This window comes from Bordetella genomosp. 4 (assembly GCF_002261185.1).
Taxonomy (GTDB): Bacteria; Pseudomonadota; Gammaproteobacteria; order Burkholderiales; family Burkholderiaceae_B; genus Bordetella_A.
The window spans coordinates 1-230,686 of sequence record NZ_NEVQ01000001.1; the positions used below are offsets into that span (position 1 = coordinate 1).

A 230,686-nucleotide genomic window follows, 5' to 3' on the forward strand; every position below is an offset into this window, starting at 1 on the left:
CGTGTTGCCAGTTTGGAAGATCTGCTTGGCCAGAGTTGATGCATGCGACGATGATGCGCAGCTCATCTCTAGGTATAACGAGATCGTAGCTCGAGAGATCTTCTGTTCATCTCCGATGCCAAACCCTTCGCATGCAGATCACGAACGCTGTTCATGGCCGCGCCCGTAGGCGGCCATGAATAGCAGCCCTGCAAGATCTTCCTCCTTGCAAACGCCAGTGCTACGAAGCCTACGTAGACCAGTCGTGCCAGCGACAAGGGAATCAGAGATTCTGCGAGTCGAGGCGGGGCAGTGACCGTGTTGGCGCGCCTCGGAGTCGAGCGAGGGAAACCGAAGGAGCGTAGCGACGAGGTTGACAAAGCGGTGTCGGCCGCGAAGGCGGCCGACCGACTCCGTGAAGCGCCAACACGGTCACTGCCCCGCCTCGACGTCCAATAGCACTCAATCCCCCGTCCTGCCCCCACTGCAACGTCCAATAACCCCCCATCAATCACGCCCACGCGAAAAAACCATACATACCGGGCTTCCCACAGCCACCAGATCTCCGGCCGGCGACAGCAGCCCCGTTGCCGCATCCACTCGCATCGTCACGATGCTATCGCTGTCTTCATTCAGCACATACAGGAAGCGGCCACCAGGCAAGAACGTCATATAACGCGGCGTCCGTCCGCCGGACTCATAGGCGTCCATCCACGTCAACATCCCCGTCACCGCATCGACACGAAACACGGCGATGCTGTCATGCCCACGATTCGAGGCATAGACGTAGCGTCCATCATCACTCACCATGATTTCAGCCGCGCGGCTGTTGCCGGTAAACGTTGAAGGCAGCGTCGACAGGATTTGCAGCGGATTCAACGACCCGGTGTGCGCATCGTAACGATACGCCGTCACCGTCGAATCAAGCTCGTTGACACAATACGCATACTGCGCCGATGGATGAAACGCGATATGGCGTGGCCCAGAGGCTTCGCGTGCCACCGCCTCGACGGGCGGCACTGACAACCGCCCCTCCTCAAAACGCAATGAGAGCACGCGGTCGGTCCCTTTATCGGGCACCACCACGTATCGGCCATCAGGCGAAAACGGGCAGGCATGCGGTTTGGCATGCGGCTGCTCGATACGATGCGGGCCAGCAACGCCCACCACCGGCACAAGCTGTACCAACGGCAACAACGAACCATCCTCGGCGATCGGCAACACCGCCATACTGGCACCAATGTGATTGCACACGATCAGAAATCTGCCGCCGGGGTCCACCGCCAGATCGACCGGATTCTTGCCCTGTGTCTGCTCGGTATTCAACGCGGTCAGCGTCCCGCTGTCGCCATCAATCGCATAGGCGCTCACCCGTGTCGTATCGCCGTGCACGGCATACAAGCGATCCCCACGCGCGTTCAACGTCAGAAAGGAAGGATTCTCCAATCCGCTCAACAACTGAATCCGCTGCAAGGCCGCCGTTTCCGGATCGACCTTGAAAACACTGATCCCTTCGCCTCGCGCATTGCGCTCACGCGTCGTGCGGCTTCCGACATAGGCATACATGACGTCTCCTGATCAATGCTCAGCCGTGATATTGGCCTGCGTCACAATTGACTTGTACTGCTCGCTCTCATGTTGAATGAATTCTTTGAAGTCAGAGACAGACATGGCCTGCACTTCGCCGCCTTGATCACGCAAGCGCTGCACCAGTTCCGGATCTTGCAATGCGGCCGTCACGGCCTGATTGATACGCTCCAGAGTCGTCTCGGGCGTCTTGGCGGGTGCGAACAAACCGAACCAGTTCTCCAGACGATAGGCCGACAGTCCCGGCGTTTCGGCAATTGCCGGGATGTCCTTGGCAAAGCTTGCCCGTTGTGCCGAAGTCACCGCCAGCGCCTTGACTCGATTCGCGTCGATGAACGGTTTGGCCCCCGCGTAACTCACGAAGGTCATATCCACATTCCCGCCCGCCACATCCGCCAATTGCCCGGCTGCGCCTTTATACGGGACATGCACCGTCTCGACCCCGGCGATTAATTGCAGCAAGGCCCCGTTCAAGTGCTGTGGATTGCCCACGCCGCTCGTCGCATAGGTCAGTTTGCCCGGATTGGCCTTGGCCTGGGCGACCAACTCGGCAACGGTATTCACCTTCAGCGACGGCCCGGCCACCAGCACATTCGGGACTCGCGCAACGAGCGAAATCGGCGCCAGATCCTTTTCGGGCTGGTACGCCATGCGTGCTTTGTACACGTATGGATTGATCGCCGTCTCACCTGCCGACCCTAGCAGCAGGGTATAGCCATCGGCCGAAGCCCTGGCCACAAATTGCGCCCCCAGCATCCCGCTGGCGCCCGGCTTGTTTTCCACCACGATGTTCTGATGCAGCGAATCGCGCAGCTTTTCAGCCAGCAGCCGCGCCATGACGTCGACACCGCCCCCGGCCGAGAACGGCACGATCAGTGTAATGGGGCGGCTAGGGTATTCCTGAGCAGCAGCCGGCAGCGCATGACTCACCAACCCGGCCAGCGCCAGCGGCACCAGCACATGAAATTTACGCAGAATGGACATGCACGTCTCCAATATGGCTTTTTTGATAACGATGGGGCGGCCATGACGGCTACCACTTTTTTATATTGCATTTTTAAAATTGAAAATGCAATAATGGATTCCATGGAACCTGCCCATCTGCCCCCTGCCAGCCCCGCCACATTGGTTGTCGGATCCCAAACCTACGCCGTCGTCGACCTCCCTGGCCCGTTTGGCGCCGAGTACTTTCGGCTCCCCGTCGTGCTGCGTCTGCTACTGGAAAATGCGCTGCGCAATATGCAGGGCGGCGAGCGGGACAGCGCAGTACAGGCGCTGTTTGACTGGTTGAAAACGGGATCGAGCGAAGCAGAGATCGCCTTTCAGCCGGGCCGGGTGCTCATGCACGACACCACCAGCACCCCTGCCCTGGTAGACATCGCCGCCATGCGCGATGCCCTGGCCGAGGCGGGCGTCGATCCAGCGGTGCTCAATCCCGGATTACCGGTGGATGTCTCCGTCGACCATTCTCTGGCAGTCGAGGCCTATGCACATCCCGACGCCGCGGCGCAGAACCTCGGTCATGAGATTCGCCGCAATCAGGAGCGCTATCGCTTTCTACGCTGGGCCTCGCAGGCCCTGAAAGGCGTGCGTATCAACCCGCCTGGCACGGGCATCATGCACACGATCAATCTGGAGCAATTGGCAACAGTCGTACAAGTCAATCAACGCGACGGACAGGACTGGCTCGTGCCCGACATGATGATCGGCACCGACAGCCATACCCCTATGGTCAATGGCATCGGCGTGCTCGGCTGGGGCGTAGGCGGCCTGGAAGCGCAGACCGTGATGTTCGGTATGCCCACGATGTTGCGTATCCCGGATGTCATCGGTGTGGAGCTCACGGGCGCCTTGCCGCCCGGGGTCTTGGCCACCGACTTGGCGTTGACCGTCACGCAACGGCTGCGCGGCATGGGGGTATCCGGTGAATTCGTCGAGTTCTACGGCCCCGGCGTCTCTACGCTGTCTGCCAGCGAACGGGCTGTCGTGGCCAATATGGCCCCGGAGTATGGAGCCACCACTGGTTACTTTCCCGTCGATGACCATACCTTGGCCTATCTGCGCCAGACCGGCCGGTCCGAGGCTGCTATCGAACGAGTGCGCCGCTTCATGCAACGCACAGGGCTGTGGTTCGATCCCTGTGCCCGCCCCCGTTATACGCGCACCCTGCACATTGCACTGGACCAGATCAGCATGCATGTCGCCGGTCCGCGACGCCCGCAGGACCTGTTGCACTACCGCGAGGTACCGGCCACACTCGATGCACTGGCATTTCAGCCGGCCTCCGACACGGATCTGCCGCGTTATCCCATCGCCATCGCGGCCATCACGAGTTGCACCAATACCACCGATCCCGGCCTGCTCATGGCAGCCGGTATCGTCGCCCGCAAGGCGCACGCCCATGGTCTCAAAGTGCCTCATTGGGTCAAAACGTCGCTAGGGCCCGGCTCTCCTGCCGCGGCCAGTTATCTGCAACGCGCGGGCTTGATCGACGATCTGTCAGCCGTGGGCTTTGATATCGTGGGCTATGGCTGCACCACTTGCATAGGCAACTCCGGCCCCTTGCCTGAAGTCATTACGCGGGAAGCCAAGGCGGGCAACGTCCATCCCGTCGCCATGCTGTCCGGCAATCGCAATTTCCCAGGCCGCATTCACCCCGATCTGGATCTGGGTTTTCTCATGTCGCCGCCGCTCGTCGTTGCCTATGCGTTGGCGGGAGACGCCGAGCGGGATCTGGGCAGTGATCCCTTGGGGCACACTGAAGACGGCCAGTCCGTCTATTTGCAGGACCTGTGGCCCACCCGAGCAGAGGTTCAGGCTTGTCTTCAGGCCGGGCTGGACGCAGCGGATTTCCGGCGCGATTTTCAGATCGCGCAGCGCAATCCCTTGTGGCAACAACTCGATGCACCCTCGTCGCCTCAGTTTCCCTGGGACCCCGCCTCGACGATTCTGCGCCGGCCGCCCTTTGCCGCCGCGGACGCAGGCAGTCAATTGGGACACTACACAGCCCATCCGCTCCTGGTCGTGGGCGATGACATTACTACCGACCATATCTCGCCGGCCAGCGCTATTCCTGCCGATAGCCTGGTCGCGGATTTTCTGGTCGAACGTGGTGATGATCGCAACGATTTGAATGTTTTCGCATCGCGCCGCGGCAACTGGGAAGTCATGCTGCGCGCGGCATTTCACAGCAAAACACTCGTCAATTTGCTATGCCCAGAGGCACCCGTGGCCCACACACGGCACGCTCCGACAGGCGACGTACTACCGCTCTGGGAGGCTGCACAGCGCTACCGTGATGCGGGCGACTCGCTCGTCCTGATCGCAGGCGAACGCTACGGCACCGGCTCTTCCCGCGACTGGGCGGCCAAGGGCCAACGACTGCTCGGCATCCGCGCCGTCCTGGCCTTGAGCTTCGAACGCATCCACCGTTCCAATCTAATTGGCATGGGTATATTGCCGCTGCGCCTACCGGCAACGCATGGGCCCAACGCCCTGCAGATTCAATCCGGCGACCGTATCGAGATCGACGCTCCCGCCAGCGCCATCACGCCGCGCTGCGACATCCCGGTACGCATCCATCGCCAAGACGGTTCGATCACAGCCTTCACGGCTGGCGCAGCCGTAGAAACTCAACTGGAAGTGGACCTGCTTACTGTCGGCGGAGTCATCCCCGCCATCTTGCGCGACACCCTGGCGGCACATCCCCTTTCGAACATGGCAGCGGACTGATTCTGCGCTACAGTCCTGTGCATGACTCCGCAAAAATCCCTTGCCACGCAGATCGTTGAACTCATCCATATGGATGGCCTGGCCGTCGGTGCTCATTTGCCCGCGCAAATGCTGGCCGACCGGCTGCGGGTGTCGCGCTCGCCGATCAACGAAGCGTTGCAACAACTGCACGAAAAAGGGGTATTGAGCCGACAACGCAATCGTGGTTACTTCGTCGCTCAAGCCGTGACTGCGCGTACCGACGAGTTGGCGGCAGAATTGGGATTGCAAGAACACGATGTCCTCACCGACGTCTACTTTCGCATCGCCGACGATCTGCTGCGCGGCGAGCTGGCGGCGGCCGTTACCGAAACGCAGATGCGCGCGCGATATCAGCTGACACCGGCGCAATTGAACGCCGTGCTGGGGCGCATTGCCAACGAAGGCTGGGCCGAACGACGCCCTGGCTACGGTTGGGAATTCTCCGGCATGATGCGCACACCCGACGCGTTGCTGCAGTCATATCGCCTGCGGTTAGCGCTAGAGCCCGCCGCACTGCTGGAACCAGGCTACCATCTCGATCCCGCAATCCTGGCACGCTGCCGCCAGGCTGAACTGCACCTGCTGGCAGGCGGCATCGAAACCGACACCGCAGATCAACTCCATGACCGTGGGGTGCGCTTTCACGAATCGCTGGTAGAGGCCTCAGGCAATCCGTTCTTTATCGATACCGTACGCCGCGTCAATCGCGTACGCCGTCTGCTTTCCTATCGATCAATGCGCGATCGCAAACGCTATAAACAGCATTGCGAACAGCACCTGCACATCCTGGAATTGCTGGAGCAAGGCCGCAACGCCGACGCATCGCAGGCCTTGCGGGAACATCTGCAAAGCACGTTAAGCAACATCGGGCAGATCACCGATATTCTGGCGACCGAGCCGACTGCACCAAAGCGCAGGCGCGCATAGCCGAGCACACAGCGCGCCTCGCCTGACATGATTACTCCGGTTGAATACCCGATTTCTGAGCCACGGCTTTCCAGTTAGCCAATTCATCAGCAATCACCTTGCCAAACGCAGCAGAGCTCATTGGCGCAGCCTCGGCGCCCTCTTTGAGCAGGAACGCTTTCATATCGTCGCTCTTGAGCGCTTCGTTGATGACATTGTTCAAGCGTTCGGTCACGTCAGCGGGCACATTGGCCGGCGCCAGAATGCCCCACCACAAATCCGTCGCGCTGCCTTTATAGCCAGCCTCTTCCAAAGACGGCAGCTCCGGCGCCACCGGCGAACGCTGCGCAGTGGTCACCGCCAAAGCGCGTACATTGCCGCTTTGCACCTGTCCCAGAATCGACGGCGCGCTCGCCACCAACACATTGATCTGGCCACCGATCAGATCGTTCGTAGCAGGACCCATGCCCTTGTAGGGGACATGTGTCATCTTGATATTCGCGGACTGGGAAAACAACTCCGTCGAAAACTGGTTGATACTGCCTATGCCCGAGGTCCCGTAGTTCAATTTACCCGGATTCTCGCGAGCATAAGCTACCAGTTCCTGAATCGTCTTGAACGGCTGATCTTTGTTGATGGTGATCAACAGCGGGCCTTGCGCAATCATCGCTACTGGCGTAAAGCTTTTTACCGCGTCATAGCCCAGGTTCGTGCGGATCGCCGCACCCGTGGTGAACGTAGACGACACCATTCCTAGCGTATAACCGTCCGGCGCAGCCTTTGCGACCAGCGAGTTCGCCAACACGCCGCCGCCTGATGGCCGATTCTCTACCACGACGGTTTGTTTCAACGCATCGCCCATGTGCTTGGCTATAGCGCGCGCAAACACATCATTCGATCCACCTGGGGAAGACCCCACGATCAGCGTAATGGGCTTGTTCGGATACGCAGCATCGGCCGCATGCGCCGCAGGCATCATCCACGTCGCCAACGCCAGTCCCACCGCACTCAGCTGTGCGACACGCTTGCCGGCCAATCCAGAAATCGATACTTTCATTCCATGTCCCCTCAATAAGGTGAAAACAGCAAAACCCACCATCCCCATGCGCATCATACATACGCATAGAGAAGGTGGGCTCCTGGTGCATACTCGCTAGCTAATTTTTATATTCGCCTCGCGAATCAACTTACCCCATTTGTCGTATTCATTACGAATGAGCGCAGCAAATGCGTCGGGCGTTCCAGCATTGGGCTCGTTGCCTTCGGCTTCCAGACGCTCTTGCACTTCTTTGCTCGACATGACTTCCACGACAGCAGCATTGACTTGCTTGACGATATCGTCCGGCAATTCGTCCGGCCCGACCAGCCCCAGCCATGTCGTCGCTTCAAAATCTTTATAGCCTTGTTCTGCTACTGTCGGCAGATCAGGCAAAGCCGTCAGGCGCTTGGCAGACGTCGTCGCCAGACCTCGAACAGCGCCGGCCTGTAGTTGCGGCATGACCGATGCCGCACTGCCAAAATAGGTATCGACTTGGCCGCCCATCAAATCATTCATCCCTGGTCCCGCACCTTTGTAAGGCACTTGCATCACGTCGATGCCTGCTTCGCGCGTCAGCATTTCCCCCGCCAGATGGCCTACCGTACCCATGCCCGCTTGCGCCATGGTGTACTTGCCCGGCTCTTTTTTGGCTGCGGCGATAAAGTCTGCCAGTGTCTTGAAGGGTGACTCCTTACGCACCACCAGGATCACAGGTTGCGCGCACACTTGGACAATCGGCTTCAGGTCTTTCAGAGGATCGAACAGCATCTTGGGATACAAGGCCGGATTGATGGCCATGTTCGATGTCTGCGCCATCGCCAAGGTATAGCCATCGGGCTTCGCTTTGGCAGTCTGGTCCAAACCGATATTGCCCGCTGCACCTGGACGATTGTCTACGATCAATTGCCACTTTTTCGATAGTGTGAGCTTCTCTGCCACCAAACGGGACACCGTGTCCGTACCGCCTCCCGGCGGGAAAGGCACAATCAATCTGATTACAGTCGCGGGCCAATTATTGGACTGGGCCTGAGCCGCCCAAGGCAGCGTGGCCCCTGCTGCGCCAGCAGCCGCGAGCTGCAGAAAATCGCGTCGATTCATAAACGTCTCCGTATCATTTTCTTTTAAAAGCAAACCCGTGCGCACCCTCCAATACCTGGCACGATACACTCGTCGAAGCTCAGCTCATCACGGGTCTGTCGTTACACGCCAGTCGTCAAACCGGCAGGCCCTTCGCGCGCAACACTGCATCAAACCGCTCGGGATCAGCGGAGCCCGTACGATTGCTTTCCCGGATGCGCGCTTCTTTTTCCAGGTGGGCGCGCGTGCGCGCCAATACGTCCTCAGCCTGATCTTTCGGGACAGCGATCACACCGTCAGCATCGCCCACAATCAGGTCGCCTGGCAATACTGCCAACCCGGCGCAGCTGATGGGCACGTTGATCTCGCCTGGACCATCCTTGCTCGGGCCGCGATGCGTGTGGCCTTTCGCGAAAATCGGCATGCCGTCTTCGGCCCACTCAGTCAGATCACGCACCGCGCCATCGATCACCAAGCCCGCAACGCCCTTGGCCACGCAAGTCGTGCGCATCAGCCCACCGACCAAAGCCTGCGTCACATCGCCGCCGCCGTCAATCACCAGTACGTCGCCCGGTTGCACCATCATCAGTGCCTTGTGAATCATCAAGTTGTCGCCTGGCCGTACACGCACGGTAAACGCCGGGCCGCACATCGTCGTGTCCAGACGGGCGTGATACTGACGCAAACCCACTGTTCCGACGTTACGGCTCATCGCATCGCCGATCGCAGCTGCAGGCAAACCCTGAAAACCGCTGACCACTTCGGCCGAAGGACCCGCATCGCGCGGATTGATACGATAGCCGGCGGGCCAGGAAGTCGTGTTCGTGCTCATGAAATATCCTAGTAAAAAAGAAGTACAACGTCGTGGCGCGCTACGCTGACACAACTGGTGCGGTCTTTAGCACCTGCGCATTCACGCAGGCCGAGGCATCCACAGGCTGGCCCGACAACCAGCCCAAGACATTACGCGCAGCACCGCTGGCCATCGCGGCCAGCGCGGCAGGCGTAGACCCACCCACATGCGGTGTCAGTACCACATTCGGCAACGTTGCCAGCGGGCTGTCCGCGGGCAATGGCTCGACCGCCATCGTGTCCAGCCCGGCTGCATATAGCTGGCCATTCTGCAGTGCCTGGATCAGCGCGTCTTCGTCCACCACCTCGCCGCGCGCGGTGTTGATCAACACCGCCTGTCTCGGCAGGCGCGCCAATCGAACGGCATCAAACAGATTGCGTGTACGTGCATTCAAGGGCACGTGCAGACTGACCACATTGCAATGCGGCAGCATATCGTCCAGATCGGTCCACAACGTCACCCCGCGCAACGGCGAAGGCTGCTCCTGTAACGCGGGATCGTAGGCATAGACGCGCATACCGATCGCCAGACATGCCGCAGCCACACGCTGACCGACCTGGCCGAATCCCACCAAGCCCACCGTCCGACCGTGCAATTCCAGACCATCCTGCGCGCGCGACCAGCGTCCCTCTCGCAATTCACCATCCATCCAGTGAATGCGGCGCGCGGCGGCAAACATCAAGCCCAAGGTCATTTCCGCCACGGATTGCGCATTCGCTCCTGGCGTCACATACACGGGAATGCCCCGCTCTGTGCAGGCCGCCACGTCGATATTGCTGACCCCGACGCCATGCTTGGAAACTACCTTCAACGTTGGGCATGAGGCTATCGCCTCGGCATCCAACGCCACGGTTCGCGAAATCACGGCGTCCACGGGCTCTGTCGCCATGATGTGACGTACGGCCTGCACGTCGTCTGCCGCTGGCAGATAGATGACACGGGCGCCCGCCGCTTGCAGGACATCGACGCCGGCCTGAGCCAGCTTGGGCGCCGTGACAAAAATGGTGATGGGCCTATCCGTGGGGGCGATAGGGCGTTGCGCCGAGTGCACGAAACCGTCTCCTTGAGTTTTCTGCATTCTGGGCTGCGCAATTGATTCCGTCTACTTTAAAATTTTCATCAATTGAATCTTTTTAGCGATCAATTTCGACGCGTACTTACACGACGCCACTGATCTGAACGTTTTGGCCTCTTTTACAGGTAGTCACCATGGACTTGCGCGATCTAAAATATTTCGTGGCTGTGGCTCATGCCGGCAATACCCGGCGCGCTGCCGGCATCGTGCACCGCTCACAACCGGCCCTCACCAAGGCCATCGACCGCCTGGAGGCCTCGTTAGGCGCCAAGCTCTTTGAACGCGAGGGGCGCGGCCAACGGCTCAGTGTGGCCGGCGCCGCACTGCTGGCGCGCGCCACACCGCTATTGGGTACGGCCGATGCCGTGCGCAACGAAGTCGCCGCGCTCGGCCGTGGCACAGCAGGTCTGGTGCGTTTAGGCAGCGGCCCTCTGGGCGCCGAGTATCTGCTGCCCACGATCTCACAGTTGCTCTTGAAAGAAGCCCCCGATGTTCAACTGCAATTGCTGATCCGCATGAACTACGAATCGCGCGTTGAACTGCGCGACGGCAATCTGGACCTGGTGCTGGGATTTGTGCCCGATCGGGAACCCGAGTTCGTCTGCGACACCTTGCTCAAAGATGTCGTGGTCGCCGCAGCCGGCGTGCATCACCCCATTTTCCGCAGCAGAAAACGCCTGACACTGGAATCGCTGACGCAATACCGCTGGGCGTTGCCCAATGTATCGGTCGCCAGTCGAGTGTGGTTGGATCAAGCATTCGAATCCCAAGGTCTGCCTCGCCCCTATGCACAGATCGAAACCAACTCGATTCCACTGATACCCCGCGTCATCGCACATACGCATCTGCTGAGTTTCGTATCACGCCGCACCATCAGCGCCAGTCAGGGAGAGCTGCGCGAGATTCCTCTGCAGGCCACCACGCTCGTTCGGAATTTTGGGCTGACCTATCTCAAAGACGTGAGCCTGTCGCCTGCCGCCGAAAAGCTCATCAATCTGCTGCACACCCATGGGCAGAGCCTGTTTCATGGCGACGAAGTCTGAACCGCACGCGGACGGCGGTCGTGCGCAAGTGGCTTGTCAGACGGCGCTCGCAATTGCGCCTTGAACGTTCACGTCACAACCGGCTCCACCACATAGATCGCCGACAGCAATCGCACCAGTTCCGCTTGGCGCCGCAACCCGGTTTTTTGCAACATGGCCTGGACCTGCGTTCTCACGGTGCTGACTTTTGTGCCGGCATTATCAGCAATCTCGGCCACCGTCATGTCTTCCAGCAAATATCGGCCGATGCGGATCTCTGCAGCCGTGAAGTGATATACCTCTTGCTGTAGGCGCTCGGCCTCGGCGGCCGATCCATATTCGCGCGCATTGCATAAAAACAGCAGTTGATGTTGCGTCAGGCGGCCCAAGCCATGGCTCTCCGTGCAATGAATCGGCAACCGCCGGATCAGCACAGTATTGCCATCGGCCGACACCAATCGGATCGCGCTCGCACGCTGCAGACCTGGCTGCTTGGCTGCAGCGATGAAATCCTTCCACGCAGATTGCGACTGAACGTCGATCGGCGCCAATTCGCCAAAGGCCGTCCGCATGAGCCGGCCTGACCGCATATGCTGTTCCGCAGCCTGATTGGCAAATATCAGGCGCCCCAAGCCATTCAGGATCCACATCGGGGACCGGAAGCAATGCAATGCCTGCAGGCCCACCATGGCGGCTTCCCTCAGATCTGCAAACCGCCGCCGCAACACCAGCGTGCGCCGCAAACTCGGCAGTTGTTGCGCCAAGGTCAGTAGATGCGCAGGATCAAAAGCCTGCTGCCCTTGATCCTGCAGTAATGACAACGCCCAATGCCGGCCGTCGCTTTGTGGCGACGCTTCACAGATCTTCAGGGCTCCCCATCCAATGATCCCGTGCTCTTTCGCACAATCCTGATAAAACACGCCCCGGGACCAGCGGCCGGGCTCCTCGGCCTGCATCTCCATCATCCATTGTCCCGCCGATACCATAGGCCATCGGCGTTTGATCGGATCAAACTGATGGTAGTAGCCTTCGTAATCCTCGAGAAAGCGATTCAACGGCGAGCCGCGGCCAGTGTAGGCCTCGACTTCAGGTGTGGACGTCAAACGCTCTGTCACCGATACCAGCAACATGCGTCGGCCCCCCATCGCCTGGCTGAGTTGCGCCAGGGCGGGCTCAAACAAAGTCTCGTCCAGGACCGCATCTGCAAAAAGGCACATGGCCGCGGATAAATTTGCTTCAAACATTCTTTGAACCTCCCCAGGCAAGAATGGTTGAATCTTCTAAGGGGCCGACCCCAGCAGTGATCACCCGCCACACTGCAGATACGTCAAACGGCCCCGCCCGCCGCACGAGGCACAAACGGCATTTTTCCCAAGCCGCCATTGCCTCGTCGGCATATCCCCAGCCATATGTTAGCTATTGAAACAGGATAATTTAAAAAATGATAGTTCTGTTACTTATATCTTCAAAGCCTGCTCCGCATCCTCAATTTCGATGATGCCGCGCCGAGATTGCCTCCTGGAAAATGACGCCGGACGGAATATCCCACTGCGTCATTAAGCTCGGTGATCATCATGCCTACGCAAACCGCACTAAAAAATAGCGTTGACGTACATACCCTCCTGACCGACAAACTCGATCAGTTCACGCATGCCGCGCGCCGAGGCGGGGCCATCGCGAGAATCATGCCGGAACTCATCGAGCACGCCCGCTATGTACTGAGTCACATCGCCGACCAAGCCGAGCTGACGGCACTGCAGGACACCGCGCGATCGCATCCCGTGTCCGAATATCTGTATCAATGCCCTTTCACAGCGCATTCCGCCCGGCAGCCGCGTGGCTATCCCGGTGACGCAGAATTGATCGATTATCTTTATTGCCACACCGCCCGCACACCCGACATCGCCCGTTCGACCGCCGTCGGACGCCGCATCCTGCTGGCCAATCTGGATCGCCCCGCCTCCATCGCAGTTCGAACTCGACGCCACATCATTGCCGATCTCATCTCGCATATTGCGGCGCAAACGCCAAGCGCCCGTATCCTGTCCGTGGCGTGCGGCCATGCGCGCGAACTGGAACTCATCGATCATGCGCTGCTGGAACGCATCGCGGCATTCGTCGCGTTTGATCAGGACGCCAAAAGCCTGGAGGTCGCCGCGGGCTATTGCACCAAGCCTGGCATTCCGCGTATCGCGCCCCAGTGCGGCACGATCATGGACCTATTGAAAGATATCCACCTGCAGGACTTCGAGCTGATTTATTCCGCTGGACTCTATGACTATTTATCCGACCGGCTGTGCCAGCGCTTGACTCATAATCTATTCGAAAGGCTGAAACCGGGCGGCACGCTGCTCGTGGCAAACTTTCTGCCCGAGACGCCGGATATCGGCTACATGGAGCTATTCATGCACTGGTCGCTGCGCTATCGCACCCAGCCGCAGATACGGGACTTCATCGCAACCATCGATCCGAATTCGATCGCGAGTGTGGAGTATTTCACCGATGTGCATCAAAACATCGGCTTTCTGCAGATCGTCAAAAATGCCCTGCCCTGAGCATACGCCCTAGCGCGCACGGCGTAGCGGAAACGTCATGTCCGCATAACGCACAAACCGTGCGCCGCGCACCAGGCAATAACCCGCCCATATCAGCAAAAACAAAGGGATACCGATATACGTCGCCGCGACGCTTATCCAGTCAATATCGTCCTCGAAAAACGCTCTGTAGTTTTGTCCCAGCGTAATGATGAGACAGACTACAAACGCGAAAATGGGCCCAAAGGGAAAGAACGGCGACACGTAAGGCAGATCCGTCAAACGGCCGCCTTGTGCAACGTAACCGCGGCGAAAACGATAATGGCTGATCGCAATCCCCAGCCACGCAATAAAGCCCGTCATGCCCGACGTGTTCAACAGCCAGACATACACCGCCTTTGGGCTGAAGATAAAAGATAAAAAGCACAGCGCAGCCACGGCCGCCGTCGCCAGCAATGCCAGCACCGGTACGCCGTTCGAGGTCACGCGGCTAAAGAGTCTGGGCGCCTTTCCCTCGCATGCCAGGGCGTAAAGCATGCGGGTGGCCGCATACATCCCCGAATTTCCCGCCGACAACACCGAGGTCAACACCACCGCATTCATCACCGAGGCAGCCGCGAGCAAGCCCGCCCGTTCAAAAATCAACGCAAACGGGCTGACACTGATATCTGTGACGTCGTTACGCAGCAACTGCGGATCGGTATAGGGAATCAAGAGGCCGATTACCCCGATCGCCAATACATAGAAAAGCAGAATGCGCCAGAACACGCTGCGCACCGCGCGCGGCAGAGTACGCGCCGGATCCTTGGATTCCCCGGCGGCAATGCCGATGAGCTCCGTACCCTGGAACGAAAATCCCACCACCATGGCAACGCCTATCAGGGCCGCAAACCCGCCGGCAAACGGCGCATCTCCCACGGTCCAGTTATGCCAGCCGCCCGTTTCGCCGCCACGGATGATGCCCAGCAGCATCAGCACGCCCATCACGATAAAGGCAATAACAGCAATCACCTTGATCAAGGCAAACCAGAACTCCGCTTCGCCAAAACCGCGTGCCGACAAGGCGTTCAAGCCGAAAATCACGGCCAGAAACAGCGCGCTCCAGTAGATGCCCGGCACATCGGGCAGCCAATAAGACATCACAAGCTGCGCCGCAACCAGATCCACCGCTACTGTTACCGCCCAGTTGTACCAATAGTTCCAGCCCAATGCGAACCCGAAGCCCGGCTCGACATAGCGCGCCCCGTATGTAGCGAATGAGCCCGACACCGGCATGGCGGCGGCCAATTCGCCCAGACTGGTCATCAGGAAATACACCATCAGGCCTATGAACACATAGCCCAGCAGCGCCCCTCCTGGCCCCGCCTGCGCAATCGTGCTGCCGGAGGCGACGAATAAACCCGTGCCGATAGAGCCGCCGACGGCAATCATGGACAGGTGGCGGGCAGCCAGCGTACGACGCAGCCCGGTCGGTGCGGGGTCGCCCTGGGTGCTGGTATCAACGGCGTGGTGACTTGTGGTCTCGGCCAAGATCGTGGTTTCCTTTTTTAAGGAGATTATGCAAACAAGGGCGCCAATGTAGCTCAATATGCGCGATATTGGCTCGCCGCGCCGCAAACCCCTGTCCTTCCATACCGGTAAAAGAGGCGGCACTCCACGCATACACTTGACGTAACCGACCCTCCGTGCAAGTGTTGCAATCAAGAAACACCACACCCCAATCAATAACGAGGAGACAGCAGCAAATGGCCAAATATGAAATTGTGACGATCGACGGCGATGGCATCGGCCCCGAAGTCTGCCAATCCGCCATCACCGTGCTGAAAGAAGCCTGCGGGTCCGACTTGCTGTCTTTCAGTAGCCACGAAGGCGGCGCCGATCATTACGTCAAATCTGGCCACGTGCTCCCTGATGACACCTACGCCGCCTGCAAAGCGGCCGACGCCATCCTGCACGGCGCCGCCGGCATGCCGGGGGTGACTTATCCGGACGGCACCGAAGTCGGCAACGACCTGCACCTGCGCCTGCGATTTCGCCTGGATCTGTACGCCAACGTACGCCCTATCCGGCTGTACCAGGGCGTGGACTCGCCCCTGAAACATTTTCAGCCCGGCCAGATCGACTATGTGATCGTGCGCGAAAACACCGAGGGCCTTTATGCGAGCCGCGGCGGCGGCATCGTGTTGCGCGATGAACTGGCCACCGACACCATCGTCGTCACCCGCAAAGGCATCGAGCGCGTCGCGCGCTTCTCATTCGATTTGGCGCGCTCGCGTACAGGCGCGCCGCGCGACGGCAAGCGCCGGGTCACAGTCTGCGACAAGGCCAATATCCTGCGCAGCTACGCATTTTTCCGCAGCGTATGCGATGACGTCGCACGCAGTTATGACGATGTGGAAATCGACTACGCCTACGCCGATGCCATCACCGTACACATGCTCAAGCGTCCCGACACCTTTGATGTGATCGTCGCCGAGAACATGTTCGGCGACATCATTTCGGATCTGGGCGCAGGCACCATCGGCGGCATGGGGCTGTCGCCCTCGGCCGAACTGGGTGACCGGCATGGCTTGTTCCAAGGTGCACATGGTTCAGCCCCCGACATTGCAGGACAAAACGCAGCCAGCCCATTGGCCACGATACTCTCAGGCGCAATGATACTGCGCTGGTTGGGGGACACGCATCACAACGGCACACTGCGCGATACGGCCCATCGCATCGAATCTGCCGTGGAAAAAGTGCTCGCACAAGGGGAATATGTACCGCGAGATCTAGGCGGCAAAGCGAGTTGCACGGAGATGACTCAGGCTGTTTGCCGTGCATTGGCGTGAGAGATTGATCGCAGGTTGGGGGCCGCCTGTCGCAGATATCACTCTACACGAGTGTCATATCTCTCGGCAGCGCCCTCTCGGGTCAGGAGGATGAACTCGTTCCGTGACCCATCGTGATAAATCACACGATCCTTTAGGATGTCCATGCCGATGTACCCAGAGGTGACGATGCCTCTCTCATTGATCGTTGGGCTGGCGACAACTGGCTGCGATCTGAAAATCTTCCCATTGATACTCAAATCAATAAGACGCATGTATTCGTCTTGCGAAAGTTCGGCTCCGAACATATCCATCGTCCTGCCGCTCTTCGGGCCTTTCGGTTTGGAGTCGATTAGTGAGGAAAGGACATTGGTCACAGATGCACCAGTATCGACGATCAACGGAATCTTGCTTCCGTCAAGTTCGGCGTGAATCCCCATGACACCGTACAGATTCGGAATAGTGGCTCCTCGGTGCACATCAAGACCACCGCCTAAGCGGATGTCGAATGATGGACTGGTAAAAAAACAGTTCTTTTCCAAGTCGATAACAACAGCGTTATTTTGTGCAACTGCTTGAGGGCTGAGGATCCCTGAGTAACCGTCAGCAGCGAGAACCGAGTCCCGTACTACGTGGAACTCATGACGTAGCACGTTTCCACGATCATCCTCCAATGTTGCTTTAGCTACCTGGGCGTCGACCGAGGCAACATGCGCATCGAGTCGATGGACATCAGGGCCGGGAGGTTCGTCGAGCAAAGATGTCCTCCACAGGATGCTCACGCTGGCCCCCGTGTCCAGCATCATCTTAGCCGGCTTGCCGTTGATCAAAATGTGAACGGTAGGATTGGCCTTGCTCTGAATGTCATCGTACTCGATGGCGCTTTCGAATTGCGAGTGGTTTGCTGTCCAGTCGGAGGCGCAACTGGCTGTCTCCGCCGTTCCCTGAAAGGGCAAGCTAAGCGCGACCAAAAACATGAGCCAGATAGTGGGATTGGGAATTTTCATTGCCGTGACACCAACGTGTTCGGTACGGTGGTTATAAGAGTGTTAGTAGACGGAAGCGTCCCGTTTGATTAGAGAGTCGGTCCAGAATTTGGCACGTATTGTCCAGTACAGAAAACGTGATCAGCAATCAGACTGGTCTCATATCGCGTCGATTATTCAGGCTGTCTCTAACACCTTGGACCCGAATTAGTTGAGGCCTCTAAACAGCACGGTTTAGACAACCCGAACCTCGCATTACCAGAATTTCCGCAGCGAATGTGCCGGAGCGGCCTCGGATGGGCGGTCGGATCGGTCTGGTAATAGCGAAAACTCCGGCAAGTCCCATTTGCAAATCCCGTCTAGCGGAATAGCCTTTGCTCACGTTGACTCAGTTCACGTGCTGTTCCGCACGATGCAATTCGTCTTTGTGCGTTAACTGAATGCAAGCACAGATCATGCTATTGCCGCGCGTGGTGCGGCCGACTCATAACAACATCAGGAGACTTCACAATGTCTACACAGACGATACTTTGGATCCCTATTGCGCATAGGAAATACGCCGAAGCCAATGGCGCGAAATATGATGCCGAACAGCGCGTATGGTACGTGGAGGGCGAAATACCATCTGCACTCGTCGAATACATCGCGCTAGCCCCTCGAGCGCGCGACTATACGAAAGAGGCAGTACCGAACTGCCCTATCTGCGGACATGCGATGGTGTGGATCAATACCAAGAAGCCGTTCTGGGGCTGCAGCCAATACAAGAACACGGATTGCCAAGGCTCTCGTCCCGGAGACTACGCTGCACGCTATCCAACCAGATTCGCGGCTCCTAAATCCATATCGAGCAACGCTGCCGGCAGTTCAATATTTGTGCGTGGTATTCATCTGACTCGGATCCTGTCGCTGCTGCGCCGTTGCGTCAAAAACAATGACAAGATATTGATCTGGTTAAATGAGAACAGAACCGAGTTCAAAGGAAAGAGTGCCTTGGAACTCATGGGAACCAAAGAAGGCCTCAGGCGCGTCGAAGCATTCATTCTCGAAGCCTTCGACGTGTCGTAAAGAATAAAGGCAAGTCATTCAACTGCGCGTCTTTTCCGGTCTGCGCGCAAACCTCATACCCGTTATCATGAGCTATTCCGTGCCTAACCCTAACGCAAGCGCACCGAGCCCCTCTCATGATCGACCCGGCGAATTTATTGGCCATCGTCCTGATGGCATCCGTGACCTATCTCACACGTATCGGCGGCTATATCCTGCTGCGCAACCGCAGCCTCGGCCCGCGCGCCACAGCGGTGCTGGAATCCGCCCCCGGCTGTGTGCTGTTGGCGGTCATCGCACCGGTCTTTGTATCTGACAAACCTTCCGATCTGATCGCGCTGGCGCTGACCGTCGTTGCTGCAACGCGGCTTGCTTTGTTGCCCACCGTCCTGATCGGCGTTGTCAGCGCCGCCTTGCTGCGCCACTTCATGTCCTGACGCCCACCCCAACGTTCGAGTTACCGGCCATCCCATGCCCACCGCCCAAAAACAAGGCGCCGCCGTACAACCGTTGTCCGATCATGCCACGCCATGGGCGCAATGTTGCGCAGGCGCCCTTGCCAGCCTGCCGGTGCTGTTCGGCATCATTCCCTTTGGTCTGGTCCTGGGCGCGCAAGCCGCGCAAAAAGGACTGACGCCATTCGAAGTCCCCTTGCTGACTGGCCTGAATTTCGCAGGCGGCTCGGAATTCGCCGCGCTGGGCCTGTGGGCCGCGCCACCGCCGTTATTGCTGATCATGGCAGTGACCTTCCTGGTCAATAGCCGCATGCTGGTCATGGGTGCGGCCATGACGCCGTTTTTGCGCCATTTGCCCAAGCGCAAGGTCCTGCCCTCACTGTTCCTGATGACCGATGCCAGTTGGGCCTTATCCATGGCCGATACGCGGCGGCGCGCGCAACTGGGCATGGAGCCTGCCTTCAGCCTGGCCTACTACATGGGTACCTCGTTAGTGTTCTATGTGGCATGGATCGGCTGTACGACGCTGGGCGCAATACTGGGCCCCCTGCTCGGCCATCCCGAGGTCTATGGCCTGGACATGGCTTTTCCGGCGGTGTTTCTGGTCATGCTCAGAGGCATGTGGCGCGGCGTGCGGCGCGCCGTGCCATGGCTGGTCAGCCTGCTGGCTGCCATCGTCACTTACAAACTGGTGCCGGGCGCCTGGTATGTCGCCGCCGGTGCGATGGCGGGTATTGTCACAGCTGTCGTGTGGACGCCGAGGCCACCTCAAAAAGCCTGACACCCATATGCCGGCAGGCACGAGATCAGCCCGGATCAACAACGACTACCCGATCCATCACGGCCTGCCCCCGTGCCAAAGAAAAACCCGCGCTTCGTGAGAAACGCGGGTCTTGTACCCCAACAAGGGATGTTCTGATTTAGAACGGAATATCGTCGTCCATATCCGCCAAGTTGGCTGCGCCGCCCGCAGCGGGTGCTGCTGCAGCTGCCGCCGGGCGCTGCGCGGGCGGACGTTGGGCCGGGGCGCGTTGTTGACGCGGTGCACCCTCGTCGTAGCCACCACCGCCAAAGCCGCCTTCGCCGCCGCCCTCGCGGCCGCCCAGCATTTGCATCTGGTCGGCGACGATTTCGGTGCTGTAGCGATCAGCGCCGGTGTCCTTGTCTTGCCATTTGCGGGTTTTCAGACGACCCTCGATGTAAACCGGACGGCCTTTCTTAAGGTATTCACCCGCGATCTCGGCCAGGCGGTTGTACATCACCACACGGTGCCACTCGGTTTCTTCGCGGCGCTCACCGCTGGCCTTGTCCTTCCATTGCGAGGTGGTCGCAATGGAAACGTTGCAAATCGCCGCGCCATCCGGGCTGTAACGAACTTCGGGGTCGCGTCCCAGATTGCCGACGAGAATGACTTTATTGACCGATGCCATGATGACGATTTTCCTCTAATGCCCCAGGGCAACCGACGTGGCCCCACGGACATGAAATTGCATGATTTTCCGAACTTGCCAGAACTAAACCGAAGTTATTGCACATTCTGGCCCTGATACTGCCGGGGGACGATGTATCAAGTTGTACGAGCGCGTACCGCGCTATCCCCTACTGAGCGTTACCGTAAGCTTACCGCACGTTGTCATGATTTTAATGGGGTCGGAGCGCGGAAACGTCTCACTCTGTCAGCACAAGAACAAAAATTGCGACGGACCGCGTTGGTGCCAGTGGTGGAAGTTAGGCGTCACGATGAGGTAGCGCAGCGGACCCAACCTCACGCTGACATTGCCGTTCGTCCGACGCTTTGGGCGGGGGTTTACCGAAATAACGTCACTAGTGCCCGCATTTTTGAGTTGGCACATAAAACAACTGTCCTCCGAAACGACAAGTCATCTCGGAGGACGGGTTTCACACACAGCAGGGAAGCGAACCGGGCAACTCTCGGTCCGAGGATTGCTTAGAACCCTTCAAATCCCATCGCAGGATCGCTGATGCCATCTGCGCCGGTTTCCACGCGGCCGGCAAATCTGCGGCTCCAGCCAGGCAGGGCCGCGCACGTCACGGTAAAGTCATACCAGCGCGTGCTGCTCGCGAGGTCCCAATGAATATCCTCGGAGGCGCCTGCCGCCACCGCGACGTTCCATGGGCCTTCGTTGAAGTACGCGTTGGCCTTGATGGTGAAGCTGGCATCGCCATTGCCATTGTTCATCGCCGTCAGATAGACGTTGCCATTGGCGATGTCGTAGCACACGCGGACTTCGGGTGCGACAGCGTTTTGCGCAGCCTGGGCGGTCAAGTCGCCCTTGAATGCGCGGTGAAAACCGTTGGGGCCCAAGACCCACAGATCGTATTCGCCGGCATCGCCGCTGGTTTCCCAGATGTCATCCAACTGCATATCGGGCTGAACCATATAGCGCCGCGGAATGCGGTCCAGGTGCAGGCGGTCATAGACGTGATAGACCGCAGCCTGTTTGCCCGTATTGGAAAAAATCAGTTGGACAGTGCCTGCAGAGGAATCCGCACGTGCGCTGACGTGCAGCTCATAAGGCAATGCCCGTGATGGACGCTCGCCCGGCTGTTGGTCCGGCAAGGACTGGGGATTAGGCAGCGGCACTGCACCCAGGGCCTCTTGTGCCAAAATCAATGCATCGGCTGCCTCTTTGGTCGTGCGGCCCGCCAACGCCGGAAACTCTGCGTTCGGCGTAGCGAAATTGAACGCGCTCGTCAGGTCACCGAACACCGCGCGGCGATAGGGACTGATGTTGGTTTCAGCGACACCAAAGCGTGCCTCCAGGAAACGCAGCACCGAGGTGTGATCGAACTGCTGCGAGTTCACCCAGCCCCCCTTGCTCCACGGTGAAATCACATACATCGGCACACGCGGCCCGGGCCCGTAGCAATCGCCATCGGGCTCCGGCATGTTCGAGTTGTCTACCTCTGCATGCGTGTAATACTCGTACGACAGCTCATCGTCGCTCAACGTGGTCTTGCCGGCCTTGGCACCGGTCTCGTCCATCGACGGCGCGCACGGCGGCGGCAGGTGATCAAAGAAGCCATCGTTCTCGTCAAAGTTCACGATCAGGACGGTCTTGCTCCAGACCTCGGGATTCGCCGTCAACGCATCCAGCACTTCCTGCGTGTACCACGCGCCTTGCGCAGGACTTGAAGGTCCGGGGTGTTCCGAATACGTCGAAGGGGCAACGATCCAGGTGACCTGCCGCAGCTTGTTGTTGAGCACGTCCTCTTTAAACGTCGTGAGAAAGCCCCCGTCGGGCATGGTGTTTGCAATGCCCTTGTACAAGGGTGCAATCGCGTCGTCGGTCGAGGCATCGTAGGCGGGATTGTTATCCACATCGTGATAGACCGGCTTGCCCGAATCCAGATTCGCCTGGCGATACTGTTTAAAGCCAATCAACGGGTTGTCGGTGTAGTTGCTGGGCATGTTCTGATAGACCATCCACGTCACACCCGCTTTTTCCAGGCGCTCGGGATAAGTCGTCCAGTTGTAGCCCGTCGTATTCAGGTCGGTGGTCGAATCCAATCCATCCCACACGTTGTTGACCACGACTTTGCCATCGGCTGTCGTCGCGCCGTTGGTGCCGGTCATGTGAAAAAGACGGTTCGAATTGGTGCCGCCATGCAGCGAGCAAAAGTACGCATCACAGATCGTGAAGGCGTTGGCCAGGGCATACTGGAACGGGGCTTCCTGTTCCGTGAAATAGCCCATCGACTGCTGTCTCTTGTATTTAGGCCATTGATTCATACGGCCACAATCCCATGCGTCGCGGGCATCGGCCCACGAGTGCGGCGTACCGCTGACGCGTTGCGCGTTGCCCTCGGTTTGATCCAGGTGATAAGGCAACACCAGCGCACCGCTGGCGTCTTTCTGTTGCCATACATTCAGACCGGCACTGAGCGGAATAGGAAAGCGATCGCCGAACCCGCGCACGCCCGACAAGGTGCCAAAATAGTTGTCGAACGAACGGTTCTCTTGCATCAGGATCACGACGTGCTCGACGTCCATGATCGTGCCCGTAGCATTGTTCGCCTCGATCGCCAACGCGCGGCGGATGCTGGGCGGAAACATGCTCAAGGCAGCAGTGGAAAAAGTAGCGCCGAAGCTCGTGCGCAGAAAATTTCGCTTCGAATGATTGATCGTCATATCAGGATCTGCAACATGTTATCGAGGGCTCAAGGCGCACAGCGCAACTGCGGTGGCGTCGAGGTATCGGGCGTGGAGGTATCAGGAGGCGTGCCGGTGTTGTCATTCGAGTCGTCATCGCTGCCGCTGCCGCAACCAGCAAGCACGCACGTAAACCCAACGATGGCAAGCAACACCCGGGCATGGCGTACGTATCTGGCGCACGCCCATTCAGTCGATTCTGGTTTCATAAAAAATGGAAAACTCGAGAGGATGATTGGAAACACAGTCGACACGCCGAGCCTGGGAGGCTGCACACTGCAGCACCGTGGTGTTGCGTTGGCACGCACAGCACAGCGAGAACCCTCGTCACGCAGCGATGACTATGTGTCGCCTCTTGCTGGCCAAGAGACTGAGAAATTCTAGGAAGGCAGAGAAACGGGACCGTTACAGCGAGTCGATAAATGCTGATAGGCCCATCGAAGTATTTGGGTCATTGATTCAGCTTTTAGACAGCTTCATCAATCGCCACGATCATGGTGCGCGCAAAGAAAAACGCGTGGCTGGCCGGCAGATCGGCAGCGCACGCGCGCAGGCAAAGAAAATCATATGGCGATCGCCGTATGACTGACACATGACAATGATCGAACGAATGAAACAGACAGACCGATAATTTCGCGATCAGTCGCGTGTTTCAAGGACTTTGTTAATACGCAATGCCAGCAAAGTACACACCGTACCTGACAGCAGATAAACACTCACGGCCACCAACCCGAACCGTGCCGACAAGCCCAATGCGACCAGCGGCGCAAAAGCCGCGCCGATGAGCCACGCCATGTCCGTGGTCAGGGCCGCGCCCGTGTAGCGATAACGCCGGATGAAGTTGGCCGTCACGGTGCCCGAGGCCTGGCCATAAGACAAACCCAACAGCACAAAACCAATCAGAATGAACGCGTTCTGTGCGCTGGGTCCACCACCCAATAGCCACGGCGTGAACAACGCATAGATGCTGATCAGTACCGCCAACAAGCCCAGCGTAGTACGGCGTCCGATACGATCAGCCACCATGCCCGAGGCGATAACGCCCAGGATGCACAACACCGCCCCGACGATTTGTACGATCAACACCTGGGGAATTTCCTGCGACTGGCGAATCGCGATCCACGACAACGGGAACACCGTCACCAAATGGAACAGCGCATAGCTCGCCAGCGCGGCAAAAGCCCCGATGAACATGTTGTAGCCTTGATCCCGCACCATCTCGCCAACAGGGATGGGCTCGAGCTCGCCTTCTTCGAGCAGTTGCGTATATTCCTCTGTGACCACGAGGCGCAAACGCGCAAAGAGCGCCACGACGTTGATCGCGAACGCCACAAAGAACGGATAACGCCAGCCCCAGGCTAAAAAGTCGGCCTCGGTCAGCGTGACATGCAAAAAGAGAAACAGGCCGCTGGCGACCATGAAGCCCACAGGCGCACCCAGCTGCCCCAACATTGCATACCAGCCGCGGCGATTGGAGGGTGCATTGAGCGCCAGCAGCGACGGCAGCCCGTCCCATGATCCGCCGAATGCCAAGCCCTGCATACAGCGAAAAATGGCCAGCAATACGATGGCATAAGGCCCTATCACCTCATAGCTGGGCAAAAACGCCATGCCTACGGTTGCCGTACCCAGCACGAACAGCGCCACCGTCAGCTTGGTGGCGCGCCCCCATTGCCGCTGAATCGCCATCGATACGACGGTGCCGATGGGGCGCATGATGAAGGCGAACGAAAAGATCACAAACGACCAAATCGTGCCCTGAAGCGGCCCCTCAAAAGGGAAAAATACCCTGGGGAAAACCAGTACGCAGGCAATGCCGAAGACGAAGAAGTCGAAATACTCAGATGCCCTGCCCACCACCACGCCCACTGCGATTTCGCCGGGCGCGACCTTGGCATGACTCCCGTGTCCGCTGGGCAAGGGCGCGCCAGGCGCAGGGGGAATATGACCAGGATATTGCGTTGTGGTCGACATGAGCTAGCTCGCAAAAAGAAGGGCTGGGTACACCTTGTCTACGATCTTGCAACATACGTTAGTAGGGTACGCTCATGTCCGGGAAGGCTGCAAGCGTCTCGGCATGACTCTGTGTGTCATAGACGTCGATTCACAGACGGAAACGCGCCTAACGCTAGATTTTTCTCGATATCCAGCGTAGTGTTGTGCCTACTTCCCACGGTTACGTTTCGGGGTTTGGCCATGCCGTCTTTCCCAAGGCTCCGCGGATTTATTCTGTTTGCCCTCGTGCCCTTGCTGGGCGGGTGCAACGCGGTACTGCTATCGCCGTCCGGCGATATTGCCCTGCAGCAACGTAATCTGATCATCATCTCGACCGTACTGATGCTGCTGATCATCGTACCGGTCATCGCGCTGACATTTTTATTTGCGTGGCGCTATCGAGAAACCAACAAGGCCGCACATTACGATCCCGAGTGGAATCATTCCACCGTGCTCGAGCTGCTCATCTGGGCTGCGCCGCTGCTCATTATCATTGCGCTGGGCGCAGTAACCTGGGTCAGTACGCACCAGCTTGACCCTTATCGCCCGTTAGCCAGATTGTCCGAGGGCCGCACCATTCCGCCGGATACCAAACCCCTGGTGGTGGAGGTCGTCGCGCTGGACTGGAAATGGCTGTTTCTCTATCCAGAGCAAGGCATTGCCACGGTCAACGAAATGGCTGCGCCCGTTGACCGCCCTATCCAGTTCAAGATCACCTCGTCATCGGTCATGAATTCGTTCTTTGTGCCGGCGTTAGCGGGGCAGATCTATGCCATGCCGGGCATGCAGACCACTCTGCATGCGGTGATCAACCACCCCGGCACCTACGAAGGCCTGTCTGCGAACTACAGCGGTGCGGGATTCTCGGGCATGCGATTTGCGTTCCATGGCCTTGATCAAGCCGGATTCGATAAATGGGTGGCGTACGCACGAGCTGCAGGCAGCACGCTCAGTCGCGAAACCTATTTGCAATTGGAGCAGCCCAGCGAGCGCAATCCCGTGACGCGCTACGCAAGCGTTGCGCCGGGCCTGTTTGACGCCATCGTCAACCGCTGCGTAGAACCCAATCGCATGTGCATGAGAGACGTAATGGCCATTGACGCTCAAGGCGGCCTGGGCATCCCCGGTGTGTACAACGTGACGAGCCTGGATCCTGCCGTACGCGAACGCCTCGGCCTGACGCAAACGCCCCCGCGGCAATACGTGGGCTCCATGTGTACGTCGCCGGCGCAATTACTGCTCTGATGGGGCGAGCTGTCGGCCGTGTGCTGACAGTGTCGTGAATTGATGGTCTTTAGCCTGAGATCGAGATGACAGATCAAACAGACCTTACCCGCCTGATCTTCGGTCGACTGACCTGGGAATCCATTCCGTATCACGAGCCTATCCTGGTCGTGACCTTTATCGTCGTCGCCCTCGGCGGCATCGCGGTGCTGGGCGGTATCACGTATTTCGGCAAATGGGGTTATCTCTGGCGCGAGTGGTTCACCAGCATCGATCACAAGAAAATCGGGATCATGTACATGATCCTGGGCATCATCATGCTGCTGCGCGGGTTTTCCGATGCCATCATGATGCGGGCGCAACAGGCCATCGCGTTCGGCGACTCCGCCGGGTATCTACCGCCTCATCACTATGATCAGATCTTCACCGCACACGGCGTGATCATGATTTTCTTTGTGGCCATGCCCTTGGTCACAGGCCTGATGAACTATATCGTGCCCCTGCAGATCGGCGCGCGCGATGTCGCATTTCCGTTTCTGAACAACTTCAGTTTCTGGATGACCACGGGTGGCGTGATATTGGTCATGCTGTCGCTGTTTGTCGGTGAATTCGCCAAGACGGGATGGCTGGCGTATCCACCCTTGTCAGGAATCGCCCATAGTCCGGATGTGGGAGTGGATTACTACATCTGGGCCTTACAGATAGCGGGGGTAGGCACACTGCTGTCCGGCGTGAACTTGCTGGTCACCATCGTCAAGATGCGTGCGCCGGGCATGACGATGATGCGCATGCCGATTTTCACGTGGACTGCGCTTTGCACCAATGTCCTGATCGTTGCGGCCTTTCCCGTCTTGACGGCCGTGTTGGCGCTGCTGACGATGGATCGCTACGTGGGCACCAATTTCTTCACGGCAGACTTCGGCGGCAACGCGATGATGTACGTGAACCTGGTCTGGATCTGGGGGCACCCGGAGGTCTACATCCTGATCTTGCCCGCTTTTGGTATTTTTTCCGAGGTGGTGTCGACGTTCTGCCGCAAACGCTTGTTCGGTTATGCGTCCATGGTGTATGCCACAGTCGTGATTACGGTGTTGTCTTATCTGGTCTGGCTGCACCATTTCTTCACTATGGGGTCAGGCGCCAGCGTCAACTCGTTTTTCGGGATCACGACGATGATCATCTCGATCCCGACCGGCGCCAAGATTTTCAATTGGTTGTTCACGATGTATCGTGGGCGCATTCGATTCGAAGTCCCCATGTTGTGGACGCTGGGCTTCATGGTCACTTTCGTCATCGGAGGCATGACGGGCGTACTGCTGGCGGTGCCGCCTGCGGATTTCGTGCTGCACAACAGTCTGTTCCTGATTGCGCACTTTCATAACGTCATCATCGGCGGGGTGCTGTTCGGTCTGATGGCCGGTATCACCTACTGGTTCCCCAAGGCCTTTGGCTACAAACTGGATCCGTTCTGGGGCAAGTGTTCGTTCTGGTTCTGGCTGGTCGGTTTTTATATCGCTTTCATGCCGCTCTACGCATTGGGCTTGATGGGCGTCACACGTCGCGTGAACCACTTCGAAGATGCGTCGTTGCAGATATGGTTCCAGGTTGCGGCATTCGGGGCGTTCCTGATCGCTCTGGGGATCGCCAGTTTCTTGATTCAACTCGTCGTGAGCTATCGCCGCCGGGACTCGTTGCGCGATTTCACGGGCGACCCCTGGGACGGCCGTACGCTGGAATGGTCCACCTCATCGCCGCCGCCAAGCTACAACTTTGCCTTTACGCCTCGTGTGCACGATATAGATGCCTGGGCGCAAATGAAGCAATATGGCTATCAGCGGCCGCAACAGGGCTTTATCCCCATCCATATGCCCAAAAACACCTGGGCCGGCATTGTGCTGGCGGGCATCAGCGTGGTGATGGGATTTGCCCTGATCTGGCACATGTGGCCGTTGGCGATCCTGTCGTTTGCGGCCCTGATCGTGGTGGCAATCATCCATACCTTCAACTACAAGCGCGACTACTACGTGCCGGCCGAAGACGTCGTGCAGACCGAAGCCGCGCGCACCCGGTTGCTGGAACAACATGTCTGATACCCTGGCCCCTCCCCTGACTGGCGGCGCCACACCGCCGTCCGAGCCCGTGTTCTACGTCGCGGGCGAACATCACCCCAAGAACGGCACCTTGCTCGGATTCTGGGTGTATCTGATGAGCGACTGCCTCATCTTTGCGTGCCTGTTCGCCACCTATGGCGTATTAGGCCGCAACTATGCAGCAGGGCCATCCGGCGCCGATCTGTTCGACCTGCCGCTCGTTGCCGTCAATACTTCCCTGTTGCTGCTGTCGTCGATCACGTACGGCTTTGCAATGCTGGAAATGCGCAGCAAACGCGTCGGCATGGTCCAGCTGTGGCTCGCCATTACCGGGATCTTGGGCCTGGGCTTTTTATCACTGGAAATGTATGAGTTCGTACACCTGATCGAGCGAGGCGCCGGACCGCAACGCAGTGCGTTCCTGTCGTCTTTCTTTACCTTGGTCGGCACGCACGGCCTGCACGTGACGTTTGGCATTGTCTGGCTGGTCACACTGATGGTGCAGGTAAACAAACACGGACTGATTCCGGAAAACCGCCGACGGCTGATGTGCTTGTCTATGTTCTGGCACTTTCTGGATCTGATCTGGGTCGGCGTGTTCACCTTTGTCTATCTGATGGGAGTACTGCCATGACCCAGCATACCCAGAATCTGGCGGACCGCGGCGTGGGCCACCATCATGACCATGGGCACCACGACGATCACGATGAGGTCGGCCATGGCACCTTCAAAAGCTATGTCACCGGCTTTATCCTGGCCGCCATTCTGACCGCCATTCCCTTTTGGCTGGTCATGGGCAAAGTCATGGAAAGCTCGCGCACCACCGCGCTAGTGCTGCTCGCCTTTGCCGTCGTGCAAATCGTGGTGCACATCGTCTACTTTCTGCATTTGGACACCAAAGCCGAAAGCGGCTGGAATATGTTGGCGTTCATCTTTACCCTGGTACTCGTTGTCATCACGCTTAGCGGATCGATCTGGATCATGTATCACCTGGATTCGAATATGATGCCCATGTCCGTTCACGACATGCGAAATATGCCTTGATGACTCCAGGAAAAGCAGAAACCCAATCCCCCGCTCCCCGTCCCCGCAGTACCGTCACCCTGATCGTATTCGGGGTGATTGCGCTCGCCATTTTTGCCGCGCTCTGCGCGCTGGGCACATGGCAGGTCCATCGTCTTGCCTGGAAAGAAGCCCTCATCGCCAGCATCGACGCGCGCGTGCACTTGCCTGCCGTGCCTGCACCATCTAAGGCCGAATGGCCCGCCTTGAACTATGACAATGCGGAGTACCGCCACGTCACCGTGTCCGGTCGGTATGAGTTTGATCGGCAGACCCTGGTCCAGGCGGTCACCGACCTGGGCGGTGGCTACTGGGTCATGACCCCGTTGCGGCTGGCCGACGGCAGCACGATTTTGATCAACCGCGGCTTTGTTTTGCCCGAATGGCGCAAGAACCCGCCTGTGGAGACAGCCCCCGCGGAACCGGCCCAGGTCACCGGCCTGTTGCGCATGGGAGAGTCCGGCGAGGCCTTTTTGCGGAATAATGACCCCGCTGCCGATCGCTGGTACACGCGTGACCTGCAGGCCATTGCAACGACACGCCAGTTGACCGATGTCGCCCCGTATTTCATCGATGCGGATGCCGCCAGCAATGGCAATAATCGGGATCCTGCGCGTGGGCCCGTGGGCGGATTGACGGTGCTCACGTTTGCCAACAGCCACCTGAGCTATGCCATTACGTGGTATGCCCTGGCCGCGATGCTGCTGGTGGGAGTCTGGATTGTGGTGCGCGAGGAAAAACGGCGGCGCAAAGGCGTACAGTCGTAAGCGCTTGCGGGCGCGTGCTCAGAGGCGGACATGGTCCCCACACTGCTCTGCCGGCGTCCGCCTCACGGCAATGGCTTCAATGCCCACGTCACGGCCAGCCACAGCACTGACAGGCCTGCCGCCCCCAGGAACACGGCATTGGTGCCTACATGCGCGGCCAGCCAGCCGCCCAGCGCACCACCGCAGAACAGGCCAGCGGCCTGGGCAGTGTTGTAAAAGCCGAGCGCCAGGCCCTTGTACTGGGCAGGCGCCACGCGCGACACCAAGGACGGCTGCAAGGCCTCCAGCACGTTGAATGCGACGAAAAAGGCCGTCATCACAAGCGCCAGGGTATAAAAACCCTGACTGGCCATGGGCAGCAGCGCGCACACCACAATCAACCCGGCGACAGCAGCGCGTAGCGCGCCCCGGTGCGCCCGGCGGCGTTCAGCGATAAAGATCACGGGCACCATCAGGACAAACGACACCACGATGATGGGAAGATAGACCTTCCATAGTGCCTGTGTATCCAGCCCCCCGGTATGCGCCAGCAAGGCAGGCACCACGACAAAGAGCGCGACTTGGGTACAGTGCAGGACGAATACGCCAAAATTCAGGCGCAGCAAATCCGTATGGGCCAGGACAGCATGCGGGCCGGCATTGTTCATGCTGCGTGCGTCGGTCCGAGGAACGACCGGCACGACCCAGCGCGCAACAGCCAGGCTGGCCACGCCCAGACAGGCGATCGTCCAGAACAAGCCGGACAAGCCCCACCACCCCACCAGCAAGGGCGAGAGCACCAGCGACACGGCAAACGACAGCCCAATCGAGCCACCCACCATAGCCATGGCACGCGTACGTACCTCATCGCGCGTTGCGTCGGCCAGCCAGGCGGTAACCGCGGCAGAAATGGCGCCCGCACCCTGAATGGCGCGGCCTATGGTGATCCAGAACACGTCCTGCGCCTGGGCGCACACGACACTGCCAATGATGAACAGCACCAGGCCGGCGATCACGACGGGACGCCGTCCCCAACGGTCGGACGCCAGGCCAAAGGGTATCTGCATGAAGGCCTGAGTCAGCCCATACATGCCCAGCGCCAGCCCTACTTTCATGGGATCGTCGCCCCCCGGCAAGCCACGCGCCGCGACGGCGAAGACTGGCAGCAACAGGAACAGGCCGAGCATCCGGCACGCGAACAAGCCGGCGAGCGCCACACTGGCTCGCCTTTCAGACGGGGTCAACTTCAGTTTCGGTTCGGCCGGCATGCAACAGGGATGGAAAAAGCCTCAGCGCGCTATAGTACCAAGTTGGCCTTTGAAACTGCTGAATCTGCCCGATGAACGCGATACGCATCCGGGGTGCTCGCACCCACAATCTCAAAAACGTCTCGCTGGACTTGCCTCGCCACAAACTGGTGGTGGTAACGGGGCTGTCTGGCTCGGGCAAATCATCGCTGGCCTTTGACACCCTGTACGCCGAGGGGCAACGCCGCTACGTAGAGAGCCTGTCGGCCTATGCCCGGCAGTTCCTGCAATTGATGGATAAACCCGATGTCGATCTGATCGAGGGCCTGTCCCCGGCGATTTCCATCGAACAAAAAGCCGCAGGCCATAACCCTCGCTCAACCGTCGGCACCATTACCGAGATTCACGATTACCTGCGCCTGCTGTATGCGCGGGTAGGCACCCCCTACTGCCCGGATCACGGCCTGCCGCTGCAGGCGCAAAGCGTCAGCCAAGTGGTGGATGCCGTCCTGGCCTGGCCCGCAGAAACCCGCCTGGCCGTACTGGCGCCCATTGCCCGGGCACGAAAGGGCAGCTTCGAGGACGAGTGCGCCAGTTTGCAAGCCCAAGGCTATGTGCGGCTGCGCGTGGACGGTCAAATGCAGGAAATCAGCGACATGGCGCCGCTGAAGAAAAATGAAAAACACGACATCGATGTGGTGATCGACCGGCTGCGCATCCGGCCCGAAAGCAAACAACGGCTGGCGGAAAGCTTCGAGACCGCCATGCAGCTGGCCGATGGCCGTACGGTGGCGCTGGATATGGACAGCGGCCGCGAACAGGTATTTTCCAGCCGCTATGCCTGTCCCGTATGCAGCCACAGCTTGCCCGAACTGGAGCCGCGCCTGTTCAGTTTCAACAATCCGATGGGCGCCTGCCCTTCGTGTGACGGCATCGGGCAAGTGGGGTTTTTTGATCCCAAGCGCGTGGTGGCATTTCCCGAGCTCAGCCTCGCAGCGGGTGCGGTGCGCGGCTGGGACCGCCGCAATGCCTTTACGCATTCGCTGTTGACCAGCCTGGCGGCGCATTATGAGTTCGACATCGAAACGCCTTTCGAAGAACTGCCGGAGGACGTGCGCCACAAGGTTCTGTACGGCTCCGGCGAAGAAGAAATCGCTTTTCTCTACCTGAATGAAAAAGGCCGCAGCACGGTCAAGCGGCACGCGTTCGAAGGCATCATCCCCAACCTGGAACGCCGTTGGCGCGAGACCGATTCGCCCACGGTGCGCGAGGAACTCGGTAAATATCGCAATATCAAGACCTGCCCCGATTGCGGCGGCTCGCGTTTGCGCGCCGAAGCGCGCCACGTGCTGATCGGCACCGACCCTCGAGGCGGCGAACGCCACGGCCAGGCGATATACGAAGTCGAGGCGATGCCTCTATCGGATTGCCTGGCCTGGTTCCGCGCGCTGACACTGACGGGCGCCAAGCAGGAAATCGCGCAACGCATTGTGCGCGAGATCGAGGCTAGGCTGAGCTTTCTGAACAACGTAGGGCTGAATTATCTATCGTTGGACCGCAGCGCCGATACGATCTCTGGCGGCGAAGCGCAACGTATCCGCCTGGCCAGCCAGATCGGCTCAGGTCTGACAGGGGTGATGTATGTGCTTGACGAGCCCTCTATCGGCCTACATCAGCGCGACAACGATCGTCTGATCGGCACGCTGCAGCATTTGCGCGACCTGGGCAATAGCGTCATCGTCGTCGAACACGACGAAGACATGATCCGTCTGGCCGACTGGGTCGTAGATATGGGCCCGGGCGCGGGCGAACATGGCGGCCAAGTGGTGGCGCAGGGTACGCCGGAAGCTGTCCAGGCAGACCCCGCATCGCTGACAGGGCAGTATCTGAGCGGCGCGCGCGCGATCGATATTCCGAAACGGCGTCCGGTCAACGATGAGCAGCCATGGCTGGTGCTCGAAGGCGCCAGCGGCAACAACCTCAAAACCGTCGATCTGCGTATTCCTGCTGGCCGCTTGGTTTGCGTGACGGGTGTGTCAGGGTCCGGTAAATCCACCTTGGTCAACGACACTCTGGCAGTAGCGGTGTCGCGCCAGTTGCATCACGCACAAAGCGAGCCGGCACCCTACGTGTCTCTCACCGGACTGGAGCATTTCGACAAGATCATCAGCGTCGATCAAAGCCCCATCGGCCGCACGCCTCGCAGCAATCCCGCCACGTATACAGGGCTCTTCACGCCGATCCGTGAATTGTTTGCGGGCGTACCGGAAGCACGCACGCGTGGCTACGATCCCGGACGATTCAGTTTTAACGTCAAGGGCGGACGTTGCGAGGCTTGCCAGGGTGACGGCGTGGTCAAGGTCGAAATGCATTTTCTGCCGGACATGTACGTGCCCTGCGACGTGTGTCATGGCAAACGCTATAACCGCGAAACCCTGGAGATCCGTTACCGGGGCCGCAACATCAGCGAGGTGCTGGATCTGACGGTCGCCCAGGCGCTGGAATACTTTGAATCCGTGCCCGCCATCGCTCGCAAACTCCACACCCTGATGGACGTGGGTCTGTCATACATCCGCCTGGGACAAAGCGCGACAACGCTGTCGGGCGGCGAAGCGCAACGGGTCAAGCTTTCGCTGGAGCTGTCTCGCCGCAGCACCGGACGTACGCTTTATATCCTGGACGAACCCACCACAGGGCTGCATTTCCGCGATATCGAAATGCTGCTGCAGGTGTTGAATCAATTGGTGGACAGCGGCAATACCGTGCTGATCATCGAGCACAATCTCGACGTCATCAAAACCGCCGATTGGCTGGTCGATATGGGCCCCGAGGGAGGCGATGGCGGCGGCATGGTCGTCGCCACCGGCACGCCGGAAGACGTTGCGGCCAATCCGCAGAGCCATACCGGACACTATCTCGGACGAGTCCTGCAGCGTAGCAAGTAATTCCGGTACGAAGTTGCCCGTGTTCTATGTGAACATCGGCCGCGCTCTGGCCGATCAACGCATGTCGAACAAGCGCCGGTGCTCGCGAATCGCATAGCGGTCCGTCATGCCGGCAATGTAGTCTGCAATGGCTCGCGCCTGCTGCGGTTCTTCTCGCCGGTGATCGGGTGGCAGCAGACGCGGGTCGGACAAAAAGGCCTCGAACAACTCTCGAACGATGCGGCGCGCTTTTGTCGTCATGCGCATCACGCGATAATGGCGATACAGGTTGTCGAATAGAAAGCGCTTGAGTTCGTCGGCGTCGCGGCGTACCTCGTCGGAAAACCCCGCCAAGGGCGGCGCGCAGCGCACCGCATCGCTATCGACGGGGGCCGTGTCGGCAATACGTGCCAATGAGGTCGCCGTCAAATCGACAATCAGCGTGTTGATCATGCGACGCACGGTCTCGGCAATGGCACGGCGCGAAGCCAACTGCGGATAACGTTCGAGCACCTCTCGATAATGGCGCGCAAAAATGGTCACGTCTTGCATTTGTTCGATCGTGATCAGGCCCGAGCGCAAACCATCGTCGATATCGTGATTGTTGTAAGCAATCTCGTCCGCCAGATTCGCTAGCTGCGCCTCCAGCGACGGCTGAGTACGATTCAGAAACCGCTCGCCCACATCGCCTAATTGACGAGCGTGCACCACGGAGCAATGCTTCAAAATGCCTTCGCGCGTTTCGAAGCAGAGGTTCAGGCCGCTGAAGTCTGCGTAACGTTCCTCGAGCTCATCAACCACGCGCAGGCTCTGCAGATTGTGTTCAAAGCCGCCCGCGTGCGGCGCCAGTTCACGCATGCAGGCATTCAGTTCATCCTGCCCGGCGTGACCGAATGGCGTATGGCCCAAGTCGTGCGCCAATGCAATGGCTTCGGTCAGATCTTCGGAGAGCCCCAAGCTGCGCGCCAGCGTGCGTGCGATCTGCGCGACTTCCAGGCTATGCGTGAGACGCGTCCGAAAAAGATCGCCCTCGTGATTCACAAAGACCTGGGTCTTGTATTCCAGACGACGAAAGGCCGTGCAATGAATGATGCGATCACGATCGCGTTGAAACTCGGTTCGGTTCTGCGGTGGCGGCTCGGCGTGCCGCCGCCCCCGTGTTGCTGAAGGGTCAGATGCGTAGCGGGCCAATTCGGTCATCGTGAGCATCCTCCCTGGTGATTTACTGTACGGTCCGAGCCAGTACGCGGTGCACAGCCTCCAGCGGCGCCGTCCGCGTGATGGCTTGACCAATACTGGGCATCAACACAAAGCGTATCTCGCCGCCTTCGGTCTTTTTGTCGACCTGCATCAATGCGAGCCATCGGTCGGCCCCGAGATCGGGCGCCACCACAGGGCAGCCAATGGCCTGCACCAGATCTCGCACACGCGCCACATCCGCCTGCGGGAAACCGGCAACCTCGGCCGATAACTCGGCCGCCTGCACCATACCGCAGCCTACGGCTTCGCCGTGCAGCCATTCACCGTATCCCAGGCCGGACTCGATGGCATGGCCAAACGTATGGCCCAGATTCAGAATGGCACGCAGACCGGATTCGCGTTCGTCCTTGCCAACAACGAGCGCCTTCAGTTCACACGAGCGGCGAATCGCATAGGCCAACGCCGCCGGATCCAGAGCACGCAGGGCGGCTGCGTTGTCTTCGCACCAACGCCAAAACTCCGCGTCCAGTATCAAGCCGTATTTGATGACCTCGGCCAAACCGGCCGATACCTCGCGCGCCGGCAATGTGGCCAACACGTCCGTGTCAATCTCGACTGCGATCGGCTGATAAAAAGCGCCGATCATGTTCTTGCCCAATGGATGATTGACCGCAGTCTTGCCCCCGACCGACGAATCGACTTGAGCCAGCAGGGTCGTAGGCACCTGAAGAAAGCGGATCCCACGCATGTACACCGCAGCGGCAAAGCCCGTCATGTCGCCAATCACCCCGCCGCCCAAGGCTACCAGCACGGCGCGACGATCCAGACGATGCGTCAACAACGCGTCGAAAATCAGATTCAATGTCTGCCAGTCTTTGTGGGCCTCGCCGTCCGGCAGTTCGATGCGCAATACGCGGCGGCCGGTGCGGGCCAACGCTGCCTCGACACGTTCTCCATACAAAGCAGACACGGTGGGATTGGTCACCACAGCAATCGCTGTGGCATCAGCAGGAATGGACTGATCCAGCACATCCAGCCGGCCCGGTCCGATGTGAATGGGATAGCGTCCGCCGGGGGTATCGACATCAACAACAGTCATAAATTCTTCTCGTAGGCTTGCAGCAAGGGCAGTATCGATTTCACCAACAGGGATACCGGCATCGTACCGGTATCAATCACTAAATCCGCCACTTCCTCGTATAACGGCGCACGTTTGACCATCAAATCACGCAGCGTGCCGCGCGGGTCGGCATTGGCCAGCAAGGGCCGATTGCGATCACGGCTGGTGCGCCGGAACAACTCGTCGAGGCTGGCGCGTAAATACACGACCACGCCGCGTTCGCTCAGCATGCGGCGGTTATCAGCCGCCAAAATGGCCCCGCCGCCTGTGGCCAGCACAATACCGCGCCGGCTCGAGCAGTGATCCAGCGCCGCCGCTTCGCGCTTGCGAAAGCCGTCTTCGCCTTCGATCTCAAAGATGATCGGCACCCGTACCCCGCAACGGGCCTCTAGCTCGTGGTCCAGATCGATGAATTCGCGTCCTAGCGCTCGGGCCAGTCCTCGGCCGATGGTGGTCTTGCCCGCGCCCATCATCCCCACGAGAAAGATGGGCAGATCGTGCGGCAGACTGGCGCAGGAGCCGGCCTCTGCGGCAGCGCAGACGCTCTCGGCTGGTTCCGCGCTGGTGGCGGATGCTATATTGGCAGGGACGTTCATGCTGGCATTATCCCATTGCCAGCCGGTTGCTCGCTTACCACACTGAACGAATTTGTTACAGAAACCCCGTAACGGCCATCAAGCGGCGCCACTGTTACCCGTAAAATCGCCGCGATGAGCAAGTCGCAAAACTCCTCCAAAAAAGCCCCTCCCCAGAAAAGCGGATCGCCTATTTTGCGGTTTTTCGTGAAATTGGGCATCTTCTGTGGCGGCATCGCCCTGTGCGGCATTCTGCTGGGCGGGATGGCGCTGGCGTTGGCATGGCCCAACCTGCCGGACCTGCACGCCATGACCGACTACCGGCCACGCGTGCCGCTGCGCATATACACCAACGACCACGTGTTGATCGGCGAATTCGGCGAAGAACGCCGCAATGTGCTGCGTTTTGACGAAATCCCCGACGTCATGAAATCTGCGGTGCTGGCGGCCGAGGATGACCGCTTTTACGAACACGGCGGCATTGACTGGATGGGCGTGGCCCGTGCCGGCCTGACGAACTTGGTCAGTATGTCCAAGTCGCAGGGTGCCAGTACCATCACCATGCAGGTCGCGCGTAATTTCTATCTGTCATCGGAAAAGACCTATTCGCGCAAGTTTTACGAGCTGCTACTGACGTTCAAAATCGAGTCCGAGCTCACCAAGAATCAGATTCTTGAGCTCTACATGAACCAGATCTATCTCGGCCATCGGGCCTACGGCTTTGCCGCTGCATCGCGCACTTACTTCGGCAAGCCCCTGTCCGAGGTGACGGCAGCCGAGGCGGCCATGCTCGCCGGCATCCCGAAAGCCCCGTCACGTTTCAATCCCATCGCTAATTTCAAGCGCTCGGAAATCCGGCAACATTACGTATTGGGCCGCATGCATTCGCTGGGCTATCTGACCGACGCCGAATACCAACAGGCCAAGTCGCAGCAAATCGTGATGAAGGCTGCCGAAGGCACGCCCGCCGGCGGTTACGCCATTCACGGTGAGTATGTGGCCGAGCTTGCGCGCCAATTGCTCTACGGCGTGTACCAGGATGAGCTGTATTCGCGCGGGATCAATATCTACACGACGGTCAGCTCAAAAGACCAGGAAGCAGCATATAACGCCGTGCGCGATGGCGTCCTGCAGTACACGCGCCGAGCCGTGTATCCGGGCCCCGAAGAACAACTCCAGATGCCCGACGGCATCGAGAACGACGCGCAGGCGCTGGACGACTTTCTGGACACGGCATTCGAAAAATACCCCGACAGCGGGGACCTGCTGACCGGCGTCATCCTGTCGGCCAGCCCCACCGAAATCAAGGTCATGCGCAGTGCCAGCGAGGTCATCTCGATCACGGACAAAAAGGTCCTGAACGTCGTGGCGCGATCGCTGAGCGCCAAGGCGCCCGAAGACAAACGCCTCAAGCGCGGCTCGGTCGTGTATATCCACAAATTCGGCGATGGCTGGGAAGTCATCAATATGCCGGCCGTACAAGCCGCTTTTGTGGCGCTGTCGCCCCAAGACGGCGCGATTCGCGCCATGGTTGGCGGCTTTGATTTCTACCGCGGCAAATTCAATCGCGTCACGCAGGCCTGGCGTCAGCCGGGTTCGAATATCAAGCCATTCATCTACGCCGCGTCGCTGGAGCGCGGCTTGACGCCCGCGACGCAGATTTCCGACCAGCCTTTCCAATTGAGCGCGGCGCAAACCGGCTCCAAGCCCTGGAACCCGAAAAACTACGGAAACACCTACGAGCCCATGCTGACAATGCGCCAGGGCCTGTATAAATCCAAAAACATGGTGTCGATCCGTATCCTGCAAGCCATCGGCCCGCAGTACGCACAGGACTACCTGACGCGCTTCGGCTTTGACAAGGCGCGTCAACCTGCCGTCCTGCCATTGGCGCTGGGCGCAGGTTCGGTGACACCGTTGCAACTGGCGGGTGCTTACGCCGTTTTTGCCAACGGCGGCTACCGCATCGCACCGTATCTGATCGAACGAGTGACCGACAGCAGCGGTAAGGTCCTCATGCAATCCAAGCCCATCGTGGCAGGCGATGAAGCAGCGCGCGCGATTGATCCACGTACCGCCTTCGTCATGGACGACATGCTGCGCGGCGTGGCTACCAGCGGGACAGCGGCTCGTGCACGCGCCATGCTCAAGCGTTCGGATATTGCGGGCAAAACCGGCACCACCAACGAATCGGTCGATGCCTGGTTCTCGGGCTATACCCCGTCATTGGTGGCGACTGCCTGGATGGGCTTTGATCAACCCAAATCACTGGGCTCGCGCGAGACCGGCGGCGGCATCTCCATGCCTATCTGGGTGGAATACATGAGCGAAGCGCTCAAGGGCGTACCCGAACAGAAAACGCGCCAACGTCCCGAAGGACTGATCGTGGATCGCGGGGAGTATTACTTCTCGGAATTCCCTCCCGGGCAGGCCGTTGCGCGACTGGGCTTGTCTGAGCCTACCCCGGCGGAAACCGATCAGTTGGGCGACTTCTTGAACGATCTGGCAAGCGGCAGGGACAACAGCATCCGTGTCTCGCCCAACATGAGTTCCGGCCAGCAGGCCATGCCCTGGAACGATAAGATACCCTTCTGAGGTCCGGGAGGATCCTGACCGGCCGTACTCTTGTGATTACAGGCGTACGGTCACCGGGATCCCGGCCGCCTCGGAACAAATCTGGGACAGGGCGTCGGGCAATTGCGGGCCGCCGCGCGTGTTGATCCAGTTTCCACCCTCGTAGCGGTAATGAAATCCGCCGCTGCGAGCAGCGACCCAGATCTCTTGCATCGCTGCCTGGCTATTGACGACGACGTGAGTGCCGTCTTCGAAAACCAGCGTCAGCACATTACCGCTGCGGCTGGTCTCGATATCGACATCCTGCGACGCCGCCCAGTCGTCTGCCTGACTTTCGATACTGTTGAGCACTTGGTCAACCAACGCAAGGAATTCGGTTTCAGTCATAATCGAGCCTGCAAGAATTACGGAGTTTCGAGTGTCCCACATGGCACATGGCCGCATGGTCTTACGCATTGTAGCCACGCTCGCCGCAGTCAGTCTGACCGCGGCCTGCGGCTTCAAGGGTCCGCTTTATCTGCCGCCGGAGCCGGCGCAGGACGAAGCGCCACCCCCGCCCCAAACCCAGACCCAGCCGTCCGAGCGAAACAATACCTCTCCAGCTACCTCACCTCCATGACTTCCCTTTCAGCGCAGTCCGGCTTGGCCGGGCATCCGCATTTCCACTATCAGGACGGCGTTCTGCACGCCGAAAACGTCTCTCTAGCCGCTCTGGCCCTCAAATTCGGCACACCGCTGTACGTGTATTCGCGTGCGGCGCTAGGCCAGGCCTGGCGCTCGTACCGCGACGCCATCGGCGATCGCCCGGTACTCGTCTGCTATGGCATGAAGGCCAACTCCAATTTGGCTGTCCTGAAAGAATTCGCGCGATTGGGGTCTGGGTTTGACATCGTGTCAGGCGGCGAGCTAAAGCGCGTCCTGGCCGCTGGCGGTGATCCGGCAAAGGTCGTATTTTCCGGCGTGGGCAAACAGGTCTGGGAAATGCGCGCCGCGCTCGAAGCCGACGTCAAATGCTTTAACGTCGAGTCGCAGGCCGAATTGCAATGCCTGTCGGATGTCGCGCAGTCCATGGGGCGGCGTGCACGGGTATCGCTGCGGGTCAATCCTGACGTGGACGCGCAGACCCATCCCTATATTTCCACCGGCCTCAAAGAAAACAAATTCGGCATTGCGATCGAATCGGCGCTGGACGCGTATCGCACAGCAGCCGCCCTGCCCGGCCTCGAAGTCGTCGGGGTGGATTGCCATATCGGCTCGCAACTCACCGATATCAGTCCGTATTTCGATGCCCTGGAAAAGCTGCTGGATCTGATCCAGAAATTGGACGCCGCGGGCATTTCCATCAAACATCTGGACTTGGGCGGCGGGCTGGGTATCCGCTATACCGACGAAATCCCGCCCTCACCCAAGGCGCTCCTGGATCAGGTATTCGAACGCCTGCAGGCGCGCGGCCTCGCGCACCTGCATCTGGTCCTGGAGCCAGGCCGCTCGCTGGTTGGCAACGCAGGTGTGCTCCTCACCACGGTTCAATACCTGAAACATGCGCCCGCACGCAATTTCGCCATCGTGGATGCTGCCATGAACGATCTGCTGCGTCCGGCCCTGTACGACGCCTATCACGGGGTACAGCCCGTCGTGCCGCGCGACGGCCAGACCGATGAATACGACATTGTGGGCCCCGTCTGTGAGAGTGCAGACTGGCTGGCTCGCCAGCGCCGGTTGGCCCTGCAGGCGGGCGACGTACTGGCACTGGAGTCCGCCGGCGCCTACGCCATGGTCATGGCCAGCAACTACAACACGCGTGCCCGCGCCGCCGAGATCATGGTCGATGGCGACCAGTACCATGTCGTGCGTCAACGCGAAACGCTGGACGATCTGCTGCGCGGCGAATCCATGCTGCCCGATTGACGCCGCATAGCCCTATATATCGGCCGAAACCGCCCCGTGATGAACGGGGCGTTTTTTTTGTTGCCGGGCCGCCCCAAAACAAAAATGCCCCCTTGGGGGGCAGCAAGCCGAAGGCGCAGCGTGGGGGCCACGCTTTCTGTTTTCCGGTAATGATGTTTTGATAGACTGAAACACCCCTGCTGCAGAAGGCCCGAAAATGAGCACATCGAACAGCAATATTCCCATGCTGCGCAATCGCACGTTTGACGAGATTGCAGTCGGCGACAGCGCCTCCACTGAGCGCGTGCTCATGCTGCAAGACATTCAGTTATTCGCTTTGCAGAGCGGCGACCTCAATCCGCAGCACCTTGATCCCGAATTCGCAGCGACGACACCATTCCAGGACGTGGTCGCGCATGGCATGTGGGGAGCATCCCTATTATCGGCAGTCCTGGGCAACCAGCTCCCCGGACCAGGCACGGTCTATCGAAGCCAGACATTGCGGTTTCTGGCGCCGATCCGGGTGGGCGACCGTCTGACTGTACAAGTGACAGTCATCGGCAAGGACGCCGCAAGCCACTGCGTCACGCTGGCTTGCTCCTGCGTGAACCAGGATGGCACGACGGTCATCGAAGGCGAGGCCGAAGTCAGTGCTCCAACACGCCATATCGAACGCCCCCGTACCGCTTTGCCCGAAATCCGCTTGGATACGCATGGACAGGACGGACTGCAGAAACTGCTCGCGCGTGTGGCAAGCAGTGGGCGCATCCGGGTCGCCGTCGTACACCCCTGCGACGATGTGAGCCTGTCGGCAGCATTGGAAGCACGGGATGCCGGTCTGATTGACCCTGTGTTGGTCGGACCGCGGCCCAAGCTGATTGCGGTGGCAGCCGGACAAGGACTGAGCCTGGACGGATTAACGATTGTCGATGTGCCGCACAGCCACGCAGCGGCCGCCGAAGCCGCTGCCCTGGCTGGCAAAGCCGACGTCGAGGCCTTGATGAAGGGCAGCTTGCATACTGACGAGCTGATGGCAGCCGTGGTGTCGTCGGCCGCCGGACTGCGCACCAAGCGCCGTATCAGCCACTGCTTTCTGCTGCATACGCCGGCCTACCCGCGGCCGTTCATCGTCACTGATGCAGCCATCAATATCGCCCCTACACTCAACGAAAAAGCCGATATCGTCCGCAATGCCATCGAGCTGGCCCAGGTGATCGGCGTGGCCGAGCCGAAGGTAGCGATTCTTGCCGCGGTAGAGACTATCAACGGCAACATGCCTGCCACACTGGATGCGGCCGCCCTGTGCAAAATGGCTGATCGCGGTCAGATCACCGGCGGCCTGTTGGATGGTCCTCTGGCCTTCGACAACGCCGTCTCGATTGCCGCGGCACATATCAAGGGGATCGCATCGCCTGTCGCCGGTCAGGCCGACATTCTGGTCGTGCCTGATCTCGAGAGCGGCAACATGCTGGCCAAGCAATTGATTTACTTGGGCGGCGCCAATAGCGCCGGCATCGTGTTGGGTGCCCGCGTGCCGATCATCCTGACCAGCCGCGCCGACTCGCGCGAATCACGCATCGCTTCGTGCGCGATCGCGGCAATGCTCGCGCACCATTACCGATCAACACCTCCCTAATCCGTTGCTGACGCAGTTGCAGTGCTTCGCACTTGGAGATCTAGCCCCCATGTCTTTCTCTGCTACACGCCACCGCCTCATTCTGGCACTGAACTGCGGCTCATCAAGTATTAAATTCGCGGTATTCGACGCCGAGGCCGTCCCGCTGCCGCGCAAGCCCTTGTGGAACGGCAAAGTGGAAGGGATAGGCGGGCCGGAACCGGATTATGGTGAAACGGGATCGGCTCCAGAGCCTGTGACGCTCGATCCAGCGCATCCCTACCGGGCCGCACTGCAAGTGATCCGCGAGCGGATCGTCGCGAGGCTGAATGGACGGGAGATCGTCGCGGTAGCGCATCGCGTCGTTCATGGCGGCAGCAAATATTTTGAAGCGACGCGCCTCGATCAACACGTATTGGCCGATCTCAAAAGCTACGTTCCGCTGGCACCGCTACACCAGCCTTTTGCGCTGGAAGCCATCGAGATCCTGTTACGCGAGCGGCCGGACATTGTGCAGGTTGCATGCTTCGACACCAGCTTTCATCACACGATTCCCCAGGTCGAACAGATGCTGCCGTTGCCATATGCGGCCTGGGAGCGAGGTCTGCGCCGTTACGGCTTTCATGGTCTGTCATACGCCTACATGGCCACTGCGCTGCCCGAGCGCCATGGCGATATCGCTCGAGGCCGCACCATCGTGGCACACCTGGGCAGCGGGGCCAGTCTGTGCGCCATGCGCGATCTGCAAAGCGTTGCCACCACGATGGGATTTTCTGCGCTTGATGGCTTGATGATGGGCACCCGCACGGGTTCGCTCGATCCCGGCGCAGTGATCTATTTGATGGAAATCGAAAAGCTTTCTCTAGAAGAAGTCGGCCAGGTCCTCTATCGGCAATCCGGTCTCTTGGGGGTATCAGGCATTTCGGCCGACCCCCGCGCCATCATCGAACACGAGCAAGATACCGATGAACGTGGCGAGCGGGCACGCATCGCGCTCGATCTGTACGTACGGCGCATCGTACGGGAAATTGGTGCGCTGGTAGCAGTATTAGGCGGCCTGGATCTCTTGGCCTTTACTGCCGGCATCGGCGAACACAGCACGTATCTGCGTCGTCGTATCTGCGCTGACCTCGCTTTTTTGGGCGTGAAATTGGACGAGGAATCCAATGCGAGTAATGCGCCCGTGATATCCACTAACGAGAGCCTGGTCACCGTGGCGGTAGAACCCACCAACGAAGAATGGATCGCCGCGGATTGCGCCCGTTCGCTCCTGGGTGCATGAGTCGGCGATGAGACAGGTGAGGTGATCGCCGGCCGTGTGCGTGGCCAGATGACTGACGAGCCATCATCAAACGAGGACTCGTCCGGGTCTTGCTTACGCGGACCACGTCAGATAGGCCGTTATCGTCCCTAGCGACGCCATCGTGGAAAAAAGAATAGTCCTCGAAGTCACCACCCCCTCGCGTCGATAAAACTCGGCCACCATGAACGGCCCCGTGCCCGTTGGCAATGCGGCCAACAGCGTCGCCACATGTGTGAGAGGCATGGACAACTGGAACACATGCGTTGCCAGTATCCAAGTCACGGCAGGTTGACCGACCAGCTTGAGGGGAGCGAGTAAGGCGGTGCTTCCGGCTACCCGCGTCGTCGTCTGGCGTCTTTCACCGAGAAACAGCCCCAAACCAACCAATGCACAGGGTGATGCGGCTGCGCCGAGCAACTTCAGAAAGCTCTCGACTGGACTCGGCACTTTCAGGTCCAGGCTCAAAAACAGCGCGCCCAGCACCGGTGCCACGATCAGGGGATTGCGAACCATCGACATCGCCAACTTTTTGACCATATGACTCGGACGGGCTTCGCTTTGAAGCCCGATCTCCACCAGAATCAAGGCAATGGAAAACAGCACGCAGACAGTCAAAATCGTGGCAATCATGGCAGGCGCCATCGCCTCGGGCCCAATCACCGCCAATACCAGCGGAAAGCCTAAAAAGGCCGTATTGGCATAGGCGGCATTCAGCCCATCAATCGCCGCGTCGGCCAAATGCCTGGCGCGCGCCAGACGCAACACCAGCGTCACCACAAACACGACGCCAACCCCCAGGCCAAAGGTCGCGATGAACGCTGGCTGCCAGATATCGCTCCACTGGGCGCTAGCCACGATGTCGAACAGCAGCGCCGGCAACGCCAGATACACCACAAAACGATTGATTTCAGTAGCAGCTAGCGGGCCCAGGATATTGCCCCGCCGACAGATCCATCCCGCAAAGATCAGCGCAAAAATAGGCAGCACCACGGTTAAAACGGAAAACATCATTGGCCTCATGAAAGAAGGGACCTAGGATATTCCCTAGGTTTCATGCAATCCAATACTATTTATCCCCATGAATCATTCCGAATAGGTATTGATGTGATCGATATTCGCCAACTGCGCTACTTCGTCACGGTGGCTGAGACGCTGCACTTCGGACGGGCGGCCGAACTTCTCCATGTGACACAACCGCCACTGAGCCGCCAGATCGCAGCGCTGGAAAAGGAATTGGGCGTGCAACTACTCGAGCGCGATTCACGGCATGCACAGCTCACGACCGCGGGACAGCGCTTTCTCACAGACAGCCGCGCCGTCCTGACGGCCTTTGATCAGGCCTGCCGCAATGCCCAAAAGGCCGGCGCAGGAGAGCTAGGGGAATTAAGCGTGGGCTTTGTCATGCATGCAGCCTATAGCAGCGTGCCGCCGTTGACGCGCCGATTTATTGCGGCGCGTCCCGGCGTGCGACTGCAATTACGTGAAACCATGCCGCTGGCGCTGCGAGAAGGCCTCTTGAACGGCACATTCGACGCGATCATTACATTCGGACTGGCCAAGGCGGAACCGGGCGTCTCGAGCATCGTCATCCACCGCGAGCCCCTCTGCCTGGCCATTCCTGAACAACATGCGCTTGACGGCGATGGACCGGTCTCGCCGGACATGCTGGCGCCGTATCCGCTATTGGCAGCGCCGATCACCGTCACGCCATCCATGCGGCAATCCATCACGGATTTCTTTGCACGAGCAGGGCTGGAGCCGCAAATTCGTCTCGAGACACAGCTTCAGCAAACCATCGTCAGTCTGGTCGCTGAAGGAATCGGCGTCGCGCTAGTGCCGCAGTCTCTACAGAAATTGGGCATACGCGGCGTCAAGTTCCGTCCGCTCGTCGACGCCCCCTTGGTGGATCAGGTGCTGGCGTGGCGCACCAGCAACCTCAACCCCGCCTTGCCGCATTTTGTGGCAACGGCGCAGCCTGTCATCGACTGAAATCGGGCCCACGCTCGCGTCACCGAAAATAACAACGAAAAGCGGCCTCAGACCCTCACCCCTGCAGCATTACAGTTCGCCGTAGGAATGCAGCCCCGACAGGAACATATTCACACCCAGGAATGCAAAGCCGGTGATCAACAGCCCTACAAGCGCCCAATACGCCGCGAGGTGGCCTCGAAGCCCCTTCATCAAGCGCATATGCAGCCAGGCGGCGTAATTCAGCCATACGATCAGCGCCCAGGTTTCTTTGGGATCCCATTGCCAATAGGCGCCCCATGCATCAGCCGCCCACAACGCCCCCAAAATCGTCGCTACCGTAAAGAACGCAAAACCGATCGCGATAGCGCGATACATGATGTCGTCCAGCACTTCCAGCGACGGCAAGGCCTGTGCAATACGGCGCCGCCCCAGCAAAATAGCGCCCACGATCACGGCGCCCACGCCGAAATAAATCATCCAGGTGGCCGACAAGCCATCGGTGCGGAACACCATGGGTTCGGCGCATAGCAACACACCCAGCACGAACAGTGGCGCCAATTTGGCCCACGACGTCGTCGTACCATGCTGCTTCACCAGGTAGGCAAAGCCCACCATGGCTGCCAAAGAAAACGTGCCGTAACCAATGAAGTTGGCCGGCACGTGCAATTTCATCCACCAGCTCTTGAGCGCGGGCACCAGGGGCTGAATCTGACCGGCATCACGCGTAAAGGCGTACCACAGCAAAAACACGGTGGCCGACGAAATCACCAGCAACACAAAGCCGCCTAAGGCCCGCGTCGCGTACTTGCGTTCGTAATACAGATAGAACAGCGCAGTAATGAGCGAAAACAGTACGAAAACCTCGTACAGGTTGCTCACCGGGATATGGCCCAGATCGGGCCCCATCAAATGCCCTTCGCGCCAACGGACCAGCAAACCCGTCAGGCCTGCAAACACCGCGCCCCATGTCAGCGCAGTACCCAGCCACGCAGCGGTCGGGCTGAAAATACCGATCCAATAGCAAATCGTAGCCAGGATGAACAGTGCGCTCATCCACAGGATGGCCGATTGCGACGAGAACAGATATTTCAGAAAAAACACCTGCTCCGCACGGGCGAGATCCTGCTGATAAAGCAGCAACGCGAATCCAGCCGCGAGGGCACAGGCGATCATTAAACGCCGCAACGGACGCCACAACCACCCCAGCCAGGTCAGCGCGAACACCGTACCGCACAGGATGATCTTCTCGTAATAATCCATGGCGCTGCCGTACGTGGTCAGCGCGTAGCCAGCCCCCACCGCCAGCAGCAGAAAGAAAACAATATCGGTCCAATCCGGCCTGCCGCGCAGCGCGCGCGCATCACCGGTAGCGGACAAGGCCGGCTGCCACAAGGCATCGGCTGACTGGGAAGAAGTACTGACGGACATGAAAAAACCTCAAGGCCTGTTCCGGCGCAACAACGCCTGTTTGAAGCGTTCGAACTCCTGATTGAAGTCCAGTGTACGCTTCTGCGACGTCATGGCGGCGTGAACATCGCTACCTGCACCATCGGCGGCGGGCTTGATCCACACCCACACACGCCGGTCACGGATATAAAACATCGAGAAAACGCCCAACACCAACAACAGACAGCCAATATAGACGGCGTTCTTGCCCGGTGTACGGCTGACCTGGAACACGCTGGCCTGCACTTGCTTGAAATCGCTCAGCGTCAAGAAAACCGGTGCAGGATAAACATTCAGGTCGGACAACGCAGCCACTGCCAGGCGCGACCATTGCGCGGCCTGTTCAGCCTCGGGGCCGGTCTCGGGTAAGACGGGCAGGCCCGCGCGTTCACGAGCCACGGCACGCAGCTCCGCCATGGACACGCCGATCAAACGGATCACGACGTCTGCCGCGCGCTCCAGATCGGCTTGCGGTGTGTTGGCCTGCAAAAAGCCCGCGATGGCCTGCAATCCACCGGTCGAAAACGTATCCAGAGCACGCTCGGCTGCCGTCTGCAGCGATGACTGCTCGGCAGGCGACGGGCTATTGCGTTCGGCGAAACGGCGAGCAGCCTCACGGCGAGCCGCAGGGTCAGCCAAGGCGGCCCGTAACTGCATGAATTCGGCCATCGAGCTATCTGCGTCGGCCGGGATACGTAAATAGCGATAGTTTTCCGAAGCGTTATTGCGCACACCTGCCAAAAAGACCGCCGCACCATCCAGCTCGACCGGGAGCATGTAATTCATGAACTCATGCGCTTGCCCGGCCTGATCGATCAGACGATATTCGACACTAGGACCTACGTTGCGCAGATGCTCGTTTTTCTTGCCCGCTGCGCTGCCTGACACCGAAGCGACATGCTCTCCCAGCGTCATGGGTTTGCCGCTGGGCGTACCGCCGCTGAGGTCCTCGACATTGATCGGGCGCAGCGCGGTGATATCCACCTGCATCTCCCGGGCACTGCCGTCACCGCTACGGGCGGTGATTTCGGCCGCCTTGCCCACCGTGCCATCGACCTCAAATGGCGTATTGCCAGCCCCGACCAAAGGGTAGCCCTTGAGCTTCACGGTGCTGCCGCCATCGTCAAAACTGGACTGATAAACCGTGACGCCCTTGTAGCGCAGCGGTTCGTTGACCTCGATGGTGGAATCAAAGGTTTTACCCGTATCGGGGTCGGTGACCTCGACCTCGCTGGCAAAGCGGCTGGGCATACCGGTAGAGTAGTAGTCCACCAGGAATTTCTTGAGCTTGAGCGTAAACGGCAGAGGCTGTACCAGCGCTCCATCCCCCACCATAACGACGGCGGTGCTGGCCTGCCCGCCCTCTGGAATCAACACGCTCGCGCGAAAACTGGGGTTGGCCACCGAGAGCCGTCCGCTGGCCGGCACCTGCGAGATCAGCATGTTTTCCACAATGGGCTGCTTACCCGCCAGCATCACTTGCAAACGCACCCCTAACTCGCTGTCCAGCAGCCCGCCGATGCAAATGATCACCATGGCAGAATGGGCGCAGATATATCCCAGACGATTGGCGCTGCCTTTCTTGGCGGCCAACATGACACCATCGCCGTCTCGGCGCTCTCGCACGGCATAGCCTTGCTGGGCAAGCAGCCCCTTTACGTCCCCAGCAGCCTCATCCACCGCAGCCGCATCATGGATCTCGACACGGTGAGGAAATGCCCGCAGGCTGCTGGCACGTACATGTTCACGGAACGATCGGGCATCACGCAGCATCTTCGGTGTATTGCGAATCAAACACACCGACGTCGAAACCACCAAAAAACCCATGATGGTCAGAAACCACCAACTGTTATACACGTGCCAGATCGAGAACTTGTCGAAGACTTCGAACCAGAAAGGCCCAAATTGGTCGATATACGTGTTCGACGGACGATTTTGCGCCAACACCGTGCCCAACAGGCTCGCGATGCAGATGAACATCAACAGGCTCACCGCAAAGCGCATCGAACCGAGCAGTTCGAAGACATCGCGGGGCAGATTGCGTAGGGGATAGCGAGAGGGCTGGGTACTTGAGTTCATGAAAAAAAGGGGAGCCGCATGACCGGCTTCCCCCTTATGGACAGCCTCTCTGAAACCAGGTTCCAGAGAGGCCTGTATTGCTGCGCAGACCGGCCGCGCGAGGATGGGGCCAAGCGCGTAGCTTAGCGCAAGCCTGCGGCGTAATCCGACACCGCTTTGATATCGGCATCCGACATACGATCGGCAATGTCGTTCATCACGGCGTTGTTCGCCCGGTCTTTACTGCGGAAAAGCTTCAGTTGTTCTTCGATATACGAAGGGAACTGTCCGGCCAGACGGGGGTATTGCCCCGGCAAACCAGCACCATTTGCGGAGTGGCACGAGGCACAGGCAGGAACATTGCGATCCGGCAAGCCGCCACGCCAGATTTTCTGCCCATGGTCCACCAGATCTTTATACCCCGCAGTCGCCGGCTGTTTCAGCGGCTGCTGCGCCAGATAAAGCGCCACGTTTTGCATGTCCTCAGGCGTGAGGTTTTGCGCCATCGCGGTCATCGGCGTGGGATTGCCGCCTGCGCCATTACGCGTGGGCTTGTCGGCACCTTGTTTGGTCTGAAAATCGGCGAGCTGTTTCGCCAGATATTCGTGCGGATGCGCGGCCAAATTCGGGTTAGCAGGAATGCTGCTATTGCCCCCCGGGCCATGACAGGACGCACAGGCGACGATGCCTCTGGAGGCATCACCTTGGTCATAAAGCTGGGCGCCTTTGGCGGCGTCCGGCTTGGCAGGTCCTGCCGCGTTTTCTGCGGCAATACTGGGACAGACTACAACTACACCGAGCATCAGCCCGCTGGCTAGCAACATCCGGGACAGCACACGCATCATTGAATACCTCGACGATCGGACTGCGATCAAGGCGCTATCAGGCGCCTCATGCCTGCCCCATGCCGTGCCGGACCGAATGTACATCCGCCCCGGAATTTCCATCTTTTTAACAGGCGGAAAGACCCGGCTATTGCAGGGGGTACCACTGCTGCAAACGCACGATTATACAATAGGGTTTTCAAGGGACGTCGGACCACCCGTTCCTTGGCTCCCTTGCGAGGCGAGCGATGCTCTGCTCATGCCTCTTGGGCGCCCATAACCAACCCATTTCGGACTTCTCTCGTGTCCCTCCTCCATCGCGCCTCTTTCTTTATTTCGGCAGCCCGCCTTGACCAGCTGCCAGACCCCGGCGCGCCCGAGGTCTGTTTTGTCGGCCGCTCCAACGCGGGCAAATCGTCAGCCATCAACGTGCTGTGCAATCAACGCCGTCTGGCCTTCTCCAGCAAGACACCCGGCCGTACGCGATTGATCAACATGTTCGGCCTGCCCGATCCGCTGGCGCCAGATGCGCCACTCGGCTTTCTCGTCGATTTGCCTGGCTACGGCTATGCCTCCGTTGCCTACAAAGAAAAAGAGAAATGGTCGGACATCCTGGGCGGATACCTGCGTGATCGTCCGTCCTTGGCCGGCATCGTACTGTTGATCGATATTCGCCGTGGCGTCACCGAGCTTGATCGACGCCTGGCTGATTTCATCGCCCCCACGGGCCGCCCGGTGCTGGCCCTGCTAACTAAGGCCGACAAGCTGCCCTACGGTCAGCGCCAGCGCGCCGTCTTCGCCGTACGCAAACAGCTGGCCGACATCGGCGCGCTATACACCGTACCGTTCTCGGCGACCGAACGCATCGGCTTGGAAGAGGCCGCACAACATATCGAGAACTGGATATCTCCGAAGGTAGTACCATGAATCCCAAAATCATCACCCCCCCCTTTCCGACCTCGCGCCCACGCCGCCTGCGCCGCGACGACTTTACCCGCCGTCTGGTTCGTGAAAACACCCTGACCGTCGACGATCTGATCTATCCTGTTTTCGTCGCCGAAGGCAAAGGCCTGCGCGAGCCCGTGGGCTCGCTTCCCGGCGTAGTGCGCTATTCGCCCGACACCTTGCTCACCGCCGCCGAAGAATGCGTGGAACTGGGCATACCCGTTCTCTCGCTCTTTCCCGCCATTGACCCGGCGCTAAAGACGCCCGACGGTATCGAAGCCACCAATCCCGATGGCCTTATTCCCCGCGTTGTCGCAGCGCTGAAACAGCGCTTCCCTCAGTTAGGCATCCTGACCGACGTCGCTCTCGACCCCTACACGAGCCATGGCCAGGACGGTGTCATCGATGAAAACGGCTATGTCATCAACGAGCCCACCGTTGAAATCCTGATTCGCCAAGCGCTGGCCCAGGCCGACGCCGGCGTCGACATCGTCGCTCCCAGCGACATGATGGACGGCCGCATCGGCGCCATCCGCGAGGCCTTGGAATCCAGGCAACACATCCATACACGCATCATGGCGTATTCCGCCAAATACGCCAGCGCGTTCTATGGTCCCTTCCGCGATGCAGTAGGCTCAGCCAGCAATCTGGGCAAGTCCAACAAGATGGCCTATCAAATGGACCCGGGCAACATCGATGAAGCCCTGCGCGAAGTCGCCGCCGACCTGCAGGAAGGCGCCGACATGGTCATGGTCAAACCCGGTATGCCCTACCTGGACGTATTACGCCGAGTCAAAGACGCGTTCCGCGTCCCGACCTTTGCCTACCAGGTCAGTGGTGAATACGCCATGATCAAAGCCGCCTCCGCCAACGGTTGGCTGGATCACGACAAAGTCATGATGGAAGCGCTCCTGGCCTTCAAACGCGCAGGCGCCGACGGCATCCTGACCTACTTCGCCATCGATGCGGCCAAGCTGCTGAAACAACAGTAATACGGGCGGCGAGCAAACCGCGCACGGAAACGGCAGGCATACACCACCGTGAGTCTCAGCCATTTGCATGTAAGCCGTGGGGACGCTTCGATAGAGATAGCAGGTTCTTGTGGACGTCGCTGCGGGGCGGCGGCCGTGTCAGGGCTTCACGTGATCGGTCGGCCGCCTGCGCGTCCGACACCGCTTCGCTCACCTCGTCGGCCCGTTCGGGCCTCCTTCGGTATCCACTCGCTCGCCCACGAGGCGCCCTGACACGGCCGCCGCCCCGCAGCGACTCGCAGTTTCTCTGGTTCCCTGCGATGCTGGGACGGGCGGTTTGCTTGGCGTTTTTTCGGACTGTTTGTGAAGGGACGAAGATTTTGCGGAGTTGCGATAACTGGGCGCCTACGGGCGCGCCCAGTTATCGCGTTTAAGCAGGGCAGGCGCAGACTGTGTGGCCATGCCTTTGGCGGAAGATCTCCCTAGATGCGCTTTTAGGTCGGGGCAAGCACTGCTCAACTACCGCAGCACCCGATCCAGCACCGCCCCAAAGCGCGCCGCATCCTGAAACCCCACAACACGGGCATCAGCAACCGGCGCACCACCCGGCTCAAAAAACAAAATCCCCGGCGGTCCAAACAACCTGAACCGCTTCAACAACTCGCGATCATCCGCATTGTTCTGCGTCACATCAGCCTGCAGCAACAACATGCGTGACATCTTGCTGGCCACAGCCGGATCGGAAAACGTAAACCGCTCCATCTCCCGGCACGACACACACCAATCCGCGTAAAAATCCAACATCACCGGCCGCGTACTCTGTGCCAACAATGCATCCAGCTCAGCAGTATTGCGCACGCGTCTGAATTCCACATGATCCGCAGCGGCAACCGCCTGCCCTGTACCCTCACGCTGCACCAAATGGGACAGAGGCTGCAGCACATCACGGCCACCGCTGGCAGCACCGACGAGCCACGCCGCAGCCGCCAACGCCAGCAGCAAGCCGATGCCCTTTGCAAACATACGCGGAGCCCCGGCAGTGCTCGGCAGTGCGTCAAAGGCACGCAACATCACCGCGCCCACGATAGCCAGGAAAGCCCAGCCCGTCATCTGCAGCCACGTCGGTGTGATGGGAATCAACATCCACCATGCCGTCGCCAACAACAGCATGCCGAACAGGCGTTTGACCCCGTCCATCCAAGGACCGGCTTTGGGCAGTAAGGCCCCCGACGAGGCCCCCACAACGAGTAAAGGCACACCCATACCCCACGCCAGCGCAAACAGCGCTGCCCCTCCCAACACCACGTCACCCGTCTGTGAGATATACAGCAAGGCCCCAGCCAGCGGCGCCGCCACGCAAGGTCCCACAATCAGCGCCGAGATCGCCCCCATCGCCAAAGCGCCGGTCACGCGCCCACCAGGGATCTTCGCAGAGCGGGCCGTCAGCCAACTTTGCACCGCTCCCGGCACCTGAAAATCAAAGGCGCCAAATGTGGCGACAGCCAACAGAACCAGTACTGCCGCAAACACCGCCAGGATCCAGGGCGTCTGCAACCACGCGGCCAGGCCCGCGCCGCTCAGGCCCGCTGCTACGCCGAGCGCCGTATATACCACCGACATACCCAACACATAGGCCGCTGCCAGACCCAACCCACGCCAGCGCCCTGGACGCTCATCACGAGTCCCGCTGACCACAATCGAGGACAGAATGGGGATCATGGGCAACACGCATGGCGTCAACGCCAACAGCAACCCGAGCACCCAGAACACGCCGGCCGTCTTTAACCAGCCCAGTCCGCTGATAGCATCAGCCAAGCCGGTATCACCCGCCGATAGCAGCGCACCCAAGCCCCCAGACGGCTCTGAGCGGTCTTGAACGCCGTTCGAACGGCCAACCGTGCCCGCGCTGCTGACAGCCAAACCTGGCCCCGATACAGGCGCACCCGCGCTATCCAGCGCATAGCCTCCAGCTACTGGCTTGAGCGTGACCGCATGATCTGCCGGGGGATAGCACAGCCCCGCATCTGCGCACCCTTGGCTGGTGACTTTCAAAACAAAGGGCTGATTGCCGGCGACCGGCACGGAGATCGTCACCTGGCGGTGGTAGACCTCCATATTCTTTTCGAATGTGGGGTCGTATTTGACTTCCCCCTGGGGATAAACCGGCGTCCCCAGGGTCACGCCCCCCGAGGGATCAGCCGACAGCTCGAACCGCTCGCGATACATGTAGTACCCCGGTGCGATGCGATATTGCAGTTGTAGCGTCTCTGGGCTCGTCATGGCGGCCGTGAAGACAAACGCCTGCTCAGGCGGCAGGAAGTCGTCCTCCGATAACGCAGCAGCCGGGCGCCAGGCGAGCAGTGTCCAGATTGCTAGCATGATCAAGGCACTCCACCACCCATACCGCCTTGTCGACAGAGCACGAACCATAAACTGATGCATCACATTCTCTTTGTTACCCAATCCGCGAAATCATTCATCTACAAACCGGGATAGCCTCAAAAAGGACAAACATCCCGAGGAACTCATCATTCCATGGGTGTGCCGTTAGCCTGTTCTCGCACCCAATCCAGATAAGGGGCGCTGCCGCCAATCACCGGCACGACGATGATTTCAGGCACCTCGTACGGATGTAGTTTAGCCAACGCCTGTACGACGGCATGCTGTTGGCCGGCGGTCGTCTTGATCCACATCGGGATCTCGTCGGCCCCCTCGATCTGACCCTGCCAGCGATAGATGGACAAAATGGGAGCGCCGAGGTTCACACAGGCTGCCAAGCCATCTTCGACGAGGACATGGGCGATACGTTTCGCCAGCAACAGATCCGGGGCGTTACTGATGACCAATACGATATCGTCTTCACGCAACATGACGGCTCCTGAAAACGGCTTGCACCGCAGTGTCGATCAGGTATCTTACTTTGTATGCCATGCCGCGCGACGCCATGGCCGGAGTTGGCCCGTCTCAACCGGACGCGTAACACCGGCGTATCGCGGCATCCCTTATCCTGAGAGACCATATCGCCATGTCAGACTCATGCCTGTTTTGCCGTATCGCACGAGGTCAAATTCCTGCTCACGTGGTGCATGAAGACGAGCACACGCTGGCATTTTTGGACATTCATCCCGTCCGGCCTGGCCATGTGCTCATTATTCCCAAACAACATTACCCATATTTTGAGGATATCCCGCAGCAGCAGGCGAACCATATCCTGGCCTTGGGCCAGTCGTTGTCACGGGTGATGAAGGCCTTGTATCAGGTGGAACGCGTGGGCTTTGTGTTTACCGGGATCCATGTTGCGCATGCTCATGCACACCTCATCCCCATGCACGAATTGCAGGACGTTACCTCTACGCAGTACATCGCACAGAAAGATCTGGAGTTCATCATGCCGCCGCAACCGCCGGCTGAGCAATTGGCGGCGACTGCGACTCAATTGCGTGAGGCTCTCAAGGCAAATTCGTGACAAGCGCTGCAACGCCTGCGGGGACTGCTGCTTCGTCGGACTGCGCCAGCGCCGGGCAGGTAAGATTGGACGCTAAAAAACAAAGGCGAGCCCGAAAGCTCGCCTTTGCGCTTATCCACTGACCGGGTTATTCGGCAGCGTTGTCAGCCTCGGTTTCCTCGACTTCAGGACGATCAACCAATTCCATGTAAGCCATGGGAGCGTTGTCGCCTTGGCGGAAACCCATTTTCAGGATGCGGGTGTAGCCGCCGTTACGGGCCGCAAAGCGGGGGCCGATTTCAGCGAACAGTTTCACCACAGCATCGCGATCGCGCAGACGGGCAAATGCCAGACGCTTGTTCGCCAGAGTGGGTTCCTTGCCCAGGGTGATGAGGGGCTCAACGACGCGGCGCAGTTCTTTCGCCTTCGGCAGCGTGGTCTTGATCGCTTCGTGGGTCAACAACGAAACGGCCATGTTGCGAAACATGGCAAGACGGTGGCTGCTAGTACGATTGAGCTTACGCAAACCATTACCGTGACGCATGATAAGTTCCTTTTGAATCTAAAGGCGGCGCATGCACCGCCAGGTTATCCGAATCTTCTATCGGCCTGTCGCCAGGCCGCGGTCCGGTGGAAAATCGATGAATTAAACGAACGAATTAAGGGCGTTCCAGACCCAACGGCGGCCAGTTCTCGAGCTTCATGCCCAAGGTCAAGCCACGTGCAGCCAGGACTTCCTTGATTTCGTTGAGCGACTTGCGACCCAGGTTCGGGGTCTTGAGCAGCTCGTTTTCGGTACGCTGGATCAGATCGCCGATGTAGTAGATGTTTTCGGCCTTCAGGCAGTTCGCCGAACGCACCGTCAGCTCCAGGTCGTCGACCGGACGCAGCAGCACCGGATCGATCTGCGGCGTGCCGCGGACCGGGGCTTCGTAGGAATCGCCAGCACCTTCCAGCGCGGCAAACACGGAGATCTGGTCCATCAGGATGCGGGCCGATTGACGGACGGCTTCCTCGGGCGAGATCACGCCATTGGTTTCGATGTCCAGCACCAGCTTGTCCAGGTCGGTACGCTGTTCAACACGAGCGCTCTCGACGGCGTAGCTGACACGGCGCACGGGGCTGAACGAAGCGTCCAGCACGATGCGGCCGATCGTGTGCGTGCGGTCTTCGGACAGCGCGCGCACGTTACCTGGCACATAGCCACGGCCCTTTTCGACCTTGATCTGCATTTCCACTTTACCGGCGTCGGTCAGGTTGCAGATGAGGTGATCGGGGTTGATGATCTCGACGTCGTGAGGCAGCTCGATGTCGCTGGCCAATACGGCGCCAACACCGTTCTTGCGCAGCACCAAGGTGACTTCGTCACGATTATGCAGCTTGAACACCACGCCCTTCAGGTTCAACAAGATGTCGACGACATCTTCGCGCACACCAGGGATGGTGGAATATTCGTGCACAACACCGGTCATTTGGACTTCGGTAGGCGCATAGCCTGTCATCGAAGACAGCAAAATACGGCGCAGGGCGTTACCCAGCGTGTGGCCGTAGCCACGCTCGAAGGGCTCCATCACGATCTTGGCATGGTGAGTGCCGACCGGTTGAACTTCAATGGAACGCGGCTTCAGAAAACCTTGAGTGGACATGTACAGTATTCCTTTTCAATACCCTCGGCTCGTTACACCGATAAGGCTGATGGAAACAACAACATCAAGCAACGTCGGATGACCCGGCGTGTCTTGAAAGAGCAGCAAAAAAGCTGTTTATAACAACCGCAAAACCCGCTTGCGTGAATTTCACGCCAAGCGGGCTGCTGCGGGACTTGCCATCGACGATCAAGGCAAACAGCGCGGCAAGATAGCCGCGCTGGCCATGATTAACGCGAGTACAGTTCGACGACCATCGATTCGTTGATGTCGCGAGCAACATCAGCGCGATCGGGCATGGCCTTGAAGGTACCGGTCATCTTGTTCGCGTCGACTTCCACCCATTGGGGGATGCCGATGCTCGATGCCAGATCCAGCGATTCACGGATACGGCCTTGCTTCTTGGCCTTTTCGCGAACCGAGATCACATCACCAGCCTTGACGATCAGCGAAGCGATGTCAGCGGTGTGGCCGTTCAGTTCGATAGCGCGGTGGCTGACCAATTGGCGAGCCTCGGCACGCGTCGAGCCGAAGCCCATGCGATACACGACGTTGTCCAGACGCGATTCCAACAGCTGGATCAGCGTTTCGCCGGTGTTGCCACGGCGGCGCTCGGCTTCAGCGAAGTACTTGCGGAATTGCTTTTCCAGCACGCCGTACATGCGTTTGAGCTTTTGCTTTTCACGCAGTTGCAGACCGTAATCGGAAGTGCGGGCACCCGAAGTGCGGCCGTGTTGGCCGGGCTTGGAATCCAGCTTGCACTTGGAATCCAGCGAGCGACGCGCGCTCTTCAGGAACAGATCGGTACCCTCGCGACGCGAGAGTTTGCATTTGGGTCCAGTATAACGAGCCATGTGGATTCCCTTTAGATACGACGACGCTTCGGCGGACGGCAGCCGTTATGCGGCACGGGCGTGATATCGGCGATGCTCGAGATCTTGATGCCCAGCGCATTCAGCGCACGCACGGACGATTCGCGACCAGGACCGGGGCCCTTGATACGCACTTCGAGAGTCTTGATGCCGTATTCCAGCGCAACGCGGCCTGCCGTCTCGGCAGCCACCTGTGCGGCGAACGGCGTCGATTTACGCGAGCCCTTGAAGCCTGCGCCACCCGAAGTCGCCCAGGACAGGGCATTGCCCTGACGGTCGGTGATGGTGATGATGGTGTTGTTGAACGACGCGTGAACGTGCGCAATGCCGTCCGAGACGTTCTTCTTGACCTTTTTGCGTACGCGCGAAGCGCCGCTGGTAGAAGCTTTCGCCATAATCTAGTTCCTCGATTATTTCTTCAGGGACGCAGCAGCACGACGCGGTCCCTTGCGGGTGCGAGCGTTGGTGCGAGTGCGCTGGCCGCGCACGGGCAAACCGCGCTTATGACGCATGCCGCGGTAGGTGCCCAAATCGATCAAACGCTTGATCGAGAGTTGCACTTCGCGACGCAGGTCACCTTCGACCGTGAACACACCAACGTGTTCGCGGATGCGTTCCAGTTCAGCGTCGGTCAGATCCTTGACCTTTTTGGAAAGGGGTACATTTGCAGCTTCGCAGATCTTGCGAGCGCGCGTACGACCGATGCCAAAAATGGCGGTCAGGCCGATCTCGGCGTGCTGTTGCGGCGGAATGTTAATGCCAGCAATACGGGCCATGACTGTTCCTTGAATAAATCCGTTGCGTGTCGCTAACCAGGGTTAGCCTTGACGCTGCTTGTGACGCGGGTCGGTGCAGATCACACGCACCACGCCGTGACGTTTAATAACTTTGCAGTTGCGGCAAATCCGCTTAACCGATGCCATTACTTTCATGGTTGACTCCTAATTTTCCGTAATCCGGGTTGCTCATTTCGAGCGGAACACAATTCTTGCCCTTGTCAGGTCATAGGGCGTGAGCTCCACAGTGACCTTGTCGCCCGGCAGAATCCGGATGTAATGCATACGCATCTTGCCGGAAATATGGCCTAACACCACGTGGCCGTTTTCGAGCTTGACGCGAAAAGTCGCGTTGGGGAGGTTCTCTAGAACCTCGCCTTGCATCTGGATGACGTCGTCCTTAGACATTCTCTTTGCTACCGCATCGGCAAACCTGAGGAGCCCTTGAAGTTCGCCTTTTTAAGCAGCGAATCATACTGGTGCGACATCATGTAGGCCTGGACCTGGGACATGAAATCCATCGTCACCACTACGATGATCAACAAGGACGTGCCACCAAAATAAAACGGTACGTTCCAACGCATCACCAAGAACTCTGGGAGCAGACACACGAGGGTGATATACAGCGCACCCACCAGTGTCAAGCGCATCAGAATCTTGTCGATGTAGCGCGCTGTTTGCTCGCCCGGGCGGATGCCAGGAACGAACGCACCACTTTTCTTCAGGTTATCTGCCGTTTCGCGGCTGTTAAACACCAAAGCCGTGTAGAAAAAGCAGAAGAAAATAATCGCAGCCGAGTACAACGTGATGTAGAGCGGTTGACGAGGCTCCAGAGCCGCCGCCAGGTCACGCAACCACAACATGCTGTCACCCGTCGAGAACCAGCTGGTAATCGTGGCCGGGAACAGAATGATCGACGACGCAAAGATCGGCGGAATCACCCCAGCCATGTTCAGCTTCAACGGCAAGTGCGAGCTTTGACCACCGTAGATCTTGTTGCCCACCTGACGCTTGGCGTAATTCACTGTGATCTTGCGTTGTCCGCGTTCCACGAACACCACAAAAGCAGTGACCAACACTACCAAGGCCACGATAAACAAGGCCGATACCACCGACATTGCGTTGGTACGAACCAGATCCAGCAATCCAGCCAGCGCCGAAGGCAGCCCGGCAACAATACCCGAGAAAATCAAGATCGAGATACCGTTACCCAGACCACGCTCGGTGATTTGCTCACCCAGCCACATGACGAACATGGTGCCAGTCAGCAAGGTCACGACCGTCGTGAAGCGGAACAGCATGCCTGGATCAATGACCAGACCAGGCTGCGACTCCAGCGCCACCGAAATACCCACCGCCTGCACCAGCGCCAGCACGACCGTGCCGTAGCGAGTGTATTGGGTGATCTTGCGGCGGCCGGCCTCGCCCTCTTTTTTGAGGGCTTCCAGCGACGGAACCACGACAGACATCAACTGCATGATGATCGATGCAGAGATGTAAGGCATGATCCCCAAGGCGAAGATCGAAAAGCGCGACAACGCGCCGCCCGAGAACATGTTGAACAGGCCCAGGATACCGCCCTGGTTCTGGCGGAACAGGTCCGCCAGTGCGTCCGGATTAATACCCGGCACGGGGATGTGAGTCCCCAGCCGGTAAACCACCAAGGCCAGGACCAGGAACACGAGACGGCGTTTCAGATCGCCGTACTTCGGTCCGGTTTTGCCCAGTGCCTGTGCGTTAGCCACGTATTACCTCGCAATCAAGCAAGCGAGCCGCCCGCGGCTTCGATGGCGGCGCGAGCGCCAGCCGTCGCGGTGATGCCCTTGAGCGTCACTTTGCGCGAGAGTTCACCCGACTTGATGACTTTGGCGTAGCGAACCTGTTGGCCCACGACTCCAGCAGCCTTCAGCGCTTGCACATCGATTTCGTCGATGGGCAGGGCTTGCAGTTCCGACAAGCGGACTTCGGCGTACAGGTGCTGACCCAGGGGCGTGAAACCACGCTTGGGCAGACGACGCTGCAGCGGCATTTGACCGCCTTCGAAGCCGACTTTGTGGAAACCGCCCGAACGCGATTTTTGACCTTTGTGGCCACGGCCGGCGGTTTTACCCAGACCCGAACCGATACCACGGCCAACGCGGCGCTTGGCGTGCTTGGCGCCCTCAGCGGGCTTCAGCGAATTGAGTTGAATATCCGACATCGTGATTCCTTAGGCTTCCGAGACGGAGACAAGATAATCCACTTTACGGATCATCCCGCGCACCTCGGGCGTGTCGACCAGAATGCTGCTGCTGTTCAGACGGCGCAGACCCAGGCCACGAACGGTGTCGCGGTGGGATTGCTTGGTGCCGATGACCGAGCGCACGAGGGTAACTTTGATCTGCTTCTGAGACATGATTTACCCCAGGATCTCTTCGACGGTCTTGCCGCGCTTGGCAGCGACTTCCGACGGCGTCAGGGAAGCGCGCAAACCATTCAGCGTGGCACGGACCATGTTGTAGGGATTGCTCGAGCCGAGGCTCTTGGCAACAACGTTACGCACACCCATCACTTCGAAGATAGCGCGCATCGGGCCGCCGGCGATCACGCCGGTACCTTCGGCTGCCGGGGAAATCAGCACGGTGGAAGCACCATGCTTGCCCACGACGGTGTGATGCAGCGTGCCGTTCTTCAGCGCAACCTTGAACATGCCGCGACGGGCCTGTTCCATGGCTTTCTGGACGGACACCGGCACTTCACGCGCCTTGCCCTTGCCCATGCCGATACGGCCATCGCCGTCACCCACCACGGTCAGCGCGGCGAAGCTCATGGTGCGACCACCCTTGACCACCTTGCTGACGCGGTTGACCGCGATCATCTTTTCGCGCAGGCCGTCGTCGTTCTCTTTTTCCGCGGCGCCTTTGCCTTGTACTTTAGCCATTTGACAAATCCTCGCTTAGAACTTCAGACCGGCTTCACGCGCGGCATCGGCCAGCGCTTTCACGCGGCCATGGTAACGAAAGCCCGAGCGATCGAAAGCGACCAGTTCGATACCGGCAGCCTTTGCCTTTTCGGCTACGCGCTTGCCCACCAGCGTGGCAGCGGCGGTGTTGCCGCCCTGACCGGTTTGGCCGGCCAGTTGCGCACGCACTTCGGGTTCCAGCGTCGAAGCGCTGACCAGCACGCGATCGCCTTCCGGCGAAATGATGTTGGCGTAGATGTGCAGGTTCGAGCGGAAAATCGAGAGGCGGTGAACGCGCAACTCGGTGATCTTCCGGCGGGTCGGAACCGCACGACGCAAACGGGAAACTTTTTTGTCCATGATTCGTCCTTGCGTGCGCCGTTATTTCTTCTTGGTTTCTTTAATGACGACGCGTTCGTCCGCATAGCGCACGCCCTTGCCCTTGTAGGGTTCGGGTTCGCGATAGGCGCGGATTTCAGCGGCCACTTGACCGACGACTTGCTTGTTGGAGCCCTTGATGACGATTTCCGTCTGGGTGGGGCACTCAGCCTTGATGCCGGCGGGCAGCTTGTGCACGACGTCGTGCGAGAAGCCCAACTGCAGCTTGACAGCGTCGCCTTGGATCTGGGCACGATAACCCACACCCACCAGCGTCAGCTTGCGCTCGAAGCCCTTGCTCACGCCAGTCACCATGTTGGCGACCAGGGCGCGCACGGTGCCCGACATGGCGCCAGCATGGCGCGAGTCGTCAGCAGCGGCGAACGTCAGCTTGCCGTTGTCTTGTGCAATCGTGACATGACCGGTCAGCTCTTGGCTCAAAGTACCCAACGGGCCTTTGACGGTGATCTGATCCTGCTGGATGCTGGCTTCAACACCCTTGGGCAGCTCTACCGGATATTTAGCGATACGTGACATTAGAATTTCTCCTTAGGCCACGTAGCACAGGACTTCGCCGCCGACGCCGTTTGCACGGGCCTTGCGGTCGGTCATAACGCCGCGCGAGGTCGAAACGATGGCCACGCCCAGGCCGTTCATGACCTGAGGGATACTGCTACGGCCCTTGTAGATACGCAGACCAGGGCGCGAGACGCGTTCGATGCGCTCGATAACCGGACGGCCAGCGTAGTACTTCAGGGTGATTTCCAGCTCAGGCTTAGCCTGCGTACCTTTGACTTCAAAGCCATCGATGTAGCCTTCATCCTGCAGCACAGCGGCAATAGCCGCCTTCAGCTTCGAGGAGGGCATGCTCACCGTAACTTTGTCAACTTGCTGCGCATTGCGAATGCGAGTCAGCATATCGGCGATGGGATCGCTCATGCTCATGTTTTTTCTCCTACCAGCTGGCCTTGGTGATGCCGGGGATTTCACCCTTCATCGCCATTTCACGCAGTTTGTGGCGGGTCAGCCCAAACTTGCGGAAGACACCACGCGGACGACCCGTGACGACGCAGCGGTTACGCTGGCGAGTCGGGTTGGCATTGCGCGGCAGTTGTTGCAGCTTCAGCCGAGCTTGGTAACGTTCTTCGTCGGTCTTCGACTGGTCGTCGATGATCGCTTTCAATTCGGCGCGGCGAGCGGCGAACTTGTCAGCCAGCTTGGCGCGCTTGATATCGCGATTGATGAGGGAAAGTTTAGCCACGTCATCAGCCCCTTAGTTACGGAACGGGAAGCTGAAGGCGGTCAACAGTGCCTTGGCTTCATCGTCGGTCTTGGCGGTGGTGGTGATGCTGATGTTCAGCCCACGCAGCGCGTCGATCTTGTCGTACTCGATTTCGGGGAAAATGATCTGCTCTTTCACCCCGATGTTGTAATTGCCGCGACCGTCGAATGCACGACCGGAAATACCGCGGAAGTCGCGCACGCGAGGCAACGCAACCGCCACCAGGCGATCCAGGAATTCGTACATACGCTGGCCACGCAACGTCACCATGCAACCGATCGGGTAGTTTTCGCGGATCTTGAAACCAGCGATAGCCTTACGGGTTTTGGTGATGACGGGCTTTTGGCCGGCGATCTTCGTGAGGTCAGCAACAGCGTGCTCGATGACCTTTTTGTCAGCAACCGCTTCCGAAACACCCATGTTCAGGGTGACCTTGGTGATGCGCGGCACTTCCATTTGGCTCTTGTAGCCAAACTTTTCTTTCAGGTCAGGAGCAACTTTGCTCTTGTAGAGTTCTTGCAAACGAGACATGTCTGTCGCCCCTTACGCCTTGGCGCCGACAACGGCACCATTGGAACGGAACACGCGGACCTTGCGGCCGTCGACTTCTTTCACGCCGACGCGATCGCCCTTGCCGGTGGCCGGGTTAAACAGCGCCACGTTGGAAATATGGATCGGCAAGGTCTTTTCGACGATACCGCCAGGGTTGTTGGCCATAGGATTGGCCTTGACGTGCTTTTTGACGACATTGACGCCTTCGACCAGAACGTGGTCGGCATCAACACGAGCCAGCACGGTGCCACGACGCTTTCTGTCGCGGCCGGTCAGGACGATGACTTCGTCGCCTTTACGGATGTTGTTCATCGTGGGCTCCTTACAGCACTTCGGGGGCCAACGACACGATCTTCATGAAACGCTCGGTACGCAATTCACGCGTAACGGGTCCGAAGATGCGGGTGCCGATGGGCTCCAGCTTGGCATTGAGCAACACGGCGGCATTGCCACCGAAGCGGATCAGCGAACCGTCTTTGCGGCGCACACCCTTGGCGGTGCGAACCACCACGGCGTTGTAAATTTCGCCTTTTTTGACGCGCCCGCGCGGAGCCGCATCTTTGACGCTCACCTTGATGATGTCGCCGATACCGGCATAACGGCGCTTGGAGCCACCGAGCACCTTGATGCACATAACAGCGCGCGCACCGGTGTTATCGGCCACGTCCAGCGTGGTCTGCATTTGGATCATGATTTTTCCTGTTCCAACTTAACTGGAATTACGATTTCCCGACCAGGGGATAGCGCGATTCCTGCCAGTTTTGGTCCCGTCAGGTCCGCCGAACGCCTCGAAGACATCTTCAAAGCACTGCAACGACCCTGGGTTGAAATCCTGCGGATACTTTCCCCGGTACCCTTATCGGCCTACCTCAGCCATCAGGCTGTAGCGCATCGCCGGTACAGGCAACTCGGGAAAGTCTGTAATTCTAGCTCGCGCCCTGGATGGATGCAAGCCTTGTGTGTAAAAAGTGTGCAATACGGCCACACCACCAGCAAAAAAGCGGCAAGGACAAACTGCATCCCCACCGCTTTTTCCCAAGAAGGCAGACAGTGGAAATTTTCCGACTGCCGCCTGCCTGGCTTGCATCATTAGATGATGCGGACTGCTTCGATCAAGCGCACCACGCTCCAGGACTTCGAGCGGGAGATCGGACGACCTTCAGCGATTTCGACGGTGTCGCCTTCGTTGTACTGGTTCGACTCGTCGTGTGCTTTGTATTTAGCAGAGCGCATGACGATCTTGCCGTAGATGGGGTGCTTGACGCGGCGTTCGACCAGAACGACGACCGTCTTGTCCATCTTGTTGCTGACGACCTTGCCGACCAGCGTACGCTGGCGCTTGGCGACTTGAGTGGTTTGAGTTTCGCTCATGATTATTTCCCTGCCTTCTCGGTCAGCAAGGTACGAACACGAGCGATGTCGCGACGTACATTGCGCAGCTGGGTGGTATTGCCAAGCTGCTGCGTGGCTTTCTGCATACGCAGACCGAATTGTGCCTTCAGCAGGCTCTCGAGCTCGGTAGTGAGCTCGGCGGCGTCTTTCGAACGGAGTTCGCTAGCTTTCATTGTGTACTCCTTAAGCACCGATATGACGCGCGACGAACGTGGTCGAGATCGGCAGCTTGGCAGCGGCCAGGCGGAACGCCTCGCGCGCCAGCTCTTCGCTGACCCCTTCCATTTCGTAGAGCACCTTGCCGGGTTGGATCTCGGCGACCCAGTACTCCGGGTTACCTTTACCATTACCCATCCGGACTTCGGCAGGCTTTTGCGAGATCGGCTTATCCGGGAAAATACGAATCCAGATACGGCCGCCACGCTTGATGTGACGGTTGATAGCACGACGAGCGGCTTCGATCTGACGGGCGGTCAGACGGCCACGGCCGGTGGCCTTCAGACCGAACTCGCCGAACGACACATGCGTGCCGCGCGTGGCCAGACCGGTGTTGCGGCCCTTCTGCTCTTTGCGATACTTTCTGCGAGAGGGTTGCAGCATGGTTATTCTCCTTCAGGAGCCGGAGCCGCATCCGCCTTGCGGGGACCACGGCCACGACCACCCGGACGACCCGGACGATCGCCACCAGGACGATCGCCACGCGGCGCGCGACGCGGACGGCGCTCTTCTTCACGCGGGGCTGCGGTTTCCGGCGGCAATTCGCCGTTGGCCAGCATGTCGCCCTTATAGACCCAGACCTTGATGCCGATCACACCGTAGGTGGTGTGGGCTTCGGAGGTGCCGTAGTCGATATTGGCTTTCAGCGTGTGCAGCGGCACACGGCCTTCGCGGTACCACTCGGTGCGAGCGATTTCGATACCGTTCAGACGGCCCGAGCTCATGATCTTGATGCCTTGGGCGCCCAAACGCATGGCGTTTTGCATGGCGCGCTTCATGGCACGGCGGAACATGATGCGCTTTTCGAGCTGTTGCGAGATCGAATCAGCGATCAGCTGAGCGTCGGTTTCCGGCTTGCGGATTTCCTCGATGTTGACGTGCACAGGCACGCCCATCAGACGCTGCAGATCAGCCTTCAGGCTTTCGATGTCCTCGCCGCGCTTGCCGATCACCACACCCGGACGAGCCGAGTAAACGGTGATGCGGGCGTTCTTGGCAGGACGCTCGATGATGACGCGACCAACAGAAGCGCTTTTCAGCTTTTTCTTCAGGTATTCGCGGACGCGGATGTCTTCAGCCAGCATGCTGCCGAAAGCTTTGTCGTCTGCGAACCAACGCGAAGACCAATTACGGGTGACCGCGAGACGGAACCCAGTGGGGTGAATTTTCTGACCCATCGTGACTCCTTAGGCTCCGACCTTGACCGTGATATGGCAGGTCTGCTTCTCGATGCGGTTACCGCGGCCCTTGGCACGAGCCGAGAAACGCTTCATCGATTGCGCCTTGTCGACGAAAATCGTGGTGACTTTCAATTCGTCGATATCAGCGCCGTCGTTGTGTTCGGCATTGGCGATAGCGGACTCGACAGCCTTTTTCAGGATGCCAGCGGCTTTCTTGGGGGAAAAGGTGAGGATATTCAGCGCCTGAGCCACCGACTTGCCGCGGATCAAGTCCGCAACCAGACGGGTTTTCTGGGCCGAGATGTGAACCCCACGGATAATGGCAGTAGTTTCCATCGCTTACCTCTTCGCCTTCTTGTCCGCTGCGTGGCCCTTGAACGTACGGGTCAGCGCGAACTCGCCGAGCTTGTGACCGACCATGTTCTCGTTGATATAAACGGGAACGTGCTGGCGACCGTTGTGCACCGCGATCGTGAGACCGATGAACTCGGGCAGGATCGTGGAACGGCGCGACCAGGTCTTGATCGGCTTCTTGTCTTTGCCCGCGACAGCCTTGTCCACCTTGTTGATGAGGTGGGCGTCGACAAACGGGCCTTTCTTGATCGAACGTGACATAGTGTTCGCCTCTTACTTGCGCTTGCGCCGTTGGACGATCATATTGTTCGTCCGCTTGTTGCGACGGGTCTTGAAACCCTTCGAGGGCGTGCCCCACGGGCTGACCGGTTCGCGTGCTTCGCCGGTACGGCCTTCGCCGCCACCGTGCGGGTGATCGACCGGGTTCATGGCAACACCACGAACCGTCGGACGCACACCGCGCCAACGCATTGCACCGGCCTTGCCGATTTGGCGCAGGCTGTGTTCTTCGTTACCGACTTCACCGATGGTGGCACGGCACTCAATGTGAACGCGACGGACTTCGCCCGAACGCAGACGCACTTGAGCGTAGGTGCCTTCACGGGCCAACAACACCGCCGATGCGCCAGCCGAACGCGCCATTTGGGCGCCCTTGCCGGGGATCATTTCGATGCAGTGGATCGTGGTACCCACGGGGATGTTACGGATGGGCAGCGTGTTACCAGCACGGATCGGGGCTTCGATACCCGAAACCAGCGTGGCACCCACTTCCAGACCGCGCGGCGCAATGATGTAGCGACGCTCGCCGTCGGCGTAGCACAGCAAAGCAATGTGCGCCGTACGGTTGGGGTCGTACTCGAGGCGTTCGACCTTGGCCGGAATGCCATCTTTGTTGCGACGGAAGTCGACGATACGGTAGTGCTGCTTGTGACCACCGCCACGATGACGGATCGTGATGTGACCGTTGTTGTTACGGCCGGAACCACGGGTCTTCTTTTCGAGCAGCGCAGCGTGCGGCGCGCCTTTGTGCAGGTTCGGGCTGACAACCTTCACCATGCCACGGCGGCCTGCCGAGGTCGGTTTTACTTTGACGAGGGCCATTTACTTCACCTCCGCAAAGTCGATTTCCTGGCCTTCTTTGAGCGCAACATAAGCCTTGCGCTCGGTGCGACGACGGCCCATGAAACGGCCAAAGCGCTTGACTTTGCCCTTACGGTTGAGGACCTGCACGGACTCGACCTGCACCTTGAACAGCAGTTCGACGGCAGCCTTGATTTCCGGTTTGGTAGCGTCAGCCACGACACGGAAAGCGACTTGCTGATTTTTTTCGGCGACGAAGGTGGCCTTTTCGGTCACCACCGGAGCCAAGATGACTTGCATCAAGCGTTCGGCGTTCATCCCAGCATCTCCTCGAGTTGAGCGATGGCCGGCTTGGTGATCAGCACTTTCTTGTAGTGGATCAGCGACAACGGATCGGCATAACGGGGCTCGACCACGGCAACATGCGGCAGGTTGCGGGTGGCGAGGTAAACATTTTCATCAACGTTGTCCGTGATGATCAACACCGAATCCAGGCCCAGGGTCTTCAGCTTGGACACTGCAACCTTGGTCTTGGGGGATTCGAGGTCGAACGTGTCGACAACAGCGATGCGGTCTTCGCGAGCCAACTGGGACAGGATCGAACGGATACCCGCGCGATACATCTTCTTGTTGACTTTTTGGCTGAAGTTTTCTTCAGGCGAATTCGGGAAGGTGCGACCACCCCCACGCCACAACGGCGACGAGGTCATACCAGCGCGAGCGCGGCCGGTACCCTTTTGACGCCAGGGCTTCTTGGTGGTGTGCTTGACTTCGGCACGGTCTTTCTGAGCACGGTTACCGCTGCGAGCGTTGGCCTGGTAGGCCACGACGACTTGGTGAACCAGCGCTTCGTTGAAATCGCGACCGAAAATGGTGTCAGGCGCGCTAAACGTCGCGGCTTCACCTTGGTCATTCAGGAGCTTGAGATCCATGTTGCTTACGCCCCCTTCTTGGCCGGCGCCTTGATGGCCGGACGCACGACGACATCGCCGCCAGCGTGGCCGGGGACAGCGCCCTTGACCAACAGCAGACCGCGTTCGGCGTCAACACGCACGACGTCGAGGTTTTGAACGGTACGGGTAACATCACCCAAGTGACCAGACATGCGCTTACCCGGGAAAATACGGCCCGGATCTTGTGCCTGACCGATCGAGCCCGGAACACGGTGCGAACGGGAGTTACCGTGCGACGCGCGTTGCGAACCGAAGTTGTGGCGCTTGATCGTACCGGCGAAACCCTTACCGATCGTGGTACCCGTGACATCGACTTGCTGGCCGGCTTCGAAAACCGATTCCACAGCGATGACGGCGCCCGGCGTGAACTCGGCCAGACGGGCCGGATCCAGACGGAACTCTTTCAGGATGCTGCCGGCCTCGGTGCCAGCTTTGGCGTAGTGACCAGTTTGAGGCTGGGCAACACGCGAGGCACGACGGGTGCCATAAGCCACTTGGACTGCGGCGTAGCCGTCAGCTTCCAGAGACTTGATCTGGGTCACACGGTTGTTCGACACGTCCAGCACGGTCACCGGGATGGATTCACCTTCCTCGGTAAAAATGCGGGTCATGCCGACCTTGCGACCCACCAGACCCAACCGATGCGCGGCGGGCGTGGGCGTCGAATTCGACATTGTTTTCTCCATTCCCGACTGCGATTGGTCGGGGCTAATCAGGCGAAAGGTAAAGGCTTTCACCCTACAGGGCCAAGTAACCAAAACCGCTTGCTTTACTACTGCGCTATTGCTACTGCACTAGCATGCGGCCAGGGTTGCTGTTGCCACAAAATGGCAAGCTTGGCATGTTAGCATGATTTTTCCTGACAGCACAAGTAGTTAGGCGTAGGCAGCTGTGGAATTAGGCGGACGGATGCCGCGTATATGCAACACAAAATTTGCCGAATACGCCTCAGGCGGCAGGCGACGCCCAAAAGAAAAAAGCCACACTCTCGACGAATGTGGCCATTTTCAATGCCAGGCAGAAGACCTGGCACAAGCCCTATAGGGCCATACAGCTTATTGCAGTGCGATTTCCACGTCGACGCCAGCCGGCAGATCCAGGCGCATCAAAGCGTCCACGGTCTTGTCGGTGGGATCCACGATGTCCATCAAGCGCTGATGAGTACGGATTTCGAACTGATCGCGCGACGACTTGTTCACGTGAGGCGAACGCAGCACGTCGTAACGACGGATACGCGTGGGCAGGGGCACCGGACCACGAACCACAGCGCCAGTGCGCTTGGCGGTGTCAACGATCTCGGCGGCAGACTGATCGATCAGCTTGTAATCAAAGGCTTTCAAGCGGATGCGGATCTTCTGGTTTTTCATGGTGTTTCCTAAAGAACGAAAAGCGAAGGCAGCTCAGAGGATACTGCCTTCGCTGGTGGGGGGTCGCCTTAGGCGATGATCTTGGCGACGACGCCTGCGCCGACGGTACGGCCGCCTTCACGGATAGCGAAGCGCAGACCTTCTTCCATGGCGATCGGAGCCAGCAGCTTGACGGTCATCGACACGTTGTCGCCCGGCAACACCATTTCCTTGTCCTTGGGCAGGTCGATCGAGCCGGTCACGTCCGTCGTACGGAAGTAGAACTGCGGACGATAGCCGTTGAAGAACGGCGTGTGACGGCCACCTTCTTCCTTGGACAGAATGTACACCTCGGCGGTGAACTCCGTGTGCGGCGTGATCGAACCCGGCTTGGCCAGCACTTGGCCACGCTCGACGTCTTCACGCTTGGTGCCGCGCAGCAGAATACCCACGTTGTCGCCCGCTTGACCTTGGTCCAGCAGCTTGCGGAACATTTCCACGCCCGTGCACGTCGTCTTCACCGTCGGCTTGATGCCCACGATTTCGATTTCTTCGCCAACCTTGATGATGCCGCGCTCAACACGACCGGTCACCACCGTGCCACGACCCGAGATCGAGAACACGTCTTCCACAGGCATCAGGAACGCACCGTCAACCGCACGCTCAGGCGTCGGGATGTACGTGTCCAGCGCATCGGCCAACGCCAAAATCGCTTGCTCGCCCAGTTCGCCCTTGTCGCCTTCGAGCGCCAGCTTGGCCGAACCCTTGATGATCGGCGTGTCGTCGCCCGGGAAGTCGTACTTCGACAGCAACTCGCGTACTTCCATTTCCACCAGCTCGAGCAGCTCGGCGTCATCAACCATGTCGGCCTTGTTCAGGAACACGATGATGTACGGCACGCCTACCTGGCGGCTCAGCAGAATGTGCTCACGCGTCTGCGGCATCGGGCCGTCAGCGGCCGAGCACACCAGGATCGCGCCGTCCATCTGCGCCGCACCCGTAATCATGTTCTTGACGTAGTCGGCGTGACCCGGGCAGTCAACGTGCGCATAGTGACGGTTCTGCGTCTCGTATTCCACGTGTGCCGTGTTGATCGTGATACCACGCGCCTTCTCTTCCGGCGCCGCATCGATCTGGTCGTAGCCGCGGGCTTCGCCCCCGAACTTCGTCGACAGCACGGTCGTGATCGCCGCCGTCAACGTCGTTTTGCCGTGGTCAACGTGACCAATCGTACCCACGTTCACGTGCGGCTTGGTACGTTCAAACTTGCCTTTTGCCATGATCTCTATCCTTTGACTTTCAAGGAAACTGGGATGATTGCCGCGCCCCGTGAGATGGTCGGGACGCGGCGACGGTATTTACTTTATTTTGCCCGAGCGGCGATGACTTCGTCAGCGACGTTCTTGGGAGCTTCAGCGTAATGCTTGAATTCCATGGTGTACGTGGCACGGCCTTGCGTCAACGAACGCAAGTTCGTGGCGTAACCGAACATCTCGGCCAGAGGAACCTCTGCCTTGATGGTCTTGCCACCGCCGACCATGTCGTCCATGCCTTGGACCATGCCGCGACGTGAGGACAGATCGCCCATCACGGTACCGGCGTAGTCTTCCGGGGTCTCGACTTCAACAGCCATCATGGGCTCGAGCAGCACGGGGCTGGCCTTGCGCATGCCGTCCTTGAAGGCCATCGAACCGGCCATCTTGAACGCGTTTTCGTTCGAGTCAACGTCGTGGTACGAACCGAAGAACAGCGTGACCTTGACGTCCACCACCGGATAACCGGCCAGGATGCCCGAAGGCAGCGTTTCCTGGATGCCCTTGTCAACCGCGGGGATGTATTCGCGAGGAACCACACCGCCCTTGATGGCGTCGACGAACTCGTAGCCACCGCCAGGAGGCAGGGGTTCGAGCTTGATCACCACGTGACCGTATTGACCACGACCGCCCGACTGTTTGACGAACTTGCCTTCGACTTCTTCGCAGGTCTTGCGGATGGTTTCGCGGTAGGCCACTTGGGGCTTGCCCACGTTGGCTTCCACGCCGAATTCACGCTTCATGCGGTCGACCAGAATTTCCAGGTGCAGTTCGCCCATACCGGAAATGATGGTCTGGCCGGATTCTTCGTCGCTGCGCACGCGGAACGACGGGTCTTCCTGGGCCAGGCGCGACAGGGCCAAGCCCATCTTTTCCTGGTCAGCCTTGGACTTGGGCTCAACAGCCTGCGAAATCACGGGCTCGGGGAACTCCATGCGCTCGAGCAGAATGTGGGAATCCACATCGCACAGCGTCTCGCCAGTGGTCACGTCTTTCAGACCCACCACAGCGGCGATGTCGCCCGCCAGAACTTCCTTGATTTCTTCGCGGTTGTTGGCGTGCATCTGCAGCAAACGACCGACGCGCTCTTTCTTGCCCTTGATGGGGTTGTAAACGGTGTCGCCCGACTTCAGGACGCCCGAGTACACGCGCACGAAGGTCAACTGACCCACGAACGGATCGCTCATCAGTTTGAATGCCAGCGCCGACAGCTTTTCGCCATCGTCAGCCTTACGCGAAACGGCATTGCCTTCGTCGTCCTGGCCATCGACCGGCGGAATGTCGATCGGCGACGGCAGGTAGTCGATAACAGCGTCCAACATACGTTGCACGCCCTTGTTCTTGAAGGCGGTGCCGCACAGCATGGGCTGAATTTCGCCAGCGATGGTGCGTTGGCGAATAGCGGTGTTGATTTCGGCTTCGTCGAGCGTGCCCGATTCGAGGTACTTGTTCATCAGTTCCTCGGTGGACTCGGCAGCGGCTTCCACCAGCTTTTCACGCCACTCGTTGGCAGCGCCTTCGAGTTCGGCCGGGATGTCGACGTAGTCGAACTTCGTGCCTTGGCTGGCTTCGTCCCAAATGATGGCTTTCATCTTGACCAGATCGATGACGCCCTTGAAGGTGTCTTCGGCACCGATTGGGATCACGATAGGCACAGGATTGGCACGCAGACGCGTCTTCAATTGGTCGTAGACCTTGAAGAAGTTGGCGCCCGTGCGGTCCATCTTGTTGACGAAGGCCAGACGGGGCACGCCGTATTTGTTGGCTTGACGCCACACGGTTTCGGACTGCGGCTGCACGCCACCCACGGCGCAATACACCATGCAGGCACCGTCGAGCACGCGCATGGAACGTTCGACTTCGATGGTGAAGTCCACGTGTCCCGGGGTGTCGATGATGTTGATGCGGTGCTCGGGGTAGTTGCCGGCCATGCCGCGCCAAAACGCCGTCGTAGCAGCGGACGTGATGGTGATGCCACGCTCTTGTTCTTGCTCCATCCAGTCCATGGTGGCTGCGCCATCATGCACTTCGCCAATTTTGTGGTTGACGCCGGTGTAGAACAGGATACGTTCAGTCGTGGTGGTTTTCCCTGCATCGATGTGCGCAGAGATACCAATGTTGCGATAGCGCTCGATCGGGGTTTTGCGGGCCATGGTAGGTTAGTCCTTAAATTACCAGCGGAAATGGCTGAAGGCCTTGTTGGCCTCTGCCATCTTGTGCGTGTCTTCGCGTTTCTTCATTGCGGCGCCGCGGCCTTCCGCAGCGTCGATCAGTTCGCCAGCCAAGCGCAGATCCATCGACTTTTCGCCGCGCTTCTTGGCGGCCTCACGCAGCCAACGCATAGCCAAAGCCAGGCGGCGCACGGGGCGCACTTCAACCGGCACTTGGTAGTTGGCACCGCCCACGCGGCGGCTCTTGACTTCGACGATCGGCTTGATGTTGTTGATCGCCAGGCTGAAAACCTCGATCGGCTCTTTGCCGGTCTTGGCTTGAACTTGCTCGAGGGCACCATAGACGATGCGCTCGGCGACGGCCTTCTTGCCGTCCAGCATGACGACGTTCATGAACTTGGCGAGTTCGACGCTGCCGAACTTGGGATCGGGCAGAATCTCGCGCTTGGGTACTTCGCGACGACGGGGCATGTTGCTTCCTTGTGTCTATTCAGTTGAACCGAGTCTTGTGACACGGCCATGGCCACCCAATAAGGCGACCCCTTACGTGCCGCGCACCGTCCTGAAATATAGAGGCTGGCGCGGTTGCACTATTTTGGTGGCGCTTACGCGCAACCGGGGGTACTACTGAAACTACGGTGTATAAGGCTTTTAGGCCTTCTTCGGGCGCTTGGCGCCGTACTTGGAACGAGCCTGCTTACGGTCTTTGACGCCTTGCAGGTCGAGCGAACCACGAACGATGTGGTAACGCACACCCGGAAGATCTTTTACACGACCGCCACGCACCAGAACCACCGAGTGTTCCTGCAGGTTGTGGCCTTCACCGCCGATGTACGAAATGACTTCGTAGCCGTTGGTCAGGCGAACCTTTGCGACTTTACGCAAAGCGGAGTTCGGCTTCTTGGGGGTGGTGGTGTACACGCGAGTGCACACGCCGCGGCGTTGCGGGCAGTTTTCGAGCGCGGGGCTCTTGCTCTTGATGATGCTGACTTCGCGCGGCTTGCGCACGAGCTGGCTAATGGTAGGCATGACCTTTGAAATCCCTTTTACGTACCACTGGTAAGTACTTGAAGTACTCGTGTCTCTGGCGGATCGCCCCAACAGGGCCGGTACACCAGTGAGAGGCAGTTCACGCAAAACCGCCTCAAACGTTTCTTACGTAAAAGAGCGGGTCTTGCAGACAAAACGCACAAAGGCCACCAGTCGTGGAATTGGCAAACCTTTATACGCAAATAAAGCAGTAAGCCCGTCAGCATAACCCAGAAGGCGGCCCATGTCAAAGACTCCTGTATTTCGACACAGAGCCCATGAAAGGCACGCTAATTTACCGGGTACCGTACGACGGATTGATGACAGCTCGCGCTTGCAACGGCTTTTTATCAGCCGGCCGTCCGAAGCGCGCTAAGAAATAGGCGCAGACACAAGGCAGCCAGGCGAGACCGGGGCTTTTATTGATCGGCGAACAGATAGCCGCTGCCATAGACGGTACGAATCGGCAGGATGACGCCGGCCAGCTCGGCTTTGCGCCGTAAACGGCTGACAATGACGTCGATACTGCGCGAACCGCCGGCCCTGGGAGTGGTGCCGGCAGCGCCGTCGAGGTGCTTGTTCAGCTCGGCCCGTGCGACTGCCTGCCCCGGCGCCTCCAGCAAGGTGCGAACGATATGCCGCTCGTTGGCAGACAACGAAATGGAGACGCCCGAGGGTGCCATCAAAGTCCAGTTCTGGTCGCGCAGTTCCCAGCTTCCGGTGGGGGTATTCGTCGGCACCTGTTCGACGGCGTTGTCCGTCGCTGCTTGGGTGCGGCCAGGCAACCGGCGACCAAGCGCCATCAGAACGCCAACGAGCTCACGGACGTCAAACGGAGACACCAAACACGCATCTGCGCCACTTTGCAGGCAACGCAAACGGTTTTCCACCTGGAGATTGGCGCCCAGCACCACGACCCCCAGCGTTGAGGAAGTGCGTAAGCGCGACACCAGGGCGTAACCGATCTCATCGAGCTCGCCGATGTCCAGGACGGCAGCATCGTAGCCCCCGGTCCCCAGTTGGCCGAATAACTCGAGAGGCGTGGCGCAGCCGTGCGCCGCAATTCCCGCTTGTTGCATCGCCGCAACTGATTTCCCACAGGCCATCGAGTCGGGCATCATGATAAGGACTTTCAACTGCTTCATAGTGAACATTTTCAGATCCACCCCGGAACTCCTGCTCCCCGCAGCCGATCTGCACGCATTGATAAGAACGTCGACAGTGTGACGCCTTATTGCGCAAAACCTTAGTCAAGATTCGTCAACTTTGCGGTACTTAACATTCGCGCTGCTTTGCATTAGAGCAATAGTGTATCCCGCGGTATCATTCACGCTGTACGTGGGTTTACACGTACTCGGAGCGGCATACCCGACCGCAGACTTTAACGCAGCCAAGGGCTCCCTCACCTCGAATTCGCTATGCAGATTGCCTCGCTGGAAGACGACCTGGACCAGGCCCGGCATATTCAGCAGGTTCTTGCTTCTGCTGGGTATACCTGCCATAGCTATCAGAACGGCCGCGACTTGTTGGCCGCCCTGCGTAGCCAGTCCTTCGACCTTATCTTGCTCGATTGGCAAGTCCCGGACATTGCCGGCGACGAGGTCTTGAGGCATATACGCGCCACACTAGGCATGCAGATCCCGGTGATTTTCGTCACCAGCCGCACCCTGGAACAGGATCTGGTCCAAGGCTTGCAAGCCGGCGCCGACGACTATGTGGTTAAACCGCTACGTCCTGCTGAGTTGCTGGCGCGCGTTAGCGCCTTGTTACGGCGTTCGCAGGCCGCTTTGCCCGTGCCAGGGCCTTTTTCCGTCGCCGACTATCGTATTGACCCAGCGACCCGATCGATTTCGCTGCACGATCAAACGGTAACCCTCGCCCCGAAGGAATTCGAATTAGCGCAGCTGTTCTTCCGCAATGTGGGACGGCTATTGTCACGCGATGTACTGGCCGAAAGCGTGTGGAACCGTGAAATTCCCGCCACATCCCGGACGTTGGACACTCATTTGTCGAACATACGCCAAAAATTGCGGCTACACCCGGAAAACGGGGTCCGGTTGGTATCGTCATATGCCTTGGGTTATCGCCTGGAATTGATCGACGGCAATACAACGGTGCCCCCGGCCACTAACTAAGCACAACGGGCCGGGTATGTTCCCGAAAATTGATAACTATTGCCCGCTTTTCATCGGAGAATTTTCCAAATGATATGGCGCTTTATCCGCCTGCTTGCCACATGGAGCGCGCTCGCTGTCAGCCCATTGGCCATGGCCCAGCCTGCGGGTGCGCTTGGCGATGATTTTGTCTACCGCATCCGGTCCGGGGATACGCTGATTGATTTGGCTAATCTCTACACGCGCAATAGTGCAAACTGGACGATACTGCAAAGCCACAACTCGGTCAGCGACCCCCTGCGCTTGGTGATAGGCTCGGAGTTGCGGATTCCTTTTGCATTGATTCCCGAAATCCCGGCGCCAACGACTGCAATGCACGTTAGCGGCCAGGCGCAGGTCGACGGTGTTCCTCTGCGCGCAGGGATGTCGATCAACGAAGGCGCCACCGTAACAACCGCATCCGATGGGTTTGTTACCTTGCAGCTATCGGATGGCACCAAAATCACGCTGCCCAGAGGGAGCGCGACGCAATTGGAACGTCTGCGCCAATTCGAAGGAGCCGCGCTGACTGACTCGATCTTGCACGTAGAGCAAGGCGAAGTCGATTCACACGTTGCGCCGTCAGGCCAAGGGGTGGGACGGTTCGAGATCCGCACGCCCGTCGCTGTCATGGGTGTGCGAGGCACCCGTTTTCGAGTGCAAACAGCAGACCAAGGCGCACGCAGCGAGGTCCTGGAAGGCAGCGTCCGCGTAAAGACATCGTCTGCATCGAGTCAGCCCGTCGCGCTGTCCTCGGGCTATGGTGCGGCCATTGGCGCCAACGGCGCCCTTAATGTCCAGCCGCTCTTGCCCGCTCCCCAGCTTGGTCCCGCCCAACGTACGGGCTCCGGCCTATGGACGGCTCCGTTTTCTCCCGTGCCGGGAGCCGTCGCCTATTTGGTGCAGGTTTCACGTGACCCGGAAGGTCTGGAGTTAACGTCGTCAGAGCGATTTGATAGCGCCGATATCCGCTTTGCCGCACGGCGTCCGGGGACTCACTACGTGGCAGTGCGCGCGATCGATGCGACAGGATTGGGCGGGCGCGATGCCTATCTCGCATTTGAGGGCGCCAACGCGCTCATGTCCGGCTCGGAGCAGCCGATCATGCTGAGCGACGGTGGTGTGGTCACACTGACCGACTATTGAACGCCTGAGCGACGCTCGAATCATGCCGATCAATACAGTAGCTAGCCGGCTCGAGCGCTCATACTTACGCCTGTTGCTCGGCGTCTCATTGGTGGCGTTTACGGCGCTGCTGGGCTGGCTCAATGGATTGGGCCGCCTCGATCAGCTGATCTACGACCGCGCTATTTCGCTGATCAATCGCCCCGCTCCAACCGATGTATTGATCGTCACGATTGACGACAGCGCGATCAATACCTTGGGGCGCTGGCCTTGGCCGCGCTCCTTACATGCCATGTTGCTGGAGCGCCTGCAGACTGCGCGTGCGGTGGGTTTGGATATCGTTTTTTCCGAATCCAACGTACAGCGCACCGAAGACGACCGACTGTTGATCGACGCCGTCCAAAGACATGGGCGTGTTGTATTGCCGATCGTCCTGGATAACCTTGACCGTCCTACACGCGCGGAGCTGCCTCTGGCCTCGCTGGCCCAGGCTGCCGCCGGCTTGGGCTATATCAATGTCGATCCCGATGATGATGGCGTTCTCAGGCGCACCACGTGGGCACGCAACACCGGAAATCTGCCGTGGCATCAATTTGCGCTGGCCATGTTGGAGGTGGGCGGCGACGCACCACAGGTGCACCGCTTCTTGACGCAATTACCGCCTGACGCCACGACGTTGATTCCGTATGCAGGTCCGCCAGGACATTTTCAATCCGTCTCGTATCTGGCGCTCTTGCGCGGCCAGGTTCCACCAGACGCGATAAAGGATAAGTACGTCATCGTCGGCGCCTGGGCGACAGGCCTGGGGGATGTCTTTCCGTCGCCGGTATCGCACAACACCAGCGGCATACAGGGCGTAGAGGTCATCGCCAACCTGCTGTACGCGGCCCGGCAAGGTTCCATATTGGTGCCGGCTCAAACCTGGCAAACCGCCCTGGCTGGCGCCATTCCCGTGTTACTGCTGTGCCTGGCACTGCCCAGACTGTCGCCTCGTCAGGCGCTCCTGTGCAGTGCCGCCCTGCTCGGCGCAATCCTGGTCGGAACCATCGCCATCCTGTCTTTCTGGAACATATGGATCCCGCCCACTGCAGCACTGCTCGGCGTCGCGCTCAGCTATCCGATATGGAGCTGGCGTAGCCAGGAGGCGGCGCTGCGCTATATGAGCCGAGAAATGAAGCGGCTGCGCGTCGAATATCCTCCTGTACTCGATGAAACGACTCATTCCTTCGAGCACCGTATCGGACGTTCGCTGGATCATCATGTCCATGAGCTCGACCGGACGCTGACTCACGTACGTAACTTGCGCCGTTTTGTCGAAGACGGTCTGGACGGCATGCCCGACGCGACGATGGTGATCGACAAAAAAGGCCGGCTGCAATACAAGAACCGCCCCGCCGATATGTATTTTCTGCAGCTCGGGATCCGGCTGCCCCGTATCGGACAGACTATCGCGCCAGCCCTCGAGCAGGCGTTTACCGCCCCTGCAACGCGCCAAACCGTGCGCCAGGCATTGCAGCCTCCCGCCGACGGCGATCAAACCCCTGACGCAACAAAAGAAACCGAAACAGCGGCGACTCGCACAAGCGTCGAAGTCCGCGATCGCGCAGAACATGATCTATTGATCCGCTGCTCTCCCATCCGTACGGCGCAAGGCGCTTACGCCGGTATGGTTGTCACGCTGAGCGACATCAGCGCTGTGCGCCAGGCCGAGCGTCAGCGTGAGGAAACGCTGCGATTTATCTCACACGATATGCGAGCCCCTCAAAACTCCATTTTGGCGCTCGTAGAGCTCGCGACAAGATCGCAGCAGACTGGATCCGGGACCGTCGATTCTCACGTCGAGCATACAAGGCTGCGGCCGACCGCGCTGGTACACGATAGCCAGCTGCATGCGGCAGATCACCCGCCTGCCCAAACGCTAACTCGCATCGCGCATCTGGCCAACCGTACGCTAAGACTGGTGGATGACTTTATTCAGCTTAATCGCGCTGAATCCATGAGCATTGCTCGCGATCGGCTGGATCTCGCGGCCATGCTGCACGAGATTTCCGATGATTTCTGGGCCGCAGCGCAAGCCCGCGCCATGACCTTGGACGTTCAGTCATCGGTGCCCGTCGCCCTGGCGTATGGCGACTCGGCACTTATTCTGCGCGCGCTGAGCAATCTGCTCGACAATGCCATCAAATATAGTGCCGACAACAGCACGATCCATGTGCGTCTATCGCCCGATGTGGACACGTGGGCCATTGACATTCAAGACACCGGCCCGGGCATTGCGGTCGAAGACCAGGCACATCTGTTTGAACCTTTTTTCCGCACGAAAACGGTACAAGACTCCAACACGGAAGGTTCGGGACTCGGCTTGGCTTTTGTGCATGCGGTCGCACAGCGCCATGGCGGCAGTGTTACCTTGCATAGTGAGCTGGGCGTGGGCTCACGATTTACGTTCCGTGTGCCTGTCGGGACCGTCAGCGAAACAGATGCGTAATCACCGCAGGCTTGCCTGCTGTCACGACGAGCGTCGTGTTGTAGGGCGGCTGTGCACTGTTGCGTATCGTGACCGCGTATTTGCCCGGACGCAACATGACGGTTTTTAGCGGCGGGGTGACGCCGTGTGATACCCCATCGATCAGGATCTCGCCCCAGGGCCGTACATTAATGCTCACCCGCACGGGAGCTGGCGCCTTGCGCTCCGGTTTTACCGTAGTCTCTACTGGCGCCGGCGGTGTGACGGATGCCGTGGTGGTGGTATTGGATTCATCGCCCTCTTCCTCACTAGACCGTACCAGGAACGTTGGCGCCAAGTCAGGCGGTTGTGCTATCCGCAGGCGGGATTCAGCGTTGGACGGCTCTGACACAAGCACGCGTTCGCCGCTCTCAACCGACTGTGATTGAGGCCCCGGTGCCGGTTGCGCGGCAGACGACGTGGTTTTCGCATCCGAACCACTTACCGCCAGTTCTGAATGCGTGATGACGGGCTCTGGCCCACCGGACAACCGTCCCCACCAATACACGGCCACGCCCAACGTAGCAATACCCAATAGCACCGCCTGGATGACGGTTCGCAACGAAAGTCCGCGCGCAGGTCCACTCGCGTCAGCCTGGGCAGACGACGGCAGCGGTACAACCGTTTCTGCAGCGGGCTCCAGTGGTTGCACCAACCTAGGCAAGGCCAGAAGTTCGGCGTAGGCCTGCATGGTTTGCGGCCGATCCGCCGGATTGATCGCCAGCCCTGCATCGATGGCTCGCAGAAAAGTGTCTGAGTATTTGCTGAGCCCCAGTGTCTGCAAAGGCTGATGTGTGTCGGCAACGCGGCGTTCGGCTGCTGGAGGCGGCTGTTGGCCTGCCACCAGCGAATAAGCGACCGCGCTCAATGCATAGACGTCTGTCCAGGGGCCTCGCGGCCAATCAGGGGATTCGGTATACAGCTCGAACGGGGCATAGCCCGGCGTCAGCGTTCGAGGCCGTGGCGACGGTCCATTCTCTGCCGAGAGTGCCATTAAATGCGCTCGACCCGATTCGTCCAATCCGACCGAATGCACAGAAATGTCTCCGCAGATCCGACCAGCTCGATGCAATGCCTCGAGTTCAGGAATCAGCTCGGCAATAATGCGTTGAATACGTCCTTGGGGGACCCCGCCCGCAATCGTGGCTGCGATCGCGCTCAGCGGTCGATGTGCAAGTGGCGCGGCGCCGGCAAAGGGCCCGCGCGGTGTCGAAAAACCCGCAGAGGAAAGCATGGATGCACTAAACGAGAAAGACGATCCTGTATAACAACATATCGTTGCCAACCTTTACCTGCCCCGCCGGACACATGGGCGGACCCAGGGCGTTACGTTTTATAACGCCAATTATCAGTTAAAAGCACTTTTTGTGCATGATGGCGCGCGCTATTAACGCATACAGCGGATATTATCCGAGCATCCTGCCGGTAGCATTTCATAATCGATACGCCCGGAACAGGATGTGACGTTCCCTTTACACCGGCATAGGCTTAATCGTTCATGAAGACTCGTGCTTTCTTGCCCATTTCGCTTTGCATCCTGGCCCTTCTTGGCGGTTGTGCCGGGATGGGAAAACTCAGTGAAGGTCCTCCTTCGCAGGCCGCTCAAGATGCGTTAGCGCAGGTTCAACAACAGTACTCCGCAGGCCAATACGGCACCGTCATCCGTACCGTAGCGACTTCCGACGATATTGCGACGGCGCCTAAATCATTACGCATTGAGGCGTATAAATTACAGGCCTTCAGTTATTGTGTACGCAATTATGCCCAGCTTTGCGAAGAAACTTTCGTACGAATTTTGCAAATAGATTCAGATTTCACGCTGGCTCCGAATGAAGCCGGTCATCCGCAATGGGGCCCCGTCTTTACGTCAGCCCAAGCTCGGTTCAACAAGTAATTTGACCGCGTAAAAGCAAAAACGGCCGCTGATCATTCAGCGGCCGTTTTTGCTTGAGCGCCGGCAGGCATTTAACCTGCTGACGCTCGCTGGTACCAAATTCCCCCTTAGACGGCGGAGTTCTCGTCACCAGCACCTGACTGCGGTGCATCGGAAGCATCGCCCGACGCGCCCACCTCAGCGGCAACCGGCGCATCCTCGAAGGGATTCGCCTGCTGCCGTGCGGCTTCGCGCTCGGCGGCTTCGAGAGCTTCCTTGTCCTTGCGGGCAATGTGGTAAGCCAGACCCGTACCTGCGGGGATCAGACGGCCAACAATGACGTTTTCCTTCAGACCGCGCAGATCGTCGCGTTTGCCCATGATGGCGGCTTCGGTCAGAACACGCGTGGTTTCCTGGAACGATGCAGCCGAAATGAACGAATCCGTCGACAGCGAGGCTTTGGTGATACCCAGCAGCACGTTGTCATACGTAGCCGGACGCTTGTCTTCGGCGGTGACGCGGTCATTCTCGTTCAAGAGCTCGGAACGCTCGACTTGCTCGCCCGGGATGAACTCGGTGTCGCCCGCATCAACGATGTTCACACGGCGCAGCATCTGACGAACAATCACTTCGATGTGCTTGTCGTTGATCTTCACGCCCTGCAGACGGTAAACGTCCTGCACTTCGTCGACGATGTAAGTCGCCAGCTTTTCGATACCCTGCAGACGCAGAATGTCGTGCGGATCGGCCGGGCCGTCGACGATCATTTCGCCCTTGTTCACCACCTGGCCGTCGTGCACCAGCACCTGTTTTTCCTTCGGAATCAGGAACTCGTGGCTGACGCCTTCCAGGTCGGTAATGACCAGACGCTGCTTGCCCTTGGTATCTTTACCGAACGACACGGTACCCGTGACATCGGCCAACATACCAGCATCCTTGGGTGAACGAGCTTCGAAGAGCTCGGCCACACGCGGCAGACCGCCGGTAATGTCACGAGTCTTTTGCGATTCCTGGGGAATACGCGCCAGCACTTCACCCACGGCAACCTGCTGACCGTCACGCACGGTGATCAGCGCGCCCACGGGGAACGAAATGTTCACCGAGTGATCGGTACCCGCGATCTTGACGTCTTCGCCATTGTCGTTGACCAGCTTGATCTGCGGACGCATGACGACTTTGCCGCCGCGCGTCTTGGGCGTGATCACAACCAGCGTGGACAGACCTGTGATTTCGTCGACCTGCTTGGCAACGGTAACGCCTTCTTCGATGTTCTCGAAGCGCACGGCACCGCCGTACTCGGACACGATCGGACGCGTCAGAGGATCCCACGTCGCCAGACGGGTACCAGCCTTGACAGCTTCGCCATCACCCACCAATACGGTTGCACCGTACGGGATCTTGTGACGTTCGCGCTCGCGACCGTTGTCGTCGTAAATCGCCAATTCGCCGGAACGCGAGATCGCCACACGCTCGCCCTTGGCGTTGGTGACGTAACGCATGGTGCTGGCGAAACCGACTTTACCGTTAGACTTGGTTTCGACGGCGCTGGCCAGGGCCGAACGCGATGCCGCACCACCGATGTGGAACGTACGCATCGTGAGCTGCGTGCCCGGTTCACCGATGGACTGAGCAGCGATAACGCCCACTGCCTCGCCCACGTTGACGTGCGAACCACGGCCCAGATCGCGGCCGTAGCAGTGCGCGCACAGACCGTGACGCGTTTCGCAGGTCAGCGGCGTGCGGACCTTGACTTCGTCCACACCGATACGATCGATCAGATCGACCAGGTCTTCGTCCAGCAGCGTGCCTGCCGTGATCGCGGTTTCCTGCGTGTCGGGGTTGACCACGTCAATCGCGGCAACACGCCCCAGGATACGATCGCGCAACGGTTCGATGACTTCACCGCCCTCGACCAACGCTTTCATCGAATAGCCTTGGCTGGTGCCGCAATCTTCTTCGGTGATCACCAGATCCTGCGTCACGTCGACCAGACGGCGAGTCAGGTAACCCGAGTTTGCCGTCTTCAGTGCGGTATCGGCCAAGCCTTTACGTGCACCGTGAGTCGAGATGAAGTACTGCAGAACGTTCAGACCTTCGCGGAAGTTCGCAGTAATCGGCGTTTCGATAATCGAACCGTCCGGCTTGGCCATCAGGCCGCGCATCCCTGCCAACTGGCGAATCTGGGCTGCCGAACCGCGAGCGCCCGAGTCGGCCATCATGTAGATCGAGTTGAAGGATTCCTGGCGGACTTCTTCGCCGTGACGGTTGATCACGGGTTCGGTAGCCAGTTGCTCCATCATCGCCTTGCCGACCTTGTCGCTGGCCTTGCCCCAGATGTCCACAACGTTGTTGTAGCGCTCTTGGGACGTCACCAGACCCGACGAGTACTGCTTGTCGATCTCTTTGACTTCGCGGCTCGCTTCGGCCAGGATGCCTTCCTTGGCCTTGGGGATCAACATGTCGCCCATGGCGATGGAAATACCGCCGCGCGTAGCCAGGCGGAAACCCGATTGCATCAGCTTGTCGGCAAAGATCACCGTGTCGCGCAGGCCGCAACGGCGGAACGACTGGTTGATCAGGCGCGAGATTTCTTTCTTCTTCAGTGCCTTGTTCAGCACCGTGAAGGGCAGACCCTTGGGCAGGATTTCCGACAACAGTGCGCGGCCGACCGTCGTTTCGTGACGGCGCACGACCGGTTGGAATTGGCCTTGGTCATCACGTTCGTGTTCGACCAGGCGCACCGTGATACGCGTCTGCAATTCGACTTCGCCGTTATCGTAGGCACGTTGGACTTCGGCCACGTCGGTAAAGAAGATGCCTTCGCCCTTGCCGTTGATACGCTCGCGGGTCGTGTAGTACAGACCCAACACGATATCCTGCGACGGCACGATCGACGGTTCGCCGTTAGCCGGGAACAGCACGTTGTTCGAAGCCAGCATGAGCGTGCGCGCTTCGAGCTGGGCTTCCAGCGACAGCGGCACGTGAACAGCCATCTGGTCACCGTCAAAGTCAGCGTTGAACGCCGCGCAGACCAACGGGTGCAATTGGATAGCCTTGCCTTCGATCAGCACGGGCTCGAACGCCTGAATACCCAAACGGTGCAGCGTCGGCGCACGGTTGAGCATGACCGGGTGTTCGCGAATGACTTCTTCGAGGATGTCCCACACCACGGGTTCTTGGCTTTCGACCAATTTCTTGGCAGCCTTGATGGTCGTGGCCAGGCCCATCATCTCCAGACGATTGAAGATGAAGGGTTTGAACAGCTCCAATGCCATCAGCTTGGGCAGACCGCATTGATGCAGCTTGAGTTGCGGACCCACCACGATGACCGAACGGCCCGAGTAGTCGACGCGCTTACCCAACAGGTTTTGACGGAAGCGACCGCTCTTACCCTTGATCATGTCGGCCAGCGACTTCAGCTGGCGCTTGTTGGCGCCGGTCATGGCCTTGCCGCGACGGCCGTTATCGAGCAGCGAGTCGACGGCCTCTTGCAGCATGCGCTTTTCGTTGCGCAGGATGATTTCCGGAGCCTTCAGCTCGAGCAAACGCTTCAGACGGTTGTTGCGGTTGATGACGCGGCGGTACAGATCATTCAGATCCGAGGTCGCGAAACGGCCGCCGTCCAGCGGCACCAGCGGACGCAGATCCGGCGGCAGCACCGGCAAGACCTCCATGACCATCCATTCGGCTTTGATGCCGGACTTCTGGAAGCCCTCGAGGACCTTCAGACGCTTGGAGATCTTTTTGATCTTGGCTTCGGAGCTGGTGGCCTTCAGTTCGCCGCGCAACGTTTCGACTTCGCGATCGATATCGATGGTGCGCAGCAGTTCGCGCACAGCTTCCGCACCCATCAGGGCGCTGAAGTCATCACCGTATTCTTCGGTCTTGGCCAGGAAGTCATCGTCCGACATGATCTGACCGCGCTTGAGCGGCGTCATGCCAGGTTCGATCACGCACCAGGCTTCGAAATACAGCACGCGTTCGATGTCGCGCAGCGTCATGTCGAGCACCATACCCAGGCGCGACGGCAGGCTCTTCAGGAACCAGATGTGCGCAACCGGGCTGGCCAGCTCGATGTGACCCATGCGCTCACGGCGCACTTTGGCCACGGTGACTTCGACGCCGCACTTTTCGCAGATGACGCCGCGATGCTTCAGACGCTTGTACTTGCCGCACAAGCATTCGTAGTCTTTGATCGGGCCAAAGATCTTCGAGCAGAACAGGCCATCGCGCTCAGGCTTGAACGTACGATAGTTGATCGTTTCGGGCTTACGGACTTCGCCGTAAGACCACGAACGGATTTTCTCGGGCGACGCGATGCCGATCTTGATGGCATCAAACTGCTCGTCTTGCGAGACTTGCTTGAATAGGTCGAGTAGCGCTTTCATTAGTTACGCTCCAAATCCATGTCCAGGGCCAACGAGCGGATTTCCTTGACCAGCACGTTGAACGATTCCGGCATACCGGCATCGATGACGTGATCGCCCTTGACGATGTTTTCGTATACCTTGGTGCGGCCCGTGATGTCGTCGGACTTCACCGTCAGCATTTCTTGCAGGGTGTAGGCGGCGCCGTATGCTTCCAGCGCCCACACTTCCATTTCCCCGAAACGCTGGCCACCGAACTGCGCCTTACCACCCAGCGGCTGCTGAGTCACCAGCGAGTACGGGCCGGTCGAACGCGCGTGCATCTTGTCGTCGACCAAGTGGTGCAGCTTCAGGTAGTGCATGTAGCCCACCGTCACCGGACGCTCGAATTGCTCACCGGTACGGCCGTCGAACAGCCATGCCTGAGTGCGCGAATCCGTCAGCTTCATGCGTTTGGCAACCTCATCGGGGTACGCCAATTCCAGCATCGTGGTGATTTCTTCCTCGGTGGCGCCGTCAAACACCGGCGTCGCGAACGGCACGCCGTTCTTGAGGTTGCGCGCCAACTCCATGATTTCGTCGTCGGTCAAGGTGTCGAGGTGTGCGCTGGTACCGGTGGTGTTGTACACCTTGTCCAGGTATTCACGCACGTTCTGCACCTGAGCCGTACGCTCGTCACGCAGCATGTCGGCAATGCGATGCCCCACGCCCTTGGCAGCCCAGCCCAAGTGAACCTCGAGCACCTGCCCGACGTTCATCCGGGACGGCACGCCCAGCGGGTTCAGCACGATGTCGGCAGGCGTACCGTCGGCCATGTGCGGCATGTCTTCGACCGGGGTGATACGCGAGACCACACCCTTGTTACCGTGACGGCCGGCCATCTTGTCGCCAGGCTGCAGACGACGCTTGACGGCCAGGTAAACCTTGATCATCTTGAGCACGCCCGGGGGCAGCTCGTCGCCTTGCGTGAGCTTCTTGCGCTTTTCTTCGAAAGCCAGATCGAATTGATGGCGCTTTTGCTCGAGCGATTCTTTGGCCTGCTCCAGCACGACAGCGTGAGGCTCGTCGGCCAGACGGATGTCGAACCACTGCCAACGGTCCAGATCAGCCAAGTATTCCTTGGTGATGGTGGCGCCCTTGGCGAGCTTGCGCGGACCGCCGTTGACGGTCTTGCCGATCAACAGCTTTTCGATACGGTCGAACTGGTCGTTTTCAACGATGCGCAGCTGGTCGTTCAGGTCTTGGCGATAACGGCGCAATTCATCATCGATGATGGACTGGGCGCGCTTGTCGCGCACGATGCCTTCACGCGTAAACACCTGGACGTCGATCACCGTGCCGACCATGCCCGAGGGCACGCGCAGCGAGGTGTCTTTCACGTCGGACGCTTTTTCACCAAAGATGGCGCGCAGCAGTTTTTCTTCCGGCGTCAGTTGGGTCTCGCCCTTGGGCGTGACTTTACCGACCAGCACGTCATCGGCCGTGACTTCGGCGCCGATGTAAACGATGCCGGAATCATCCAGGCGATTCAGCTGGGTTTCGGCCAGGTTGCTGATGTCGCGGGTGATTTCCTCAGGTCCGAGCTTGGTGTCACGCGCAACAACCGTCAATTCCTCGATGTGGACCGAGGTGTAGCGATCGTCTGCCACGACCTTTTCGGAGATCAAGATCGAGTCTTCGAAGTTGTAGCCGTTCCAGGGCATGAACGCGATCAGCATGTTCTGACCCAGGGCCAATTCGCCCAGATCGGTCGATGCGCCGTCAGCCAGCACGTCACCCTTGGCAACCTTGTCGCCTCGAGCCACGATGGGACGCTGGTTGATGTTGGTGTTCTGGTTGGAACGGGTGTACTTGATCAGGTTGTAGATGTCGACACCGACTTCGCCAACGACGTTTTCGTCGTCGTTGACGCGAATCACGACACGCTCGGCGTCAACGTGGTCAACCACGCCGCCACGCAGGGCCTGCACGGTCGTGCCCGAGTCGACAGCCACCGTACGCTCGATCCCGGTACCCACCACGGGTTTTTCGGGACGCAAGCAAGGCACGGCCTGACGTTGCATGTTGGCGCCCATCAGTGCACGGTTGGCGTCATCATGCTCCAGGAACGGAATCAACGATGCGGCGACCGACACGATCTGCGACGGCGCAACGTCCATGTAGTGCACGTTGGCAGGAGCCGTCAACATGGTTTCGCCTGCTTCGCGGCAAGCCACCAAGTCATCGATGAAGCGGCCTTCGTCATCCAGCGCGGCGTTAGCCTGCGCGATCACGTAGTTGCTTTCTTCGATGGCGGACAAGTAGTCGATCTGGTCGCTGACCTTGCCGTCGATGATCTTGCGATAAGGCGTTTCCAGGAAGCCGTACTCGTTCAGACGAGCGTACAGCGCCATGGAATTGATCAGACCGATGTTCGGGCCTTCAGGCGTTTCGATCGGGCAGACACGACCATAGTGCGTGGGGTGCACGTCACGGACTTCGAAGCCCGCGCGCTCGCGCGTCAGACCGCCCGGGCCCAGAGCGGAAACACGACGCTTGTGCGTGATTTCCGACAGGGGGTTGGTCTGGTCCATGAACTGCGACAGCTGGCTCGAACCGAAGAACTCCTTGATGGCGGCCGAGATCGGCTTGGAGTTGATCAGGTCGTGCGGCATCAGGTTTTCGGTCTCGGCCTGGCCCAGACGTTCCTTGACGGCACGCTCGACACGCACCAGACCGGCGCGGAATTGGTTTTCGGCCAATTCGCCGACGCAACGCACACGGCGGTTGCCCAAGTGATCGATGTCATCGATCTGGCCACGGCCGTTACGCAACTCAACCAACACCTTGATGGTTTCAAGAATGTCTTCGTTGGTCAGCGTCATGGGACCGGTGATGTCCTCGCCACGGCCCAGACGGCTGTTGACCTTCATACGGCCAACGCGCGACAGGTCGTAGGTTTCTTCGCTGTAGAACAGGCGCTGGAACAAGGCCTCGACGGCGTCCTCGGTAGGAGGCTCGCCAGGACGCATCATACGGTAGATGGCCACGCGGGCAGCCATCTGGTCGGCAGTTTCGTCGGTGCGCAGCGTTTGCGAGATGTACGGGCCACGATCCAGGTCGTTGGTGTACAACGCCTGGAAATCCAGCACGTTGGCCGCACGCAGTGCGCTCAGCACGCTTTCGGTGATCTCGTCGTTGGCATGTGCCACGATCTCGCCGGTGTCGGCGTCAACGATGTTCTTGGCCAGTACGCGGCCATACAGAAACTCTTCGGGCACGGAAATGCGCTGGATGCCGGCGGCAGCCATATCGCGCAGATGCTTGGCATTGATGCGCTTGTCTTTCTCGACGATCACGGTGCCGTCACGGCTCGTGATATCGAAGCGCGCCATCTCGCCTTTCCAACGCTCGGGCACGAACTCAATCATGCCGCCTTCGCTCTTCAACTCGAAATTGTCAAAGTCGAAGAAGTGCGCCAGGATCGATTCCGGCGTCATGCCGATGGCCTTGAGCAAAATCGTCACGGGCATCTTGCGGCGACGGTCGACGCGGAAGAACAGGATGTCCTTCGGATCGAATTCGAAGTCGAGCCAGGAGCCGCGGTAAGGAATCACGCGGGCCGAGAACAGCAACTTGCCGGAGCTGTGGGTCTTGCCGCGATCATGTTCGAAGAACACGCCAGGCGAACGGTGCAGCTGCGAAACGATGACACGCTCGGTGCCGTTGATGACGAAAGAACCCGTGCCCGTCATGAGCGGAATTTCGCCCATGTAGACTTCTTGTTCTTTGACTTCCTTGATCGTTGGTTTGCTGACTTCGCGATCCAGCAGCACCAGGCGTACCTTGGCACGCAACGGCGAAGCGTAGGTCAAACCGCGCTGTTGGCATTCCTTGACGTCGAACACCGGCTCGCCCAGCACATAGCTGACGAATTCCAAGCGCGCCATTCCGTTATGGCTGACAATCGGGAAAATCGACGAGAACGCCGCCTGCAGGCCGTCGTTGTCTCGCTCAGAGGGAACGGTGTCCGCCTGCAGAAAAGTTAGGTAGGATTGAAGCTGAGTCGCCAGCAGAAAGGGAACGTTTTGAACGTCTTCACGCTTAGCGAAGCTTTTGCGGATGCGCTTTTTTTCGGTGTACGAGTAAGGCATGAGCACTCCGACTCGAGGGGTTGCATGGGCCGTCAACCACGGCCCCAGGTGATACGACTCCAGAAAACCCCTCTGTAAAGGGCACCCTGCCAGCAGGGGTTTCCTGGAAACGCAAAAGCCCGGGGACGGCAAACTGCGCTGTCCCCGGGCAGTTGACGCAAGGTTTTACTTGACTTCGACCTTGGCGCCAGCTTCTTCCAGCTTCTTCTTGGCAGCTTCGGCGTCAGCCTTGGCAATGCCTTCCTTGACGGGCTTCGGAGCGCCGTCGACCAGGTCTTTGGCTTCCTTCAGACCCAGGCCGGTCAATTCACGGACGGCCTTGATGACGCTCACCTTGTTGGCGCCGGCTTCAGCCAGCACAACGGTGAATTCGGTTTGCTCTTCAGCAGCAGCAGCAGCGCCACCAGCAGCGGGAGCAGCCACAGCCACAGCGGCGGCAGCAGCCGACACGCCAAACTTCTCTTCCATTTCCTTGATCAGCTCGGACAGTTCGAGCACGGTCATGCCAGCGATGGCGTCAAGGATTTCAGCTTTGTTAAGTGCCATTTTTCAGAACTCCAAAATTGGATAAATGCCAGGTTGGTTGTCGCTCGGTCGTTCAGCGAATTCCGTAAGGGGAGGCTTACGCCGCCGCCTTTTGATCGCGCACAGCGGCGAGGCCACGGGCGAACTTGGTCGGAACTTCGTTGAGCGTACGCACGAATTGCGCGATCGGGGCTTGCATGGTGCCCAGCAGTTTCGAGAGCAACTCTTCGCGCGAAGGCATGGTGGCCAAAGCCTTCACGCCGTCTTGGTTCAGCAAGTTGTTGGGCAATGCGCCCGCCTTGATGACCAGCTTGTCGTTGCTTTTCGCGAAACCAGCGAGGACCTTGGCCGCCGCTACCGGATCTTCGCTGATGCCATAGATCAGCGGACCGGTCAGCTGTTCGGACAACGGCTCGAAAGCCGTGCCGGTAACAGCACGACGGGCCAGCGTGTTTTTCAGAACACGCAGGTAAACGCCCGATTCACGCGCAGTTTTGCGCAGTACGGTGACAGAGGCGACGTCCAGACCACGATACTCGGCGATAACAATCGATTGGGCCTTGGCAACAGCAGCCGAGACTTCCTCGATTACTACCGCTTTCTCTTGACGATTGAGACTCACGGTTTGAACACTCCATCAAAAGACGCCTGGGGCCTTATGGCCTTACGCGTCAACCGAATGCGGCGCCTGGTTGAGTTCTTCGGGTAAAGAAATCTTCCTGGGGACGCCGTCTACGCTGGATCCAGACTCGTAGGTTCTGGGATTAAGCGGGACATCGACGATGCGGCTGTCGGTCCTGCTCCAGCGGTCTTTGACAGCAGCATCCAGCAAAATGCCGGATGCGGCCCAAAGTACGTTATGCCAGCAGCGATTAGGCTGCGAGCGAAGCTACTTCCACGCGAGCACCGCCGCCCATGGTGGACGAAACGGCGAGCTTGCGCAGGTAAATGCCCTTGGCAGCAGCGGGGCGAGCCTTTTGCAGGGCGTCGACCAGAGCGGCCAAGTTGGTTTGCAACTGTTCCACGCCGAACGAGGCGCGGCCGATGGTGGCGTGAATGATGCCAGCCTTGTCGGTACGGTACTGAACCTGACCAGCCTTGGCGTTCTTCACGGCGGTGGCGACATCAGGCGTCACGGTGCCGACCTTGGGGTTGGGCATCAAGCCACGGGGACCCAGGACTTGGCCCAGGGCGCCCACGACACGCATCGTGTCGGGCGAAGCGATGACCACGTCGAAATCGATCTGGCCACCCTTGATGCGCTCGGCCAGGTCGTCCAGGCCAACGATGTCAGCGCCAGCAGCGCGAGCTGCTTCGGCCTTGTCGCCTTGGGCGAACACGGCGACGCGCACGGACTTGCCGGTGCCTGCGGGCAATACGACCGAACCACGCACCAATTGGTCCGATTTTTTCGGGTCGATACCCAATTGAACAGCCACGTCGATGGACTCATCGAACTTGGCAGTAGCGGTTTCCTTGACCAGGGCCAGAGCTTCGCTGACCGGGTACAGCTTGGTGCGATCGATCTTTTGAGCGATGGCAGCGGCGCGTTTGGACAGTTTTGCCATGATTAGACCCCTTCAACCGTGATGCCCATGCTGCGGGCGCTACCAGCGATCGTGCGAACGGCGGCTTCCAGATCGGCCGCGGTCAGATCGGGTTCTTTGGTCTTGGCGATTTCTTCAGCCTGGGCGCGCGTCAGCGTACCGACCTTGTCGGTATGCGGCTTGGACGAACCCTTTTGAATGCCAGCAGCCTTCTTGATGAGGACCGTCGCAGGCGGGGTCTTCATGATGAAGGTGAAGCTCTTGTCCGCAAAAGCGGTGATCACCACCGGAATCGGCAGACCGGGCTCCATGCCTTGGGTCTTGGCGTTGAACGCCTTGCAGAATTCCATGATGTTCAGGCCACGCTGACCCAGAGCCGGGCCAATCGGGGGGGAGGGGTTTGCCTTACCAGCTGGGACTTGCAGCTTGATAAAGCCGACGATCTTCTTCGCCATGCTTTGCTCCTTACGGGTTCAAACGCCTGCTGCCATTGGCGGCGGGCTCCCCGGGGTTGAAAATCAGGTCTTTTCGACCTGGCTGAAATCGAGTTCGACGGGCGTCGCGCGACCAAAAATGGTGACGGACACACGGACTTTGCTCTTTTCGTAGTTGACTTCTTCGACGTTGCCGTTGAAGTCTGCAAACGGACCTTCTTTCACGCGAACCATCTCGCCAACCTCGAACAGGATCTTGGGGCGGGGTTTCTCGACGCCCTCTTCCATCTGGGAGAGGATCTTTTCGACTTCTTTTTCAGAAATCGGCGTGGGACGATTGCCCGAGCCACCCAAAAACCCGGTGACGCGGTTGGTGTTCTTCACCAAGTGCCAGGTTTCGTCGGTGAGGTCCATCTCGACCAGGACATAGCCCGGGAAAATGCGACGCTCAGTGATCGATTTTTGACCACCTTTGACTTCGACGACTTCTTCCGAAGGCACCAAAATACGACCAAACGACGTCTGCAAGCCTGCGCGCTCAATGCGCTCGTTCAAGGCTTTGTGGACGCTTTTTTCCATGCCTGAATACACATGGACGACATACCAGCGCTTACTCATTTGGCGTCCTTATTTCCAGCCCAGCAACAGGCCGTAGAGTATCCATTCGATGCCCTTGTCGAGCACCCACATCAACAACCCCATCACCGCGACAAAGGCAAACACGATGCCCGTCATCTGGGTGGTTTCCTTGCGCGAAGGCCAGGTAACCCGTTTGGCTTCGTTGAAGGACTCGCTGGCGAAACTGAGGGTGCGGCGACCAGGCTCACTGAACCAGGCGATCACAGCGGCGATCACCAATCCCCCGACAAATACGCCGATACGGGCGACCATAGGCTGTGCGCTCAGCACCGAGAAGCCCACGATGCCAGCAATGATAACGAGAACAGCCAACCCAAGCTTGATGCGGTCGGCGGTACTGGTTACGGTTTCTACGCTGGTATTAGACATTTTGCGACGCGAGCCGGCCGTAATGCGCGACTGGCGGTGATCTCCCGGCGAATTTAAGAGCGAGCGGGGTTGAAACAAACAGGGCCAAGTTGGTCACGAATGACTGCAAACGTGGCAGGGGCAGTAGGAATCGAACCTACAACCTTCGGTTTTGGAGACCGACGCTCTGCCAATTGAGCTATACCCCTATACTCTTGCGAGTGATGCATGGCAACTTGCGGAACCATACATAGTACTACTTTTTTGACAAACATGGGAAGCGGGCCCAAAAGGGCCAGCTTCCCGGTACTGATTACTGCGGACCTTAGGCGATGATCTTGGCGACGACGCCTGCGCCGACGGTACGGCCGCCTTCACGGATAGCGAAGCGCAGACCTTCTTCCATGGCGATCGGAGCCAGCAGCTTGACGGTCATCGACACGTTGTCGCCCGGCAACACCATTTCCTTGTCCTTGGGCAGGTCGATCGAGCCGGTCACGTCCGTCGTACGGAAGTAGAACTGCGGACGATAGCCGTTGAAGAACGGCGTGTGACGGCCACCTTCTTCCTTGGACAGAATGTACACCTCGGCGGTGAACTCCGTGTGCGGCGTGATCGAACCCGGCTTGGCCAGCACTTGGCCACGCTCGACGTCTTCACGCTTGGTGCCGCGCAGCAGAATACCCACGTTGTCGCCCGCTTGACCTTGGTCCAGCAGCTTGCGGAACATTTCCACGCCCGTGCACGTCGTCTTCACCGTCGGCTTGATGCCCACGATTTCGATTTCTTCGCCAACCTTGATGATGCCGCGCTCAACACGACCGGTCACCACCGTGCCACGACCCGAGATCGAGAACACGTCTTCCACAGGCATCAGGAACGCACCGTCAACCGCACGCTCAGGCGTCGGGATGTACGTGTCCAGCGCATCGGCCAACGCCAAAATCGCTTGCTCGCCCAGTTCGCCCTTGTCGCCTTCGAGCGCCAGCTTGGCCGAACCCTTGATGATCGGCGTGTCGTCGCCCGGGAAGTCGTACTTCGACAGCAACTCGCGTACTTCCATTTCCACCAGCTCGAGCAGCTCGGCGTCATCAACCATGTCGGCCTTGTTCAGGAACACGATGATGTACGGCACGCCTACCTGGCGGCTCAGCAGAATGTGCTCACGCGTCTGCGGCATCGGGCCGTCAGCGGCCGAGCACACCAGGATCGCGCCGTCCATCTGCGCCGCACCCGTAATCATGTTCTTGACGTAGTCGGCGTGACCCGGGCAGTCAACGTGCGCATAGTGACGGTTCTGCGTCTCGTATTCCACGTGTGCCGTGTTGATCGTGATACCACGCGCCTTCTCTTCCGGCGCCGCATCGATCTGGTCGTAGCCGCGGGCTTCGCCCCCGAACTTCGTCGACAGCACGGTCGTGATCGCCGCCGTCAACGTCGTTTTGCCGTGGTCAACGTGACCAATCGTACCCACGTTCACGTGCGGCTTGGTACGTTCAAACTTGCCTTTTGCCATGGCTGACTCCTGACCTGGATTGAAGCTTCTGACTAAGAAGAGAAGAAAAAATTTGTGGTGCCCATGACGCGGATCGAACGCGTGACCTCTCCCTTACCAAGGGAGTGCTCTACCACTGAGCCACATGGGCAGCTTGGAGCGGGTGAAGGGAATCGAACCCTCGTCGTAAGCTTGGAAGGCTTCTGCTCTACCATTGAGCTACACCCGCGGGCTACCTTTCACCACTCTTCCCACATTTGCTACACCCTGCCGCGCGATCAATCGCAAAACAGCGGGGCTTTACATCAAGAATCCAGGCAGCCCGCCTGGATTCAGAATATGGGTCTCTGGTGGAGGAGATTGGATTCGAACCAATGTAGGCGCAAGGCCAACAGATTTACAGTCTGCCCCCTTTAACCACTCGGGCACCCCTCCAGCGGAGAACTTGAGATTATGGACACTTTTAAATTGAAAGTCAAATGCGACGAGGGTTTTTTCGTATATCCAAGAATTTTTTTGCCGCCGACCGCCTGAAGGCAAAAAAAAAAGCGCCCCTGCGACGGGGTCCGGACACAGGCCATCCGTTGTGAATTGCCTGGCGCCAGGAGAATCCCAGCGTTGTGCATGCCGCGAGGTGGACGAGCTGGCCCGAGGCGCTTGTCGCACGTCAGGCTCAGTACCGATCGAAAAACGCTTGCAGCTCGGTCGGATTTGCGGAAACCAACAAACCCAGCATCAACAGGATACGAGCTTTCTGAGGGCTGAGTTCGCCAGCAGCAATAAAACCTGCAGCGTCGTCATCGACCTCGACGTTGCGCCCCACTCGGCCGGTGCCCGTTCGGCTCGCACGGACGACGGCCACACCTTGAGCTGCAGCGCGCTGTAAGGCTCGCATTGCTATGTCGGTCGCATTGCCATCGCCCACGCCAGCCAACACCAGGCCTTGCGCTTTCGTGGCGAGGAAGTCGATTAGATCGCTGCCCATATCCACACCCGCATGGACAACGTCGACACGAGGCCAAGTCACGGCATTGAGCATTTCAATCGAAAACTCGCTCGCCGTGCCGTACACCGTATCGTTGCGGGAAAAAAACTGAGCGTGCGTACCGCGCATCATTCCCGCCCTGCCCCGATTCGGCGAGGCAAAGGCATTCACCCCTGCACACGCAACCTTTTGGACCTCGCGCGCATAGTGAATGTCTTCGTTCATCACTACCAGCGGCCCGCGCCCGCGCGCCGCTTCACATCCAGCCAGGGCCACCGCGTGAAACAGGTTCGCAGGTCCATCGGCGCCTGGCGCGGTAGCGGGACGCATTGCGCCGACCAGTACCAAGGGCTTGTCGTGCCGAATCACCAGACTGAGAAAGTAGGCGGTTTCCTCTAGCGTATCCGTGCCGTGAGTCACGACGATACCGTCGACAGAAGAGTCCTGGCATAGGGAATCGATGCGCTGCGCCAGTGTGGCCCAGACGGCATAGGTCATATTCTGGCTGCCCACGCTGGCAACCTGCTCTGCCTGTATCTCCGCCAACTGAGCCAGGCCTGGCACGGCGTCTAACAGTCGCTCGACCCCCAAAGCGCCAGCCTGATAGGCATGCGAAGCCGTGTCCGCCTGGGCGCCGGCGATCGTCCCGCCCGTCGCCAATACCGCGATGACCGGCAACCGGCGGTCAGGCATCCAGGACTCCGGATAGCCCTTGACGCTCCAGCAGGGAATTCAGGTGTTCCCAGCCATGAAAATCGATGACGAGTTGACCTTTTTCACGGGCCCCGACTTTCAGTGCGACGCGCGTACCCAGCTGATCGGAGAGAGCTTCTTCGAGCCGCGTCACATCGCGCGAGGCGCCGTTGCCTTTTTTTCGAGCGGTGGCATCGACATCTTTGGCGGCTTTCGCGACGAGTTTTTCGGCCTCTCGTACAGATAGGCGCTTGGCAATAATGAGGTTGGCCAGTTGAATCTGCATCGCGGCTTCGACCGCCAACAGCGCTCGAGCATGCCCCATATCAATGTCGCCGGCCAACAGCATGGTTTGCACCGGCGCGGCCAGGTTCAGCAAGCGCAGCAAATTACTGGTCGCGGAACGCGAACGGCCGATAGCCGTTGCAGCCTGCTCATGGGTGAGACCAAACTCATCGAGCAAACGGCGTACGCCGTGGGCTTCTTCGAGTGGGTTGAGGTCTTCGCGCTGAATGTTTTCGATGAGCGCCATCACGGCGGCGTTTTCATCGGCGACCTCGCGCACCAGGACCGGGACCTCTTTCAAGCCCGCCAATTGCGCGGCACGAAAACGGCGCTCGCCCGCAATGATTTCGTAATGCCCGGGATCGTCGTTGAGTGCGCGCACCAGAATGGGTTGCATGATCCCTTGCGTGCGAATGGACTCAGCCAATTCGTTCAACGCGCCTTCGTCCATGCGAGTACGCGGCTGATACTTGCCCGCGCGCATTTTTCCAACGAGCAATGTCGTCGGAGGTCCCTCTACCTGCTTGACGGCTTCAGCCGTCTTTTTGGCGAAGGTATCGATCGCGGGCCCGTCTGCGCCGAGCAGGGCGTCCAGCCCGCGACCCAGACCTTTGGGTTTTTTGGTGGCCATGTCGAAAAATCCTTTTTACAACTTGCTATGCCTGCTGTGGATATCTTGTACGCTGCATAGATGGCGCAAGCTCAAGCATGTCTTGACGCGCAAACGGGAACAATACGCCCGATCACCACCATCTTGAACGTGTGGATAACCCCAGCACGGCATGATGAGTAGCCATGAAAAGATCAATCCATGGCTTCGACGCGTTTGACCATCTCGGCGCCGAAAGAAATATAAGCTTGAGCGCCACGTGAGGCCTTGTCATACACAACCCCCGGCAAACCATAGCTGGGAGCTTCGGCAAGACGTACGTTGCGCGGAATCACGGTAGTGAATACTTTATCCCCAAAATGGGATTCCAGCTGTGCGGAAACTTGTTGTTGTAAAGTCATCCGCGGATCGAACATTACCCGCAACAAACCGATAAAGCTCAAGTCTTCGTTGATGTTGCGATGCACTCGCTTGATGGTGTTGACCAGATCGGACAGACCTTCGAGAGCAAAATACTCGCACTGCATCGGAATGATCACGCCATGCGCAGCGGCCAGGCCGTTCAAGGTCAACAACGACAGCGTAGGCGGACAATCAATCAGCACAAAATCATATTGCGACGCGACGGCGCCAATTGCCGCTTTCAACTGTCGCTCGCGCGCCTCCATGTTGACGAGATCGATCTCGGCGCCGGATAGTTCGCGGTTAGCAGGCAGCACGTCGTAGCCGCCCGCATCAGAACGCACGCGGGCCTGTTCGATCGATGCGTCGCCGATCAACACATCGTATAGCGTGGACTGCAGCGTGCTCTTGTCGATGCCGCTACCCATGGTGGCATTGCCTTGCGGATCCAGATCTATCAACAGCACCCGTTTGCCATGTGTGGCCAATCCCGCGGCCAGGTTGATGGCTGTCGTGGTTTTGCCAACGCCACCCTTTTGGTTGGCGATACAAAACACGCGTGTAGGACGTGTGCTAGACGTTTTGGTGTTCATAGAGTTCCTTGACTACGACGCATCCAGATCAGGCAGCGTTGTGCATCCAGCTGAGGCACTTGCAGCGCCTGGATATGTTCGACGTGCCATTCGCCCTGTTGATGCAAGGCTTGAATTTCATCTTCGGGGACCTTCCCCTTCATGCCAACGAGGGTACCATCGATGCGCACGTGGCGGCCGGCCAGCGACGCAAAATCGTTAAGAGAAGCAAACGCGCGCGAAATGACGATATCGCATTGCGCGGGCGCGAGGGCTTCGACGCGTCCATGTACGGCACGTAAATTGGAAAGAGACAACACACCCGACATCTGACGCACAAATGCCATCTTTTTTTCCACGGCATCCACACAACTGATCTGCCATGCGGGCAACATGATCGCTAATACAACACCAGGCAGCCCGCCGCCCGAGCCGATGTCGTATACCTTGGTGGGACTGGCAGGATCGCACATACGGGCCAAAGGATTAACGACACTTAGGCTATCGAACAAATGCTGCACCAGCATTTGTTCAGGGTCGCGAATGGCAGTCAGGTTGTAGGTACGATTCCAACGCTGCATCTGTGCCAGATACGTCAGCAACTGATCCGTTTGTGCAGCGGTGATCGACAAGCCCAGGCTATCGCCAGCTTGCGTCAGGCGCTGTGCCAGATTGACCTCAGACGCGGGGCTCATGCGGCTTGCTTGCGCGTGCCGTAATGCAAACGCTTTAGATGGATGAGCAATAGTGAGATTGCTGCAGGCGTGACACCGGAAATACGCGCGGCTTGCCCAATGGTTTCGGGACGGTGCGTTTTGAGTTTCTGGCGAACTTCGAACGACAAGCTGCTGACAGCGTCGTAATCCATGTCCGCCGGAATACGTTGCTGTTCGTGCGACAAATGCTTTTGTACTTCGTCTTGTTGCCTGGCGATATAGCCCGCGTACTTGACCTGGATTTCGACTTGTTCGGCCAGGATGTCGTCGTCGGACACGCCAGGGCCGGCCAACAGTGAACCGTCGGTATTACGAGCCGCCATAAGGGTGGCATAAGACACGGTGGGTCGTTTCAACAGATCTGATAGTGAGTACTCACGTTCAATTGCTTTGCCTAGCAATGGCTCTGCCGCCTCGGCAGGAAAATTGCGAGGAGTGACCCAGGTTGATTTCAGTCGCTCAATTTCCGCGGCTACTGCATCGCGCTTGCGGCTGAAGGCATCCCAGCGAATATCATCGACCAGACCTAATTTACGGCCGATTTCAGTCAATCGCAGATCTGCGTTGTCTTCTCGCAAGCTCAAACGATATTCAGCGCGAGAGGTGAACATGCGATAGGGCTCTGTCACGCCTCGCGTCACGAGATCATCAACCAACACGCCCAAGTACGCTTCGTCACGACGAGGCGTCCACTGCTCTCTTTCTAACGAACGCAACGCCGCATTCGCACCCGCTAATAGGCCTTGCGCAGCGGCCTCTTCGTAACCTGTTGTGCCGTTGATCTGGCCGGCGAAATACAGGCCCTCGATGGCCTTGGTTTCCAATGTTGATTTCAATCCACGAGGATCGAAGTAGTCGTACTCGATCGCATAACCGGGACGCAGAATATGTGCATTTTCCAAGCCGGGCAAGGAATGGATCAAATCCCATTGAACGTCGAATGGCAGACTGGTGGATACGCCGTTGGGATAGACCTCGTGGGTATCCAGGCCCTCGGGCTCGAGGAAAACCTGGTGCGATGCCTTGTCGGCAAAACGATGGATTTTGTCCTCGATGGAAGGACAGTACCGTGGTCCTATGCCCTCGATGACGCCACTGTACATTGGTGAGCGATCGAGTCCCGCACGGATGATGTCGTGCGTACGGGAGTTGGTATGAGTGATCCAGCACGGCAGCTGACGCGGGTGCATGGACGTGTTGCCCAAAAAGGAAAATACTGGGATCGGATCGAGGTCGCCGGGCTGTTCTTCGAGGACGCTGTAATCAATGGTGCGGCCATCGATACGAGGAGGCGTTCCGGTTTTCAACCGTCCTTGGGGAAGCTTCAATTCTTTTAAGCGCTGGCCCAATGAGATCGCGGGCGGGTCGCCGGCACGGCCACCGGAGTAGTTTTCCAGGCCTACGTGAATCAAGCCATTGAGGAAGGTGCCGGCAGTCAGGACGACGCTGCGGGCGCGGAACTTCAATCCGATCTGGGTGACGGCGCCTACCACTCGATCGCCTTCAACCATGAGGTCGTCGACGGCCTGCTGGAAGAGCCACAGGTTCGGTTGGTTTTCTAAACGATGACGAATAGCTTTGCGGTACAACACCCGATCGGCTTGCGCTCTAGTTGCGCGGACGGCAGGGCCTTTTGAGCCATTCAAAATACGAAACTGAATTCCCGCCTCGTCAGTGGCGATGGCCATCGCTCCGCCCAGAGCATCGACCTCTTTGACCAAGTGTCCTTTGCCTATTCCGCCGATCGACGGGTTGCAGGACATTTGACCAAGGGTCTCGATGTTGTGGGTCAACAATAGCGTCTTGGCGCCAATGCGGGCAGCTGCCAACGCAGCCTCAGTGCCGGCATGGCCGCCACCGACGACAATCACGTCAAATTCGCGCGGGTAATTCATGATGGGGGGATGGGAGAAAGAGCTTGTTAGGTTCCATTATAAAGGGGACCTTGGGGATGTTTCACGTGAAACATTGGGGAAGTTGCAACGGGTGGCATCTTTTTGGCTTTTAGGGAGTGTGGGGCGGTGTGTTTCACGTGAAACATATGATGGGGTTGTTGTTCCTGGTATGGGCGAAGTAGGTTCTTTTGGCGGTGAGGTGGGGGAATGGAGAGGGAGGGGCTTCACGTGGTCGGTCGGCCGCCTGCGCGTCCGACACCGCTTCGTCAACCTCGTCGCTACGCTCCTTCGGTTTCCCTCGCTCGACCACGAGGCGCCCCTCCCTCTCCATTCCCCCACCTCACCTCACAGAATCTTGGATCGCTGCATTGCTGGGACGACTATTTTGCTTAGGCTTCGTAGGGGAGAACGTGCCAGAGAGAAGGAGTTTGCCGGGCTGTTATCCGCGGGCGCCTACGGGCGCGCCCGCCGATAACGATCGGGAGTCGATCAGTTGAAGGGAGGTGTGGCGGCACTTCGGGAATGTTTCACGTGGAACATAGCTAGAATTGCCGCGAAGCTCTGGAGTACCGAGAAAGGACTACCCCTTGCTGTTCATGAGATTTAGCGATCATGAGACAACGCCTGGCACTATGTTGTGGTGCGGATTTAACCGCGCGTGTGGCCTACTCCGCGGCGAATATGTCCCGTAAAACCAAGATAACGGCGGACCAGCGCGCTAGTCGCATCTTCGAATAGCGAATGTTTCACGTGAAACACGGGGACGTTATATTCGCGAAGCGATAGATCCCAAGACAGCACCTCTCGTTTTCTTAGCTCTATGTCGGCATACAGATGGGTTCTGCTGTTTCACGTGGAACGTCAATCAATATGGCGAAAAGGGTTTTGCACGGCGGGAGGGGTGCCATCGGTACGAGTACATTTTGAGTCCTAATGCCCCATCAGCTCGCTATGAGTGGCATCTGCAACGCCGGTATCGGTACTTTTCGCAGAAGGATAGCTGTCCATCCGGGCAACATCAGACGGCATCTCACCCTATATGGAACCCGTGCGAAGGGTGCCTGCATTTCGACAGAAGCTTAATAAATGCCCTCGGCCTAGAAGATGCCCCTTTTCCGAAAGAAATCAACGGCAAATACTGGACAGGAAGAGCCTAATCGCGACAATCGCTGCGGCAGAAGAACCCACGTTTATGGCTGTCCCTTAGTACATACTGGTTTATTACGTCCAGATATCTGGCAAATCATTCCCCATAATCCATACTCAGTGCTGGTATTGGTCAAGAAATTAGGCAGAGCCGGAGCGCTTCCCAACGGTTGGGCCGGCTCATTGGTGCGCTGTTTCACGTGGAACAATCCACGAGAGCGGAACGAGGGTCGCAGTGCTTAACCTCCGGATGAATGCGGAGCTCCCCCTGCCCTCTGTCTCTCTATTGACTCCCGGGCCTAAGTAGCCTGTATTAACGACATGACGAGCCACACATAGCACATCGAGCAAACGCCCAAGCCACAGACAGTGATAGGCAGCATCACCGCAAACTACCCGGGCCAGCGCCCAGAGCGGAGCAAGATGCCACAGCCGATATCGAGAGCTACGATCACAATGCTATACACCACCAGAGAAGCACTCGCGCCACTCTCAACCCCCGTCCTCGATACCGAACCACGCCCAGGATCGCATATCCTTCCGCAAAACACACGCATCATCCGCCTCCGAGCCAGCCCTCCCCAGGGGCAACTACAGGCCCCAGAACTCGCCACAGCACCCGCTTAGGCCCCCGCTAAGCAGTCCTAGTCCATTGCATAGTGCCTTGCCTGATCCCCTGCGTGATCCTTTGCCTAATCCCGTGCCTAGTCCTCTGCCAGTCTCCTGTCTGGTCCCCTGCTTGGTTCCTGCCTAGTCCCTTATCTAGGTTCTTGCCTAGCTCCTTATCTGTGCCTCGCGTAGCCCGTTGCCTAGCGTGTTGCCCAGCTCGTACCTAACCTTCCAATCCCTCTTCATGCCGCTTTCCCACGCCTCTACCGGCTAAGACCCATCTCAAAGTTAATCCAATTAACTCGTCAAGATCCCGCACCACCTCACAGTTGTCCGCGCCCGAGTTTTCCAATTGCTAGGGTTGGGCGCGCCCGTAGGCGCCCAACCCTAGCAACCCTGCAAGATATTCCTCCTTGCCTCACCTCCTCCTACGAAGCCTAAGCAAGACAGTCCCGCCGCCGGTGTGGCAGCACGAGATAACGCGAGTTGGGTGGGGGTGGAAGCCGTGTGGGGGCGCTTCGTGGCCGAGCGAGGGAAACCGAAGGAGCGCAGCGACGAGGTTGACGAAGCGGTGTCGGACGCGCAGGCGTCTGACCGGCCGCGTGAAGCCCCCACACGGCTTCCACCCCCACTCAACGCCAGAAGAACTCTTATCCACACGCGACAAACACCTCCCACCCGCACACAGCCCACGAACCGCATCCGAACAACTATCCACACCCTCTTCCCCACAACCCCACTCACTAAACGTTATCCACAAACCCCCACCGCACACGAAACCCGAAACTACTCACCCCCTGTTTCACATGAAACTCCCCTCCACAACTTTTCCACAAGCCCAATCTCCACCTCCAGCCTTCCTCGTCAGCCCGGTGGATATCTTTGCGACATCAAAGAAATAAAAAAGCCGAGTTGAATAACTCGGCCTCTTATTCGAAAACAAACTCTCATCAAAACACCGGAACCATCCTTCCGACCCTGATAATCACAACTCTATCCACAAATAATCTCGCCCCTTAGAAAACCCAAAATCCCATAAAAAACCCTCACATAACCCCTGGGGATATCTTTGTGAACAACTGAGCTTTCGCCCCCCGAATTCTCATCATGCGACCTACGAAAATATTGGCCTTGATGGAACCTTTCCCGTGAACTCGTCACAGGCTTGCCGCCTTAACCCTTGAAAAACCACGCAAAAATGCCCCGGCGTGAATAAACCGAATAACAATCAGCCTCGATAGCCAGATCACTATGGGTCAAGATATCTATATAGTATTTCTGTGCAAAACCCAGATTTCGCGCCAGTGAGGCCCCCTATCGCTCCAAACTCCCCCAATGCCGGACGAGGGCCTTATCCACAAACTTATTCCCAATATTATCCACAGACCATAGCCCCACAGTTATCCCGGCCAGTCAGCTTGCTGAGCGCAGTTTCACCCGTACAAATGCGACAACGCCCCGGAGCCATACAGCCACGGGGCGTTGCAGCCAGGCAAAACCTGGCTCACGGGAAAAGCGGGATTTCCCGAATTAAAGCGGGCGAATCTCGGCCGCTTGAGGTCCTTTCGGACCATCCTTGACTTCGAACTCCACTTCCTGGCCTTCGTTCAGGCTGCGATAACCGCGTCCCTGAATAGCCGAGAAATGTGCGAATACATCCGTACCGCCAGCGTCCGGCGTAATAAAGCCGAAACCCTTATCGGCGTTGAACCATTTGACTTTGCCCTTCTGAACCATTTGTATAGCGTCCCGATAATAAAAATGAATGCTAGTGAATCAAGGACGCCGACTAGAAATAGGCCCGTACAACGCTTGAATCAACTGCGAGACTTAGCATACTCACGCATCTTTGACGAAACAAATAGTTGTTTACCCGTATGTCGCATTTTTTCCATATCGCCGTTGAGGCAATATATCGGTCATAAATCGGGACTAATCAAAACCGCATTCTCGAGTTAATGGGATACTTGCCCGTTCGCTTTTTATTTCACCCCTAGCTGCATTATTGCCATGATCCGATCCAAATTGCCTGATGTGGGCACCACCATTTTCACCGTCATGAGCCGGTTGGCTATCGAGCATCAAGCCATTAATCTCGGACAAGGTTTTCCCGATTTCGACCCGGATGCCCGTTTATGTGATTTGGTGTCGCGCGCCATGGCCGCAGGGCACAATCAGTATCCCTACATGCCTGGCGTAGCACCATTACGCCAGGCTATTGCAGAAAAGACGCTGGCCCTCTATGGCCACCGCTACGATCCCGAAACCGAGATTACCGTCACCAGTGGCGCGACTGAAGCCTTGATGGCTACCGTATTGGCGGCCGTCAACAGCGGTGATGAGGTCGTTGTCATCGAGCCCTGCTACGACTCGTATTTGCCGGCCATCCGTTTGGCCGGCGGCACGGCGGTACCGGTACCCTTGCGTGCACCGACAGAGGCTGACCCGTATTACCGCATCGACTGGCAACGCGTGCGTGATGCCATCACCTCTCGTACTCGTCTGTTGATGTTGAACTTCCCCCACAACCCCACAGGCGCGGTACTCGAGGAAAGCGACCTCGATGCCCTGGAGAGCATTGTCCGGGATACCGGTGTCCTGCTGCTATCAGACGAAGTCTACGAACACATTGTGTTTGACGGGAAACCGCACGCCAGCCTAGCCACTCGGCCGCTGCTGGCCGAGCACGCATTTGTCATTTCTTCGTTCGGCAAGACCTATCACACCACCGGCTGGAAAATCGGCTATTGCTGCGCGCCGCGCCAGCTCAGTGCCGAGCTGCGCAAAGTCCACCAGTTCATGGTCTTTACCGTATCGTCGCCCATGCAGTTTGCATTGGCGGAATTCATGCAGGATCCCAAGCCGTACACCGACCTGCCAGCGTTTTACCAGGCCAAACGGGACCGCTTGACGGCTGGCTTGGCTAATACCCGGTTCAAGCCCTTGCCGAGCCCGGGGACATTTTTCATGTTGGCGGACTACAGCGAGATTTCGAAACAGTCCGAGGCAGATTTCGCTCGAGATCTGACCATGCAGCACGGCGTCACCGTGATCCCGGTGTCTGCCTTTTATCAACACCCCGACGCAGAGGCGTCTAATCATCGCCTGGTGCGCTTTTGTTTCGCCAAGAAGGATTCGACCCTGGATCAGGCGATTGAGCGCCTAGCGGGCGTCTAAATCAGTTTACGCACGAGTGGGCGGGTTGAGGACACCGCGTAGTGATACTGCGGTCCAAAAAATGGGGTCAGAAGAGAGACGCTCTTCTGACCCCATTTTATTTATCGCCTCAGGCGCTTGCTTGTTCCAATTTGCGGCGCTGACGCAATTTGCGCAGCGACTGCGGAACCACTACAACTGCAATCGCGGCGATCCAAAGTCCGATCGACACGGGGCTCTGGTAAAGCACGGCGACGTCGCCATTCGTGATCGACAAAGCCCGGCGCAGATTCTGCTCCATCATGTCGCCAAGTACGACCCCCAGGACCAATGGTGCCATCGGCACGCCGAACTTGCGCAGGAAATAACCAATCGTACCGATGCCGACCACCATCAACAGATCAAAAGTGCCGGAGTTGATCGCATAGACACCGATGAAGCTGATACTGAGGATGCCTGGCACCATCAGCCAACCAGGGACGGACAGCACCTTGGAGAACACACGGACCATCGGCACGTTCATAACGAACAACAATACGTTGGCGATGAACAGCGAAGCAATCAGGCCCCACACCAGTTCAGGCTTGGTGTCGAACAGCACCGGACCCGGCGTGATGTTGTAGAGCGTCAGTGCCCCCATCATGACAGCCGTCGTACCCGATCCAGGGACACCCAGCGTCAACATCGGCACAAAGGAGCCGATCGCCGAAGCCGTCGCAGCGGATTCCGGCGCCACCAGACCGCGCATGTCGCCCTTGCCGAACTTGGCATCGGGATCTTTGTTTTCGATGATGCGTTTTTCTTGGGAGTAAGCCACGGCAGCGGCAACGCTCGCGCCAGCACCAGGCAATACTCCCACACCGAAGCCCACCAACGAGCTACGGACGATGCTCCACCACGTGAACGCCAACTCTTTCAGATTGAATAGCTTGCGACCGCTGGGTTTGACCTCGACGCTATGCCCGGCCACGACTTTTTCCAGCATCTCCAGCATCTCGGCCACGGCAAACAGCGCGATCACCACCACTACGAAATCGATGCCATCAGCCAGATGCACCGAGTCGAAGGTGTAGCGATACACACCCGAGTTTGAATCCACGCCGATCACTGCAATGCCTAAACCTATCATCGCCGCCAACACGCCTTTGATGGGTTGTTTACCCAACAGACTCGTCAAGCAGCAGAATGCGAAAACCATCAGCACGAAGTATTCGGCAGGACCGAATGCCAATGCCCATTTGGCCAGCATCGGGGCCAGCAAAATGATGCCCGTCACGGAAACGATCGCCCCGACAAATGCCGAGCAGGCAGACAACGACAATGCGACGTTGGCCAACCCTTGACGCGCCAAGGGATAACCGTCCAGCGTCGTCATGATGGCGCTGGCTTCGCCAGGCACGTTCAACAGAATCGATGTAATACGTCCACCGTATTCGGCTCCCACATACACCGCAGCCAGCAGAATCAACGCGGTTTCCGGCGGTAGATTCATGGCGAACGCAATCGGAATCAGCATCGCGACGCCATTGATGGGTCCCAGACCTGGCAAGACCCCCACCATTGTGCCGATGAAAGAACCGATGGCTGCGACCAACAAGTTGGTCAACGAAAACGCGACGCCAAAACCAATGGATAAATGATCGACGATGCCGCTCATAGCAGATCTCCCAGCAGACCGGCCGGCAAGACAACGTCCAGCGCTCTGTCAAACAAGAAATAGAAGAAAACGCCCATAATCACGCCGCCGGTCACGCATTTCAGCCACGCGCCGCCAAACAGGCGACCGACATAGACCGTCATCAACGCTGTCGCGATGATGAAACCCAGCCACTGAAACAGGAATGCATAAGCAGCCGCGCCGAGCACCATCAATGCAATGCGTGAGTTGGCGCCGGGAGGATTAGCTTCGACAGGGTTGCCCCCTTTGATCGCCAGACGCAGCCCGCACAAGCCGATCATCAAGGCAATTAGCATCGGGAAAGCGCGTGGCCCGACAGGCTCGTAAGCGAAAGGTGCTTCGATATCCCAGCCGGCCCATGTCATGAAGGCAGCCAGGACCAGGGCGCAAATGCCCAGAGTTCGATCAGTCATGATCTCGTTTCCTGAAATCGACGCGCCGGTGTTCATGCGAGGCATGGATGGCGATCACGGCGGCGCAAAACAGGGCGCCGAATCTCGACGCCCCCAATACCTCCAAGCGCGCCCTCGGCTTGCTGCTGCCTTGGGCGGTCCGGCGGCAAAAACTACGGGTTGCGTTTTACTTTTTGATCAGGCCGAATCCATCAGCCAGTTCTTGGTACTTTTGTACTTGTTCTTTGACGTAGGCATCCAACTCGGCACCGGTCTTTTGGAACGGGAACAGGCCTTGTTGATCGCGCAGCTTGGCGTATTCGGGCGCGCTCATCATCTTGTTGAACGCGTCAACCCAGAACTGGTAGTCCTTGTCGGAAACTTTAGGACCGACATAGAAGCCACGGATGATGGGCCACGTAATGTCGTAGCCCTGCTCTTTTGCCGTGGGAACGGTGTTGAGTTTGCCGGGCAGGCGTTCGTCGTTGAACACTGCCAGCACGCGGATCGGCGCGCCGCCTTCCAGCATGGTGAAGGCTTCCGCAGCGTCACCCATGTATGCCTGGATATGGCCGCCGCGCAGTGCCGTTACGGCCTCGCCACCGCCTTCGAAGGCAACGAAACGCATTTTGCGGAAATCTACGCCCGCGGCTTTGGCCGTCAGTGCAGCTTTCATCCAATCCTGGCTGCCTACGGTACCGCCTGCGCCCAGCACGATCTTGGTCGGATCCTGCTTGAAGGCTTCCATCAGGCTCTTCAGATCCTTATAGGGAGAATCATCGCGTACGACGGCTACACCGTAGTCAGTGCCGATCCCCGCCAGCCAACGCACGTCATTGACGTTGTACTTGCCGAACTTGCCTTGCGCCAGGTTCAGCAGCGAACCGCCCGAGAACGCCACGATGCTGCCGGGCTCATCGGGATGTTGTGCGACCACGTTGTTGTAGGCCACCGCGCCGATGCCGCCGGGCATGTAGACGATACGCATGGCGGATTTCAGTGCACCGCTCTGCTTCAGGCCTTCGGTAGCCAAACGGCAGGTCAGGTCAAAGCCGCCGCCAGGCTGGGCGGGAGCAATACATTCGGGCCGACGAGGTTCGTCGGCAGCGTGGGCAGTTGCCATACCCAAAGCCAGGGCACATGCCCCAAATGCCGCGGCCACGCGGGCTTTCAAAAAGAGTTGCATCGTGCGGTCTCCGTGAATCGCTTTTTAGATGTCATCGTGAGCCGACCATGCCCACAAAACGGGACCATGGCCAACGGATCGCAACCGTACCCAATCCGGCCTTTCCGGAACCTTTCAATTTCCCGCAATTTCGTGCCGCAATGCAGCATTTGGGAAAGAACCTAGGGTAAACACTAATGCGGCGCGCAGTCCGGGCTGCGGTTGCCGGTTCTCCAGCACGAATCGGCCGCCATGAATTTCCACAATCGTTCCGACGATAGCCAGCCCCAAACCCGCCCCCGGCTTGTTTTTGCCTGCGGCGCCGCGACGGAAACGCACACTGGCCTGGGAAATGTCCGCCGATGACATTCCAGGACCGCTGTCTTCCACTGTCACCCGGGCATAGCGCTCATCTGCGTAGACGCGCACGGTGACCTGACTGGCCGGCGCCGTATAGCGGATGGCGTTATCGATCAGATTGCTGAGGGCTTCACGCAGCAACCAGTCAATGCCCTGGATACGCACGGGCAGACTCGAGGCTTCAAGCCCCAGATCCAGCTGACGGGCCCTAGCGGCAGGTAGCAGCGTGCGGATGACATTCTGGGCGATATCGACCAGGTCGACTTCCTCGGGGACCAGGCCAGCCTCGCTCAGCGACGCGTTTTTAGCGCGTGCCAGCGCCAGCATCTGGTTTGTGGTGCGCACTGCCCGATCCAGGCCCTCTTGCATGGCAAGCAGCGCGGTACGTATTTCAGTCGGATCGGTTTCCCGGAGCGCATAAGCCGTCTGGGTCCGCAAAACGGACAGGGGCGTGCGCAATTGGTGTGAAGCGTCGTCCAGGAACTGCCGCTGGACCCTCGCCTGAGCCGTAAAACGGCTCATGTGGAGATTTACGGCGTCGACCAAGGGGGCGACCTCACTTGGGATGTCCGGAGCGTCTACGGGGCTTAAATCGTCTGCTGAACGTTTATCCACATCCTGGCGTAATCGCTCGAGTGGGCGAACTGCCCGGAAAACACTCCAGACCACGACTAACACCACGATGAGGATCACCACGATGTCGCGCTCGAGCGCGCGTAATAGCGACTGATTCAGGAAGTTTTCACGCGTTTCCAGGGATTCGGCGACTTGTACGATCACCCTGCCTCCACGGTTGTTGTACAGCGGGGGATCCATCGGTCTGGCCAGGGCCGCAACACGCAGCGATAGGCCTTGATATTGCGCGTCAAAAAACTGCGGCTGCCCTGAAATCAGGGGCTTATCCGGCAAAGGCAGGTCCTGGTTGCCGATCTCTGCCAACCCGTCTTCCGTGGCAATACGGTAATACACATTGCCGTTGGCAGTGAGCTCGAAAAATTCGAGCATCAAATAAGGCTGTTCGAGACTTAGTCCACCGCTGGCTGTGGATATGTTGTGGTCGATAGAACGCAGCGCTCCTGCAAGAGCACGGTCATATGCCTGGTCTACCTGGTTGCGCAGTTGATAGTTTGACAGCCACAAAGCTATCAACATGATGAAAACCAAGGCCGGAATCAACCACCACAACAACAACGATTTCAGCGTGCGATGGCGAGGCCTAAGTTTCAAGAATCGCCTCCAGGCAGTATCCCATTCCCCTCAGGGTCACGATTTGTACGCCGGTATCGGCGAGTTTTTTACGCAACCTGTGCACAAGTACTTCGATGGCTTCCAGGTTGATATCCGAATCGTCTGTTTGAATGCGATCCAGGATTTGCTGTTTGTTGATAGGTTCGCCGCTGCGTTGGATAAGTACGCGTAACACAGAATGTTCACGGGGTGATAACTGCAACGGTTGACCGCGCACGGTAAATCGCTGTGCAGAAGTATCCAGCACCAGATCACCAAGCGCCAGCCGAGGGTGTTCCCGTCCACGACTGCGGCGGATCAATGCAATCAACCGTGCCTCGAGTTCCTCGAGCACAAACGGTTTGGGCAAAAAATCATCAGCTCCCTCGTGCAAGGTATCGACGCGCTCGGCCAGCGAGTCGCGTGCCGTCAATACGAGAACAGGAGTCCGGTCGTCGCGAGCTCGGATTTTGGCCAGCAAGGTATGGCCATCCATACCGGGCAGGCCGAGATCCAAAATCACTGCATCGAATTCTTCCACAGCCAGCCGTCTTTCGGCGACCAGGCCGTCGTCAGCCCATTCAACAACAAAACCGGCATGCCGGGCCAGGCTGCGGGACAACCACCGAGCCAATTCGGATTCGTCTTCTATGAGGAGGATACGCATAGCTTATTTTTGCACCGCTGGGCGCTGGTGGGAGTGCATGTTTGTTTTTCTCTTTTCTTTTTCTTTATATAAAGACTAATGATTAATAGAGTCTGTGGATAACTGCATCAACTCAAAAAAGCCATTCTATTTCATGAACTTGTAGCGGTTTTTGGCTGTGTAGCAGTTCTGTGTAGCGCTGCGGACCAAGTTGAACAACTTTTGGGGCTGCGCCAAAAAAGCCAGCTTGTTCAATTTACGTCCACACGCTGTGCACAGTCCCGCTTTCTAGAGGTTATCCACAGGGTGTTTTGGGGGCAGACGGGCTTCTGTGGATATGGTGTGAATACTTACTTTTCCGAGATTTCGGTCTTCTGAAAATTTGAGAGCAAGAATGGGATGTCTTGCGCCCAAATTCGGATTTACAGTGGGATATCAGCCTTGAATGGCGGTTTTTCTGGGTGACCTAATGTCGAATTCGTCCAATCCAAGCGATATAGAGTTGTACACGACCGACCAGGCGCGTTGGGGAGCAGTGCAGAACCGAGATCCCGTGGCGGATGGATATTTCGTCTATGCCGTGCGTACTACTGGGGTGTACTGCCGGCCCAGCAGCTCGGCACGATTGCCCCGTCGTGAGAACGTGCTGTTTTTTGATACCCCTGAAGCCGCCGAGGCGGCTGGGTTCCGCCCCAGCCGGCGGGCAAGTGCAGATCGCTCTGCGGCCGCCAGCCGTCGGGCGGCCCTGGTTGCCCAGGCATGTCGCCAGATCGAAACAGCGGAGACACCTCCGAGCCTGGAAGCGCTGGCTACGCAGGCAGGCGTCAGCATTTTTCACTTTCATCGCCTGTTCAAGGCAGAGACGGGACTTAGCCCAAAGGCATACGCCGATGCACTTCGTGCCAAACGGCTGCGTGACGAATTAGCGGGGGCGCCGACCATCACCCAAGCGATTTATGAGGCGGGATTCAATTCCAATAGCCGGTTCTACGAAGCATCCGATCGCCTGTTGGGGATGCGTCCAAAAGACTATAAGTCAGGCGGGGCCAATACCGACATACGTTTTGCCGTAGGTGAATGCTCACTAGGAGCAATTTTGGTAGCTCGCAGCCAGCGAGGAATCTGCGCGATCTGGCTGGGCGATGACCCCGATCAGCTGGTGCGGGATCTACAGGACCGTTTTCCATTTGCTCGACTAAGCGGGGATGACCCTGAGTTCGAACAGTGGGTAGCGCAAGTCGTGGGATTTGTAGAGGCGCCTGGTGTGGGGTTGAATCTGCCGCTCGATGTTCGTGGAACGGCGTTTCAACAACGTGTTTGGCAAGCGCTGCGAGACCTCGCGCCGGGCGCCATGGTCAGTTATGCGGAAATCGCACATCGCATCGGAGCCCCCAAGGCTGTGCGAGCCGTAGCCCAGGCGTGCGGCGCCAATCAATTGGCGGTGGCGATTCCCTGTCATCGTGTGGTCAGGCGTGATGGGGACATTTCGGGATATCGCTGGGGCGTGGCACGCAAGCGCGAGCTGCTGCAGCGCGAGTCTGAGGCGGCTGTGTTGGACGACTGAAATTGCAGATTTCAGTTTTCGTATTCGGCACGAAAGCAGATACACTGCCCGCCTCATTCGCTGACAGCACACCATGACGCCTTCAGAATTTTTCGTGGGTCTAGACGGGTTGCCCACATTGCGAGATCGCCTGCCCACGCGGGTGATCGCGAGCCTGTTGTTTTCTTTGGTCGTTGTGTTGATGCTGCTGGCCTGGATGCTGTCACTATCGCGAGGGCTGGAACGGGCCGACGCCGCGACGAAAGAGATAGGCAATCTGCGCATGATGGCAAATCAGATTGCGATCGCGCTTATACGTCCCGATGTGGACCAACACGCCGCATTAGATCAAGCTTTACATGTACAAGATCAGGCGTTGGCGCTATTGGCGGGGGGCAGTCCGTCCAGGCCCTTGCGATTGCCTAACGTCGCACATATCCGCGAGCAACTGAGCACGATTGCTCAACTGTGGAACCAGCATCTCAAACCGGCTGTTGCCGAGGCGGAAAAAAACGGCGAGACGAGTGCCTATCTGGACCACCTGCCCGCGTTCATGGCAGAGACAGATCGGCTGGCAGGCATGATTGAATTGGACAATGACAAGAAAAGAACTCTGCTGCGTTTTTTTCAGGGTGTCATTGCGGTGATTGGCAGTGTCGGTACTGGTCTGGCGATCTATCTGTTGTACGTCTGGATTATCCAACCGATGTTGCGTTTGCGAGAAGGACTGCATCGTTTGACGGCGGGGCAATTCAATACCAGACTGCCTGTTAAAACACGCGACGAATTCGGCGTACTGGCGCACGGATTCAACTTGATGGCCGACAAGCTGGAGCGTCTGTACCAGGAACTGGAAAACGGCGTTCGCACCAAAACGGCGGAGCTGGAAAAACGTAATCGGGAGATTGCGTCTCTGTATCTGGTGACGTCATTTTTAAATCTCCCGAACGATATCGAGGCGATGTGCCGGGGCTTTCTGCAACGGGTTATCGGCGAGTTTGATGCTGCCGGCGGAACGGTACGACTGATTGAATTACCAAACGAACATGCGCACGTGATCGTGTCCGAGGATGTTGCGCCGCAGGTCGATGAACAGACGTCCGGCACGATTTGCGCGCACGCCGACTCGGTTGTTTATCGTACCGATGATTGCAGTGTGGCGACGTTTCGCATCATGGCCCGTGATGAAAACCTGGGAGAATTCGCCCTGCACTTTGACGCCGGACGTGAGTTGCTGCCCAGTGAAACGCAACTGTTGGAGACTCTGGGGCAGCATCTGGGCGTCGCTCTGGATCACCGACGCCTGGAGGCCAAGGCCAGGCAGTTAGCGGTGATCCGTGAACGCAGTCTGATGGCGCAGGGATTGCACGACAGTATTGCGCAGGGCTTGAATTTTCTGAAGATGCAATTGCAATTGCTCGAAGACGCCATGAGGCGCGCAGACTACGAAGACCTGCAACAGATTGTGCCGTTGTTACGCACCGGAGTCGACGAAAGTTATCAGGATGTGCGTGAGTTGTTGGTGAACTTCCGTACCAAGCTCGACCAGGTCGAATTGTCGGTTGCCATCGAAGATACGATCGAACGATTTAAACGGCAGACTGGCATTGTGATTGACCTGGACACGCAGTACAAAATGGGGCGCCCCTTATCGCCCGAGCAGCAGTTGCAGGTGCTGTTCATTTTGCAGGAAGCCTTATCGAATGTGCGCAAGCACGCTCAGGCGGATCACGTGCGCGTGACGTTGCGCAACGCCAGCGATTTTGAAATGAATATTGTCGATAATGGCATCGGCTTTCGCATGGATGACATTCGTCAAGGTGACGAAAATCACATTGGATTGAATATCATGCGCGAGAGAGCTGCGCGATTGCATGCCGAGTTGGAGATGACATCCCAACCGGGAACAGGAACCACCGTGCGGCTGGTATTGCCGCATTCCGAACGTTCTGTGGTCTGAATCTGCGACATCATGACTATCCGTATTTTGTTGATTGACGATCACGCCCTGTTTCGATCGGGCGTGCGGCTGCTGTTACAGCGGCAACCCGATTTTGATGTCGTCGCAGAAGCGGCCGATGGCATCGAGGGGGTCAAGCGCGCCAAAGCGTTTCAACCTAATGTGATTCTGCTTGATCTGAATATGCCGGGGCTGTCGGGTCTGGAAACGTTGAAGCTGCTGGTCCAGGACGTGCCAGATGCTGCTGTGCTGATACTGACCGTATCCGAAGAAGCCGACGAACTCGCGCAGGCGTTACGGGACGGAGCGCGTGGTTTTTTAGTCAAAAGTATTGATGCCGCAACATTGGTGGCGGCCATTCGGCAGGCAGCCGAGGGTAAATTGGCGCATACAAGCGAAGTGTCCGGTCAACCGGACAAGGGGATTTCATGGCAGTAGAAGGCGATGCAAGCGAATTGGCCAAGGTGGTCGTACTGCTGGGTGCGGCAGTGGTGGCGGTGCCGATCTTCAGGCGTTTGGGCTTAGGCTCGGTCTTGGGCTACTTGGCCGCGGGCCTGGTGATCGGTCCGTTTGGCCTGGGTCTGTTTCGAGATCCTCACACGATATTGCACACGGCTGAATTAGGCGTGGTGATGTTCCTGTTCATCATCGGCCTGGAGATGCGTCCATCGCACTTGTGGGGACTGCGCAAAGAGATATTTGGTCTGGGCAGTCTGCAGGTATTGATTTGCGGCTTGTTGCTGACAGGCGTGGGGGTAGCCTTCGGGTTTTCGCTCGCCGTGGCGTTCATCAGCGCAATGGGATTTGTGTTGACCTCTACCGCCATCGTGATGCAGTTGCTCGGCGAGCGCGGTGATATCGCAAAGCCTCGCGGTCAAAAAATCGTCTCTATTCTGCTGTTGGAAGACTTGTTGATCGTACCGCTGCTGGCATTGGTGGCATTCATTGCGCCGCCGGGAGCGCACCAGGAGGCCGCGACAGCGTCATCTCGCTGGGCCGATATCGGGATAGGCGTCGGCTCTGTCGCGGCATTGGTCGTCGCGGGGATATGGTTGTTGAATCCGTTGTTTCGCTTACTGGCGCGTGCCAAAGCTCGTGAGGTCATGACTGCGGCAGCATTGCTTGTGGTGCTGGGAGCCGCGCTGCTGATGCAATGGGGCGGACTGTCGATGGCGATGGGGGCATTCCTCGCCGGCGTCTTGTTGTCGGAATCGACCTTCCGTCATCAGCTGGAAGCGGATATCGAACCTTTCCGCGGCTTGCTGTTAGGCCTGTTTTTCCTGGGTGTGGGCATGTCGCTGGACCTCACGGTTGTGGCGCAGAATGCACCGCTGATCGTGGCCGGGGTGCTGTCGATGATGTTGGTTAAAGCACTATGCATTTACGGGACCGCGCGATTGGCGAAAAGCTCGCGCGCTGAGGCAGTCGATCGCGCCGTATTGATGGCACAGGGGGGCGAATTTGCTTTTGTCTTGTTTGCCGCCGCATTGGCCAATGGGGTCATCGATCCTATCGTCAATGCCAACATGACGGCCATCGTGGTGCTGTCGATGGCTTTGACGCCGTTGGTGGTGTTGATCCATAAACGCTGGATGCCGCGTGCGAATCTATCAACTGACGATCTGGAGACTCCAGAGGACCAGATCGGCAATGCCCTTGTTATCGGGTTTGGCCGTGTGGGACAAATTGCCAGCCAACATATGCTGGCGATGGGGGCTGAAATCACCATCATCGACAATGATCCCGAGATGATACGCAGCGCCGCGACGTTCGGATTCAAGGTGTACTACGGTGATGGCACGCGTACCGATGTGTTGCATGCCGCCGGAGCAAAGAATGCACAGGCGATTCTGATCTGCGCCGACGGCAAAGACACGGTGACGCAAATGGTCGAACGCATCAAGGCCATGTGTCCGCATTCCGTGGTGCTGGCGCGTGCTTTTGATCGCGAGCACGCATTGGATCTGCATAAAGTGGATGTGGATTTTCAGGTCCGCGAAACGTTTGAGTCTGCGATGGTATTGGGCAGACAGGCGACGCAGGCCTTGGGTGCGACGCCTGAGGCCGCAGAAGAGATTGCGGACGAGATACGTAGACGCGACGCCGAGCGCTTTCAAATGGAAGTCAATGGCGGACTATTCGCAGGGCGCGCCTTGCTGCTGAACAATCAATCCAAAGAATCGACACATTGAGCGGACTGGCGCATCAAGATGCATTGATATGAGGCGTGTTGGGGACTGCACCTAAATGAGCGAGGAGGCTTCGCATCGGCGCCGATAGTTCACGCCAATCCCGAAAGCACGCACACAGCTGCCGGCGTGCCCAGGGTTCGGCCAACACGACAATGCGATAGTCGTGTTCGCGCCGATAACGGTGCGCGATTGTCTGCGGAACGATGCCCACGCCGACGCCGTGGGCCACCATTTCGCAGAGCCCTTCAAAAGTCTTCATGCGAATCCGCAGATTCAGCGTTTTGCCTGCCGTCTGGGCGTATTCGTTGATGTGATCCTGTAATGCGTTGCCGGGCGCGAGGCCGACAAAAGGCTCATTCAGGATGTCTGTGAGCCGCAGGCTGCGATGATGCACCAGGCGATGCCCGGCGGACATGATCAGGACAAGGTGGTCTTTTGCGATGGGTTGCCGTTGCAGGCCAGGGGCGTCTACGGCGTCAGAGACAATGCCTGCCTCGGCGAGGCCAGCAGTAATCGCGGTGATGATTTCGGTGCTGGTGCGTTCTTTCAGGTCGATATGCAGCCGTGGCCGGGCGGCAAGCCAGGGTGCGAGCCGCGGCGGTAAAAATTCGGTCAGGGCCGCGGTGTTGGCATAGAGATGCAAGGTACCGCGCGCGCCTGTGGAAAAGTCTTTCAGTTCGCTTTTGAGCAAAAATTGTTGGCGCAGAATCAGTCGGGCGTGATGGGCCAGCGCCTCGCCCGCCTCGGTCGTGATGACACCGCGTGAATGGCGTTGCAAGAGAGGAACGTTCGCGTCAGTTTCGATGTTGCGCAACCGTTCACTGGCCGAGGCCAAGGCCAGATTCGCGCGAGCCGCCCCCTGGGTGATGCTGCCGGCCTCCACCACGCACAGGAATAAATGAAGATCCGCCAGATCTAGCCGCATGGTGTCTCCCGGTTTTTCCGTGCCTTCGGATTATCCGAAGGCCAGCGCCTGAAAACCGCATTGTGCCAAGTCGTGAGTGAGACTCCAATAGAGGCATGAATGAATCTGCGAACTTCTATGTATGGTTCACGCTGACGTTTCTGGCCGCAGGCTTGGTCAAGGGCGTCACGGGAATGGGTTTGCCCACGGTGGCGATGGGGCTGTTGGGTACCGTCATGCCTCCGGCGGCGGCGGCCGCGATACTGGTCATACCGTCATTCGTGACGAATGTCTGGCAGCTACTGTCCGGACCGGCAACGGCGCGCTTGCTGCGCCGGTTGTGGCCGATGATGCTGGCGATAGTGTTGGGGACGGTGGGTGGTGCGGCGCTATTGGTGCGGGTCGACCCATTGTGGTCCGCATTCTCTCTGGGGGTGGCGTTGATCGTCTATGCGTTATATGCCCTGCTCGGCCCTGCCCTGTCTGTGTCTGCGCGTGCAGAACCCTGGTTGTCGCCCGTGATCGGCGTAGTTACGGGAGCGATCACAGGCGCTACCGGGGTGTTCGTGATGCCGGCGGTGCCTTATTTACAGGCACTTGGTTTGGATAAAGACGAATTGGTTCAGGCTCTGGGGCTATCGTTTACCGTGTCGACTATTGCCTTGGCGGCTGGCCTGATGGTGCATGGCGCATTTCAGCTGAACCAGCTTGGTGTTTCTACGTTGGCGATCGTTCCGGCTTTGATAGGCATGTGGGCCGGGCAGAAGATCCGGGCACGAATCAGTCCCAAGCGCTTTAAACAATGCTTTTTGGTGTTCTTGGCGGTGCTGGGGCTTGAGCTGGCATCGCGGCCGTTCTTTTGAACGGGTCACGCGACCCGTTCTTGCAAAATAGATGAAATCGGGTTCACTTCCCAATACAAAAACTGGAAAAAATCTCGCCCAGCAAATCATCGCTGGTGAACCGCCCCGTAATACTGCTCAAGCTGTCGTGCGCCAGTCGCAGCTCCTCGGCGAATAAATCCAATACGCGGTCATCCTGGGCCGCGTGTTCGGTGGCAGAGGTCAAGTGCTCGGCCGCATCCTGTAATGCGCGTACGTGCCGTTCTCGGGCCAACCAGGGGGATTCTGCGCCGGGGTTCCAGCCGGCCAGGGCCAGCAGCTTGTCGCGCAGCGCGTCCAGGCCGACGCCTTCGCGGGCAGAGATGCCGAGCTGCTGAGGGCCGGCTACGAAAGGCGTATCGAGCAGGTCTACCTTGTTGAACACCGTCAACAAGGGGGTGCGCTCCGGCAGGCGGGCGACGATTTGCGCGTCGAGTTCGTCGGCGGGCTGGGTGGCGTCCTGCAAATGCAGGATGACGTCGGCGCGTTCGATTTCTTTCCAGGTGCGAGCGATGCCGATGCTCTCGACGGTGTCTTCGGTCTCGCGCAGGCCGGCCGTGTCGACGATGTGCAGAGGCACCCCGTCAATGTGGATTTCCTGCACGACCTTGTCGCGGGTGGTGCCGGCGATCGGTGTGACGATGGCGATGTCGTCACCGGCCAGGGCGTTTAACAGGCTGGACTTGCCCACATTGGGTTTGCCCGCCAGTACGACGTGCAGGCCTTCACGCAGGATGACGCCTTGGCGCGCCTGTGCGATCAATGTGGCGAGGTCTGCCGCCAGCGCCTCCAGTGTGGGACGTGCCTGGTATTTCTCTAGAAAATCGATTTCCTCTTCGGGAAAATCCAGCGTGGCTTCGACCAGCATGCGCAGGTGAATGATCCGATCCGATAGTGCATTGATCTGCGCCGAGAATTCCCCCGACAGCGAGGCCATGGCGCCGCGCGCCGCGGCTACCGATGAGGCATCGATCAGATCGGCGACGGCTTCGGCCTGGGCCAGGTCCATGCGGTCGTTCAGAAAGGCGCGGCGTGTGAATTCGCCAGGCTCGGCCAACCGCACGCCCATGTCCGCGCCCGCCTGCAGGCAGCGGTCGAGAATGCGCCGCAATACGGCTGGCCCGCCGTGGCCTTGCAGCTCCAGTACGTCCTCGCCCGTATAGGACTGAGGAGCGCGGAAATAGAGCGCAATGCCTTCGTCCAGGTGTTCGCCGTTTTCTGCAGTGAAGGGCAAATAATGGGCGTGACGCGGCGTGAGTTCGCGGTTGAACAGGCGGCGCGCCAAGGCCGACAAATCGGGGCCGGAAACCCGGACAACGCCAATACCGCCGCGGCCTGGCGCGGTAGCGATGGCGGCGATGGGGACCTGTGTGGATAAGGACATGGGGGGATTCATTCAAGACGGCAATAAGGGAATATAACTGTTGCGCACGCGCCTGTTTGCTGGTTAATGTGCCCTAGGCAGTCCAACCTACAGCACAGGCTAGGGAGAGCACGATGGCGTCACATTGGTTACGTTTATTGGCGGGCGGGGCATTGACGGCTGCAATGGCATTGGGGGCGATGACCTCCGCCGTTGCGCGCGATCTGGTAGTGGCGCTCAAGACCGAGCCCAGCTCGATGGACCCGCAATACCATGCGTTGACGCCCAATACGCAGATCTCTCAAACGCTGTTTGATCCGCTGGTGCGCTCGGATTCCAAGCTGCAGCCGATCCCTGCTTTGGCGGAGTCCTGGAAGGTGGACGGCAATGTCTGGACGTTCAAGCTGCGTCCCAATGTCAAATTCTCGGATGGTTCGCCCTTTACGGCCGAGGATGTCGTGTTTAGCTATGACCGCATCCCAAAGGTCCCGAACAGTCCCTCACCGTTTACTTTGTATTTGGGCTCGGTGGCAAAGACCGAAGCAGTGGATCCGCTGACTCTGCGTATCACGACGAAATCACCTGCGCCGAATCTGCTGATCAACTTGGCACAGTTGCCAATTCTGTCGAAGACGGCAGCATCCGGTCCTGCACCCGAAGGCAAAACCACAACAGAACTCAATAGCGGCAACGGGCTGGCAGGAACGGGGCCGTATAAGTTCGTGTCCTGGAAGCGCGGCGCGGAATTGGTCTTCGCACGCAATGAAAATTACTGGGGTCCCGCGCCTGCATGGGATCGGGTGATCTATCGCCCCATGTCCAACGCGGCGGGCCGGGTAGCGGCATTGCTGGCCGGGGATGTGGACTTGATCGAAGACCCTCCAACGGACGATCTGGCCAATCTGAAAAAGAACAAGAAGCTGTACATCGAAGAAACGCCGTCGGTGCGGGTGATGTATGTGGCGATGGATCAATTCGCCGAACCTACACCGGGCATTGCGGGCTTGCAGAAAAATCCGCTGAAGGACAAGCGCGTGCGTGAAGCGCTGTCGCTGGCCATCAATCGCGATGCCATCGTGGATCGTGTGATGGGCGGCGTGGCCAAGGCTGCGGGCAATATGCTGCCCTACCCTATGTTCGGCTCGTCTAAAGAGCATGCTGAGGCGCCGAAGGCAGACGTGGAGAAAGCCAAGACCTTGTTGAAAGAGGCCGGTTATCCGGATGGGTTTGCGATCACCTTGGGTGCGCCCTCGGGCCGTTATGTGAACGACTCCAAGGTGGCGCAGGCGGTGGCGTCCATGTGGTCGCGCATTGGCGTCAAAACCAATGTCGAAGCTTTGGCGCCCTCGGTGTTTTTCAAGAAGCGCGACAGCTATGAGTTCAGCGCCTATTTGGCAGGCTGGTCGGTGACCAGCGGCGAGATGTTGAACCCCTTGGCCTCATTGCTGATGACGCGTAATCCCGATGCGGGCGAGGGTACGACCAATCGCGGTCGTTATTCGAATCCGGAGATGGATAAATTGGCACGTGAGGCGGCCGGGACAATGGACGACGCCAAGCGTTCGGCACTGCTGCAACAGGCCAGCAATATGGCGATGGATGACTATGCCCTGCTGCCCTTGCACTTTGAGCTGTCTGTATGGGCGATGAAGGATGATATTCGTTACGAAGGCCGGCCGGACCAGACTACCTTGGTGCAATACGCGACCGTAAAGAAGTAAGCCAGGAGTCGCATCGACGTGCTGGCAACTATCATTCGCAGGCTGTTGCAGACGCTGATCGTGCTGCTGGTCATGTCGGCGTTGGTGTTCACCGGAATCTATCTGGTGGGCGATCCGATCTCGATGCTGGCCAGCCCCGAGGCGACCGATGTGCAGCGTGAAGCAATCCGTGTGTCGCTGGGCTTGGACAAGCCCTTGTGGATGCAGTATCTGGTGTTCATCGGCCATGCCGTACAGGGCAATTTCGGCAATAGCTTTTTGACGGGCGAGCCGGCGATGCGCTTGATCCTGGAGCGCATGCCGGCCACGCTGGAGCTGGCCTGTGTAGCCATGCTGATGTCGGTCCTGATCGGTGTGCCATTAGGCATCATCGCGGGCCTGCGGCCCAAGGCGGTAGGTTCTCGCGCCATCATGACGGGCTCGGTGTTGGGATTTTCCCTGCCCAATTTCTGGGTCGGCTTGATGTTGATCATGCTTTTTGCCGTCACGCTCGGGTGGCTGCCGGCGAGCGGACGCGGCGAAACGGTCTCGGTGTTGGGCGTGCCGTTGAGCGTGTTGACGCTGGATGGATGGGCGAGCCTGATTTTGCCGGCGTCCACGATTGCATTGGCCAAATGCGCCATGATTGTGCGCGTCACACGGGCGGCTACGCGCGAGGCGCTGCCCATGGACTACATCAAGTTTGCGCGGGCCAAGGGGCTCGCAGAAAAGCGCGTGCTGGGCGTGCATTTGCTCAAGAACATCCTGATCCCCATCGTCACGGTCGCGGGATTGGAGTTTGGCCAGGTCGTGGCGTTTGCCGTCGTGACAGAAACGGTGTTTTCCTGGCCAGGCATGGGCAAGCTGCTGATTGATTCCATCATCAATCTGGATCGCCCCGTGGTGGTGGCTTATCTGATGCTGATTGTATTTTTCCTGGTGATCCTGAATCTGGTGGTGGACATTATCTATACCGTGCTGGATCCGCGCGTACGTCTGGAGCGTCGAGCATGACGACACCCGCCTCCCCTGTCGACACGACGGCAACATCAACGCACGCGGTAAAGGTGGAAACGCCGCTGCGCCGTTTTCTAGCGGATTTCTGTGCCAGCAAACTGGCCTTGTTCGGCGTCGTGCTGCTGCTGTTGACGGTAGGCGCAGCGATATTCGCACCATGGATCGCACCGCAGAATCCATTCGACATTGCCACCTTGGATATTCTCGATTCCAAATTGCCGCCCGGCAGTGTGAGCGGCGATGGCAGTATGACGTACTGGTTGGGAACGGACGGTCAGGCGCGGGATGTGTTCTCGGCGATCCTGTATGGCATGCGCACGAGTTTGATGGTCGGTTCGATTTCGGTGCTGGCGGCATTTGCGATCGGCGCTACAGTGGGATTGATCGCTGCGTATTTTGGTGGCCGCATCGATGCGTTTTTGATGCGGGCTGTGGATATCCAGTTATCGTTCCCAGCGATCCTGGTGGCGTTGATCTTGCTGGCTATCCTGGGCAAGGGTGTGGATAAAGTCATCATTGCGCTGGTGGTGGTGCAGTGGGCCTACTTCGCGCGTGCAGCGCGCGGAGCTGCGCTGGTCGAACGCGGCAAGGAATATGTCGAGGCTGCCCGTTGCATGTCATTGGGTTGGGGACGCGTATTGTTTCGCCACGTGTTGCCCAACTGTATGCCGCCGCTCATTGTGATTGCGACGATCGATCTGGCGCATGCCATTGCTCTGGAAGCCACGCTGTCGTTTCTGGGGGTAGGCGTGCCGGTGACAGAACCCTCGCTGGGCATGTTGATTTCCAATGGCTTTGAATACTTGCTGTCGGGACTGTATTGGATTTCTTTCTTTCCCGGCATCGCCCTGGCCATTGCGATCATCGGCATCAATCTCGTGGGCGATCACCTGCGGGATGTGTTGAATCCGCATAACGCGGCATGAGCAGTGGACAACTATGAGCTATCACACGACCATTGATCATCGCGATAGTGCACCCATAGCGCCCCCTGCGAGTGCGGCGAACCGTGACCTCAGGACAGTGCTGGAGGTGCGCGGCCTGAAAACGCATTTCTTTACGCGCGCCGGCGTGGTCAAGGCTGTCGACGGTGTGGATCTGTCGGTGGGAGCGGGCGAGATCCTGGGATTGGTCGGAGAATCAGGCTCGGGCAAGAGCATCACGGGTTTTTCCTTGCTGGGTCTGATCGATGCGCCAGGCCGCGTCGTCGATGGTGAGATCCGTTTCAACGGCGAAGACTTGCGCCAAGCGTCGGCGCAACGCTGGCGCGAGCTGCGTGGCAACGATATCGCGATGATCTTTCAAGATCCGATGATGACGTTGAATCCCGTATTGCGCGTGGATACGCAGATGATAGAAACGGTGCTGGCGCATCGCCGTGTCAGCCGTGATCAGGCACGGGCCCGTGCATTGGAGGTGTTGACCAAAGTCGGCATTCCCTCCCCTCAGGAACGATTGCGCGCCTATCCTCATCAGTTGTCGGGCGGCATGCGGCAGCGGGTGGCGATCGCGATCGCCTTGTTGAATGAGCCGCGCCTGATCATCGCGGACGAGCCCACGACCGCGCTGGATGTGACGATTCAAGGGCAGATCCTCTACGAGATGCAGAAACTGTGCCGCGAGACGGGAACAGGCCTGATCTGGATCACGCATGATCTGGCCGTCGTGGCAGGATTGGCCGACCGTGTGGCGGTCATGTACGCCGGTCGTGTCGTAGAAACCGGAACGACCGAAGCCGTGATCAGCCATGCCCTGCACCCCTATACGCATGGCTTGATTGCGTCGATCCCCACACCGCACACGCGCGGCCAGCCCCTGGACCCGATACCAGGCATGACGCCCTCGTTATTGAATCTGCCGCAAGGCTGTGCCTTTCGCACGCGCTGTCATCGGGCGACTGAGGCCTGTACGCAGTCGCCCGCGGCGGTGGAACATCGGCCCGGCCATTGGGCACGTTGCTGGCATGCAGGAGAACGCTAGTGCAGACTGTTGAATTCGCGGCGCCGGATTCCAGCGTCTCTGTCGCCACCGCCAAGCCAATTGTGTCGCTGCGGCAGGTCGAGCAGCACTTCATCCAGCCGGTCGATCTGGCCGGGCGTATTGCGAACTTGTTTGGCGCAGGCCTGAAAACGCTGGTGGTGCAGGCGGTTGCCGGGGTGGATCTGGATGTCTATCCGGGTGAAGTGATCGGCATTGTGGGAGAGTCGGGCTGCGGTAAATCGACGCTAGGCCGCATGGTGGCGGGAATTTTGCGCCCGACAGGGGGACAGATCGATTATCAGGGGACCCCTGTGACGCAGATGTCGGCGGCGCAGCGGCGTGCTTACGAATTGAGCGTGCAGATGATTTTTCAGGATCCGTACGCCTCCTTGAATCCCCGTATGCGGGTGGTCGATATCATTGGCGAGGCGCCCGTGGCGCATGGCCTGATCCGCTCGGGCGAGCAGGCCAGCTACGTGGCGGGGCTGATGAGCCAGGTGGGGCTGGACCCGACTTATGCACAGCGTTATCCACACCAGTTTTCCGGCGGACAGCGCCAGCGTATAGGCATTGCCCGGGCGTTGGCGTTAAAGCCGTCGGTCATCGTGTGCGACGAGGCTGTGGCAGCGCTGGATGTGTCGATTCAGGCCCAGGTGTTGAACCTGTTCGCGCAATTGCGCCGCGAGCTGGATTTGACCTATCTGTTTATCAGCCATAATCTGAGTGTGGTGAGCCATATCTCGGATCGAGTCGCCATCATGTATCTGGGGCGTATCGTCGAGATTGCTTCGACCGATGCGGTATTTTCCCGGGCGAATCACCCCTATACGCAGGCATTGCTGAAAGAACTGCCGGATCTGCAGCCTGGCCGGCGCGATTACCGGCCGATCAAGGGAGAACTACCCTCGCCGCTGGCGCCCCCGACGGGTTGTGCTTTTCATCCTCGGTGCCCGCACGCGATGCCGCGCTGCAGTACGGAACGGCCGCTGTTGCGAGCGGTGGCGCCGGGTCATGCCAGCGCCTGCCATTTGAATGACGCGCCGGCGGGCCATTTGCCATCAGGATGACGGCCCAACCCTGATCGCAGTGCCCCCGCCGGCTGAAAGTTTGATATCGGACGCGGACTCCTACGGGATCTAACCCAATTTATTTTGTTTATCTTCTGCCATGAAAACTCTAGACGAAATCGAACGTGCCCATGCTGACCTGACCGCTTTGCGACGTGATATCCACGCGCATCCGGAATTGGCTTTCCAGGAAACGCGGACATCGGCGCTGGTCGCCGAGCGCCTGCGCAGCTTCGGGATAGAGGTGCATACTGGCTTGGGCAAGACGGGTCTGGTGGGCGTGCTGAAGTCCGGCAACAGCGGCAAGACCTTGGGGTTGCGCGCCGATATGGACGCCCTGCCGATGCCGGAGCACAACCGCTTTGAGCATAAATCGACGATAGCTGGCCGCATGCATGGCTGTGGCCACGACGGGCATACGACGATGTTGCTGGGCGCGGCGGAATATTTGTCCAAGCACCGTAATTTCGATGGCACAGTACATTTTATTTTTCAGCCGGCCGAAGAAGGCGGCAACGCCGGGGCGCGGGCCATGATGCAAGACGGTCTCTTTGACCGCTTTCCGTGTGACGCGGTGTTTGGTCTGCATAACATGCCTGGCATGCCGGTCAATCAATTCGGTTTTCGCAGCGGGCCTGCCATGGCCTCCAGCAACCGCTGGGATATCACGATCCGCGGTGTGGGCGGCCATGCCGCGCAGCCGCATAGCGCGGTAGATCCCATCATCATTGCGGCCGATATGGTGCATGCCTTGCAGACCTTGATTTCGCGCAGCAAGGATCCTTTGGAATCGGCGGTGCTGACGATCACGCAGATCCACGCGGGAGACGCCTATAACGTGATCCCTGGCGATGCCGTGTTGCGCGGTACGGTGCGCACCTATACCGTGGACGTGCTCGACAAGATCGAAGACGGCATGCGCCGCATCGCCACGACCTTGCCTCAGGTATATGGCGCGACCGGCGAGCTGGATTTCGTGCGGGCATATCCGCCCCTGGTGAACTGGGAAAAAGAAACTGCGTTTGCTGCGCAGGTCGCACGCGAGGTGTTTGGCGACGAACACGTCAATTGCGATATTCCTGCGTTCATGGGCGCCGAGGATTTTTCCTTTTTCCTGGAGAAAGTGCCGGGCTGCTACCTGTTTCTAGGCAATGGCGATGGAGATCATCGGATCGCCAGTTATCACGGCATGGGCCCATGCCAGTTGCATAACCCCAACTACGACTTTAACGATGCGTTGCTGCCGGTAGGCGCGACGTATTGGGTCAAGCTGGTCGAAAAGTTTTTAGCAAAGGCATAAGTTAATAACTCCAAACCCATATGAAAAAGTGATCTGATTAAACTCCGATAACGTCGTTTGGGTTTGAATTCGCCTTTTGCATAATGGATTGCTCTGAATACCGGAGCAATCCATGTCTACACGTAGCAACGCGGCACGCCTTGATGCAGTCGACGACGCTGCGCAGGCATTCGAGGTGCGACCTCTGCCTGGCGGTATCGGCGCGGAGATCGTCGGCATTGATTTGGGCCAGACGCTGAACGCCAGCGATTTTGCGCGTGTGCATCGCGCGCATCTGGATCACCACGTGGTGGTGTTCCGCGATCAACGCATTACTCCCCAACAGCACATCGATTTCAGCCGCCGTTTTGGCAAGCTGATGATTCATGTGCTGCATCAATTTCACTTGCCAGGGCATCCCGAGATCCTGATCGTCTCGAACATCGTCGAAGACGGTAAACCGGTGGGCTTGGGCGATGCCGGCAAATACTGGCATTCCGATATCTCGTACAAACCCTTGCCCAGCCTGGGGTCGCTGCTGCATGCGCAAGAGTTGCCGTCCGAAGGCGGCGATACGCTGTTTGCCGATATGCATGTGGCCTACGACACCCTGCCTGCGCACTTGCGAGACGCGATCGAGGGCCGCCAAGCGGTGCACTCGTATCTGGCGAAATATGGCCAGATGCAGAAAGAGGCGAATTGGCGGCCGACGCTCAGCCCAGAGCAACTCGCACAGGTCAAAGAAGTCGTCCATCCCGTGGTGCGTACGCATCCTGAAACGGGGCGCAAGGCGCTATTCGTCAGCGAAGGCTTCACCACCCGCATCGAGGGGCTGCCCGAAGATGAAAGCCAACAGATCCTCGCGGAACTGTTTGCCCACAGCATCAAGCCCGAACACATTTATCGCCATCAGTGGCGCGAACACGATCTGGTGTTCTGGGATAACCGTTCATTGATCCATTTGGCGGCAGGCACTCCCGCGCATCTGCGCCGCAAACTCTACCGCACCACTATTGAAGGCGACACGCCGTTCTGACTATGCCCATGACTCATATTTTCAAACAACATGTGGGCCGTGCCGTCGGTGCAGGCTTGCTTGCCGTCGCAATCGCGATCATGGCGCTCGTGTCGCCCACTCCTGCGGTGGCGGAGGAAGGCCGCCTGCGGATCGCCGAGCAGTATGGCGTGGTGTATCTGCTGTTGAATGTCGCACGTGATCAGCAGCTGATTGAGAAGCACGGCAAGGCAGCCGGCGTAGACATCAAAGTCGATTGGGTCAAATTATCGGGCGGCGCGGCGGTCAACGATGCGCTGCTCTCGGGCGGTGTGGATATTGCTGCGGCGGGCGTGGGTCCGCTGCTGACGATCTGGGACCGCACGCATGGCCGGCAGAACGTCAAAGGCGTGGCATCACTGGGAAATTTTCCGTATTACCTGGTGTCGAACAACCCTGCCGTAAAAAGCATTGCAGACTTTACCGACAAGGACCGTATCGCGGTGCCCGCGGTGGGAGTGTCAGTGCAATCGCGCGTATTGCAGTTGGCGTCGGCCAAGCAATGGGGTAATGATCAATATGCCAAGCTGGATGCGATCTCGGTCGCAGTGCCGCATCCTGATGCGACGGCGGCCATCATCTCCGGTGGAACGGAGATCTCGGCCCATTTCGGCAATCCGCCTTTTCAAGACCAGGAGCTGGCTGAAAACCCCAAGGCGCATATCGTGCTGAACTCGTACGACGTTTTGGGTGGTCCGGCGTCATCGACTGTGTTGTTCGCGACAGAAAAATTCCGCAACGACAGCCCCAAGACGTATCGTGCCTTTCTCCAAGCGCTGCAAGAGGCTGCGACATACGTGACGGCCCATCCGCAAGAGGCAGCCGATACCTACATCCGCGTCACAGGCGCCAAGCTGGATCGCGATTTTCTGGTCAAGGTCATCACGAATCCCGATGTGAAATTCACGCTGCAGCCGAACAATACGTTGGGCCTGGCAAAATTCATGCATCAGATCGGCGCGATAAAGAATGCGCCTGTGAGCTGGCGTGATTATTTCTTCGAAGATCCCGCCATAGGCGAGGGAAGCTGAATGTCTACCGCCCCCGCTCCGTTGCTGCAGGTTCGTGACCTGACTCTGGAATACAAGACACCGCAGCGCCGCGTGCGCGCGACGCACGAAGTCAGTTTCGATGTGTATGACGGCGATCGCTATATTCTGTTGGGCGCATCGGGGTGCGGGAAATCGACGTTGCTCAAAGCGATCGCAGGCTTTGTGCCGCCGGCAGCCGGGCAGATACTGTTGGACGGCAAGGCTGTCTCGGGCCCGGGGCCTGATCGCATTGTCGTGTTCCAGGAGTTCGATCAATTACCTCCCTGGAAAACAGTGCTGCACAACGTCGCGTTTCCGTTGATCGCCACGCGCAAACTGGGCCGCGCCGAGGCACGCGAGCGCGCATTGCATTACCTGGACAAGGTAGGGTTGACGGCGTTTGCCGATGCCTATCCACATACGCTGTCGGGCGGGATGAAGCAGCGCGTAGCCATTGCGCGTGCGCTGGCCATGCAGCCGCGAGTTTTGTTGATGGACGAACCCTTTGCGGCGCTCGATGCGTTAACGCGTCGCAAGATGCAAGAAGAGCTGCAAGCTCTGTGGGAAGAAGCCAATTTCACGCTGTTGTTCGTGACGCATTCCATCGAGGAAGCGCTGGTGCTGGGCAATCGGATACTGCTGTTATCCCCGCATCCGGGGCGCGTGCGCGCCGAACTGAACGCTCACCAATTTGCGTTGCATAGCCAGGGTTCGGCGGCATTTCAAACGGCCACACAGCGTATTCACGACCTGTTGTTTGATGTGCCCTCACATCTGCATGCCGAGCATCAAACGCAGCGGCGTGCTGCCTGATCCACGAGACCGTGTCGACGGCTTGCCGGCTGCAAGGCGCTATATGCAGGCGTGATGGGCCTGCACTGTTTTGGATAAAAGGAATCTGCCATGACGCTTCGTGCGGATGGCGCCGTCGTGCGCCCCGAAGTTGAATATGTCTTGCCTCCTCTGCCGGGATTAACGGCAGAAACCCCTCTATCCTGGTTTGAGCGGCTGCGGCAACATGCGGCATTTCGCAAGACGCTGATCTTATTGGTGTTGGCCCTGCTATGGGAGGCTGCTGCGCGCTATACCGACAATGATTTGCTGTTGCCGGGCGCGTGGCAGACGGCTCAGGCCTTTGCACAGGGCATGATCGATGGCGAGCTGCCGGCCCGTGCGTTTCAATCGCTGGCCGTGCTTTTAAAGGGCTATGTTGCAGGCATTGTGTTGGCATTCCTGCTGACCACCTTGGCCGTGTCGACGCGTGTTGGACGGGATATCCTGTCGACCCTGACGGCCATGTTCAATCCTTTGCCGGCGATTGCTTTGCTGCCTCTGGCGCTGTTGTGGTTCGGCCTGGGCGAAGGCAGCCTGGTGTTCGTGCTGATTCATTCGGTGCTGTGGGCGCTGGCCTTGAATATTTATTCGGGATTTCAGGCGGTGCCGGAAACGTTGCGCATGGCCGGGCGCAATTATGGTCTGAAGGGACCGAGGTATGTCCTGGGTATTCTGATTCCTGCGGCGCTGCCTGCGATCCTGGCTGGATTGCGTATCGGCTGGGCCTTTGCCTGGCGCACGCTGATTGCGGCGGAACTGGTGTTTGGCGCCTCTAGCGGTAAAGGCGGACTGGGCTGGTACATATTCCAGAACCGCAACGAGCTCTATACCGATCGCGTGTTTGCTGGCTTGGCCGCGGTGGTACTGATAGGGCTGGCCGTCGAGAATCTCGTGTTCGACACCTTGGAGCGCGTCACAGTGCGGCGCTGGGGCATGCAACGCTAGCTCAGCTTGCGGACGGCCCAGGCATGCGATTTGCTGTGGGCGGTCATGATTAAGCACAATACTATCCCAGGGGTAAGCTGCCGTATCAACCCGGGGAAATTTCATGCAAGCACTACTGAAGCAGGAAAAGCTGCTGCTGCTGGCTGTCGTCGCCGTGATTATTGCCTACGCTGCAGGCGAGCGGTTGACCGCTCATGGGGCCGCTACTGCAGCCGTCGCTACCGCTCTCTTAGTGATTGCCATCATTTGCGCGTCGCAGCGTGTGGCCTTTCATGCCGAGCAGCTGGCGCATCGGCTGGGCGACCCCTATGGGACGATGGTGCTGACCCTGTCAGCCGTGTTGGTAGAGGTGGTTGTGCTGGGCATCGTGATGTCGCACGACACCTCGCCTACTCTGGTGCGCGACACCATCTATGCGGCGGTCATGCTCGATATCAATGGCATCCTCGGCCTGGCGGCGCTGATGGGCGGTATCAAACATGGCGAACAGTCATACAACGACGACTCGGGCCGGGTTTATACAGTGATGATCCTCACGGCCATGGCGATTTCCATGATCATGCCGGAGTTCGTTCCGCGCGATCGCTGGCATCTTTATTCAGGTTTCACGATTTTCATCATGATCATGCTGTATGCAGTGTTTCTACGCATGCAGACAGGACCGCACAGTTATTTTTTCAGCTATGCCTATCCCGAAAAACGGCGTCGATCAGCCACGCCGCCGCCGCGTGGTCCGGATACGTTATGGTCGGTGGGACTGTTGGTAGCAGGCGTGGTGATCATCGGCGCCCTGTCAGAGGTCATGGCCCAGTCGTTGAACGTATCGCTCGAACATGTCGACGTTCCGCCGGCTTTTCCTGCCTTGGTGGTGGCACTGATCTCAGCCAGCCCGGAAATCCTGACAGCGCTGCGGGCGGCATTGGCCAATCGCATGCAGTCGGTCGTGAATATCGCCCTGGGGGCGTCCTTGTCGACGGTCATTCTTACCGTGCCCCTGATGGAGGCGCTGGCGCTATATACCGGCCAGCCCTTCGAGATGGCCATGACGCCGATCCAGACCATGATGGTGCTGGTGACGCTGGTGGTGACCGCCATCAATCTGAACGACGGTCAAACCAATGCCATCGAGGGTATGACCCACTTTGCTTTATTCGCTACGTTCTTGATGCTGTCCGCCTTGGGTTTGTAGCAAGCACCTTGGCGGGCTCCGGTTTTCCGCTATTGCAGAGGAGCATGCCATGAACCAGAAAACCAAAACGGCTGAACAGCGTGACACCGAGGCTGACCGCGCTACTCGCAATTCTGCTGCGCGTGCGCATGGACGTCAGCCAGGCGGGTCCTCGCAGTCGAGGATGGCCCGCCTATTCGATCATTTCGCCAGCGCTGTTGCCCGGGCGACAGGCTCTCCCTGGGCCTTCGGTTGTGCGGTATTGATCATTTTGATATGGGCGCTAGCCGGCCCATGGGCCGGATTTTCCGAAGTATGGCAATTGGTGGTCAACACGGGAACTACCATCATTACGTTTCTGATGGTCTTTTTGATCCAGCAAAATCAGAACAAGGACAGCCGCGCCTTACACGTCAAGCTGGATGAATTGCTGAGGGCATTGAAAGGAGCCAGCGACCAATTGGTTGACATCGAAGACATGGAAGAAGACGAAATCAACGAGATTGCCGAACGGTATCGCCGGTTGGCCAAGGCCGCACGCAAGCTCAAGGATCCGGAATAACGCGGACTCATGACAAAAGCCCCCGCGGGCCTGTGTGGCACCGCGGGGGCTTTTGCCTAGGCCAGACCTCAGCGGCTAGCCGCCTCGGCAGCTTTACGCTCGATACCGCGCGTAATCGTCCACTGCTGTGCAATCGACAGCGTGTTGTTGACGCACCAGTACAACACCAGACCCGCCGGGAAGAAGAACATCATCCCACCGAATACCAGAGGCATGATCATCATGACTTTGGCCTGGATGGGGTCCGGCGGCGTGGGGTTCAGTTTGATCTGCAGGAACATCGTGGCCATCATCACTGCGGGCAGGATGAAGTACGGATCACGTACCGACAGATCATGCACCCACAGGATCCAAGGCGCGCCGCGCATTTCGACGCTGGCCAACAGCACCCAGTACAAGGCGATGAACACAGGGATCTGTACCACCATGGGCAGGCAGCCGCCCAGGGGGTTGATTTTTTCGGTGCGATACATCTCCATCATGGCCTGATTGAGTTTCTGGCGATCGTCGCCGTACTTTTCTTTCAGGGCCTGCAGACGGGGCGCGACTTGTTTCATCCGCGCCATCGAGCGGTAGCTGGCTGCAGCCAGCGGGAAAAAGACCGCTTTGATGATGACGGTCAGCGCAACAATGGCCCAGCCCCAGTTGCCCAGCAGGCCATGCAACCAGGTCAACAGCGCGAACAGCGGCTTGGCGATGATGCTCAACCAACCATAGTCCACCACGGTATCGAGCCCGGGCGCCAATGCGGCCATGGCTTTTTGGTCCTGGGGACCGACCCACAGGTGCGAATCGACCTGGGTCGTCGCGCCGGGCTGGACCGTACCGACGGCTTCGATGCTGCGAGCCGCGTACAAATTAGGTTGGACCTGCAGGAGCTCGTTCGTACGGGCTTTGCCTTCCGGCGGGATCCAGGCGGTCGCAAAATAATGCTGAACAATCGCCAGCCAGCCGTTGTCGGCCTGCTTGATGTAGGTGCCCTTCTGTTTGGCGATATCCGAGAAGGTGACTTTCTGGAATTTCTCTTGTTCGGAGTAGACCGCGACGCCGGTGAACGTGTGATAGAAACTGGACGTGTCAGCCGGATCATTGCCGTCACGCTCGAGCTGCAGGTACAGCGAGGGCGACAGTGCCTGGCCGGAGACGTTGTTCAGCGCATGCTGGACATCGATGTCGTAGCGGCCGCGGTGCAGCGTGTAGGTCTTGGTGACTTTCAGACCACCGGACTCGGCTTCGAAGGAGACGTTCAGGGTGTCGCCCGTTAGCTCGCGCTCGGTGGAGGTCAGACGGAACGGCGTCTGGTGATTAGGAAAGCTCTGGCCATTAGGCGCACCGACCAAGCCGGATTGCACGACATAGGTCAGCTCGGGAGAGCGATCCAGCAGTACGGTGGGCTTGTTGGGCTGGCCCGCGGTCGGGTATTTCAGCAGCTCGGCCCGAACCAGCTGGGCGCCTGCGGTATCGAAAGTCAGACGCAGCACGTCGGTCGTGATGACGACCTGCTCCGCGCGGGCGGGAGCCTGCGTGGGCGTCGCGCCAGGAACCGTGCTGGGCGCAGCGGCAGCAGGCGCGCTAGGCACCGACGGTGTCGCAGCCTGTCCGTTGGCGCTGGCTTGCGCGCCGTTGGTGGATGATTCTGCGCTGGAGGAAGCGGGAGGCGTCCCGAAAAGCGACGGTTTGCCGCTATGGACTTGCCAGTTGTTCCACAGAAGCAACAGCGAGAAGGAAAAAATCATCCACAGGATGGTTCGTCGGATATCCATGGTGCCTACGGTAGGTATGCGGGCCGGCCAAAATCGGAGCGGCAAACCCGCAAGTTTAGCGTCAATTGGGATCAGTGCGGCGGTGATGCGCGCAACATGAGGCCCCATCGGGGTGGTGCGAAGGCGGTACCGGGTCGTGTCCGCCTGGTGACCAGGGGTGGCAGCGGCCGATACGGCGCGCCGCTAACCATAGACCACGCCAGGCGCCGTGTTGTTCAATCGCCTCGATCGCATAGGCCGAACACGTCGGCGTGAACCGGCATTGCCGCCCCAGCCAGGGGCTGAGAAAAAAGCGGTAAAACCGGATGGGCGCAATAAGCAAGGCTTTGAGCATGGCGTCATTCCCGTGGCTTGACTCGGGCAAAGTGAGCGTCCACTTCGGTGCGAGCGAGCCGTTTCAGTGCCGTAAGGGACATCGGTGCGACCTTGCCGTGCAGGCGCAACACGTAGTCCTGAGGGGGCAGCTGCAGCCGGCAATGCCGGAAGGCCTCGCGAATGACTCGCTTGAGTGCGTTGCGCGTCGACGCATGCGCGGCGAAGCGTTTGGCGATGACCATGCCCAGACGTGCCTGAGCCGCCTGACCCGGGGGCAAGCCACTGGGCGCGGCGGCACTGAGAATGAAGAAAGCCCCTCGGGCCAGCCGTCGGCCTTTCAGGGCGACAGCAAACTCAGAGGGGCGATGCAGCCGCGCCTCTGGAGGAAGCGTGGCGCGCGGCATGAACAACCAGTGGTCGATGCGTGAAACGCAACAGACCCGGTGCTGACCTTAGACGGCCAGGCGCTTGCGGCCCTTGGCGCGGCGAGCGTTCAGCACGGCACGGCCGCCGCGGGTTTTCATGCGCACGCGAAAGCCGTGGGTACGCTTGCGGCGGGTAACTGAAGGTTGGTAGGTGCGTTTCATGGACGATCCACAAAAAGAACAAAAGTCAGAAGGGACCTGCCCGACGGGTTCCTGACCAGTGCATAGTGCGTTGGCCTACATAATGGCTAAGGGGCGCGGGGCCTCTCAGGCGTAGTAAAAAGAACCTTCTGACAGACAGAATTCGGAAAAGCCCATCATTTCAGCAAGTTTTCTCTGCTTTGTCAAACAGTTACGGCAAAGGAACAGTGAAGGGACCAGAATAGCCTGTGGATAACCTACCCCTAACCAAGGTAGAATCGAGGTTTGAATAAGAGCGACATGAAAGAATTCTGGCAGACCTGCGTCAGTCGTCTAGAGCAGGAACTCCCCCCTCAGCAAATCAGCGCCTGGATACGGCCGCTGGTACCGCTTGCGTACGACGAAACGCAGGCAGTGTTGCGCGTAGCCGCACCCAACCGCTTCAAGCTGGATTGGGTGCGCAAGAACTTTTCTCACCAGATCGAGGCATTGGCGGCTGAATGGTTTCAGCGGCCGGTACAGGTGGCGTTCGAATTGCCCGCCAATGGCGCGGCAGCCCGTATTCCGACCGCCCCCCGGGCGCCGGCGCCCAGCGCCGCACCGCCGGGCCCAGTCGCGGTCGGCGCCGCGATTGCCGCGGCGGCGCCGCCAGCCCCAGCGGCTGTTACGCCTGTTCCTGCCGCACCTGCTGTCAATGTGGCGGCTGCGATGCAGGCCGATGCTGCCGGTGTGGTGTACGAACGTTCGCGCCTGAACACCGATTTGACCTTTGAAAACTTTGTCACCGGCAAGGCCAATCAATTGGCCCGCGCGGCGGCATTGCAGGTGGCTGAAAATCCCGGCATTTCCTATAACCCGCTGTTTTTGTACGGTGGCGTAGGACTGGGCAAGACTCACCTCATTCACTCCATTGGCAACGCCATGGTGGCGGCGGGCACGGGCGTGCGCGTACGCTATGTCCATGCGGACCAGTATGTGTCTGACGTGGTCAAGGCCTATCAGCGCAAGGCGTTTGACGACTTCAAGCGCTACTACCACTCGCTGGACCTGCTGCTGATCGACGATATTCAGTTTTTCTCGGGCAAAAGCCGCACGCAAGAAGAATTCTTCTATGCGTTCGAGGCGATGGTGGCGCAGCGCAAGCAGATCATCATCACCAGCGATACCTACCCCAAGGAATTGGCGGGCATCGACAGCCGTTTGATTTCGCGCTTTGATTCCGGCCTGACGGTGGCGATCGAGCCGCCCGAGCTGGAAATGCGCGTGGCCATTCTGCTGCGCAAGGCCGAATCCGAAGGCGTGCCAATGCCTGAAGAAGTCGCCTTCTTTATCGCCAAACACTTGCGCAGCAACGTGCGCGAGCTCGAAGGCGCCTTGCGCAAAGTCCTGGCCTATGCCCGTTTTCACGGGCGCGATGTGGTGTCGGTCGATGTGTGCAAAGAAGCACTCAAAGACCTGCTGTCCGTATCGAATGGCCAGATCACGGTGGAAAATATCCAGAAAACCGTGGCGGATTTCTACAAAATCAAGGTCGCCGACATGTATTCGAAACGGCGGCCGGCCAATATTGCTTTGCCGCGTCAGGTCGCGATGTACCTGGCCAAGGAGCTAACCCAAAAGAGCCTGCCCGAAATCGGCGATCTGTTCGGCGGCCGTGATCACACGACCGTGCTGCACGCAGTGCGCAAGATCTCTGATGCCCGCGCCAAGCAGGCAGAGCTGAACCATACCCTGCACGTGTTGGAACAAACTCTAAAAGGATGAACATGCAACTCGTACAAACCACGCGCGATGCATTGCTGAAACCGCTGTCGACAGTGGCGGGAATCGTCGAAAGACGCCATACCCTGCCCATCCTCGCGAACATCCTCATGCGCAAAGAAGGCAGCAAGGTTGCTTTCATTGCCACCGATCTAGAAGTGCAAATCACCACGCACGCGGATTTTGGTGTGGGGCAGGACAACGAGTCCACGACGGTGGCCGCGCGCAAGCTGCTGGACATCTTGAAGGCGCTGCCCGATACGGGCGAGGTAAAACTGGCATTGGCCAGCAACAAGCTGTCGGTGCAATCGGCAAAGAGCCGCTTTGCTTTGCAAACGCTGGCTGCCAGCGAGTTTCCCACGGTGGCTCAGCCCGAGAAATGGGATGTGTCGCTGACGCTGCCGCAGCGTACCTTGCGTCATTTGCTGAACATGGTCCACTTTGCCATGGCGCAGCAGGACATTCGCTATTACCTGAACGGCATGTTGCTGGTATTCGAAGCCGGCTGCGTACGCGCGGTGGCGACCGATGGCCACCGTCTGGCGCATTGCGCGACCGAGGCCGAGGGCATTGCCCAGCGTCACGAGGTCATCGTGCCGCGCAAGACCGTGCTGGAAATGCAGCGCCTGCTCGAGGATTCGGACGAGCCGGTATCTATCGACGTGGCGCCGGGCCAGATTCGCTTCCGTTTCGGCGAAGTCGAACTCGTGTCCAAGCTGGTCGAAGGCAAGTTCCCTGATTTCACGCGAGTGATTCCGTCGAACTACACGCGCCAGTTCATCATCAGCCGCGAGGCACTGCAAGGCAGCTTGCAACGTGCGGCGATTTTGACGACGGATAAATTCAAGGGCGTACGCCTGCAGTTGGCGCAAAACCTGATGAAGATTTCTTCTTCCAACGCGGAACAAGAAGAAGCCCAGGAAGAACTCGATATCGACTACGGCCATGAGCCCTTGGATGTCGGTTTCAATGTCAGCTATCTGTTGGACGTGTTGTCCAACGTCAAGGCTGAAAACATTCAGTGGTCGGTGATGCCCGATGCCAATGCGTCGGCGTTGCTCACCTTGCCCGATGACGACCAGTTCAAGTACGTCGTCATGCCCATGCGAATTTAATTTTCATCCATGGGTTGATGCCGCGGGGGCGCGTAGCTCTACCGCCCGCCGCGCTCTGGCCGCAAGGCCGTTTTTTGAAGTGTTAGCGATATAAACATGTCAGATCAGCAGAACAGCAATCCCGAGAACACCGGCTATGGTGCCGATTCGATCAAGATGCTCAAAGGGCTGGAGGCCGTACGCAAACGCCCGGGCATGTACATCGGCGACACCTCCGACGGCACGGGCTTGCATCATATGGTGTTCGAGGTGGTGGATAACGCCATCGACGAAGCCTTGGCGGGTTATTGCGACGACATCGTGGTGACCATCCATACGGATAACTCAATTTCCGTCTCTGATAACGGTCGTGGCATTCCTACCGATGTGCACAAAGACGATGAGTTTGGCCGCAGTGCCGCCGAAATCGTCATGACCGAGTTGCACGCGGGCGGCAAGTTCGACCAGAACTCGTACAAGGTGTCCGGCGGCCTGCACGGTGTGGGTGTGTCGTGCGTGAACGCCTTGTCGGAGTGGCTGCGTTTGACGATTCGCCGCAATGGCGAAGTGCATCAGATGGAGTTTCGCCAAGGCGAGCGCGTGGCGCCCTTGGCGGTGACCGGTACGACGGACAAGCGCGGAACGGAAGTCCGTTTCCTGGCCGACCCGATCATCTTCAACAACATTGAATATCACTACGAGATCCTGTCCAAGCGCTTGCGCGAGCTGTCGTTCCTGAATAACGGTGTGAAGATCCGTTTGATCGACCAGCGTCAGGGCAAAGAGGAAAACTTCGCGTTTTCCGGCGGCGTGCGTGGTTTTGTGGAATACATCAATCGTTCCAAAACCGTGCTGCATCCGAACGTCTTCGCTGTGACGGCCGAGTCCAGCGCCGGTGGTGTGCCGGTCGGTGTCGAAGTCGCGATGCAATGGAACGACTCGTACAGCGAAACCGTGCTGTGCTTTACCAACAACATCCCGCAGCGTGATGGCGGTACCCATATGACGGGTCTGCGCGCAGCCATGACGCGCATCATCAACAAGTACATCGCCGACAACGAATTGGCCAAGAAAGCCAAGGTCGAAACCTCGGGCGACGATATGCGCGAGGGCCTGGCCTGCGTGTTGTCGGTCAAGGTGCCCGAGCCCAAGTTCAGCAGCCAGACCAAAGACAAGCTCGTGTCCAGCGAGGTCCGTCCCGCTGTCGAAGAAGCCGTCGCACGTACGCTGGAAAGCTGGTTATTGGAAAACCCCAATGACGCGAAAGCCCTGTGCGGCAAGATCATCGAGGCTGCACGCGCGCGCGAAGCCGCTCGTAAAGCGCGTGAGATGACGCGCCGCAAGAGCGTGCTCGAGGGCGCTGGACTGCCCGGCAAACTCGCCGATTGCCAGGAAAAAGATCCCGCCTTGTGCGAGCTGTACATCGTCGAGGGTGACTCGGCAGGCGGCTCGGCCAAGCAAGGCCGCGACCGTAAATTCCAGGCCATCTTGCCACTGCGCGGCAAGGTGCTCAACGTCGAAAAGGCGCGCTTTGACCGTCTGATTGCCAGCGAACAGATCGCGACCTTGATCACGGCATTGGGTACGAGCATCGGGCCGGATTTCAACGTGGAAAAACTGCGTTATCACCGCCTCATCATCATGACCGACGCGGACGTTGACGGCGCACACATTCGCACGCTGCTCTTGACGCTCTTGTATCGCCAGATGCCTGAGTTGATCGAGCGTGGTTACGTGTACATTGCGCAACCGCCGCTCTACAAGGTCAAGGTCGGCCGCGAAGAGCGCTATCTGAAAGACGACCAGGAAGAAGCGCAATTCATGCTGCAGTTGGCGTTGAAAGACGCGCAGCTGACGCCTTCGCAAGGCGCCGCACCGATTGCCGGAGAAGCGCTGGCAGAGCTCGCGCGTCAATACGTGCTGGCCGATGCTGTGATCGCTCGTTTGTCGCGGCTGTTCGATGTGGACGCCTTGTCGGCGATGGCAGAAGGCGTGGAAATCGATTTGTCCTCGGCTGATGCCGCCAACGCATCGGCACAACGTTTGACCGAAGCATTGCGTGGCGCGGTCGCTGGCAACGGTGTGGAAGTCAGCGCCGAGTTCGACGAAGCGCACGAGCAATATCGTCTGATGGTACGTCGCATGCATCACGGTAATGTGCGGGTCAGTGTCATTGACGCAGACTTCGTGCAGGGCGCGGATTATGCAGTGCTGGCCAAATCGGCCAAGACCTTCATGGGCTTGATCGGCGCGGGCGCACTGGTAGCGCGGGGCGAAGGCGACAAGCGCAAAGAGCAGTTCGTATCGGATTTCCGCGAGGTCATGCAATGGCTGCGCAGCGAAGCCGAACGCGGTATTTCGAAGCAGCGCTACAAAGGCCTGGGTGAGATGAACCCAGACCAATTGTGGGAAACCACGATGGATCCCAAAGTCCGCCGTCTGCTGCGCGTGAAGATCGAAGACGCGATCGCGGCCGATGAGGTGTTTACGACCTTGATGGGCGATGATGTCGAACCGCGCCGTGCGTTTATTGAAACGCATGCGTTGTCGGCGTCGAATATTGATGCGTGATGAGGATGACGCTGATGGGAGTCTAGTGTTTCCTCAGCGGCATTCCGATTGATTAAAGGAGCCGCGGACAGCGGCTCCTTTTTTATCGTCAGTTCTTGGCATATCGCTGTAGATCTGCCGCTTGATCCCAGCGTCCGGACATCGCCTTGTATACGGCGATGCTGGAACGCACTGCATTGGTCTGGCTTTCAGCCACCATGTCCTGCGCGTCCAGTTGCTCGCGCTGGGCATCGAGGACTTCGAACAAACCCAACGTGCCGCTCTGGTACATGCGTTGAGCGATATGCTCTGCTTTGTTGCGTTGCTGTACGGCGGCCTGCAGCGTTTGCAGCTCGTCTCTATTTCTATTCAAACGCACCAACGCATTCTCCGTTTCCTCTAGAGCGCCCAGTACGGTTTGCTGATAATTGGCCAGCGCCTCGGAAGCACCCGCCTCGCTGGCGGCGATGCGCGCACGCACGCGGCCGATGTCGAGAAAGGACCAATCCACGCCCAGAAAAACGCTGCTCGTTTCTGTATTGGCGTTGAACATGCCATGCCCGCTCAAGGCGAAACTGCCTAATAGACCGCCCAGCGATAAACGCGGAAAGAGATCGGCGGTGGCAATGCCGATACGGGCGGTAGCCGCGTGCAGCCGTGCCTCCGCCGCCGCAATATCGGGCCGGCGGCGCAGCAATTCTGCAGGTGTGCCTGGGTCCAACATGGGCGGTACTTGTGGCAGGGGCTGTACCGCGTCCAGCCGTGCAATGAGGCTCTCTGGAGGCTCACCCAACAGCACCGCGAGCCGGTGTTGCAGTACGGAAATCTGCGCCTGCAACGCGGGCAGGCGCGCCAGCGTGCTTTGCAGTTGCGCCTGCGCACGGCTCTGGTCCAGGTCCGTGCCCATCCCAGCATGTAGCCGGCGCTCCACCAGCTGCGCCGTATCGCGTTGGTTCTGCGCGTGCGACAGCGCGATCTGCAGGCGCAGTTGCGTACCGCGCAGCTGTGTATAGGTATCTGCGACTTGGGCGGCGATGACGACTTGCAACGCGGCCAAATCGGCTTGCGTCATTTGTTGCTGCGCTTGCTGTGCTTCTACCGTACGCCGTACGCGGCCGTAGAGGTCCAATTCCCAACTTGCTTGGATCTGGGCGTTGTAACTGCGCGCAGAGCGCGGCTGGCCAGGACTCAGTTGATCTTCGCTCAGCTTTTGCTGAGCGGCTTCGCCGTTCATGGTCACGGTGGGAAAACGGTCGAACTGCGTTTCGTTCAGCAGCGCATCGGCGCCTTGCAATCTAGCGTAGGCTGCATGCAAGTCGCGGTTGCCGTTCAAAGCCTGTTGCACGAGAGCGCTCAACTGCTGGTCGCCGAACTGAGTCCAGAAGTCTGCGTCACGCACATCGAAGGCGGGTAATCGCAAGCTGTCGGCTGGTTCAGTCTCGCCGGCCTCGTAGCGTGCGAATTGCGCCGAGGTGGGCACGGAGGCAGCGGGGCTATGAAAGTCCGGGCCCACTGCGCAACCCGTTATGATGAGGCTGCACGCAACGGCCAGACTGCGCACCGATAGAGATTTAGCCATGAGCTTGCTCCGGTGATTCTGCAGGATGGCGTTGGATCGTCGCAGCCTGTGTGGCGGCGTTGCCGTGCGGCTTGAGCTGAGTGCCGCTGAGTTTGCGTAGCGTGACATAGAACACAGGGGTGAGAAACAGACCGAAGACCGTGACGCCCAGCATGCCGGAGAACACCGTGATGCCTGTCGCCGCGCGTACCTCGGCGCCTGCGCCGTGCCCGATCAGCAACGGTACTGCGCCAGCGATAAAGGCAATCGAGGTCATGACGATGGGGCGCAGGCGCAGGCGGCAGGCAGTGCGGGCGGCGTCCCAAATATTGGCGCCCTGCATTTCCAGTTCGCGCGCGAATTCCACGATCAAGATGGCGTTCTTGCACGCCAATCCCATCAATACGACCAGACCGACCTGCACAAAGATATTGTTGTCGCCCCCCGATAACCACACACCGAAGAGCGCCGCGCAAATACACACGGGAACAATGAGGATGACAGCCAGCGGCATGGTCCAGCTTTCGTATAGTGCGGCGAGGACGAGAAAGACCAGCATCACCGCTAGCGCGAATACGACAACCGCCGCATCGCTCTGTTCGACCTGTTGATAACTCATCTCTGTCCACGCCAGTTCGATGCCGCGCGGTAACGTCCTCTGGGCAATGTCTTGCAGCTTGGCCAGGACTTCGGCCGAAGACAGGACGCGAGGATCGGCGTCGCCTATCAGGTCGGCTGCAGGAAAACCGTTGTATCGCATGACCGGATCGGGACCGTAGGTGGGAACCACCGTCACCATGGACGCGATAGGCACCATCTGTCCATCGCTATTGCGCGTCTGCAGTTTGCCGATGTCTTCAGCGGTTTGCCGGTAGTTGGCATCGGCTTGCAGCATCACGCGATAGACACGGCCGAAAGCGTTGAAGTCGTTGACGTAGACGGACCCAAGATATGTTTGTAATGTTTGAAAGAGATCGTTGAGCGCCACGCCTTGTGCTTTGGCTTTGGTGCGATCCACTTTGACTTCCAGCTGGGGGATGTTGGATTGGTAGGCACTCACGGGATAGCTCATGCCAGGTGTCTTGACGATCTCGGCTTGAAAGGCATTCATGGCCTGCTGCAAAGCTGCATAACCCAGGCCGGCGCGATCCTCCAGAAACAGGGAATAGCCCGATCCATTGCCCAGGCCTTGTATGGGAGGCGGCATGAGCGCATAACCGAAGCCGCCTTCCATTGTGCCTAGCGCGTTGTTCAGTTCTGCACTGATTTCCGTGGCGTCCCGGCTGCGCTCGCCAAAGGGTTTGAGGGTGACATAGGCGCTGGTCAGGTTCGGGGTGTTGGTGGTTTGCAAAGCGTTCAGGCCTGCGAACGCGGACACGGATTGCACACCGTCTATTTGAAGCGCGCGACGCGTGAGTTCCTGCGTGACGTCATCGGTGCGGCGCAGCGAGGCGCCTTCGGGCAACTTGGCGCCGGCAAACAGGTAAAGCTTGTCCTGCATCGGGATGAATCCGCCGGGCACGTTATTGAAAAGTACCGCCGTGCCTGCGAGCAGCGCGATGTAGACGGCAAATACGATCCCTCGTTTTTTGAACGAACGGCCGACGGTATGTTCATAGGCCTGCGCGCTGCGGTCAAACCCGCGATTGAAGCGTTTGAAGAACCAGCCGAGACTCCAGTCAATGACGCGCGCCAATCCATCTTTGCGTGCGCCGTGGCCCTGCAACAGCTTTGCCGCTAGTGCCGGCGACAGCGTGAGAGAGTTGATGGCGGAGATCACGGTGGAGATCGCAATCGTGACGGCAAACTGTTTGTAGAACTGTCCAGTGATGCCATCCAGAAAGGCCATCGGCACAAAGACGGCGCACAGCACCAATGCAATAGCGATGATGGGGCCGGACACTTCTTTCATCGCCAGGTGGGCTGCATCGCGCGGACTGTGGCCTTTTTCGATAAAGCGTTCTACGTTTTCCACGACAACGATAGCGTCGTCGACGACGATACCGATGGCCAGGACCAAGCCGAATAAGGTCAGCGTATTGATGGAATAGCCGAGCAGCAGCAGCCACGCGAATGTGCCTACGATGGATACCGGCACGGCCAAGAGCGGGATGATCGACGCGCGCCAAGTCTGTAAAAACACGATGACGACCAGCACGACCAGGATGACCGCCTCTATCAGGGTATGCTGAACGGCCGAGATGGATTCGCGTACGAATACGGTCGGGTCCCACAAATATTCGAACGAGGTGGCCTGGGGCAGATCGCGAGATAAGCGATCCAGGGTCTGGTAAACCTCCTCTGCCACCTTCAGGGCGTTGGCGCCGGGTGTGAGAAAGATGCCCAATGCGGCCATGTTCTGGCCATTCAAGGAGGCGCGCAAGGTGTAGTCGCTGGCCCCCAGTTCGATGCGAGCCACATCTGATAGACGCACGACCTGTCCGTCTGCGCCGGTTTTCAGAATGATGTCACCGAATTCCTGTTCGGTTTTCAATCGGCCTTGCACATTGATGGACAGGAGTTTGTCCGTATCCTTGGTGCTGGGCTCTGCGCCGAGCTGGCCGGCAGAGACCTGCACGTTCTGTTCGCGCACGGCGGCAATCACTTCGCTTGCGGTGAGTTGGCGGGCTGCGACTTTGTCGGGATCCAGCCACACCCGCATTGCATAGTCGCCCGAGCCATAGACGCCGACATCACCCACCCCCTGGATACGTGCGAGCTCATCTTTGACTTTGATGGTGATGTAGTTGCGCAGGTACAGTGTGTCGAGACGGCCATCGGTAGAGGCCAATCCCACATACATCAACGGCGTTGCCGTTTGCTTTTGTGTGGTGATGCCGAATTGACGCACTTCCTCTGGCAAGCGGCTTTGGGCCTGGCTGACGCGGTTTTGTACGCGTACGGTGGCATCGTCGGGATCGGTGCCAGGGCGAAAGGTGGAGACCACTTGCAAGGTGCCGTCCGAAGCCGCGACGGACTTCATGTACATCAGCCCTTCTACGCCATTGATGGCTTCTTCTAACGGGACGGCGACGGACTCGGCGATTTCTTTGGGATTGGCGCCCGGATAGGTTGCGCGCACGACGACGCTGGGTGGGACGACTTCGGGATATTCGCCGGAGGGCAGCAGAGGAATAGCGATCAAGCCCACGGCGAACATGATGATGGACAACACGATCGCAAAGATCGGCCGATCGATGAAGAATTTTGAGAAATCCATGGCGGCCTCGATTTATGGCCGACGCAGGGCGGCGGTTTCTTTTGCGGACGACGTGACGTGTAACTGTGCGACAGAGTCTCGCGGCTGATCTCGATCTGTCGAAGCGGGTTTTGCTGGTTCTTTGTCGTTGCGTGTGGTGGGCGCCAACGGCATTCCTGGGTAGTAGATCCGCTGCATGCCTGCGACGACCACTTGGTCGCCGGGCTGGAGTCCTGACTCGACAATGCGCCGGCCCTCGAACAGGCGGCCTAACTGCAATTCGCGGCGTTCGGCGCGGTTGCCCTGACCCACCACGTAGGCGTACTTGCGGTCTTGGTCCGTCAGGACGGCTTTGTCGTCGATCAGTATGGCGTTGAATTTGGCGGGGGTCTGCATCTGCACGCGCGCGAACATGCCAGGCGTGAACAGACCTTGAGCATTGGGGAGCGTGGCGCGCACGCGCAGGGTGCCGGTTTGCGGATCGAGGCGATTGTCGGTGAAGCTCACTGTGCCTTGATGTGCAAAGCTGTCTTCGTTTGCCAAGGCGATGCGTACGAGTGTGGTGTCTGTGCTGCGGTCGGCGGCGGTGCGGGCAATCTGTTTATTGCGCAACAGGCTTTGCTCGTCCGCATCGAAATAAACATAAACGGGATCCTGGGATACCAGTGTGGTCAGGACGCTCGTATTGGCCTGCGCTAGATTGCCAGCCGTCAGCATCGCACGCCCGACTATCCCATCTATCGGCGCGCGTACCACGGTAAAGTCCAGGTCCAGTTGCGCTGTGGCAAGCGCCGCCTCGGCGGCCTGTACGTTGGCGAGGGCTTGTGCCAAGGTGCTCGCACGGTTGTCGGCTTCTTCCGCGGAGATTGCCCGGTCAGGCAATAGCGCACGGGCGCGCTTGTCCTGTGTCCGGGCCAAGGCCGCCGCCGCTCTGGCGTGTTGCAACTGTGCCTGGGCGCTGGCGAGCGCTGCCTGATAGGGTCTGGCGTCGATCGTGAACAGCGCTTGGCCTTTGCGTACCGGTTGCCCATCCTGGAAGTTCACGGCGTCGATATAGCCGCTCACGCGCGGCCGGATCTCCACGCTCTCCATGGCGGCAATGCGGCCGTTGAACGTGTCCCATTGTTGTATCTGCCGTTGTTCCACAAGTTCGACGGTTACCTGGGCGGGGAGAGGCTCGGCGGCCTGCTCCTTGCCTTCGGCAGCCTGTTCGCAGGCGGTCAAGCCCAATGATGCGGCCAGGGCTATGGCCGCCGTACCCAGTCGCATGAACCAGCGCGGGCTGAGGGTCGATGTCATCTTTACATTCCAGGAATGAGCATGGCCGCAGCGGCCGCACGGGGCACAGGTGCCCGCGATTTACTCGTTGAAGGAATGTATTTTCAAAGTTAAAGTCAACTTTAAGTCAAGTGATAAAAGGAGTTTGCGACATGGACGAGTGGGATGATGCCCTGCTTCCAATAGGGTTTATCGCGCAGCGCAGTGGGGTCAATGCCTCGGCATTGCGTTATTACGAATCGCTCGGCTTGATCGAGTCCACGCGCACCGGATCAGGTCATCGCCGCTATCGCCGATCGACATTGCGGCGAGTGGCCTATATCGTGTTTGCCCAGCGGTTGGGATTTCAACTGGACGAAATCGCTGCGCAGCTCGACGGGCTGCCGAAACATCACGCCCCCACTGGGGAAGAATGGAGTCGTCTTTCGCCTGTCTGGATCAGCCGCGTAGATGAGCGCATACAGGAACTGAAGCAGTTGCGCCGCAACCTCGAGTCCTGCATAGGGTGCGGTTGTTTGTCGATGAAAGTCTGCAATGTGTTCAACCGCGCTGATTGCATCGGCCGCAAGGGACCCGGGCCCAGATTGTGGCTGGGTGATCAGTTGACGCCTGCTGGTGATGAGGCGTGAAGCCGTTGCGAGTCGTCGGTAGCGCACCGCCCGAGGTTTCCCGCCGGGCGGTGCAATAAGCTGATTACTTCGCCTGCGTCAGCGTGTTGTAGCTGGTGATCAGGTTGCGATAGTCAGGAATGTGGTTCGAGAACAATTCGGCCAGGCCTTCGATGTCGTTGCGCCAGTCGCGATGCAGTTCGCATGCTGCGCCGAACCAGGTCATCAACTGGGCGCCCGCGGCGCTCATGCGGTCCCAGGCGGCGTCGCGGGTGAGCGGGTTAAAGGTTCCGGAGGCATCGGTAATGACGAATACTTCGAAGCCCTCTTCCAGTGCGGACAGCGCGGGGAATGCGACGCAGACTTCGGTGACGACGCCGGCGATGATCAGCTGTTTCTTACCAGTGGCCTTGATGGCCTTGACGAAATCTTCGTTGTCCCAGGCGTTGATCTGACCGGGGCGAGCAATGTACGGGGCATCGGGGAACTGGGCTTTCAGTTCGGGGACGAGCGGGCCGTTCGGGCCGGTTTCGAAGCTGGTGGTCAGAATGGTAGGCAGATTGAAATACTTGGCCATGTCGGCCAGGGCCAACACGTTGTTCTTGAATTTGTCGGGATCGATGTCGCGTACCAGGGACAGTAGGCCGGCTTGGTGATCTACCAGCAAGACGGCGGCGTTGTTTTTGTCCAGGCGGGTGTAGGGTTTGGTCATGACGGTCTCCAGTTGCACTCAGGTGGTGCCCGGGTGGGCGGGGTTCAAGCATGGCTCGCAGGGGCGAGGGGGTAGGTGATGCGCACCGCCGGGTCGAGGACGGTGCGCATCGGGTCAAAGTTAATGCGTCATCTGGCCAAAACGGCCGCGGTTGAAATCGTCGATGGCCTGACGGATTTCGGCGTCGCTATTCATGACGAAGGGACCGTAGCCCACGATGGGCTCGTCGATCGGTTCGCCGCTGAGCAGCAGCAGCGTGGCGTCGTTGTTGGCCTCGACCTGGACTTGGGTGCCGTCGCGCTCAAGATGGACCAGCTGCGCTTCGCGAACGATTTCAGCGCCGTTGACCATCACTGTGCCACGCAACACCACTAATGCCAGGGTGTGGCCTTCGGGTACGTCAAACGTCGCGACACCTTGCTGATTCATACGCACGTCCCAGACATTCATGGGGGTGTGGGTCTGAGCCGGGCCGCGATGGCCGTCGAATTCACCAGCGATGACACGGACCTGGCCTGCACCGTCGGGCAGCGCTACCGAGGGAATGTCGCGATTCAACAGGGTTTGGTAGCCTGGCGCGGACATTTTGTCGCGTGCCGGCAGGTTGACCCAGAGTTGCACCATTTCCAGCGCGCCGCCTTGGCGGGTTAACGCTTCGGAATGAAATTCCTCGTGCAGGATGCCGCCGGCCGCCGTCATCCATTGGACGTCGCCCGGACCGATGTGGCCGCCGGCGCCGGTGGAGTCGCGGTGGTCGACTTCGCCCTGGTACACGATGGTGACCGTTTCAAAGCCGCGATGCGGATGCTGACCTACGCCACGGGGACGGGCGGCTGGCGCGAATTGCGCGGGGCCGGCGTAGTCCAGCAGCAGAAACGGGCTGAGATGTTTGCCGTGGCTGTCGTAGCCGAACATCGAACGAACCGGAAAGCCGTCGCCGACCCAGTGGGGACGCGGTGCGCTGTAAACGCCGAGGACTTTCTTCATCATCTTTCTCCAGTGCCGGCTGCGAGCTATGTGTCGCAGCGCCATGGGTATAACTATAGATTCGGGACAATTTCGGCGGTAGTACGTAAAATTCGCTATCAGCGTTCCATCATGAGAACGATTAGGGAGAGTGAGGAGCCGCCATGCAGGATTTGAACGATCTCTATTATTTTGTACAGGTCGTGGATTACGGCGGTTTTGCGCCCGCGGGCCGCGCATTGGGGGTGCCCAAGTCCAAACTCAGCCGGCGCATTGCTTTGTTGGAGGCCAGGCTGGATACGCGATTGCTGATGCGTACGACCCGCCATTTTGCGGTGACGGAGATCGGCCAGACGTTCTATACCCATTGCAAGGCCATGCTGGTCGAAGCGGAGGCGGCGCAGGAGGCCGTGGCGCTCACGCAGGCCGAGCCGCGCGGTACGGTCCGGGTGACTTGTCCTGTGGCGTTGTTGGATGCACAGGTGGCTGACATGCTGGCGGCTTTTATGGTGCAGTATCCGCTGGTCCAGATTCACCTCGAGGAAACGAATCGCCGGGTGGACGTGGTGGCCGAAGGCATCGATGTGGCGATCCGGGTACGGCCGCCACCGCTGGAAGACAGCGATCTGATCATGCGGGTGTTCTGCGAGCGGGGGCAATGCCTGGTCGCCAGCCCGGCCCTGTTGCAGCGTGTTGGCAAGCCCGCAGCGCCGGCTGACTTGTCTAATTTGCCTAGTCTGGGCTTGGGATTACCGCAGAGCGAGCATGTATGGAAGTTATTCGGACCGAATGGCGCGCATGCCGCTATCCGTCATCAACCGCGCCTGATTACGCGCGGCATGCTGGCGTTGCGGGCGGCTGCAGTGGCTGGCGTCGGGATTGTGCAATTGCCCACCATGTTGCTGCGCGGACAATTCGAACGGGGCGAGCTGGTGACGATATTGCCGGATTGGGCGCCGCGCCGCGAGATCGTGCATGCGGTGTTCGCGTCTCGGCGGGGGCAACTGCCGGCGGTCAGGGCGCTGATCGACTTCCTCGCCGATCACTTTGCGGCATTGGCCGACGATTGAACGCCGCCGCCATGGCAGGCCATGTGCCATGAGATGGGGACGCAAGGCGACGGCCGGTTCTACAACTGCTCAAAGCGTGCGTAGCGTTTGTCCGCGTAGATGCGTTCGGTAATCAGCTCGCGTACGACGGCGGCGGGCGGGCCGCGGCGCAGCCATTCCAGCATGTGGTCGACCTGATCGGGGCTGCCTTGCACCATGGCTTGCACGGTGCCGTCTTCCATGTTCTGCACCCATCCGGTCACACCCAGCATATGGGCGCGGCGCACGGTTGCGTGCCGGTAGCCCACGCCTTGTACGACGCCTTTGATGACTGCGTGTACGGTTTCGTGTTGAGGGACTTGCATGAGAATCCTTTGATACCTGATTGAGCTGCCGCAGAGGCGCCGGGAGCGGCGCGTATACTTTCGGAGCCGTCTATTTTGCAATACTGTCCTATGACCCAGAATCTTGCCAAGATAACCTGCATCGAAGACCTGCGTGTATTGGCGCAGAAACGCGTGCCACGCATGTTCTATGACTACGCCGATTCGGGGGCATGGACTGAGAGCACGTATCGTGCCAACGAAACTGATTTTCAGAAAATCAAGCTGCGTCAGCGGGTTGCCGTCAATATGGAAGGCCGCTCGTTGCGCACTACGATGGCGGGCGTCGATGCCATTATGCCGGTGGCGATCGCGCCTACGGGCTTGACAGGCATGCAGCACGCGGACGGCGAAATGCTGGCCGCGCAGGCGGCGGCCGAGTTCGGTGTGCCCTTTACGCTGTCGACGATGAGCATCTGCTCGATCGAAGACGTGGCGCGCGCGACGGGCAAGCCGTTCTGGTTTCAGCTGTATGTGATGCGTGATCGCGATTTTGTCGGGAATCTGATCGATCGTGCCAAGGCGGCAAATTGCTCGGCGCTGGTGCTGACGCTGGATCTGCAGATCATGGGGCAGCGCCACAAAGATATCCGCAACGGTCTGTCTACGCCGCCCAAGCCAACCTTGGCGAATCTGATCAACCTGGCGACCAAGCCACGCTGGTGCCTGGGAATGCTGGGCACACCGCGTCGTACGTTCGGCAATATTGTCGGTCATGCCAAAGGCGTCGCCGATATGTCGTCGCTCGCGTCGTGGACGGCAGAGCAATTTGACCCTTGCTTGAGCTGGAGCGATGTCGAGTGGATCAAGCAGCGCTGGGGCGGAAAATTGATTCTGAAAGGCATCCTGGATGTCGAGGATGCGCGTCTGGCTGCCGATAGCGGCGCTGACGCATTGATTGTCAGCAATCACGGCGGGCGCCAATTGGACGGCGCCATGTCGTCAATCGCGGCGCTGCCCGCCATTGCGGATGCGGTGGGATCACGGATCGAGGTCTGGATGGACGGCGGCATTCGATCGGGCCAGGACGTGCTGAAGGCCGTGTCCCTGGGCGCGCGCGGAACCATGATCGGGCGCGCGTTTCTGTATGGCCTGGGAGCATATGGAAAAGCGGGCGTGACCCGTGCCCTGGAGATCTTGTACAAGGAGCTGGACGTGACGATGGCGCTGTGCGGGCGCAAGTCGCTGACGCCTGGGGATCGGGGCATGCTGCTGCCGGGGACTTATCCGACCTGATCTGCTTGAGGCGATCGCAAGGCCGCGTGCAAGGGTCTGCATTGGCTTGGGCACGGTGAGTCATCGCAAGACCGCAAAACCGCAAAATCTGCAAATCGGCCCTCGTTACAGTGCAAGCACTGGAGAACGAATGAAAGCCAAAACCCGCATTCAGTACGCCAATCGGCTGGACCCTGTATTGCAGTGGTTGGCGTCGCATCCTGATGCGACGCCGGACCTGTATCTGCTGGCTGATTTGGCATGCCTGTCGCCGTATCACTTTCATCGTGTCTATCGCGCGGTGATGGGTGAGACGGTGAACGCGACGATGTTGCGCTTGCGCATGCATCGTGCATCGACGGACCTCGCGGGTGACCGGCCTATGCACCAGGTGGCGCAACGTGCGGGATATACCTCGCAAGCGGCGTTCAACCGGGCGTTCGGGACCGCCTTCGGCGTACCGCCGGGGCGTTACCGGCATGCGCGCTCCAGGCCTTTTAATCCTCAGGAGCTTGGCATGTATCCCACTACTATCGAAACTTTCGCGGGCGCATCGTTGGCAACGCTGGCGCATCACGGCGATTATCAACACATCGGCACGACGTTCGACCGCTTGTTCTTGTTGGCGTCCGGTCGCGAACTGATCGGGCCCGCGACACGGTCGTTTGGCGTGTATTTCGACGATCCGCAACAGGTGCCGGCCGATCAATTACGTTCGCTTGCGGGTTTTACGTTGCCCGATGGGGCGGCCGTGGATGCGGTGTTTGAACCATTTTCGTTGCCTGCCACGCGTTGCGCCGTATTGGAATATACGGGGCCGTACAGTGAGTTGGAGTCGGCATATAACTGGCTGTTCGGGCAATGGTTGCCGACCAGCGGCTATGAAACGCGGGATTTTCCCATGTGGGAGGAATACGTCAATGATCCGAAGACGACCCCTGCTGCGGAACTAAAAACGCGTATTTATTTGCCGCTCATTTGAGTCGCTGAGCGGCCGGTCGGGGACAACGGCGCGTCATTGAGCTTGATGGTGAAGCGCCCATCGAGCATGGTCTGTTGACGAGCCTCTACGCGAGCGATCAGGGCGCTGGGGACTTTGTCTTTAAAGGTCCCTAGCGGCGCCAGCATCGCGCCTTGGTAGCGCATTTGCGAGTATTTGCCGTAGTCATCTGCCTTGAACGTGCCACGCTTGACCATGGTCAATGCGCGCTCGATGGTCGGCGCCATATCCCATACGGCCGAGGAGATAACGGTATCGGGATATTGAGCTTGCATGTCGACGATATTGCTGATGATCAGCTTGCCACGTTGTTCCGCTGCCTCGGCAGCGCCAAAGTGCTCTGCATAGAGGACATCGGCACCCTGATCGATCTGGGACAAAGCCGCTTGTTTGGCTTTGAGCGGATCAAAGCGCGAATGGATGAACGTGAGGAGAAATTTTGCGTCGGGATTGATTTCGCGTACCCCATCCATAAAGGCATGCAGTAAGCGGTTGATGCCCGGGATGGGATCGCAGGCGATCAGGCCGATAGTGCCGGTTCGGCTCATGCCGCCGGCAAGCATGCCGGCCAGATAGACGGGTTCCTGGATGTAGTTGTTGAAAACCGAAAGATTGGGTTGTTGCGGACGGTTGGTGGAGCCGACCAGGAACGCAATGTTTGGGTACTCTTTGGCTATCCGATAGACGCTGGACTCGCTGCTGAAAGCTTCACCGATGATGAGTTGTACGCCCTGCCGGGCGTATTTGCGCATGGTTGCCTCATAGTTTTCGGGAAGGATGTTTTCCGAATAGAGGTAATCGATCTCGCCGCGCGTGCGGGCCAGCACCAGTGCTTTGTGTACGCGTGATGCCCACGGTTGTCCGATCGGGACAGTGTAGACGGCGGCGACTTTGATCTTGTCGTCGGATTGCGCGTGGAGTTTTCCTGCTATCAGGATAGCGCCCACGGCGGCGCCGAGCTGCAGTAGCGCGCGTCGTCGTGTTAGTTCGGTTGTTGGCAAAGAAGCACCAATAGTCATGGGTGAGGTTCCTGATCGCCCAGTAACATTGCGGCATGAGATCGCGCCATGCGCGTAAGTCACGCAGTGCAACATGACGGAGCTGGCGCTGTACTGTGTCATCACTGCGCGTAGCGATGATTATAGGCAGCTTGTGCCCGGTGTGAGGCCTGCCTGGGTGCATAATCTCAGATTCCGCGCCCGGCCTGAAGCGGTGCGCAGCATTCACTGGAGAAACGCATGAGATTGTTGTTCCTTGGCGCTGGCGGTACTGGCGGCTATTTCGGCGGACGGGCGGCGCAAGCGGGCGCCGATGTGACGTTTCTGGTGCGAGAAGCACGTGCGCAGAAGCTGCGGGCAGAGGGGTTGAAGATCGAAAGTCCGCGCGGCGACGCTGTTGTGCGGCCGCAGCTGGTGACGGCGAACGACCTGACAGCGGCCTACGACGTGGTGGTGCTCAGTTGCAAGGCTTATGACTTGTCCAGCGCGATCGAGGCAATTCGCCCTGCGGTCGGGCCGGACACGGCGATCTTGCCGATCATGAACGGGGTGCTGCAATACGATGCCCTGGATGCGGCGTTTGGCGCATCGCGCGTATTGGGCGGACTCTGTCAGATCAATGCGACGCTGGGGGCGGAGGGCCAGGTCAAGCATCTGGGACAACATGCCGTGTTTGTGTACGGCGAACGCGCCGGCGAGCCGCGCAGCGCGCGTTGCACTGCGCTGGAGGCCGCATTGGCCGACGCGGCGTTCACCAGCCGCCTGAGCACGGAGATTCAGCAGGACATCTGGGAAAAGTACGTGTTCCTGACCACCATGGCGTCGGCGACGTGTTTGATGCGCGGCTCTATTGGGCAGATCGCGTCGACGGATTCAGGAGAGGACATCCTGCGCAGCTTGCTGAGGGAATGCCAGCAGGTGGCGGCGGCGTCCGGGCATGCCGTGCGCGCCGGGGCGGACGAGTCGGCACTGAAGATCCTGACGGACCGTCAGTCGCCTATGACTGCGTCCATGTATCGCGATCTGAGCTTGAATGCGCCGGTTGAGGCCGATCACATCGTCGGCGATATGGTGCGGCGTGCGGGCGTATTACAGCTGGACGTGCCGTTGCTGCGAGTGGCTTATACCCATCTGCAGGTCTATCAGGCGCAGCGCGCCGCGAGTGTGTAGCTGTAGGGGCCTGGGCGCGGGTTGTGTGGCAACGAGGTAACCGATGAAGACGATCTATCTGGCCGGCTTTGATGTGTTTCGTGCGGACTCGCTCGCCCACGGTGCATGGTTGAAACAGCAATGCCGCCGCTATGGCTTTGAGGGGCTGTATCCCCTGGATAACCAAACGCCGGCAGAACTGTCGGGACGCGCTTTGGCACAGTGGATTTACGAGGCCAATATTGAACTGATTCGCCAGGCCGATGCGGTGATGGCGAATCTGAATGCGTTTCGCGGTGCCGAGCCCGACTCGGGTACGGCGTTTGAGGTGGGCTATGCCACGGCGTTGGGCAAGCCGGTATGGGCCTATATGGATGAGGCGGATTCGTTGGTGCAGCGTCTGGCAGTGGCGCAACGTGATGATCCACCGCGCCATGTCGATGCCGAAGGCTATACCGTCGAGGACTTCGGCCTGAATCTGAATTTGATGCTGGCCTGCAGTGCTACGGTGGTCGTAGGGGATGCAGCGCAGTGCCTGGCTCGTATGGCGCAGGCACTGCGTGATGCCTCAGGCGCCTGAGGCATCACGCCACACGCGCAACACGGGGGCTTTTTTTATTACGCAGCGACAGCATCTGGCGCTGTTACGCTGGCCTGCTCCAGTTGACGGCGATGGTCGGCCAGCTCCGCGATGGTCAAGGCGACCAGGCCATGCTCCGCTGCATAGCGTGCAATGGCTGGGCCTCGCATCATGGTGCCGTCGGGATTCATCAGCTCGCACAGTACCGCGGCTGGGCGCAGACCTGCCAGCATAGCGAGGTCGACCGAGCCTTCGGTGTGGCCGCGCCGCGTCAACACGCCGCCGGGCTGCGCACGCAAGGGAAACACATGGCCGGGGCTGACGATATCGTCCGCTTGTGCGCCAGTGGCGATCGCGGCCCGGATCGTGGTGACGCGGTCGGCGGCAGAGACGCCGGTGGACACGCCATTGCGGGCTTCGATAGACACGGTAAATGCAGTGCTGAACCGGCTTTCGTTGCGTGCCACCATGGGGGGCAGTTGCAACTGATCCAAGGTTTCATCAGTCAGGCACAGGCAGACGATACCGCTGCAGTCGCGGATCAGTTGTGCCATGACTGGGACGGTGAGCTTGTCGGCAGCGACGATCAGGTCGGCCTCGTTTTCGCGATCGAAGTCGTCCATCAAGATGACCGGACGGCCCAGGCGCAGATGATGCAAGGCCCGCGTCAGCCGGCTCTGAAATGGCTGTGCGTAGAGATCGGGAGGGGAATACGGTGAGGCAGGGATACCGGCGCTGTGGCTGGCGGGAACTGCGGTAGAAATAACGGTAGACATTGAAACGCTCTCGCAGAAAAGGTGGCGAAAAACGTTTCAGGGCACATGATAGCCATCTTTGCCCGTGCAACAGCCAAGCAGCGCGCGACGGCCTATGGCCGAGACGTATTGCCCGCGATTGGGTGGGTTCAGCTGGCACATCTTCTCTCATCCGGACTGTGACCGTCGGCCCTGGAATCGCACCAGATCTGCTGACCCCGGCTGTCATGAGACAGACCGGGCGCTCGCGGGCTTGCCAAGTGTGGCTTACCGCCGGTGGGGAGTTTCGCCCCGCCCTGAAGACGTACTGCTATGCCGCAACACGCGGCACGGAGGACATTGTACGCCTAGTCCGAGGAGGCCTGATCTTTCAGGTCCTTCTTGTCTTTCTTGTTTTTCTTTTTCTTTGTCTTGATCGCCAGCATGGTGCCGCGGCAGGTCGGCGCGCCGCACAGGCAGAGATAAGCTGCCTTGAGCTTTTTGGTGATCTTGTCCTCGAGCACCAGTCCGTAGTCGTAAAACAGTTCTTCGCCGCGCGCGATATCGCGCAGTGCCGTGATGAAGACTCGCTTGCCGTTCGCGCTTTCCTGAGATTCGCAATTGGGCTCGCAAGCGTGGTTGATCCAGCGCGCATCATTACCGTTGTCGCCGCCATCGATGACACGGCCCGAGCTCAGCGAAAAGAAGAACGTGTGGAACGGATCGTCGGGATTGGTGGGGTGACGGCGATCGGCTTCCTTGGCGCTGATGCGTGCGCCTTGATATTCGATGATCTGAGTACCGGCGGGGATCTTGCGGGCAGCAAAGACACCGTTGCCGTGCAGCTTGGAGCGGCGCACGACGTGCCAGGGCTTGGGGGATTCTGCAGTGGTCATGAAGGCAAAGCCAGGTAGCGGGCCAGCGGGGATTATAGGTGCAATGGATGACAGTCTCTAAGCGCTGCGTTTTGCCAGATCCGTGCAGCCCTCGGAGGGCGGGCAAATGGGGCAAGGCAACGCGTTTTGCGCAGGCATCACGTGGTGATCTCGGTATTCAAGGGCAATTGCGTTTCTTTCAGCCGGCGCAAGACAAAACAGGACTTGCTATGGCGAATGCCTGGAATGCGATAAAGCTGTTCACGCAATAGCCGTTCATAGTCGCGCGTGTCGCGCACGGCGATGCGGATGTAGTAGTCATAGTCGCCCGATACGAGAAAGGCCTCCAGGACCTCGGGAATCTGCGCCAGCGCGCGGCCAAATTCGTAAAGGGTTTCTTCGCTGTGGCTTTCCAGCGTGATGTGCACGATGACGGTATCCATGAAGCCCAGGCTGGCGGGATCCAGGTCCACCGTATAGCCGCGAATGACACCCGCGGACTCCATGCGTTTGATGCGATTCCAGCAGGGCGTGGACGACAGGCCGACCTCGGCGCCGATCTCGTTCAGGCTGGCGCGCGCGTTCTGCTGTAAGGCCCGCAAAATGGCGAGATCAAATTTGTCTAGTTTCATTTTCCGGATTTCCTTAAAAACAAAGATTAATTTACTGGAAAATCCCGGAATCTGGAGAAAATAAGAGAAATCTTCTGGGCGGAAAGGCATAAGATATCCACTATGAACGATCGACTCCACGCCAGCGCCCTCGCCGCCTTGAACTCCGACACCCGCCCCGCCCGCAACGGGGCGCAAATTTTGCTCGACACGCTGATTGCACGTGGTGTCGATACCGTGTTCGGTTACCCGGGGGGCGCCGTGCTGCCGCTTTACGATGCGCTGTATGCCGAGCCGCGTTTGCGTCATGTGCTGGTGCGCCATGAGCAGGCGGCCGTCCATGCGGCCGAAGGCTATGCACGCACCACCGGTCGGCCCGGCGTGGTGTTTGTGACCTCCGGTCCGGGGATGGCCAACACGACCTCCGGTTTGCTGGACGCCATGTGTGATTCGATTCCGGTGTTGTGTATCAGCGGCCAAGTGGCTACCACCGCGATTGGCACCGATGCGTTCCAGGAGTGCGACGCTATGGGCATCTCGCGCTCGGTCACCAAGTGGAATACCCAGATTCGCGCCGTCGACAACGTGGCCGATGTGGTCGGGCGCGCTTTTGATCTGACGCGTCAGGGACGGCCAGGGCCGGTGCTCGTGGATTTTCCGAAAGACGTGCAGTTGACTCCGTTGCCGTCATCACCCGAGACGGCAGAGCTCTCAGAAGACTCGCGTGTTGCCGCATTGCGCGCGCGCCGGCAAGCGGGCAAAGCCCCGTTGAAACTGCCGCAAACCGCGGTGCGCCGTGCTGCGGCCCTGATCGCGCAGGCGCGCCGCCCCGTTTTTTATGGTGGTGGCGGCCTGATCAACTCTGGCCCGCAGTCCTGCCAGGCATTCACCGATCTCGTGCGTCACACAGGGGCGCCCTGCACGCTGACATTGATGGGCCTGGGGGCGTTTCCCGCATCAGATTCGCAATTCGTGGGCATGCTGGGCATGCACGGTACGCTGGAGGCCAACATGGCCATGCACGAAGCCGACCTGGTGGTGTGCATCGGTGCGCGCTTTGATGACCGCATCACTGGCAAACTCGCCGAGTTTTGTCCCCATGCGCGCAAGATCCATATCGACATCGATCCTGCGTCCATCAACAAGGTCGTGCGCGTCGACGTTGCTCTCGTTGGCGATTGCCTGCCTTTGATCGATGCACTGCGCAATGCGCTGAACGAGCATCCCCTGCCGGCTGCGAGACTGGCCGATTGGTGGCGCCGGATCGACACATGGCGTGCGAAAGATTGCCTGGCCTACTCGTCCACGCCGGAAGCGATCTTGCCGCAGCAGTTGATGCAGCAGTTGAACACTGCATTGGCCGGCCACGACGCGATCGTTTCCACCGATGTAGGCCAGCACCAGATGTGGGCCGCGCAGTATCTGCGTTTTGATAAGCCGAATCGTTGGCTGACCTCGGGCGGTGCGGGGACGATGGGCTATGGGCTGCCGGCTGCAATCGGCGCGCAAGTGGCGCATCCCGATAAAACGGTGGTGTGTGTCAGTGGCGATGCTTCGGTGTTGATGAACATCCAGGAGTTATCCACTGCCATGCAGCATGACACGCCTGTCAAAGTCGTGTTGTGCAATAACGGTTATATGGGGATGGTGCGTCAATGGCAGGAATTGATTCACGGTGGACGTTATAGCCACAGCTATAACGCATCTCTGCCCGATTTCGTTGCGGTTGCCAAAGCGTTTGGCTGGGGATCGGCACGGGTGGATGATCCGGCGCAGTTGGATGAGGCGTTGGCGCAATGCCTGGCGCATCCTGGGCCGTATTTTCTGGATGTTGCAGTGGCTGCGCAGGAGAACTGTTTTCCCATGATGCCTGCTGGTGAGGGGCATCATCGGATGATGTTGGCTGAAGGGGTTTGGTATGAGGATGACAGCGTTTGATGGCGTAGGCTTTCGCTGTTAACACGTCGCGGGCGGTTGCCATGGGCCATGCTGGCCTAATCGCCGCGACTCGGCCCATGACCAGGGGCCTCGGCCCGCTTCGCGGGCTAAATCGCGGCTCAAAAGGCCAGCATGGCCCATGGCAACCGCCCGCGACTCACAGTCATGGCATGCCACCGCAGTCCCTCACCACAACCAGGCCGTCATTCAAAGCACGACCCACCGCATCAAAGCATCCGCAGCCTGCAGACATTGCGAGCCGGCGTTCGTCGCGTATAGGCGCTGCCGGCCCGTAGAGCCCGCCGAACCAGCCTTGTCAGGCGGGGGGCAGTCGGCTGGGCATGTCTGAGCGCAGCGCAGCGGAGCGAGTTTGCCCAGCCGCCCCGCCTGGCAAGGCTGGTGAAGGGCAGTCTGGCTGCGCAGGCGGCCAGACCGGGCGATAGGGCCGGCAGCGCCTATACGCGACGAACACCGGCGCCTAAAGAACTCAGTACGATGAGTCGAGCCCAGGGGCAAGGGTAAAAAATCTCAACGCACCCGTACTGACATCCCCCCCACCTATCAATCGTGCTTGATAGAAATCGTCTTCAGCACCGTAAACCCATACAGCGCCTCAAAGCCCTTCTCACGCCCGTGCCCGCTGGCCTTCACACCACCGAACGGCAGTTCGATGCCGCCCCCCGCTCCGTAGTTGTTGATAAATACCTGCCCGCTGCGCACCTTGCGAGCGATACGCAGTTGGCGCGCGCCATCCCGAGTCCAGACACTAGCGGCCAGGCCGTATTCCGTGGCGTTAGCAATACGCACTGCATCGGCCTCATCATCGAACGGCATGGCTGCCAACACCGGACCGAAGACTTCCTCTTGTGCCAGACGATGATCGACCGGCACATCGCGCAGCAGCGTCGGAGCCTGGTAGTAGCCTTCAGCGGGCGCACCATCGGCGACCTTGCCCTGCGCAGCGGTAGCGATGCCGTCCTGCGCGGCGGCCTTGAGAAAGCCTTGCACACGTTCCTGCTGCGTTTTACGAATCAACGGACCGCAATCCAAGTCCATCGTCGCGGGACCCGTACGCAGCGCCGAAAACGCCTGAGACAAGCGTTCGAGCACACGATCGTAGGCACTGCGTTCAATCAGCAAACGGCTGCCTGCCGAGCACGTTTGTCCCGAGTTCTGCACAATGGCATTCACAGCCACGGGAATCAATGCATCGATATCCGCGTCGCCGAACACGATCTGCGGTGACTTGCCGCCCAGCTCCAGCGTCACCGGAACATGGCGTTCCGCAGCGACCTGGGTGACCAGCACGCCGATGCGAGGCGAGCCCGTGAACGAGATGTGATCAATGCCCGGGTGGCGCGTCAACGCATCGCCTGCCTCATGACCGTAGCCCGTGACGATATTGATCGCACCCGGCGGGAACCCCACGTCGGCGGCCAGCTCAGCCAGGCGCAGCAGCGACAGGCAGGCGTCTTCAGCGGGTTTGACGACGCAGGCATTGCCCGCTGCCAGTGCACCGCCCACGCTGCGGCCGAAAATCTGCAGCGGGTAGTTCCACGGGACCACGTGGCCCGTCACGCCATGCGGCTCGCGCAGCGTCAGTACGGTATAGCCGTTTTGATAGGGCAAGGTTTCGCCGTGCAGCTTGTCTGCCGCACCGCCGTAGTACTCGAAATAGCGCGCCACAGCCGTGACGTCGGCACGGGCTTGTTTGGTGGGCTTGCCGCAATCGCGCGATTCGATCTCGGTCAGTTCGTCGATGTGATCGAGGATCTTCAGCGACAGTTTCAGCATCAGCCGGCCGCGTTCGGCTGCGGTGAGTTTGCCCCAGGCGCCTTCGTCGTAGGCCTTGCGGGCGGCGCGTACGGCGACGTCGATGTCGGCGGCATTGCCGCGTGCGATGGCGTCGTATTCCTGCCCCGTAGAGGGATCGATGACGGGAATGGTTTCGCCCGAGAGACCCGGTACGGAACGGTTATCAATGAAATGCTGCTTCATGCCTGTGAACCTCTAGTGTGTCGTTGCAGAAAATGCCGGCGGGTGGATGCCGGGCAGCTAAAACAAAATGGACAAACCCCCGTCCACCGCCAGCACCTGGCCGTTGATGTACGAGGCGGCAGGCGATGCCAGGAATACGGCAGCGCCGGCGATTTCTTCGGGTTGGCCCCAGCGTCCGGTCGGATTGCGGGCGCAGATGCGTTCGTTGACTGCAGGGTCCGCGACCATGGCAGCATTGGTTTCGGTAGCAAAGGTCCCAGGAGCGATGGCGTTGCTGGTGATGCCCAGCGGCCCGAACTCGACGGCCAACGCGCGCATCATGCCGGTCAGTCCTTGCTTGGCCGCAGGATAGACGGCGTCGCCGGGACGAGCCAATTCGCCGGCTACTGATGTGATGGTGATAAGGCGCCCCGAACCCTGGCGCACCATGCGTTCGGCAGCGAGCTTGGCCAGCACCATGCCAGCGACCAGATCGGTATCGATCAAGGCGCGAATTTCCGCTGCGGTAATGGCTTGCAGCGTCTTGCGGTTACGGGCGCCGACGTTGTTGACCAGGATGTCGAGGCGGCCATGTTCGCGGTCGATACGGTCGAATGCGTCGGCGACGGCTTCGTCATCAGACACATCAAACGGCAGCGCGGATGCGGCCAGGCCTTGTTCGCGCAGCGTATGCGCCGCGGCCTCGGTGGCGTCGGCGCTGCGGCCATTGATGAGGACATGCGCGCCGCTACCCGCCATGGCGCGCGCCATGCACAGGCCCAGACCGCGCGCCGATCCCGTGATCAGGGCGACTTGGCCGGCCAGCGAAAAGCGCTGTAGATAAGCTTGCGAAGCAGTCGGGTTAGTCATGGCTGGATATCAATCAATCGCGGAACTCGGGTGCCCAATGCAACAGTCTGCGCTCAATCCACGTCACAGCATAGACTAACGCAATACCGACGAGGGAAAGCAAGGTGACTGCGGCAAACATGTCGGTCGCGTTCAGCGTGGCCAAGGCAGTGACCATGAGATAGCCCATGCCGGTGGTGGATCCAACGAATTCGGCCAGTACGACGCCGATGAGCGCAAAGCTGATGGCGTTGGGCAACGCGGCAAAGGTCCAAGCGGCGGCCGTGGGGACGCGTACGCGCCACAGGATCTGGCGCGGCGAGCCGCCCAGCGTGCGACAGAAATCGACGAGTTCGCGTTCGACGCTGCGTCCCCCTTTGTAGGTGTTGAAGAACACCAGGAAGAACACCACGAACCACGATGTCACGACTTTGGAGGCCAGGCCCAAGCCGAAAAACATCGTGATCAGCGGAACAAATGCAATGCGCGGCATGGAGTTGAACGCCACGATAAAAGGATTGAACACATCCGCCAGCATACGGCTGCGGCTGAGCACCATCCCTACGAGGAATCCGCTGCCCACGCCGACGACCAGGCCCACCAGGGTGGCTTGCAAGGTCAGCCACAGGTGCGGCCAGACGGACCGCGGTCCCGGTTGCAGCCATTCCCACAACCGCACGGCGATGCGCGACGGTTGGCTGATAAAAAATGGGTCAAAGATGGTGTTCTGCGCGAACCAGGGAATGCGAGTCAGGATTTCCCAGCCGCCGATGATGATGGCCAGGATCAGGATTTGCCACGCGGTGATGCGCAGCCGGCGTTGTACCTGGGCTCGCCGGTCTTCGCGCAGTTGGTCTTGCAAGGTGGAAACGTCGGAAGCAGTCATGGATATCAGAACGCTCAGGCAGCCGTACGGAATTGTTCGCCGAGCACGCTCCAGAGGCTTTGCACGTGAGAGACAAACTGCGGGGTTTCACGCAACACAAAAACATCGCGCGGATGCGGGATCTGAATGCGCTCATCGAGCAGGACGCGGCTGGGCGGCCCCGACAGCACGACGACGCGATCCGAGAGCGTGATGGCTTCGTCGAGATCATGAGTGACCATGACGACGGTTTGGCCGAGCTTGCGCCAGATCTCGATGAGCTCACGATGCAAGTGCGTTTTGGTATGCGTGTCCAAGGCACCGAAGGGCTCGTCGAGCAACAGGATACGAGGCTCGACGGCCAGGCTCATCAACAGCGCAACGCGGCGGCGCATGCCGCCCGACAACTGGTGAGGATAGGCCTGCGCGAAAGCGCTGAGGTGACCCAGTTCGAGCAACTCGGCGACGCGGCGGTCGATCTGTGCGACGGGCATGCCCAGGAATTTCAGGCCCAGCGCGACGTTCTTGCGTACGTTGTACCAGGGCAGCAGCGTGTCTTTCTGGAAGATATAGCCCAGTGCGGGCGGCACCTGTCCGTTGACCGGTGCGCCGGCCACCCGGATGGTGCCGGTGGTGGGGGCCAGAAAACCCGCCATCATGTTGAGCAAGGTGCTTTTGCCACAGCCAGAGGGCCCGACGATGGAGACGAATTCGCCTTCGGCAATGGAGAGCGACACATTGCCCACGGCGTGCACCGTACCGCCGCGTGCCTGATAGGCTTTGCCGACCTCAGTGAGTTCGATCATCCGCAGCCCCCACAGGCGTCACTCTGCGCGCGGAGAAAGAGCGCATCCCCATCGGGCTGGAGCCCGGCTTCAGTATCCAGATACATCATGAAATCACGACGCCTTGCGGGCTCGCTGGACGAACGACATGTCGACGCAGGTGGCGTAAGGGACTTTTTTCATTTCCTCGTTCGAGAATTGGCGTCCATCCCCCATGATGGCCGCCATCCGGTTGTAGGCGTCTTCGGTGATGAGGTTGTCTTTCAGAAAAACGGTTTCTTTGTAGATGCCTAGCGTTTTTTCGATGGCAGGACGGGGAAAGGCGCTCAGGTAATCGTCGTAGATCGCGTCAGTGACGGCCTGGGCGCTGTTGGCGGTGATGAAGTCCTGCGCCTTGACCAGCGCTGTCACAAAGGCCTGTACGACCTCAGGGCGCTTTTGAATGGTGTCTTGCAGGGTCAAGGCGGCGATGCCCGGGACGTCGCCCCCCATGAAGGCATTCCATGAGGCTTCGGTGGTGGCGTCGAAGATCGGTACGCCCCAGCCTTCGGCTTGCGCTTGTTCCATCATGGACATGGTCGCCATGCTGGCCGATATCGAGCCGGTTTTCAGCGCGCCCAGCATGGTGGCCAGGTCCCCCAGGGGGCGAATGTCGACTTGATCGGCGATGCCCGCCTGTTGCATCAGGTAGACGGCCATGAGCCAGGTGCTGGACTGCGGTTGTGTCGCGCCCACGCGTTTGCCCGCCAGATCTTTCAGGGTTTTGATTTTGCCGCTGTCGAAATCCTCACGCCGGACGATGACATTGGCGTAGGTGAGCTTGCGGTCAAAGCCAAAGATCAGGCTGGCGGGCTTGCCTGCGAGCGTCAATGCCGGCGCGGCGGTCGCAGCGGTGGCGCCAAAGAGGATCTGCCCTGCCGCCAGCATTTGCATGGTGCGAGGACCGCTTTGCGAGTTCAGGTATTCGACCTCCAGTCCGCCCTCGCCAAAATAGCCCTGTTTGAAGGCGACGTAAGCAGCGGCAAAGAAAGGATCAATGCTGCCCAGGCCGAATGCGGCTTTGCCGCGTGCGGTCTGGCTGAACGCCGGGGCGCCGAGCAGGCTCGTTCCAGCGAGCGCGGTGGCGCTGGCAAGAAAATGGCGGCGGGTGTAGTGGCCCGAGTGCAAAAGGGATCGCTGCATTTGTCGTCCTGGAATGTTGTCGTGAACAGCTGTTTGACGACAACGATACTGCAAACGGACAAAGACCGTGGCAAGCCACGGTCTTTGTTTGACGGCAAACGCGTCATCGGGGTGTGGATAACTCGTTTGCCGCAGGAGTTACCTGCTGCGAGCGCGGTGCGCGCCGTCAGCCGCTGGTCTTGGTGGCGGCTTTCTTGGCTGCCGTTTTTTTGACCGCGGCCTTTTTGGGGGCGGCTTTTTTCGCTGCGGTTTTTGTTGCCGTTTTGCTCGCGGTCTTGCTGGCGGTTTTGCCCGCTGCCTTGGCCGGCGCGCGGCCCGGCTTGGCTGCACGGGGCTCGAATTCGAAGCCGGTTTTGCCGTCCGGTTGGCGGACGAGGAAAGCTTTGAATTTGCGATTCGTGCGGCTGGAGACAAATCCCTCGAGCAAATCGGTGCGGCCATCGGTCAGCAGCTTGTGCATTTGATCCCGTGAGATCTCTTGCTGCAAGATGATCTTGCCCGAGCGGAAATCGCAGGTCTTGTCCGGACCGACCGATTTTTCGCACACATAGCTTAGGCCATGTTCGAACACACGCGAGTTGCATTTAGGGCAGTTGCCGACCGGCGTATGGCCGGAAAAGTCGACGGCCTCGTTGTCTTCTTCGTCTTTTTGGCCGAAGTCGAATTCGAGCTTGTATTCGTCGCTGATGCGCAGAATGGCGGCAAAAGGCCGGCCCATTTTGCTGATGAAGCCTTGCAAGGGGCCGATCTCGCGCTTGGCGAGCAGCTCTTCGACTTCGGGCAGCTCAAAGGTGCGCCCGCCAGGGTGCTTGCCGATCGAGAAATCGCATTGGGTGCAAGCATAGCGGCGGTAGTTTTCCTTGACCACGCCGCCGCATCTCGGGCAGGGAGTCTGCAGCGTGGCATAGTCGCCAGGCACCGTATCGCGTTCATACTCTTTGGCGCGCTTGACGATGATCTGAGTCATCTGCGCGATCTCGCGCATAAAGGCCTCGCGGCCCAATCCGCCCTGCTCGATCTGCTTGAGCTTGTGTTCCCATTCGCCGGTGAGCTCTGGCGAGGTCAATTCCGTGACGTCCAATCCGGACAGCAGCGTCATCAATTGGCGGGCCTTGGCGGTAGGCACCAGGTCGCGGCCTTCGCGGCGCAGATAGCCCTCGCCCAACAGGCCTTCGATGATGCCTGCCCGGGTGGCCGGTGTGCCCAGCCCACGCTCGGACATCGCCTCGCGCAGTTCTTCGTCATCCACGAGTTTGCCCGCGCCTTCCATGGCAGACAGCAGTGTGGCTTCGTTGTAGCGGGCCGGCGGCTTGGTCGACAGGCCGATTGCCTCGACGTCCTCGGTGCGGACGGTTTCGTTGTCGGCCACGGGAACCAGGTTGGCGTCTTCGCCTTGGGCTTCTTTGCCATAGACGGTCAGCCAGCCCGGGGCGACCAGCACCTTGCCCTCGGTCTTGAAGCGATGGCCCTGGACTTCGGTGATGCGGGTGGTGACGCGGTATTCGGCTGCCGGGAAAAACACGGCCAGGAAGCGCTTGAGTACCAGGTCGTAGAGTTTGCCTTCGGCTTCGCTGAGATCATGGGGAATCTGCAGCGTGGGGATGATGGCAAAGTGATCCGACACCTTTTTGTTGTCGAAGATCCGGCGATTGGGCTTGATCCAGTTTTGCGTGACCACGGTGTCGGCGTGGCGCGACAGCTGCCCCACGGCGTTGGAGCCGCCCTTGGCCAGCGCCTGCATGGTGTCGCGCACCGTGCCGAGATAGTCTTCGGGCAGATAGCGCGAATCGGTACGCGGGTAGGTCAAGGCCTTGTGGCGTTCGTACAGCGTCTGGGCCAGCGCCAGCGTGGTCTTGGCCGAGAAACCGAAACGGCCGTTGGCCTCACGCTGCAACGACGTCAGGTCGTACAGGGCTGGCGACATCTGGGTCGAGGGCTTGGATTCCTCGGTGACGCTGCCAGGCTGCTCGCGGCAAGCCGCTACGACGCTCTGGGCGGCGGCCTGTGACCAGAGGCGCGATTCGCGTTTTTCGGGGTCGCGCTCGTCTTTCTTGAAGTCCGGATCGATCCAGCGGCCCTGGTACAGGCCCGCGGCGGCGACAAAAGTGGCGTGGACTTCCCAGTAGTCGCGCGGCACGAAACTGCGGATCCGCTCCTCGCGCTCGGCGACGATAGCCAGCGTCGGGGTCTGGACACGGCCCACGGGGGTTTTGAAGAAGCCGCCGTCCTTGCTGTTGAAGGCCGTCATGGCGCGGGTGCCATTGATGCCCACCAGCCAGTCGGCCTCGGCGCGCGAGCGCGCGGCAGCCTCCAGCGGCTTGAGCTGGGCGTCGTCGCGCAGGTTCGAAAAGGCCTCGCGGATGGCGGCCTGAGTCATGGACTGCAGCCAGAGCCGCTTAATGGGTTTTTTGACCCCTGCATACTGGATGATGTAGCGAAAGATCAGTTCGCCCTCACGCCCGGCGTCACAGGCGTTGATGAGGCTGTCCACGTCCTTGCGCTTGGCCAGCTTGACCAGCAGTTTGAGGCGTTCGGCCGATTTCTTGTCGGCAGGGCCGAGTTCGAATTCAGGCGGAATGACGGGCAGGTGCGTGAAGCTCCACTTTCCCTTGACGGGATCATTGGGCGCGACCAAGCCCAGCAAATGTCCGATACTGGAAGCCAGTACGTAACGTTCGCTTTCAAAATAGTCACCCTCGCGCGCGAAGCCTCCGAGGGCGCGGGAAATATCAAGGGCGACCGAGGGTTTCTCGGCAATAATCAGCGTTTTGCTCATGGGTATCCATTGGCGGTAGACCCGCCGGTGTAGCGCGGATAATACGAGGGGAGATTCGCCGCATGCAAGTCAAGCCGGAAATTAAGGTGGGATCAGAATTGCACGCTTGGCGCCAATTTTTGTCTCGCGGCACCCTGTGGCTGGGCATTTGGCTGCTCGGGAGTGCGGTAATTTGCGGGGTGGCGGCGAATTGGGAGGCGCTCTCGAAAACCCAGCGTTTCGCTGGGGCGCAGGTCTTGTTGGCCGTCTGTGTGGTGGCGGCCGCCTGGTTGGGCTGGCGGCTGCGTGCGGCTGACGGCGCCCGCCGATACGGGCCCGAGGCCCTGCTGGCGCTCGCGGGGTTGCTGCTGGGAGCGCTTTTGGCCTTGCTGGGGCAGACGTATCAGACGGGGGCCGATACCTGGGAGCTTTTCGCCTGGTGGGGGGTATTGCTGCTGCCCTGGGCGCTGGTGGCCATGAGTCAGGCAGTTTGGCTGCTGTGGCTGGTGGTCGTCAATGTTGCCATGGTGCTCTACGTGCAAGAGGGCAGCATGTTTCTGTGGATTCTGGTGCCTACCCAGCAGATGTTGGCCGTGGCGGTAGTGAATCTGCTGTTCCTGGCCGGCTGGGAGGCCGCCAGCTGGCGCTGGCGCGCCAGTACGGTACTGGGGCCCAGGGTACTCGTGGCATGGATTCTCGGCCTGCTGGGGATCGCGACGTTTTTTGATTACGCTCCTCTGTTCGGGCTCGGGTCCAGTGCGGGGTTGCTCTGGATCCTGACGACGCTGGGGCTCGGCTACTACTATCAACATGTGCGCCGTGACCTGGTCATTCTGGCTTTGCTGGCAGCGGGCGTTATCGGGATGTCGCTACGGGTCGTCGGCGAGTTGCTGGTGGAAGTCGCCAATGATTTCTGGGCCGCATTGCCCCTGGCGGCCCTGCTGATAGGCGAGGCCGTGATTGCGGCCGGGTGGTTGCGTCGTCTGGCGGCACGGCCGGCGCCGGTGTGGCCGCCGGCGAGAGCAGCGGTTAGCGATGCGGCGTCACAGGGGCAGACGGTGGCAGCAGCAAGTCATCTGCAAAGCGGATCGGCGGAGGACGCCACGTCGAGGGCGGGGACACCAGGGTCTGACAGCGCACGTCATGATGCCGGCGCGGCAGCGGGTGATGTGCGCGCGGCCAGTATCAAGGGTGAGCGAGAGGCAGGTATTCAGCACCAGGCGAATCCTCCCTGGTATGTGCAGGGGCTGTTGGCCTTGAGCGCATGGCTGGCGACGCTGTTGCTGCTGTTGTTTTTGGTGGCCTCCGAGCTGATTGATTCGGGAACAGGAGCGAAGATTACCGGGGTGGCGCTGTGCGCGCTCGCTGTCGGCGGGCTGCGTGTGTCGGCGGGGCTGTTCTGGCGGCAATGCTTGACGGCGATGGGATTTGCGGGCCAGTTGCTGGTGCTGTTCGGCCTGCTCTACCCCGATTCGTCGGCCTATTTCGAGTCCGGCATGTGGTTCTATGTTCTTGTGCTGGGGGCTGTGGTGTATGCGCTGGGCGCCGAGACGCTGTTGCGTTTCCTGAGCGCGGGCATGATGGCCACGGCGCTGGCAGGATTGATTGTGCAGTATCTCGTGCCCGGCTTTTTGCAGTCTGACCGGATGTGGGATTGGCTGGACTACGAGGCCATCGGCGCGACGAGGGTGTGGCTGCCCGTGGCAGTGGCGGGCGCGTGGACGGCGGCGATTGCGTTTTACCTGGGCTATGCCCCTGCGCTGGGCCTGTTTCGCGCACGGCGGGGCGCGATGCCGGAACCGATTGATAGCCCACAAGGCAGACCTGCTGTTCGTGACGCCGTGCCCGGTGCGGATAGCACGCCTTGTAATGCACTGGTGCACGGCAGGTTCGAGGCCTTGAAACCGTTGGCCTGGGCGTTCGCCTTGGCAGTGCAGACCATGGTGTGGCTGGCGGCCGGCGTGTCGCTGATGCGATGGCCGGCCTTGTGGCGTGCAGATGCGTTGGTGGCGCTGATCATGGTCCTGGGAGTGCTGCTGCCCGTAGCATGCGCATGGGCCGTGCTGTGGCCACGCCGTCACGTCCTGACCTCGGGTGTCGTATGGGGTGTGCCGTTGGGGCTGTTGGCGTTGGCGCTGTTTTGGTTGCCCAGCCCCGGTGTGGCGTTCGCGTTGGCCTGGATGCTGCTGGGTTTCGGGTTGCGCGAGCTGCGCTTGACGATGGTGGGCGGGCTCAGCTTGCTGGTGTATCTGCTGGTGTACTACTACCAATTGGAAATCCCGCTGCTGGACAAGGCATTCTGGCTGGGCGGCGCCGCATTGCTGTTGTTCGCCCTGCGAGCGCTGGTGTATCTGGTGCCCCGCTGGATGAAGACAATCGAATTGCCTGCGGTGACGCGCCCTGCCCCTGTGACATCGGCGTTGCGCTGGCGCACTGCAGTGGTGTTGGGCGGGCTGATACTGGTGCTGGCGGTGGTCAACCACACGATCTGGCAACGGGAGACCTTGCTCGCCCAGGGGCGGGTTGTCGTGCTTCAGTTGGCGCCGGTCGATCCGCGTTCGTTGATGCAGGGCGACTACATGGCGCTCAATTTTGCGGTGAGCGATCACTTGAGGCCGGGTTTCGATCCCGACGAGGCTGCCAAACAGCCCGCCGACGGCTATGTGGTGTTAGTACCGGACGGAAATGGCGTGGCGCAATGGGTACGGACTCAAGCCGGCGCGCAACCTGTGACGGGTAACGAAATTGCATTGCGCTATCGCATCCGTGATCGCGACGTGCGTATTGTCACGAACGCGTATTTCTTTCCGGAAGGCCAGGCCGAGCGCTATGCACAGGCGCGTTATGGCGAAATACGAGTGGGGGATGACGGTACGGGACTGCTGGTGCGTATGCTGGGAGAAAATCGTCAGCCGCTATAACGGAAAGCGCCGGCCCCATTGCGGGATCGCCTGGGCAAGAAAGATTTCCGGTGTGCCTGCAGCGATGGGCGCAAAGCCCAGCGCCTGCCAGGCCTGCGCCAGCATCGTCAGGGGCCGGGTGATATCCAGCGGCGCCGCGCCATTTTGCTTGGACAATTTCAGGCCGCTGTCGGGGTCGGTGATCAACGGCACATGCATGACACGCGGAGGTTCGGCGCCCAACAGGCGGGCCAGGATGCGTTGGCGGGCGGTGGAACTGAGCAGGTCCGCGCCGCGCACGATATCGGTGACGCCCTGCTCTGCATCGTCCACGACGACTGCCAGTTGATACGCCCACAGCCCGTCTGCACGGCGTAGGACGAAATCGCCCACTGCTTGTGCAACATTTTGCTGCTGGGGGCCCAGCCAGCGGTCGATAAAGGTTTCGGTGCCGTCGGGCACGCGTAATCGCCAGGCACGCGCCTGGCGGCCTGGCGGCAGGCCGTGACGGCAGGTTCCGGGATAAGGACGCTCACCGTCCAGTGCAGGCAAGGTTCCTCGCAGCGCCGAGTCCACGATTTCCCGGCGCGTGCAGCCGCAACCGTAGACCAGTCCACGCGCCGCCAGCGCATCAAAGGCCTGTTGATAAGTGCTGTTGCGTTGAGATTGCCACAGGATATCCCCATCCCAATGCAGGCCCATGGCGCGCAGTTGGCTCATGATGGTCTCTGCGGCGCCGGGGACGGTGCGAGGCGTGTCGACGTCTTCGATGCGCAGCAGCCAGCGCCCGCCTTGGGCGCGCGCATCCAGCCAGCTGGCCAAGGCGGCAACGAGCGAGCCCAGGTGCAGGGGCCCGCTGGGACTGGGGGCAAAGCGGCCGACGTAGTGCACGGCTCAGTGGAGCCGGCGTGCACCGTCGTCGTCGAGCAGCTCTTCCAGGACCAGGTTGTCGATGTCGGCTTCCTGGCTCCAGAGCACCATCAGCGCGATGATTTTGATCTTGGCCAAGGGTACCGGGGTTTCGGGGGCCGCCAGTGCACGGTCGATGACGATTTCGCGCAAGGGGGCGGGCAGAACGCCGGCGGATTCGAGAAAGGCGATGAAGCCGATGGACTCGGACCCCAGTTGCCGGTATTCGGAATCAGCGTAGATGCGCGTGCCGGTGCTGGGCACCTGGGCCAGATCAACGCAGCGTTCGGTGGTTTCGGCCAGACCGTATAGCCAACCCAGGGCGTCGTCTATGTCGTCGTGCTCGAAGCCGGCCGCGGCGAGGCGTTTGGCCAGGATGTCAGCCGCGGGACAGGCTTGCGGCGTGTAGTAGTTTTCGAACAAATAAACGAGGATATCGAACATATGGCGCAAAGTAGTGCCTGTTTGCCCAGTCGGCCCGCATATCGGCAAACCAGCAAACATGAATTTAAATGTACGCTGAATTGTCATCGGGGGCAACTTGGGGGGCTGCTGGCCAGGGCTGTCGTCCGGGGGCGTTTCTTTATTGCCACGGTAGTCGCTAAGGCAGAGGATTAGATATCGCTCCCGGTGGAGTTCTTTAGGCGCCGGGGTCCGTTGTGTAAAGGCCGCACCGGCCCTATCACGCGGGCTCGGCCCCATCCCCAGGGGGCCTCGGTCCCTGCGGGACTGCCCCGCGCTCAACGGGCCGGTGCGGCCTTTACACAACGGACCCCGGCTCGCAACGATTGCTTGCTACGGTTGGTCGGACCGGCGGCGATTGTTCGTGCCGGGATCTTGCGTTGCGAGCGATGAGTGTTGTGAGGGATAGTGGCCCGGTCTACGTTGCGGGGAGCGCCTTATCTGTTTTTTCGGCCTTTAGCTGCGCCAGTTGGCGGATGAATACGGGGATGCAGACGGCCAAGCCCACAATGCCGCTGGTGAAGCCCGGAATGATGGTCAGCAGTGCACCGATGGTGCATAGCCACCGTTCCCATGATTTCATGCCGACCAGCATGTAGCGCGAAAAGGCGGCGGACAGCAATACCAGGCCGATCATGCAGCCTATCAACGTTTCGAGGAAGGCAAACCACGTGAAACCCTGCACCGAGATCAGCAGCGACGGTGAAAAGACGAATACAAAGGGCACGATCAGTTTGGTAATGCCCAGCCTGAAGGCGGTGACGCTGGTTCGCAATGGATCGCTGCCCGCCATGCCCGCCGCGGCATAGGCGGCGAGTGCGACAGGTGGAGTGATGTCTGCCAGGATGCCGAAATAGAACACGAAAAAGTGCGCGGCAATCGGTTGAACGCCCAGTTGCACCAGGATGGGTGCGGCGATGGCGACCATGATGAGATAGTTGGCGGTGGTGGGCACACCGCAGCCCATCAGCACGCACACGATGCCGGTCATGACCAAGGCGGCCATCAAGGTCAAGGTCTGCGTGGATGCCAGGAATTCCGGAATGACGGCATGCAGACCGCCCGAGATGAACTGGGCTGCCGAGATCACGATGTATGACACCTTGAAGCCCACGCCCGTCAGGGTGACGACGCCGATGACCAGGCCCACTGTGCCGGCGGCTGCACCGACGGCCAAGGCGTATTTGGCGCCAGTTTCGAAGGAGTCGTACAAGTCCCGCCATTTCAGGCGTTGGAGCGGATTGAGCAAGCCTACCAGGATACAACCGGTGATGCCGGCGAACGCAGCCAGATACGGGGTGCGGCCGCTGGCCAATACAGCGATCAGGGCGATGAGTGGCAGCAAGGTTGGCCAACGGCGTTTGAACGATTCACGCAGATTGGGCATTTCGTCTTCGCGCAAGCCACGCAGTCCTTCGCGCTTCGCCTCGAAGTGCACCTGCATGAACATGCCAAAGAAATACAGGAAGGCCGGGCAGATACCGGCCATGATGATCTGTTGGTATGGAATGTCCAGGAACTCGATCATCAGGAAAGCCGCGGCTCCCATGATGGGTGGCGTGATCTGGCCGCCGGTGCTGGACGCGGCTTCGACGCCTGCAGCGAAGTGGCGCGGGTAGCCGATACGGATCATGGCCGGGATGGTGAGTGATCCCACCGTGACGGCATTGGCGACAGACGAGCCTGACAGCATGCCGAACATGGCCGAGCCAAAGACGGAAACTTTGGCAGGACCTCCGGCATAACGGCCCGCGATGGCGGAAGCGACGTCCAGAAATAATTGCCCCAGGCCGATACGGCTGGCCAGCACGCCGAACAGCACGAAGTGAAAAACGTAGGTAGCGACCACGCCAACGGCCACACCATAAATGCCCTGGCTGGTCAGGTACATGTGGTTGACGATTTGCGGCCACGTATTGCCGGCATGCTTGAGCAGTCCAGGAAACCAGGGCCCGAATGCAGCGTAGGCGAGAAACACCAGCGCGATGATGGGCAAGGGCCAGCCCATGGCGCGGCGCGTGCCCTCCAGCAGGCCGACGATCAAAACCGAACCCATGAATACATCCATCGGCAGCGGGTTGCCGACACGGAACGCGAGGTCCTCGAAGATGTACGGGATATACAACACGCTGAAGGCCAGCACGATGGCGATGATCCAGTCGTACAACGGCACGCCGCCCGGCGATAGCAGCGTCGAGCGGGGCTCGCGCTGATAATGCGATTTGCTGAAACCGAACACCAGAAAAATCAGGCTCAGTACAAAGGCCAGATGCACACCCCGGTGCGTGGCCTCGCGCAACAGGCCAAATCCGGCTGTGTAATAGTGAAATATCGACAGCGATACGAGCAGGACCGACACGATCGCAGTGGCGGTTTTGGCCAAGGGCCGGAAGCGGATTTCGGAATCGAATTTTTCCGCGAGTTGCTGGGTTTTATCGTGATCGATTTCCATCGCCAGGCCTATCAAAAGAAACGCAGCGCGCCGGAGGGCGTCCCGGCGCGCTGAGAGAGATACTGCAAGCGGTACGGCTTACTTCAGCAGGCCGGCTTCTTTGTAGAATTTTTCGGCGCCCGGGTGGAACGGGATGCCAGCGCCTTTGACGGCGTTTTCCTTGGTGATCAGCTTGCCTTTGGCGTGACCGTTGTCCAGCACTTTACGGGTTTCCGCGTTGTAGAGGGCTTTGGTGATGTCGTAGATGGTGTCGTCGGACAGCTTGGCAGAGGTCACCATTTGCGCATTGACGGAGATGGTCTTGATCTCGCCCACGCCCTGGTACATGCCGGCGGCGATGGTATCGGGTGTGAAGAACTGTTGTTCGCTGCGCAGTTTGTCAATCTCGGGGCCGACCAGGGGAACGAGCTCGATACCTGCGCCGCTGGAAGCCAGTTCCGCGATTGCACCGGCGGGTGCGCCGCCTACAAAGAAGAATGCGTCCAGGCCGCCGTCGCGGATCTTGTCGCCGGCTTGGTTGGGCTTCAGATATTCGGCTTTGATGTCCTTGTCGGTCATCCCGTACGCGCCGAGGATCAGGCGCACGTCGACCAAGGTGCCCGAGCCGGGCTCATCCATCGAGACGCGCTTGCCGCGCAGGTCGGCAACGGATTTGATGCCGGAGCCCTTGCGTGCGACCAGGTGGATGCTTTCGGGATAGAGCGTAGCGATCAAGCGCAGATTTTCGGCTTTGGGTTTGCCGTCGAACGTGCCTGTGCCGGTGTAGGCCCAATAAGCGACATCGGATTGCGTGAAGCCGGCCTCGAGCGAGCCGCCCAGGATGCCGTTGATGTTGGCGACTGAACCATTCGAGGCAACCGCCGTCGCGATGAGCTTGCCCGGTTGCGAAATCGCGTTGGCGATCATGCCGCCTACGGGATAGTACGTGCCCGCGGTGCCGCCGGTACCGATGCGAAAGAATTGTTGTGCGTGCACAGTGCCGACACTGCCGGCAACGGCCAGCGCGACGGTCAAGGTCTTGATCCAGTTTTTCAACGACATGAAGCTTCTCCAGGTGCGGGTGTTTTCGATCCCCACGCGATTTTGTCACGCGAGGGATTCGGCGAGGCATAGGGTTTGCCTGGGGGATACACTATGTACTTCTCCAGTACGCCGGATTCGATGGCGTTCATGTTCGTTCGAAAAGGAAACGCGCATCCATGGCCGCCATCCCTGCCGCCCCGATTTTGACCTTGCCGCCTGCCGCAGTGCCAGGCGATTCGCTCGCGCACGTCGACACGCCCAGCTTGGTGCTGGATCTGGACGCGTTCGAATCGAATCTGCGTGCAATGCAGGCCTGGGCCGATCGTCATGGCGTGAACCTGCGGCCGCACGGCAAGGCCCACAAATGTCCGGAAGTCGCGCGGCGTCAGATCGCATTGGGCGCCCGCGGGATCTGCTGCCAGAAAGTCAGCGAGGCCTTGCCGTTTGTCGAGGCGGGCATTGACGACATTCATATCAGTAACGAGGTCGTAGGCCCGGCCAAGCTGGCCTTGTTGGCGCAATTGGCCCGCGTGGCGCGTGTCAGCGTGTGCGTCGATGATGCAGGGAATCTGGTCGATATCTCGGCCGCCATGGTCGCGGCCCAGGCACAGGTCGAAGTGTTGGTCGAAGTCAATGTGGGCCAGGGACGCTGCGGCGTGTCGGATGCAGCCTTGGTGCTGGCGTTGGCGCAGCAGGCTCAAACCTTGCCTGGCGTGAGTTTTGGCGGATTGCAGGCCTATCACGGTTCGGTGCAGCACGTGCGCAGCCATGGCGAGCGCGCCGCCGAGGCGGCTCGGGCCGCACAGGCTGCCGCAGACTATGCCAATCATCTGCGCGCGGCTGGCATCGCCTGTGATCGCATTACGGGTGCAGGGACCGGCAGCGCCGAGTTTGACGCTGCATCGGGCGTCTACACCGAGTTGCAGGCCGGTTCGTACGCGTTCATGGACGGCGACTATGGTGCGAACGACTGGTCTGACGCGTTGGCTTTTCGCAACAGTCTGTTTTTGCTGACCACAGTGATGAGTGTGCCCGCGGCCGACCGTGCAATCGTGGATGCCGGCCTGAAATCGACGACCGTGGAGTGTGGCTTGCCCCGGATCGCGGAATCAGTCGGGTTGCAATACACGGCCGCCAATGATGAGCACGGCGTGTTAAAGACGCCTCAGGCCGTCTCGGCCATGGAGCGTTCTGACGCCAAATCAGCCTCGGACGGTGCTTATTCCCAGGGTTCAGGCGTACGTCTGGGCGATAAGCTGCGATTGATCCCGTCGCACGTGGATCCGACATTCAATCTGCATGACCAGCTCGTGACCTACCGCAATGGCGTGGTCGAAGGCGTGTGGGATATCGCTGCCCGAGGGTTGAGCCGATAACGGACAGGCCGGTGGCACCGGCCCGTTTGTGCCGATTGCCGTGCGCGTACTGCGCCAGCGGCAACAATACGGTGCTAAATTCTTTAATTCTTCCTTTTCTTTAGTTTTCCCATTCCGTAGGAACCGCCATGGAATTCAGCCAGTTCAACGTCAACGCCCTCATGGAGATCACCTCCCGCCCGGACCTCGTGTTCGTGCGAGGCCAGGGCTCGTGGCTGGAGGACCATACCGGCAAGCGATATCTGGACTTTATTCAGGGCTGGGCCGTCAACACGCTGGGTCACTGCGATCCGGCGATGAAAAAAGCCCTGCTGGAGCAAGCCGACAAGCTGATGAACCCCTCGCCGGCGTTCTACAACCAGCCGTCCATCGATCTGGCGCTGCGTCTGACCGGCGCATCGTGTTTTGACCGCGTTTTCTTTGCCAACAGCGGCGCAGAGGCCAACGAGGGCGCCATCAAACTGGCGCGCAAATGGGGCCGCGTGAATCGCAATGGCGCCTACAAGATCATCACGATGAACCATGGCTTTCATGGCCGTACGCTGGCGACGATGTCGGCCTCGGGCAAGCCCGGTTGGGACACGATGTTTGCGCCCCAGGTTGAGGGTTTCCCCAAGGCCGAGCTGAACGACCTCGATTCGGTACGTGCGCTGATCGATGACAAGACCGTGGCCATCATGCTCGAGCCGGTACAAGGCGAGGCAGGTGTCAATCCCGCGACGCGCGAATTCATGCAAGGCCTGCGCAAGCTGGCTGATGAGCACAAGCTGCTGTTGATCGTCGACGAAGTGCAAACCGGCATGGGCCGTACGGGCTCGATGTTTGCCTATCAGCAATTCGACGTGGTGCCGGACATCATGACGCTGGCCAAAGGCATTGGCGGTGGCGTGCCGCTGGCCGCATTGCTGGCGCGCCAAGACGTTTGCGTGTTCTCGCACGGCGATCAAGGCGGCACGTACAACGGCAATCCTCTGATGGCCGCCGTGGGTGTAGCGGTATTTGATACCTTGGTGTCGCCGGGCTTCATGGAGTCGGTGCAGGCGCGCGCCAAGCAGTTGTCCGAAGGCCTGCTGGCGTTGTCGGCCAAATGGGGCATGGGCGGCGAGCGTGGCATGGGTCTGCTGCGCGCCCTGGTGCTGGATCGCGATGACGGGCCTGCGATTGTCGATGCCGCTCGCGTTCTGGAGCCGCAAGGCATGCTGTTGAACGCGCCGCGCGCCAATCTGCTGCGCTTCATGCCGGCGTTGAACGTCAGCGAGCAAGAAGTCGCGCAAATGCTGACCTTGCTGGATCAGGTGATTGCGTCGGTACGTAAGAGCTGATCAGGGCTAACGCTATGATGCAAAAGGGGCGCGGTTGCGCCCCTTTTGCATTGATGTCCATGAAGCTCAGAACCGCATGCGTTTCATCGCGCTGCATCGGACGGGGCCGATCAGCCGCTTTCACCGTTCGCCGAATTCAACGCGGCGGCCTGATCACGTAAAACGAATTTCTGGACTTTACCGGTCGCGGTTTTGGGCAACTCGCAAAAGACTACCGTGCGTGGCACTTTGAATCGTGCGAGATGTTCGCGGCAATAACGCAGTACGTCGTCTTCTGTGCACATTGCTCCGGGTTTGAGTGTGACGAAGGCGCATGGCGTTTCACCCCATGTGGTGTCCGGCCTTGCCACTACCGCTGCTTCCAGGATGTCGGGATGCCGGTACAACACGCTTTCGACCTCTACTGTCGAAATGTTTTCTCCGCCCGAGATGATGATGTCTTTGGCGCGATCCTTGATCTCGATATAACCGTCGGGATGCATGACACCCAGGTCTCCGGAGTGAAACCATCCGCCCGCAAAGGCCTGTGCGGTCGCATCGGGATTGCGCAGATAGCCTTTCATGAGCGTGTTGCCACGCAGCACGATTTCTCCCATGGTCTTGCCATCGGCGGGTACCGGGCGTAGTTCGTCGTCGACGACTTGTACGTGCTCTACATTGAGTTTGCGCACGCCGATGCGTGCCTTGAGCGCGGCGCGTTCGGCTAGAGGCAGCTCATCCCATTCATCATGCCAGGCACAACTGATGGACGGCCCGTAGGTCTCCGTCAGCCCATATAAATGTGTGACGCCTATGCCGAGTTGTTCCATGGATTCGATCACGGCGGCTGGCGGCGCTGCGCCACCGGTCAATACTTGTACAGGATGCGTGGCGCGGTACTGGAATTGTTTGGGTGCATTGATCAGCATGCTCAGCACGACGGGAGCTGCGCAAAAGAAGCCGACATGGTGACGCCGGATGGCCTCGAAAATCGCTGCGGGCTCGACGCGGCGCAGGCAGACGCTGGTACCTGCCAGCGCGGCGAGCGTCCACGGAAAGCACCATCCGTTGCAGTGGAACATGGGCAATGTCCACAAATACACGGCATGCGGAGGCATGCCGCACGCCAGTACATTGCCGGTGGCATTGAGATAGGCGCCGCGATGGTGATAGACGACGCCTTTAGGGTTGCCGGTGGTGCCGGACGTATAGTTCAGGCAAATGCTCTGCCATTCGTCGGCCGGCCATTCCCAAGCATGATCCGAGGGCTGTGCCGCCAGCCAGGATTCGTATTCCGCGTCGCCCAATGTGCCGTGATCACCATGGTATTCGCGGTCCTCGATGCGGACGGTGCGCGGCGGCGTGGAGAGCCTGGAGAGCACGTCGCTCACGAGTTCCGCATATTCGCTGTCATACAGGAACACGGTGGCGCGGCCATGTTCCAGGATGAACGCCAAGGTGGCAGCATCCAGCCGGGTATTCAAAGCATTGAGCACCGCACCGGCCATCGGCACGCCGAAATGCGCCTCGTATAGCGCGGGCGTGTTCGGCGCCAGAATGGCCACCACATCGTCGCGGCGAACGCCCCAAGCCTGCAGCGCTGCCGCCATTTGTTGGCAGCGTTCTCGCGTGGTTTGCCAGTCCTGGCGGTAGTCGCCATGCAGCAGCGCGGGTCTCTGTGGATAAACGTCCGCGGCCCACTGCAGAAAACCCAACGGGGTCAGCGCGACGTGATTGGCGGGATTGGGTGGCAAAGCATCATTCGGATCAGTCATCGTGGTCTCTTTTGATGCAGCGCAGACATTCAATGGTGCGTCTCCTGCCATGTCAGCGCGACTTGGGTTTCCAGAAAAAAACCTGCACGCCCTATTTATACCTCTTGAGGCCCGCGTAGTAACGGTAACCATGCGTCGGGGACCTCCAATTCGAAGCGTAATACTGCACTGGCAAGCGCTTTACCGTAGTTGTCGATGGCCAGGCTGCGCGATACGCCGCCGCCTAATGCGCCTTGCAGCACAAAGTTCAAGACGCCCAGGCCATCGACGTCGTAGCGGGTGATGGTGCCGCGCACCGCTGTGCCGTTATAGATCGATCGCATGGCGTCGACCGTCAGGGTTTGTTTTATCAGTGGATAAAACACGGGCTCGTAGGCGATGACAGCGATATTCGAGGTGTTGCCCTTGTCGCCCGAACGGGTATGGGCGATACGTCGCAAGTTGACTCTCATGTTGTCTCCTTAGACGAATTCAATCGTGCAATGAACCGACTCGCGTGGTACCAGGGCGGACCACAGGCCGATGACTTCGCGTACACGGTCTTGATGCGGTACGCGCTTGCCTGTCGATGCCAGACCGCATACCGCCATGCCGTCGACTTCGCGGCCGATTTTTTCTGCTTGCGCACGCGTAGCGCAACGTGCCGCGATGCGTACGGCGATCTCTGCGGGAACATGATTCGGTGATGGCGGTGCAGAGGCGGCGCCATGCACCGCGTTCAAGCCGATAAAATCAATGCGCAAATCATCGGCCTGCAAATTGGCCATGCGTAATCGCTCTCGCAAAATCGTATCGGCCAATCGGGCTTTTTCCAGGCATCCCGGGCCCGCGAAAAAGAACATGTCCTCGCCGATGTAACCCTCGGTGCATCCCACTGAAACTTTGAGCGTCGCGGTGCGGGGGTGTCCCGAAATTCCGCGGACTGTGACGCGGTTTTCACCCGTCTGCTCCAGTTGTGCGGTCGTGAAGTCCACCACCACATCGGGGGTGACATAGCGCGCAGGGTCGTGCACCTCGTAGAACATCTGTTCTTTTACGGTACGCAGATCGATGCAGCCGCCCGTGCCGCTGACCTTGCCGATCTCGGCGGTGCCGTCCGCGTCGACATCTGCATAAGGAAACGCGAGGTTCCAGGGTTCGGGCACATCTTTGTAGCCAGGATCGCCAAAATAGCCGCCGGTGACTTGGGCGCCGCATTCGAGCAGATGGCCGATGCCGCTGCCCTGCCCCAGTTTGTCCCAGTCGTCATGACGCCAACCGTAGTGGTGCATCATGGGCGCGAGAAATAACGATGGATCGGCAACACGGCCGGTGATGACGATATCGGCACCCTGGTCCAACGCTTGCACGATGGCCTCGGCCCCTGCATAGGGTTCGGCCGAGATCAAGGTATCGTGCAGCGATGCAATCGGCGCACCGCTTTCCATGATCGACAGGCCGCTGGCGGCGATGGTGCTGCTGAGATCCGTGGCCGTGATGGCGGCGACTTTGGCGTTTTTCCAGCCGACTTCCGCACACAACTCTGCGACGCGCCGGGCCGCGGCTTGGGGATGGATCCAGCCCTGGTTGGAGATGATGTGTGTACCGTTGGCCATGCAGTGCGGCAGTACCGCACGCATGCGATCGTCCAGCCAAGTGTCATAACCGGGAAAGCCCGGGTCGCGGCGTTTGCGGACCTGCGCGGCAGAGACCGTGGCTTCGGCCATGGTCTCAAAGCACAGAAAATCCAACTCACCGCGTTCGGCGTTCCAGCGCGCGGGATCGATGCGATCGCCCCACCAGCCAGCGCCGGAGCCGATACGCAATTTGTTCGAGTTGCGGGACATTGATCTCTCCTGATGAGTATGGCTATATGAGCGTTGTGGCGCGTGCCGCCATCATTGCGGTTTGATTCCCGCGTTGCGGATGACTTGCTGCCACTTGTCGGTATCGGCGCGGATGGTGTCGCTGAACGCTTGTGGCGTGCTGGCAACCGGGATGGCGCCCAGGGCCTCGATCTGGCGGCGTACGGCTGGCTCGGCCACCGCGTTGGCGACGGCCGAATAGATACGGTTCACGATGGCGTCGGGTGTCCCGGCGGGGGCGAGTAAACCAAACCATGCGTTGACCTCATAGCCAGGGAGTCCGGCCTCGGCCACCGTGGGGACATTGGGTAATAGCGGCACGCGTGCGGGCGTCGTTACTGCCAGGGCCTTTACCGTACCTGCCTGGATCTGCCCCATGGCCGACGGCAAGTTGTCTATCATCATCTGCACTTGGCCGCCGAGCAGATCAGTCATCGCCGGGGCGGATCCCTTGTATGGCACATGACGAATATCGACCTTGGCCATGCTGTTGAACAGCTCCCCGGACAGATGAGGCGAGCCCCCCAGACTGGTCGAAGCAAAATTCAATGCGCCTGGCGTACCTCGTGCGCGCTCGAGCAATTCCGCGACGGTGGAGATGCCCAGCTTGGGACTGACCAACAAGACGTTCGGAGAGTTGGCAACCAATGTGACTGGCGCAAAGTCCCGCGCCGAGTCGTAAGGCATCTGCGCATAAATGAATTGATTGGTGACTTGCGTGCCTAGCGTGCCCATCACCACCGTGTAGCCATCGGGCTGCGCGCGTGCGACGGCTGCAGCGCCAATGCCGCCGCCAGCACCGGGGCGGTTTTCGACGACCATGTTCTGGCCCAGGCGGTTGCCGGCTTCGCGGGCGACGAGACGCGCCAGCAGATCGGTCGTGCCTCCGGGCGGAAACGGCACGATCAAGGTGATGGGACGTGTTGGCCAGTCGGGTGTCTTCTGGGCATGAGCTGCCGGTGCAAAAGGGATTGCCGACATCAACACCATGGATAAGAACAAACCGCGCATGGGTGTCTCCAGATAGTTGTGGTGCTTCAGGTTTCAGAGGAGTTTGACAGTTCGACTAATGCATCCAGTGCGATCGCGCCTTGACCTTGCGCACGCACCAGGACAGGGTTGATGTCGATCGAGGCAATTTTTCCGTTGGCGGCCAACGCACACTGACCAAGCCGCACGGCCTGTTCGGCGAGCGCCTCCATATCCGCGGGCGGATCGCCGCGCACGCCTGCCAGCAGCGTACCGATGCGCAGGCCCTGCAGTTTGCGGATGACATCTGCGGTGTTGAAGGGCGGCAGCAACAGTGCGACGTCCTGCATGGCTTCGACATATTTACCGCCACTGCCGATCATGATCACGGGGCCAAAGACCGGGTCATGCCGCATACCCAGCGCACATTCGTGCAGGCCGTCCTGCATGCGCGCGACGATCCATGCGGCGTCGTGTACGTTCAAGTCTTTTAGCGTTTGTGCTTGCCGACGCAGCGCCTCGCGCAGGTCGTGTTCGCTGTTCAGGCGCAGTGCGACGAGGCCGTGTTCGGATTTGTGCGGCAACTGCGCCGAGCAGGCTTTTAATGCGACCGGCCCATTTATCGTGCGCCAGGCCGCCACGGCGGTGTCTGCATCGGTGCAGCAGTGGTAGTCGGCCACGGTCAAGCCGTAATCCGACAACAGTGCGAGACTTTGAGATTCAGAAAGAAAGCGTGAAGGCGATGACAATCCATCGAGCGAACCCGGGGCGCCCGATGCGGCGTCATGGTGTGGCGCAGTGTCGCGCGTTTGCCATTGGTGCAGGCGATACAAACTCGCCATGGCATTGGCCGCCTGTTGTTCATCGGCATAGACCGCGACACCGCGTGCACGAAACGTGGCGGCCACGTTTTCTTGCCAGGCGACGACGGCGACGGGTTTGCCAGAGGCGGCGGCAAACGCTGCCGTGTCCGCCGCAAACGTCTCAACGTCATAGCCACGTCCCGCGACCGGAATATCGATCAGAAACATATCGGCGGCGGGGTCGTCAGCGATGATGGGCAGGACCTGTCCGAACAGCCCATTGTTCGACAGCAGTGCCGCCGTGATGTCGATCGGGTTGGTCGTGGTCGCATAACCGGGCAGGCGATCGGTCAAAGCCTGCTGAGTACGATCGGCCAGCGGCGTAATCTGCAGGCCGTATTCGACAGCGGCATCCGATGCCAGCACGCAGCTCGCACCGGAATTGCTGACGGCGACGACTCGCGGGCCCCGAGGTAATGGACCGCGCAATGACAGCTCCGCCCAGCGCACCAATTCATGCGGATCGCGCGCGCGCAAGATACCGTGATGTTCGAAGTACGCATCCACCACGCGGTCTTCGCTCGCCATCGCCCCCGTGTGCGACGCCGCCGCGCGTGCTCCGGCCTCGGAACGGCCGGATTTGACAGCGATCAATGGGACGCCACGTTCACGTGCGAGTGCGGCAGCCCGCGCCAGGACGTCGGCGTCCTGCAGCGACTCCAGATACAGCAACACCATACGTACCTGCGGATCGCGCAACACAGCGCAGGCCAGCTCCGATACGGTGACATCGGCCTCATTGCCGGTGGCATGCATGTGACGTACACCGACACCGCGTTGGCGCAACAACCCATATATCATCGCGCTCATTCCACCACTTTGGCTGATGACAGCGACCGGCCCATCGGCTGGTTCGACCTCCAGGAACATGGTCGAAAAGCAGGCGATCGCACCATTGCCAAAATTGGCGAGGCCTTGCGAGTTAGGACCCACGATGCGCATGCCCGCCGCGCGGGCGCGTGCGGTCATGGCATCCTGCAAGGCTTTCCCTGAGCTGCCCGTTTCAGAAAAGCCCGCCGAGATCACGATGGCTGTGGATACCCCAAGCTCCGCGCATTTATCCACAGCTTGCACGGCTTGTTCACCGGCGACTGCCACGATGGCCAGATCGGGCGTCGCGGGCAGTGCATCCAGACTAGGCCAGGCGCGTTCGCCTTGCACCTCGGCGCGTTGCGGATTGATGGGATATATCGTGCCCGCATAGCCGTGCCGGCGCATATAAAAAATGGGCCGCCCGCCGATTTTGTCGGGATTATCCGAGGCGCCCACGATGGCAATGGATGCCGGTTCGAGCAAGGTTTTCAGGTCGTCATGGCGAGAATTAAAGCCCATGGAGATTCCTATGCTGTGATGGTATTCAGTTGACAGTGGCGCCCGACGTCTTGACCACGTCTGCCCATTTCTTGATTTCGTTGTCGACGAACTGTTGATAATCCCCGGGACTCATCCATTGCGCGTCAAATCCTTGTTGGGCAAATTGCTGCTGTAGCGCCTTGTCTGCCAGGACCTTTTGCAACGTGGCGCTGAGCTTTTGTACGACCGCATCGGGAGTTCCTGCGGGGGCCATGAGGCCGTTCCACGCGGTCGCCTCATAACCGGGCAAGCCGGACTCCGCGACAGTAGGGATCTCTGGCGCCGCAGGCGATCGCGCCGCACTGGTCACCGCGAATGCTTGCAGCTTGCCGTCGCGCACATAGGGCATCGATGACAGCATGGTGTTGAACATGACATCGGTTTGACCACCCATCACATCCGTCATGGCGGGCGCGCTGCCTCGGTATGGGACATGCACCATGCGCGTTCCCGCCATGGCGTTGAACAGCTCCGCTGCCAAGTGCGTCGATTGCCCGTTTCCAGACGAGGCAAAGGTCAATTTGCCCGGTTTGGATTTCGCCAGCGCGATCAGCTCACGTACGTTGTGCGCGGGCAGATCGGGGCGCGCCACGATGACCAGCGGACCTTGTGTCAGCAGTGACAAGGGAATGAAGCTCTTGCTGGTGTCGTAGCTCAGGGTTTTGAATAGCGACATGTTGATGGCATGGGCCGTCGTGGCCAACAGCAGCGTATAACCATCGGGGGCGCTTCTGGCGACGAGTTCCGCGCCTATGTTGCCGCCTGCGCCTGAGCGGTTGTCGATGATGACGGTTTGCTTGAGTTCATCGCCCAGACCTTTCGCCACGGACCGCGCCACGATATCCGTGGGGCCACCGGGGGGATAGGGCACCACCAAGGTAATCGGTTTGGCCGGCCAGTCGGTATCGGCGGCATGGACAGAGATCGTCGCGGTGAATAGCGTCAACGCGGCGAATGCGCCACGCCATAGCGTTTTAATAGGCATGAGTGTCTCCTCCGTCCTCGCGGGACGTGTTGTGGATGCGGTTCGTTTGGATGTGATGCCGTGGATACGGCAAGCATCAGGGCGGGGATCGGGCTTCGAACTTCAGTAGCAGGCGGCCGTTGATTTCTACGGCACGGCCATGCACGTGCTGGCCGACGGTGGTGGTGGCGTCTGCATGTCCCATCAGCGTGACCTGTTCATGCAATTTGACGAGCACCAGCGTATAGGGTGTCAGTGCTTTCCATTGCGCATCCGGGGCCCGATGCACCTCGCTGCGCGCAATGACGACGCCCTCGCCTGTCGCGCGCTGCCATGACAATGCGGTGCCGCCACAGGCGGCGCAAGCATAGGGCCGTAACGCCCACCACGTGCCGCAGTGGTCGCAACGTTGGATATCCAGAGGATGCTGTGTGCTCACGTTGTGCCCTCCGCTTGCAGTACCAAGCTGACATGGGCAGAGAGCACGCCACCATCGGCATGCACCAGGGCTCGCCGCCTCGGGGCGATCTGGCGTTCGCCAGCGCGGCCTGCCAGTTGAGTCCAAGCCTCGACGATATGTGCCAAGCCTCCGGCCACGCCGGAATGGCCGAACGACAGCAGTCCACCGTGCGTATTGAGAGGCAGTGCACCAGACGATGCAAAATCTCCGCGACGCAGAGGGGCTCCCGCGCCGCCACGCGGCGCATATCCCAGCTCTTCAAGCAACATGACCAGCGTAATCGTGAAAGAGTCGTAGATCGCCAGATAATCGATGTGCCGCGACTCCAGCTTTGCCTCGGCCAAGGCTCTGGCACAAGCACGCGCGGCACCCGTGTCCAGCACGTCGCGCAACGCCGACAAATGCTGATGACGATGCGCCTGGCCATCGCCAATGACTTGAACGGGACCTTCGTCTGCGCTGAGCACCAGCGCTGCCGCTCCATCCGATATCGGGCAGCAATCCAACAGATTCAATGGTGTTGCGATCGGCTTGGACGCCAGCACTTGATCGACGGTGATAGGGTCGCGCAGATGCGCATGAGGATGGCTTGCAGCATGCTCGCGCATCAGTACGGCGAATTCGGCCAAGGTCTCGCGATCGAGGCCGGTCTGATGCGTATAGGCCGAGGCCAGCAATGCATAGTAGGCTGGCACGGATGCGCCATTGGGGACTTCGGTATCGGGCTCGCCGACTTGGGCCAAGGTCTGGATAGACGTATCCACGGCTTGGCCGGTCAGTCGATTTTCCCCTGCGACCACCAGGATGCGCCGGCAGGTGCCTGCGCGCAGCAGTGTGCGGGCCAGCATGACCATGGCGGCCCCGGTGGCTCCGCCCATTTGCATGCCGTGCGCATAGTGGGGCTGCAAGCCCAGCTTTTCGCTCAGCAGATCGGCCAGCATCAAATGCGGAAAGGTCGTCGCATAGCCGCACAATACGCCGTCGATATCGCCGCGTTGCAGGCCGGATTGCGCCAAGGCCTCATTCGCGGCTTGCGCCATCAGGTCCAGCGCACTGCTGCCCTCGTGGCGGCCATATCGGGTCGTTGCGGCGGCGTGGATATAGGCGCGGGGATAGTCGATATCAGGCATGTGGCCACCACGAGCGTTCGATGTCGCGAGCCTCTTGCGAGAGGGCCTGGGCGAGTTCTGCTTCGCGAGACTCGATGCGTTCATTCAACGCCGCGATGCTGAGCGCGGCGATCGCGCGTCCGCTGGGGCCTCGTACGGCGACACCCAGGCCACCCATTTTTTCTACCACCACGTCCAGCAGCATGGCGTGTCCCACGCCTCGCGCACGTTGTGTTGCCGTGATCAAATCCGATTCAGGAAAGCGGGGATACTTGGCCGTCAGGCGTTGCCGCACCATGGGCATGACGGCTTCGGTTTCAACTTCGTCCAGTGTCGACAACAGAGCCAGGCTGCCTGCGCCCACGCCCAGCGGGCGTCGGCTGCCTACCTGCAGATAATTGGCTCGAATGGGGTAGTCGCCAAAGCACAGATCCAGACAAACCGATTCCCAGCCCATCGGTAGAGAGAGAATGACCGTGTCGCCAAAACGGCGTGCCAATCGGATCAGGGCTGGCCGTGCGAGCCCGCGCAGATCCAGTCCGTCCACCATCGCATGATGCATGGCATAGACCTGGGGCCCCAGCATGTAGTGTTTGTTGACGGGATCCCGTTCGACGAAGCCTTCCGTCTCCAGGTCCTTCAGGATCCGTCGCGCCGTAGAGATATCCAGCGCGGCACGTTGTGCGATATCGGTCAGCCGTTGGACGCAGGGGTCCGACAGGCTGGCCAGTACTCGACAAGTTTTCTGGGTCGCAGATAAGGCGTTGGCGTCTGGCGTGGACATGAATGTGGGGCAGTCCGATAGGGGAACACCGCCACAAGATAAGAACGCACGCCACGCCGGTAAAGTTGCATCGCAACAAATTTTCGTCCAGCGACAATCGAGCTCATCCGCGCAAATCCCTCCGGGCCTCTCTCATAGAGATGGGGCCCGGACTAGCAGAGGCGCTACGCGACGATAGCGACCAGCTCGGCACCCTCGCCGACCTGGTCTCCGACGGCGTAAAACACCTCTTGGACTTCGCCATCGCCCGGGGCCGAGATCGTGTGCTCCATCTTCATGGCCTCCATGACCAGCAGGGCTTGTCCTTTCTTCACTTTGTCACCCGCCTGGACGGCAATCGAAATGATCTTGCCCGGCATGGGGGCGGTCAGCCCGCCCGCATGGTCACCCTCGCCATCCTGGGCGTGGGCCAATACATCATGCAGACCCAATATCTGGGTGCGGCCCTCGCGAAACACATACGCTTTATCACCGTGCAATACCACCGTGCCCGTGCTTTCGCGTCCATCCAAGGTCACGCGCAGCCCATAGGCCAGGTTCGGGTTCGCCCCCGTATGCGCGCGCCAGGAAAAAGCCGACGATGTTTGATCGTTGCGCAATGTCCAGGCCTGTCCGTCACGTGTGATCGTGACATCACGCAGGGTTTCATGATCGAGCCATTGCAGCGTTTGCTGATACTGTCCACCCAAACGCCATCCGTCGCGCACGTCCCATGGATCTGTGACTGATGCGCGCGTCGAGGGCGTCGCACCTGCCGAGCCTGGCAACGACGCACTGCTTGCGGGCGCCAAGCCCTGGCGGACCAGCACAGCCGCGGTGGCCAGCGCCACAGCGGTGGCATCTGCTGCAGCCGGCGGCGGCAGCAACGTCTCGCGCTGACGCTCGATCAAGCCCGTATCCAGATCCGCCGCAGCAAAGGCAGCATCCTGCATCAGGCGCGTCAGAAACGCCACGTTGGTCTGCACGCCCACGGCATGCGTATGCGCCAACGCCTGAATCATGCGTGCGCGGGCCTGATCGCGGTCCGCACCGTGCACAATCAGCTTGGCGATCATCGGGTCGTAATACGGCGTGATGGTATCGCCCATCCGCACCCCGCCATCCACCCGCACATCGCCGTTGGTAAACGCGACGTGAGGCGGCAACTCCAGATAGGCCAAGGTACCGATCGACGGCAAAAAGCCTTTATCGGGATTCTCTGCGTAAATGCGTGCTTCGATGGCATGGCCCTGAATGTGCAGGTCCTCTTGTCTGGCGGGCAGTGGTTGGCCCGCCGCAACACGCAGCTGCCACTCTACGAGATCGTGCCCGGTGATCATTTCCGTGACCGGGTGCTCGACTTGCAGACGCGTATTCATTTCCATGAAATAAAAACGTCCGTCTGGCTCGGCGATGAATTCCACCGTCCCTGCACCCACGTAACCGACTGCGCGCGCGGCCGCGACAGCAGCCTCGCCCATGGCTTGCCGGCGCTCTGCGGTCATGCCGGGGGCTGGGGCTTCTTCGATGACTTTTTGATGGCGGCGTTGTACCGAGCAATCACGCTCGAACAAATACACGCAGTTGCCATGCGTATCGGCAAAGACCTGGATTTCGATGTGCCGCGGCTTTTGCAGATAGCGTTCGATCAGCACGCGGTCATCGCCAAAACTCGATGCCGCCTCGCGCTGGCAGGACGCCAGCGCCTCGATAAAGGCACCGGAGGACTCAACGACGCGCATCCCTTTACCGCCACCGCCCGCGCTGGCCTTGATCAACACGGGATAGCCGATGGCATCGGCTTGCGATTTCAGAAACGCAGGATCCTGGTTATCGCCGTGATAGCCGGGCACCAGCGGCACCCCTGCTTTTTCCATCAAGGCCTTGGCGGCCGACTTGCTGCCCATGGCGGCGATGGCCGACGCAGGCGGCCCGACAAAGGCAATACCTGCATCCGTCGCGGCCTGAGCAAACGCCTCGTTCTCCGACAAGAACCCATAGCCCGGGTGAATGGCCTGCGCACCCGTATCGCGCGCCGCCTGCAAAATGGCCTCTGCCCGCAAATAGCTCGCACGCGGCTCCGGTCCCCCAATATGCACCGCGACATCGCAAGCCGCCACATGCCGCGCGCCTGCGTCAGCGTCGGAATACACCGCCACCGTCCGTATGCCCAGACGGCGCGCCGTCGCCGCGACACGGCAAGCAATCTCACCACGGTTAGCTATCAGCAGAGTATCGAACATGTTGTCTTCCACACAAAATTTGTTGTCACCGCGACCATGTCAAACAAACCCAATCGGCCACGCGTAATTACAGAGATCCTGTCCCCCACTCCACAGTGCCCCACAATCGGGAAAGTCACAGATCCGGCTCCGCCGGTCTGTAGACTTTGCCCCCTTGAGGGGGCGCGCGAAGCGCGTAGGGGGTGGGTTTCACCTACATCCGGAATACACCAAAGCGCGTGTCTTCGATCGGTGCATTCAATGCCGCCGAGAGCGCCAGGCCCAGCACACGGCGGGTATCTGCCGGTGCAATGATGCCGTCGTCCCACAACCGCGCGGTAGCGTAATAAGGATGCCCTTCGCGTTCGTACTGATCACGAATCGGTGCCTTGAAGGCTTCTTCGTCTTCTGCCGACCAATGCCCGCCTTTGGCCTGAATCCCATCGCGTCGTACCGTAGCCAGCACGCTTGCGGCCTGTTCGCCACCCATGACCGAAATGCGCGCGTTGGGCCACATGAACAACATGCGTGGCGAATACGCGCGTCCGCACATTCCATAGTTGCCCGCGCCAAACGAACCGCCGATCAACACCGTGAATTTAGGCACATTGGCCGTCGCAACGGCGGTGACCATCTTGGCGCCATGCCGCGCAATCCCTTCGTTCTCGTACTTACGGCCCACCATGAATCCAGTGATGTTCTGCAAAAACACCAGCGGGATTTTGCGTTGCGCGCAAAGTTCGATAAAGTGCGCGCCCTTTTGCGCCGACTCTGAAAACAGGATGCCATTGTTGGCCACGATGCCTACCGGCATGCCATGAATATGCGCAAAGCCCGTCACCAAGGTCGTGCCGAAACGCGCCTTGAATTCGTCAAAATCCGAGCCGTCCACAATGCGCGCGATGATTTCCCGCACGTCATAGGGTTTGCGGGTATCGGAGGGGATGATGCCGTTGAGCTCCGCCGGGTCGTAGCGCGGCTCGCGTACGGGGGTCAGTGCCAGAGGCGTGGGTTTTTGACGGTTGAGCCGTGACACCGCGTCGCGCGCGAGTTGAAGGGCATGCAGATCGTTGACGGCCAGGTGATCAACAACGCCGGATAACCGTGTATGCACATCGCCGCCGCCGAGATCTTCGGCGCTGACTTCTTCACCGGTCGCTGCTTTGACCAGCGGCGGGCCGCCCAGAAAAATCGTGCCTTGATTACGCACAATGATGGATTCATCGCTCATTGCCGGTACATAAGCGCCGCCCGCTGTGCAGGAACCCATCACGACTGCAATCTGCGCGATGCCTTGCGATGACATCACGGCCTGGTTGTAGAAAATGCGGCCGAAGTGATCGCGATCGGGGAACACCTCGTCCTGGCGCGGTAAATTCGCGCCGCCCGAATCCACCAGGTACACACAAGGCAGATGATTCTGCGCGGCGATTTCTTGTGCGCGCAGATGTTTCTTGACGGTCATGGGATAGTACGTTCCACCCTTTACCGTCGCGTCATTGCAGACGATGATGCACTCCGTACCGGCGATGCGGCCGATGCCTGTGATGACACCGGCTCCCGGTGCCTCGCCGTCGTACATACCGTGCGCCGCCAACGGCGACAGCTCCAGAAAGGCGCTGCCCGGGTCGATCAATCGCTCGACGCGTTCACGTGGCAGGAGCTTGCCGCGCGCCACATGTTTTGCGCGCGCGGCTTCGTTGCCGCCCAGCGCGGTCTGGGCCAATTGCCGGGCCAGGTCGTCCAGCAGCGCCTGCATGGCGCGTGCGTTGTCGGCGTAGTCTTGTGAACGCGGATTGATGCGAGATTCGATAGTGGGCATAGCGGGCCGTTGTCGTGCAAAGAGATCGACAGGCACTGCGGATGCAGGCCGTTTTGTTTATCGGAGGCTCTGGAACTTTCGACGTTTAGTGCATAGAGCCGTCAACCTGCGTAAAGGCCGATGCCTCAACGCCTGGATACCTGATCGAAATGCAGTGGTCTTGCTTATGGTGGGTCGCGGTGTGTCAGATCACATGCGCGATCCGACACACGCACAGACTCGTTAAATCATTTCGATGGCCATGGCCACGGCTTCGCCGCCGCCAATGCACAGCGTGGCGACGCCGCGCTTGCCGCCGGTCTTGCGCAGGGCCCCGATCAGCGTGGTGACCAGACGGGCGCCCGATGCGCCGATAGGATGGCCCAGCGCCGTTGCGCCACCGTGCACGTTGACTTTGTCGTGAGGCAGTTTGAAGTCGTTCATGGCAGCCATGGTGACGACGGCAAAGGCCTCGTTGATTTCATACAGATCAACGTCCTCGGCTTTCCAACCGGTTTTGGTGAACAGGTTTTTCAGTGCACCGACGGGCGCGGTCGTGAACCAGTTCGGTTCTTGCGAATGCTGGCTGTGCGCCACGATACGAGCCAGCGGCTTGAGGCCGAGTTCTTCGGCAGTCGAGGCACGCATGAGCACCATGGCAGCCGCACCATCGGAAATCGACGACGAGTTGGCCGCGGTGACGGTGCCGTCCTTTTTGAATGCGGGTTTCAGCGTCGGGATTTTCTCCGGCATGGCTTTGGTCGGCGCCTCGTCGGTGTCGATCACGGTATCGCCTTTGCGGCCAGCGACGGTGACGGGGGCGATTTCCCATTTAAAGCTGCCGTCTTCGGTCGCGGCACGGGCACGGCGCAGCGACTCCAGCGAAAACGCGTCTTGCTGTTCGCGCGTGAAGCTGTATTTCGCCGCGCAGTCTTCGGCAAAGACGCCCATGGCCTTGCCGCGATCGTAGGCGTCCTCCAGGCCGTCCAAGGCCATGTGGTCATACACCGTGCTGTGGCCATAGCGATAGCCTTGGCGGCCCTTGAGCATCAGATACGGGGCATTGCTCATGCTTTCCTGACCGCCCGCGACGACGATGCGCGCCGAGCCGGCGTTCAACAGGTCATGGCCGAACATGGCGGCCTTCAGGCCTGAACCGCAAACTTTGTGAATGGTCGTGCACGCAACACCCAGCGGCAGCCCGGCACCCAGCGCGGCTTGACGCGCGGGGGCTTGGCCCTGGCCGGCCTGCAACACATTGCCCATGATGACTTCGTCGACCTGGTCCGGTTTGATACCGGCGCGTTCAACGGCGGCTTTGATGGCGACAGAGCCGAGTTCGTGGGCGGCCAGGCCTGACAGGCTGCCCAGCATGCCGCCCATGGGGGTGCGGGCAACAGAAACGATAACGACGGGATCAGACATGATGGGCGCTCCTGAAAATCAGAGATAAATTGGATTGTTACGACGCGAAAACAGGCGGCGTTGCGCCAACGCGCAGCCGTCTGTCCTTATCGTAAGGGAAAAATTCTTCGATTTGACCTTGCGCAACATGGGTGCGGCAGGCCTGCCACCAGTCGGCTTGTAACAGCTCGGCATGGTGCCGTAGAAAGGCTTTGCGTATACGAGGGTCGCCCAGCAAAAAGCGGTCGAATTCCTCGGGGAAAACATCATTGGGGCCGATGGCGTACCACGGTTCGCTGGCCATCTCGGCCTCTTCGTTCGGCGCGGGCGGAATCTGGCGAAACTGCATCTCGGTCATGCGCTGAATTTCGTCGTAGTCGTAAAACACCACGCGGCCCAGGCGAGTGACGCCGAAATTCTTGTACAGCATGTCGCCAGGGAAAATATTCGCGCTGGCCAACTGACGGATCGCGTCCCCATATTCGCGTATCGCATGATCCACCATCGGCTCGCTGGCATGTTGCAAATACAGATTCAACGGTGTCATTCGGCGTTCGATGTACACATGCCGGATGACGATCGAGTCATGGTTTTCCTCGAGCAGGCTGGGAACACGCTGCCGCAGTTCGTCCAGCAGGGCCGATGAAAAACGCGCGCGCGGCAACGCGACTTGGGAATATTCCCAGGTATCGGCCATGCGGCCCACACGGTCATGCAGTTTGACCATCTGGTATTTGCGCCGCACGGTGGCGTGATCGATGCCATCCTTGTCGATGTGGTCCTTGATCAGCTTGAACACATACGGATAGGACGGCAACGTGAACACGCACATCACCATGCCTTTGATGCCTGGCGCAATATCAAAGGCATCGCGCGAATGCGCCAGATGGTGCAGGAAATCGCGATAGAACAGCGTCTTGCCCTGTTTTTGCAGGCCGATCATGGTGTAGAGCTCGGCCTTGGGCTTGCGTGGCAACAAGCTCGACAGAAAACTCACCACGGCGGCCGGCGTTTCCATGTCGACCAGAAAATACGCGCGGGTAAAGCTAAATAGCGTGCTCAGATCATCCGCACCCAGCAATAACGCGTCCAGCTCGATCTGGCCCGCGGCGTTGCGCGTCAGCGCAATGGCAAAAGGCAGCAGGCTGCTCTGATTGATCAGGCGGCCAACGATATAGGCGCCCTTGTTGCGAAAGAACAGCGAGCCCAATACCTGGATCTGGCAGTCTGGCGCGAGCCGCCGGCCCTGATGCCGAGGCCATTGCGCACGCAACTGCCGCACAGCGGCACGCGCCAGCAAACGTGTATCGCGCGGCAGATCCGCATACGGCGCGGCTAACCCGAAATCAGCCACCATGCGGACCAGGCCGCTGCGTAACCCCTCGGACAAGGGGTAATAAACCCGGTACGACGGAATGCGGCTATCCAGATAATCCGTCGCAACCGCCGGCCGGACAAACAAGAAATCGTTATGGAAATAGTCGCGATGCAGAATGCGGCACGATACCGAATTGAAAAACGTTTCCGCGCATTCGGGTTGACGGTGCTCTGACAGCAACCCGACGAATTGCTGTTTGACATCTTGCCAGAACGCCGTTTGTGCAGGCGTCAGACTTGTCTCGCTATCTGATGCGGCCAAACCTTGCAAAGTGCGTTGCAGTTGATTGGCGCACTCGCGCACGCGCATGTCGTAGTACTCGATGCGTTCGCGAGAGAGCTGCTGGATACCATGCCAATCGCCCGATTCGAACAAGGCCTTGGCACGTTGGGCGCTGTAGCGAAACAGCGCGTAATGCCGGTCAAAACCTGCCAGGATCTGGCGGGCGACATCCAGCGGCAGTGGCGCAGGTGCGGCCACTGGCTCGATATGCTGGACGTCGCCGGTGTAGATCATGATGGGATCGGATCAGGCGGTTTCGGCAAACAATTCGCGGCCGATCAGCATGCGGCGGATTTCGCTGGTGCCCGCGCCGATTTCGTACAGCTTGGCATCGCGCCACAGGCGGCCCGTGGGGTATTCGTTGATGTAGCCATTGCCGCCCAGAATCTGTACGCCCTCGCCGGCCATCCAGGTGGCTTTTTCGGCGGTGTACAGAATGAGGGCCGCGCAGTCTTTGCGGACTTGCCGCACGTGCTCGGCGCCGAGTTGATCCAGGTTCTTGCCGACGGCGTAGCAAAACGCGCGGCTGGCCTGCAACGTGGTGTACAGGTCTGCGACCTTGCCCTGGATCAATTGAAATTCGCCAATCGCCTGACCGAATTGCTTGCGGTCGTGGATGTACGGCACTACGACGTCCATCACTGCCTGCATGATGCCCAACGGCCCGCCGGACAGCACGGCACGTTCGTAGTCCAGGCCGCTCATCAGGACTCGCACGCCGCCATTGACCTGACCCAGCACGTTTTCCTCGGGGACCTCGCAATCCTGGAACACCAACTCGCCCGTGTGGCTGCCGCGCATGCCCAGCTTGTCCAGCTTTTGCGCGACTGAGAATCCCTTGAAGTTCTTTTCCACCAGAAAGGCCGTAATCCCGCGCTGGTGGGCCTCCGGATCGGTCTTGGCATAGACCACCAGGGTATCGGCGTCCGGACCGTTGGTGATCCACATCTTGGTGCCGTTCAGTACGTAGCGATCGCCCTTTTTCTCGGCTCGCAGCTTCATACTCACCACATCGGATCCCGCGCCTGGTTCGCTCATCGCCAGGGCGCCCACATGTTCGCCGGAAATCAGCTTGGGCAGATAACGGGCTTTCTGTTCTGCCGTGCCATTGCGATGGATCTGGTTGACGCACAAATTGGAATGCGCGCCATACGACAGGCCGATCGACGCGCTGGCGCGCGAGATTTCTTCCATGGCCACCATGTGCGCCAGGTAGCCCAGATTGGCGCCGCCGTATTCCTCACTGGCAGTCATGCCCAATACGCCAAGCTCGCCGAACTTGCGCCAGAGGTCCATCGGGAATTGATCGCTGCGATCGACTTCGGCGGCGCGCGGCGCGATCTCGGCCTGTGCAAAAGTACGCACCGCGTCGCGCAGCATATCCAGGTCTTCGCCTAGATTGAAGTTCAAGCCGGGAAGGTTCATCGCGATCTCCGTGAGAGTATGTACTTACATTCGGTGGCGCTGCATGCGTGAGTCCGTTCGCTGGATCCATCATGCTCCACCGCTGGTGGCTAAGCAATGTAGAAGGTTTATATTACGTTTACGTAAACGTAAAGTAAAACGCGGGTTTACCCCTAACAAAAATACGACGAGGACTTGTCAGACCATGCCAGAATTTGCCTGGAACTTGTCTGACCAATCCATTGCTGGCCCGAGCGGGCCTCTGGAGGGACTGTCGTGATAGAACTCGCCGATCTGGACGAGATGATTGCCTTGCGGCGCGATATCCATGCGCATCCTGAGCTGGCGTATGACGAACATAGGACGGCCGCCCTCGTGGCCGAGCGCCTGCGATCCTGGGGGATCGAAACCCATACCGGCATCGGGCGCACCGGGGTGGTGGGCGTGCTCAAGGCAGGGAGCGCATCGCGAGCCATCTTGCTGCGGGCGGACATGGACGCATTGCCCATCCAGGAAGCCAACACCTTTGACCATCGCTCGCGCCACGACGGCAAAATGCACGGCTGTGGCCACGATGGCCATACGGCGATGCTGCTGGCCGCGGCCCGCTATCTAAAACAGTCGGGCGGCTTTGACGGTACCGTCTATGTTTGCTTTCAGCCGGCGGAGGAAAACGGCGGCGCGGGTGCCCGGGCCATGATCGAGGACGGCTTGTTCGAGCGTTTTCCGTGCGAAGCCGTGTTCGGCATGCATAACTGGCCCGGGATGCCGGCGGGCAGTTTCGGCGTTTGCAGCGGCCCGATGATGGCGGCCGCGAATGCGTTCAAAATCACGGTAACCGGACGTGGTGGGCATGCCGCGGCCCCGCAGGACTGCGATGACCCTGTCCCGGCGCTATTTGCGATCGGCCAGGCGCTGCAAACCATTTTGACGCGCAGCAAACGTCCGCTGGACGCCGCGGTCGTGTCCATTACGCAGGTGCAGGCGGGTGGCGAAGTGACCAACATCATTCCCGGCAGTGCGTGGCTGGGGGGCTCGGTGCGTGCTTACAGCACGGATGTCGTGGATTTGATCGAGCGGCGCATGAACGAGCTGGCAGAGCCGATTGCTGCGGCCCATGGCTGCCGGGCCGAGGTGTATTTCGAGCGTCGCTATCCCGCTTTGGTGAATACGCCTGATGAAACCGCCTTTTGCCTGGACGTCATGCGCGACGTCGTGGGATCCGATCAGTCGCGGGTGATCGAGCCCGTGATGGCATCCGAGGATTTTGCTTTCATGCTGCAGGCCAAGCCAGGCTGCTACGTGTTTCTAGGTAACGGAGACGGCGAGCACCGCCTCGCAGGTCACGGGCTGGGTCCGTGCATGCTGCATAACACCAGCTACGACTTTAATGACAATTTGATTCCTGTCGGCGCGTCCTATTGGATTCGCCTGGCGCAGCGTTACCTGGCTTGAGTGTTCATCGACAGCCATCTTGATGGCTTTCCCCGGCATGAGCAGAGGGGATTCTCGGAGCGTTGAAATGATCAGAATGGCAGCACTTTCGAAGTTCATCCGTAGCGTTGCGATCATGGCCGTAGCGGCGATGACCACCGCCGCTCACGCCCAGCCTGCATGGCCGGGCAAAACCTTGACGCTCGTCGTCCCTTATACCGCTGGCGGCACGAATGACACTTTGGGCCGTACGCTGGGCGACATTCTCCGCCAGACCTATGGCACGGCGACCATCATCGAAAACAAACCTGGTGCGGGAGGCAGCGTGGGGACTGAGGCCGTTGCGCGAGCCAAGCCCGATGGGACCACATTGCTGCTGGCATCGACCAGCCCGCTGACGATTTTTCCGAATCTAGTGAAAACCTCGTATGACCCGATGAAAGACCTCGTTCCGGTTGCCAGTGTGGCAGTCGGGCCTGTTGGCATCCTGGCCACCAAAGCGCTGCCCGTGAGCACGTTTGCCGAGTTGGTGGACTATGCCAAGCAGCACCCCGGCAAAGTCACGTTCGGCATCCCTGGCCTGGGCTCCGTCGCACATATTGGTATGGCCGCGCTGAACAAGCAGGTGGGCATCGAGATGCTGCAAGTGCCGTATCGCGGCGGCAGTCAGGCGGTGTCGGATGGTCTGGGTGGCCAAGTTGATCTGTTGGTCGTCAACACGGATATCGTGCTGCCTCACGTTGCCGCCGGCACGCTCAAACCCCTCGCGGTGATGGCGCCGCAACGGCTTGCACCGTGGCCCGATGTGCCGACCATGGCAGAGCTGAAGCTGCCGGACATCCGCTATTTCTCGAACTTTTCGCTGTTCGCGCCTGCCGGCGTGCCACCCGAAGTGATGAAAACAATGCGTGACGCAATAGCAAAAGCGCTCGCGAGCCCGCAGTATCAACAGATGCTGGAGAAAAACTCCATGCAACCCGGCACCGGTATCGGCGAGGAGTTCGCGAAACAGGTTCGCACGGACTACGAGAACAATCAGCGCATCATTCGCGAAAGCAAGATTCAAGTGCAGTAGTTCATGCGTGACGAAAATGGGGATTTCCTTTGGAGCATCTGATGACGCGTACGCTGGTCTTTTTGTTTGTACTGTTGACGACGGCCCTGAGTTCCGGACTATCCCATGCGGAATCCAACCCTGCTCTGGCTGGCCAGAGCGTGACCAAGGACATTGACGGCGGCCGGCACACCAAGGAATACGCGCGCAATGGGACCTTGATCTACGAAGTCATCGAGCGCGAGGTTACGCAGGGTGGGGCCAAGACGATTCAAGCCACTGAGCGCGAGTGGCTGGACAATGCAACGCCAGTACGCGAGCAAGAATTCCTGGGTGGCAAAGAAATAAAGGCCACGTTCTGGTACATGAACGGCAAGGTCAAAGAGACCCGGTTGGACCAATCGATTCATGATCCCAAAGGCGTGCCGGGGACATATGTAGAGCGGTTTTCCGATCTCGGCGTCTTGCAATCGGCCGGTGTGTTTCAGGGGCAATACCGCCACGTCGGCGTGCATCACTACTATGACGAGGCAGGCAAACTGACCAGCGAGATTACTTACGGACCGGATGGCACGAAGCTTTCCAGCAAGACATTCGATGCGAGCGGTGCAGCCAAAGACACGGCCCAGTATTACCCCGACGGATCGCGCAAGATGCAGTAGCCGTACGAGGTCGCTGTCGCGCTACGGATATTGCTGTGCTGCGGGAATTTGCTGCAGCAGTAAGGAACCATGACGTGCGCTATTCCGCGCGGTGGCCAGCCACGATGAGGGCCATACCAGCCAGGCAGAGCCCGACACCGGCCCAGTCAGTCAGCGCCGGACGCACACCGTCTACGGCCCAGAGCCATATCAGTGCCATGGTGACGTATACGCCGCCATAGGCCGCATACACCCGGCCCGAGGCTGTCGGATGCAACGTCAACAGCCAGACAAATAACGCGAGGCTCAACACCGCCGGCAATAATAGCCAGGCGGAATGGCCCTGCTTTAACCAGAGGTACGGCAAATAACAGCCGAGGATTTCGGCGAGCGCCGTCAAGACGTACAAGCCTAATGTGGGCAGCAAAGTCATCGTCTGTTCCGAGAAGTCTCGGCATTGATGCGGGAGGTCAGCGGCACGGTCAAGGCTTTTGTGCCAGCAACATCTGACACTGCTGTTCCTGCTCCGCGATTTCCGACAGTGTGTCTTCGATATCGCGGCGTTGTTGCTCCAGGGCCGCACGGTGCTTGGCCAGGACATCCAGATACTGTCGCAATTGCATCGCGTTGTCGCTCGGGCTGTCGTACATGTCGATCAATGCGCGGATTTCCGACAATTGCAGTCCAAGCCGTTTGCCGCGCAACGCGAGCTTCAGGCGGGTGCGGTCGCGTGGGCTGTACACACGGTTGCGGCCATCACGCGCAGGGCTGACGATGCCCTGATCCTCGTAGAACCGGATGGTGCGCGGCGTGATGTCGAACTCGCGAGAGAGCTCGGAAATCGTCCAGGTGGGCGGCATGCGATATTTGGCAGTTTACGTAAACGTAAATTATGATGGTCTGGAACAATCGTCAAGCTTATTTCTAACCGTCGACGCGGTTCGGCGGTTTAACCGAGAGCAATAGATGAATCCTAACGAGCATCAACTGCAGTATCCCTGGGGAGATACACAGCCCGAGCCAGGCGTTGCACTAGAGGTCGCGCCAGGCGTGAAGTGGATCCGCATGCCGCTGCCCTTTGCGCTGGATCACATCAATCTTTGGTTGCTGCGCGACGAGATCGGCGGACGCCAGGGCTGGACGATTGTCGACTGTGGCATCAGCCGTGACGAGGTGCGCACGCTGTGGGAACAGGTCTTTGCCCAGGAGCTGGACGGGTTGCCGGTGTTGCGCGTGCTGGTCACCCATATGCATCCCGATCACGTCGGGCTGGCCAATTGGTTGTGCGAGCGTTGGAATGCGCCGTTGTGGATGAGCATGACCGACTACATGGTGGCCGTGCTGTGGTCATCGCGTTCGACGGGCTCGGGTCCCAATGGCGAGGCGGCCGTGGCGCATTTTGCGCGCCATGGAATGACCGACCCCGATGCTCAAGAGCAGATCCGCCTCCGCGCAGGCTATTACCCGAATCTGGTGCCCGCCATGCCGGCGCGTTACACCCGTATGCTGCACGGCGACCAGGTTGCCATCGGCGGCCATGATTGGCGCGTCATCGTGGGCTACGGGCATGCGCCGGAACATGTTTCGCTTTACAGCCCCACCTTGAACGTCGTGATCTCTGGCGACATGGTGCTGCCGCGCATTTCCACGAATGTCAGCGTATTCGATTACGAGCCGGACTCGGATCCTCTGCGCTTGTATCTGAGTTCGCTGGACGGCTATGGCGATCTGCCGGCCGATGCCTTGGTATTGCCATCGCACGGGCGCCCTTTCAAGGGCCTGCATGAGCGTATCGCCCAGCAGCATCAGCATCACGCGGATCGGCTGGCAGAGGTGCTACAGGCTTGCGTCACGCCGCAATCCACGATGGATATCGTGCCTGTGCTGTTCAAGCGCAAACTCGATCTGCACCAACTGACGTTTGCCATGGGCGAGGCGCTCGCGCACCTGCACACGTTGTATTTCGAGGGCAAGCTGACTCGCAAGACCGATGAAGACGGAATCGTGAGATTTACCTCCCGCTGAACGTGAGCACTGACCGGGCGTGAGGGTCAGCGGCTGGCCGTGGCCAGCCGGATGGCCAGCCCGAGAAAAACAATACCCGTCACGCGGTTCAACCAGCGCGACGCGGTAGGCGAGCGTTGCAGCAGTTGCCCGAAAGTACCCGAGAAAAAAGCGATCGCGCTAAATACCAGTAACGCGGCCAGCATGAACAGCACGCCCAATACAGCCGTTTGCAGGCCGACAGGACCGTATTCCGGTTTCGGCGAGGTGAATTGCGGCAAGAACGCAAAAAAGAACAGCAGCACCTTGGGATTGGTCAGGCTCATGATGACACCGCGCCGATAGAGCGCACCCGGTGTCATCGCAGGTGGCCGCTCGGCATTGGCCGGACCGCCACGCGCGCGCAGCGCCTGCCACGCCAAATAGGCCAGATAGGCGGCCCCCGCGAGCTTGAGGACGGTAAACGCATGCGACGAGGCCGCAAAAACCGCCGCCAAACCGGCAGCGACGGCAGCCGTATGGCCCAGTACGCCGGTGCATAGCCCCAACACCACGCACATCCCCGCGGAACGGCCCCACAGGGCCGATTGCATCAAGACGAACAGATTGTCGGGGCCAGGCGTGAGAGCCAGCACAATCGCGATACCGAAAAAAGCAAGCAATGTGTCAAAGGGCAGCATGGCGCGGCGGCCGCAGAGGCGGCCATAGAGAAGTGGCGTCGGAGGATCTCAAGGGTACAGCGCGCAGGCTTGGTGAGCAATTCGTCGGCACGAATACGGCGAATCTCCTAATATCGAGGTTCTGACTGTTTTCTGCCCATCCTCATTGCATTCCTATGGCCAAAGATCCTGTCTCGCATATCGACACGCTGCTCCAGCATACCGGCACGGCGCCATTCAATCCGCAAACGGGCTCGGCCCCCGTCAACCTGCCGTCGATGCGGGCCAGCACCGTGCGTTTTCAGAATCTGGATGCACTCGAGGCGACCCAGCGCCGCAAAGCATCCGGCCAGCGCGCCGCGACCTATGGCCGTATGGGCATGGATACGCATGCGGCGCTAGAGCAGGTGTTCTGCGAGCTCGAAGGCGGCACGCATGCCTATCTGGCGTCCTCGGGGATGTCGGGCATTACCTTGGTGATGCTGTCGCTGCTGTCCGCTGGCGACCATGCGCTGGTGGCCGACTGCGTCTATGGCCCGGTATATGAGCTCGACGCGGCGTTACTCAAGCGTTTGAATATCGAGATCACCTATTTCTCGGCGGATGACGATCTGGAATCCTTGGTGCGGCCGAACACCCGGCTGTTGTACGTGGAATCCCCTGGTTCCTTGCTGTTCCAGATGCTGGATATTCCCGCATTGGCGGCGTTTGCGCGCAGCCACGATCTGGTGCTGGCTTGCGACAATACGTGGGGATCGGGGTACATCTATCAGCCGTTGAAGTTGGGCGCGCACGTCTCGGTTGTGGCCGGCACGAAATACGTGGGCGGACACTCGGACCTGATGCTGGGCGCGGTCGTCACGAATGATGCCGAGGTTGCACAGCGCCTGAATCGTACGCAGTACGCCATGGGATATTCCATCAGTGCGGACGACGCCTGGCTGGCGCTGCGCGGGGTGCGCACCTTGCCCATTCGTATGGCGCAACACGCTAATCATGCATTGCAGGTATGCGAGTTCCTCGCGGGACGCCCTGAGGTTGCACGTATTTATCACCCCGCCTGGCGGGACGACGCCGGCCATGCATTGTGGCAGCGCGACTGCACTGGTTCAAATGGCATGTTGGCTGTCGAGCTGCGCCTTTCCCCCGAAGCTTCTCGCCGTTTCGTGGACGCGTTGCAGCTGTTCGGTATCGGCTTTTCGTGGGGAGGCTTCGAAAGCCTGGTGCAGTGGGTGACGCGCGGCGAGCTTGCGCGACATCGCTATTGGACGGGGGGCGATCACGCGTTGGTGCGGTTGCATATCGGGTTGGAAAACCCGGCGGATGTGATCGCCGACCTGACACAGGCGCTTGATCAGGCGGGCGCATCACAGAAACAGTAGGACTATTGCGTTCCAACGCAAAAAAGCCCTCCGCAGCGCTTTTGGCTTGCTGCCCCAAGGGGGCGTTTTTGTTTTGGGGCGGCCCAGCAAAAAAAACCGCCTGATGATTCAGGCGGTTTGATCACGTGCTTACTTGCGCGCCATCGGGATCAAGCGATCGATTTCCTGGATCGCGCCCTCATAGCTGTTGCCGGCCAGGCTGGGCGAGGTGATGAACTTGCCGCCCACGCTGAATGTCGGCGTGCCGTCGATCTTGTATTCCTGAGCCAATTGATCGGCGCGTTGCACTTGCGTCTGTACGCTGAACGAATCGAAAATCGAATCGAACTGGGCACGATCGACACCCTGCTCGGCAGCCCAATCGCCCATGGCTTTCTTGTCGAACAGGCGCTTGCGTTCGACGTGCATGGCGGTGAACACCTTGGTGTGCAGGTCGGGGCGATTCAACGTCTGCAGCGTGTAGTACAGCTGTTGCAAAGGCTTCATGCTGGCGTTAAACGCGATGGGAACTTGCTTGAGCACGACATCGTCCGGCTTGGTCTTGGCCCAGTTTTCGACCATCGGCTCCATTGCGGCGCAGTGGGGGCAGGTATAGGCAAAGAACTCCAGGACTTCGATCTTGCCCGGGGTGTCAGACGGCAGCGGCGGATTGACGGCCACATACTGCTGGCTGCTTTGCGCCTGACTGGCGGGAGCGAACAAGGTGGTGGCGGCCAACGCGGCGGCGGCAGCAAAGCGGGTGAGCATGGAGAACTGCATCGTGCGTATTCCTGAGTAAATAGTTACTAGTTACGGTGACAGACTGATCGTACCCGAGATAAGTTCCGGGGGTTACCAGGTGCAACGGTCGTGGGCGGGTTCGACGTGTGGCGCCAGATGACGCGTCACAGGATGTTCCCTACTGCCGCACCACAGCCGTCTCGATCTTGTTTTCGCCTAAACGGCCTCGGGCGCGGTTCATGTCGTCCAGCCGGGCAAATGGACCGACCCGCACGCGATTGATCTGTTTGCCATTGACTTCGGCTCGCTGCACCGCGACAGGGAGGCCCAGCAACAGAATGCGGGCTTTGACGGCCTCGGCATCGGCTGCTCCCTGGTAGGCGCCTGCCTGCAGAAAATACTTGCCGCTGGATGTGGCGGTGGCTGGAGCTGGCGCCGTTGCCGTCGCCGGACGTTTCTGCGTGGCGGCCGGGGCCGGTGCTGGCGTCGCAGCGGGGGCCTGAGCCCCACTCGAGGGCAATGTGGCAATCAAGGCACCCAGCTCGTCCGAGGGCTTGCTCTGGGACGTGTCAGGCGTCGGCGTCGGGATAGCCGGCTGCAGATTGGGCAGGGGCGCAGGCGCCGTGGCGGTCGGGCCGCTGGGCGGTATGCCTGCAGCGCCATCACGTCCATACAGCCCCAGATTCGGGTCTGGCGCCAAGCGTGGATCAGGCTGCTCGGTCCGGTCGGGATCGCGCGTGGCACGGTCCACAAAGGGCATCGGGGCCTTGGTGACGTAGAACGCCACGATGGCTGCGATGATGAGACCGATGAGCAACCCGGCCAGCGCACCGTACATGGTGCTGCCGCGTTGTTGGGGCTGACGGGAGGTTGATTTGCGTTTGGTTGCCATGAAACTGCTTACATTCGTTGCGGGGCCGACACGCCCAGCAGCGCCAGACCGTTGGCCAGGACCTGCCGGGTGGTGGCGGCCAGACGCAGACGGGCTAATTTGAGAGACTCATCGTCGACCAGCACACGTTCGGCGTTATACCAGGCGTGGAAGTCAGAGGCACAATCACGCAGCCAGAACGCGATGTGATGGGGCGAGAGCTCCTGTGCAGCGAGCGCCACGACCTGGGGGAACCCGGCCAGACGTTGCATCAGCGCGAACTCCGAGGGCGCGTTCAGCAGCGCCACGTCAGCCTGCGCGATCTTGGCGTCGTCGGCGCCCGCGTTCGCGATCATCGAGCAGATACGGGCGTGGGCGTACTGGATGTAGTACACGGGGTTTTCGTCGCTCTTGGACAGCGCCAGATCGATATCGAACACGAATTCGGTATCGGCCCGGCGCTGGATCAGGAAATAGCGCACCGCATCGCGGCCCACCCAGTCGATCAGATCGCGCAGGGTGACATAGCTGCCGGCGCGCTTGGAGATCTTGACTTCTTCGCCGCCACGCATGACTTTGACCATCTTGTGCAGCACATATGATGGGTAGTCTTTCGGGATGCCTTCTTCGAGGCCCTGCAGGCCGGCGCGCACGCGCGCTACCGTGCCGTGGTGGTCGCTGCCCTGAATGTTGACGGCGCGATGAAAACCGCGTTCCCATTTGGCCTTGTGATAGGCCACGTCGGGGACAAAGTACGTATAGCCGCCTTCGCTCTTGCGCATGACGCGGTCTTTGTCGTCGCCCGTGCCCAGCTCGGTCGTACGCAGCCACAGTGCGCCGCCTTCTTCGTAGGTATGGCCCTTGGCGATCAGGGCCTGGACGGTCTGCTCGACCCGGCCCGACGTGTACAGCGAGCTTTCGAGATAGTAGTTGTCGAAAGCCAGGCCGAACGCTTGCAGATCCAAATCCTGTTCGCGGCGCAGGTACGCAACGGCGAACACGCGGATGTCATCGAGGTTGTCGACCTTGCCCGTGGCGGTGATTGCCTGGCCGTCGGCGGTCACCGTTTTGCCGGCGACGAAATCCTGGGCGATCTCGACGATATAGTCGCCCTTGTAGCCGTCGGCGGGGTAGTCGGGCGAGTCGGGGGCGATGCCGCGGGCGCGCGCCTGCACGCTGATGGCCAGGTTCTGGATCTGGTTGCCGGCGTCGTTGTAGTAAAACTCGCGCGTGACGTCCAGGCCGGTGGCTTCGTACAAGCGGCAAATGGCGTCGCCCAGCGCTGCCTGGCGAGCGTGGCCGACGTGCAGGGGGCCTGTCGGGTTGGCCGAGACAAACTCGACCAGGACTTTTTCGCCATTGCGAGGGGCGCGGCCAAAGGCCTCGCCTTGCTCGGCTACTGCCTGGATCACGGCCTGCCGGGCGGCCGCGGTGATGCGGAAATTGATGAACCCGGGACCTGCGATCTCGGCGCTCTCGATGAGCGCCCGAGCCGGGGTCTCCGCCATCAGGGCATCGACGATACCCTGAGCCAATTCGCGCGGATTACGGCGGGCGGGCTTGGCCAGCTGCATGGCGACGTTGGTCGCGACATCACCGTGCGCGGCGACTTTGGGACGCTCCAGCAGCACCTGGGCCTGGGCATCGGGCAGGCAGCGCGCGACAGCAGCCTGAATCAGCGAAATGAGTTGTTGTTGTTGCTCAGGGAGCATGAGAGAAATCAGAAGAAAGTTTTAAGTATCAGTGACGAGATGCCCGCCAACACCAAGCCGGATGCCCATTTCAGAAAGGTCACATCGGCCTTGAGTGCCGCCAGTTCGATTTTTATGCCAGTTACATTGCTGGATAAATCTTCCTTGGTGACAATTTGGGCAAGATCGGCTTGAGTGATCAGGCGCGTATCGATAAGGCGCGCCTGCTCGTCGGCCAAAACTTCAGCCTGCCCGATGGGCATACCTTCGGCGGTCAGTCGTTTGACGAAATTATGCGTATCAAAAACCATGGCATTCACGGGAATTTCCTAGATCATAGCGTGATTTGGCTGGATTTCCCTTGTAACGGCAATGTAGCGGTCTGTCTTGCCCTCAGGCTCAAGGGGGGAAATCCGTACTATGTATCTTGCCAGTGGCAGTGTGCGCCACATTGCGGTAGTGTATGGAAATGTCCATTGTGGAAGTCCGCAACATGCTGATCAAATTCAAATCCAAAACCGTCGCTGAAGTCTTGATGTTGTCGCCTAATGCCGCGCCATTGTTGCGTGCCGCAGGCAAGTCGATTGGCGATCAGGTTCCCGAGCGTGGTGTGTTTACGGTCGAGCAGTTGCCTGCCGCCATTGCGGGTATCGAGGCGGCCATCAAGGCCGAGGAGCGCGTTCACCCGTCAAAGGCGAACGACGCTGACGAAGACGAGGAAAAATCCGTGCCCGCCATGGCTCAGCACGTGGAATTGCACCAACGGGCGTTTCCCCTGGTGGACATGATGCGCCGTTCGCTGGCCGATGGCGAGGATGTCACCTGGGAAGCCACCAAGGGCTGGTAAGGGACGGATGGGAGGCGCCATGCGCAGCGATGTGACAGTCATATTCGATACCCGTCGTACGGCCAATTTGTCCGTCGATGTCGAGCCCTCTGCGCAAGCCGCCAGCGACGCGCGCGATTGGTTCGAGGCGGCCTGGGATACGCTCGGGTGCGAACCATTGCGCCCCAGCGGCAAGGTGCTGCTGCTGGACAAGATCATGGGCGTGGCCGATGCCCTGGGGTATGAAATCCTGACCTCTGACGCCAAGGAAAGCCAGGAATTCGCCCAGCATGCCGCGCTGGCCCTGGACAAGCCGCGCATCATTGTGGACCTGCCGGGTCTGTCGGTCGGCTATTAATGGTCTCGGTGGCCGAGTTGGCTTCGTTAGCGCGCTAACGGATCCCTGCCCGCATGAACGACTGCACGAATTGCCGCTGGAATAGCAGAAACGCGATCAGCAGGGGCGCGGCAGACAGCAAGGTCGCAGCCGTGATCACGGACCAGTCGATGCCCTGGTCCGTCGACGAAAACACCTGCAGTCCGACCGTCAGGGGCCGCGACTCTACCGAGTTGGTGATGATCAACGGCCACAGGAAATTATTCCAGTGGTGGCTGACCGACACCAGCCCATACGCGACATAAATCGGCTTGGCGAGGGGTACATAGACCTTCATCAGGATCTGCAGTGGTCCGGCGCCCTCTACACGCGCAGCCTCTTCCAGCTCGCGCGGCACGGTCTTGAACGTCTGCCGCAGCAAAAAGATGCCGAACGCCGAGGCAAAATACGGCAAGCCCACGGCGAATACCGTGTCGCGCACGCCCAACAGGCTCATGGAGCGATAGTTTTCCACCAGCAACACATCGGGCATGATCATCAGTTGCAACAGCACCAGCATGAACGCCACGTCGCGGCCACGGAACTCAAAGCGCGCAAAGGCATAGCCGGCCAATGTGGACAACACTAGCTGCGCCGCCAACACCATCGTGACCAACAAAAAAGTATTCAGGAAGTACCTTGGAAACGGTGCGGCATGCCAGGCGCGGCTGAAGTTTTCCAGCGTCAACGGCGCCAGCAGATCGAAACGGGTGGCATAGGCGGGCGGATGAAACGCTGCCCAGACGGCGTAAGCCAGCGGCAAGATCCACAGCAAGCCCAGCAGCCAGGCACCTAGAGTGTCGAGTTTGTGGGTCATTGGTAGTGCGTCTTTCTATCGAGCCAGCGGAACTTCACCAGCGCGGTGATGGCCAGGATCAGCAACAACACGACGGTCAACGTGGCGGCATACGACGTGTCCCAGAAACTGAAACCCACTTGGTAGATGTAGTACAGCAACAAGGTGCTGGCGTTATCGGGGCCGCCTCGTGTCATGACGACCACATGATCCACCAGCCGGAATGCGTTGATCAGCGCATTGACCAGCACGAATAGCGTTGTGGGCATCAGCAGCGGCCACAGCACGCGGCGGAAATATTGCCAACGCGATGCGCCCTCCAGCAGCGCCGCTTCGCGCAGCGACGGCGATACCGTCTGCAATGCGGCCAGATAAAAAATCATGAAAAAGCCGGCTTCTTTCCAGATCGTCACGACCATCAAGGCCGGCAGCGCGGTATCGCGGCTGCCCAGCCAGTTCGGGCTGGACATGCCAAACATCTGCAGTACCTGCGCGATCAGTCCGTATTGCGGGGTGTAGAAAAACAACCAGATATTGGCCACGGCCACCATAGGCAGGACCGTGGGCGTGAAATACGCCATGCGCAGAAAACCACGCCCCGCCAGATTGCGATTGACCCACAAGGCCATGATGAGCGCGATCGCGATCGATGTGGGAATCGTACCCAAGGCAAACCACAAGTTGTTCCACAGCGATTGCCAGAACACCGGATCATCACGCATCAGCGCGTAGTTCTCGAGCCCCACGAAGCGCGCAGGACGGTTGCCCCGCGGGGTCGAGAAAAAGCTGTGCCACAACGTGGCCAGCGCAGGATAGTGCGTGAACGCGGCCAGCAATACGATCGCCGGCAATAACAGCAGCCAACCGTAGACAGCCTGCATGGACTTGTTCATCGCACAGCGCCTTTAACGATAGCTGCGCAGCACGCGATCGGCTTCCCGTTGAGCGTCGCCGAGCGCTTGCTCAGGAGTCTTGGAGCCCGTCAGCATGGCTTGCAGCGCATCGTTCAGCGTCTTGGTCACGCGCTGATTGTCGTGCGTGGAGAACTCCGCCACGCTGACATCCAGCTGGTCACGCGCGACCGTTGCGGCGGGGACTTCCTCGGCGTACTTTTTCATCTTGTCGGTGGCCCAGGCGGCAGGCGTGACGGCAACGTAGCCCGTTGCAATACTCCAGTCCGCAGCCCGTTCCGGCGTCGTGGCCCATTGCGCGAACTTCAGCGCCGCGGCCTGTTGTTCCGGCGTGCCGCTCTTGAACACATAGAAATTGCCGCCGCCCGTCGGGCTGCCGCCGCGCTTGGCCTTGGGCATCATGGCGACACCGAACGGAAAGCTCGCGTTCTTGCGGATGTTGGTCAGGTTGCCTGTGGTGGTCCAGACAATGGCCGCCTTCTTTTCCAGAAAATCTTTAGGGGTGGTGCCCCAATCGATCGTGCCGCGCGGCATGACGCCGTGCTTGGCCGACAAGTCATTCCAGAACTTGGCCGCTTCGATGACGCCGGGTTTGTCCAGATAGACTTCGTTGCCCGCTTCATTCATCAAGATGGCATCGTTGGGCGTGGTCAATGCCTGGAACAGCCAATATGCAAAGGCACCTCCCGACGGGATTTTCAGGCCCCACTGCGTGACGTTGCCGGAGGCGTCTTTCTTGGTCAGCTTCTTGCTGTATTCAACCAACTCGTCCCAGGTCGCGGGCGCGCGTTCAGGATCCAGGCCTGCTTCCTTGAACAGATCCTTGTTGTAGTACATCACGATGGTCGAGCGCTGAAACGGTACGCCCCACACATGACCGCCGGTGCGGCTGTTTTGCATGAACGCATCGTAGAAACTGCCCAGCCATTTTTTGTCGGCGTCGGATTTTGCGAGGCCGTCGATGGGCACAATGGCGTCTTCATCGATCAACGTGAACATGTCGGTCGATAACAGCACCGCCAGTTGCGGGGGCGTGCCGCCCTTGAGCGCCGTCAGCGCCTTGGCGATCGAGTCCTGATACGAGCCCGCGTAGATAGGCTTGATGTCGATGTCAGGATTTTCTTTTTCGAATGCGGCCACCATGTCGTCAACGATCTTGGTGATCGGACCGCCGACGGCAACGGGGTAATAGAACTCGACTTCGACAGATTTCGCTTGCGCGTAAATAGGCAGTGACAGAACGGCGCCAGCCAGACCGGCTGCTAGGGCTTTGAGAGCGGTGCGTCGCATGATGGCTTTCCTAAAGGGATGGAGAGTCGGCGCCTGAGCGCCCATAGGGGGAAACCGCCGCCGCGTCGGCGGCAAAAAAATGCTGGTGCTCGGGTTGCCATGTCAGTTTCACGGCGTCGCCGGCCGTCGCGCGCAAATGCCCTGGCGCACGTACGGCAATGCCGCTACAAGTACCGATCCGGCACACCACAATGGAGTCTGCGCCAAAATATTCGACGCTTTCGACGACAGCCGGACGGCCATCGCCGTCAATCCGAATATGTTCCGGCCGAACGCCTAGACGCTTTGCTTGAACAGGGGCTGCGATGACCGGCAGGCTTTCTGTGCCGGCGATGCCGAGGCCGTTCCCTTGTGCGGACAAGTCCATCAGGTTCATCGGCGGCGTGCCGATAAAACGTGCCGCAAACTCGGTGGCAGGCCGTGCGTACAGGCCATCAGGCGTGTCGCGTTGCTCGATGCGTCCATCACGCAGCAACACGACCTGATCGGCCATGCTCATGGCCTCGGTCTGATCATGCGTGACATATACCATGGTGATCCCGAGCGACTGTTGCAAGGCGCGGATCTCGCGCCGCATGTCATGGCGCAACTGTGCATCCAGATTCGAAAGCGGTTCGTCCATCAGGCATACCGGCGCCTCTGAAATGACTGCACGCCCTAATGCCACCCGTTGTTGTTGTCCACCAGACAACTGCGAGGGCTTGCGATCCAGCAAAGCCGTCAAACCCAATAAATCCGCTACGCGCTTGAGCCGGCGAGGATAGTCGGCAGACGGCTCTTTGCGGACCTTCAGGCCGAACAGAATATTCTCGCGCACCGATAGATGCGGGAATAGCGCATACGACTGGAACACCATCGAGATGCGTCGCTGCGATGGCGGCAGATGCGTGACATCGCGATCGCCGATACGAATGTGGCCTGACGTCGGCGTGTCCAGTCCTGCGATCATGCGCAGCGTGGTTGATTTGCCGCAACCCGATGGTCCCAACAGCACCGTAAAACTACCAGCCGGCGCAGTGAAACTGACTCCCTGGATGGCAGCCGCATCGCCGTACTGTTTGGTCAGGTCTTCCAGGATGAGCATGGACATAATGATCGTTGGGTGGAATCGGATCTGTGTGCGGCGGTGTGGACCCCTGAGGGCGCGAGCCTCTTATTCTGGAGGTAAATGAAATCCTTTTCATTCTGCGGTGCAAACATGACGTGGCCATGTCAGGTCCGCTGCCCTGCAGCACGCGTTACTCATCGATCAGGACGCCGCCCTCTTCGTGAAACGGATAAGGTCCGGGATAGTCGCCGATGTAGGCGTGGTGCGTGACGAGGACGCCATTGCGCCATTCATGTAGGTGAAAACCCGGTGGTTCCATGACAAAGGCCGAGGGTCCATCCGGCCTCAGATCCAGCGCCACCTGATGCGCCGGACTTGGGCACGTCGAAGCGATCGTGCCGCCAAAACGTTGAAAAATGGTGCGGTGCAGATGGCCGCACAGAATGCGTTCCACGTTGGGATGCGAGGCGACGATCTGCTCCAGCTCGGGCGCACCCGCGAGCAGGCCAATTGCATCCATGTGAGCAATGCCGGTAACGAATGGCGGATGATGCATGGCAATTGCGGTGGGCCGGCCCGGTTGTTCCGCGAGGCGTTCGCGCAGCCAATCCAGCCGCTGCGAACACAAGGTGCCGTGGCTTTGCATCGGCACGACCGTGTCCAGCATCAACAGGCGCAGAGGATGATCCTCGACTGCGTATTGAACAAAACCATTTGCGCCCTGCAGATAGGTATGCGTGGGAAAGGCCGCCAATAGCGCTTCGCGCGCATCGTGATTGCCGGGCATCAGAAAATACGGTGTATGCAAAGCATCCAGCATGTTTTTCAAATGGGCGTATTCCTGCGGCCGGCCGAAATCCGTGAGATCGCCACTGATGATGACCAGATCCGGCGCGGGATCGAGACGGTTCAATGCTTCGATGGCAGGCGGCAGATAGCGATCGGTTTCGACCACGCGATAGGCCTTCTGGCCCGGCATGCGGATATGCAAATCAGTAATCTGTGCGATGAGCATGATGAGTCTGTAGGTGAGAGTCGTTAAATATGGCGAGCGGCAGGCGACGCAATTGCGGCTCGCGCCAACACAATGCTGACATGATCGCCTGCGGCATGCTGACTATGCGCCGGAGCAACCACCGGAAATCGCTGACCGTCGTCCAGGCCGATTTCGTAGCGTACTGAACTGCCGAGAAAAAAACGTGCCAGCACACGGCCTGTCAATGCGCTGTCGCGAGGTGCCTCGAGCTGCGCCTCATGAGGACGAAACGCGACCGCATCATCACCGGCGATCAACCTGCCGTCATGCAGCCTCGCACGGACGCGACACAGGGTACCGAGAAACTCGGCAACGAAATCGCTGGCCGGCTCTTGATACAGGGTTTCTGCGGTTCCGACTTGTTCTAGATGTCCTGCAGACATGACGGCAATACGGTCACCCAACATCATCGCTTCGTCCTGGTCGTGCGTGACGATGACCGTCGTGATGTGCAACTCGCGGAGCATCTGCGCCAACTCCACGCGCAAGTGTTCGCGCAGTTTTGCGTCCAGCGCTGTCAGCGGCTCGTCGAGCAACAGCACACGCGGTTCGATAGCCAGGGCACGGGCCAGGGCCACGCGTTGACGTTGTCCGCCGGACAACTGATCGATACGCCGGTCGGCATAGGCCTCCAGGCGCACCAGCGCCAGCAGTTCACGTGCGCGCTGTTCTCGCGTGCCAGCATGGACATTGCGCACGCGCAAACCATAAGCCACGTTCTGCACGACGGTCATGTTGGGAAACAACGCATAGTTCTGGAACACCACGCCCACACCTCTGTCTTCCGGCGAGAGCTGTGATACCTCGTCATTGCCGAAACGAATCGACGCACCGGCATCGGCCTGCTCCAGGCCGCAGATCAGGCGCAGCAAGGTTGTCTTGCCACAGCCCGATGGGCCGAGTAATGCCAGCGTTTCACCGCCCTGCACGTGCAGATCAATAGGATGCAGGGCTCGCGTTCCGTCTGGCCAAGTCTTGGCGCAGCCGCTTAGCGTAATGGCGATGGGGTCCGTCATGATGAAGAAGTCCGGATAACAGGTGTTTGGGCGGAGCGATCGCCGCGGGCGGCCAGCCATTGCAGACCTACCAGTAGCGGGATCAACATCAACAGAAAGACCAGGGTGTATGCTGATGCGATTTCCAATCGCATCGAGGCATAGCTGTCGGCCAGGCCGACGGGCAAGGTCTTGGTCAATGGTGTGTGCAACAGCCACGTCAAATTGAATTCGCCGATCGACAAGGTCAGCACGGTCAATGCGCCTGTGACAATGCCTGGTGCGGCGTTAGGCACGACAATGTGCAAAAAACGCTGCATACGTGTTGCGCCCAACGTCGAGGCGGCTTCGTCCAGTGTTGCCAAGTCAGCGCCCTGCATGCTGGCGCGCGCAGCACGCACCATGAATGGCAGTGTGAACAACACATGTCCGATCACGATGAACCAGATACTGCCACGCAGCCCGCTGACCGTGCCCCATGAGACGATCAACGCCAGCGCTGACGCCAGGCCTGGGACCGCAACGGGCAGGGTCAACAGTTCTTCCAATGCGCGAGCCAGGCGGCCGCGATGCAGCGTGAGCACCCACGCTGCAGGGACACCGACCAGCGTGCAAATTGCCAAGGTCAACAACGCGACGGCAAACGAACGCCAGATCGTATCGGCATAGAGTTCCCAGACCTCTGCGACCCAGCGCAAAGTCAGCCCGCTGGAAAGCCCCACAAAATAATTGTTGGTGAGGCCGGCCAAGACGGACAGCACTACTGGGCCGATCAAGAATGCCGCGACAGCCAGTGTGACGGTCAGTCCCAAGCGCGTATCAAATTTGGAAGCATGCATCATGGACCTCATCACGCGGCCGCACCTGCACGGGCGCCCGCCAGGCTATGAGCGAGATATAACACCGCCCATGTGGCCAGGCCCAGCACAATAGACAGTGCTGCGGCGACCGGGATGTTCGCGTAGTTGGTGAACTCGTTATAGATGGTGATAGGCAGCACGTCGATCTGCGTTGCCAATGTGAATGCCGTACCGAATGCGCCCATGCTGGTCGCAAAACTCATCGCGCCTGCGCCGATCAAGGCAGGCGTCAGTGCCGGCAATTCAATATCCATGAAGCGGCGCCACGGGCTCGCGCCCAATGTCCGTGCAGCCTCGAGCAAGCTCTGATCAATTTGCTCGGCCGCCGCCGTCAGCACACCGACGCAACGCGGCAGCGAAAAATACAGATAACCCAAAAACAATCCCGCCATGCCATAGGCAAACACCACGGTATCGCCAGTGAGCCATTTCGTGAGCGCACCGATGATGCCCTGACGTCCCGCGAGCAAGATAATCAGGAAGCCGACGACGACACCCGGAAAGGCCAATGGAAACATCAGCAAGGAAATCAGCAGGCGGCGTCCCACAAAGTGCCGATGTCGGGCGAGAAAGCGGCCCACAGGCAACGCCACCAGCAGCGTTGCCAACGTCGCGGCCAATGACAGCGCGACGGTATTGAACAAACTGATCCAATACTGCGTGCCCGTCAGCACCGTCCAATAGGCCGATTGTCCGTTACGGCTTTCTGCGCCTGCCAGCGCCAACCCTGCCATGGGCAGCAGCCAGAACGCCAGGAATAGCGTCGCGGCAGGCGCCGCAAACCAAATCCATCCGCGGCGTCCCATTTCAATGCACTCCGAGGACAATGCCAACACGCACGCAGAACATCAGTTCACCTCTTTAGCGTACCGCTGCGAGAACGCACGCTGGCCCTCGGCCATTTTGACGTAGTCCACCGTACCGGCGCGGGCATACTCTGCCTCGGGCAAGAACTTTTTCTGCGCTTCGGCTGACATGGCTTCCGGTCGCACGGGACGCAGGAATGCATTGGCCCAGATGGCTTGGCCTGCATCCGACAACGTAAAGTCCAGCACTTTCTTGCCATTGTCGGCATGCGGTGCATTGGCCACCAGGCTCATAACGTAAGGCACTGCGATCGTTCCTTCGGCCGGAATCACGAACTCGACGTTGCTGTGGTCCTTATACTTGGCCCGATACGCATTGAAATCGTAGTCGATCAAAATCGGAATTTCGCCCGACAAGACGCGTGCGTAAGCGGTCTGTTTGGGAACGATGGGCTGATTGGCCTTCATGTCTTTGAACCACTTGAGCGCCGGGTCAAAGTTATCCGGTGTGCCTCCCAGCGCGCGGTTGATGGCGACGGCGCCCACATAGCCGACAAAGGCCGAAGCCGGATCCAGATAACCGACCATGCCTTTGTACTCAGGCTTGAGCAGATCGGCCCAAGAGCGCGGAACAGGCTTGCCATCGAGTGCGTCGACGTTGACCATCAGGCCCAACGTGCCCGAATGAATGGCAAACCATTTGCCGTCGGGATCTTTCATGCCTGCGGGAATCTGGTCCCAGTGTTGCGGTTTATAGTTTTGTACCAACCCGTCTTGCGCGGCCTGGATGCCGAACGTGACGCCGTAGTACACGACATCTGCCACGGGGTTGCCTTTTTCCGCCGCGATAGAGGCTAGCGATTGTCCCGAGTTTTTGTTGTCTGCCGGCACCGTGATACCGGTGGCTTTCTTGATGGCTTGGAGCTGTGTGCCCCAATCCGCCCACTCTGGCGGACAGTTGTAGCAGATCGCATTTTGCGCGTAGGCAGATGCGCCTGTCAGAGAAAGCGCCAATGTGGCGGCGCGTAACACGCATTGGACGAGGGATTTCATGTCGAACGTTTCCTTGGCGAAGGGAGAAAAGAATGAGCTGCAGCGCTTGCTGCGGCGTGGCGACGCAGCCCTTCATGACGGCGATCGGTGATGCATAACGCAGTTGCCGTGCCACCGTCGGAAATACGATGTGGCAGCCGGACTGATGAGGGTTTGTCCCCCTTCAGGCAGCCCAGTAATAAGGCGCATGCTGTCGCGCCGATTTCGCGGCTCGGTTGTGCCACTGTGGTCAGTGCCGGGACCATGAGCGCGCCAATGCTTGCACCGTCGAACCCGCAGACAGCGACGTCATCGGGTACGCGTATGCCCAGCGAGGCCAGTTGCGCGATGACGGAAACGGCCAGCAGATCGTTAGAGCAAAACAGTGCACTGGGGGCATCAGACTGCGCCAGCATGTCACGCAGCATGGGCGCGCTGGACTCGGTGTGCGCCGGCATGACCCAGTGCGCAATCGGTGGCAAGCCCGCCGTTCTCGCATAGCTCTGCGCGCCTTGCAGGCGGCGCCGCGCGCGATCCGACGCAGTCAATGGGCCACTGACAAAGGCAATGCGCCGATGGCCCAGCGCGCACAGGCGCGACACCATGTCGTGCGCGGCGGCCTTGTTGTCAACCGAGACAAAAGGGTGCGAGTTGGATTCGTTATAGGCCAGGATGTGCGGCATGCCCGCTTCATCCAATGCGCGCAAGGTCGCATTGCGCGACGGATTGCCCACTGTCAGGATCAAGCCATCGATCTGATGATCGATCAAGGCCTGCACGCATTCCGACTCTACCGAGGGGTCGTAGCTCGTGATTCCCATCATGACGCTATAACCCGCCCTGCGTGCATATTGTTCAGCGCCCTCGAAACAATCCGCGAATACCGGATTGGCCAGCGTAGGCAGCAACAGACCGATGGTACGCGTACGGCCGGCGCGCAGACTGCGCCCTACCCGATTGGGGCGAAACCCGATGCGTTGCGCGACAGCGGCGATGTGTTCGCGTGTTTCGGGACGCAACAGTTCGGGTTGATTGAACGCACGCGAGACAGTCGCAGGGGATACGCCGGCCTGCTTGGCGATCTCCAGTATCGATGGTCGGTGCGGTATTTTTGCGGTCACGGCAGGCTCGGCAATGAAAACGATTTCATCTTAGGGGTAATACATGACAGCCAGATTTCACGAGATACGGTATCGTGCTTATATGGCAGTGCCAATGAAAATCGGTGTTGCGATGCGGCACAGGTTCATCACCAATACACCTTTTTGTTGTATGAACTTATAGAAAAACAGTTGTGCCGCAACGCAATACAGACGAGGTGCCTGTGCTACATCTGTAGGACGAAAAAAATCGAGGATCATCCCGGGGAAGGGACATGGGTGTGCAGCAAAAAAAAACAATTGAACTGAATCGCTTGAGTGCAACGCGGGCGGCGCAGCTATTGGCGCGTCGCGAGTTGAGCGCCGAGCAATTGCTACGGGCGTGTTTTGCGCGCATTGAACAGCGTGAGGGCGCTGTGCGAGCGTGGGCCGCCCTGGACAAGGAACTCGCGCTGACTCGCGCTCGCGAGTTGGATCGGGCGAGTACCCAAGGGGTTTTGCATGGTTTGCCGATCGGCGTGAAAGACATCTTTGCGACCAGCGATTTGCCGACGCGCTACGGGTCGCCCATCTATGAAAATCACCAGCCGTCCATGGACGCAGCGGTGGTCGCGTTGTGCCGCGAGGCGGGAGCAGTGGTGGCGGGTAAAACCGTAACGACGGAATTCGCCACGTTTCAACCGGGGCCGACGCGCAATCCTCACAACCAGGCATATAGTCCAGGCGGCTCGTCCAGCGGCTCTGCGGCCGCAGTGGCCGATCATATGGTGCCTCTGGCGTTGGGGACTCAGACAGCCGGTTCGATCATTCGCCCTGCCGCCTATTGTGGCGTTGTCGGATACAAACCTTCCTTTGGCCGGAGTCAACGCGCGGGTTTAAAGACCATCGCCGATTCATTGGACACCATAGGCGGGTTCGCACGCTCCGTTGACGATGTGGCGCTGCTCGCCTCGGTGCTGATGCGTGATCGCGAGTTGCGTGAGCTCGATTACGATGCCAAACCCCGTATTGGCATGTACCGCACCTCGCAATGGCGGCATACAGATCATGCCACGCGCGATGCCTATGCCCAGGCTGCGAGCGTGCTCTCGCGTGCGGGCGCACAGGTCGATGAGGTGGAGTTACCGCCGGTACTGTGTTCCCTGGTTCAGGTGCATGCCGATATCATGGGCTTTGAGATGGCGCAGTCGCTGACTTTCGAGCGCACGCGTCATCGAGCCGGCCTGAGCAGCTCGCTACAGGCTTTGTTGGATGCAGGGTCCCAGATCACTGCAGAGGAGCATCGCGCCAATCTGGTTCGCGTCGAAGAAGGTCGCCAGCGTGCGCACAGCTGGTTTGAGCAGTACGACGTCGTGTTGGCGCCCAGCGCCAGCGGTGAGGCACCTTTTTTTGACCAAGGTACGGGCGATCCTTTGTTCTGCCGCGTGTGGACGCTGTTCGGTGCACCTTGCGTGCATCTGCCGTTCTACACGGGGCCTCAGGGTCTGCCTGTGGGCTTGCAGGTGGTTGGGCGCAGCGGCGACGATCGGCGTACGCTGGCCATCGCCCGGTGGCTTTTGAATGTGCTGCGTCCCGGCGAGGGGGACTGATCAGCTCCATAGCATGGACTGTTGGCATGACCGCGTGCGCTGCGGTTCCATGGTTACCGCGTGGAACCCAAGCTAAAAGGCCTGAGTCCGATGCTGAATCGGACTCAGGCCTTTTCAATTGAGCCCGGCTTTTTAACTTCAACTTCCTTGTGGGCAGTTCAAGTAGACGGGTTTTTCATGGGCGCCAAGGGCTGCGGATCACGCAGCCTGGGCCGACTCGCTTTCGATTTGCGTCGCAGCACCATTGGCCAAATGACGGTTGACTGCGCTGAGCACGGCGCGGAACGACGCGGTGACGATATCGCGATCGATCCCGACACCGAATCCGGTTGCGGAGTCTCCGACTCGCAATTCAACATAGCTGGCCGCGCGGGTATCCGTGCCGGTGCCGATGGCATGCTCGTGGTAATCCATGATGCGCACGGGAATATCCAACGCGTTCACAAAGGCCGAGATGGCGCCATCGCCCGAGCCCGTGACGATGCGACGTTCGCCGTTATAGTCCAGCTCAACCTGGATATTGAATTGCTTGCCTTCACCGGCCGACGGATCGCCCTCGATGCGGTGACGCACCAATTTCCACGGCGTATGTTGTTCCAGGTACTCGCTGCTGAAGATGGTGTGCACATCGTCAGCTGTGACTTCGCGGCCAGTTTCGTCGGTGACACGTTGGATGGCGCGGCTGAATTCGATTTGCAGGCGGCGCGGCAAGACCAGGCCATGTTCTTGTTCGAGCAGATACGAGACCCCGCCTTTGCCCGATTGGCTGTTGACGCGGATGACGGCGTCGTAGCTGCGGCCGAGGTCGGCCGGGTCGATAGGCAGATAGGGCACTTCCCAAACGGCATCGGCCTGCTGTTGCGCAAAGCCCTTTTTGATGGCGTCCTGGTGCGAGCCGGAGAAGGCCGTGAATACCAGGTCGCCGGCATAGGGATGGCGCGGGTGCACGGGCAACTGATTGCAGTACTCGGCACAACGGCGCACTTCATCGATATCGGAAAAATCCAGGCCCGGATGCACGCCTTGGGTGTAGAGATTCAGCGCGAGCGTGACCAGGTCCACGTTACCCGTACGCTCACCGCTGCCAAACAGGCAGCCCTCGATGCGATCGGCGCCGGCCATCACGGCGAACTCGGCGGCGGCAACCGCGGTGCCACGGTCATTATGGGGGTGCACGCTGACGATGATGCTGTCACGGCGAGCCAGGTTCTTGTGCATCCATTCGATCTGGTCGGCGTACAGATTCGGCGTCGTCGCCTCGATCGTTGCGGGCAGATTCAGCACCATTTTGTTCTGCGGCGTGGCGCCCCAGGTTTCGGCCACGGCGTTAGAGACTTCCAGTGCGAATTCAGGTTCGGTGGTGCTGAAAACTTCGGGCGAGTATTCGTAGCGCCATTGCGTCTCTGGAAACTTCGCCATGTGTTGCTTGATCAGCTGCGTACCGCTGATGGCGATCTGCTTGATCTCGTCTTTGCTCATATTGAAGACGATCTTGCGAAACGCCGGTGCGCACGCGTTGTACAGGTGCACCATGGCTTGCTTGGCGCCGGCGGCCGATTCGACCGTGCGGCTGATCAGGTCTTCGCGTGATTGGGTGAGCACGATGATAGTGACATCATCCGGAATGCGTTTTTCGTCGATCAGCTTGCGTACGAAATCGAAATCCGTTTGCGAGGCCGACGGAAAACCGACTTCGATTTCCTTGAAGCCGATCTTGACCAGCTGCTCAAAGAAACGCAGTTTGCGTTCGATGCTCATCGGCTCGATCAGCGACTGATTGCCGTCGCGCAAATCGGTGCTCATCCAGATGGGCGGCTGCGTGATGCGGCGGCTGGGCCAGGTGCGTTCGGAAAAGTCACGCGCGAACGGGGCAAACGGTACGTATTTGGTAGCGGGGTTGGCAAGCATCATTACACCTTGATCAGTGGTCCCGGGGGTGGCGGGATAAGTATTTCCGGTTTTTGTTACCGGCATGCTCTGTTCGGCTGGTCAGGGTTCTAGGCCTGGACCGTCAGTGGACCGTGGATGGGCCGACTGGAATCAATAAGTGAACAGAGAAAAAACTTGTGGCGTACGAGGCTGCCGAGCTACCACAGGCGCGAGGCCCGGCAACCGATCGGTAGGTGTAGCGATAGCGCGATGAGGGAAATACGAGCGCGCAGGCCGGCACCCGGTGCGCTGAAGCGTCCGGAGGCAATCGCGAGGGGGATTCGGATATCGGCCATAAGTCGCTAGTCAAACACATTTTTGACCAAGATGCAACGGACACGGGCGTAATGAGCTCAAAAAGACGCCCATACCGCGCCTGCAGCGCGCTCCGCAACCGGGCGACAGATTAGCCTCTTGGAATCGCCAGGAGCAGCCCACCCGGGTTGATCCCCACGGAGCCATCCTAGAAGCCCGGGCGAAAAAAATCGCCTCGAGAGGCGATTTTCCAAGATGTGGCGATGTCGCGTGCTACAGGTTGGGTTCGATGCGCCCTGAGGCCGGGCGCGTCTCGGTGGCCGCGGCTGGCGTCGTGAGGACGGCTGCCTGGGCGGGCGCGGTGGCGGGCGCGGCTGGCGTACGGGTGGCGGGCTGAGCACGGGTCGGCGCAGCGGCCTGACCGTCAAGAATGTTGCCTTGCTCTCGGACCAGATCGATCTTGTCGATGCGGCCGTGGCGCAATTCGATATGCGCCTGGCGCAAGTCGCCGAGGGTAAAGGGCTCTTCGCGGTTGCCCCAGACCCAGCGCAGGACGTTGGTGACCTCGTCGCAGAGCTGGGAAGCCAAGGCGGACAGATCCCTCGGAGCGACCGGTTTGGCACGCGCAGCGTCAATGTCCGAGGCGACCCAGGCGCGTACTGCAAAAAATACAATCAGCGACCAGATGACCACCACACCCCACCATAGATAGGGGTTGACGCGCGTCAGGAGGTCGATCGCCTGCTGGCCAAAAGCCTGCAGGCCCTCAAAGCTCAGGCTGCGGCCAAAATCCAGCAACCACGAGGCCACTAATAGCCATATGATGGCGGCGATGACCAGCACCACCCCCCGGACTATGAGTCGAGGCAGCGCTAATTTCAGCAGCGTTTGGCCGATCAGTCGGCGATCTTGGCGTATGCGTTCGGGCGAGGCGGCATTCATCATGCAAAATATTGTACCTATGACTCGGCCCGCATTAGAACTTCGTACCGGTCAACATTTGACGTTGACCCCTCAACTGCAGCAATCCATCCGATTGTTGCAGCTTTCGACGCTGGATCTGCAAGCCGAAATCTCGCAGGCCTTGGCCGATAACCCGATGCTCGAGCGCAGCGAAGAACGGCCTGAGGCCGAGCCGGAAGCGCCCGCGGAACGCGAAACGTCGATGGACGACGAATCCTTTCGCGATTCGGAACCCCGTACGGAAGAAATGCCCGGCTCGGGAGGTGTCTATCCGGATGATCGTTCCGACGGTCCGGACCGCGCGCGCAGCGACACTTTACGTGAGCACTTACTCTCACAATTGGGCCTGACACGCGCCGGAAGCCGTGATGCGGCATTGGTAGCTTTGCTGATCGATGAGCTTGATGAGAACGGTTATCTAGGCTCGTCGCTGGAAGAGATTCTCTCTTGGATCCCTCCTGAGGCCGAGGCGGATCTGGATGAGTTGCGAGCCGCGCTGACGTTGCTGCAATCCTTCGACCCGCCCGGGATCGGCGCGCGGGATATGGCAGAGTGTCTGGTGTTGCAATTACGCAACCCTGACCTGCAACATTTGCGCGAAGCGGCCGACCCGGCCGTCCTGGCCTGTGCTCGCCGGCTATGCGCCGAGCATCTGCCCTTGCTGGCCACCGGCAACGTGACGCGGCTGAGGGATGCTTTGCAATGCGACGAGGCGACGGCGCGCGCCGCCCATGCGCTGATTCGTAAACTGGACCCTCGTCCGGGACGCGCCTGGACCGTGCCTGCCGCGGATTATGCGGTGCCGGACGTGATTGTGCGCAAGGCGCGCCAGGGATGGCAGGTGGTACTCAATACCGCGGCTGTCCCGCGTTTGCAGGTCAATGCACTGTATGCCCAGTTGTTGGGCAATCAGCGTGAGGCCAGCCATGCAGGCCTGCATGCCCAGTTGCAGCAGGCGCGTTGGATGATCCGTAACGTGGAGCAGCGCTTTGACACCATCTTGCGTGTGGCGCAGGCCATCGTGGCGCATCAGACCGCTTTTTTCAGCGAGGGTCCAGCCGCGATGCGGCCGCTGATCCTGAAGGATATCGCCGCAGAGCTGGGCTTGCACGAGTCGACCATTTCACGGGCCACGACGCAGAAATACATGTTGACGCCGTTCGGGACCCTGGAGCTGAAGCATTTCTTTGGCACGGGGGTGGCGACTGACGGCGGCGAAGTGGCCTCGGCAACGGCTGTACAGGCCGTGATTCGCCAGATGGTGGCGGATGAGGACCGTGGCAAACCCTTGTCGGACAGCCAATTGACAAAGCGGCTCGCCGACCAGGGGATCGTGATCGCCCGCCGCACGGTGGCCAAATACCGCGAAGCCATGCGGATTGCGCCTGCCAGCCTGCGCAAAGCGCACGCGGCACGATAGGCCCGGCGCTCGGACGTTGCGACCCCGCAGGCCGTTTTCGAGCCAAGCCTGAATGGCGACAGTTTTGTCCCTATTTTCAACGACTTGGAGCAAGCGGATCACAATCTGATCCGCTTGCTTTTATGAGAATAAATCACGATAATTATTCTCATGTACATTTGCATATGTAATGCCGTCACTGAACGCCAAGTTCACGCCGCCGTCGATGCGGGCGCTACTACACTGTCCGATTTGCAGTTTGAATTGGGGGTAGCGTCGTGCTGTGGCTGCTGTGCAGAGATGGCTCAAGAATATCTGCCAGGTGGCCGCTGTTCCAGCGTGTGCCAGGGCAAGTCGATGGCTGTGGATCTCACGGCCTCTGCTCCCATGGTTGACGCCCAGCCCGCTGCCAATAGTTTTCCGATCGCGCTGGTTGCTGCAGCCTGAGACGGGACATCGTTGTGCAGCCAAGGCAGCGCGTCCAGCCTGCCTGGTAGCGACAGCGCGCGGCTGCGTGCGTTGCAGTTCTCCAACATCACCGCTTGTCGAGATTTGAGCCGATTTACGTTCATACGGCGCGCATCATTCGACATTCGGCGGGCAATTTTCCTCGACATTTTGCGTATTGGCCGGCCTCAACGGCAAGCCTGGCGTCACGCTATGTGCGGATAGTCCGAAACGCATACTCATTCTCATTTTGTTGTCGCTTTCAGATTGCGCTTGCAAAGCCATTTATCAAATGCAGCGCGGCTCTAGCCGTGACCCCGCCGGCGGTGTTAGCCTGCGATCGTTGCATACGCGATAAGGCGTACGCAGGGTCGCGGGCGCCGCGTCCCGGGATCGTAAGGAGTACACCATGAAAGGCGACAAAACCGTCATCCAGTTTCTGAACAAGCAACTGACCAATGAGCTGACGGCCATCAATCAATATTTCCTGCATGCCCGCATCTTGGGGCATTGGGGCCTGAAGAAGCTGGGCAAGCACGAATACGAAGAATCGATTGGTGAGATGAAGCACGCCGATCGTTTGATCGAGCGTATCTTGATGTTGGACGGTCTGCCGAACTTGCAGGACCTGCACAAGCTGCTGATCGGCGAAGACGTCCCCGAGTTGCTGGCCTGTGACCTGAAGGTCGAGCAAGGCGCGCAAGCCACGGTGAAAGAAGCCATCGCTTACTGTGAGTCAGTGCGTGACTACGTGTCACGCGATCTGTTCCAGGCCATCCTGGACGATACTGAAGAACACATCGACTATCTGGAAACCCAGATTGAGCTGATTGACAAAGTCGGTCTGCAAAATTACCTGCAAAGCCAGATGGAAGTCGAAGGCTGATTGGTTTTTCAGGCGGCGTCGATGCGCTAACGCCCGCATTGCCGTTGTGTTGAGCCCATCCAGACCGGCCGGTCTGGATGGGCTCATTGCATTCGAGGACCAGGCGTGTGCATCTCCGCTGTCTGATTGTCAACCGATCCGTCAGCGGCCTTTGTCTATTAGGGCTTGACGATATGCCAGACGTCTTTGACGTTGTCGCCGGTCTTGTCGCCCGGGTTTTTGTCTTTCACGAACAGGTATAGAGGCTTGCCTTTGTAGGCCCATTGTTTGGAGCCATCGTCGCGGGTGATGATGGTCAGGTCGCCTTGCGGCTTGGCATCGGCGGAGGCCATCACGGGCGGCCAGGCCTTGGCGCATTGGTCATAGCAGGCGCTCTTGCCGTTTGTGTCCTTGTCGAAGGTATAGAGCGTCATGCCTGCGTTGTCGACCAGCATGCCGTCCTGGGTCTTGACTGCCTGAGCGTGGGCGCTGACCGAAAACAAGGTGGCGCAGGAAACGAGCAGGGTTGCAGCGATTCGAGTGTGCATGGCGTGTCATCCAGTATGAGAAAAGGGGACTGCTTGCTATAGACGTCGCTCACATCTACTTTATTCCACTTCCGATGAAAATAAGGATGAAAAGAGCCCCCACGCTGCGCTTTGGCTTGCTGCCCCCCCAAGGGGGCTTTTTTGTTTTGGGGCGGCCCGGCAACAAAAAGGCTGCCTCGTGTGAGGCAGCCTTTTTAGCGGGGGCATACCAGCCGCGCGATTGCACGGCGTATGGTGTATGCCGTTCTGCGCCGGTGACCTATGCTCCACGTCCTATTGACGCGCTGGACACTCGGCGATGGTGCCCCAGGCACGATTCGGGCCACAGTACTTGTTGCGGGCGTTCCACGAGCACGTGGGGCGCTGGAAGAAGCCCTCATTGGCACATTGGGCCAGTTCTCGTTTGAGGGAGTCCTGCCAGTTGCCCGCAGGAGCAGGAGCTGCTCCGCGAGGCGCGGTGTTTGCCGCGGTGACCGCATAACCGTCCTGATTGGCGGGCGGAGGCGTGGTGGTGGTGGGCGGCAAGGCCTGCAAATCCAGCGTAGTGACATCGGAGGTGCCGGAAGGCAGCGGGACGTTGGATGCCGCTGCGAGGTGGCGAGCCTCGTCCATACTGATATTGTCACGCGAAATCTGAATCGACGGGTCCTTCGCCGTTTCGAACAAGGAAACCATCGGTACGGCCCAGCTCTGGCCATTGGGTTTGTCGGGCACGCCAAGGCTGCCGTCCACCCGAGGTTGGGGGGGCTGAGCGACATAGGGGCGACCATTGGCGTCCAGGATGGGCTCTTGAGACGCCAGGGCTTCCTGGCCCGGTGCGGCCGAGGCTTTGGGGGCGTGTGAAACCAGCCAATCACCCAGTTGGATTCCACCCCACGCCGCAGCGCCTAGCGCCAGCAGAAGCGTCGCGAATAATACTCGCCAAGACATTGCTACCCTCATTTTTGCGGCGCCCTGTTCAGTTTACGCATGGCTGCTAAAAACCTGACCGCCGTGCTCACGCATCGCGTGGAATTTCACATCCGGATACAGGTCCTCAGCCACGCGCAGCTGCGCAGGCGAACCAATCAAAAAAGCCGCCGCATCAACGACATCATAGGCGATGTGCGCCGCGTTGGCATCCATGAACTTGCGCAGCGCGCGCGGGTTGTCCGACGTGATCCACCGAGCCATGGTGTAGCGCGATGGCAACATCCGGGCCTCGACGCCGTATTCGGTCTTAAGGCGATGTGCGACGACCTCGAACTGCAGTTGACCGACTGCACCGAGCAGCAGCGTGCCGCCAGCCGCCTCAGGACGAAAGACCTGGATCGCGCCCTCTTCGCCCAGCTGAGTCAGACCCACGCGCAACTGTTTGGTGCGTAAAGGATCTTTGACTTCCACGGCTTGAAAGAGTTCGGGCGCAAAGAACGGCAAGCCCGTGAAACGCAGGCTTTCGCCCTCGGTGAGTACATCCCCCAGCTGTAATACGCCGTGGTTCGGAATACCGATGACGTCGCCGGCATAGGCCTCGTCCAGCAGCTCGCGGCGCTGAGATAGGAACGACACCACGTTATTGGGGCGCATTTCCTTGTTGGTGCGGGCGACTTTCAAACGCATGCCGCGCTCAAAGCGTCCGGAGCTCACGCGTACGAACGCCACGCGGTCGCGGTGGGCAGGATCCATGTTGG

Annotated in this window: 208 protein-coding genes, 4 tRNA genes, 1 pseudogene and 1 riboswitch (1 of these 214 cut by a window edge); of the genes and pseudogenes, 69 read left to right on the forward strand and 144 right to left on the reverse strand. The window is 59.4% G+C overall.

Annotated features, from left to right (window positions below; all coding sequences use genetic code 11):
- Positions 1 to 486: 486 nt before the first annotated feature.
- Positions 487 to 1,545 (reverse strand): lactonase family protein, encoded by a 1,059-nt coding sequence (locus CAL20_RS00005; protein WP_094823869.1) that lies wholly within the window; start codon positions 1,543 to 1,545, stop codon positions 487 to 489.
- A 12-nt stretch (positions 1,546 to 1,557) separates the two neighbouring features.
- Entirely contained in the window at positions 1,558 to 2,550 is a 993-nt protein-coding gene (locus tag CAL20_RS00010; protein WP_094823870.1) for a Bug family tripartite tricarboxylate transporter substrate binding protein, read from the reverse strand.
- Positions 2,551 to 2,652: 102 nt separating this feature from the next.
- On the opposite strand from CAL20_RS00010, the gene acnA reads away from it, so the two are divergent.
- Together acnA and CAL20_RS00020 are read left to right on the forward strand one after the other, a co-directional pair.
- Positions 2,653 to 5,298: an aconitate hydratase AcnA gene (acnA, locus tag CAL20_RS00015; RefSeq protein WP_256981321.1), complete on the forward strand. Its 2,646-nt coding sequence runs from the start codon at positions 2,653 to 2,655 to the stop codon at positions 5,296 to 5,298.
- 21 nt (positions 5,299 to 5,319) lie between these two features.
- Positions 5,320 to 6,246 carry a GntR family transcriptional regulator gene (locus CAL20_RS00020; protein ID WP_094823872.1) on the forward strand — a complete coding sequence of 309 codons (927 nt, stop codon included), beginning with the start codon at positions 5,320 to 5,322 and terminating at the stop codon, positions 6,244 to 6,246.
- A gap of 31 nt (positions 6,247 to 6,277) precedes the next feature.
- On the opposite strand, the gene CAL20_RS00025 is transcribed toward CAL20_RS00020, so the two are convergent.
- The 4 genes from CAL20_RS00025 to CAL20_RS00040 form a co-directional block, all read right to left on the reverse strand.
- Positions 6,278 to 7,282 (reverse strand): Bug family tripartite tricarboxylate transporter substrate binding protein, encoded by a 1,005-nt coding sequence (locus CAL20_RS00025; protein WP_094823873.1) that lies wholly within the window; start codon positions 7,280 to 7,282, stop codon positions 6,278 to 6,280.
- Between the two features lie 96 nt (positions 7,283 to 7,378).
- Complete coding sequence (locus CAL20_RS00030) at positions 7,379 to 8,362, reverse strand: Bug family tripartite tricarboxylate transporter substrate binding protein (protein ID WP_094823874.1); 984 nt, start codon at positions 8,360 to 8,362, stop codon at positions 7,379 to 7,381.
- A gap of 115 nt (positions 8,363 to 8,477) precedes the next feature.
- Entirely contained in the window at positions 8,478 to 9,173 is a 696-nt protein-coding gene (locus CAL20_RS00035; RefSeq protein WP_094823875.1) for an RraA family protein, read from the reverse strand.
- A 40-nt stretch (positions 9,174 to 9,213) separates the two neighbouring features.
- Positions 9,214 to 10,272: a hydroxyacid dehydrogenase gene (locus tag CAL20_RS00040; protein ID WP_094823876.1), complete on the reverse strand. Its 1,059-nt coding sequence runs from the start codon at positions 10,270 to 10,272 to the stop codon at positions 9,214 to 9,216.
- A 131-nt stretch (positions 10,273 to 10,403) separates the two neighbouring features.
- On the opposite strand from CAL20_RS00040, the gene CAL20_RS00045 reads away from it, so the two are divergent.
- Positions 10,404 to 11,312: a LysR family transcriptional regulator gene (locus CAL20_RS00045; protein WP_094823877.1), complete on the forward strand. Its 909-nt coding sequence runs from the start codon at positions 10,404 to 10,406 to the stop codon at positions 11,310 to 11,312.
- A 68-nt stretch (positions 11,313 to 11,380) separates the two neighbouring features.
- On the opposite strand, the gene CAL20_RS00050 is transcribed toward CAL20_RS00045, so the two are convergent.
- Positions 11,381 to 12,535, reverse strand: a complete 1,155-nt coding sequence (locus tag CAL20_RS00050; protein ID WP_094823878.1) for a helix-turn-helix transcriptional regulator — start codon at positions 12,533 to 12,535, stop codon at positions 11,381 to 11,383.
- Between the two features lie 330 nt (positions 12,536 to 12,865).
- Between CAL20_RS00050 and CAL20_RS00055 the strand changes: the two genes are divergently transcribed.
- Entirely contained in the window at positions 12,866 to 13,846 is a 981-nt protein-coding gene (locus CAL20_RS00055) for a class I SAM-dependent methyltransferase (RefSeq protein ID WP_143277037.1), read from the forward strand.
- A gap of 9 nt (positions 13,847 to 13,855) precedes the next feature.
- Here CAL20_RS00055 and CAL20_RS00060 read toward each other — a convergent pair whose 3' ends face one another.
- Positions 13,856 to 15,355 (reverse strand): amino acid permease, encoded by a 1,500-nt coding sequence (locus tag CAL20_RS00060; RefSeq protein ID WP_256981314.1) that lies wholly within the window; start codon positions 15,353 to 15,355, stop codon positions 13,856 to 13,858.
- A gap of 215 nt (positions 15,356 to 15,570) precedes the next feature.
- Between CAL20_RS00060 and CAL20_RS00065 the strand changes: the two genes are divergently transcribed.
- Complete coding sequence (locus CAL20_RS00065; RefSeq protein WP_094836938.1) at positions 15,571 to 16,656, forward strand: isocitrate/isopropylmalate dehydrogenase family protein; 1,086 nt, start codon at positions 15,571 to 15,573, stop codon at positions 16,654 to 16,656.
- Between the two features lie 38 nt (positions 16,657 to 16,694).
- On the opposite strand, the gene CAL20_RS00070 is transcribed toward CAL20_RS00065, so the two are convergent.
- Complete coding sequence (locus CAL20_RS00070) at positions 16,695 to 17,642, reverse strand: hypothetical protein (protein WP_143277038.1); 948 nt, start codon at positions 17,640 to 17,642, stop codon at positions 16,695 to 16,697.
- Positions 17,643 to 18,131: 489 nt separating this feature from the next.
- On the opposite strand from CAL20_RS00070, the gene CAL20_RS00075 reads away from it, so the two are divergent.
- The 3 genes from CAL20_RS00075 to CAL20_RS00085 all read left to right on the forward strand — a co-directional run bounded on the left by CAL20_RS00075 (position 18,132) and on the right by CAL20_RS00085 (position 19,901).
- Complete coding sequence (locus tag CAL20_RS00075; RefSeq protein WP_094836940.1) at positions 18,132 to 18,686, forward strand: DUF5710 domain-containing protein; 555 nt, start codon at positions 18,132 to 18,134, stop codon at positions 18,684 to 18,686.
- A gap of 116 nt (positions 18,687 to 18,802) precedes the next feature.
- The gene (locus tag CAL20_RS00080) at positions 18,803 to 19,102 is read left to right on the forward strand and encodes an AzlD family protein (protein ID WP_094823883.1); all 300 of its coding nucleotides are present in this window, start codon (positions 18,803 to 18,805) and stop codon (positions 19,100 to 19,102) included.
- A 34-nt stretch (positions 19,103 to 19,136) separates the two neighbouring features.
- Complete coding sequence (locus CAL20_RS00085) at positions 19,137 to 19,901, forward strand: AzlC family ABC transporter permease (protein ID WP_094836941.1); 765 nt, start codon at positions 19,137 to 19,139, stop codon at positions 19,899 to 19,901.
- 139 nt (positions 19,902 to 20,040) lie between these two features.
- On the opposite strand, the gene ssb is transcribed toward CAL20_RS00085, so the two are convergent.
- The 3 genes from ssb to CAL20_RS00105 all read right to left on the reverse strand — a co-directional run bounded on the left by ssb (position 20,041) and on the right by CAL20_RS00105 (position 25,268).
- Positions 20,041 to 20,550: a single-stranded DNA-binding protein gene (ssb, locus tag CAL20_RS00090; RefSeq protein WP_094836942.1), complete on the reverse strand. Its 510-nt coding sequence runs from the start codon at positions 20,548 to 20,550 to the stop codon at positions 20,041 to 20,043.
- 518 nt (positions 20,551 to 21,068) lie between these two features.
- Positions 21,069 to 23,273, reverse strand: coding sequence for a phosphocholine-specific phospholipase C (locus CAL20_RS00095; protein WP_094836943.1), 2,205 nt, complete (start codon positions 23,271 to 23,273; stop codon positions 21,069 to 21,071).
- A gap of 660 nt (positions 23,274 to 23,933) precedes the next feature.
- Positions 23,934 to 25,268 (reverse strand): MFS transporter, encoded by a 1,335-nt coding sequence (locus CAL20_RS00105; RefSeq protein ID WP_094823890.1) that lies wholly within the window; start codon positions 25,266 to 25,268, stop codon positions 23,934 to 23,936.
- Positions 25,269 to 25,490: 222 nt separating this feature from the next.
- On the opposite strand from CAL20_RS00105, the gene cyoA reads away from it, so the two are divergent.
- The 5 genes from cyoA (at position 25,491) to CAL20_RS00130 (ending at position 30,432) form a co-directional block, all read left to right on the forward strand.
- Positions 25,491 to 26,534 (forward strand): ubiquinol oxidase subunit II, encoded by a 1,044-nt coding sequence (cyoA, locus tag CAL20_RS00110; RefSeq protein WP_094823891.1) that lies wholly within the window; start codon positions 25,491 to 25,493, stop codon positions 26,532 to 26,534.
- 65 nt (positions 26,535 to 26,599) lie between these two features.
- Positions 26,600 to 28,603: a cytochrome o ubiquinol oxidase subunit I gene (gene cyoB, locus CAL20_RS00115; RefSeq protein WP_094823892.1), complete on the forward strand. Its 2,004-nt coding sequence runs from the start codon at positions 26,600 to 26,602 to the stop codon at positions 28,601 to 28,603.
- Positions 28,596 to 29,237 (forward strand): cytochrome o ubiquinol oxidase subunit III, encoded by a 642-nt coding sequence (gene cyoC / locus CAL20_RS00120; RefSeq protein WP_094823893.1) that lies wholly within the window; start codon positions 28,596 to 28,598, stop codon positions 29,235 to 29,237. Before cyoB ends, cyoC begins: the two co-directional genes overlap by 8 nt.
- Complete coding sequence (gene cyoD / locus CAL20_RS00125) at positions 29,234 to 29,647, forward strand: cytochrome o ubiquinol oxidase subunit IV (protein ID WP_094823894.1); 414 nt, start codon at positions 29,234 to 29,236, stop codon at positions 29,645 to 29,647. The genes cyoC and cyoD overlap by 4 nt, the downstream gene beginning before the upstream one ends.
- Positions 29,647 to 30,432 carry an SURF1 family protein gene (locus tag CAL20_RS00130; RefSeq protein ID WP_094823895.1) on the forward strand — a complete coding sequence of 262 codons (786 nt, stop codon included), beginning with the start codon at positions 29,647 to 29,649 and terminating at the stop codon, positions 30,430 to 30,432. Before cyoD ends, CAL20_RS00130 begins: the two co-directional genes overlap by 1 nt.
- Before the next feature lie 62 nt (positions 30,433 to 30,494).
- Here the strand turns inward: CAL20_RS00130 and CAL20_RS00135 are convergent, their stop codons facing one another.
- Positions 30,495 to 31,679, reverse strand: a complete 1,185-nt coding sequence (locus tag CAL20_RS00135) for an MFS transporter (protein WP_094823896.1) — start codon at positions 31,677 to 31,679, stop codon at positions 30,495 to 30,497.
- Between the two features lie 71 nt (positions 31,680 to 31,750).
- Here CAL20_RS00135 and uvrA point away from each other — a divergent pair, with 71 nt between their 5' ends.
- Complete coding sequence (gene uvrA / locus CAL20_RS00140; protein ID WP_094823897.1) at positions 31,751 to 34,603, forward strand: excinuclease ABC subunit UvrA; 2,853 nt, start codon at positions 31,751 to 31,753, stop codon at positions 34,601 to 34,603.
- 54 nt (positions 34,604 to 34,657) lie between these two features.
- On the opposite strand, the gene CAL20_RS00145 is transcribed toward uvrA, so the two are convergent.
- Genes CAL20_RS00145 through CAL20_RS00155 form a run of 3 tightly spaced genes read right to left on the reverse strand, consistent with a single transcriptional unit; the run spans position 34,658 to position 37,498 of the window.
- Complete coding sequence (locus CAL20_RS00145) at positions 34,658 to 35,782, reverse strand: deoxyguanosinetriphosphate triphosphohydrolase (RefSeq protein ID WP_179266604.1); 1,125 nt, start codon at positions 35,780 to 35,782, stop codon at positions 34,658 to 34,660.
- A gap of 22 nt (positions 35,783 to 35,804) precedes the next feature.
- On the reverse strand, positions 35,805 to 36,881 hold the full coding sequence (aroB, locus tag CAL20_RS00150) for a 3-dehydroquinate synthase (RefSeq protein ID WP_094823899.1): 1,077 nt from the start codon (positions 36,879 to 36,881) through the stop codon (positions 35,805 to 35,807).
- Complete coding sequence (locus CAL20_RS00155; protein WP_094823900.1) at positions 36,878 to 37,498, reverse strand: shikimate kinase; 621 nt, start codon at positions 37,496 to 37,498, stop codon at positions 36,878 to 36,880. The genes aroB and CAL20_RS00155 overlap by 4 nt, the downstream gene beginning before the upstream one ends.
- A 114-nt stretch (positions 37,499 to 37,612) precedes the next feature.
- On the opposite strand from CAL20_RS00155, the gene CAL20_RS00160 reads away from it, so the two are divergent.
- Positions 37,613 to 40,072, forward strand: a complete 2,460-nt coding sequence (locus tag CAL20_RS00160) for a penicillin-binding protein 1A (protein ID WP_094836945.1) — start codon at positions 37,613 to 37,615, stop codon at positions 40,070 to 40,072.
- Between the two features lie 36 nt (positions 40,073 to 40,108).
- On the opposite strand, the gene cyaY is transcribed toward CAL20_RS00160, so the two are convergent.
- The gene (gene cyaY / locus CAL20_RS00165; protein ID WP_094836946.1) at positions 40,109 to 40,438 is read right to left on the reverse strand and encodes an iron donor protein CyaY; all 330 of its coding nucleotides are present in this window, start codon (positions 40,436 to 40,438) and stop codon (positions 40,109 to 40,111) included.
- 55 nt (positions 40,439 to 40,493) lie between these two features.
- On the opposite strand from cyaY, the gene lptM reads away from it, so the two are divergent.
- The 4 genes from lptM to CAL20_RS00185 all read left to right on the forward strand — a co-directional run bounded on the left by lptM (position 40,494) and on the right by CAL20_RS00185 (position 44,835).
- The gene (gene lptM / locus CAL20_RS00170; protein WP_141217731.1) at positions 40,494 to 40,670 is read left to right on the forward strand and encodes an LPS translocon maturation chaperone LptM; all 177 of its coding nucleotides are present in this window, start codon (positions 40,494 to 40,496) and stop codon (positions 40,668 to 40,670) included.
- Entirely contained in the window at positions 40,667 to 41,959 is a 1,293-nt protein-coding gene (lysA, locus tag CAL20_RS00175) for a diaminopimelate decarboxylase (protein ID WP_094823904.1), read from the forward strand. The genes lptM and lysA overlap by 4 nt, the downstream gene beginning before the upstream one ends.
- Positions 41,960 to 42,155: 196 nt before the next feature.
- Entirely contained in the window at positions 42,156 to 43,574 is a 1,419-nt protein-coding gene (locus CAL20_RS00180) for a bifunctional enoyl-CoA hydratase/phosphate acetyltransferase (RefSeq protein ID WP_094836947.1), read from the forward strand.
- Positions 43,575 to 43,623: 49 nt separating this feature from the next.
- Positions 43,624 to 44,835, forward strand: coding sequence for an acetate/propionate family kinase (locus CAL20_RS00185; RefSeq protein WP_094836948.1), 1,212 nt, complete (start codon positions 43,624 to 43,626; stop codon positions 44,833 to 44,835).
- 93 nt (positions 44,836 to 44,928) lie between these two features.
- Here the strand turns inward: CAL20_RS00185 and CAL20_RS00190 are convergent, their stop codons facing one another.
- On the reverse strand, positions 44,929 to 45,864 hold the full coding sequence (locus CAL20_RS00190; protein WP_094836949.1) for an AEC family transporter: 936 nt from the start codon (positions 45,862 to 45,864) through the stop codon (positions 44,929 to 44,931).
- A 45-nt stretch (positions 45,865 to 45,909) separates the two neighbouring features.
- On the opposite strand from CAL20_RS00190, the gene CAL20_RS00195 reads away from it, so the two are divergent.
- Entirely contained in the window at positions 45,910 to 46,845 is a 936-nt protein-coding gene (locus CAL20_RS00195; RefSeq protein WP_254924434.1) for a LysR family transcriptional regulator, read from the forward strand.
- A gap of 69 nt (positions 46,846 to 46,914) precedes the next feature.
- Here CAL20_RS00195 and ccsB read toward each other — a convergent pair whose 3' ends face one another.
- The 3 genes from ccsB to CAL20_RS00210 form a co-directional block, all read right to left on the reverse strand.
- Positions 46,915 to 48,255, reverse strand: coding sequence for a c-type cytochrome biogenesis protein CcsB (ccsB, locus tag CAL20_RS00200; RefSeq protein ID WP_094823908.1), 1,341 nt, complete (start codon positions 48,253 to 48,255; stop codon positions 46,915 to 46,917).
- Between the two features lie 9 nt (positions 48,256 to 48,264).
- On the reverse strand, positions 48,265 to 50,352 hold the full coding sequence (locus CAL20_RS00205; RefSeq protein WP_176456630.1) for a cytochrome c biogenesis protein ResB: 2,088 nt from the start codon (positions 50,350 to 50,352) through the stop codon (positions 48,265 to 48,267).
- 122 nt (positions 50,353 to 50,474) lie between these two features.
- Positions 50,475 to 51,176, reverse strand: coding sequence for a c-type cytochrome (locus CAL20_RS00210; RefSeq protein ID WP_094823909.1), 702 nt, complete (start codon positions 51,174 to 51,176; stop codon positions 50,475 to 50,477).
- A 282-nt stretch (positions 51,177 to 51,458) separates the two neighbouring features.
- Between CAL20_RS00210 and yihA the strand changes: the two genes are divergently transcribed.
- Complete coding sequence (gene yihA / locus CAL20_RS00215) at positions 51,459 to 52,082, forward strand: ribosome biogenesis GTP-binding protein YihA/YsxC (RefSeq protein ID WP_094823910.1); 624 nt, start codon at positions 51,459 to 51,461, stop codon at positions 52,080 to 52,082.
- Complete coding sequence (hemB, locus tag CAL20_RS00220; RefSeq protein WP_094823911.1) at positions 52,079 to 53,092, forward strand: porphobilinogen synthase; 1,014 nt, start codon at positions 52,079 to 52,081, stop codon at positions 53,090 to 53,092. The genes yihA and hemB overlap by 4 nt, the downstream gene beginning before the upstream one ends.
- A 498-nt stretch (positions 53,093 to 53,590) precedes the next feature.
- Here the strand turns inward: hemB and dsbD are convergent, their stop codons facing one another.
- The gene (gene dsbD, locus CAL20_RS00225; RefSeq protein ID WP_373558259.1) at positions 53,591 to 55,501 is read right to left on the reverse strand and encodes a protein-disulfide reductase DsbD; all 1,911 of its coding nucleotides are present in this window, start codon (positions 55,499 to 55,501) and stop codon (positions 53,591 to 53,593) included.
- Positions 55,502 to 55,599: 98 nt separating this feature from the next.
- Positions 55,600 to 55,941 (reverse strand): divalent-cation tolerance protein CutA, encoded by a 342-nt coding sequence (gene cutA / locus CAL20_RS00230; RefSeq protein WP_094823913.1) that lies wholly within the window; start codon positions 55,939 to 55,941, stop codon positions 55,600 to 55,602.
- 155 nt (positions 55,942 to 56,096) lie between these two features.
- Between cutA and CAL20_RS00235 the strand changes: the two genes are divergently transcribed.
- Complete coding sequence (locus CAL20_RS00235) at positions 56,097 to 56,537, forward strand: HIT family protein (RefSeq protein WP_094823914.1); 441 nt, start codon at positions 56,097 to 56,099, stop codon at positions 56,535 to 56,537.
- Between the two features lie 127 nt (positions 56,538 to 56,664).
- Here the strand turns inward: CAL20_RS00235 and rplQ are convergent, their stop codons facing one another.
- The 34 genes from rplQ to CAL20_RS00405 all read right to left on the reverse strand — a co-directional run bounded on the left by rplQ (position 56,665) and on the right by CAL20_RS00405 (position 77,152).
- On the reverse strand, positions 56,665 to 57,060 hold the full coding sequence (gene rplQ, locus CAL20_RS00240) for a 50S ribosomal protein L17 (protein WP_094823915.1): 396 nt from the start codon (positions 57,058 to 57,060) through the stop codon (positions 56,665 to 56,667).
- Between the two features lie 115 nt (positions 57,061 to 57,175).
- Positions 57,176 to 58,162, reverse strand: a complete 987-nt coding sequence (locus CAL20_RS00245) for a DNA-directed RNA polymerase subunit alpha (RefSeq protein WP_094823916.1) — start codon at positions 58,160 to 58,162, stop codon at positions 57,176 to 57,178.
- Between the two features lie 230 nt (positions 58,163 to 58,392).
- Positions 58,393 to 59,016, reverse strand: coding sequence for a 30S ribosomal protein S4 (gene rpsD / locus CAL20_RS00250; RefSeq protein WP_094823917.1), 624 nt, complete (start codon positions 59,014 to 59,016; stop codon positions 58,393 to 58,395).
- An 11-nt stretch (positions 59,017 to 59,027) separates the two neighbouring features.
- A complete protein-coding gene (gene rpsK, locus CAL20_RS00255) occupies positions 59,028 to 59,429 on the reverse strand; it encodes a 30S ribosomal protein S11 (protein WP_006216516.1) in 402 nt (133 codons plus the stop codon).
- 15 nt (positions 59,430 to 59,444) lie between these two features.
- Positions 59,445 to 59,810 carry a 30S ribosomal protein S13 gene (gene rpsM / locus CAL20_RS00260; protein WP_012251748.1) on the reverse strand — a complete coding sequence of 122 codons (366 nt, stop codon included), beginning with the start codon at positions 59,808 to 59,810 and terminating at the stop codon, positions 59,445 to 59,447.
- 42 nt (positions 59,811 to 59,852) lie between these two features.
- On the reverse strand, positions 59,853 to 59,966 hold the full coding sequence (gene rpmJ, locus CAL20_RS00265; RefSeq protein ID WP_003806928.1) for a 50S ribosomal protein L36: 114 nt from the start codon (positions 59,964 to 59,966) through the stop codon (positions 59,853 to 59,855).
- A 33-nt stretch (positions 59,967 to 59,999) separates the two neighbouring features.
- Positions 60,000 to 60,218, reverse strand: a complete 219-nt coding sequence (gene infA / locus CAL20_RS00270) for a translation initiation factor IF-1 (protein WP_003806927.1) — start codon at positions 60,216 to 60,218, stop codon at positions 60,000 to 60,002.
- 8 nt (positions 60,219 to 60,226) lie between these two features.
- Positions 60,227 to 61,555 (reverse strand): preprotein translocase subunit SecY, encoded by a 1,329-nt coding sequence (secY, locus tag CAL20_RS00275; protein WP_094823918.1) that lies wholly within the window; start codon positions 61,553 to 61,555, stop codon positions 60,227 to 60,229.
- A 14-nt stretch (positions 61,556 to 61,569) separates the two neighbouring features.
- Positions 61,570 to 62,010 carry a 50S ribosomal protein L15 gene (gene rplO / locus CAL20_RS00280; RefSeq protein ID WP_094823919.1) on the reverse strand — a complete coding sequence of 147 codons (441 nt, stop codon included), beginning with the start codon at positions 62,008 to 62,010 and terminating at the stop codon, positions 61,570 to 61,572.
- 9 nt (positions 62,011 to 62,019) lie between these two features.
- Positions 62,020 to 62,205 carry a 50S ribosomal protein L30 gene (gene rpmD, locus CAL20_RS00285; RefSeq protein ID WP_094823920.1) on the reverse strand — a complete coding sequence of 62 codons (186 nt, stop codon included), beginning with the start codon at positions 62,203 to 62,205 and terminating at the stop codon, positions 62,020 to 62,022.
- Between the two features lie 3 nt (positions 62,206 to 62,208).
- On the reverse strand, positions 62,209 to 62,730 hold the full coding sequence (gene rpsE, locus CAL20_RS00290) for a 30S ribosomal protein S5 (protein ID WP_012251752.1): 522 nt from the start codon (positions 62,728 to 62,730) through the stop codon (positions 62,209 to 62,211).
- A gap of 15 nt (positions 62,731 to 62,745) precedes the next feature.
- Positions 62,746 to 63,111 (reverse strand): 50S ribosomal protein L18, encoded by a 366-nt coding sequence (gene rplR / locus CAL20_RS00295; RefSeq protein WP_094823921.1) that lies wholly within the window; start codon positions 63,109 to 63,111, stop codon positions 62,746 to 62,748.
- Between the two features lie 21 nt (positions 63,112 to 63,132).
- Entirely contained in the window at positions 63,133 to 63,666 is a 534-nt protein-coding gene (gene rplF / locus CAL20_RS00300) for a 50S ribosomal protein L6 (RefSeq protein WP_094823922.1), read from the reverse strand.
- A 12-nt stretch (positions 63,667 to 63,678) separates the two neighbouring features.
- A complete protein-coding gene (gene rpsH, locus CAL20_RS00305) occupies positions 63,679 to 64,074 on the reverse strand; it encodes a 30S ribosomal protein S8 (protein WP_028355432.1) in 396 nt (131 codons plus the stop codon).
- A gap of 10 nt (positions 64,075 to 64,084) precedes the next feature.
- Complete coding sequence (gene rpsN, locus CAL20_RS00310; protein ID WP_094823923.1) at positions 64,085 to 64,390, reverse strand: 30S ribosomal protein S14; 306 nt, start codon at positions 64,388 to 64,390, stop codon at positions 64,085 to 64,087.
- A 12-nt stretch (positions 64,391 to 64,402) separates the two neighbouring features.
- Positions 64,403 to 64,942 (reverse strand): 50S ribosomal protein L5, encoded by a 540-nt coding sequence (gene rplE, locus CAL20_RS00315; protein WP_094823924.1) that lies wholly within the window; start codon positions 64,940 to 64,942, stop codon positions 64,403 to 64,405.
- A 12-nt stretch (positions 64,943 to 64,954) separates the two neighbouring features.
- On the reverse strand, positions 64,955 to 65,275 hold the full coding sequence (gene rplX / locus CAL20_RS00320; protein WP_094823925.1) for a 50S ribosomal protein L24: 321 nt from the start codon (positions 65,273 to 65,275) through the stop codon (positions 64,955 to 64,957).
- Positions 65,276 to 65,285: 10 nt separating this feature from the next.
- Positions 65,286 to 65,654: a 50S ribosomal protein L14 gene (gene rplN, locus CAL20_RS00325; RefSeq protein ID WP_003806916.1), complete on the reverse strand. Its 369-nt coding sequence runs from the start codon at positions 65,652 to 65,654 to the stop codon at positions 65,286 to 65,288.
- A gap of 398 nt (positions 65,655 to 66,052) precedes the next feature.
- Positions 66,053 to 66,334 (reverse strand): 30S ribosomal protein S17, encoded by a 282-nt coding sequence (gene rpsQ, locus CAL20_RS00330; protein ID WP_094823926.1) that lies wholly within the window; start codon positions 66,332 to 66,334, stop codon positions 66,053 to 66,055.
- Between the two features lie 2 nt (positions 66,335 to 66,336).
- A complete protein-coding gene (gene rpmC, locus CAL20_RS00335; RefSeq protein WP_094823927.1) occupies positions 66,337 to 66,528 on the reverse strand; it encodes a 50S ribosomal protein L29 in 192 nt (63 codons plus the stop codon).
- 10 nt (positions 66,529 to 66,538) lie between these two features.
- Positions 66,539 to 66,955 (reverse strand): 50S ribosomal protein L16, encoded by a 417-nt coding sequence (rplP, locus tag CAL20_RS00340; protein ID WP_006389610.1) that lies wholly within the window; start codon positions 66,953 to 66,955, stop codon positions 66,539 to 66,541.
- 2 nt (positions 66,956 to 66,957) lie between these two features.
- Positions 66,958 to 67,749 (reverse strand): 30S ribosomal protein S3, encoded by a 792-nt coding sequence (gene rpsC / locus CAL20_RS00345; protein WP_094823928.1) that lies wholly within the window; start codon positions 67,747 to 67,749, stop codon positions 66,958 to 66,960.
- Positions 67,750 to 67,758: 9 nt separating this feature from the next.
- Positions 67,759 to 68,088 (reverse strand): 50S ribosomal protein L22, encoded by a 330-nt coding sequence (rplV, locus tag CAL20_RS00350; RefSeq protein ID WP_066124713.1) that lies wholly within the window; start codon positions 68,086 to 68,088, stop codon positions 67,759 to 67,761.
- A 3-nt stretch (positions 68,089 to 68,091) separates the two neighbouring features.
- A complete protein-coding gene (gene rpsS / locus CAL20_RS00355; RefSeq protein WP_094823929.1) occupies positions 68,092 to 68,367 on the reverse strand; it encodes a 30S ribosomal protein S19 in 276 nt (91 codons plus the stop codon).
- Positions 68,368 to 68,379: 12 nt separating this feature from the next.
- Entirely contained in the window at positions 68,380 to 69,207 is an 828-nt protein-coding gene (rplB, locus tag CAL20_RS00360) for a 50S ribosomal protein L2 (RefSeq protein ID WP_094823930.1), read from the reverse strand.
- Positions 69,208 to 69,504, reverse strand: a complete 297-nt coding sequence (rplW, locus tag CAL20_RS00365) for a 50S ribosomal protein L23 (RefSeq protein ID WP_094823931.1) — start codon at positions 69,502 to 69,504, stop codon at positions 69,208 to 69,210.
- On the reverse strand, positions 69,501 to 70,118 hold the full coding sequence (gene rplD, locus CAL20_RS00370; RefSeq protein WP_094823932.1) for a 50S ribosomal protein L4: 618 nt from the start codon (positions 70,116 to 70,118) through the stop codon (positions 69,501 to 69,503). The genes rplW and rplD overlap by 4 nt, the downstream gene beginning before the upstream one ends.
- A 5-nt stretch (positions 70,119 to 70,123) precedes the next feature.
- Positions 70,124 to 70,813: a 50S ribosomal protein L3 gene (gene rplC / locus CAL20_RS00375; protein ID WP_176456631.1), complete on the reverse strand. Its 690-nt coding sequence runs from the start codon at positions 70,811 to 70,813 to the stop codon at positions 70,124 to 70,126.
- 381 nt (positions 70,814 to 71,194) lie between these two features.
- A complete protein-coding gene (rpsJ, locus tag CAL20_RS00380; RefSeq protein WP_012251770.1) occupies positions 71,195 to 71,506 on the reverse strand; it encodes a 30S ribosomal protein S10 in 312 nt (103 codons plus the stop codon).
- A 68-nt stretch (positions 71,507 to 71,574) separates the two neighbouring features.
- Entirely contained in the window at positions 71,575 to 72,765 is a 1,191-nt protein-coding gene (tuf, locus tag CAL20_RS00385) for an elongation factor Tu (protein ID WP_094823934.1), read from the reverse strand.
- 83 nt (positions 72,766 to 72,848) lie between these two features.
- The gene (gene fusA / locus CAL20_RS00390) at positions 72,849 to 74,951 is read right to left on the reverse strand and encodes an elongation factor G (protein WP_094823935.1); all 2,103 of its coding nucleotides are present in this window, start codon (positions 74,949 to 74,951) and stop codon (positions 72,849 to 72,851) included.
- 18 nt (positions 74,952 to 74,969) lie between these two features.
- Entirely contained in the window at positions 74,970 to 75,440 is a 471-nt protein-coding gene (gene rpsG, locus CAL20_RS00395; protein WP_094823936.1) for a 30S ribosomal protein S7, read from the reverse strand.
- Positions 75,441 to 75,620: 180 nt separating this feature from the next.
- The gene (rpsL, locus tag CAL20_RS00400; RefSeq protein WP_005017264.1) at positions 75,621 to 75,998 is read right to left on the reverse strand and encodes a 30S ribosomal protein S12; all 378 of its coding nucleotides are present in this window, start codon (positions 75,996 to 75,998) and stop codon (positions 75,621 to 75,623) included.
- A 419-nt stretch (positions 75,999 to 76,417) separates the two neighbouring features.
- Entirely contained in the window at positions 76,418 to 77,152 is a 735-nt protein-coding gene (locus CAL20_RS00405; RefSeq protein WP_254924441.1) for a response regulator transcription factor, read from the reverse strand.
- A gap of 264 nt (positions 77,153 to 77,416) precedes the next feature.
- Here CAL20_RS00405 and CAL20_RS00410 point away from each other — a divergent pair, with 264 nt between their 5' ends.
- The 3 genes from CAL20_RS00410 to CAL20_RS00420 all read left to right on the forward strand — a co-directional run bounded on the left by CAL20_RS00410 (position 77,417) and on the right by CAL20_RS00420 (position 81,764).
- On the forward strand, positions 77,417 to 78,133 hold the full coding sequence (locus CAL20_RS00410; RefSeq protein WP_094823937.1) for a response regulator transcription factor: 717 nt from the start codon (positions 77,417 to 77,419) through the stop codon (positions 78,131 to 78,133).
- A gap of 69 nt (positions 78,134 to 78,202) precedes the next feature.
- Positions 78,203 to 79,297 carry a FecR domain-containing protein gene (locus CAL20_RS00415; RefSeq protein ID WP_094823938.1) on the forward strand — a complete coding sequence of 365 codons (1,095 nt, stop codon included), beginning with the start codon at positions 78,203 to 78,205 and terminating at the stop codon, positions 79,295 to 79,297.
- A gap of 22 nt (positions 79,298 to 79,319) precedes the next feature.
- Positions 79,320 to 81,764: a CHASE2 domain-containing protein gene (locus CAL20_RS00420; protein WP_094823939.1), complete on the forward strand. Its 2,445-nt coding sequence runs from the start codon at positions 79,320 to 79,322 to the stop codon at positions 81,762 to 81,764.
- Here the strand turns inward: CAL20_RS00420 and CAL20_RS00425 are convergent.
- On the reverse strand, positions 81,745 to 83,016 hold the full coding sequence (locus tag CAL20_RS00425; protein ID WP_094823940.1) for a hypothetical protein: 1,272 nt from the start codon (positions 83,014 to 83,016) through the stop codon (positions 81,745 to 81,747). The two genes, CAL20_RS00420 and CAL20_RS00425, sit on opposite strands and share 20 nt — an antisense overlap.
- Before the next feature lie 264 nt (positions 83,017 to 83,280).
- Between CAL20_RS00425 and CAL20_RS00430 the strand changes: the two genes are divergently transcribed.
- A complete protein-coding gene (locus CAL20_RS00430; RefSeq protein ID WP_094823941.1) occupies positions 83,281 to 83,676 on the forward strand; it encodes a TssQ family T6SS-associated lipoprotein in 396 nt (131 codons plus the stop codon).
- 107 nt (positions 83,677 to 83,783) lie between these two features.
- Here CAL20_RS00430 and rpoC read toward each other — a convergent pair whose 3' ends face one another.
- From rpoC to CAL20_RS00530, 19 genes are all read right to left on the reverse strand, one after another.
- Positions 83,784 to 88,043 (reverse strand): DNA-directed RNA polymerase subunit beta', encoded by a 4,260-nt coding sequence (gene rpoC / locus CAL20_RS00435; protein ID WP_094823942.1) that lies wholly within the window; start codon positions 88,041 to 88,043, stop codon positions 83,784 to 83,786.
- Positions 88,043 to 92,155, reverse strand: coding sequence for a DNA-directed RNA polymerase subunit beta (gene rpoB / locus CAL20_RS00440; protein WP_094823943.1), 4,113 nt, complete (start codon positions 92,153 to 92,155; stop codon positions 88,043 to 88,045). The genes rpoC and rpoB overlap by 1 nt, the downstream gene beginning before the upstream one ends.
- A gap of 165 nt (positions 92,156 to 92,320) precedes the next feature.
- Positions 92,321 to 92,701, reverse strand: coding sequence for a 50S ribosomal protein L7/L12 (gene rplL, locus CAL20_RS00445; protein ID WP_094823944.1), 381 nt, complete (start codon positions 92,699 to 92,701; stop codon positions 92,321 to 92,323).
- A 76-nt stretch (positions 92,702 to 92,777) separates the two neighbouring features.
- Complete coding sequence (rplJ, locus tag CAL20_RS00450; protein WP_094823945.1) at positions 92,778 to 93,302, reverse strand: 50S ribosomal protein L10; 525 nt, start codon at positions 93,300 to 93,302, stop codon at positions 92,778 to 92,780.
- Positions 93,303 to 93,552: 250 nt separating this feature from the next.
- Entirely contained in the window at positions 93,553 to 94,248 is a 696-nt protein-coding gene (rplA, locus tag CAL20_RS00455; RefSeq protein ID WP_094823946.1) for a 50S ribosomal protein L1, read from the reverse strand.
- 2 nt (positions 94,249 to 94,250) lie between these two features.
- Complete coding sequence (rplK, locus tag CAL20_RS00460; RefSeq protein WP_094823947.1) at positions 94,251 to 94,682, reverse strand: 50S ribosomal protein L11; 432 nt, start codon at positions 94,680 to 94,682, stop codon at positions 94,251 to 94,253.
- 63 nt (positions 94,683 to 94,745) lie between these two features.
- Positions 94,746 to 95,279, reverse strand: coding sequence for a transcription termination/antitermination protein NusG (gene nusG / locus CAL20_RS00465; protein ID WP_006389586.1), 534 nt, complete (start codon positions 95,277 to 95,279; stop codon positions 94,746 to 94,748).
- Between the two features lie 9 nt (positions 95,280 to 95,288).
- Positions 95,289 to 95,669 carry a preprotein translocase subunit SecE gene (secE, locus tag CAL20_RS00470; protein WP_094823948.1) on the reverse strand — a complete coding sequence of 127 codons (381 nt, stop codon included), beginning with the start codon at positions 95,667 to 95,669 and terminating at the stop codon, positions 95,289 to 95,291.
- Positions 95,670 to 95,781: 112 nt separating this feature from the next.
- Positions 95,782 to 95,857 (reverse strand) — tRNA-Trp (locus tag CAL20_RS00475).
- 116 nt (positions 95,858 to 95,973) lie between these two features.
- The gene (tuf, locus tag CAL20_RS00480) at positions 95,974 to 97,164 is read right to left on the reverse strand and encodes an elongation factor Tu (RefSeq protein ID WP_094823934.1); all 1,191 of its coding nucleotides are present in this window, start codon (positions 97,162 to 97,164) and stop codon (positions 95,974 to 95,976) included.
- Between the two features lie 55 nt (positions 97,165 to 97,219).
- Positions 97,220 to 97,294 (reverse strand) — tRNA-Thr (locus CAL20_RS00485).
- Between the two features lie 4 nt (positions 97,295 to 97,298).
- Positions 97,299 to 97,372, reverse strand: a tRNA-Gly gene (locus tag CAL20_RS00490).
- A 119-nt stretch (positions 97,373 to 97,491) separates the two neighbouring features.
- A tRNA-Tyr gene (locus CAL20_RS00495) sits at positions 97,492 to 97,578 on the reverse strand.
- A 238-nt stretch (positions 97,579 to 97,816) separates the two neighbouring features.
- Positions 97,817 to 98,821 (reverse strand): asparaginase, encoded by a 1,005-nt coding sequence (locus tag CAL20_RS00500; RefSeq protein ID WP_094836950.1) that lies wholly within the window; start codon positions 98,819 to 98,821, stop codon positions 97,817 to 97,819.
- Positions 98,814 to 99,737, reverse strand: coding sequence for a ParB/RepB/Spo0J family partition protein (locus tag CAL20_RS00505; RefSeq protein ID WP_094823950.1), 924 nt, complete (start codon positions 99,735 to 99,737; stop codon positions 98,814 to 98,816). Before CAL20_RS00505 ends, CAL20_RS00500 begins: the two co-directional genes overlap by 8 nt.
- A gap of 173 nt (positions 99,738 to 99,910) precedes the next feature.
- Positions 99,911 to 100,711: a ParA family protein gene (locus tag CAL20_RS00510; protein WP_094823951.1), complete on the reverse strand. Its 801-nt coding sequence runs from the start codon at positions 100,709 to 100,711 to the stop codon at positions 99,911 to 99,913.
- Positions 100,708 to 101,385 carry a 16S rRNA (guanine(527)-N(7))-methyltransferase RsmG gene (rsmG, locus tag CAL20_RS00515; RefSeq protein WP_094823952.1) on the reverse strand — a complete coding sequence of 226 codons (678 nt, stop codon included), beginning with the start codon at positions 101,383 to 101,385 and terminating at the stop codon, positions 100,708 to 100,710. Before rsmG ends, CAL20_RS00510 begins: the two co-directional genes overlap by 4 nt.
- Entirely contained in the window at positions 101,382 to 103,301 is a 1,920-nt protein-coding gene (mnmG, locus tag CAL20_RS00520; protein WP_094823953.1) for a tRNA uridine-5-carboxymethylaminomethyl(34) synthesis enzyme MnmG, read from the reverse strand. Before mnmG ends, rsmG begins: the two co-directional genes overlap by 4 nt.
- Positions 103,302 to 106,586: 3,285 nt before the next feature.
- Positions 106,587 to 106,793 (reverse strand): cold-shock protein, encoded by a 207-nt coding sequence (locus tag CAL20_RS00530; protein ID WP_094823955.1) that lies wholly within the window; start codon positions 106,791 to 106,793, stop codon positions 106,587 to 106,589.
- Between the two features lie 273 nt (positions 106,794 to 107,066).
- Between CAL20_RS00530 and CAL20_RS00535 the strand changes: the two genes are divergently transcribed.
- Positions 107,067 to 108,233 carry a pyridoxal phosphate-dependent aminotransferase gene (locus tag CAL20_RS00535; protein WP_094823956.1) on the forward strand — a complete coding sequence of 389 codons (1,167 nt, stop codon included), beginning with the start codon at positions 107,067 to 107,069 and terminating at the stop codon, positions 108,231 to 108,233.
- A 109-nt stretch (positions 108,234 to 108,342) separates the two neighbouring features.
- Here the strand turns inward: CAL20_RS00535 and CAL20_RS00540 are convergent, their stop codons facing one another.
- The 5 genes from CAL20_RS00540 to CAL20_RS00560 all read right to left on the reverse strand — a co-directional run bounded on the left by CAL20_RS00540 (position 108,343) and on the right by CAL20_RS00560 (position 113,701).
- Positions 108,343 to 109,869 carry a tripartite tricarboxylate transporter permease gene (locus CAL20_RS00540; RefSeq protein ID WP_094823957.1) on the reverse strand — a complete coding sequence of 509 codons (1,527 nt, stop codon included), beginning with the start codon at positions 109,867 to 109,869 and terminating at the stop codon, positions 108,343 to 108,345.
- Complete coding sequence (locus CAL20_RS00545) at positions 109,866 to 110,303, reverse strand: tripartite tricarboxylate transporter TctB family protein (protein ID WP_094823958.1); 438 nt, start codon at positions 110,301 to 110,303, stop codon at positions 109,866 to 109,868. The genes CAL20_RS00540 and CAL20_RS00545 overlap by 4 nt, the downstream gene beginning before the upstream one ends.
- Positions 110,304 to 110,469: 166 nt before the next feature.
- Positions 110,470 to 111,468 (reverse strand): Bug family tripartite tricarboxylate transporter substrate binding protein, encoded by a 999-nt coding sequence (locus CAL20_RS00550; protein WP_094823959.1) that lies wholly within the window; start codon positions 111,466 to 111,468, stop codon positions 110,470 to 110,472.
- Between the two features lie 114 nt (positions 111,469 to 111,582).
- Positions 111,583 to 112,998 carry a sensor histidine kinase gene (locus CAL20_RS00555; RefSeq protein WP_094823960.1) on the reverse strand — a complete coding sequence of 472 codons (1,416 nt, stop codon included), beginning with the start codon at positions 112,996 to 112,998 and terminating at the stop codon, positions 111,583 to 111,585.
- Positions 112,999 to 113,023: 25 nt separating this feature from the next.
- On the reverse strand, positions 113,024 to 113,701 hold the full coding sequence (locus CAL20_RS00560) for a response regulator (protein ID WP_094823961.1): 678 nt from the start codon (positions 113,699 to 113,701) through the stop codon (positions 113,024 to 113,026).
- A gap of 448 nt (positions 113,702 to 114,149) precedes the next feature.
- On the opposite strand from CAL20_RS00560, the gene ada reads away from it, so the two are divergent.
- The 4 genes and pseudogenes from ada (at position 114,150) to CAL20_RS00580 (ending at position 119,375) form a co-directional block, all read left to right on the forward strand.
- Positions 114,150 to 115,244, forward strand: coding sequence for a bifunctional DNA-binding transcriptional regulator/O6-methylguanine-DNA methyltransferase Ada (gene ada / locus CAL20_RS00565; RefSeq protein ID WP_094823962.1), 1,095 nt, complete (start codon positions 114,150 to 114,152; stop codon positions 115,242 to 115,244).
- A gap of 73 nt (positions 115,245 to 115,317) precedes the next feature.
- Positions 115,318 to 117,183, forward strand: coding sequence for an ATP-binding protein (locus CAL20_RS00570; RefSeq protein ID WP_094823963.1), 1,866 nt, complete (start codon positions 115,318 to 115,320; stop codon positions 117,181 to 117,183).
- Between the two features lie 12 nt (positions 117,184 to 117,195).
- A pseudogene (locus CAL20_RS00575) lies at positions 117,196 to 117,564 on the forward strand (response regulator); the annotation flags it as partial.
- Positions 117,565 to 117,611: 47 nt separating this feature from the next.
- Positions 117,612 to 119,375: a monovalent cation:proton antiporter-2 (CPA2) family protein gene (locus CAL20_RS00580; RefSeq protein WP_094823964.1), complete on the forward strand. Its 1,764-nt coding sequence runs from the start codon at positions 117,612 to 117,614 to the stop codon at positions 119,373 to 119,375.
- A gap of 13 nt (positions 119,376 to 119,388) precedes the next feature.
- On the opposite strand, the gene CAL20_RS00585 is transcribed toward CAL20_RS00580, so the two are convergent.
- Complete coding sequence (locus CAL20_RS00585; protein WP_094836951.1) at positions 119,389 to 120,300, reverse strand: LysR family transcriptional regulator; 912 nt, start codon at positions 120,298 to 120,300, stop codon at positions 119,389 to 119,391.
- A 95-nt stretch (positions 120,301 to 120,395) separates the two neighbouring features.
- On the opposite strand from CAL20_RS00585, the gene CAL20_RS00590 reads away from it, so the two are divergent.
- A complete protein-coding gene (locus CAL20_RS00590) occupies positions 120,396 to 121,142 on the forward strand; it encodes a sulfite exporter TauE/SafE family protein (protein WP_094836952.1) in 747 nt (248 codons plus the stop codon).
- Between the two features lie 43 nt (positions 121,143 to 121,185).
- Here the strand turns inward: CAL20_RS00590 and mnmE are convergent, their stop codons facing one another.
- A complete protein-coding gene (gene mnmE / locus CAL20_RS00595; protein ID WP_094836953.1) occupies positions 121,186 to 122,544 on the reverse strand; it encodes a tRNA uridine-5-carboxymethylaminomethyl(34) synthesis GTPase MnmE in 1,359 nt (452 codons plus the stop codon).
- Positions 122,545 to 122,657: 113 nt separating this feature from the next.
- Between mnmE and CAL20_RS00600 the strand changes: the two genes are divergently transcribed.
- The 12 genes from CAL20_RS00600 (at position 122,658) to CAL20_RS00655 (ending at position 135,160) form a co-directional block, all read left to right on the forward strand.
- Positions 122,658 to 124,244 (forward strand): ABC transporter substrate-binding protein, encoded by a 1,587-nt coding sequence (locus CAL20_RS00600; protein ID WP_094823968.1) that lies wholly within the window; start codon positions 122,658 to 122,660, stop codon positions 124,242 to 124,244.
- A gap of 18 nt (positions 124,245 to 124,262) precedes the next feature.
- Entirely contained in the window at positions 124,263 to 125,237 is a 975-nt protein-coding gene (locus CAL20_RS00605; RefSeq protein WP_094836954.1) for an ABC transporter permease, read from the forward strand.
- Positions 125,234 to 126,166 carry an ABC transporter permease gene (locus tag CAL20_RS00610; RefSeq protein WP_094836955.1) on the forward strand — a complete coding sequence of 311 codons (933 nt, stop codon included), beginning with the start codon at positions 125,234 to 125,236 and terminating at the stop codon, positions 126,164 to 126,166. Before CAL20_RS00605 ends, CAL20_RS00610 begins: the two co-directional genes overlap by 4 nt.
- A 13-nt stretch (positions 126,167 to 126,179) precedes the next feature.
- Entirely contained in the window at positions 126,180 to 127,220 is a 1,041-nt protein-coding gene (locus tag CAL20_RS00615) for an ABC transporter ATP-binding protein (RefSeq protein ID WP_256981315.1), read from the forward strand.
- Positions 127,221 to 127,279: 59 nt separating this feature from the next.
- Positions 127,280 to 128,287: an ABC transporter ATP-binding protein gene (locus CAL20_RS00620; protein WP_373558260.1), complete on the forward strand. Its 1,008-nt coding sequence runs from the start codon at positions 127,280 to 127,282 to the stop codon at positions 128,285 to 128,287.
- 100 nt (positions 128,288 to 128,387) lie between these two features.
- Positions 128,388 to 129,587 (forward strand): M20 aminoacylase family protein, encoded by a 1,200-nt coding sequence (locus tag CAL20_RS00625; RefSeq protein ID WP_094823973.1) that lies wholly within the window; start codon positions 128,388 to 128,390, stop codon positions 129,585 to 129,587.
- Between the two features lie 112 nt (positions 129,588 to 129,699).
- On the forward strand, positions 129,700 to 130,602 hold the full coding sequence (locus CAL20_RS00630; protein WP_094823974.1) for a TauD/TfdA dioxygenase family protein: 903 nt from the start codon (positions 129,700 to 129,702) through the stop codon (positions 130,600 to 130,602).
- A gap of 8 nt (positions 130,603 to 130,610) precedes the next feature.
- Positions 130,611 to 131,651 (forward strand): ABC transporter substrate-binding protein, encoded by a 1,041-nt coding sequence (locus CAL20_RS00635; RefSeq protein WP_373558256.1) that lies wholly within the window; start codon positions 130,611 to 130,613, stop codon positions 131,649 to 131,651.
- Positions 131,652 to 132,464, forward strand: a complete 813-nt coding sequence (locus CAL20_RS00640) for an ABC transporter ATP-binding protein (protein WP_094823976.1) — start codon at positions 131,652 to 131,654, stop codon at positions 132,462 to 132,464.
- A gap of 90 nt (positions 132,465 to 132,554) precedes the next feature.
- Entirely contained in the window at positions 132,555 to 133,430 is an 876-nt protein-coding gene (locus tag CAL20_RS00645) for an ABC transporter permease (protein ID WP_094823977.1), read from the forward strand.
- A gap of 103 nt (positions 133,431 to 133,533) precedes the next feature.
- Positions 133,534 to 134,619 carry a calcium:proton antiporter gene (locus tag CAL20_RS00650; RefSeq protein ID WP_094823978.1) on the forward strand — a complete coding sequence of 362 codons (1,086 nt, stop codon included), beginning with the start codon at positions 133,534 to 133,536 and terminating at the stop codon, positions 134,617 to 134,619.
- A gap of 49 nt (positions 134,620 to 134,668) precedes the next feature.
- Positions 134,669 to 135,160: a low affinity iron permease family protein gene (locus tag CAL20_RS00655; RefSeq protein WP_094823979.1), complete on the forward strand. Its 492-nt coding sequence runs from the start codon at positions 134,669 to 134,671 to the stop codon at positions 135,158 to 135,160.
- Positions 135,161 to 135,228: 68 nt separating this feature from the next.
- On the opposite strand, the gene yidC is transcribed toward CAL20_RS00655, so the two are convergent.
- The 4 genes from yidC to rpmH all read right to left on the reverse strand — a co-directional run bounded on the left by yidC (position 135,229) and on the right by rpmH (position 137,825).
- Positions 135,229 to 136,923 carry a membrane protein insertase YidC gene (gene yidC, locus CAL20_RS00660; RefSeq protein ID WP_094823980.1) on the reverse strand — a complete coding sequence of 565 codons (1,695 nt, stop codon included), beginning with the start codon at positions 136,921 to 136,923 and terminating at the stop codon, positions 135,229 to 135,231.
- Between the two features lie 61 nt (positions 136,924 to 136,984).
- Positions 136,985 to 137,257 carry a membrane protein insertion efficiency factor YidD gene (yidD, locus tag CAL20_RS00665; protein ID WP_094823981.1) on the reverse strand — a complete coding sequence of 91 codons (273 nt, stop codon included), beginning with the start codon at positions 137,255 to 137,257 and terminating at the stop codon, positions 136,985 to 136,987.
- 4 nt (positions 137,258 to 137,261) lie between these two features.
- Positions 137,262 to 137,642 carry a ribonuclease P protein component gene (locus CAL20_RS00670; protein ID WP_094823982.1) on the reverse strand — a complete coding sequence of 127 codons (381 nt, stop codon included), beginning with the start codon at positions 137,640 to 137,642 and terminating at the stop codon, positions 137,262 to 137,264.
- A gap of 48 nt (positions 137,643 to 137,690) precedes the next feature.
- Positions 137,691 to 137,825, reverse strand: a complete 135-nt coding sequence (gene rpmH / locus CAL20_RS00675; protein WP_003800771.1) for a 50S ribosomal protein L34 — start codon at positions 137,823 to 137,825, stop codon at positions 137,691 to 137,693.
- A 279-nt stretch (positions 137,826 to 138,104) separates the two neighbouring features.
- On the opposite strand from rpmH, the gene dnaA reads away from it, so the two are divergent.
- From dnaA to gyrB, 3 genes are all read left to right on the forward strand, one after another.
- Positions 138,105 to 139,568 carry a chromosomal replication initiator protein DnaA gene (dnaA, locus tag CAL20_RS00680; RefSeq protein ID WP_094823983.1) on the forward strand — a complete coding sequence of 488 codons (1,464 nt, stop codon included), beginning with the start codon at positions 138,105 to 138,107 and terminating at the stop codon, positions 139,566 to 139,568.
- 2 nt (positions 139,569 to 139,570) lie between these two features.
- Positions 139,571 to 140,680 (forward strand): DNA polymerase III subunit beta, encoded by a 1,110-nt coding sequence (gene dnaN, locus CAL20_RS00685; RefSeq protein ID WP_176456632.1) that lies wholly within the window; start codon positions 139,571 to 139,573, stop codon positions 140,678 to 140,680.
- 96 nt (positions 140,681 to 140,776) lie between these two features.
- On the forward strand, positions 140,777 to 143,230 hold the full coding sequence (gene gyrB, locus CAL20_RS00690) for a DNA topoisomerase (ATP-hydrolyzing) subunit B (RefSeq protein ID WP_094823985.1): 2,454 nt from the start codon (positions 140,777 to 140,779) through the stop codon (positions 143,228 to 143,230).
- An 88-nt stretch (positions 143,231 to 143,318) separates the two neighbouring features.
- Here the strand turns inward: gyrB and CAL20_RS00695 are convergent, their stop codons facing one another.
- Genes CAL20_RS00695 through CAL20_RS00705 form a run of 3 tightly spaced genes read right to left on the reverse strand, consistent with a single transcriptional unit; the run spans position 143,319 to position 149,265 of the window.
- A complete protein-coding gene (locus CAL20_RS00695) occupies positions 143,319 to 144,788 on the reverse strand; it encodes an efflux transporter outer membrane subunit (protein ID WP_094823986.1) in 1,470 nt (489 codons plus the stop codon).
- Positions 144,781 to 147,987: an efflux RND transporter permease subunit gene (locus tag CAL20_RS00700; protein ID WP_094823987.1), complete on the reverse strand. Its 3,207-nt coding sequence runs from the start codon at positions 147,985 to 147,987 to the stop codon at positions 144,781 to 144,783. The genes CAL20_RS00695 and CAL20_RS00700 overlap by 8 nt, the downstream gene beginning before the upstream one ends.
- Before the next feature lie 12 nt (positions 147,988 to 147,999).
- A complete protein-coding gene (locus CAL20_RS00705; protein WP_256981316.1) occupies positions 148,000 to 149,265 on the reverse strand; it encodes an efflux RND transporter periplasmic adaptor subunit in 1,266 nt (421 codons plus the stop codon).
- A gap of 131 nt (positions 149,266 to 149,396) precedes the next feature.
- Between CAL20_RS00705 and soxR the strand changes: the two genes are divergently transcribed.
- The gene (gene soxR / locus CAL20_RS00710; RefSeq protein ID WP_094823988.1) at positions 149,397 to 149,873 is read left to right on the forward strand and encodes a redox-sensitive transcriptional activator SoxR; all 477 of its coding nucleotides are present in this window, start codon (positions 149,397 to 149,399) and stop codon (positions 149,871 to 149,873) included.
- A gap of 64 nt (positions 149,874 to 149,937) precedes the next feature.
- On the opposite strand, the gene ycaC is transcribed toward soxR, so the two are convergent.
- On the reverse strand, positions 149,938 to 150,564 hold the full coding sequence (gene ycaC, locus CAL20_RS00715; RefSeq protein ID WP_094823989.1) for an isochorismate family cysteine hydrolase YcaC: 627 nt from the start codon (positions 150,562 to 150,564) through the stop codon (positions 149,938 to 149,940).
- A gap of 120 nt (positions 150,565 to 150,684) precedes the next feature.
- Positions 150,685 to 151,551 (reverse strand): pirin family protein, encoded by an 867-nt coding sequence (locus CAL20_RS00720; RefSeq protein ID WP_094836957.1) that lies wholly within the window; start codon positions 151,549 to 151,551, stop codon positions 150,685 to 150,687.
- Between the two features lie 143 nt (positions 151,552 to 151,694).
- Between CAL20_RS00720 and CAL20_RS00725 the strand changes: the two genes are divergently transcribed.
- Entirely contained in the window at positions 151,695 to 152,600 is a 906-nt protein-coding gene (locus tag CAL20_RS00725; RefSeq protein ID WP_094836958.1) for a LysR family transcriptional regulator, read from the forward strand.
- A gap of 59 nt (positions 152,601 to 152,659) precedes the next feature.
- On the opposite strand, the gene CAL20_RS00730 is transcribed toward CAL20_RS00725, so the two are convergent.
- A complete protein-coding gene (locus CAL20_RS00730; protein ID WP_094823992.1) occupies positions 152,660 to 152,944 on the reverse strand; it encodes an acylphosphatase in 285 nt (94 codons plus the stop codon).
- Between the two features lie 90 nt (positions 152,945 to 153,034).
- Here CAL20_RS00730 and CAL20_RS00735 point away from each other — a divergent pair, with 90 nt between their 5' ends.
- Complete coding sequence (locus CAL20_RS00735; RefSeq protein WP_094823993.1) at positions 153,035 to 154,198, forward strand: alpha-hydroxy acid oxidase; 1,164 nt, start codon at positions 153,035 to 153,037, stop codon at positions 154,196 to 154,198.
- Positions 154,199 to 154,328: 130 nt separating this feature from the next.
- A complete protein-coding gene (locus CAL20_RS00740) occupies positions 154,329 to 155,159 on the forward strand; it encodes an AraC family transcriptional regulator (RefSeq protein ID WP_094823994.1) in 831 nt (276 codons plus the stop codon).
- On the opposite strand, the gene CAL20_RS00745 is transcribed toward CAL20_RS00740, so the two are convergent.
- Complete coding sequence (locus tag CAL20_RS00745) at positions 155,141 to 156,196, reverse strand: BMP family protein (RefSeq protein WP_094823995.1); 1,056 nt, start codon at positions 156,194 to 156,196, stop codon at positions 155,141 to 155,143. The two genes, CAL20_RS00740 and CAL20_RS00745, sit on opposite strands and share 19 nt — an antisense overlap.
- Before the next feature lie 219 nt (positions 156,197 to 156,415).
- Between CAL20_RS00745 and panE the strand changes: the two genes are divergently transcribed.
- Both panE and CAL20_RS00755 read left to right on the forward strand, forming a co-directional pair.
- Positions 156,416 to 157,345, forward strand: coding sequence for a 2-dehydropantoate 2-reductase (gene panE / locus CAL20_RS00750; protein WP_094823996.1), 930 nt, complete (start codon positions 156,416 to 156,418; stop codon positions 157,343 to 157,345).
- Positions 157,346 to 157,388: 43 nt separating this feature from the next.
- Positions 157,389 to 157,904: a nucleoside 2-deoxyribosyltransferase gene (locus CAL20_RS00755; protein ID WP_094823997.1), complete on the forward strand. Its 516-nt coding sequence runs from the start codon at positions 157,389 to 157,391 to the stop codon at positions 157,902 to 157,904.
- 38 nt (positions 157,905 to 157,942) lie between these two features.
- Here the strand turns inward: CAL20_RS00755 and ribB are convergent, their stop codons facing one another.
- The 3 genes from ribB to CAL20_RS00770 form a co-directional block, all read right to left on the reverse strand.
- Positions 157,943 to 158,680 (reverse strand): 3,4-dihydroxy-2-butanone-4-phosphate synthase, encoded by a 738-nt coding sequence (ribB, locus tag CAL20_RS00760; protein WP_094823998.1) that lies wholly within the window; start codon positions 158,678 to 158,680, stop codon positions 157,943 to 157,945.
- Positions 158,681 to 158,815: 135 nt separating this feature from the next.
- Positions 158,816 to 158,967, reverse strand: a riboswitch (FMN riboswitch).
- A 39-nt stretch (positions 158,968 to 159,006) separates the two neighbouring features.
- Positions 159,007 to 159,534, reverse strand: a complete 528-nt coding sequence (locus CAL20_RS00765) for an SET domain-containing protein (RefSeq protein WP_094823999.1) — start codon at positions 159,532 to 159,534, stop codon at positions 159,007 to 159,009.
- Between the two features lie 137 nt (positions 159,535 to 159,671).
- Entirely contained in the window at positions 159,672 to 160,145 is a 474-nt protein-coding gene (locus tag CAL20_RS00770; RefSeq protein WP_094824000.1) for an Lrp/AsnC family transcriptional regulator, read from the reverse strand.
- Positions 160,146 to 160,238: 93 nt separating this feature from the next.
- On the opposite strand from CAL20_RS00770, the gene ilvB reads away from it, so the two are divergent.
- The gene (gene ilvB, locus CAL20_RS00775) at positions 160,239 to 162,062 is read left to right on the forward strand and encodes a biosynthetic-type acetolactate synthase large subunit (RefSeq protein ID WP_094836959.1); all 1,824 of its coding nucleotides are present in this window, start codon (positions 160,239 to 160,241) and stop codon (positions 162,060 to 162,062) included.
- Between the two features lie 561 nt (positions 162,063 to 162,623).
- Here the strand turns inward: ilvB and CAL20_RS00780 are convergent.
- The 6 genes from CAL20_RS00780 to CAL20_RS00805 form a co-directional block, all read right to left on the reverse strand.
- Positions 162,624 to 164,060 (reverse strand): aldehyde dehydrogenase family protein, encoded by a 1,437-nt coding sequence (locus CAL20_RS00780; protein ID WP_094824002.1) that lies wholly within the window; start codon positions 164,058 to 164,060, stop codon positions 162,624 to 162,626.
- Between the two features lie 57 nt (positions 164,061 to 164,117).
- Positions 164,118 to 164,909 (reverse strand): SDR family oxidoreductase, encoded by a 792-nt coding sequence (locus tag CAL20_RS00785; RefSeq protein ID WP_094824003.1) that lies wholly within the window; start codon positions 164,907 to 164,909, stop codon positions 164,118 to 164,120.
- A 13-nt stretch (positions 164,910 to 164,922) separates the two neighbouring features.
- The gene (locus CAL20_RS00790; RefSeq protein WP_094824004.1) at positions 164,923 to 165,774 is read right to left on the reverse strand and encodes an ABC transporter permease; all 852 of its coding nucleotides are present in this window, start codon (positions 165,772 to 165,774) and stop codon (positions 164,923 to 164,925) included.
- A gap of 14 nt (positions 165,775 to 165,788) precedes the next feature.
- Positions 165,789 to 166,559, reverse strand: coding sequence for an ABC transporter ATP-binding protein (locus CAL20_RS00795; RefSeq protein ID WP_094824005.1), 771 nt, complete (start codon positions 166,557 to 166,559; stop codon positions 165,789 to 165,791).
- Positions 166,560 to 166,652: 93 nt separating this feature from the next.
- Entirely contained in the window at positions 166,653 to 167,720 is a 1,068-nt protein-coding gene (locus tag CAL20_RS00800) for an ABC transporter substrate-binding protein (RefSeq protein WP_094824006.1), read from the reverse strand.
- Positions 167,721 to 167,886: 166 nt separating this feature from the next.
- Positions 167,887 to 170,496 (reverse strand): DNA topoisomerase III, encoded by a 2,610-nt coding sequence (locus CAL20_RS00805; RefSeq protein WP_094824007.1) that lies wholly within the window; start codon positions 170,494 to 170,496, stop codon positions 167,887 to 167,889.
- Positions 170,497 to 170,558: 62 nt separating this feature from the next.
- Here CAL20_RS00805 and CAL20_RS00810 point away from each other — a divergent pair, with 62 nt between their 5' ends.
- Positions 170,559 to 173,396 carry a GDYXXLXY domain-containing protein gene (locus tag CAL20_RS00810; protein WP_094836960.1) on the forward strand — a complete coding sequence of 946 codons (2,838 nt, stop codon included), beginning with the start codon at positions 170,559 to 170,561 and terminating at the stop codon, positions 173,394 to 173,396.
- Here the strand turns inward: CAL20_RS00810 and gluQRS are convergent.
- The 4 genes from gluQRS to CAL20_RS00830 form a co-directional block, all read right to left on the reverse strand.
- Positions 173,391 to 174,266 (reverse strand): tRNA glutamyl-Q(34) synthetase GluQRS, encoded by an 876-nt coding sequence (gene gluQRS / locus CAL20_RS00815; protein WP_094836961.1) that lies wholly within the window; start codon positions 174,264 to 174,266, stop codon positions 173,391 to 173,393. The two genes, CAL20_RS00810 and gluQRS, sit on opposite strands and share 6 nt — an antisense overlap.
- 3 nt (positions 174,267 to 174,269) lie before the next feature.
- Positions 174,270 to 174,728: a DUF494 family protein gene (locus CAL20_RS00820; protein WP_094824010.1), complete on the reverse strand. Its 459-nt coding sequence runs from the start codon at positions 174,726 to 174,728 to the stop codon at positions 174,270 to 174,272.
- Between the two features lie 436 nt (positions 174,729 to 175,164).
- Positions 175,165 to 177,198, reverse strand: coding sequence for a TRAP transporter permease (locus tag CAL20_RS00825; RefSeq protein WP_094836962.1), 2,034 nt, complete (start codon positions 177,196 to 177,198; stop codon positions 175,165 to 175,167).
- A 78-nt stretch (positions 177,199 to 177,276) separates the two neighbouring features.
- A complete protein-coding gene (locus CAL20_RS00830) occupies positions 177,277 to 178,239 on the reverse strand; it encodes a TAXI family TRAP transporter solute-binding subunit (RefSeq protein WP_094836963.1) in 963 nt (320 codons plus the stop codon).
- 158 nt (positions 178,240 to 178,397) lie between these two features.
- Here CAL20_RS00830 and CAL20_RS00835 point away from each other — a divergent pair, with 158 nt between their 5' ends.
- On the forward strand, positions 178,398 to 179,597 hold the full coding sequence (locus CAL20_RS00835) for a DSD1 family PLP-dependent enzyme (RefSeq protein WP_094836964.1): 1,200 nt from the start codon (positions 178,398 to 178,400) through the stop codon (positions 179,595 to 179,597).
- Positions 179,598 to 179,725: 128 nt separating this feature from the next.
- Positions 179,726 to 180,919 (forward strand): acetylornithine transaminase, encoded by a 1,194-nt coding sequence (locus CAL20_RS00840; protein WP_094836965.1) that lies wholly within the window; start codon positions 179,726 to 179,728, stop codon positions 180,917 to 180,919.
- 110 nt (positions 180,920 to 181,029) lie between these two features.
- On the opposite strand, the gene CAL20_RS00845 is transcribed toward CAL20_RS00840, so the two are convergent.
- The 14 genes from CAL20_RS00845 to CAL20_RS00910 form a co-directional block, all read right to left on the reverse strand.
- Positions 181,030 to 182,673 carry an acyl-CoA synthetase gene (locus tag CAL20_RS00845; protein WP_094837062.1) on the reverse strand — a complete coding sequence of 548 codons (1,644 nt, stop codon included), beginning with the start codon at positions 182,671 to 182,673 and terminating at the stop codon, positions 181,030 to 181,032.
- A gap of 95 nt (positions 182,674 to 182,768) precedes the next feature.
- Positions 182,769 to 183,125 carry an AtuA-related protein gene (locus tag CAL20_RS00850; RefSeq protein WP_094836966.1) on the reverse strand — a complete coding sequence of 119 codons (357 nt, stop codon included), beginning with the start codon at positions 183,123 to 183,125 and terminating at the stop codon, positions 182,769 to 182,771.
- Positions 183,126 to 183,134: 9 nt separating this feature from the next.
- The gene (locus CAL20_RS00855; RefSeq protein ID WP_094836967.1) at positions 183,135 to 184,499 is read right to left on the reverse strand and encodes an acyclic terpene utilization AtuA family protein; all 1,365 of its coding nucleotides are present in this window, start codon (positions 184,497 to 184,499) and stop codon (positions 183,135 to 183,137) included.
- Between the two features lie 51 nt (positions 184,500 to 184,550).
- Positions 184,551 to 185,528, reverse strand: coding sequence for a Bug family tripartite tricarboxylate transporter substrate binding protein (locus CAL20_RS00860; RefSeq protein ID WP_373558257.1), 978 nt, complete (start codon positions 185,526 to 185,528; stop codon positions 184,551 to 184,553).
- 26 nt (positions 185,529 to 185,554) lie between these two features.
- Positions 185,555 to 187,681, reverse strand: a complete 2,127-nt coding sequence (locus CAL20_RS00865; RefSeq protein WP_094836968.1) for an acetate--CoA ligase family protein — start codon at positions 187,679 to 187,681, stop codon at positions 185,555 to 185,557.
- Positions 187,682 to 187,706: 25 nt separating this feature from the next.
- Positions 187,707 to 188,687 (reverse strand): tripartite tricarboxylate transporter substrate binding protein, encoded by a 981-nt coding sequence (locus tag CAL20_RS00870; RefSeq protein WP_094836969.1) that lies wholly within the window; start codon positions 188,685 to 188,687, stop codon positions 187,707 to 187,709.
- 76 nt (positions 188,688 to 188,763) lie between these two features.
- Positions 188,764 to 189,105: a Zn-ribbon domain-containing OB-fold protein gene (locus CAL20_RS00875; protein WP_094824020.1), complete on the reverse strand. Its 342-nt coding sequence runs from the start codon at positions 189,103 to 189,105 to the stop codon at positions 188,764 to 188,766.
- Positions 189,102 to 190,256 (reverse strand): thiolase family protein, encoded by a 1,155-nt coding sequence (locus CAL20_RS00880; protein WP_094836970.1) that lies wholly within the window; start codon positions 190,254 to 190,256, stop codon positions 189,102 to 189,104. Before CAL20_RS00880 ends, CAL20_RS00875 begins: the two co-directional genes overlap by 4 nt.
- On the reverse strand, positions 190,249 to 191,019 hold the full coding sequence (locus CAL20_RS00885) for an IclR family transcriptional regulator (protein WP_094824022.1): 771 nt from the start codon (positions 191,017 to 191,019) through the stop codon (positions 190,249 to 190,251). Before CAL20_RS00885 ends, CAL20_RS00880 begins: the two co-directional genes overlap by 8 nt.
- Before the next feature lie 164 nt (positions 191,020 to 191,183).
- A complete protein-coding gene (locus CAL20_RS00890; RefSeq protein ID WP_094836971.1) occupies positions 191,184 to 193,241 on the reverse strand; it encodes an acetyl/propionyl/methylcrotonyl-CoA carboxylase subunit alpha in 2,058 nt (685 codons plus the stop codon).
- Positions 193,242 to 193,434: 193 nt separating this feature from the next.
- Positions 193,435 to 195,042 carry a carboxyl transferase domain-containing protein gene (locus tag CAL20_RS00895; RefSeq protein ID WP_094836972.1) on the reverse strand — a complete coding sequence of 536 codons (1,608 nt, stop codon included), beginning with the start codon at positions 195,040 to 195,042 and terminating at the stop codon, positions 193,435 to 193,437.
- Between the two features lie 222 nt (positions 195,043 to 195,264).
- On the reverse strand, positions 195,265 to 196,446 hold the full coding sequence (locus CAL20_RS00900; protein ID WP_094824025.1) for an acetyl-CoA C-acetyltransferase: 1,182 nt from the start codon (positions 196,444 to 196,446) through the stop codon (positions 195,265 to 195,267).
- A 37-nt stretch (positions 196,447 to 196,483) separates the two neighbouring features.
- Positions 196,484 to 198,319, reverse strand: coding sequence for a bifunctional isocitrate dehydrogenase kinase/phosphatase (gene aceK, locus CAL20_RS00905; protein WP_094836973.1), 1,836 nt, complete (start codon positions 198,317 to 198,319; stop codon positions 196,484 to 196,486).
- A 12-nt stretch (positions 198,320 to 198,331) separates the two neighbouring features.
- On the reverse strand, positions 198,332 to 199,510 hold the full coding sequence (locus tag CAL20_RS00910) for an isovaleryl-CoA dehydrogenase (RefSeq protein ID WP_094824027.1): 1,179 nt from the start codon (positions 199,508 to 199,510) through the stop codon (positions 198,332 to 198,334).
- A 255-nt stretch (positions 199,511 to 199,765) separates the two neighbouring features.
- Between CAL20_RS00910 and CAL20_RS00915 the strand changes: the two genes are divergently transcribed.
- From CAL20_RS00915 to CAL20_RS00925, 3 genes are all read left to right on the forward strand, one after another.
- Positions 199,766 to 200,944 (forward strand): M20 aminoacylase family protein, encoded by a 1,179-nt coding sequence (locus CAL20_RS00915; protein WP_094824028.1) that lies wholly within the window; start codon positions 199,766 to 199,768, stop codon positions 200,942 to 200,944.
- Between the two features lie 76 nt (positions 200,945 to 201,020).
- Positions 201,021 to 201,998: a Bug family tripartite tricarboxylate transporter substrate binding protein gene (locus CAL20_RS00920; RefSeq protein ID WP_254924447.1), complete on the forward strand. Its 978-nt coding sequence runs from the start codon at positions 201,021 to 201,023 to the stop codon at positions 201,996 to 201,998.
- 41 nt (positions 201,999 to 202,039) lie between these two features.
- Positions 202,040 to 202,639, forward strand: a complete 600-nt coding sequence (locus tag CAL20_RS00925; protein WP_094824030.1) for a hypothetical protein — start codon at positions 202,040 to 202,042, stop codon at positions 202,637 to 202,639.
- Between the two features lie 79 nt (positions 202,640 to 202,718).
- On the opposite strand, the gene CAL20_RS00930 is transcribed toward CAL20_RS00925, so the two are convergent.
- Together CAL20_RS00930 and CAL20_RS00935 are read right to left on the reverse strand one after the other, a co-directional pair.
- Positions 202,719 to 203,051, reverse strand: a complete 333-nt coding sequence (locus CAL20_RS00930) for a YnfA family protein (protein WP_094824031.1) — start codon at positions 203,049 to 203,051, stop codon at positions 202,719 to 202,721.
- Between the two features lie 49 nt (positions 203,052 to 203,100).
- Positions 203,101 to 203,478: a MerR family transcriptional regulator gene (locus CAL20_RS00935; protein ID WP_094824032.1), complete on the reverse strand. Its 378-nt coding sequence runs from the start codon at positions 203,476 to 203,478 to the stop codon at positions 203,101 to 203,103.
- Positions 203,479 to 203,584: 106 nt separating this feature from the next.
- Between CAL20_RS00935 and CAL20_RS00940 the strand changes: the two genes are divergently transcribed.
- The gene (locus CAL20_RS00940) at positions 203,585 to 204,643 is read left to right on the forward strand and encodes an MBL fold metallo-hydrolase (protein WP_094824033.1); all 1,059 of its coding nucleotides are present in this window, start codon (positions 203,585 to 203,587) and stop codon (positions 204,641 to 204,643) included.
- 26 nt (positions 204,644 to 204,669) lie between these two features.
- Here the strand turns inward: CAL20_RS00940 and CAL20_RS00945 are convergent, their stop codons facing one another.
- A complete protein-coding gene (locus CAL20_RS00945; protein ID WP_094824034.1) occupies positions 204,670 to 205,302 on the reverse strand; it encodes a LysE family translocator in 633 nt (210 codons plus the stop codon).
- A gap of 155 nt (positions 205,303 to 205,457) precedes the next feature.
- Between CAL20_RS00945 and metC the strand changes: the two genes are divergently transcribed.
- On the forward strand, positions 205,458 to 206,663 hold the full coding sequence (gene metC, locus CAL20_RS00950; protein ID WP_094824035.1) for a cystathionine beta-lyase: 1,206 nt from the start codon (positions 205,458 to 205,460) through the stop codon (positions 206,661 to 206,663).
- Positions 206,664 to 206,792: 129 nt separating this feature from the next.
- Here the strand turns inward: metC and CAL20_RS00955 are convergent, their stop codons facing one another.
- The 4 genes from CAL20_RS00955 to CAL20_RS00970 all read right to left on the reverse strand — a co-directional run bounded on the left by CAL20_RS00955 (position 206,793) and on the right by CAL20_RS00970 (position 210,265).
- Entirely contained in the window at positions 206,793 to 207,422 is a 630-nt protein-coding gene (locus tag CAL20_RS00955) for a thiol:disulfide interchange protein DsbA/DsbL (protein ID WP_094824036.1), read from the reverse strand.
- A gap of 139 nt (positions 207,423 to 207,561) precedes the next feature.
- Entirely contained in the window at positions 207,562 to 208,275 is a 714-nt protein-coding gene (locus tag CAL20_RS00960) for an SPOR domain-containing protein (protein ID WP_094824037.1), read from the reverse strand.
- A gap of 8 nt (positions 208,276 to 208,283) precedes the next feature.
- Positions 208,284 to 209,966, reverse strand: coding sequence for an arginine--tRNA ligase (gene argS / locus CAL20_RS00965; protein ID WP_094824038.1), 1,683 nt, complete (start codon positions 209,964 to 209,966; stop codon positions 208,284 to 208,286).
- Positions 209,967 to 209,974: 8 nt separating this feature from the next.
- Positions 209,975 to 210,265 carry a DUF1640 domain-containing protein gene (locus tag CAL20_RS00970; RefSeq protein ID WP_094824039.1) on the reverse strand — a complete coding sequence of 97 codons (291 nt, stop codon included), beginning with the start codon at positions 210,263 to 210,265 and terminating at the stop codon, positions 209,975 to 209,977.
- Positions 210,266 to 210,438: 173 nt separating this feature from the next.
- Between CAL20_RS00970 and CAL20_RS00975 the strand changes: the two genes are divergently transcribed.
- Positions 210,439 to 210,792, forward strand: coding sequence for a DUF1840 domain-containing protein (locus tag CAL20_RS00975; protein WP_094837064.1), 354 nt, complete (start codon positions 210,439 to 210,441; stop codon positions 210,790 to 210,792).
- Positions 210,793 to 210,811: 19 nt separating this feature from the next.
- A complete protein-coding gene (locus CAL20_RS00980; RefSeq protein WP_094824279.1) occupies positions 210,812 to 211,129 on the forward strand; it encodes a hypothetical protein in 318 nt (105 codons plus the stop codon).
- Between the two features lie 34 nt (positions 211,130 to 211,163).
- Here CAL20_RS00980 and CAL20_RS00985 read toward each other — a convergent pair whose 3' ends face one another.
- The 10 genes from CAL20_RS00985 to CAL20_RS01030 all read right to left on the reverse strand — a co-directional run bounded on the left by CAL20_RS00985 (position 211,164) and on the right by CAL20_RS01030 (position 221,042).
- A complete protein-coding gene (locus CAL20_RS00985; RefSeq protein WP_094824040.1) occupies positions 211,164 to 211,964 on the reverse strand; it encodes a carbohydrate ABC transporter permease in 801 nt (266 codons plus the stop codon).
- Positions 211,961 to 212,824 carry a carbohydrate ABC transporter permease gene (locus CAL20_RS00990; RefSeq protein ID WP_373558261.1) on the reverse strand — a complete coding sequence of 288 codons (864 nt, stop codon included), beginning with the start codon at positions 212,822 to 212,824 and terminating at the stop codon, positions 211,961 to 211,963. The genes CAL20_RS00985 and CAL20_RS00990 overlap by 4 nt, the downstream gene beginning before the upstream one ends.
- A gap of 24 nt (positions 212,825 to 212,848) precedes the next feature.
- Complete coding sequence (locus CAL20_RS00995; RefSeq protein ID WP_094824042.1) at positions 212,849 to 214,144, reverse strand: ABC transporter substrate-binding protein; 1,296 nt, start codon at positions 214,142 to 214,144, stop codon at positions 212,849 to 212,851.
- A gap of 10 nt (positions 214,145 to 214,154) precedes the next feature.
- Positions 214,155 to 215,234 (reverse strand): ABC transporter ATP-binding protein, encoded by a 1,080-nt coding sequence (locus CAL20_RS01000; RefSeq protein ID WP_094824043.1) that lies wholly within the window; start codon positions 215,232 to 215,234, stop codon positions 214,155 to 214,157.
- Positions 215,235 to 215,382: 148 nt separating this feature from the next.
- Positions 215,383 to 216,207, reverse strand: coding sequence for a phosphodiesterase (locus tag CAL20_RS01005; RefSeq protein WP_094824044.1), 825 nt, complete (start codon positions 216,205 to 216,207; stop codon positions 215,383 to 215,385).
- A gap of 23 nt (positions 216,208 to 216,230) precedes the next feature.
- Positions 216,231 to 217,244 carry an ABC transporter ATP-binding protein gene (locus CAL20_RS01010; protein WP_094824045.1) on the reverse strand — a complete coding sequence of 338 codons (1,014 nt, stop codon included), beginning with the start codon at positions 217,242 to 217,244 and terminating at the stop codon, positions 216,231 to 216,233.
- Positions 217,241 to 218,062 carry an ABC transporter permease gene (locus CAL20_RS01015; protein ID WP_373558262.1) on the reverse strand — a complete coding sequence of 274 codons (822 nt, stop codon included), beginning with the start codon at positions 218,060 to 218,062 and terminating at the stop codon, positions 217,241 to 217,243. The genes CAL20_RS01010 and CAL20_RS01015 overlap by 4 nt, the downstream gene beginning before the upstream one ends.
- Positions 218,063 to 218,073: 11 nt before the next feature.
- The gene (locus CAL20_RS01020) at positions 218,074 to 218,889 is read right to left on the reverse strand and encodes an ABC transporter permease (RefSeq protein ID WP_094836975.1); all 816 of its coding nucleotides are present in this window, start codon (positions 218,887 to 218,889) and stop codon (positions 218,074 to 218,076) included.
- Between the two features lie 42 nt (positions 218,890 to 218,931).
- Positions 218,932 to 219,942, reverse strand: coding sequence for an ABC transporter substrate-binding protein (locus tag CAL20_RS01025; protein ID WP_094824048.1), 1,011 nt, complete (start codon positions 219,940 to 219,942; stop codon positions 218,932 to 218,934).
- Entirely contained in the window at positions 219,939 to 221,042 is a 1,104-nt protein-coding gene (locus CAL20_RS01030; protein ID WP_094824049.1) for a LacI family DNA-binding transcriptional regulator, read from the reverse strand. The genes CAL20_RS01025 and CAL20_RS01030 overlap by 4 nt, the downstream gene beginning before the upstream one ends.
- Before the next feature lie 278 nt (positions 221,043 to 221,320).
- Between CAL20_RS01030 and CAL20_RS01035 the strand changes: the two genes are divergently transcribed.
- Entirely contained in the window at positions 221,321 to 222,610 is a 1,290-nt protein-coding gene (locus CAL20_RS01035) for an amidase (RefSeq protein ID WP_176456644.1), read from the forward strand.
- 198 nt (positions 222,611 to 222,808) lie between these two features.
- Here CAL20_RS01035 and leuA read toward each other — a convergent pair whose 3' ends face one another.
- Positions 222,809 to 224,521, reverse strand: coding sequence for a 2-isopropylmalate synthase (gene leuA / locus CAL20_RS01040; RefSeq protein ID WP_094824051.1), 1,713 nt, complete (start codon positions 224,519 to 224,521; stop codon positions 222,809 to 222,811).
- A gap of 546 nt (positions 224,522 to 225,067) precedes the next feature.
- On the reverse strand, positions 225,068 to 225,739 hold the full coding sequence (locus CAL20_RS01045; RefSeq protein WP_254924448.1) for a hypothetical protein: 672 nt from the start codon (positions 225,737 to 225,739) through the stop codon (positions 225,068 to 225,070).
- Positions 225,740 to 225,755: 16 nt separating this feature from the next.
- Between CAL20_RS01045 and rpoN the strand changes: the two genes are divergently transcribed.
- The 3 genes from rpoN to bfr all read left to right on the forward strand — a co-directional run bounded on the left by rpoN (position 225,756) and on the right by bfr (position 228,489).
- On the forward strand, positions 225,756 to 227,177 hold the full coding sequence (rpoN, locus tag CAL20_RS01050) for an RNA polymerase factor sigma-54 (RefSeq protein WP_440898669.1): 1,422 nt from the start codon (positions 225,756 to 225,758) through the stop codon (positions 227,175 to 227,177).
- A 150-nt stretch (positions 227,178 to 227,327) separates the two neighbouring features.
- Positions 227,328 to 227,603, forward strand: coding sequence for a (2Fe-2S)-binding protein (locus CAL20_RS01055; RefSeq protein WP_094824053.1), 276 nt, complete (start codon positions 227,328 to 227,330; stop codon positions 227,601 to 227,603).
- A 409-nt stretch (positions 227,604 to 228,012) separates the two neighbouring features.
- A complete protein-coding gene (gene bfr, locus CAL20_RS01060) occupies positions 228,013 to 228,489 on the forward strand; it encodes a bacterioferritin (protein WP_094824054.1) in 477 nt (158 codons plus the stop codon).
- Positions 228,490 to 228,647: 158 nt separating this feature from the next.
- On the opposite strand, the gene CAL20_RS01065 is transcribed toward bfr, so the two are convergent.
- From CAL20_RS01065 to CAL20_RS01075, 3 genes are all read right to left on the reverse strand, one after another.
- Complete coding sequence (locus CAL20_RS01065; RefSeq protein ID WP_094824055.1) at positions 228,648 to 229,016, reverse strand: COG4315 family predicted lipoprotein; 369 nt, start codon at positions 229,014 to 229,016, stop codon at positions 228,648 to 228,650.
- Positions 229,017 to 229,289: 273 nt separating this feature from the next.
- Complete coding sequence (locus CAL20_RS01070; RefSeq protein ID WP_094836976.1) at positions 229,290 to 229,958, reverse strand: hypothetical protein; 669 nt, start codon at positions 229,956 to 229,958, stop codon at positions 229,290 to 229,292.
- 21 nt (positions 229,959 to 229,979) lie between these two features.
- Positions 229,980 to 230,686 carry the 3' portion of a peptide chain release factor 3 gene (locus tag CAL20_RS01075; RefSeq protein ID WP_094824057.1) on the reverse strand. 901 nt of this gene lie beyond the right edge of the window, so the window shows 707 of its 1,608 coding nt (coding positions 902-1,608); its start codon lies off the right edge, out of view; it ends in the stop codon at positions 229,980 to 229,982.

Bases quoted from the DNA above. Each gene is read 5' to 3' on its own strand.
- CAL20_RS00045 (WP_094823877.1), top strand. From the start codon at position 10,404: ATGGACTTGCGCGATCTAAAATATTTCGTGGCTGTGGCTCATGCCGGC.
- CAL20_RS00740 (WP_094823994.1), top strand. From the start codon at position 154,329: ATGAAAGCCAAAACCCGCATTCAGTACGCCAATCGGCTGGACCCTGTA.
- CAL20_RS00820 (WP_094824010.1), bottom strand. From the start codon at position 174,728: ATGTTCGATATCCTCGTTTATTTGTTCGAAAACTACTACACGCCGCAA.
- CAL20_RS00825 (WP_094836962.1), bottom strand. From the start codon at position 177,198: ATGGAAATCGATCACGATAAAACCCAGCAACTCGCGGAAAAATTCGAT.
- CAL20_RS01045 (WP_254924448.1), bottom strand. From the start codon at position 225,739: ATGATGAATGCCGCCTCGCCCGAACGCATACGCCAAGATCGCCGACTG.
- CAL20_RS00945 (WP_094824034.1), bottom strand. From the start codon at position 205,302: ATGCTGCCCTTTGACACATTGCTTGCTTTTTTCGGTATCGCGATTGTG.
- CAL20_RS00960 (WP_094824037.1), bottom strand. From the start codon at position 208,275: ATGGCAACCAAACGCAAATCAACCTCCCGTCAGCCCCAACAACGCGGC.
- CAL20_RS00135 (WP_094823896.1), bottom strand. From the start codon at position 31,679: ATGCCGGCCGAACCGAAACTGAAGTTGACCCCGTCTGAAAGGCGAGCC.
- leuA (WP_094824051.1), bottom strand. From the start codon at position 224,521: ATGATGCTTGCCAACCCCGCTACCAAATACGTACCGTTTGCCCCGTTC.
- CAL20_RS00405 (WP_254924441.1), bottom strand. From the start codon at position 77,152: ATGTTCACTATGAAGCAGTTGAAAGTCCTTATCATGATGCCCGACTCG.
- CAL20_RS00530 (WP_094823955.1), bottom strand. From the start codon at position 106,793: ATGGTTCAGAAGGGCAAAGTCAAATGGTTCAACGCCGATAAGGGTTTC.
- CAL20_RS00860 (WP_373558257.1), bottom strand. From the start codon at position 185,528: ATGCGCGGTTTGTTCTTATCCATGGTGTTGATGTCGGCAATCCCTTTT.
- hemB (WP_094823911.1), top strand. From the start codon at position 52,079: ATGAATCCCAAAATCATCACCCCCCCCTTTCCGACCTCGCGCCCACGC.
- cyoB (WP_094823892.1), top strand. From the start codon at position 26,600: ATGACAGATCAAACAGACCTTACCCGCCTGATCTTCGGTCGACTGACC.
- CAL20_RS00630 (WP_094823974.1), top strand. From the start codon at position 129,700: ATGTCTACACGTAGCAACGCGGCACGCCTTGATGCAGTCGACGACGCT.
- CAL20_RS00705 (WP_256981316.1), bottom strand. From the start codon at position 149,265: ATGACATCGACCCTCAGCCCGCGCTGGTTCATGCGACTGGGTACGGCG.
- CAL20_RS00510 (WP_094823951.1), bottom strand. From the start codon at position 100,711: ATGAACACCAAAACGTCTAGCACACGTCCTACACGCGTGTTTTGTATC.
- CAL20_RS00795 (WP_094824005.1), bottom strand. From the start codon at position 166,559: ATGATCGAACTCACTGAGGTCGGCAAAGCCTATCAGGCACGCGGCGGT.
- cutA (WP_094823913.1), bottom strand. From the start codon at position 55,941: ATGTTGCGTGAAGACGATATCGTATTGGTCATCAGTAACGCCCCGGAT.
- CAL20_RS00035 (WP_094823875.1), bottom strand. From the start codon at position 9,173: ATGAGCACGAACACGACTTCCTGGCCCGCCGGCTATCGTATCAATCCG.
- CAL20_RS00130 (WP_094823895.1), top strand. From the start codon at position 29,647: ATGACTCCAGGAAAAGCAGAAACCCAATCCCCCGCTCCCCGTCCCCGC.
- CAL20_RS00590 (WP_094836952.1), top strand. From the start codon at position 120,396: ATGAATGAATCTGCGAACTTCTATGTATGGTTCACGCTGACGTTTCTG.
- CAL20_RS00505 (WP_094823950.1), bottom strand. From the start codon at position 99,737: ATGGCCACCAAAAAACCCAAAGGTCTGGGTCGCGGGCTGGACGCCCTG.
- CAL20_RS00010 (WP_094823870.1), bottom strand. From the start codon at position 2,550: ATGTCCATTCTGCGTAAATTTCATGTGCTGGTGCCGCTGGCGCTGGCC.
- CAL20_RS00955 (WP_094824036.1), bottom strand. From the start codon at position 207,422: ATGCAGTTCTCCATGCTCACCCGCTTTGCTGCCGCCGCCGCGTTGGCC.
- CAL20_RS00725 (WP_094836958.1), top strand. From the start codon at position 151,695: ATGCAGGATTTGAACGATCTCTATTATTTTGTACAGGTCGTGGATTAC.
- CAL20_RS00650 (WP_094823978.1), top strand. From the start codon at position 133,534: ATGCAAGCACTACTGAAGCAGGAAAAGCTGCTGCTGCTGGCTGTCGTC.
- CAL20_RS00800 (WP_094824006.1), bottom strand. From the start codon at position 167,720: ATGCAGCGATCCCTTTTGCACTCGGGCCACTACACCCGCCGCCATTTT.
- CAL20_RS00580 (WP_094823964.1), top strand. From the start codon at position 117,612: ATGGCAGTAGAAGGCGATGCAAGCGAATTGGCCAAGGTGGTCGTACTG.
- nusG (WP_006389586.1), bottom strand. From the start codon at position 95,279: ATGAGTAAGCGCTGGTATGTCGTCCATGTGTATTCAGGCATGGAAAAA.
- CAL20_RS00545 (WP_094823958.1), bottom strand. From the start codon at position 110,303: ATGACTGATCGAACTCTGGGCATTTGCGCCCTGGTCCTGGCTGCCTTC.
- rplX (WP_094823925.1), bottom strand. From the start codon at position 65,275: ATGAACAACATCCGTAAAGGCGACGAAGTCATCGTCCTGACCGGCCGC.
- rplR (WP_094823921.1), bottom strand. From the start codon at position 63,111: ATGGACAAAAAAGTTTCCCGTTTGCGTCGTGCGGTTCCGACCCGCCGG.
- CAL20_RS01020 (WP_094836975.1), bottom strand. From the start codon at position 218,889: ATGGGACGCCGCGGATGGATTTGGTTTGCGGCGCCTGCCGCGACGCTA.
- CAL20_RS00850 (WP_094836966.1), bottom strand. From the start codon at position 183,125: ATGAGAGTCAACTTGCGACGTATCGCCCATACCCGTTCGGGCGACAAG.
- CAL20_RS00935 (WP_094824032.1), bottom strand. From the start codon at position 203,478: ATGCCGCCCACCTGGACGATTTCCGAGCTCTCTCGCGAGTTCGACATC.
- CAL20_RS00920 (WP_254924447.1), top strand. From the start codon at position 201,021: ATGGCAGCACTTTCGAAGTTCATCCGTAGCGTTGCGATCATGGCCGTA.
- rpsS (WP_094823929.1), bottom strand. From the start codon at position 68,367: ATGTCACGTTCGATCAAGAAAGGCCCGTTTGTCGACGCCCACCTCATC.
- CAL20_RS00855 (WP_094836967.1), bottom strand. From the start codon at position 184,499: ATGTCCCGCAACTCGAACAAATTGCGTATCGGCTCCGGCGCTGGCTGG.
- CAL20_RS00805 (WP_094824007.1), bottom strand. From the start codon at position 170,496: ATGAGCAAAACGCTGATTATTGCCGAGAAACCCTCGGTCGCCCTTGAT.
- CAL20_RS00625 (WP_094823973.1), top strand. From the start codon at position 128,388: ATGAAAACTCTAGACGAAATCGAACGTGCCCATGCTGACCTGACCGCT.
- cyoD (WP_094823894.1), top strand. From the start codon at position 29,234: ATGACCCAGCATACCCAGAATCTGGCGGACCGCGGCGTGGGCCACCAT.
- CAL20_RS00865 (WP_094836968.1), bottom strand. From the start codon at position 187,681: ATGGGCTTTAATTCTCGCCATGACGACCTGAAAACCTTGCTCGAACCG.
- CAL20_RS00990 (WP_373558261.1), bottom strand. From the start codon at position 212,824: ATGCAGGCTGTCTACGGTTGGCTGCTGTTATTGCCGGCGATCGTATTG.
- CAL20_RS00755 (WP_094823997.1), top strand. From the start codon at position 157,389: ATGAAGACGATCTATCTGGCCGGCTTTGATGTGTTTCGTGCGGACTCG.
- CAL20_RS00040 (WP_094823876.1), bottom strand. From the start codon at position 10,272: ATGCAGAAAACTCAAGGAGACGGTTTCGTGCACTCGGCGCAACGCCCT.
- rpsH (WP_028355432.1), bottom strand. From the start codon at position 64,074: ATGAGCATGAGCGATCCCATCGCCGATATGCTGACTCGCATTCGCAAT.
- rplA (WP_094823946.1), bottom strand. From the start codon at position 94,248: ATGGCAAAACTGTCCAAACGCGCCGCTGCCATCGCTCAAAAGATCGAT.
- CAL20_RS00245 (WP_094823916.1), bottom strand. From the start codon at position 58,162: ATGTCCACTCAAGGTTTTCTGAAGCCGCGTTCCATTGAAGTTCAACCG.
- CAL20_RS00670 (WP_094823982.1), bottom strand. From the start codon at position 137,642: ATGCCGCGCGCCACGCTTCCTCCAGAGGCGCGGCTGCATCGCCCCTCT.
- CAL20_RS00430 (WP_094823941.1), top strand. From the start codon at position 83,281: ATGAAGACTCGTGCTTTCTTGCCCATTTCGCTTTGCATCCTGGCCCTT.
- CAL20_RS01005 (WP_094824044.1), bottom strand. From the start codon at position 216,207: ATGCTCATCGCACAGATTACTGATTTGCATATCCGCATGCCGGGCCAG.
- CAL20_RS00075 (WP_094836940.1), top strand. From the start codon at position 18,132: ATGTCTACACAGACGATACTTTGGATCCCTATTGCGCATAGGAAATAC.
- CAL20_RS00420 (WP_094823939.1), top strand. From the start codon at position 79,320: ATGCCGATCAATACAGTAGCTAGCCGGCTCGAGCGCTCATACTTACGC.
- CAL20_RS00235 (WP_094823914.1), top strand. From the start codon at position 56,097: ATGTCAGACTCATGCCTGTTTTGCCGTATCGCACGAGGTCAAATTCCT.
- CAL20_RS00105 (WP_094823890.1), bottom strand. From the start codon at position 25,268: ATGTCGACCACAACGCAATATCCTGGTCATATTCCCCCTGCGCCTGGC.
- mnmG (WP_094823953.1), bottom strand. From the start codon at position 103,301: ATGAATTACCCGCGCGAATTTGACGTGATTGTCGTCGGTGGCGGCCAT.
- CAL20_RS00205 (WP_176456630.1), bottom strand. From the start codon at position 50,352: ATGAACTCAAGTACCCAGCCCTCTCGCTATCCCCTACGCAATCTGCCC.
- dsbD (WP_373558259.1), bottom strand. From the start codon at position 55,501: ATGGTTCGTGCTCTGTCGACAAGGCGGTATGGGTGGTGGAGTGCCTTG.
- yidC (WP_094823980.1), bottom strand. From the start codon at position 136,923: ATGGATATCCGACGAACCATCCTGTGGATGATTTTTTCCTTCTCGCTG.
- CAL20_RS00900 (WP_094824025.1), bottom strand. From the start codon at position 196,446: ATGTCTGATCCCGTCGTTATCGTTTCTGTTGCCCGCACCCCCATGGGC.
- tuf (WP_094823934.1), bottom strand. From the start codon at position 97,164: ATGGCAAAAGGCAAGTTTGAACGTACCAAGCCGCACGTGAACGTGGGT.
- soxR (WP_094823988.1), top strand. From the start codon at position 149,397: ATGGACGAGTGGGATGATGCCCTGCTTCCAATAGGGTTTATCGCGCAG.
- ycaC (WP_094823989.1), bottom strand. From the start codon at position 150,564: ATGACCAAACCCTACACCCGCCTGGACAAAAACAACGCCGCCGTCTTG.
- CAL20_RS00880 (WP_094836970.1), bottom strand. From the start codon at position 190,256: ATGCCTGATATCGACTATCCCCGCGCCTATATCCACGCCGCCGCAACG.
- metC (WP_094824035.1), top strand. From the start codon at position 205,458: ATGGCCAAAGATCCTGTCTCGCATATCGACACGCTGCTCCAGCATACC.
- CAL20_RS00050 (WP_094823878.1), bottom strand. From the start codon at position 12,535: ATGTTTGAAGCAAATTTATCCGCGGCCATGTGCCTTTTTGCAGATGCG.
- rplW (WP_094823931.1), bottom strand. From the start codon at position 69,504: ATGAACGCCGAACGCTTGATGCAAGTCATCTTGGCTCCGGTGGTGACC.
- CAL20_RS00645 (WP_094823977.1), top strand. From the start codon at position 132,555: ATGACGCTTCGTGCGGATGGCGCCGTCGTGCGCCCCGAAGTTGAATAT.
- rpmC (WP_094823927.1), bottom strand. From the start codon at position 66,528: ATGAAAGCTAGCGAACTCCGTTCGAAAGACGCCGCCGAGCTCACTACC.
- CAL20_RS00980 (WP_094824279.1), top strand. From the start codon at position 210,812: ATGCGCAGCGATGTGACAGTCATATTCGATACCCGTCGTACGGCCAAT.
- CAL20_RS00655 (WP_094823979.1), top strand. From the start codon at position 134,669: ATGAACCAGAAAACCAAAACGGCTGAACAGCGTGACACCGAGGCTGAC.
- CAL20_RS00765 (WP_094823999.1), bottom strand. From the start codon at position 159,534: ATGACCACTGCAGAATCCCCCAAGCCCTGGCACGTCGTGCGCCGCTCC.
- rpsK (WP_006216516.1), bottom strand. From the start codon at position 59,429: ATGGCGAAAGCTTCTACCAGCGGCGCTTCGCGCGTACGCAAAAAGGTC.
- CAL20_RS01025 (WP_094824048.1), bottom strand. From the start codon at position 219,942: ATGAAATCCCTCGTCCAATGCGTGTTACGCGCCGCCACATTGGCGCTT.
- CAL20_RS00210 (WP_094823909.1), bottom strand. From the start codon at position 51,176: ATGATGCGTGTGCTGTCCCGGATGTTGCTAGCCAGCGGGCTGATGCTC.
- CAL20_RS00830 (WP_094836963.1), bottom strand. From the start codon at position 178,239: ATGTCGTTGAAAAACTGGATCAAGACCTTGACCGTCGCGCTGGCCGTT.
- CAL20_RS00195 (WP_254924434.1), top strand. From the start codon at position 45,910: ATGCAATCCAATACTATTTATCCCCATGAATCATTCCGAATAGGTATT.
- rplF (WP_094823922.1), bottom strand. From the start codon at position 63,666: ATGTCACGTATCGCTAAATATCCGGTAGAGCTGCCCAAGGGTGTTGAA.
- CAL20_RS00425 (WP_094823940.1), bottom strand. From the start codon at position 83,016: ATGCTTTCCTCTGCGGGTTTTTCGACACCGCGCGGGCCCTTTGCCGGC.
- CAL20_RS00540 (WP_094823957.1), bottom strand. From the start codon at position 109,869: ATGAGCGGCATCGTCGATCATTTATCCATTGGTTTTGGCGTCGCGTTT.
- rpsJ (WP_012251770.1), bottom strand. From the start codon at position 71,506: ATGAAAAACCAGAAGATCCGCATCCGCTTGAAAGCCTTTGATTACAAG.
- rplL (WP_094823944.1), bottom strand. From the start codon at position 92,701: ATGGCACTTAACAAAGCTGAAATCCTTGACGCCATCGCTGGCATGACC.
- cyaY (WP_094836946.1), bottom strand. From the start codon at position 40,438: ATGACTGAAACCGAATTCCTTGCGTTGGTTGACCAAGTGCTCAACAGT.
- rpoB (WP_094823943.1), bottom strand. From the start codon at position 92,155: ATGCCTTACTCGTACACCGAAAAAAAGCGCATCCGCAAAAGCTTCGCT.
- CAL20_RS00845 (WP_094837062.1), bottom strand. From the start codon at position 182,673: ATGACTGATCCGAATGATGCTTTGCCACCCAATCCCGCCAATCACGTC.
- ribB (WP_094823998.1), bottom strand. From the start codon at position 158,680: ATGTCTACCGTTATTTCTACCGCAGTTCCCGCCAGCCACAGCGCCGGT.
- CAL20_RS00995 (WP_094824042.1), bottom strand. From the start codon at position 214,144: ATGCGACGCACCGCTCTCAAAGCCCTAGCAGCCGGTCTGGCTGGCGCC.
- CAL20_RS00415 (WP_094823938.1), top strand. From the start codon at position 78,203: ATGATATGGCGCTTTATCCGCCTGCTTGCCACATGGAGCGCGCTCGCT.
- gyrB (WP_094823985.1), top strand. From the start codon at position 140,777: ATGTCAGATCAGCAGAACAGCAATCCCGAGAACACCGGCTATGGTGCC.
- bfr (WP_094824054.1), top strand. From the start codon at position 228,013: ATGAAAGGCGACAAAACCGTCATCCAGTTTCTGAACAAGCAACTGACC.
- CAL20_RS00560 (WP_094823961.1), bottom strand. From the start codon at position 113,701: ATGCGTATCCTCCTCATAGAAGACGAATCCGAATTGGCTCGGTGGTTG.
- CAL20_RS00155 (WP_094823900.1), bottom strand. From the start codon at position 37,498: ATGAACGTCCCTGCCAATATAGCATCCGCCACCAGCGCGGAACCAGCC.
- CAL20_RS00835 (WP_094836964.1), top strand. From the start codon at position 178,398: ATGGCCGCCATCCCTGCCGCCCCGATTTTGACCTTGCCGCCTGCCGCA.
- CAL20_RS01015 (WP_373558262.1), bottom strand. From the start codon at position 218,062: ATGCATGCTTCCAAATTTGATACGCGCTTGGGACTGACCGTCACACTG.
- rplC (WP_176456631.1), bottom strand. From the start codon at position 70,813: ATGTCGAATTCGACGCCCACGCCCGCCGCGCATCGGTTGGGTCTGGTG.
- CAL20_RS00640 (WP_094823976.1), top strand. From the start codon at position 131,652: ATGTCTACCGCCCCCGCTCCGTTGCTGCAGGTTCGTGACCTGACTCTG.
- rpmD (WP_094823920.1), bottom strand. From the start codon at position 62,205: ATGTCTCAGAAGCAGATCAAAGTTACCCTCGTGCGCTCGGTCATCGGC.
- lysA (WP_094823904.1), top strand. From the start codon at position 40,667: ATGACTTCCCTTTCAGCGCAGTCCGGCTTGGCCGGGCATCCGCATTTC.
- CAL20_RS00975 (WP_094837064.1), top strand. From the start codon at position 210,439: ATGCTGATCAAATTCAAATCCAAAACCGTCGCTGAAGTCTTGATGTTG.
- cyoA (WP_094823891.1), top strand. From the start codon at position 25,491: ATGCCGTCTTTCCCAAGGCTCCGCGGATTTATTCTGTTTGCCCTCGTG.
- CAL20_RS00055 (WP_143277037.1), top strand. From the start codon at position 12,866: ATGCCTACGCAAACCGCACTAAAAAATAGCGTTGACGTACATACCCTC.
- CAL20_RS00890 (WP_094836971.1), bottom strand. From the start codon at position 193,241: ATGTTCGATACTCTGCTGATAGCTAACCGTGGTGAGATTGCTTGCCGT.
- rpsE (WP_012251752.1), bottom strand. From the start codon at position 62,730: ATGGCTAAAGTACAAGGCAAAGGCGCCGCGGAAAAAGAGAACGACGAC.
- CAL20_RS00185 (WP_094836948.1), top strand. From the start codon at position 43,624: ATGTCTTTCTCTGCTACACGCCACCGCCTCATTCTGGCACTGAACTGC.
- CAL20_RS00085 (WP_094836941.1), top strand. From the start codon at position 19,137: ATGCCCACCGCCCAAAAACAAGGCGCCGCCGTACAACCGTTGTCCGAT.
- ccsB (WP_094823908.1), bottom strand. From the start codon at position 48,255: ATGTCCGTCAGTACTTCTTCCCAGTCAGCCGATGCCTTGTGGCAGCCG.
- rpoN (WP_440898669.1), top strand. From the start codon at position 225,756: ATGACTCGGCCCGCATTAGAACTTCGTACCGGTCAACATTTGACGTTG.
- rplK (WP_094823947.1), bottom strand. From the start codon at position 94,682: ATGGCGAAGAAGATCGTCGGCTTTATCAAGCTGCAAGTCCCAGCTGGT.
- rpsQ (WP_094823926.1), bottom strand. From the start codon at position 66,334: ATGAGCGAAACTCAAACCACTCAAGTCGCCAAGCGCCAGCGTACGCTG.
- CAL20_RS00910 (WP_094824027.1), bottom strand. From the start codon at position 199,510: ATGAACCTTCCCGGCTTGAACTTCAATCTAGGCGAAGACCTGGATATG.
- rplE (WP_094823924.1), bottom strand. From the start codon at position 64,942: ATGTCTCGTTTGCAAGAACTCTACAAGAGCAAAGTTGCTCCTGACCTG.
- aceK (WP_094836973.1), bottom strand. From the start codon at position 198,319: ATGATCTACACCGGCGACGTCCAGCATATCGAGCCAGTGGCCGCACCT.
- rplD (WP_094823932.1), bottom strand. From the start codon at position 70,118: ATGGATCTCAAGCTCCTGAATGACCAAGGTGAAGCCGCGACGTTTAGC.
- CAL20_RS00885 (WP_094824022.1), bottom strand. From the start codon at position 191,019: ATGTCCACGCCAGACGCCAACGCCTTATCTGCGACCCAGAAAACTTGT.
- rpsC (WP_094823928.1), bottom strand. From the start codon at position 67,749: ATGGGTCAGAAAATTCACCCCACTGGGTTCCGTCTCGCGGTCACCCGT.
- CAL20_RS00585 (WP_094836951.1), bottom strand. From the start codon at position 120,300: ATGCGGCTAGATCTGGCGGATCTTCATTTATTCCTGTGCGTGGTGGAG.
- CAL20_RS00095 (WP_094836943.1), bottom strand. From the start codon at position 23,273: ATGACGATCAATCATTCGAAGCGAAATTTTCTGCGCACGAGCTTCGGC.
- CAL20_RS00770 (WP_094824000.1), bottom strand. From the start codon at position 160,145: ATGAAACTAGACAAATTTGATCTCGCCATTTTGCGGGCCTTACAGCAG.
- argS (WP_094824038.1), bottom strand. From the start codon at position 209,966: ATGCTCCCTGAGCAACAACAACAACTCATTTCGCTGATTCAGGCTGCT.
- yidD (WP_094823981.1), bottom strand. From the start codon at position 137,257: ATGCTCAAAGCCTTGCTTATTGCGCCCATCCGGTTTTACCGCTTTTTT.
- CAL20_RS00190 (WP_094836949.1), bottom strand. From the start codon at position 45,864: ATGTTTTCCGTTTTAACCGTGGTGCTGCCTATTTTTGCGCTGATCTTT.
- secE (WP_094823948.1), bottom strand. From the start codon at position 95,669: ATGTCTAATACCAGCGTAGAAACCGTAACCAGTACCGCCGACCGCATC.
- CAL20_RS00745 (WP_094823995.1), bottom strand. From the start codon at position 156,196: ATGACTATTGGTGCTTCTTTGCCAACAACCGAACTAACACGACGACGC.
- rplN (WP_003806916.1), bottom strand. From the start codon at position 65,654: ATGATCCAAATGCAGACCACGCTGGACGTGGCCGATAACACCGGTGCG.
- CAL20_RS01070 (WP_094836976.1), bottom strand. From the start codon at position 229,958: ATGAGGGTAGCAATGTCTTGGCGAGTATTATTCGCGACGCTTCTGCTG.
- ada (WP_094823962.1), top strand. From the start codon at position 114,150: ATGTCGAATTCGTCCAATCCAAGCGATATAGAGTTGTACACGACCGAC.
- CAL20_RS00635 (WP_373558256.1), top strand. From the start codon at position 130,611: ATGACTCATATTTTCAAACAACATGTGGGCCGTGCCGTCGGTGCAGGC.
- CAL20_RS00925 (WP_094824030.1), top strand. From the start codon at position 202,040: ATGACGCGTACGCTGGTCTTTTTGTTTGTACTGTTGACGACGGCCCTG.
- CAL20_RS00840 (WP_094836965.1), top strand. From the start codon at position 179,726: ATGGAATTCAGCCAGTTCAACGTCAACGCCCTCATGGAGATCACCTCC.
- cyoC (WP_094823893.1), top strand. From the start codon at position 28,596: ATGTCTGATACCCTGGCCCCTCCCCTGACTGGCGGCGCCACACCGCCG.
- CAL20_RS01065 (WP_094824055.1), bottom strand. From the start codon at position 229,016: ATGCACACTCGAATCGCTGCAACCCTGCTCGTTTCCTGCGCCACCTTG.
- CAL20_RS00065 (WP_094836938.1), top strand. From the start codon at position 15,571: ATGGCCAAATATGAAATTGTGACGATCGACGGCGATGGCATCGGCCCC.
- CAL20_RS00070 (WP_143277038.1), bottom strand. From the start codon at position 17,642: ATGAAAATTCCCAATCCCACTATCTGGCTCATGTTTTTGGTCGCGCTT.
- ssb (WP_094836942.1), bottom strand. From the start codon at position 20,550: ATGGCATCGGTCAATAAAGTCATTCTCGTCGGCAATCTGGGACGCGAC.
- rpsL (WP_005017264.1), bottom strand. From the start codon at position 75,998: ATGCCTACCATTAGCCAGCTCGTGCGCAAGCCGCGCGAAGTCAGCATC.
- CAL20_RS00025 (WP_094823873.1), bottom strand. From the start codon at position 7,282: ATGAAAGTATCGATTTCTGGATTGGCCGGCAAGCGTGTCGCACAGCTG.
- CAL20_RS00695 (WP_094823986.1), bottom strand. From the start codon at position 144,788: ATGGCTAAATCTCTATCGGTGCGCAGTCTGGCCGTTGCGTGCAGCCTC.
- CAL20_RS00020 (WP_094823872.1), top strand. From the start codon at position 5,320: ATGACTCCGCAAAAATCCCTTGCCACGCAGATCGTTGAACTCATCCAT.
- rplO (WP_094823919.1), bottom strand. From the start codon at position 62,010: ATGTCGGATATTCAACTCAATTCGCTGAAGCCCGCTGAGGGCGCCAAG.
- fusA (WP_094823935.1), bottom strand. From the start codon at position 74,951: ATGGCCCGCAAAACCCCGATCGAGCGCTATCGCAACATTGGTATCTCT.
- rsmG (WP_094823952.1), bottom strand. From the start codon at position 101,385: ATGAGCCCCGCGTCTGAGGTCAATCTGGCACAGCGCCTGACGCAAGCT.
- dnaN (WP_176456632.1), top strand. From the start codon at position 139,571: ATGCAACTCGTACAAACCACGCGCGATGCATTGCTGAAACCGCTGTCG.
- CAL20_RS00535 (WP_094823956.1), top strand. From the start codon at position 107,067: ATGATCCGATCCAAATTGCCTGATGTGGGCACCACCATTTTCACCGTC.
- CAL20_RS00160 (WP_094836945.1), top strand. From the start codon at position 37,613: ATGAGCAAGTCGCAAAACTCCTCCAAAAAAGCCCCTCCCCAGAAAAGC.
- rpsG (WP_094823936.1), bottom strand. From the start codon at position 75,440: ATGCCCCGTCGTCGCGAAGTACCCAAGCGCGAGATTCTGCCCGATCCC.
- rpmH (WP_003800771.1), bottom strand. From the start codon at position 137,825: ATGAAACGCACCTACCAACCTTCAGTTACCCGCCGCAAGCGTACCCAC.
- CAL20_RS00700 (WP_094823987.1), bottom strand. From the start codon at position 147,987: ATGGATTTCTCAAAATTCTTCATCGATCGGCCGATCTTTGCGATCGTG.
- CAL20_RS00570 (WP_094823963.1), top strand. From the start codon at position 115,318: ATGACGCCTTCAGAATTTTTCGTGGGTCTAGACGGGTTGCCCACATTG.
- CAL20_RS00145 (WP_179266604.1), bottom strand. From the start codon at position 35,782: ATGACCGAATTGGCCCGCTACGCATCTGACCCTTCAGCAACACGGGGG.
- rplB (WP_094823930.1), bottom strand. From the start codon at position 69,207: ATGGCCCTCGTCAAAGTAAAACCGACCTCGGCAGGCCGCCGTGGCATG.
- rplV (WP_066124713.1), bottom strand. From the start codon at position 68,088: ATGGAAACTACTGCCATTATCCGTGGGGTTCACATCTCGGCCCAGAAA.
- CAL20_RS00780 (WP_094824002.1), bottom strand. From the start codon at position 164,060: ATGAAGCAGCATTTCATTGATAACCGTTCCGTACCGGGTCTCTCGGGC.
- CAL20_RS00410 (WP_094823937.1), top strand. From the start codon at position 77,417: ATGCAGATTGCCTCGCTGGAAGACGACCTGGACCAGGCCCGGCATATT.
- CAL20_RS01055 (WP_094824053.1), top strand. From the start codon at position 227,328: ATGTACATTTGCATATGTAATGCCGTCACTGAACGCCAAGTTCACGCC.
- rpsD (WP_094823917.1), bottom strand. From the start codon at position 59,016: ATGGCTCGTTATACTGGACCCAAATGCAAACTCTCGCGTCGCGAGGGT.
- CAL20_RS00610 (WP_094836955.1), top strand. From the start codon at position 125,234: ATGACGACACCCGCCTCCCCTGTCGACACGACGGCAACATCAACGCAC.
- CAL20_RS00720 (WP_094836957.1), bottom strand. From the start codon at position 151,551: ATGAAGAAAGTCCTCGGCGTTTACAGCGCACCGCGTCCCCACTGGGTC.
- panE (WP_094823996.1), top strand. From the start codon at position 156,416: ATGAGATTGTTGTTCCTTGGCGCTGGCGGTACTGGCGGCTATTTCGGC.
- lptM (WP_141217731.1), top strand. From the start codon at position 40,494: ATGGTCTTACGCATTGTAGCCACGCTCGCCGCAGTCAGTCTGACCGCG.
- dnaA (WP_094823983.1), top strand. From the start codon at position 138,105: ATGAAAGAATTCTGGCAGACCTGCGTCAGTCGTCTAGAGCAGGAACTC.
- CAL20_RS00550 (WP_094823959.1), bottom strand. From the start codon at position 111,468: ATGCAACTCTTTTTGAAAGCCCGCGTGGCCGCGGCATTTGGGGCATGT.
- CAL20_RS00615 (WP_256981315.1), top strand. From the start codon at position 126,180: ATGAGCTATCACACGACCATTGATCATCGCGATAGTGCACCCATAGCG.
- CAL20_RS00180 (WP_094836947.1), top strand. From the start codon at position 42,156: ATGAGCACATCGAACAGCAATATTCCCATGCTGCGCAATCGCACGTTT.
- CAL20_RS00730 (WP_094823992.1), bottom strand. From the start codon at position 152,944: ATGCAAGTCCCTCAACACGAAACCGTACACGCAGTCATCAAAGGCGTC.
- CAL20_RS00785 (WP_094824003.1), bottom strand. From the start codon at position 164,909: ATGACTAACCCGACTGCTTCGCAAGCTTATCTACAGCGCTTTTCGCTG.
- CAL20_RS01000 (WP_094824043.1), bottom strand. From the start codon at position 215,234: ATGTCCATGCTCATCCTGGAAGACCTGACCAAACAGTACGGCGATGCG.
- rpoC (WP_094823942.1), bottom strand. From the start codon at position 88,043: ATGAAAGCGCTACTCGACCTATTCAAGCAAGTCTCGCAAGACGAGCAG.
- acnA (WP_256981321.1), top strand. From the start codon at position 2,653: ATGGAACCTGCCCATCTGCCCCCTGCCAGCCCCGCCACATTGGTTGTC.
- CAL20_RS00735 (WP_094823993.1), top strand. From the start codon at position 153,035: ATGACCCAGAATCTTGCCAAGATAACCTGCATCGAAGACCTGCGTGTA.
- CAL20_RS00790 (WP_094824004.1), bottom strand. From the start codon at position 165,774: ATGACTGCTTCCGACGTTTCCACCTTGCAAGACCAACTGCGCGAAGAC.
- rpsM (WP_012251748.1), bottom strand. From the start codon at position 59,810: ATGGCCCGTATTGCTGGCATTAACATTCCGCCGCAACAGCACGCCGAG.
- tuf (WP_094823934.1), bottom strand. From the start codon at position 72,765: ATGGCAAAAGGCAAGTTTGAACGTACCAAGCCGCACGTGAACGTGGGT.
- CAL20_RS00870 (WP_094836969.1), bottom strand. From the start codon at position 188,687: ATGCCTATTAAAACGCTATGGCGTGGCGCATTCGCCGCGTTGACGCTA.
- aroB (WP_094823899.1), bottom strand. From the start codon at position 36,881: ATGACTGTTGTTGATGTCGATACCCCCGGCGGACGCTATCCCATTCAC.
- CAL20_RS01010 (WP_094824045.1), bottom strand. From the start codon at position 217,244: ATGACGGACCCCATCGCCATTACGCTAAGCGGCTGCGCCAAGACTTGG.
- CAL20_RS00005 (WP_094823869.1), bottom strand. From the start codon at position 1,545: ATGTATGCCTATGTCGGAAGCCGCACGACGCGTGAGCGCAATGCGCGA.
- CAL20_RS00895 (WP_094836972.1), bottom strand. From the start codon at position 195,042: ATGCCCACTATCGAATCTCGCATCAATCCGCGTTCACAAGACTACGCC.
- CAL20_RS00930 (WP_094824031.1), bottom strand. From the start codon at position 203,051: ATGACTTTGCTGCCCACATTAGGCTTGTACGTCTTGACGGCGCTCGCC.
- CAL20_RS00080 (WP_094823883.1), top strand. From the start codon at position 18,803: ATGATCGACCCGGCGAATTTATTGGCCATCGTCCTGATGGCATCCGTG.
- infA (WP_003806927.1), bottom strand. From the start codon at position 60,218: ATGTCTAAGGACGACGTCATCCAGATGCAAGGCGAGGTTCTAGAGAAC.
- CAL20_RS00600 (WP_094823968.1), top strand. From the start codon at position 122,658: ATGGCGTCACATTGGTTACGTTTATTGGCGGGCGGGGCATTGACGGCT.
- CAL20_RS00030 (WP_094823874.1), bottom strand. From the start codon at position 8,362: ATGAATCGACGCGATTTTCTGCAGCTCGCGGCTGCTGGCGCAGCAGGG.
- rplQ (WP_094823915.1), bottom strand. From the start codon at position 57,060: ATGCGTCACGGTAATGGTTTGCGTAAGCTCAATCGTACTAGCAGCCAC.
- CAL20_RS00985 (WP_094824040.1), bottom strand. From the start codon at position 211,964: ATGACCCACAAACTCGACACTCTAGGTGCCTGGCTGCTGGGCTTGCTG.
- mnmE (WP_094836953.1), bottom strand. From the start codon at position 122,544: ATGTCCTTATCCACACAGGTCCCCATCGCCGCCATCGCTACCGCGCCA.
- CAL20_RS00810 (WP_094836960.1), top strand. From the start codon at position 170,559: ATGCAAGTCAAGCCGGAAATTAAGGTGGGATCAGAATTGCACGCTTGG.
- rplP (WP_006389610.1), bottom strand. From the start codon at position 66,955: ATGCTGCAACCCTCTCGCAGAAAGTATCGCAAAGAGCAGAAGGGCCGC.
- uvrA (WP_094823897.1), top strand. From the start codon at position 31,751: ATGAACGCGATACGCATCCGGGGTGCTCGCACCCACAATCTCAAAAAC.
- CAL20_RS00500 (WP_094836950.1), bottom strand. From the start codon at position 98,821: ATGCCTGACCGCCGGTTGCCGGTCATCGCGGTATTGGCGACGGGCGGG.
- rpmJ (WP_003806928.1), bottom strand. From the start codon at position 59,966: ATGAAAGTAATGGCATCGGTTAAGCGGATTTGCCGCAACTGCAAAGTT.
- CAL20_RS00940 (WP_094824033.1), top strand. From the start codon at position 203,585: ATGAATCCTAACGAGCATCAACTGCAGTATCCCTGGGGAGATACACAG.